Consider the following 230,686-nt stretch of genomic DNA (forward strand, 5'->3'; position numbering starts at 1 on the left):
AAACACTTGCCGGCGTTTCTCAGCGTTTGCAGAATGCGTCCAATTACCGCGTGCATTATCACAAAGCCTGGCAACAGCCGATGCTCAGCAAAGGGAGCGCCCGTTCAATTCAAATCAACTCTGATAATGGTCTGGTAGAAGGTGCGCTCAAAGTTTACCGCGTCAATTACCTGCACGCGGATATTGATTTATGGTTCAAGGAGAATGGTAGCAGCCTCAGCAACTGGAACGCGGCGACACCTGAAGGCGTGGAGCTGGGCGGACCGCGCAATCCGAACCTGGCGCAAATTCGGCGAATCAAATCCAAAGCCCTGAATTACTTCGATCACCCGCGTATTGCCGCCATTCTACAATTGACCCCGGTCGCCGCCCCGGCGTCGGCAGTATCCAAAACGCCGGAAAGCTACTCACTGCCGGAGACTAGCGAAGCGACTGAAGGCCAATAACACCAGCAATCACTGCCTGCACATTCTCCATACCGGCGGCCAGCGTCTGTTCAATCTCGGTCATGCTCAGCTCGGCATCAGTAACGCCAGCAGCCCAGTTGGCGACCACTGCCAGCGTGGCATAGTGAATGCCGGCTTCTTTAGCGAGATAAGCTTCAGGCATACCGGTCATACCCACGAGATCGCAACCATCTCTTGCCATGCGTCTGATCTCTGCTGCGGTCTCCAGTCTCGGTCCCTGAACGGCACCATAGGTGCCACCATCTACCAGGTTCAAAGACAGCGCTTGCGCTACTTTCAAAATGGCTGTTCGAACTGACGGCTGGTAAGGATGCGTGAAATCGATATGTTTGTCGGGACTGAAAGCATCGCTGAAAAAGCTCTGTTCCCGGCCATGGGTGTAATCAATAAGCTGATCCGGCACCGCCAGTGTCCCCGGCCCGTATCGCTGACTGATACCACCCACGGCAGCCACAGCCAGAATATGTGTCACCCCCAGCTGCTTTAAGGCATCAATATTGGCGCGGTAATTGACACGGTGTGGTGCGATTTGATGCTGATCGCCATGCCGGGGTAGAAAGACCACCTGCTGGCCGTTCAGCTGGCCGATTTTCAGGGGTGCCGACGGCATACCAAAAGCTGTTTCGATATCGCGGCTGTCATCAATAATCAGCCCCGGATATTGCGTCAGACCGCTGCCACCGATAATACCGATCATGATGAAGGCTCCCTGACGGCATAAATCGCGGGCAGATTTCGCCAGTATCCGGCCATATCCATACCAAAGCCGAAAACATAGCGATCCGGCACCGTCAGTCCCAGATACTCCGGTATGGTTCCGACCTTGTCTTGACGAATTTTATCCAGCAGACAGGCACAGCGCACAGAAGCCGCCCCGGCCTCATGGCAATACGCTCTTAATGCTGCCAGTGTCTGTCCCTGGTCGTAGATATCTTCCACCAGCAGAACATGTCGCCTGTTTAAATCAACCCGTGGCTCAGATTGCCAGACCAGCTCGCCTCCCACCGTTTTGTCACCGTATCGGCTGGCATGGATGTAATCGAGCTCCAGCGGGAATAACAGCCTCGGCAGCAGATGTCCGGTTGTCATCACTGCCCCGTTCATAACACAGAGCACCACCGGTGCCTGCTCCTGGTAATCCCGGCTCAGCGCCTCAGCCATTTCGTCCAGGGCCTGATTGATATCATCCATGTCGTAAAGCAGGTCAGCCTGCGCCAGCATGGCCTCGTATTCTGTCATTTTATTTTGTTCCTCTTGGCTGAAGGGCTTGCCGATCTCTCATATAATGTCAGATTTTGCTTTGGGATAAATCATGCGCCGATTCTGGCCGCTTATCATTTTCGCGCTGATGCTGATCGTCATCGGACTGGTCAGTCAGCGAGACGCCGCGTCACCTCAACAAACAGCAGAGGCCGGTTATCAGCGCATTATTTCACTGGCGCCCAGTATTACCGAAACACTTTTCGCTATTGGTGCAGGCGATAAACTGGTCGCGGTGACCGATTATTGCGATTATCCCGCCGCGGCTCGCTCACTGCCCACTGTCGGTGGTTACACAGATACCAGTCTGGAAGCCATTGTGGCGAAAAAACCGGATCTGGTCATCATGCTACAGGGCCAGCAACGACTGCGTCAGCAGCTGCAGCAACTGGGTATCAGCACTCACAGCATCGATAATACGACCCTGTTCGGTATCCAGGCAGCCATTGCCAGTACCGGTCAGGTAACCGGTCACGAACAGCAGGCAAATGATTTGCTGGCTGAGATTGAACAAAAAATCAACGCAGTACGCGCCAGAGTCGAATCTCAGCCACCAGTGCGCACCCTGGTGTCGATTGCCCATTATGTTAACAGCGATCAGCTGGAAACCGTCTATGTCGCCGGCCAGCATGATTTTTATAATGACCTGCTCAAGCTAGCCGGTGGTATCAATGTGTACCAGGGAACCAGAGTCATGGTGCCATCGGTGAGTGAGGAAGGCCTTATCCGTATGAATCCGGATGTTATCATCGACGTTTTCCCGGAAGCCGACGACCATCAGAGCGATATGGATCTTGTAATGCAACAGTGGCAGCAATTGAGCAGCGTCAGCGCCGTTCTGTCAGGTCGGGTGCATATTATCCAGCGTGATTATGGCAGTGTCCCCGGCCCCAGAATCATCAGGCTGCTGGAAGACTTTGCCCGCCTGCTACACCCTCAACTCGATTGGAATGAGGTCGCTGATGATTGAGGTACGGGCGCTGGATGTGCGCCTGCAGGAAAAAACACTGTTATCCAACATCAGTTTTTCTCTGAATGCGGGTGATTATCTTGTGGTGGTAGGTCCTAACGGGGCCGGCAAAAGCAGCCTGCTCAAAGCGATGATGGGCATAATCGATATCAACAACGGCGAGATTTTGTTCCATGACCTGCCGCTTTCAGCCTATCCCCAGCGTGAACTCGCCAGACTGATCAGCTATGTACCGCAAAACAGCGGCCGCGAGTTACCGTTTGCAGTAGAAGATTTTCTCAAAATGTCACGTTACGCCCATCACTCGGCGCTGTCAGAATGGCAGCCGGAGGATCAGGCTGCAGTGGAAGATGCACTGCGCATCACCAACACCGCACAGTTCCGCCAACGCCAGATGGCCACCCTCAGCGGTGGTGAAAGCCAGCGGGTTATGATTGCCGCGGCACTGGCTCAACAAACACCGGTGATGCTGCTGGATGAGCCTACCAGCTACCTGGATCCGCATCATCAGGTGGAAGTCCACCGGGTGATCGCAAGATTGAACCAGCAACTGGGAATGACCGTGATTGAAGTCAGCCACGATATCAACCATGCCGGACAGAGAGGCCGTCAGGTACTGGCCCTGGCCGAGGGTGAAGCCGCCTGGCAGGGTCCCGGTGAAATTTTTCTGGAACCGGAGCGTCTGCGGCGACTCTATCAGCAGGACTTTGTCTTCGTCACTCATCCGCGTAGCGGCCGAACCATCGCACTGGCGGATGCTTTATGAGCACCTCAGCCAAACTGGCCCTGCTCACTAGCTTAAGCCTGGCTATGATGATACTGGCCCCCTTTGCCGGTCTGGGCGACATCACTGACGAAGTGGTCAGACAACAGATCCTCTTCGAAATCCGTCTTCCCCGTACCCTGTTTGCTTTTGTCGCCGGGGCCGGTCTCGCCCTCTGCGGTATGGTGTTTCAGGCGATGTTTCATAATCCACTGGCGACGCCATTCACACTCGGTGTCGCCAGTGGCGCCTCTTTCGGTGCCGCTTTAACCGTGTTTCTGGGATTGAATATTTCACTGCTGGGTTTTGATGCCATCACGCTGGGCGCTTTTATCGGGGCGCTGGCCGCCATCAGCTTTGTCTATGGCATCAGCCGTCTGCATTACGGCTTTTCGATTGAAACTCTGCTACTGACCGGGGTCGCCACCAGCTTCTTCTTCTCCAGCTTGATTCTGTTTACACAATATCTCAGTAATATCAATGACTCTTTCCGGATTCTGCGCTGGTTAATGGGCGGTCTCAGTATCAGTGGTTATCAGTCACTGCTACAGCTACTGCCAATAGTGGCTTTCAGCGCGGGTGTGATGATCTGGCTCAGTCGTGAGCTGAATCTGTTGATGGCCGGTGATGATATTGCGATCAGTCGTGGTGTCGCCGTCAAACGCGTTCGTTACCTGCTGTTCTTTACTACCTCGCTTTGCGTCGGCGCGATTGTGGCTTTGTGCGGACCCATTGGTTTTGTGGGCATGATGGTGCCCCATATCTGCCGTCTGATTATCGGTACTGACCATCGCTGGCTGATTCCCGCTACACTGATTTTTGGCGGCGGCTTTCTGATTCTATGTGACAGCGTGGCAAGACTTATCATTGCCCCAGCTGAATTACCCGTCGGTATTATTACCACGCTGCTGGGCGGACCTTTTTTCCTGTGGCTGCTGGTACGTAGCCGTCGCGCAGCTTGACCCTCCTTCACACGCATGTGATCATCAATTCAAGATTGAGGGTGTAACACCAACGAGGCAGCTGTGACAGCAAGGAATGGGCTGGTTTTGATTGTTCTGGTGATAGCGATAAGCTCACCATTGCAGGCCTATTCTCTACCCGAAAACCTGCCGGTCCCCGATCATCCGCAACTGGCTATCTTCACTGACAATCACCAGCCTATCTGGCTGAATGAGCTGCAACTCAGCCAACAGGGCCGACAAGCGCTGCACTTTCTATCCACGGTAGCCCAGCATGGGCTGGAACCTGAAGACTATCATCTGGACCTGCTGCAACAGTTATCCTCACCCGACAATGCCGAATACGCCCGTTATTTTGATCTGCTGCTGACCGATGCTTTACTGGATCTGATTCATGACCTGGCGATTGGGCGGCTGGATCCGACTCAGGCCGATCCCCAGTGGCATATTCAGCGCGACGACATCGATCCGGCAGCCATCCTGCAAAACGCTCTGCTGAGTCCGCATCTCGGCGATACCCTGAATCAGCTGCTGCCGAAATCGAGCCAGTATCATCAGATGACTGAAGCCTTATCTGAATATCGTCATTATGTTGCCCGTGGCGGCTGGGAGACATTGCCGGAGAATATGCCCCGACTATTGAAACCGGGGACTGAGCATGAGGCAGTGCCGGCACTGCGCAGGCGCCTGTCTACAGAAGACTTTTACCATCCCCGCCCCTCGCTGGAGGATGCCACTCACTACGATGAAACACTGGTGCAGGCAATTAAACAATTTCAGCGTAAACATGGCCTGAAACAGGATGGCATTGTCGGCCCCAACACCCTGGCAGTGCTGAACCTATCAGCACAGGCCATGGTCGACAAAATCCGTATCAATCTCGAACGCTACCGCTGGTTACCTGACAACCTGGGCGAACGCTATCTGCTGGTTAATCTTGGCAGCTATCAACTGACAGCCGTGGAAAATAATGACATCAAACTCAGCATGAAAGTGATTGTCGGTAAAGAGACCCGCTCTACCCCCAGTTTCAGCAGTGCCATGAGCCACATTGTGATCAATCCCTACTGGAATGTGCCCCACAAGCTTGCCAGGCGTGACCTGCTACCCAAGCAGAAAAAAGACCCGGATTACTTTTTTCTTAATGCGTTCAATATTTTCCTGCGTGGAACCGGCTTTGAAAGCCCCGTCGATCCCTACCTGGTCAACTGGGATGAGGTCACTGCCGATAACTTTCCCTTCCGTCTGCAGCAGCGCCCGGGTGAACAAAATGCCCTGGGCAGGCTCAAGTTCATGTTCCCCAATCCGTGGAGTATCTATCTCCATGACACCCCCGATAAAGCCCTGTTTGAGGAAACCCAGCGTAATTTCAGTTCAGGCTGTATCCGTATCGAACAACCATTGGCGCTGGCCGAATTCAGTCTCAACCGTGACAATGCCAGGGAATCTGTCGTCAACAAAATTGAAAGCGGGCGTAACCTGGGTGAAAAGCTGGAACAGCCGTTGCCAGTTTATGCGGTTTATTTCACTGTCTGGCCTTATCAGGGCGAGGTTTTCTTTTCCACCGATCCTTACAAACGTGATCAGCGGATGCTTAAATTCTTGTAAGGCAAAAACTTTTGGTTATAATTGTTCAAATTTTGAACAACTGATGAGGTGAGCTCATGCTGGCAAAAAAGGGCAAAAAATCTCCCTATATCGACGGTGAAACCTGTGAATTCAGACGCCGTTTTCTGCAACTCGGATTAGGCGCCACTGCCACACTGGCCATGCCCAATGCTTTTGCCAACGTGTTAAAACAACCGGAACGTTCCATCAACCTGATGAATCTCCACACCGGGGAACATGTAAAGGCCACCTACTGGGCGGAAGGTGCTTATCAGGCAGATGAGTTAAAGGCGATTCATCGTGTTCTGCGGGATCACCGTACCGGTGATATTCATGAAATCGATCAAAACCTGATTGAAATGATGAACCTGCTGCATCAAAAAATGCACGGCAAACAGCCCTTCCACGTTATCTCAGGCTATCGCTCACCAAAAACCAATCAAATGCTGCGTCAAAACAGTGATGGCGTCGCCAAGAAAAGTCTGCACATGCAGGGTAAAGCGATTGATGTCCGCCTGCCCGGGCGTCAGTTGGATGAACTGCGTAAAACCGCATTGGGCCTGAAAGTCGGGGGGGTCGGCTATTATCCTGGCTCAGAATTCATTCACATCGACACCGGTCGCGTGCGGAGCTGGCAGGGATAAAGATCAGCTGAAGGCCTGCAATTCATTCATCAGTCTCTCAGCCAGCTCCCGGAAACGACGCATCTTTTTGTGATATTCACGGCTGAAAGTTTTATGTTCGCGCTGCATATCTTCGTGATTCAGTGCCATCATTTTATGCAGGCGCTTATTCTTTTCGATGTCTATATGGGAAGGACAAGCCGGCGGACACTGCTTCTCCAGTCCACAACGATAACGATTTAAGTCTTCGTTGTGCTTGTCGATCCGAGCCTTGTGAATATCGAGTTTGGATGACTGTTCAGGCAGGGCTTTTTCCAGCATGTAAAGCAGCGCTACCAGCCGCTGAGTTTCATGTTGCCAGTCTTCAATCTCCTGCCTCCAGCGTTCATCGTCCTGCTGCCACTGGTCATTGATGAGTCTGAGCTTTTCCTGTTCGTCCATGCTTCGCCACTCCCGTCGGTGCAACAACGCCTGGTGGTTATGCTTTATTATTGTTCGATAATATTACGCCTGTTGCTTGAAAAGTAAAATCTCAGATACCCATTTACAAATGGGCCTTTGATTAGACAGGACAGTCCAGCTAAATCTAAGTAAAATAACGGGTTTAATTCAGTACCTCAGGAAAGATCATCATGGCCGAGATCGTTGTTTGCGCCCTCTATAAATTCGTTACCCTGGATGATTTCCAGGCAAAGAAACAACCTTTGCTGGACTTCATGCTGAAGAATGAAATACGCGGTACGCTTCTGCTGGCCAAAGAAGGCATTAACGGTACTGTCGCCGGTTCGCGTGACGCGATCAATGGCCTGCTGGATTATCTGAGACAAGATCCCCGGCTGGCTGAAATCAGCTATAAAGAATCCTACACTGACAATTCGCCGTTTATGCGAAGCCGGGTCAAGCTGAAAAATGAAATCGTGACCATGGGAGTCGAAGGGATTGACCCCAAGCGTGTGGTCGGCACCTATGTCAAACCCACTGAATGGAACCAGCTGATTTCTGCACCGGATGTGTTGCTGGTCGATACCCGCAACGATTATGAAGTTCAGGTCGGCACCTTCAAAAATGCGGTTAATCCGAAGACGGACAGTTTCCGCGAGTTTCCGGAATACGTTAAAAGCCATCTGGATCCGAACAAGCATAAAAAAGTCGCGATGTTCTGTACCGGCGGGATTCGCTGTGAAAAGTCGACTGCTTACCTGAAAGAACAAGGCTTTGAAGAGGTCTATCACCTGGAAGGCGGTATTCTTAAATATCTGGAAGAAGTACCGGCCGAGCAGTCTCTCTGGGAAGGCGAATGTTTTGTGTTTGATGACCGCGTGACCGTTAATCATCAGTTAGAAAAGGGAGATTACGATCAGTGTCATGCCTGTCGCCTGCCGATCACCGAAGAAGATAAACAAAGCCCGCTTTATCAAAAAGGCGTGAGCTGTCCGCACTGTTACCATCAGACCACTGACGATCAGAAGCGCCGGTTTGCTGAGCGTGAGAAACAGATTCAACTGGCCCGTCTGCGCGGTGAAGCCCATATTGGCCAGGAAACAGCCGAAGCCGCGGAGCTGAATCGACGCAAGAAACGCGAACGCCGCGAAGCTGATAAACAAGCGACAGAAAAACAAGCTTAACGCGGATATGCCCCAGCTGATTGTCAGTCTTTTTCTCTGTCTTTTTGCCTTATCTGCCACTGCAGAGACGAAACCGGCCGCTATTGCCAGTGCCCATCCGCTGGCAACCCAGGCCGGTTTTGAAGTTCTGCAACAAGGGGGCAATGCCTTCGATGCAGCCGTCGCGGTGACCGCTGCGCTGGCCGTCGTGGAGCCCGCAGGTTCAGGTCTTGGCGGCGGCGGTTTCTGGTTACTTCACCGGGCTGAGGATGGCTACCAGGTGATGATTGATGGTCGTGAAATGGCACCGGGCAAAGCGCACAGAGATATGTACCTGGATCAGAATGGTCAGTTCCAGCCCGAGCGCTCACTGAATGGGCCCCTGGCTGCGGGCATCCCGGGAATCCCGGCCGGCCTGGTGCATTTAAGCCAGCAATACGGTGTTTTACCGCTGCATACCAGTCTGCAACCGGCCATTCGCTATGCCCGGGCGGGCTTTGCCGTCACAGAAGGTTATCAACATCTTGTCGGCTTCCGCCGTGATACCCTCCGTCAGTACCCTGAAGCCGCCGGTATTTTTCTCGACCAGGGCGAGGTCCCTGACATCGGCAGCTTGATACGCCAGCCCGATCTTGCCGTGACACTGACGTCGCTTGCCAACCAGGGACATAACGGCTTTTATCAGGGAGATGTCGCCGATAAGTTGGTTGCTTCGGTGCAGCAACACGGCGGTATCTGGACCCACACCGATCTCAAAAACTATCAAGTCATCGAACGCGAGCCGATCATCGGTCATTATCACGGCCACCGGATTACCTCGGCGCCTTTGCCCTCATCCGGCGGGATTGTACTGATGCTGAGTTTAAATCAGCTGGCCAGCTTTGAGCTGCAGCAAGCTGATGTGACTCAACGACGCCACTGGGTCGTGGAAGCCATGCGTCGGGCTTATTTTGATCGCAGCCGTTATCTCGGCGATGCCGATTTTATTGATGTACCGGATCATCTCACCAGTCCGGCTTATGGCCGTGAGCTGAGCCGCAGTATTGACGCTGACAAAGCGACAAGCAGTGATGCTCTGCCGATTAACCAATCGGCCGGTGAAAACACCACGCATTTTTCCGTTATCGACCAGCAGGGGAATCGTGTCGCGGCGACCCTCAGCATCAATTACCCATTTGGCTCCGGTTTTGTGGCAGAGGGAACCGGCGTCCTGCTCAATGATGAAATGGATGACTTTTCCGCCAAAGAAGGCACGGCCAATGTCTATGGACTGGTTGGTAATCAGGCCAATGCCATTGAACCCTACAAGCGTCCTTTGTCGAGCATGTCGCCCACTTTTATTGAAAATGATGAACGCTTGATGATCACCGGCACCCCGGGCGGGAGTCGCATTATCAGTATGGTGCTGCTGAGTCTGCTGGATTTTGTAGACGGTCGTTCTGTTGAAGAGATTGTTGCTGCACCGCGCTACCACCATCAATATCTGCCCGATGTGATTCAACTGGAAAAAGACGGATTCAGTGAGGCTGAGATTGAGGCACTGAAATCGCGAGGCCATGAGATCAAGCAACTTAATCGTCGTTATGGCGATATGCAGGCAGTGATAGTGAATAAAAAAAGCGGTGAAATCAACGCCGCCAGTGATCCCCGGGGTGAAGGACAGGCAGAAGTCAGATCTGTTATGCCTTGAACCACCAGGTGATTTGTTTGGGCATCTCTCCCTGTCTTGCCTGCGCCAGTGAAGCCGTTTCCAGAATAATCAGAACAACGATGGTCAGAGAAATCGGCAGCAAACTGAACCACCCCACCACCGCTAATTGAATACCCCGCATCACCTGATCCGCCTGCATAAGCAGAAACAGCCAGCCCAGTCCGAATAAGGCCAGCGACACCAGGTAAGACAATAACAGGAATCGACCTCGACGCCAGGCCAGCAACCAGTGAGCATAAATCAAATCGGGCTGTGACCGTTTACCGGCACGCCGCATAATGGACATCACAACACCGGTCGAAATCAACATGGGCAGGCCGACAATCAGCCACAACATCTCTGTGTTAAACAAAATCGCCGGCAGTAGGAAATGAACGACTGACAGATTAAATAACAGCCGCTCATGGGCATCACTCGCTCTTTTGGCATCTTCCGTCATCCAGCGACCTCCTCCTTCAGTTCCCTTTTCGACTCTCGGCCAGCGCGCTGGTTTCCAGCACAAACAGTAACAAAACCATCAACAGCGTCGGCACCACCGCGAGACGGCTGAATATCACCAGCATAATCGTGCCCATGTTGCTGTCCGTCTGCAGCAAGGACATCGCTATACCCATCAGCATAATCAGCGCAGAAACGGCGTAGGCATAAAGCAGCCAGCGACAGTGCCGCCAGGCCAGTTGCCAATGCTGCTGTTGCCGGTCGTTAGCAAAATGATGGTGTCGTGCGTACCAGCCTATCCAGCCAATACTGAAGAGCGAACCCAGCAAAGCCAAACCCAGCAAAGGTAGCAAAACACCTGAGGCCAGCGCTACAATCGGTATCAGGATATGGAACAACGCCAGGTTCAGCATCATTCTTTCATGGGGAACACTGGCAGGCAGAACGCGTGTTTGCATCTGTTTCCTTGCTATTACAGGGTGCTATTTATGATGCCTCTAATTGACAGTCACTGCCACTTCGATTTTGATGCTTTCGACACCGATCGAGAACAGGTTTTGGCACACTGCCAACAATTAGGTCTGAGCCATATCATCGTACCGGGTGTCACACGGGCCCGCTGGCCATCCCTGCTACAACTCTGTGATCAGTATCCGATGCTGCAACCCGCGTTGGGTCTTCATCCCATGTTCATGCAGGAACATGAAGAGGATGATTTGTCAGCTTTGGAACAGGCCATCAACACACATCAGCCGCTGGCGGTTGGTGAAATCGGTCTGGATTTCTTTGTCCCCGGCCACGACAAAAAAGCACAGACGGCGCTTTTCAGAGCGCAAATTCAATTAGCGGAGCAATTTCAATTGCCGGTCATCCTGCACGTGCGCAAGGCCCATGATGAGGTACTCAAGGTACTGCGCCAAACCAAATTGACCGGCGGCATCGTACATGCTTTTAATGGCAGCATGCAGCAGGCTGAGTTTTATATGCAGCAGGGGTTTGTGTTTGGTGTCGGCGGCGCGCTGACTTATCCCAGAGCACAAAAACTGCAGCGGCTGTTCACCGATCTGCCGCTATCATCGATTGTGCTGGAAACCGATGCCCCGGATATGCCTCTGGCGGGCCATCAGGGGGAACGCAATTCACCGGAAATGATTCCGCAGGTGTTGGAGAAACTCAGCGAACTTCGCCATGAAACAGCAGCAGAAATCGCGGCTGCCACCAGCGATAACTGTCGCAGGCTGCTAAAACTCAACTGAACACTGTCAGTGCGGGCATGAATTTTTCCTTTTCTCGGAACAGATGGGATGAACCATGGTAAACCTATCCTGTCTAGTAGGAAGTCAACACATCAAGGCATCGGAACAACAGGAAATAAGGCATAGGACTCTTTATGGCCCAGACCCAGCTCGACGCAATTCTCGCGAGTATTAACAACGTCATTCTCGGCAAGCAACACCCCATCAAACTGGCCCTCACCTGCCTGCTTGCCAGAGGCCATTTGCTGATTGAAGATTTACCCGGTGTCGGCAAAACCACGTTATCCCATACCATTGCCAGTACCCTGGGGCTCACATTCCAGCGTATTCAATTCACCAGCGATATGCTGCCTGCCGATATTATCGGCGTGTCGGTCTACGAGCGTGACAGCGGCCGTTTCAGTTTTCATCCCGGTCCTATCTTTACCCAGCTGATTCTGGCTGACGAAGTCAACCGCGCTTCGCCAAGAACCCAGAGTGCACTGCTGGAAGCGATGGAAGAGCAGCAGGTTACTGTCGAAGGAACAACGCATACGCTGGCCTCACCGTTCTTTGTGATTGCCACCCAGAACCCGGCGAATCAGATTGGTACTTTCCCCCTACCCGAGTCGCAACTGGATCGCTTCCTGATGCGGATTGAACTCGGTTATCCCGATGCCAAGGCGGAACGCGCCCTGCTGCTGGGGCAGGATCGGCGTCAGTTACTGCGTGATTTGAAAGCGGTGGTCGACGTTGAGGATCTGCTGGCACTGCAGGAAAAAGCCAGCAAGTTACATGTGTCAGCGGCGCTGGTCGATTATGTTCAAAGCATTCTCAGCCATACTCGTGATTCCGGACACTATCACAATGGTCTCTCGCCCCGTGCTGGTCTGGGACTGCTGCGTGCCGGTCAGGCATGGGCCATGCTGGAAGGCCGCGATCATGTGTTGCCCGAAGATATCCAGGCCGTCTTACCCAGTATCGTCAGTCACCGTTTGCAGCGGCGTGAAGAAGACAGCCCCGAAGACTGGATTGATCAACTGATCCATCAGGTTGCGATCCCCTGAGCCATGACCACGGCACTGGCAGAAATCTGGCATCGCCTCCGCGACAGCCAAAAACAACGCATTTATATCCTCCCGACCCGGCCCGGTTATGCTTATGCAGGTCTGTTGTTGCTGATGCTGCTCGGAGCAATTAACTACAACAACAGCCTGGGTCATCTGCTGAGTTTTCTGCTGGCCAGTCTGGGGCATGTCACGATGCACCACAGTCATCGTAACCTGCGCCAACTCTCAATCAGCGTGATTCCCACAGAAGCCGTATTCTGCGGACAAAAGGCGCGTTTCAAACTGACTGTCACCAATCAGGACAGTCGCGATCGTTATCAACTGGAAGTCGCTCACAAGAAAAACCAGGCGTTGCCTCGCTGGAAAATATTCAAGGCTTACGAGGCCATTCATAAAATCAGTCATATTGAGGCTGACAACACCTATTCCTGTACGCTGGAGTTGCCCACCCATCGCCGTGGCTGGCACTCACTCAATACACTGAGACTGGCCAGTCTTTATCCGCTCGGCCTGTTTTACAGCTGGACTTTGTATCCGCAGTCGGCTCAGGTATTGGTGTATCCACAGGCAAAAGGCAAACTGCCATTGCCCCGTCCACCCATTGGTGGAAAAGAACGTCTCAAAGGCGAACAAATCGGCGATGATGATTTTTCTGGTCTCAGGAATTACCGTGAGGGAGAACCATTACATCGGGTCGCATGGAAAGCGCTGGCCCGTGATGAAGTCATGCGCAGCAAACAGTTTTCCAGCCCACAGGGCCATGAGTTACAGCTACGCTGGGAAGACGTCGACAGTCTTCCCGACACCGAGGCAAAGCTGTCGCAGCTAAGCAACTGGGTGATTCAGGCGGAGCGCAGTGGCCATCGTTATGGCCTGCAACTGCCGACCTCGCAGATTGAGGCAGGCAGCGGTCCGCAACATCAACATGTTTGTCTTAAAACATTGGCGCTCTATCATGGCTAAGGCAGATACTTCTCCCGATCATTACGCGATGAACAACCTCATCGCCACGCTGTTTATCGGCGCATTGCCTCATTTTGTGTATCAACCATTCTGGGTCGGGCTGGCTTTTGCGCTGATGATGGGCTGGCGTCTGATGCACAACTATCGCGGCTGGCCACTGCCCGCTGCCAGTCGCTGGCTCAGAGTGTTACACAACGGCACCGCGGCTTTGGTCATTGTGCTTATTTTCGGTCAGTTCGGTCTGACGATTGGACGTGATGCCGGTGCGGCGCTACTGACCATTATGCTTGCCTTCAAAGTGGTCGAAACCCGTTCACTGCGTGACTACTATCTCAGTTGTTATCTTGGCTACTTTCTGGTTATTACCAACTTTTTCTACAGTCAGAGCATGCTGATGGTGATACTGATGCTGGTCGTGGTGTTGCTGCTGACCGCCTGCCTGGTCAGTGTCAACAGCGAATCCTCAGCAATGTCGCTGAAACAACGGCTGAAACTGTCAGGCAAAATGGTATTGCAGGCTATCCCGGTCATGCTGATCCTGTTTGTGTTATTTCCGCGTATTTCCGGTCCCATCTGGGGTCTGCCTCAAGATGCCGGAAGCAATACCACCACCAGCATGACGGAACAGATCACACTGGGCAACTTGCCTCAGCAGTCCGGATCCACTGGCATCAATGACGAAATTCAGATGGGCAAAATCAGTCAACTGATTCAATCTGATGAAATTGCCTTTCGGGTCGAGTTCGAAAACGACAATTTGCCGCCCACATCCGAGCGGTACTGGCGTGGACCGGTATTGTGGAAAACTGACGGCACCGTCTGGTCACCACTGGCACCGGGTGAAAGCAGTGACTCGCCGCCTCAGATTGCTGTCAGAGGTTCAGGCTACAATTACACCATGACCCTGGAGCCGCATAATAAACGCTGGTTATTCGCGCTGGATTTACCGACGGAGAAGCCGACAGGTATGTCGAGTTATCTCAGTGCCGACGCCAGACTCAACAGCAGTGAAGCAATAAAAAACCGGGTCCAGTATTCACTACAGTCTTACACCGACTACCGCCTTAACGCTACTGCCGATCCCCATCTCTGGGCAGCGCTGCAACTACCCGATGGTATGCATCCCCGCACTCGTCGCCTGGCCAATGAGTGGAAGCAGCAAAGCGAAAGTGCGCAGCAATACATTGACCGGGTACTGGCTTTTTTTAATCAGGAAAACTTCAGTTATACCCTGTCACCGCCCGTGCTTCAGGGCGACACTGTGGATCAGTTTCTGTTCGAGAGTCGTGAAGGCTTTTGCGAACATTACGCGGCCAGCTTCACCATTCTGATGCGGGCGGCAGAGATACCGGCCCGTATCGTCACCGGCTACCAGGGTGGTGACGTCAACCCGGTCGATAATGTACTGACAGTCCGTCAGCGCGATGCCCACGCCTGGACCGAAGTCTGGCTCCCTGAACGCGGCTGGATCCGCATTGATCCGACCTCGGCGGTGGCCAGTGAACGGGTTGAACGGGGTATGTCCGACATGCTGCCCGCAGAACGTAACTCACCCCGGATGATTGCTCAGAGTGATGCACTGGTCAAAGTCTGGCAGGACCTGCGAAATAACTGGAACGCACTCAATACGGCCTGGGATATCTGGGTGGTGGGCTACGGACCGCAGATACAGAAAGAATTTCTGTCACGGCTGGGCATGCAGAACCCGGACTGGCGCAAAATGGCTGCGATTCTGACCCTGTTACTGGCGCTGACTGGCATTGTCATGCTTCTGATGTCTTACTACCGCCATGCGCACCCCGATCCGGCAGTGCGACTCTACACCCTTTTCTGCAGGAAACTCGCTCGGTTCGGTCTGATCAAACAGGAGCATGAAGGTCCGCTCGACTTCGCTTCTCGTGCGCAGAATCAGCTACCTGACTATCAGCAGCAAATTGCCACCATCACACACCTCTATACCCAGCTTCGCTATCGTCATAGCAGTGAAGCCCTGCTTTCAGAGCTGGAAACCCGAATCAAACAGTTTCAGCCGCGCCAATAAGTCTGTGCAACGTTTTGCCAAAGCCGCTGATTAACAGGAAAATATGCAGCGATTCAGACGCATTGAGGTTATTTGATGGCACACTCCAATCCGCTGTTTGAGCGCACGCACATCCTGCTCGGGGATGAGGGTATCGCCAGACTGCAACAGTCACATATTTTTCTGGCCGGCATGGGCGGCGTCGGTTCATTTACCGCCGAGGCGCTGGCACGGATGGGGGTCGGCAAAATGACCCTGGTCGATCATGATGTAGTCTCAGGCTCCAATATGAACCGGCAACTGGTGGCGCTGAAATCCACCGTCGGCGTGCTCAAAGCCGACGTCATGGCAAACCGGATCAAAGACATTAATCCTGACTGTGACGTCGAACTCATTACCGAGTTTCTGACGCCTGACAGCATCCCCGACATCCTGGGCCGCGGCTATGACGTCGTCATTGATGCCATCGACAGCCTCAGCAGTAAAAGCGCCCTGCTGGAAACGGCCTGGCGTAATGAGATGACCGTTTTTGCCAGTATGGGGGCCGGAGGCAAACTGGATCCGACTCAGGTCCGTACCGCCGATTTGATGGACACCAGCATGTGCAAACTGGCCAAACACCTGCGCGCCCAGCTGCGTAAACGTGGTGTCGGCCGCGGTATTCAAACCGTGTATTCAACCGAATCCCCTTTGCCGCCATTGCCACCGGAACCCGTCAGTCGCGGCCGTGCCCGCGCGGTGAACGGCACGGTCAGTTATATGCCGTCCATTTTCGGACTGACATTGGCCGGCATGGTCATCAACCATATCGTCGGTGACGCTCGACGTGTCTGATCCGACGGATGTCATCAACTGTCATCCGCTCATGCGTCAACAGTTGAAAACTTTACTCAGTGTTTATGGCATCCAGATCATTGATGTCGCTAAAGATGAACGTATCCCCGGCAGCTTTTTCGGTGAACGCGAAGCCGGTCTGATTGGTCATCAGCTCTATTTGCGTGACGACACCCCGGTGCATTCCGCCTTACACGAAGCCGGTCACTATATCTGCATGGACCCGGAGCGCCGTGCTGCACTCGATACCGATGCCGAAGGTGATTACGACGAGGAAAATGGCGTCTGCTTTCTTCAGGTTCTGCTCGCCGGATTCGTCGATAAGTTGGGCCGGGCCCGCATGTTACGGGATATGGACCGCTGGGGTTATACCTTCCGTCTGGGCAGTGCCAAAAGCTGGTTTGAACAGGATGCCGACGATGCCCGCGACTGGCTGATTGAGCACGGTATTATTCACCCTTCACTTGAACCCACCTGGCAGTTGCGGCTTGGATAGCAGAGTGACTTGTCTCAAGTGGAGGACTGGATTGCTTCGTCGTACCTCCTCGCAATGACGGAATTGGGGAAAAACTTGCTTCCCCAAAATAACACTCATCAGGCCCATCATTGCGAGCACAGCGAAGCAATCCAGTCCAGACCGTAAAGTCCTCACGATCCATTCAAGTGATGAACTGGATTGCTTCGTCGTACCTCCTCGCAATGACGGAATTGGGGAGAAGGACTTGCTTGCCTAAAATAGCACTTCTAAGTCCCGTCATTGCGAGCACAGCGAAGCAATCCAGTCCGGACCGTAAAGTCCTCACAATCCATTCAAGTGAAGAACTGGATTGATTCGTCATACCTCCTCGCAATGACGGTATTGGGGAGAAGGACTTGTTCCCCACAAGAGCACTCATCAGTCCCGTCATTGCGAGCACAGCAAAGCAATCCAGCCCAGACCATAAAGTCCTCACAATCCATTCAAGCGGCGAACCGAATTGTGCTTTCATACCTGCGCAATGACAGTGGATTTACTGACTAATGTCAGAATAAAGATCCCGCCAATCCGGATTCATCGTCTCAATCAAAACTAACTTCTTTTTTCTGGAACCCGCCTTGATTTGTTTTTCCCGTTCAATCGCTGACAGCATGTCACCACACTGTTCAAAATAAACTAATCGCGTCGTCTTATATTTCGCACTGAATCCACCCAGGCGCCCCTCCTTATGCTGCCAAACCCTCTGAACCAGGTTTGAGGAGACACCGGTGTATAGCGTGCCATTACGACGGTTTGCCATGATATAAACTGCTGGACTTTTCATCGTAGTCACCTCCATGTAACCAACTCGTATTGGAGCATCTACTGTTTGAACGAGCAAGATCGATTGCAATCGGCAAATCATGTGCGTGAGTTATTAGCACTAGCCGGAACATAAGTTGAATACTTGGATACTTATTGCAGATTTGGACTGGATTGCTTCGCTGCGCTCGCAATGACGAGCAGTTTTGACCTGAATGACGATGTTTTTTTCTAACCACATTGACGATGGGCTTCGCTCACGAATTAAAAACACGAGAACATACCTAAAAACCAGTATGACTACACCTTCCACTCACACGTCATTGCGAGGAGGAACGACGCAGCAATCCAGTCCCAGTGCTGAATTAGGCGCACGAATATTGAGGTCTGCAATTGTAGTGAGTACTGGGTCTGGATCGCCGCGGCTCAAGGCCTCGCGATGACGGAACGAGAGAAGCATCACCCAGTTCAGTAACCATATCCCCGTCATTGCGAGGAGGTACGACGAAGCAATCCAGCTCCAGTGTTTAAAAGACTTAAAATCGACTGATAAATTTTGCTAAAGACTCACCAGAAAGCACCAAAGCAAGCCAGGATGAAGCCCACATCGAAATCCAGTATGCTAGCCTGCATAGTCCAAGTTCAATCAGTCTTTCAGGAGCCCTTAATGAGTGACAGCATTTCATCACCGGTAACCGCCCTTTTATCTGATCAGGGCATTGATTACGAAGTCATCGAGATCCCTTTAACCGAAGACAAGAAACCTATCCGTAATCTGGAAGAACTGCTGCGTAACAAAGGGCATGATCCCCATTCCGTGGTTCGCAGCCTGCTGTTTAAAACCGGTTCTGATGCCTATGTCCTGCTGGCAGTAGCCGGTGGTGGCCGCGCCGACTGGGGCACGCTGCGTAAACATCTCGATGAGAAGAAACTGCGCATGGCCGAGTTTGATGAGGTGCCTGAGGCGACCGGTTACGTGGTGGGTGCTGTACCGCCGGTTGCATTGCCTGAAGACATCACTGTGCTGCTCGATAACAGCGTTGATAGCTTTGACAATGTCGTCATTGGCAGTGGCGTGCTGGGTTATGCACTCGGTCTGAAAGCGGCTGATCTCAAAAAAGTGATGGTTGGCGTCGATCAAGGGCAGTTTGTTAAAGCCTGATACCTGCTGAACTAACGATCAACGCTGTCAGTCTCTAAGTTTAATCTTGCCTGCAACAGGTAGTCGTTATGTCTCTCACTCACTTCGCTCTTCCACGCAGCCTCGTATTCGCTGGCCTGATTGCAGCTGGCTTATCTGTGTTCACAATACAGGCGCGTGGTGACAGCGGCCAGCAGGCTAACCCAGAGAGCGATCAGCGCATGTCAGATTCGTACAATGCATCCGGCTCCCAATCAAAATGGCGTGGCTCCGGGCATCACTCACACGGCATCAGTCATGGTGATCATCATTCTTATGGCATCAGCGGTCGACCAGACAATACATTGAGCCCCAAGCCGGAGACGCCACCGCATCACGACCGGCAGGATTACAATCCGATACCCAATTCAGGGTATCGCCAGCATCAGGACACCCGCATCACCTACCCGCCGGGTTATTTTCGTCAAAAAAATAATCTAAATAACCCACCATCGCTCAACGCTGATCGTTCACCACTACAACGCAACAACGACCCGGATTGATCAGCCGATCGCTAGTCCGGTACGACGGACTATCAAATTCAGACAGTAAGATACGCCGCAAAGTCACAGGTGGATAATGCACCGCGTATCACCTAGCCCCGGATCGAACCGGCGCTCTGCGGGGCAATGGTCAGTAATTGCATAAGCTTAACCGAGATGATCGCTCCGTCACGCGGGCTTAAGGTTGGCAGCCAATGACTGCCAACCCGGCACGGCGGTCGATAATCTTAGTTACCCTATTGAACTCAGACACTGAGACGGCGACTACTCGCCGTCATCAAAGTCCCCTTTATCAGTCGGGTTGTACTCGGAAGATTTACTGGAGCGTCCACCCGGCGCTTTTTTAGCGGATTGAATTTCATTGGACGCGTCATTAATCATTTTCACGTCATTCAGCATTTTCATCGGCATAGCTGGTGCATTGCCCTGCTTGTCTTCACCGAAGTACAGCGTGAGATGCGGGAACGGAATCTCGATACCTGCCGCATCCAGATGGCGTTTAACCAGACGGTTGTATTCACGTCCGACTGCCCACTGGTTGCCGGGCAGGGTCTTGATACGAACCCGGATATTGACCGAGCTGTCGGCCAGCGCGGTCACGCCATGCACTTCCAGTTCATCAGACAGGATCTTGGCACGCTGCTCTTCATCGGACAGCAGCTCTTCAAAGGCTTCGCGCAGCTTGATAACGACTTCGTCGGTATCTTCGCGATAAGCCACACCATATTCCCCCACATGGTAGGCAAATTCGCGCATGTAGTTGGATACGGTATCCACTGAAGAGAACGGGATGACATGATAGGTGCCTGACAGATCACGCAGCCCCAGAGAACGGATAGTGAGTTTTTCCGCTGTCCCGGTCAGGCCGCCGACAGTAACGATATCACCGGCATTAATTGCATTCTCCATCTGGATGAAGACACCGGTAATCACATCCTGCACCAGCTTCTGGGCACCGAAACCAATCGCCAGGCCCAGCACACCGGCACCAGCCAGTAATGGGCCGATGTCAATACCAATTTCCGACAGCACGATCATCAGTGTCATCACGATAATCACGATGGCCGTCGCATTACGGAAAATGGTCAGCAGGGTTTTTTCACGGGCACTGGGCTCGCCACCACCCTGTTCCGGGTCCAGACGATGCTCAATCCAGCTGGCCAATGTCATCCAGAACAAGGAAGCAAAAGCCAGAATGAACAGCACCGAAATCACGGTAGAGAGGAACTGGGTACCCGCTGAAGTAGCCAGCCAGTCAGGCAGGTTCACCGCCCCCCAGGCATCCAGAATCGCACTGATGACCACCACCAGCACAATGCCCTTCAGCACCTTACTGAAGGTGGGCACAAAATGATTAAGACGCGTTTCAAAAGTCGACAGGCGCTGGCTGATCACGGCCGGCACTTTAACGCCATTGTCGAGCAGTATCTGAAGCAGGCCAATCGCAGCCATACCGATGAAAATCGCCAGCACGGTCTGCAAGGTTGCCATCAGAAGTCCGGGCAAGGCGGTATCCGGCTCAATCAGCAGCGAAGCCCCCATCACCAGGAAGTAGGCGAAGGCCAGCCAGTGCCAGCATTTTGCCAGCACGCCCAGTGTGACCCGGGTCATGGAGAAGTTGGCTTTGTGCGACAGCGCATTCAGGCCGTCTTTGACGTTCTGACGATTGCGGCCCACCACGGTAAACGCATAACTGACCGCGATAATCACGATGATCAGATTGCTGAGATCGCCAAGGTTCTGCGACAGTTCATTGCTGACCAGCGGCACCACAAACAGCACGCCGTAGCCCACCAGGCCAACCAGACTCGACAGGAACAGACTCCAGTAGCGGGCGGTATTTGCTGTCATCGGCAGCAGACGCAGCGAATCATCACGACCGGCAAAGACCGCCCTGATAACGACCTTGAACAACTCCACGGCCAGGAAGACATTCAGAAACAGGCTCTGGCTGACACTCACCTCACCCATTTCACCGACAAACAACAGTGCCACGGCATAACCGGCAAGCCAGGCCAGAATCACCACCACTACATCAGTAACAACACTGACCAGCACTGCCGTGGCCTTTACCACCATCGGGTGTATGCCATCGGCCCCTGCCGCCATATTATCGGCGCGGCGAAACAGCAGTCTTGCCAGCGGTCTTAACAGCCAATAGGCCACCATCGTGGCAGCAATCACCAGGCTGAGCTTTACCAGCATGGTGAAAAAGGCTTTGATGCTCTTACTTTCGCCAGTGAATAGTTCACCCAGGGCTGCCCAGCTACCCGTCAATGTCCCCACAATCACCTGCACCGCTGACTGCGTTTTCCTGGCGACATCCGTCGCAGCACCTGCCTGTTTTTCAGCCTCGCTGGTTTCTGACTCATCACCGCGCTGCGCCTCCGCTGACGAGTCCTGCTCGTTGCTGCCGGACATGGATCTGAGTTCTTCGATCAATTGGTCCCGACTGGCCGGGTCGGATAAGACATCAGCCAGAGCCTGGTATTTATCAACTGTCCCCTCAGCTCCAGACTGTTGGGCCGCAAGCTGTGCCGCCCCGGCCTGTGCAGGGCCGGTGGCAAAGATTAGCCAGATGACCAACAGCATACTGAGTGTGCTCAGAAAGGATGACATTGGATAGCGCAAATTAAACTCCCTGTTCGTTTGATTTAAGATTGCGTGAGACAAAATTGCTCACAACCATAACAAGAGGATTTTGTTAACTCAAATCACGGCGTGGATAACTCGATTTTAAAAACCTGACTGTTTAAGATGACGTGAGTTCATTTAGAAATCATGACCCATGGATGAAAATACCCTGCAAAATCGTCTAGCCACCCTGTTTCAGATCATTCTGGTCGCCGGTGTGGTTGGCGCCCTTTGGGATCAGGCCTGGTTCGATGCTTTCATCATCACGGGTATCTTTCTTATCACGATGTTGCCCACCGTATTTGCAAAAAAATTCGATGTCGTCATCCCCGCCGCGTTTCAGCTATTAACCATCATTTTTGTTTTCGCCTCACTGTTTTTGGGGGAAGTGCACGGTTATTACCTGAAAATCTGGTGGTGGGACATTGCGCTGCATACTGTTTCCGGTTTCCTGCTGGGCATCGTCGGTTTCCTGCTGGTGTATGTGATGAACGAAACCGAACGCGTCAGCCTCTATATGAAACCGGGCTTTATCGCCTTTTTTGCCTTTTTATTTGCGGTCGGCGTCGGCGTGTTCTGGGAGTTTTTCGAATACACCGCCGACAAGCTCTTCAACCTCACCATGCAGAAACCGGCTTTCGGTGACAGCACCGGCCTGACTGATACAATCACCGACCTGATGGTCGACGCCCTGGGTGCCATGATCATCAGCCTGCTGGGTTACCGCTACCTTAAAAGCCACCCGACAGAGGGCTTGATGCAACGGTGGGTCAGAAATTTCATCAAAAACAACCCGCGTCTGTTTAACAACACGCAGCAGCGCGACTAAACGGAAGATTTCATGGATTCAGATATTCGTCTTGGCTATGCCGGCCTGTTACGTCGGCACTTTGGTCTGATTGCCGCCGCCTGGCTGGCGGTCTTTACCGGCAACCTGGGCCAAAGCTTTTTTATCGGCCTGTTTCAGTCGGATATCAGTCAGCACCTCGATATCACCGCCGGTCAATTCGGCAGTATCTACGCCGCCATCACCATGACCAGCGGGTTTCTGGTGATGCACTTCGGCCCCAAAATAGACTGGATTGCGCCCAGACGCTATGCCCTGATGGTGCTGTCTGCCCTGTTTATCGGGGTCTTGATGCTTACACTCTCACCCTGGTGGGGGCTGGCCGTTTTCGGACTCGGCCTGCAACGACTGTGTGGTCAGGGACTGATGACCCATCTTGGTAGCACACTGGCCGGTCGTGAATTTACTTTGAACCGGGGTCGGGCGCTGGGCCTGGTGAGCCTGGGTATGCCCTCCGGTGAAATCATCCTGCCACCGGTCATTGCCCTGCTGGTTACCTGGCTGACCTGGCAGGAAATCTGGTGGAGCATTGTCGCCGTTCTGGCCGTGATGTGGTTTTTGCTAATCCTGTTTGTCGACTGGCCCGAAGCCCCCAGACAGAAAAAAAGCAAAAACGAAGCCGCAGAAAAAGGCCCTTCACCGATGCGGGAACGCCGCTTCTGGATGCTGATCCCGATGCTGATGGTCCTCCCCATCACCCTCACCGGCATCTTTATCTACCAGGCCCAGATGACAGAAGACTTGGGCGCCACGGCCACCACCTATGCTCTCGCCCTGACCGGACTGGGGATTTCCCGTTTTCCCGGCGCCTTACTGGGCGGTCGCTGGATTGATGAGCTCGGTGTCACCACCCTCGCCAGACTCTACCTTGTGCCTTTCGCCGTGGCTTTGCTGGCAGCGGCCCTGATTGGCGGCAATATCGCTATCTGGATCATCATGATTGGTGCCGGAACCGCACTGGGGATGTCCTCCCCCATCGGCGACAGTCTGCTGGTGCGGCTCTGGGGTCGTGAACACCTGGGCCAGGTCCGCTCTCTGAAATCAGCGTTTCTGGTGTTCTCCACCGGTCTCGCCCCTGCCTTCCTCGGCTTTATGATTGATGCCGGTGTCCAGTACCAGTCTATCCTGATCGGTATGCTGGTGTTTCTGGTCATCACCTGGGTGATGGCACAGGGACCCATTCGAGAGGCCCATAACAGTCCCGCTGCCTGATACAGTTGCGCTATCTTATTGATTGTGAAATAGTTCACAGATTGGTCATCAGTGACAACGCTGATTTTAGAAGGATTTTGATACTAGCCATTTTAACCATGAAGGGATTTCTATTATGGTTTCAACCCCGTCATCCCCTGGCTTCAACCACCAGCAATTAGAGAGGCTGTATTCCTATTTGACTCTCCCTTCTGCGTTCAGCGATTTATTCCGCAATAAAATCAGCAAATTTAAAAGCATGATTATTAGTGTGGGTCATTATTATGCATTAACGCTAATAATTAATTATAAGGCCAATGGCTTCATAAAACAGGCTGTTATACCTAAAGATGGAGGTCAGTCATGGCAAAGTACGGTACCGTCACTTACACCGGAAAATCAGGGAAGAAGTACGAATTCACGGCGTACTCCTGGGATACAAACTTCAAAGTAAACTATGGCGCTGTGTACTTCATTACCAAGCGCTCCCCCAACAATGACGGCGGTCATTCACACACAAGGATCTATGTCGGTCAGACAGAAGACATGTCCGAAAGGTTTGATGACCATCACGATGCCCCCTGCTTCAAGTCGAAAGGAGCCAACTGTAAATGTGTCTACGGTGAGTCCAACAAACAAACACGCTTGCAAGTAGAAAAGGATCTAATTGAGAACTACGATCCACCATGCAACGGCTAGGTGCAAGAAGGCTAGGTACGGCGACGGCTACTTCATTGCGGCTTCGCCTCCATTCCGTATCCGCGCATGCTGGCTGGCGTTAGCCATCGCAAGGAGACGAAGTGCACGATTACTCGATAGATAATCATCCAAAAGAGAAAATTCTGTTTGGTTTGGCGTTCATCGCTATCACGGCAGCTCCAATTCTGAATGATGCTGTCAGGGCCGGCTTGACGGCTGTAGAGGCACTTTCAGGTATACCGGCCCCACCAGTGACCGCCATTCCGGTGTTTGGTTTGTTTATTGGGCTCTATCAGATCTTTAACCAAAAACTTTGGAAAAGCGTTTGGATTCGGAAATTCTTACTTGTTCCTGATCTCAACGGTGAATGGGTTTGTAAAGGCGAAACGATGCTGAAGAATGGCGAGAAGGCCAATTCCCAGTGGGAGGGGAAGATAGTTGTAACGCAGTCTTGGTCAAAAATTCTCATTCATCTACAAACAAGAAAATCCTCTTCAAAAAGTTTGTCAGCGAGTATTTTTCATGACAAAGGGGTCGGATATAGGCTGCAGTATTTGTACGAAAGCGATCCCACTGCAGCAGCGTTGGACTTGAACAAGCACGATGGATTTGCCGAAATTTTGTTCTCGGAAGACTGTTTATCAGGTGAGGGGAATTACTTCACGGATCAGCATCGACAAACCGTTGGAATTTTGAGCGTTACAAGGAATTGATATGGCAAATCGATTAGATCGGCTAGCTAGCCGCAGGACAGACCAATTCGTAACGGAAGCAAAGCTTCTAAATGAAGCGTATCGGCACATCGAACAAAGCGATTCGGTCCGCTACGTAATTGGCTCAATGCAGCCGATTGATCCGGAATACACGAAGAATACTTTTGCGCAGGGCGATCGAGTTCGAAATCAACTCGATAATCGACTGGATGACAAATGTGAGTATGAGTATCAAGGCTCGGTGACAAACGATACTCACATTAAAGCTCGTAGTGATATTGATCTTCTCGTACTCACTGGGAAGTTTCATACACTTGAAAATCCCCAAGAACCGTCCAGTCCTTACAAGGGGAATCCGCTCCAAGATCTAGTAGATCTGAGGGCGGACGCAATCGCCTCATTGGAAGCTGCGTTTCCCGAAGCTACGCTAGATTCAAGTGGTGGAAAGTCGATTTCCCTGGAAGGCGGCTCTCTTCGCCGCAAAATCGATGTTGTGCCCTCTAACTGGTTCAACACGAACAAATACAACGAAACCGGGCAGAAGATGTATAGAGTAGTGCAAATTCTGGACTCAAAAAATATGAAGCGTCTAAAAAACACTCCTTTCCTACATAATGCCTGGATCGCCCATAAGGACATTCAGACACATGGCGGGCTGCGCAAGGCGGCAAGGCTGATGAAGTCCTTGAAGTATGACACCGAAGCAATTGACCTTTCCAGTTACGACTTAGTATCTATTGCCTTTTGTATGCCCGACGGCGATTTAGACGTCCCAAAAGGTCAAGAGCTATCTTTGTTGAATTCATGTTATGAATTTTGCGTGTTGTTGCAGGAAAACGCAGTCTTGAGAAACTCGCTTGATGTCCCGGACGGCCATAGAAAGATATTTGCGGCGGGGCACGCTACGCTTGATGGGCTGAACCAACTCATCGACGTGCTTGGCGCGTTGATTTCAGATGTGCTAACGGAAAACCAGAGGTCATTCAGGAAGCTTGCAGAGGCGCGCGTTGAGTACTGAGCGGGTGGCGGTTAAGGTGGACAGCGTTGGTGAGTGTCTGGTTGCTAATGCATACAAGCTTGAGCTAAGGCAGCATCCAACCAAAGTCTATGACGCTTTCACTGAACGCGGCGTTTAAGTTGAAATAAAAGCAACGCAGTCTACTTCTGCACATTCCGAAGCCAGCCGGATCACAAGATATTATCAATATTGTGCCGGATAGGACATTTGAGAGAGAAGCAGTATATTCAGAGTCAGTATAAAAGCTAGCTGTCCGACTGAAAAAGATTCCAAGGGCTAAATGATGAGAAAACTAGCGTGTTATTTATCGGCCATAGTGATTGCCCTTTTCTCGACTCACTTGTTGGCTTGTCATCACACTCCCGCTCTACCACATTTTGATGAAAATGAACCCTATTCCAGCGTTCGCATGAAAATGTTAGAAGCAGGCTGGGCGCCCTTTCATGCCCAGGATGCCAATACCTGTATCGAGGGTGACTCACGCTGTGAGGGTCGCCCGGAAATGCAGGTTTGTGCAGGCACTGGACTGGCGAATTGTAAATTTTTATGGCAAAAAGAAGAAACCATCACCGCCATATGCACCATTGGAGAGGATGCTGTGTTCGATAGTCTTTGCGAATACACACGCATCGATTAGATTTTTATCTTTGGATTAAGCTGTGGGTAACGTTGGCGAAGCTTTCAGCAACACCCTCAGCCTCTTTTGATTCCGGAGGGACCTGATGAATTCAAGAGTTTTTCGTATGATACCCGTCGCCACAATAACACTAGCATTCCTGGTAGCGATTCTTTCTACAAATGTTACAGCGCAACCGGACCTGGCAAAGGAACTACAACAAATGTCGATGGACTGTCGTGCTGCAAACAGCGAATGCTACAGCACGTGCGTGAGACCCGCTCGTAATCTGGCGCGTGGCTATGAGGCGTCTGACGCCGACATTGAGGCCTGTCGAACTGGCCATGCCAAGCTTGAACCACAAGCCGAACCTGAGACCTGGAAGCCAGTGTACGCGCCGATGCCGGATGTGGTGGGTGTGTTTCGCGGGGCATTGGTGGCTGCACAAGGCCGCGATGACTGGAAGCGTTATTGCGGCTCATCAGCTTTAATCGGCGATATTAACGCGCCGACACCGTGGGCTGTTCCCAAGGGCGCCACCGTCAGGGTAACCGGGGTTCGCTATGTCACCAACCCGGTTCAAAGCTTTGACAGGAAAAAAACGGCTTGCCTTGCTGATAGTGTTGAGGTGATATCGACACCATCATCGCAATAGTCTCATCCAACTGGTCCGGTCAGGGACGAATAGTCTGGGTTAGTGAACTACAGACCAAGGGAGCAGCCAGTTTGATATTTGCGATTGAATTCGAAAGACGGCTCACAGCCTTAAGTTGAAAATGGTAGAGACCCGGAAATCGGGACAGGGCCGATTTTAGTACTGACTCAAAGACCTCACATCAACCCACTGCAACGCATTCTGAAAAAACCATCATAGCGTTTGAATGTGAGCTTTTTCTGGTTGGTATCTTTATAACTTAATGAGTCTTCACTCACCGTGACATCGGTAAAGGTAATCATTTCACCTGAATCCGTTTCTTCATACTTATTGAAATCACTATGGGTTTTCGGCATCTGAATTAATGTTGTTTTATCTAACTTCCAGGTGCCTGTTGTTTCGTCTACCCAGATTAATTTTTTTGTCTGACACAGCATTTTCTGAGACAGATAGCTGTTGTCTTCTCTGAGCTGAAGCAACCACATGGTCGATTCAGACATGCTGGTGTGGATATTCGCATACCATGTGCCTATGAGCGCGTCTTTGCTTGGTTCAGCCTTGACTGACATTGAAAGGAATGAAATTGAAACAATAAGTAGCCAGTTTGAACATTTCATTTTTCTCGTCCCTATTTTCTGATTAAGTCCGCTGTTGGAAGCTGTGATGGTTCCTCTTCACTCACCAGCTTAGCTCAGGGTCAACACACTGATAAATCTGCCCGACACTCTCTGCCTTTTTGAGTGAAGTTTCAGCCAGCCTTGCGACTTCACTGCGATGAATCAGGCCATGCTTTTCCTGGTGCTGTGATAATTGGCCTGTGTGCGTCACATCACCCTCTTTCAAACCACCAGGGCGGAGGATAGTGTAATCAAGGGTACTGGTCTGCAACCAGGATTCGGCCAGTGATTTCTCCCGCACGGCTGCACCAAAGCCCTGTTTTGAACGCGCTGACAGATACTGCCATGAGTCGCCGCAGCCCAGTGATGTGACCAATAGAAAGCGCTTAATATGATTCGCTTCCAGGGCATTGATAAGATAACGGTGACCGATGTAATCGACTGGCACATCGGCGCGGTAACTGCCCATGGTTGAGATAATCCAGGCATCCTTTGGCAGGCTGGCAACGGTCTGTTCGACCTGTTTCTGATCAGTCGCATCACAACTGAAGCTGTCCAGCTTCAATTCGGCCAGGCGGGAATTTCTGGACGGGTCACGGGCGACAGCGATGACCTTATAGTCCGCATCATGAAAATAATCCACCATTGCCGCGCCCAGACCACTGGCAGCGCCGAAGATGACAACCGTTTGCATAGCAACTCCCTGGGTAATCAAACAATCAGTGTCTATTTTTGTTGGGTAAATTACCAGCTGTTCGACTTGCCAGAAGCGACCATTATGCAGATCAGCCTCCCGCTCACCCTGCCGGACCCCACATTAATTCCGTGATCCAATGAATTAACAGCTCACAGAAAAAAACCATATTTTCATTATATTTCATATGTTTAAACCAATTACCTAATTTAAAAGTTAATATTGCCTTGCAAACACCTAAAAAGCGTTTTAAATTTTGTCACAAATAGTTCAGGGAATATTGAGAGGAACGCGCTATGAAAACATGGGCTGTCGCCAACCAGAAAGGTGGGGTAGGGAAAACCACAACGGCTGTCAGCCTGGGTGGCTTACTGGCAGAACAGGGACAGCGCGTTCTGTTAATTGATATTGATCCACAGGGTTCGATGACCTCTTACTTCGGTTATGACCCGGAAAACATCAATGCCAGCAGCATCAACGTGTTCAGCGCTGACAATATCAGCCGCGCCGAAGTCCACTCACTCATCCAGCAGACAAGTCTGACATCTCTCTCATTATTGCCTGCCAGTATTGGTCTGGCGACCATTGAGCGCAAAGCCTCACAGCCCGGTATGGGACTGAAGCTGACCCGCGCATTGGCACAGGTACGTGAAGACTTTGATTATGTGCTGATCGATAGCCCGCCAGTACTGGGTGCTTTAATGATTAATGCGCTGGCAGCTTGTGAGCACCTACTTATGCCGGTACAGACTGAGTTCCTGGCGTTGAAAGGTATGGAACGGATGCTCAGAACCGTGTCGATGGTGACGAAGTCGCTTAAGAAAGAGCTTAATTACACGATTGTGCCGACCATGTATGACCAAAGGACACGTGCTTCTGTACTGACGCTGGAAACCCTGCACCATGATCACCCACGGGAAACCTGGGATTCAGTGATTCCTGTCGATACGCGTTTCAGAGAAGCCAGCAAACAGGGACTGGTGCCGTCACAATATGATAGTCAAAGTCATGGCGTAATGGCCTATGCCGTGTTACTGGAGATGATGCAAAAAGAGCGTTATCTGCAGACTGAACCGCGCCTGATACCGGACTTTCCTGTCAGACGGGCATCTTAGGCCGGTTTGGTTCATGGTCTTGGTATTAATCAAACCTGACTCCGCGGGTTCAGATGGGAAGCGCTATCAATGAATATTGCCTACCGCACTTATCTTTATACTCAGGATAGCGACCGCATCAGACTAGTGCCCAATGAGTACTTCCGGAACGTGGCCAAAAAAGTACAGCCATTGTCGAAGTATGCCAATCAGGATGTGCAATTAATCGAAGCACAGATTGTGGCCGGTCAGGATGGTACTGAGGTATTGCGTAGTATCAAGATCTGGCATCTGAGTATGGATGACCAGGGCTTCGTGGAATCCCGCACGATGGAGAGATACGATAGTGCCGAGATCAAAAAAATTGAACAGGATACCGTGCTGAAAAACAATGACCGACTGGTACAGCAATATATTGATGGCCTGTTCAGTGATGAGCCTGTGAGCGCTGGACTCACTGACCAGAGTGAAACCATTACCAGCCGGATCTGGACTATCTTTCGTGCCGTCAGTCCAATGGCATCACTGGACTCTCTGCATTCATCAAGCTAACTGCCTGCTCCGTTTATTCACCAGATTTTGGCTGGTTGATACAACACTTTCATCGCATTGCAATGACATTGGGCATCAAGTAAAAATAGCTGGACTGATTTACTAATCATCCAGGGATAATAAAGATGAGTAGCAATGATATCGAATCGATTAAAGCCGTTGTTCAACAATACATTGATGGGGCCAGAACAGGAAAAGGTGAGGTGATGAAGCCTGCTTTCCATCCCGACGCCACCATCTTTGGCTATATCGGTGAGGATTTGTTTGCCGGTCCAATTCAGAAGTTATTTGACTGGAATGATGAGAATGGCCCTGCGACAGATATCATGAGCGAGATAGCCCATATTGATGTCGAAGGTACTATTGCCAGCGTAAGACTGGAGTCTGATAACTGGACCGGGCTCAAATTCACTGACTTTTTCACGCTGCTGAAAGTGGATGGGGAATGGAAAATCATGAATAAGGTTTTTCATCTTCATGCTTGATACGCTTAACTGACACTTCGATACGCTCAGCCGGCTGCTACACGCGGACTCAGCCTCTCCAAGCAGGTGATTCCTCACTGAACCAGCGCCGTTACTAAGGTAAAAACAGAATGAAATTCATTTCATCCGCGAAAGCAATATCACTCGCTGTCGCTCTCCTATCATTGATGGCCTGCACCTCCACCACGATAGTGCCAGCCCCTGCTCAATCAGAAAAAATCGCCATTCAGTTCACTGATGAGAGCTTGTCGGGCTTATTTGATTTACCGGCCGGTACACATCGGGTGCCCAACAGTCAGGTGATTATTTCAGGTCATCAGTCCGGCGGCTGGGTTGGTTCGATTTTGGGGCCGATAGGTCTCTCTTTGCAGAGCGCTATCGACTCGGAGAGTGCTGAAACGTCGATTCAGGATACCGAAGCGATGCTGCAGTTCAAGCTGACTGAAGCCGCCGATGCCATTACTGATGAACTGATTGTTCAGCCGGAGTTTGCGGGCACTTTTACCGACTTTGCTACACCCCGCACCCCCGTGCTCAAGGTAAAAACCGCGGTGATTCTCACCTTTCAGGACGATAAAAACGCCAAGCCTTTTGTGCTGTTGCAGGCGGCATTAAAAAATCCCGTTGTGAACACCGATATCTGGTGGAGCCGTTACATTGCCTCTTCCGGTCCGGCCAGACCATTCACCGGAGAGAACGGCTGGGCAGCCAACGACGGCCAGGCTTTTGAAGATAATATTTCCGACAACCTTCAAAAAGCCATCAACCTGATGCTGGAGGATATTGCTTCTCCCTACCCTCGCCGCTCCAGCAATTTGCTGACGGTTCAGGGCTACTACCCTTATGTCCGCTACAAAATGCAGACAGTGGGCTATAAGCTTTATGAAACTGATGACACACTGGCCTATGTGCCCAAACTGGGGGATGCGATTGTGTTTTCCGGTGTGCACCTGATTGATAAATCGACGGTGGCTATTCGTCCGACTCAGGAAGGTGATTCGGTTTATAAAATTCTTGAGGATGAGGAAGAACAGGCAGCAACTCAGTCACGATAACCTCGTCATTGCGAGGAGGGACGACGAAGCAATCCAGTCCCGTGTTGATTTGGTGCACGAACATTAAGGCCTGTGAAGGTGGTGAATACTGGGCCTGGATCGCCGCGGCTCAAGGCCTCGCGATGACGGAATGTTGAGAGGCACCGCCCAGTTCAGTCACAATTCCCTCGTCATTGCGAAGAGGGACGACGAAGCAATCCAGTCCCGTACTGAATTAGGTGCACTAACATTGAGGTCTGCGATTGTATTGAGTACTGGGCCTGGATCGCCGCGCCCCGAGGCCTCGCGATGACGGAATGTTGAGAGGCACCGCCCAGTTCAGTGACCATATCCTCGTCATTGCGAGGAGGCACGACGAAGCAATCCAGTCCCGCACTGAATTGGCTGCACAACCTTCCAAGTCGGCGAATGTGTTGAGCTCTGGGCCTGGATCGCCACGGCCCGAGGCCTCGTGAAAACAAAAATAAGAAGCCCTTCATGCATGAAAATGACTCAGCAAAATCATGTTCTTGGGACAGCAAAGCTGCTTTTCCATATCCAGTCAGCACAGATAACAGGCTTGTGGTTAAAAATAGATTGACTTTCGCTGAAATTACACGGATTATGGTGACAGCTAGAAATTAAGCCCCACGTTTACATTCTCCACTTCGTTGCATCTAAGTTGTTCTTCGTCCTGTAGTATCTAAATTCCGGTCTGTTTCACGCTACACCCGCCCTGATGGGCAGTTTTAATTTATCTACAGGATAATCAATATGTCTAATACCGTTACTGGTACCGTAAAGTGGTTTAACGAAACGAAAGGTTTTGGTTTCATCGAACAATCTTCTGGCCCTGATGTTTTCGCTCATTACAGCGCCATCACTGGTTCAGGCTTCAAAACACTGGCCGAAGGTCAGCAAGTCGAATTCTCAGTGACTACCGGCCCTAAAGGCCCACAAGCTGAGAACATCGTCGCCCTGTAAAGCGCACGAATTCACGAAAAAAGGCAAGCCCTGTGCTTGCCTTTTTTTTGCCTATCGTACGCGTTTCAGTGTGATTCATTATCGGATTTTCGCCGGTTTCCACTCAGTTTTGCTGTGTTGAAAAAAGACGCTGTTATCACTGGACATATCGCGCTATGGGTGATGAACTAAGGGCTGACATTCCAACCGCTGAGGAAGTGCATGCCTGAAGATCTGCATATTAAAATCCGTAACCTGGAAAAGCAGGACTACCCTCAACTCAAGGAGTTGATGGATCAGATTTATCAGGACATCGGCGGCTCCTGGCCTGAACATACCATCTTTAAACTGATTGACGATTTGCCCGAGGGGCAAATCTGCGTCGTCGACCACGATAGGATAATCGGTGTGGCACTCTCGGTGCAGGTCGACTATCAGCAGTTCAGTAACCCGCATACTTATGATGACCTGATTTCCAAGCGTGAAACCATTCTGAATAATGCCAATGGCGATGCGCTCTATGGCTTGGATGTACTGATCCACCCGGACTATCGAGGCTATCGTCTGGGCCGCCGCCTGTATGAAGCCCGTAAAGAGCTTTGCCGACAACACAACCTGCGCGCCATTCTGGCCGGGGGACGCATCCCCAATTACCACGAGCACGCGGATGAAATGTCACCGGCTGAATATTTCGAGGCGGTCAAAAACAAGCGGATTTATGACCCGATTCTGACCTTCCAGCTTTCCAATGACTTTCAGGTTACCCGCCTGCTGAAACAATACCTGCCCGAAGATGAAAAATCGCAGGGCTACGCCACGCTGCTGGAGTGGCGTAATATTTTCTACGAACCGGAAACCACGGTCATTCAGACCCGTAAAACCCAGGTTCGTATCGGCGCCATTCAGTGGCAAATGCGTGAGGTGGACTCGGTACAGGAATGCCTGAACCAGGTCGAATATTTCATTGATGCCCTCTCCAACTACAAAAGCGACTTTGCCCTGTTTCCGGAGTTTTTTAATGCGGCATTGATGGGGCTGAGCCCCAACCAGCGCAACCAGACGGAAGCCATTCGATTTCTGGCGGCCTTTACCGAAAAGTTCAAAAATGAAATGTCCCAGATGGCAGTGAGCTACAACATCAATGTCATCACCGGATCGATGCCATTGCTGGAAGATGACGTGCTTTACAACGTCACTTACCTGTGTCGCCGTGACGGCACCATCGATATTCAGCGTAAACTGCATATTACCCCGCACGAGCGCCGTGACTGGGTCATTGAAGGGGGGGATCAGCTACAGGTGTTCGACACCGATGCCGGTCGTATTGGCATTCTGATTTGTTATGACGTGGAATTCCCCGAACTGGGCCGCATCCTGGCCGCTCAGGATATGGACATTCTGTTTGTGCCTTACTGGACCGACACCAAGAATGGCTACTTACGGGTGCGGAGTTGTGCCCAGGCCCGGGCGATTGAAAACGAATGTTACGTCGTCATTTGCGGTAGCTGTGGCAACCTGCCCCAAGTGGAAAATCTGGATGTCCAGTATTCTCAGGCGGCCGTGTTTTCACCCTCAGATTTTTCCTATCCGCATGATGCGGTGATGGCAGAAACCACACCCAATACCGAGATGATTATGTTCTCTGATCTCGATCTGGATAAACTGAAACTGACCCGAAGCGAGGGGTCGGTGAACAACCTTAAAGATCGCCGCCAGGATCTCTACAAGGTGTCCTGGCTCAATCAATAATCTCAGGCAATTTGAGGGAGATACAATGACGCCAGCTGTCAGCAGTGCTTACTACGTGGCCTTATGGGCTGTCTTCTTTATTCTCGTTATCTGGCTGGTGCAGTGGTTTATTGCCAGTTCAACCAAGGCTCGATATCCCGGTGCCATTCCCGGCAAACTGCCACCGGAGATTAGTCACGAGTCTTTTGTGTTCAGGGCGCACCGTACCTTTATGAACTCGCTGGAAAACCTGCCGATTTTACTCAGCACCGCTTTTCTGGCGATCTTTGTCGGCGCCAGCCCGTTCTGGACCGGCGTGTTGTTGTGGGTCTATGGCCTGGCACGGCTTGGTCATATGCTGCTCTATTACAAGATTGCGACCGAAAAGAACCCGAGCCCGAGGACCCTCTTCTTTATGATTGGTCTTGTGGCTAATATCGCCTTGTTATTGCTGTGCGGTATTACGCTGCTCTGATATCCGGTATCAATGGCTGACCACTTTGACACTATTCTGAGCGACCTGAAAAACAATCGTGAATCGGGGGCCACTTCGCTCGCCTTGCTCACCTTGTCGGCATTAAATGACTATCTGGCTGAAATGCCGGTACAGTCCGCCGATAAAATTGACAGCTTTTGTGATGCGTTAACCGCCGCTCGTCCCAGTATGATTGCACTGGGTAATGCCCTGAAGCGCTGGCAACAGCGGCTTGAAGTGGCTGATATTGACTTCAAGCAGCAGTATCTGAGCCAGCTTGTTGCGGTCTATCAACAGCTCGCGGATGCCTCGGAGCAGGTGGCTGAGCACGCTGCCAATCTGATTAAGCCGGGCATGACTGTGTTAACGCATAGTCGCAGTTCACAGGTGATGGCGCTGTTTGAACAGGCGTTGGAGCAGTATCGGGCGTTTAAGGTCATCGTCACCGTCAGTGCCCCCGGCAACGAGGGGCTGCTGGTCGCGTCACAACTGAATCGGCTGGGTATCCCGGTGACCTTGATTACCGACGCGGAAATGGGGCTGGTGATGCCGGATGTCGACATCAATATCAGCGGCTGTGATAGCTGGCTGACTGATCATCACTTTGTGAATAAGACCGGCACCCTGTTGCAGGCACTCGCCGCCCAGCATTTCGGCAAACCTTTCTGGGTACTCGCTGACAGCTTTAAGAACAGCCCTCAGACCAGTCATGAGGTCGTGTTGGAGGCTATGCCTGTTAACGAATTGCCATTACCCGAAGATGACGATATCGCTGCCAAGAATGTGTATTTCGAGACAATTTCCACACGCCTGGTAACCGGTCGTGTCGATGAGCATGGTTTGCAGGTATTGCAGCCTTAGTGAGTTTGTCAGGGTGCTGATTGATTTGTCCCTGCAAGGCTTCACGTCATCGCAATGACGGGCCTTTTATGCTCCCCCGTCATCGCGAGGCCCTAAGGCCGTGGCGATCCAGGCACAGTAATCATCATAGTCGCAGACTTCAATGTTCGTGCACCTAATTCAACACAGGACTGGATTGCTTCGTCGTGCCTCCTCGCAATGACAGACCTTTTTGTTTCCCGTCATCGCGAGGCCGAAGGCCGCGGCGATCCAGGCCCAGTACTCAACACAGTCGCAGACTTTAATGTTCGTGCACCCAGTTCAACACGGGACTGGATTGCTTCGTCGTACCTCCTCGCAATGACGGACCTTTTGTTGTCTCCGTCATCGCGAGTCCAGAGGCCGCGGCGATCCAGGCTCAGTACTCAACATAGTCGCAGACTTCAATGTTCGTGCACCCAGTTCAACACGGGACTGGATTGCTTCGTCGTGCCTCCTCGCAATGACGGACCTTTTGTTGTCTCCGTCATTGCGAGGCCGTAGGCCGCGGCGATCCAGGCCCAGTGCTTAATAAAGGTCACTACACAAAACGGGCAAACCAGGGCTTGGTTTTAATCGCCAGTGCCACCAGCGACAGCATTACCGGTACTTCCACCAGCACACCAACCACGGTAGCCAGCGCCGCGCCCGACTGTAAACCGAACAGACTGATAGCCACAGCCACCGCGAGTTCAAAGAAATTGGATGTACCAATCAATGCGGCTGGCGCGGCAACATTAAACGGCACTTTCCATAAATAGGCCCAGCCATAGGCAATGGCAAAGATGCCGTAACTTTGAATCAGCAGCGGAATCGCGATCAGGCCAATCACCAAAGGTTTCGCCAGAATGGTCTCGGCCTGAAAACCGAACAGCAGTACCACGGTTGCCAGCAGACCCAGAATCGACCAGGGTTTGACCTTTTCCGTAAACTCAGCCACTTCATGGTGATCGCTGCTTTTATCGAGCTTACGGCGTGTCAGATAACCGGCCAGCAGCGGTGTCACGACATACAGTACAACAGACAGAAACAGCGTTTCCCAGGGCACAATAATTTCGGTGATACCCAGCAGTAAAGCAGCAATCGGGGCAAAGGCAAACACCATAATAATGTCGTTAATCGACACCTGTACCAGCGTGTAGTTGGCATCGCCTTTGACCAGCTGGCTCCAGATAAACACCATCGCGGTACAGGGTGCGACACCGAGCAGAATCATCCCGGCGATATATTCTTTAGCCGTTTGCGGGTCAACCAGACCGGCAAACAGGAACTCGAAAAACAGAATCCCGAGCCCGGCCATGGTAAAAGGCTTTATCAGCCAGTTGACCACCAGCGTCAGGCACAGGCCTTTGGGTTTTCTGCCGACATCTTTCAGCGAAGCAAAGTCGACATTGACCATCATCGGATAAATCATCAGCCAGATGAAGACGGCTACGGCGAGATTGACACTGGCAAATTCCAGCCCGGCGATGACTTCAAATGCTGAAGGAAATAACCAGCCTAAGCCCACACCAGCGATAATACCCAGGCCGATCCAGACTGACAGGTAACGTTCAAAAATACCCATGGGTGAACTGGTTTCGCTCATGGCAGTTCCTGCTCGATGCGGGTTTTGAGCATATTGAAAGCGTCATCAAAAGCCGCTTCAATGTCGGCTTCACTGCCTTCAGCCTTGGCCGGGTCCGGCGTGCTCCAGTGCAGACGCTGATATTGTCCCTGAAATGCCGGGCAGGTCTCATTGGCAGCAGCGTCACAAACGGTGATCACATAATCAAAATGTTTACCGGCGAAATCATCCCAGGACTGGCTGCGAGGTTCGCCCGGGTCAATACCGTGACGTTTGAGGGTTTCAATGGATTTAGGGTGGACATAACCTGCCGGAAAACTACCGGCACTGACCGCCTCATACTCCCCTTTTTTCAATTGATTAATTAATGCTTCTGCCATCACGGAACGGCAGGAGTTACCGGTACATAACACTAAGACTTTTTTCATTAGCAGCAACCTGAATTATTGTCGTCTGAAGGTTCGCAGCAGCTTGATGACGCTGCCACTACTGGAATGGATACCGGGGTGCAGCAGGCACTCTCGTTTGAATCAACTTTATCGGAGAATATCTGTGCATCACCCATGGTCTGATAGGCCTCCCAGGCGATGCCGGCCGGGTCCTGCAGCCAGGATTTGTCGGATTCAGCGTAACAGCACACGGTTTCGCCTTCATCGTAGGTCGCGATATCCGCCTCGCTGAGCTGGGCACGCATTGCAGTCAGTTCGCTTTCATCCTCAACCTGAAAGCCGAGATGATCGAGGCCCTGTTCGCCACTGCGCGTCGAGATGGCGAAGTTCAGTCTGGGATCGTCGAGCATCCACTTGGCATAATCCGCCATCTGTTTACTTGGCTCTGTACCGAACAAAGCGGTATAAAACTTCACGCCTTCAGCAATATCTTTGACGCCAACATGAATATGCATGCGTTTCATTGTTATAACTCCTGATTTGATGGCGGGCAGCAAGCGGCTAATTCAATCACCGAGCAGCCGGTTTCTTTATCTTCTTTGATGGTGGCGACATCACCGCTGCAACAGTCTTTCACCATAAACCCGATAAGCTCACGCATCGCCTCGAAGTTGGCAGAATAAATGACTGATCGGCCCTGTTTACGTGAGGTCACAATGCCGGCATTGGCCAGATGATTGAGGTGAAATGACAGTGTGTTATGTGGTGTCGCCAATTGCTCACTGATCACCCCGGCAGCCAGTCCCTCGTGCCCGGCCTCCACCAGCAGACGAAAGGCGCGCAGGCGCGTTTCCTGCGACAGCGCATCAAATACAATCAAAGCTTGTTGTAATTCCATATGTCTATTTTCATGGACATATATGCAATATGTCAATACTTATGGACATAAATCATCACTCAATCTCATCTCAACGGCATGCTAAGCTGTAGAAATAGAATGGATCAGCAGGAGTTAAACATGGATAAGACACTGGTAATCGGTGCCAATGGTCAGATTGGCAGACAATTGATCGGCATGATGGCGCTGGCGAATATGCCGGTGAAAGCGATGGTCAGGAACAGTGAACATGCCCAGAAGCTGGAACAACTGGGCGCTGAAATTATGCTTGCCGATTTAGAACAGCCGCTTCCTGATGAAGCCTTTGCTGACTGTGATAAGGTCGTATTCACAGCGGGGTCCGGCGGCAAAACCGGTGCCGATAAGACCATTCTGGTTGATTTATGGGGCGCGGTGAAAGCCGTCGACATGGCCAAAAAACACAACATCAAACAGTTTGTGATGGTCAGTGCCCGCGATGCCGGTGACCCGGAGAACGGCACCCCGGCCATCAAGCATTACAACATCTGCAAGCATTTCGCTGATAAGCATCTGCTGGAAAGCGGCGTGCCCTTCACTATTCTGCGTCCCGGCCGCCTCACCGATGATGCTGCAACCGGCAAAATCACAACGCAGCGACCGAGTGATAAAGATGCCATGGTCATTACCCGCGCCGACGTGGCCGCCTGTGTGTTGCAATGCCTGGATCATTCCGAAGCCATCAATCAGGTGGATGAAATCTATAACGGTGATATGCCAATTGCCGAGGCCTTTATCAAATCGGTAAAAGGTCGTCTGGGTTAAGCCCGCGCTACAAAAGGAGCAGTCATGGATGAGGTGAATAAACTGGCGGTGGTTATTGATGCCGATAATGCCCAGCCGGGTATCGTCAACGAGCTACTCGCCGAGATAGCCAACTATGGCATCGCCAGTGTGAAGCGCATCTACGGGGACTGGACCTCGGCCGGCTTAACCGGCTGGAAAACCGTTTTACTGGAACATTCGATTCAACCCATCCAGCAATTTGCCTATACCAAGGGCAAGAATGCAACAGACAGCGCCATGATTATCGATGCCATGGATCTGCTCTATACCGGCAATTTCGATGGTTTTTGCATCGTGTCCAGTGACAGTGATTTCACTCGCCTCGCATCCCGGATTCGCGAATCCGGACTCACTGTCTATGGTTTTGGTGAGCAGAAAACGCCCTATCCCTTTGTGTCCGCCTGTGACAAGTTCATATTTACCGAAGTACTGAGACGGGAAACAGATGAAAGTCCTGCCATTAAAGCACTCTCCAGAAACCAACTGCGGCAGGACAGCAAACTGGTCCACTTACTAAGAAATGCCTGCCAAGCTTCGTCCGATGATACTGGCTGGGCAGGACTCGGCGCTGTCGGTAGCAATATTGCCAAGCAGGCTCCCGAGTTCGACCCCCGCAATTATGGCTATAAAAAGCTCGGTGAACTGGTTGCGGCGACCGAGCTGTTTGAACTGGAAGAAAGGCAGGCTGGCGACTCCAATGGCCGCGCCCTGTACATCAGAGATAAACGCTGGAGCGAGACCCCTTGAGCAGCAACAGTGATCACCAGTATTTTTCAATACTGATCTGGCCCGGATCGCGCCGTGAATGCTTTTTCATGCCGCGCTGGTCAATCAGTAATTGCATCGTTTCCTGAATCATCGCCGGATTGCCGCAGAGCATGACCTGGCTGTCCGCCGGTGAGATTTCGAGACCAGCACGATGCTCAAGGCGACCATCTTCGATCGCCTGCGGGATCCGACCTGACAAGGCAAAGTCACAGTCTTCACGACTGACGATGGGAATATAGACAAACGCCTCGGGGTGCTCTGCCTGAACGGCCGCGATTGTCTCCTGATAGGTCAGTTCATTCTGGAAGCGCACGGCATGTACCAGCACGACTTTGTTGAATTGCTCCCAGACCTCAGTGGTTTTGATAATCGACAGGAATGGACCGATACCGGTACCCGTGGCCAGCAAATACAGGTGCCTGGCTTCCGGAAGCTGATCGAGAGTGAGCAGGCCTGCCGCTTTAGGCGCTACTTTGATGTCATCCCCCGCCTGCAACTTCGCCAGCCTGGTGGATAACACGCCTTCTGGCACCTCGATGAAATAAAAATCCAGCGTCTGTTCGTCGGGCGCATTGACCAGCGAAAAAGGCCGACTGATTAACTCTCCGTCGACATCCAATGCCAGTCGCGTGAACTGACCAGCCTTGAACTTGGGAAAATCAGCCTGAAGCCGCAGGGAATGCAGCCGATCATTCCACTGTTTATTTTCCACTACCTTCGCATCCAGCCAATCGGTCATATGCCCTCCAGAATGGTTTCAAAGCGGTGCTTGATGATTGTCATGGTACTATCAATCGACTTTTTAAACGAAGTGAATTGCCCATGACTGATCTGTCAATTGTGCATGCGAGTGAAGCTGATGCTGACGCCATTTGTCAGTTACTGTCAGCGCTGTTCAGTCAGGAAGCTGACTTTTCAGTCGACAGCGAAAAACAGACCAGCGCCGTGAATGCGATCCTGTCCCATCCCGAGCAGGGACAGATTCTGTTAGTAAAAAAAGATAACATCGTGGCGGGCATGGTCAGTCTGCTTTACCTGATCTCCACCGCGATGGGCGGTAAAGTCGCGATGCTGGAGGATATGATTATTGCTGAGGACTATCGTTCTCAGGGCCTGGGGAAACGACTGCTGCAGGCAGCGATAGACTTTGCCCAGGATCAGGGTTGTCTTCGCATTACCCTTCTGACTGATGCCAATAATGACCGGGCTCAGCAGTTTTATCAGCAGCACGGCTTTGTTCGCTCGGCGATGATACCGATGCGAAGAGTCTTCGAGGATTGAGATGGACAACATCAGCCCGACACTGCTGTGGGAAATTTTCAAACACGTCAGAAGCTGGCTCGCCAACCTCAACCGCGCCGGATGGCAACGAAAACAGCAATCCAAACAGGCACTGCAGAATGTGATTCTGGCAGCCAGGGAGACTGCCGTCTACCTGCGCCAATTCAAAGACACCGGTAAACCGGACCATGCAACCGAGCGGCATCTGGCAATGCTATGGACAAAACTGGGCTTTGAGCTCGAAGAATTGGGGCTCGATAAGCTCGCCAAGCGCTGCCATATTAGTGGCCGGCACTGGGCTGACCCTGAGTTCTACGATGCTGACTTTTTACAACAGGCCGATATCAGCCTGCAAAGCATGGAAAGACTGGCAGGTCAGATTTTGTTAAAACTGAAAAAATAAAGCTATCAATGATGAGACGACTCTTTTTATTGTTTTTACTGTTACCTTCGCTGGCTGAAGCGAGAGCCTTGTGTCCGCAATCCGTGACCACGGTTGAAATCAACCAGTGCCTCAACGTGAAACTGGAACGTGCCGTCAATGAACTGGACAGTAATCTGGATCTGATTCGCATCCGTTATGCCGATGATCCGGTGTTGCTCAAGCTGATAGAGCAGGCCCAGCATAACTGGGAAGCCTACCGTAAGAAACAGTGCCAGAGCGTGTTCCAGTTATACGAGGGCGGCTCGATACAGTCACTGATGACGGTCAGTTGCGCCATTCAACTGGCACGTGAACGCAACAGCCTGCTTCGTCAGACTTATCTTGAAGAACGCTGATCTGGTTCATATCGATGGCATCAGCTTTCACGGCATACTGAGCGACTGCCGTCATGGTCACTTCAGCACCAAACCGGTCAACGGATGACAGAACAGTTGATGGTCCCGGAGAGTGCGTCACTCTCCGGAACGCTTAACATTGTTCAGCGAAAAAACGCCGGGCCTCGGCGCAATCCTTTTCAATCTGCGTCATTAAATTTTCCAGACCGTCAAAACGCTGCTCATCGCGGATCTTGTGCAGGAAATGCACCTGGACATGTTCACCGTAGATATTACGGTTGAAATCAAACAAATGCACTTCCAGCAAGGCTTTATCTCCACCGATGGTGGGACGAATGCCGATATTGGCGACACCATTCAGGGGTTCTTCATCCAGACCGAAAAGCTGCACGGCAAACACGCCGTTAAGTGGAATTTTGCAGCGATGCAGATGAATATTGGCGGTGGGAAAGCCCATCTTGCGGCCACGCTTGTCACCGTGCGCAACCCGGCCACTCATCCGGTACGGCCGGCCCAGCAGCCGTTCGGCCGTTTCCAGATCACCATCGCGCAGCGCGTTGCGAATCCGGGTGCTGCTGACCCGCTGATGATCAATGGCAAAAGTATGCATATTGACCACCTGAAAACCATGCTCGCGTCCCGCTTGCTGCAGCATGGCAAAATCCCCCTGCCGATGACGGCCAAAGCGAAAGTCATCGCCGACAACCAGATAACGGATATTCAGCCCTTCCACCAGCAGGCGACGGATAAAATCTTCCGCCGACATACGAGCCAAATTTTCATTAAAGCGCAGCACACACAGTTGCTGAATGGAGTAGGCGCGCAAGGCCTCGACTTTTTCACGGAAACGGGTGAGCCTGGCCGGGGCTTTCTCAGGCACAAAATATTCAAAGGGTTGTGGCTCGAAAGTAATGATGACCGCCGGCAACCCCAGCATGTCGCCTTTCATGGCCAGTTGCGTCAAAACAGCCTGATGCCCGAGATGAACACCGTCAAAATTGCCAATGGTGGCCACGCAGCCTTGTGGCGAGTCGGGCAGATTATGTAAACCGCGAATTATTTTGGGCATGGTTCAAGTTCAGACCGGAGTTGAAGCAAAACAGACTAACGGTAAATAAAAAAACATTCCAGCGGGCAAGGGCGGGTTGTTTACCTTATAATAACGGGCTACATCGGTTTAGATTTATTTTCAGAGGCCCTCATGGCGTCAAAGCAGAAAAAGCTGGATTATGAAGCAGCTGTCAAAGAACTGGAAACGCTGGTAGAACGCCTGGAACAAGGTGATATCAGCCTGGAAGAATCTTTGAAACTCTATGAGCGCGGCGTATTGTTGACCCGCGACTGCCAGGATTCGCTGAAGGCGGCCGAGCAGAAAGTGCAAATGCTGTTACAACAATCCGGCCAGAGCAATATGGTCGATTTTGATCCCGAATCCGACCCATCGTGAATCCCAAATTCCCGCTTGAAGACTGGATGCAGACGCACCAGGCGCAGATTGAAATTGTCCTGGATAAACGTCTTACCAGCGCTGATCAAGTGACTTCCACCCGCCTGCTGGAAGCCATGCGTTATGCCACCCTGGGCGGTGGCAAACGGCTGCGCGCCCTGCTGGTTTATGCCACCGGTCAGGCTTTGGGTGCCACTAACCGCGCCATGGACGCCGCTGCCGCAGCGGTGGAAATGATCCATGCCTACTCGCTGGTGCATGATGACATGCCCGTCATGGACGATGATGACCTGCGTCGTGGCCGCCCCACCTGCCACAAAGCTTATGATGAAGCCACTGCCCTGCTGGTCGGTGATGCGCTGCAATCAATGGCCTTTGAATCATTGTGCGATTCGGCACTGACTGCCGAGCAGCAGAGCGCCATGGTCAAACGTCTGGCGCAGGCTTCCGGCGTATTCGGCATGGCCGGTGGTCAGGCCGTCGATCTGGAATCGGTGGGCAAAAAACTCGATCTCAATGCGCTGCAATCCATGCACAAACTCAAAACCGGCGCGCTAATCCGTGCCAGCGTAGTGCTGGGGGCGCTGTCGGCAGAACACTGTGACGAAGAGACTTTATTGCACCTGGAACGATATGCAGACTGTATTGGTCTGGCTTTTCAGGTGCAGGATGATGTGCTGGATGTAATTGCCGACACGGAAACCCTGGGTAAAACCCAGGGTGCTGACATCGCCCTCAACAAACCCACTTATCCGGCCCTGCTGGGACTGGAAAAAGCGCAGCAAAAAGCGGTGGCACTGATTGAAAAAGCCCTTGGTCAACTGGCAGAGTTACCCTTTAACACGGAAGCATTGGGCGCGCTCGCTCAATTTGTGGTGAAACGTTCTCACTAAGATTGCTTGAATGGATAATTTACTCGCTCATATCAACAGCCCTGATGATTTGCGTCAGCTCGATAAAAAACAGCTGCCGCAGCTGGCAGAGGAACTGCGCACACTGATCATCGACAGCGTGCAGCAAACCGGTGGCCATATTTCCTCCAACCTGGGTGTGATTGAGCTAACCCTGGCACTGCATTACGTGTTCAACACGCCGGAAGATCGCCTGGTCTGGGATGTCGGCCACCAGAGTTACGTGCACAAAATTCTCACCGGCCGCCGTGACCGCATGAGCACCATGCGCCAACCGGGGGGACTATCAGGTTTCCCGAAACGCTGCGAAAGCCCATACGACACGTTCGGTGTCGGTCACTCCAGCACCTCCATCAGTGCCGCCCTGGGCATGGCCATTGCCGCCAAAGCCAACGATGATCCGCGTCACAGTGTGGCGATTATCGGTGATGGTGCCCTGACCGCCGGTCAGGCTTTTGAAGCATTGGCACATGCCGGGGATCTGGATGCCAACCTGCTGGTCATTCTGAACGATAATGAGATGTCGATCTCCAGAAATGTCGGCGGTATGGCTAACTACCTGGCACGTTTGCTGTCTGGTAACTTCTATGCCAGTGCCCGTGAGGGTAGTAAGCGCGTGCTGGAGAAGATTCCGCCGGCCTGGGAGATTGCCCGCCGTGCAGAAGAACACGTCAAAGGCATGATGATCCCGGGTACTTTGTTCGAGGAAATGGGTTTCAATTACATCGGTCCGATTGACGGACATGACATTGATACCCTGCTCGCCACGCTGGGCAACCTTAAAAAGCGTAAAGGGCCGCAATTTCTGCATGTCGTCACCAAAAAAGGCAAAGGCTTCGAACCGGCTGAACAGCAACCCTGCAAATATCATGGTGTGAGTCCGGCCAACAGTAAATCCAAAGGCCCGAGCTACACCCAGGTGTTTGGCCGCTGGCTGTGTGACATGGCCAAAAAAGATCCGGACCTGATTGGTATTACACCGGCGATGTGTGACGGTTCCGGTCTGAATCGCTTTGCTGAAGATTTCCCGGATCGCTATTTCGATGTCGGTATTGCCGAGCAACATTCAGTCACGCTGGCTGCCGGCCTTGCCTGTGAAGGCAAAAAACCGGTCGTCGCGATTTACTCCACTTTTCTGCAACGCGCTTACGATCAGTTGATCCATGATGTGGCACTGCAGAATCTACCGGTGCTGTTTGCGATTGATCGGGCGGGTCTCGTCGGTGCGGATGGTCCAACCCATGCGGGCAGCTTCGACCTGAGCTACCTGCGCTGCATCCCCAACATGACCGTGATGGCGCCGGCTGATGAACAGGAGTGCCGGCAGATGCTGACCACCGGTTTTTATCACGATGGCCCGTGTGCCGTGCGTTATCCGCGTGGCAGTGGTGTCGGCCGTGAAGTCGAAACCGGGCTGAGTACACTGGAAATCGGCAAAGCAGAACTGCGTGGTCAGGGTGAAAAAGTCGCCATTCTGGCATTTGGCAGCATGGTCGCGCCGGCAGAAGAAGCAGCCGCCAAAATCAACGCCACCGTCGTCAACATGCGCTTTGTCAAACCACTGGATACGGCGATGGTGGAGGCCATGGCCGACAGTCATGATCTGATCCTCACCATTGAGGAAAATGCTGTGATGGGTGGCGCCGGCAGTGCCGTCAGCGAGTACCTGCGAGACATCAATCACAGCGTCGCGGTCAAAATGATGGGATTGCCCGATTCCTTCATTGATCATGGCGTGCATCAACAGATGCTTTCTCACTGTGGACTCGATGCGACAGGAATTATCGATATGATTAATCGATTCTTTTCGGCATAATATCCTGTTACCCCGATGAATTCCCGAGTATAATAGTCAACATTATGAGCGCAAAGTACACCCTGAAGATCCTGGCAGATTTTGCATCGGCCCACACCCTGAGAGACTATCCGGGTGATTGCCGTCGTATGCATGGCCACAACTGGAAACTTGAGGTTGAGGTAACGGCCACAGAGCTGAACGAGCACGGCATGGGGATGGATTTCAAAACCATCAAAACCGCTACCCGTGAACTGGCCAAAACCCTGGATCACCGGTATCTGAATGACATTCCGCCGTTCGATACCATCAACCCAACGGCAGAGAATATCGCCCGGTATTTCTATCAGAAACTCAGCGATACCCTGAATAATGACACTGCCAAGATTTCAGGTGTCACCCTGTGGGAAACAGACCGCGCCTGTGTGAAATATAGCGAGGAATAACTGAATGAGCACAACTCAATCCAGCAAGCACGATGAGATAGAAGACGTACAGAATATCGCCGACCAGCGTAAGATCGCCATTGACAAGGTGGGTATCAAAGATATCAAACACCCTGTCAAGGTCAGTGACCGCACCACGGGTGAACAGCATACTGTGGCTAATTTCAACATGTACGTGAACCTGCCGCACCACTTTAAAGGTACGCACATGTCTCGTTTTGTTGAAATCCTCAACCAGCATGAACGCGAAATCACGGTGAAGTCATTCCGCGAAATGCTGGGAGAAATGACGGAGCGTCTGGACGCCGAATCCGGCTACATCGAGATGAACTTCCCTTATTTCGTTAATAAGGAAGCACCGATTTCCAAAGTGCGCAGCCTGATGGATTACGACGTCACCTTTATCGGTGAAATCAAAGGCGACAAGACCGCGATGAACGTCAAAGTCGTGGTTCCTGTCACCAGCCTGTGCCCCTGCTCCAAGAATATCTCGGACTATGGCGCCCACAACCAGCGCTCTCACGTGACACTCACAGTGCGTGTGGAAAGCTTTGTCTGGATTGAAGACCTGATTGACCTGGTTGAGAAACAGGCTTCCTGTGAAATCTACGGTCTGCTCAAACGTCCCGACGAGAAGTACGTCACCGAGCGTGCCTACGACAATCCGAAATTCGTTGAAGATATGGTGCGCGACGTGGCCGCACAGCTGAATGAAGACAAACGCATCACCGCCTATATCGTGGAATCAGAAAACTTTGAATCTATCCACAATCACTCGGCTTATGCCCTCATCAGCAAGGGCTTTGATTAATCCTGATGCCTGAATAGAAAAGCCCGGTTCGACCGGGCTTTTTTGTCTGGACTTGCCAATCACCAATGCTGGCGGCCATCTTGACTTATTGAGTCCTAATACTTCTGTCGTAAATCCAGCCGTTCGCCGTTATGTTCCATATCCAGTTGTCCCAGGAAAGACATACCCAGCAGGGCGGTAGAGGGCTCAGCCCCATCCAGCACCACCGCTGCCACATTGTAGAGTTTGATTTCTTCAAGCTGCACCACATCCAGCGTCACCCTGTAACCGACCTCGTTGCCGGAGGCTGTGCGAATACCCACCTGTTCTCCACGGTAATAATCAATGCCCAGCCTGTTAGCCGTTGCCGCATTCAGCGCAATGGCAGAAGCACCGGTATCGACCAGAAAATTGACGGTATAACCGTTCACACTTCCCGCTGTAAGGTACATGCCATTGGTGGGCCAGAGGCTGACCTCGGGTTGCTCTACCGGTGCAGAAAACTGTGTGCTGATACGATTACCAAGTGGAAAATGCTGTTGTTTACCCTCAATCTCAAGCACCGCTTCATTGCTGTTGGCAGCGATCAGTTTTATGCCCCCGGGCGTACTGCCACCGACCTTGAGCAGATGCCGCTCGCCATTAACTTCAAGCACGGCTTGATTGGCAAACAGTCCCACCACAAGGATATCGAGTTCTTCAGCCGCTGCTGACAGACTGTTTAACAGTATAATAAGCGCGGTAAGCCAGTATTTAATCATGATTTTTCCCTATTCAAGCAGGCACAAATGACAGTCCAACCTTTTCCTTCCGTAACCGGCGTGATTCTGGCGGGCGGTCTGGCCCGCCGCATGGGCGGCGATGATAAAGGTCTGATCCCGTATCAGGGCCGCGCGATGGTGCGTCATGCTGTCAGCGCCATGCTGCCTCAGGTCGACACACTTATTATTAACGCTAACCGCCATCTTGAACAGTATCAGCAGCTCGGTTACCCCGTGGTCAGCGATTCGATTGAGGGTTTTCACGGACCACTGGCCGGCATGCTGACCGCGATGGAAAACACCCAGGCTGATTATATTTTGACCGCACCCTGTGACTCGCCTTTTATTTCACCTGTTTTGCGGCAACGAATGATGGAAACCATGCTGATGAATGGCAGAGAACTGGCAGTCGCCAGTGATGGTGACCGCCTGCAACCGGTTTTCAGTCTGATCCCGACCCGGCTTAAAGGCGAACTGCGTGCCTTTCTGGAGCAGGGTGAGCGGAAAATCGACCGATGGTTGATGCAGTATAAACTGGCGGAGGTGGATTTTTCGGATCAGCCTGAGACCTTTGTGAATTTCAATCACCCGGAAGATCTTGAGCAAACCAACACGCTCACAGCCCCCTTACCCATGCTCGGTATCGCTGCCTTCAGTGGCACCGGCAAAACCACCTTGCTGACCCGCTTATTACCGGAACTGAATCAGCGTGGCCTGCGGGTGGCAGTGATTAAGCATGCGCATCATAATTTTGATATCGATAAACCGGGTAAGGATAGTTATGAAATCCGAGAAGCCGGCGCGCAGCAAATGCTGATTGCCTCGTCACGGATGATGGCCCTGATGGAGAAAAGCGATGCGCCGGACAATGATCCGCAACTGGCTGATTTACTGCCCCGGCTGGAGGTCAGCAAACTCGACCTGATACTGGTCGAAGGTTTCAAGCATGAGCCTATTCCCAAGCTGGAACTGTATCGGCCCAGTCTTGGAAAACCGCTACTTTTCCGGGATGATCCACAGATTATTGCCATTGCCTCGGATGAAGCCCTTGCAGGCACGCATCCGCTGCCCGAGCTTAACATCAACGATATCGGGGCGATCGCCGACTTTATTGAACAATTTATGCATAAATGGACTGCCTGATTATGGCCGAATTTACTCCCCAACCCAGCTGCGCTGATCCGCAGGATCAGCAAAGTCTCAGTGTTGACGAGGCGCGTAGCCAGATTGAACAGTTACTGAGCCCCATCAGTAGCTGGCAGAAACTCGCCCTGCGTGACGCGCTGGGGCATATCCTGCATGCCCCGGTGATTTCGCCGCTGCAGGTACCGCCGCATAACAATTCAGCCATGGATGGCTATGCCATTCACAGTCGGGATATGGCGGCTGAGCGCTATACACTGAAGCTGGTTGGTACCGCCTTTGCCGGACAACCCTATCAGGGCTCGATCAGTCAGGGTGAATGCATCCGGATCATGACCGGCGCGATGATGCCACCGGAATGCGACACGGTCATCATGCAGGAACATGTCGCCGTTGATGGTGATCAGATCACGGTTCATGGTCAGCATCAAGCCGGCCAGAATGTGCGTATGGCTGGTGAAGATATCGAACAGGGTCAGACGGTACTGCCAGCAGGACAACGCATCACACCGGCCGATATGGGGCTGATCGCCTCGCTGGGTATTGGTGAATTGAGAGTCAGACGCAAACTACGGGTCGCTTTCTTCTCTACCGGCGATGAACTGCGCTCTATTGGCGAACCACTGGCAGCCGGTCAGATATACGACAGCAATCGCTACACTCTCTATGGCATGCTCAAAAGGCTCGACGCCGAGGTTCTGGATATGGGTGTCGTCCCGGACGAAAAAGCCGCACTGAAAAATGCCCTGGCACAGGCCGCCGCCGAAGCGGATGTGGTGATTACTTCCGGCGGCGTCTCTGTAGGGGATGCCGATTATGTGAAGGAAATGCTGGCCGAACTGGGTCAGGTCAATTTCTGGAAAATCGCGATGAAACCCGGTCGTCCACTGGCCTTTGGTAAAATAGACGATGCCCTGTTCTTCGGTCTGCCCGGCAATCCGGTGTCAGTGATGGTGACTTTCTATCAGTTTGTACAGCCGGCTTTGAAAAAGATGGCCGGTGAAAATGATCACCCGCTGCCTTTAATGCAGGTAGAGACCGACAGCCGAATCCGCAAGCGTCCCGGTCGTTTTGAATTTCAACGCGGCATTTTGTTTGAAGATGGCAGCGGCCAGCTCAAAGTACAAACCACCGGCCAGCAGGGGTCGGGGATTTTACGCTCGATGAGCGTCGCCAACTGTTTCATCCTGCTGGATGAAGACTGTGACGGCATTGAGCCCGGCACTATCGTTACCGTTCAACCCTTTGCAGGTCTGGTTTAATCATGTCTGAAGCACTCGTCAAACAACAACGCGAATTCAATAAGCTGCGTAAGCGTCTGCGTCGCAATGTCGGCCAGGCCATTGCCGATTACAATATGATTCAGGATGGCGATAAGCTCATGGTCTGCCTGTCCGGCGGTAAGGACAGTTACACCATGCTGGATATCCTGATTAATCTGCGTGATCATGCGCCGATTAATTTCGAGCTGATTGCGGTGAATCTGGATCAGAAACAGCCCGGTTTCCCGGAGCATGTCTTGCCGGAGTATCTGTCATCGATTGATGTGCCTTTTCATATCATCGAAAAAGACACTTACAGCATCGTCAAGGAAGTGGTGCCGGAAGGCAAAACCACCTGTGGCATCTGCTCGCGACTGCGTCGCGGTTCACTCTATGGCTATGCCCGCGAAAACGGCATCACCAAAATTGCACTGGGGCACCACCGCGACGATATTATCGAAACCCTGTTTCTGAATATGTTTTACGGCAGCAAAATCAAGGCGATGCCGCCCAAACTCCTCAGTGACGATAAAAGTAATATCGTGATCCGGCCGCTGGCTTATGCCTGCGAAGCAGATATCGCCCGCTACGCTGAGGCGATGCAGTTCCCGATTATTCCCTGCAACCTGTGCGGGTCCCAGGAAAACCTGCAACGCCAGAAAATCAAGGAAATGCTGCAAAGCTGGGAGCGCGAAACACCGGGACGACTGGAGAATATCTTCCGCAGTATCCAGAACATCTCACCCTCACAGCTGGCTGATGTGGATTTATTTAACTTCACCGATCTGGAACAGCAGCGTGAAGAATCCGCTGAAGAAAGAAACGCGTTTATGGATGATATGCAGCAACCAGCGCTGGCAAGATAAAAACGCAGAACCGGTATTTCAGGAGAAAGTTATCACCAGTTAGCCAGCAAAGTATTCTGAGTTGATAAGACATGTCGCTAAGTCATTGAATCTCTGAAAAACAAAGATAAAACATTGTTTTTATTTGATATTTACAGGTTGGTGAGATTTTAACCAGCGCCGGGCAGCCTGTTACAGAATAATGACTTAGCGATTTTCCCATCAGTTAACCACAGACTTATCCACAGAAAATGTGAGTAAGTCTGTAAGTCACTGATTCGCTCCGGCCGGGATTATTTTTGCAGTGGTGGTGGCGTGAAATCTTCAGCAAATTCCAGCGCATTGCCATCCGGATCACGACAGAAAAAAGCGGCTCTGCCTGACTTGCTGCGGGAAAACTCAATACCGGCTGCTTCCAGTCGTTCAGCCAACGCTTCCAGATCTTCCACCACCAGAGCCAGGTGACGATCCCGTCCACCATGGGCCGGACGGCCTTCATTGGAATCCGGATTGGGCAACTGCATCAGGTGAATCATCTGATCATCGCCGATATCCAGCCAGGCACCGTCAAACGGAAAGTCAGGTCGGTTGGGATTGAGCGGCAATTGCAGCACATCACAATAAAACTTCAGAGAACGCGGAACATCCTCAACGAGAAAACTGGCGTGCGCGATTGATTTGATCATGCGGGGTCCCGATAGTTGATGAAAAGACGCAACCTGCCGCCTGAGCGGCAGGATAGTTAGTGCTTATTTTAACGCGAAGCGCCGCCGGCACCCAAGGGTCAGGGCATCTTGCCAAGACGAGCCATTCCGTAGGCCGCCACAAAAATCAGGGCGCCACCCAGCCATTCCATGCCGCTCATACGCTCGTCGGTCAACAACCAGGCCGAGATTGCGGCTACCAGCAATTCGAACAACATCAGAATCGCGGCGCGGAAAACGGCGATTCTCGCCAGACCGTAGAGCACCGCAATCGTCATTGAGACGAAAGCCAGCCCACCAAATACCGCGACCAGCAACCAGACATTCACTGTCACCTGAGGCACCGTTGCCTGCTGCAGAAACAGCACGACAATGGCTACCATGACGACGCCCCAGTAAACAGCAAAGGTTTTGATTTCCATCGGCACTGCCGCCAGTTTGCGACTGAGTACGTTATTCACCGAAAACATAAAACTGGCGAATAGAGCCAGCCAGTCTGCCAGACCATGCGGCCAGGGAAAGCCGATTTCCGGATGCCAGAGCATCATGAAGGTGCCGGACATCGCAAGCAGAATCATCAACAGGGACTGGCGTGAGATACGCTCTCCCAGCCACCAGTGACCAAGCAGCACCGACCACAGTGGTGACAGATAAAACAGCAGCATCACCCGTACCACTTCCCCTTCAATCAGCGCCACCAGGAAAGCCAGATTGGTGAGACCGGCCGCCAGCGCCAGCGCCCATAATGACGGCGGCCATTGCTGCGCTATGCGTTTCCAGACCCAGATCAACTGCATACTGGCAACCAAAGCTGCCGCAAGATAAGCCGCCAGCGTGGTCCAGACCACTGGCATACCGGCCTGCTCCAATAAGCGCATCGGATACCAGATAAGTCCCCACATCGCGGCAGAGAAGAGGATGGCGCTAACCGCCAGAGAATATTCTTTATTGCTTGATGGGATCATGACGCCACCTTATACCACGTCAGGCAGCTAACCCGTTATAATAGTCTGATTTTCATTCTCCCCCTGGTCTCTATGAATCCGGAACTGACAAAACTGCATCCCTACCCTTTTGAAAAACTGGCGCAGCTGAAACAAGGTTGTCATCCGCCGGAAGATCTGCCACATATTGCGTTGTCCATCGGCGAGCCCAAACATCCGACGCCGGGCTTCATCACTGAGGCGGTCATCACCCATCTGCACGGGCTATCGAGCTATCCGACTACCGCCGGCAGTAATGAACTGCGTCACGCGATTGCGACCTGGCTGGATCAGCGTTTTCAGCTTGACGGTCATATCAATGCGATGACCCAGGTTTTGCCGGTCAACGGCACCCGCGAAGCGCTGTTTGCCTTCGCTCAGGCCGTGATTGACCGCAGTCAGGACCCGCTGGTCATCATGCCCAATCCGTTTTATCAGATTTATGAAGGCGCGGCGATTCTGGCCGGTGCCGAACCGTTTTATCTGAATTGTGATGCGGCCAATGGCTTTATCCCCGATTTCGACACTGTTGACGAGACGACCTGGCAGCGCTGTCAGTTGTTATACATCTGTAGTCCCGGTAACCCGACCGGGGCTGTGATCGATGAAGCGACATTGCAGCGCCTGATTGAGCTCGCCCACCAATATGACTTTGTGATTGCCGCCGATGAATGCTACTCAGAAATTTATCATGATGAAGACCAGGCTCCGGTCGGTCTGCTTCAGGCGGCTTATAGCGGTGGTTACACCGATATGCGTCGTTGCGTGGTCTTCCACAGCCTGTCCAAACGCTCTAATGCGCCGGGACTGAGAAGCGGTTTTGTGGCGGGTGATGCCGATATTTTGAAACAGTTTCTGCGTTACCGTACCTACCACGGCTGTTCCATGCCGCCTTCCACCCAGGCTGCCTCGATAGCTGCCTGGAATGATGAAGACCATGTCGCCCACAACCGCGAACTGTACCGTGAAAAATTTGAGGCCGTGTTGGAGATCCTGTCTCCGGTTATGCAGGTATCGATGCCTGAAGCCGGCTTTTACCTCTGGGCAGAGACCCCGGTCGCCGATACCGAATTTGCCCGTCAGCTGTTTGAAAAGCAGAATGTCACCGTTTTGCCCGGAAGTTATCTGGGCCGTGACACAGTTACAGGTAACCCCGGTGCCAACCGTGTGCGTATGGCCCTGGTCGCACCGCTGGAAGAATGCATTGAGGCTGCCATGCGAATTCGCAGCCTGATCGAACAATTCAATTAAATCAATGGAGAACCTCATGAGCGATATTCAGAATATTATCGAAGAAGCGTTTGAGCGCCGTGCTGAAATCAATCCGTCCAATGCCGACAGCGATGTCCGCAACGCGGTCAATGAAGCGCTGGCGATGCTGGATAACGGCAGTGCCCGTGTCGCAGAAAAACAAAATGGTGACTGGGTGGTTAACCAGTGGCTGAAAAAAGCGGTCCTGCTGTCTTTCCGTCTGAATGACAACCGTCCGATGGCCGGTGGTGAAACCCAGTATTTCGATAAAGTCGAACCTAAATTCGCCAGCTTCTCTGAAGATGACTTCAACAAAGCCGGTGTCCGTGTGGTGCCGCCTGCCGCTGTGCGTCGTGGCTCGTATATCGCACCTGGCGTGGTGTTGATGCCGTCTTACGTCAACATCGGTGCTTACGTTGATTCCGGCACCATGGTCGATACCTGGGCCACTGTCGGCAGCTGTGCCCAAATCGGTAAAAACGTCCACCTGTCCGGTGGCGTCGGCATCGGCGGTGTACTGGAACCGCTGCAGGCCGGCCCGACCATTATCGAAGATAACTGCTTTATCGGTGCCCGCTCCGAAGTCGTGGAAGGCGTCGTTGTGGAAGAAGGCTCGGTTATTTCCATGGGCGTTTACATCGGCCAGAGCACCAAGATTTTCAACCGCATGACCGGTGAAATCACCTATGGCCGTATCCCTGCCGGTTCAGTGGTGGTCTCGGGTAACCTGCCATCCAAAGACGGTAGCTACAGCCTCTACTGCGCGGTTATCGTCAAGCAGGTGGATGAGAAAACCCGTGGCAAAGTCGGCATCAACGAGCTGCTTCGCGACATTTAATGACACATCCGCAGATTTCGCCGGTAAACACAGATTATTGACAAGCTAATCTCTGAAAATCGGCGTCATCTGCGGATAACTATTTTCTCGTCTCCCTACATGACTATGCCCAGACAGGAGCTAGAAACAAGGCATGATTTTATTCGGCATCAAAAACTGCGACACGGTGAAAAAAGCCCGCCGCTGGCTGGATGATAACGGCGTTGAGTACCAATTCCATGACTTCCGTCAGGATGGGCTGGAAAAAAGTACCCTCGAAGGCTGGCTGCAGTCAGTCAAGTGGGAAACCCTGCTGAACAAACGTGGCACCACCTGGCGTAAGCTGGATGATCCGCGCAAAGATAAGCTGAATCAGGCCGTGGCTGTGGAACTGATGCTGGCCAATCCGACCCTGATTAAAAGACCTGTTGTTGAAACAGACAAGGGCTGTCTGGTTGGCTTTAAAGAAGCCGATTTTGCCGACCAATTCGGAAAATAATATGTCTGATACTATTGCACTGACTCAGGAATTGATTCGCCGTGACAGCGTGACGCCGGAAGATAAAGGCTGTCAGATTATGTTGTCCGACCGCCTCGCGCCGCTGGGTTTCAAAGCTGAGCATATGTATTTCGAGGATGTCGAAAACCTGTGGCTGCGCCGTGGCAATAAAGGGCCGATCATTGCCTTTGCCGGCCATACCGATGTCGTCCCCACCGGGCCGCTGGATAAATGGACCCACCCCCCTTTCGAAGCCAACATCGTTGATGGCATGCTCTATGGTCGCGGTGCTGCGGATATGAAAGGCAGTATCGCCGCCATGGTCACGGCCTGTGAGCGGTTTGTCAGCAAACACCCGGAACATGAAGGCAGTATCGCTTTCCTGATTACCAGCGATGAAGAAGGTCCGGCCATCAACGGCACTGTCAAAGTCGTGGAGACATTGCAAAGTCGCGGGGAAAAGATTGACTGGTGTCTGGTGGGCGAACCTTCCAGCACCGATAAAGTCGGCGATATTGTCAAAAACGGTCGTCGGGGTTCTCTGAATGGTCGACTGACTGTTAAGGGAAAACAGGGGCATATCGCCTATCCGCATCTGGCCCAGAACCCAATTCATCTGCTGGCACCGGCCTTAACCGAGTTATGTTCCATTGAGTGGGATCAGGGCAATGCTGATTTTCCGCCCACCAGCTTTCAGGTCTCCAATTTGAATGCCGGCACCGGTGCGACCAATGTTATCCCCGGCACTACCGAGATGGTGTTCAACTTCCGTTTTTCCACAGAGGTCACACATGAGGAGTTGCAAAGCCGCGTGGAGGCTGTACTGGATAAGCACCAACTGAATTATGAATTGAAATGGGAGCTGTCGGGTAAGCCATTCCGGACCGCCAGTGGCGAACTGCTGGAAGCGGTCCAGGCTGCTGTTTTTGACGTGACCGGTTATGAGACCACCTTGTCCACTTCCGGTGGTACTTCTGATGGCCGTTTCATCGCACCAACAGGCACTCAGGTGATCGAGCTGGGTCCGCTTAATGCCACGATTCATCAGATTGATGAATGCGTGTCGGTGGCCGATCTTGACACCCTGTCGCAAATTTATGAGACTCTGCTGTCTCGTTTACTCCTGAAATAGACTAAATCGTGTCCAACCGGTATCTCAATCGACATGTTCTACTGGCACTGGCAGCCATCGTGCTGCTGTTGCAGTCGTTTGCCGTGTGGCATGATGCTGAACATGCTTTCCACACTGCTGAGGCGCAGTGCGAGCGTTTAAATGCGATCAATCACCTGCCAGCCGCAGATATTTATCCGGAGCTGGCATTTGGTATTCAGACAGAAACGAGCTTTTTTGAATCGTCTGTTTACCACGCTCACCTACCGGCGACTACTCGCCGGCAGCATGCCATTCGTGCGCCACCTGTTTTTTCCTGACACAGAAAATCATTTTTAAGATTCTGATTGCCTGCTTTACGCAGCGTCACCTCTCCTGTTTGTGATGATATATCATGAGAAGTGTTACCCTGCCCTTTAGGGAAGCATGTCTCATATGAAGCAGACAGGAATATGTAACGAGGAAAAAACATGTTCCGAAAAAAACAGTCTGCACTGCTGATCAGTGCTGTCATTGCCAGCCTGCCAGCCAGTGTTTTTGCGGCACCGGCTAACCAGAGCGAAGAACCGGTGGAAATTCCCAGCCTGACGGTGACCGCCGACCCGCTGGGTGCCCGCACCCCGGACGAACTCATCTTCCCGGTCACCGTGCTGGCTGATGAAGAACTGGATAAACAACGTGCCGCCACCCTGGGCGACACCCTGAACAGCGTACCGGGCGTTGCCAACTCGGATTTCGGCCCTGGCGTTGGTCGCCCGGTAGTTCGTGGCCTGCAGGGCTCACGGGTTCAGGTACTGGAAGACGGCTTGAAAACGGTTGATATATCCGGTGAGGGCGGTGATCACACTGTTGCGATTGATGTCGGTCGTGCCGAGCAAATTGAAGTGTTCCGTGGTCCCGCCACCCTGCTCTTTGGCAGTGGCGCCGCCGGTGGTGTTATCAACGTCAAAAGTGGCCGCTTTGATCCCGATTTTGGTGATTCCCCCCGCGTCAACGGTCAACTGGGCTACGGTTACAACGGTGATGAACGCCAGGGTAATATCGGTCTGGAATTACCGGTCACCGATAACTTCGTATTGCGTACTGACTACGGTCTCCGTCGCAGCCATGATTTTGATATTGACGGCTATCAGCAAATCGGTCAGACCCGGGGCGATAAAGATACCCTGCAAAACAGTGATGCGGTCAGCGACAGCTTCTCAGTAACTGGTCTCTATAAAGGTGAATGGGGTCATGCGGGTCTGGGTTACAGCCGCTGGCGCACAGATTATGGCATTCCAGAAGTCTTCCTGGGTGAAGGCGAAGAAGAGCAGGAACGGATTCATGCCGATTATGATCGCGTCGATTTCCGCAGTGAATTCAATAATCCGCTGCCCGGCTTCAGCACGGCCCGTCTGAAACTGGCACATACCGAATTCAACCAGCAGGAAATCGGTGGTGAATTCTTTAACGGTGAACTGGAAGAGCGCGGGGTGGAAACCGAATTCACCAATGACGAGTCTGAAGCGCGTCTGGAACTGGTACATAACCCAATCGGTCTCTGGCAAGGTGTCATCGGTCTGCAGTTGAATAACCGTGAGTTTGGCGCCGAAGGTGCCGGTCATGGTCACGGTGGACATGGTGGCGACGGCTTCTATATTCGCGACAATGACACCCGCTCAATGGGTATGTTCGTATTGGAAGAATTGCCTACTGACTTTGGCCGATTGGAATTCGCAGCACGGGTGGATCACGTTCGTTCTGATCCGGTAACGCTGGATGAAGAGCGTCATATCGATTTGCCCAGTGGTGACGAGATACATCAGGAAGCCAACCTGGGTAGTCGTAGCTTCACCCCGTTCAGTCTCTCCGCCGGTTCGATTATCGACCTGGATGATAAGCATCATGTGCGTCTGGCGGTCACCCGTTCAGAACGGGCACCGTCTGCTGAACAACTCTACGCCTTTGGTGCACATGCTGCCTCAGGTACCGTTGAAGTCGGTGACCCAACACTGGATGAAGAGACCTACACCAACTTTGAAATCGGACTGGACCGCCATGCCGGGCCCTTCCGCTTTGATACCACTCTGTTCTATAACTACGTGCAGGACTTTATTTATCTCGCCTCACGTGATGACGGTACCGGCAATCCCATTCTGATTGAGGGTGATACCTTGGTATTTAATCAGCAGGATGATGCCCGTTTCTATGGCGCGGAATTCACCGCAGCCTGGGATGTGATTGAGGGCGCTGTGCCGGTGACACTGCGTCTGTCGGGTGATTATGTTCGTGCCAAGCTGGATGGCGGTGACAATCTGCCACGAATCAGCCCGGGCAGACTGGGCATCGGTGTCGATACGGCCTATCAGGACTGGTCTCTGAGCATCGATTACCGTCACATCTTCAGACAAAGCAAAAGTGCTGAACTGGAGTCCGATACCGACGGTTATGATCTGCTGTCATTTAATGCCAGCTGGGCACCTGACAGTCTGAAAGGCGCGGAAATCTATGTTCAGGGCCGCAACCTGCTCAATGAAGATGGACGCCGTCACCAGAGCTTCCTGAAGGAAGAAGCGCCGATTATCGGCCGAACTGTGATGACCGGTATTCGCTTCGATTTCGGCGGTTAACACCCAGGCAGGATGACAGCCGTCCTCGGGCGGCTGTGTTTCCTGTTCGGACATGAGTGTGGCAATTTGCTAGATTAGTAGCTGACGAGATTTAAGGAAGACATTATGGCGAACAGCGAGCAAAACAGTCAGAACACGGCCAAGGTGGTTTACCTGCTGTTGATGGTCAACATCATCATTCAATTTCTGGGCATTATCGGTGTGATTATCGCTTACGTAAATAAAAGCGATGCCCCGGCCTGGTTACAAACGCATTATCAGTTTCAGATAAGAACCTTCTGGATTGGTTTACTCTACCTGTTTATTGGCGTGGTACTCGCCACGGTCGCTATCGGCTATTTCATTCTGCTGTTCTGGGTCATCTGGCTCATTGTGCGCTGTGTCAAAGGCATCAAATACCTGGATCAGAATCAGCCTTACCCCAACCCCACCAGCTGGCTGTTGGGCTGAGCAAACTTGAAACCGCGCCCCGGCGCGGTTTTTTTATTCCCGATGGAACGCCATCGGGCCGTTGGCTTCCTGCGTCGGCATCAGTTCCAGCGTGGTGACATTGACATGCTGCGGAGTATTCACCAGCCACCAGACCGTGTCTGCGACATCCTCAGCACGTAGCGCAATCGTACCCTGGTAAACCTTATCTGCCCGGTTTTTATCATCCTTGAAACGCACCATGGAGAATTCGGTTTCAGCATTTCCCGGCTCGATATTGCTGACCCTGACATTGGTCCCTAATAGATCGGCTCTGACAGCCAGAGAGAATTGGCGCACAAAGGCCTTGGTGCCACAGTAAACATTACCGCCGGGATAAGGCCAGTTGCCGGCCACTGAGCCGATATTGATGATATAGCCGGTTTTGCGCTCGACCATGCCTGGTAAGACTGTGCGGGTGCAGTACAGCAGCCCCTTGATATTGGTATCGACCATTTTCTCCCAGTCATCAAGACGGGTTTCATGAGCGGCTTCCAGCCCCAGTGCCAGCCCGGCATTATTGATCAGCACATCAATCTTATTGAAGGCATCAGGTAAGTCGGCAAAAGCCTGTTCCACCGCCTGCCGGTCACTGATATCGAAACAGCTGGTGTGCACCCTGTCCGCCCCGCCCAGTGCCTGTTGCAGTTCGTCCAGCCGCTGTTGACGGCGACCGGTAATAATCAGTCGCCAGCCCTGCTGGGCAAACAGCCGAGCACAGGCCTCTCCGAAACCGGAGGTAGCACCGGTGATCATCACAACAGGGGTGGCATTCATAGTTTGTCCTTATGTTGATGACAATGTCTGCTGATGCAATTCAGCGACAACAGCAGCCTTATAAGCGCTCAGGCACCTTCCGAGAACACAATGGTTCTACGACCACTGATTATTATGCGGTGTTCGATATGGGCTTTGACTGCCCGCGCCAGTACCAGTCGCTCAATATCTTTACCAATCATGACCAGATCTTCCGGGCTGTTATCATGCATGACTCGCTCGACATCCTGTTCGATAATCGGCCCCTCATCCAGCTCAGCAGTCGCATAATGCGCCGTGGCGCCAATCAGTTTAACGCCGCGTTCATAAGCCTGATGGTAAGGTCTGGCACCCTGGAAAGCCGGCAGAAAGCCGTGATGAATATTAATGACGCGACCGGCGAATTCACGGACAAAGTCTTCCGACAGGATCTGCATGTAGCGCGCCATCACCACCAGGTCAATCCCGTATTCTTCAAGTAAACGCTTGATCGCTTCTTCCTGCTGCGGTTTGGTGTCTTTGGTGATTGGCAGGTGATAGAAAGGTTTGTCGAACTGCTTTGCCATATATTCAAGATCATCATGATTACCGATGATCAGCGGTATATCGCATTTCAGTTCACCTTCCAGCTCACGCAATAACAAGTCATAGCCACAGTGTGAGGCACGGGTCACCATCAAAGCCACGCGGTAGGGTTTCGCGCTGTAGCGTACTGACCAGGTCAGATTCATCTTCCGGGCAAAACCATCAAACTCGGTTTCGAGTTGCCCGGTCGGCATCTGTCCTTCGTCTTCCAGCCGGATCCGCATAAAATACTGGCCGTTTTCGACATCGGTATATTGCTGGCAATGCAGGATGTTAAATTCTCTCTCCGCAAAAAAGCCGGTAATACCGGCGACCAGTCCCTTGCGGTCTGGGCATTGAACCAGGAAAACAATCGCACTCATTTCAGTCTTTCCATAAAGGCGGCCGGACCGCGCTGCTAAATGCCAAATCCTACCTGATTATTGATACTCGTTGTACTTATCAGCGCGGCCTTTGACTCTGTCTTTGGGATATTTGGCCGCATTCTTGGCCATCTTGTTTTTCACTGCCTGATTCAAATCAATGCCCAGATCATGACAGAGATAACTGAGGTAGACCGCCACATCGGCAATTTCATCCTCCAGATGTTCACGTTTTTCCGAGGCCAGCATGGCGCTGACTTCATCTTTGTTTCGCCACTGGAACCACTCCAGCAACTCTGCCGCTTCGATAGAGAGCGATATCGCAATATCCTTGGGATTATGAAACTGCTCCCAATCGCGTTCTTTGCGAAATTGAATCAGTTTATCCAGCAAGTGTTTCTCAATCATTGGCCAGGAACTCCTCGACAACCTGTTTGAATTGCTGCGGACGCTCAGCATGGACCCAGTGGCCGGCTTTTTCAATCGCCTGGAACTGCGCCTGTGGAAATTGCTGCCTGATCAGCGCCCGGTCATCATCGGTCACATACTCAGACAATGAGCCATAGACAAACAAGCTGTTAGCACTAACGGTGGCATTTTCACATACCGGTGCCATCAACTGCGGGTAATTGGCTTTCAGTGCCGGCAGGTTAATCCGCCAGTAAAGCCCTTCATCCCCCGATTGCAGGTTCATCAAAAGAAACTGACGCACACTTTTGTCTGTGACTGTGTCAGCAAGCGCTGCATCGACTGCTGAACGCGAGTCCAGTTTTTTCAGATCCAGTGCCAGCATCGCGTCCATCAGCGGCGTATGTTCGCTGAAATAGCGGCGCGGTGAGATATCGACCACCACCAGCTTCTCCACCCAGGCGGATTGCTCGGCCGCAAACTGCATGGCGACCTTGCCTCCCAGCGAGTGGCCCAGTACGTGCACTTTATGCAAGCCCAAATCACCGCATAACTGTTCGATATCGGCTGCCATGCTGGCGAAATCCTGCGTATCGCTGTGCGGTGAGCGTCCATGGTTTCTCAAATCGACACTAATCACGCGGTAATAGCGCGAAAAATACCTGGCCATACTGCGCCAGTTGTCGGCTGAACCGAACAGACCGTGGATGATGATTAAGGGATGGCCTTCACCGCTGTCTTGATAATGCAATTTCATGGCTTGCTGCTTGAACGATATAATGTTGAATTCATTAACGGGAGTATAACGTGGAAGATGAAACCATACTGGTGATGCTGGTCAAGCAGTATGCTGACAAATTCGGCATTACCTTCAGCTCAAAATATCTGGATGATCCGGAAAAGAAACAGAAACTGATCACACTGATTCAGGAGGCTGTCGCCGGCAAACGCGGCCCCGTCACTGACGCTGATCTCGATTCATAAAAAAAGCCACCGTCAGGTGGCTTTTTTCATTCAGTCGTCGAGTTTTTCGAACACCAGGCAGGCATTGGTACCACCAAAACCAAAACTGTTGGACATCACCGTGGTCAGGCCGGCGTTATCAACGCGTTCGCGCAGAATCGGCATGCCCTCCGCTTCCGGATCCAACTGTTCAATATTGGCAGATGCAGCAAGGAAGTCCTGATTCAGCATCAACAGGCTATAGATGGCTTCCTGCACGCCAGCGGCACCGAGTGAATGGCCCGACAAGGATTTGGTGGAGCCGACATAGGGAATCGCATCACCGAAAGTCCGCTTGATCGCACCCAGCTCAGCCAGGTCACCCACCGGTGTCGAAGTACCATGGGCATTGATGTACTGAACTTTGCCACGGGCCGTAGACATCGCCAGTTGCATGCAACGCTCGGCGCCTTCCCCTGAAGGTGCGACCATATCATAGCCATCAGAAGTCGCACCGTAGCCGGTGAGTTCAGCGTAGATCTTTGCGCCACGAGCTTTGGCGTGCTCGTATTCTTCCAGCACAATCACACCACCACCACCGGCGATAACAAAGCCGTCACGGTCAGCATCATAAGCGCGCGAGGCTTTGTCCGGGGTCTCGTTGTATTTGGTTGATAAAGCACCCATGGCATCAAATAATGAACTCATAGACCAGTGTTCTTCCTCACCGCCACCGGCGAAGACAATATCCTGTTTACCGAGTTGGATCTGCTCCATCGCAGTGCCGATACAGTGCGCACTGGTGGCACAGGCCGATGACATGGAGTAATTGATGCCTTTGATTTTGAAAGGTGTCGCCAGACAGGCAGATGTGGTGCTGCCCATCACCTGGGTGACACGATAAGGCCCGATACGTTTCAGACCTTTTTCACGCAGGATATCCGCCGCTTCCACCTGGTTGGATGAAGAAGCGCCGCCCGACCCCATGATCAGACCGGTGCGGATATTGGAAATCTGTTCTTCTTTCAGACCGGCATCATCAATGGCCTGCTGCATCGCAATATAACTATAGGCAGCGGCATCGCCCATGAAACGCAGGGTCTTGCGATCGATATACTCTTTGAAATCGATATCAATGGTGCCGGCTACATGGCTGCGAAAGCCCATATCGGCATAGTCCTGTTTGAACCTGATACCGGAACGACCTTGGCGCAGGGATTCAGTGACTGTCTCGGCATCGAGCCCCAGACAGGATGTAATACCGAGTCCTGTAACAACTACACGTCTCATCATTAAATCCTAAAAATCATCAGTGGAGGTAAACAGACCGACACGCAGGTCTTTGGCCACATAGATCTCACGACCGTCGACCGACACTGTGCCATCAGCAATAGCCAGCACCAGTTTACGTGCGATCACCCGCTTAAGATCAATCCGGTAGGTGACCTTTTTAGCTGTCGGTAATACCTGACCAGTAAATTTTACTTCACCGGAGCCCAGGGCACGGCCTCGACCGGGATTGCCGTCCCAGGCCAGGAAGAAACCGACCAGTTGCCACATCGCATCAAGACCGAGACAGCCGGGCATCACCGGATCACCGGGGAAATGACAGGCAAAGAACCACAGGTCAGGATGAATATCCAGTTCAGCAATGATTTCGCCCTTGCCATATGCTCCGCCGGTATTGGAGATATGAGTAATGCGGTCCATCATTAACATATTTGGAATGGGTAACTGAGCATTGCCGGGACCAAACATCTGTCCGTGTCCGCATTGCAATAATTCTTCGTAGGTAAATGATGATTGCTTACTCATGAACTCTCTTAAATAACCCGCCAATAGGGCATCGTATGATAGCACGAACGTTTCCAAACCAGAAAAAAACCGGCTGTAACGCCACTAAAAAAAAGCCACGACACAATGTCGTGGCTTCTCTGTTTAAATTAAAGACGTCGGTTTTACTGATTGGCAGCGATAGTCGTCGCAGCTTCAGGTAATTCGACATTCAGACCTTGCAGCAACATACCCATGCTGTTGAGAATACGGTACATCGCGTAAAGCTCGTCATACTTGGTATTTACCAGTGCAGTGCGGGCTCTGAATACTTCGTTTTCAGAATCCAGCAAGTCAAGCAGGGTACGCTGTCCCAGGCTGAACTGTTGCTGATAAGCGTCACGCGCTTTTTCACTCGATTCGACGTGCTGAATACGCGCTGGCATCTGGCTGCGCAGTGTTTGCCAGGCATTCCATGAGAGACGAACACTCTCTTCGACCTGACGATGCGTATTGTTGCGGATTTCTGCTGCCTGATTAATCAGGAAAGCCGTTTCTTCTCGGCGTGCACTGTCACGACCGCCATTGAAGAGGTTATAGCGCAGACGCAGCATCGCGGTAATATCTTTGTCCTTACCTTCAATACCATCAATATCATGGTCGGCACGGGTACCGACTTCCAGGTGAAGGTCGGGATAAAACGGCGCCTTGGCTGTGGCGTGCTGAGCTTCCGCAGATTCAACATCATAACTGGCAAGACGCAATGTCGGATGGTTTTCTGTGGCAATGGCAATCGCTTCGTCAATACTTGCAGGAATCATAGTGATGGGGGAATCCGGCAATGATAAGGAAGCTGGCTCCATGCCCACAACACGGATATAAGCTGTTTCAGCATCTCTGAGATTAGCCAGCTCTGACTTCAGGTTAGCTTCAGCCAGTGCCAGACGTCCCAGGCTTTGTTCCATATCTGCTTTTCTACCGACACCACGCTCGGCACGAAGCAGAATCTGATCATGCGTGCGCTCATGTGCTTCCAGGTTGGTTTGTGCTAACTCAACCAGTTGCTGCTGACGCAATACGTTGTGATAGGCCAGAACCGCATCAAGTGCCGTATTTTCAGCGGCGCTATAGACACCAAAAGCCCGTGAATTTGTTCTGGCTTGTTGACGATCAACTTCATTACTGGTCTCGAAGCCGTCAAACAACATTTGTCTCAGGTTGAGACTGGCTTCATCTCGATTGAGGTGAACTTCACCGCGTCCTGAGTTCCGAGTACTCGGATTGTCGGTCATTTCCCAACCCGTACCGATCGCCAGGTCCAGTGTAGGATAATAACCCGCCCTCGCCTGGTCTACTTCTTTCGATACTGCTTGTCTCTCGTGTGTGGCCGCTAAAACATCAGGGTTGGTTTTTACCGTTGCATCCACTGCTTCCTGAAGCGTATCTGCATTAGCCATGCTAACCGAGATGCACAAAGGGATGACGATAGCTAAACGTTTCATAATTGCTAATCCTATTTTTTTATGTGACGCTTTCGGCGGCCCCTCAGGCGTCACAAGTCAAACATCCAAAACTGTTTTAAGTTGCACTTTTAAGCAACTGTATTACAACATAAGCTGTCCCGCAATGGAATCCTCAACGCAGATCCCGGAACAATATCGCCAGTGATAGTCGATCTGGCAGATTCATTTTCTGGAAAATGGTCGTCAGATGGGCTTTAACGGTACGCTCCGTGATATTGAGCTGTCTCGCAATCATCTTATTGGTTGCCCCATGACTGACTAATTTAGCCACTTCCGTTTCTTTCGGAGAGAGGCTTTCCAGTGCCTGACGCTGCGCGTCACTTATTTCCGGTTTATGTGTTAATTCGTCTATCAGACCTGAAATCACATGCCTTTCCACCCAAACCTCACCATTCATGATCAGCTGCATGGCATCATCAAGCTTATCCAACGCCAATTCCTGGTTGAAGTAGCCGCGAGCCCCCTGTTTCAGGGCCTCAATCTGAATCGCCATCGGTCTGGGTGGCCCGATGATCAATACCCGACTTCCTTCACATTGCTGGGCCAAAGCACTGAGCTGATGATCCATCTCGCCTTCAAACAAGGACTGATGACACAGAATCAACTGTGGAGAAATCTCATTCACGGCAGACAGCAGTGAGGCGATATTATCAAAATCATTAACATCATAATGTTCTGGTAAAGCCTGCTTGATAGCTTGTAGCCGGTTCTGATCAGGGATGACCATGAAAAGGCAGGTCTGTGTCATCGTTGTCTCGTTCATTTAGATGATTCCGTCCATCAACGCTCTCTGAGCGCCTCATTTTTAGCTTTAAGGATGGGTTTGAGCAAATAATCCAACACGGTCTTTTTACCCGTCAGAATATCTACCGTCACCGTCATACCAGGGATAATTTCTAACGGTCCTTTACTACTGTCAATATAGTTCTTCTCTGTACGCAGGTATATCAGATAAAAACTTTCGTCTTCTTCGTTGGTGATGGTATCGGCACTGATCCGTTCCAGCGTTGCAGGCAAACCACCATAAATAGAAAAATCATACGCGGTAAATTTAATCATCGCATTTTGCCCTGGACGCAGGAAAGCAATATCCGGCGGCCTGATGTGGGCCTCTATCAAAAGGCTGTCATCGACAGGGACGATTTCAACAATATCTTCACCCGGCTGAATGACGCCGCCAACAGTATTGATCATCAGTCGGTTTATTTTGCCCTTGACCGGTGCCCTCACAAGGGTACGGCTGACCCGATCCTCTGCCGAAGTAATCGTGGTCTGGGTTCTGCCCAGTTCGGCCTGAACTTCACTCAACTGGGATGCCGCTTCAGACTGAAACCGTACTTTCACATCTTCAATTTTCTGCCTGACTTCATTGAGGCTGGATTGAATTCGTGGAATCGCCAGTCTGGTGGTTTCCATTTCACCACGCAGATCATTCACCGTGCGTTTGAGCCTCAGGATCTCAACCTCAGAGATCACACCCACTGACACCAGTGGTTCTGACATTTTCAGTTCTTCATTACTGAGTTCATAACTGGTGCGCAGTTTATTCAGCTTGGCCTGATTTTCCGCCAGTTCCTGCTGCCTTTGACGGGCCTGCTGCTGTAACACGTCAATATTGCTTTGCAATTCCCGCTGACGGGTTTCATATAAACGCCGCTCTGCTGATGCGAGCTGGGGGCGTTCCTCAACCAGCTTTTCGGGAAGGACCAGTTCTTCGCCGCGTGCCTCTGCTTCCAATCGGGCAACACGGGCCTGCAGTTCCCAATATTTGAGTTTGCTCTCCATAAAGGATGATGAAAAGCGTGTGTCATCAATCCTGACCAGTACATCGCCTTTTTCGACGATTTCACCCTCAGAAACCAACACTTCCGACAGGATGCCGCCTTCCAGATTCTGCACAATCTGAATTTTGCTGGAAGGAATGACTTTACCCTCACCACGGGTAACCTCATCCAATTCTGTCTGACTGGCCCACCAGATAGCACAGACAAAAAACAAAGCAGTAAGAATCAACAGAGAGTGGCCGGTGCGAGGCGAGCTTTCCATGGTCGCCGCGCTGACCTCTGACATGAATTCAATATCTTCCGGGTTTGAACGTTTGAACCAGGCCATGCGTTTATCCTTTAGACACCTTAATATGGCCTTTTTTCAGTGCCTCTAGTATTTGATCACGCGGACCATCCGCGACCAAATGCCCTTGATCCATGACTATAATCCGCTCAACCAGACTCAGCAAAGAGGCTTTGTGGGTGACCAACAACAGTGTTTTGTCTTCCAGCTCTTCTGATAGCTTGGCCTTAAACCGTTCTTCTGTGCTGTTGTCCATGGCGTTGGTCGGTTCATCCAGTACCACAACAGGCGGGTCCATCAGCAAGGCTCTTGCAACCGCGACACTTTGACGCTGACCACCGGACAAACCTTCACCCCGCTCCCCTACCGGCATATCAAAGCCCGATGGATGACGATTAACAAATTCGGTCACACCGGCGACATCAGCGGCTTTCAGCACCGCAGAGTCATCGGCAAAAGGCGCCACCATGGTGATATTGTCACGAATACTGCCGAAGAACAGGACCACGTCCTGGGGGGCATAGCCCACGTTACGGCGCAAATCGACCGGATCAACCTGACGTATATCCGTTCCGTCCAGCAGAATGGAGCCTTCATCTGGCTCGTAGAGTCCCAGAATCAACTTTTCGATGGTACTTTTACCGGAACCGATACGGCCGATAAAAGCCACTTTCTCACCCGGTTTTATCGTGAAAGAGATCTCAGAAAGCGCATCCATGGGCTGATTCGGGTAACGGAATGTGACTTTTTTGAATTCAACCCCGCCTTTGAATTCAGGACGATGCAGAAACTCACGACCGGACGGTCTTTCTACCGGCAGATTCATTAATGAGTTGAGTGACTGCAGTGCCGCTTTCGATTGATGATAACGGGTAAGGATACCAGCCATCTGCGCCATGGGCGCAAGCGCGCGTCCGGTCAGAATAGTCGACGCAATCAACGCACCCATCGTAATTTCATTCTCGGTAATCAGGTAAACACCATAAACCACCACAGTGATGGTCGCCATCTGTTGCAAAAAAGAAGTGAAGTTGACCGCAGTGGACGACAGCAAACGGGCACGTTGACTGTACTTAGTCATAAAGCCAACGGTCTGTTCCCACTTACGCTGGATTGGCGTTTCAGCGCCAATACTTTTTATGGTTTCCAGCCCGGTCAGTGTCTCAATCAAAGTCGAGCTTCGCTGTCCGGAATGGCGGAACAAATGTTGGATCGTTCTCCCCAACGGGACCTGAATAATCAGACTGACCAGTATCGTCAATGGAATCACGGCAAGCGGAATATAGGCGACAGGTCCCGCAAGCATCCAAATAACAGCAATAAACAAAAAGGCGAACGGTAAATCGATCAGTGTGGTCAGTGTGGCCGAAGTAAAGAAGTCCCGGAATGATTCGAACTCCTGCATGCTGTTAGCAAACGAGCCGACTGAGTTAGAACGGGCAGCCATTTTGACAGCCATCACTTTTTCAAAAATCGTGGATGACAGCATCACATCAGCGCGCTTGCCGGCCATGTCTATGAAATAAGCCCTCAGGGTTCGCAGCAGCAATTCGAATAAGAATACCGTCGCGACACCAATGGCCAGTACCCATAATGTTTCAGTGGCATGATTGGGCACGACCCGGTCATAGACATTCATAATAAACAGAGGCGAAGCCAGGGCGAAGCTATTGACCAGTATCGAGGCAACGAAGACCTCACTGTAAATTGGCCAGAAGCGCATAATCGTGCCCCAGAACCAATGCGAGGCTCGTGGTATGGCGGTGTACTCAGTGCGTCTGTCAAAATGATGAACTGGCTTGATAAAGATGGCGTAGCCGCTGTAGGCAGCCTCCAGTTCTTTTACGCTGAGTTCTGACTCTCCTTCACCGGTTTCAGGGAAAATCACTTTTGCCTGCTTACCCTTCACTTCCAGCAGGATGCAGGCATTACTGCCTTCCAGTATTAAAACCGCAGGCAGCACCAGATTCGAAATCTTACCCAGTGAGCGTTTTACAACCTTGGAGGAGAGTCCAGCCCGCTCGGCGGCGCGGGAAAACAAGCCGGGCGTGAGCCGGTTGTCCACCAGTGGTAATCCTGCCGTTAATGAGTCCGGGCTGTGGGGCTTGTTGAGGATTTTTGAGAGGATGGTCAGACATCCCAGCAATGGATCGTCAAAACTGCGGTAGCCATCCTCTGGTTCCCATTGCGTTTTATTATTCGAATTGATGACTTGCTCCGTATTCATCTCTTATTCATGCTGGGATCTAATTAATTTGATGAGTTTCACAGTTTTTTGATTTACTGTAAAGCCCACTATACATTAAATTTCAGTCAATCAAGTGACAGCGGGAGCAAAGACGTGGCGTATGTAAGAAGAAATGAAGAAGGCAGGATCATCAATGTCTACGACTCACCTGAGCCGGGTGCCAACGAGTATCTCTCGATTGAATCAGAAGAGTTGATCTCATTTCTGACTCAAACCGATGATGCCGATGCTGCGCGGGTTGCTCTATCCATGTCGGATATGGCGCTGGTCAGGGTACTGGAAGACTTGATAAACACACTGATTGATAGAGGTGTGATCCTGTTTACCGATCTGCCTCCAGCCGCCAGAGAAAAGCTGGCCAACCGTGAGAAAATCCGTGACCAGCTAAACGACCTCGATAACCTGATGGGCGATGATCAGGGCCTTCTCTGAATTTTCAGCTAGGATTTTCTAGTGCGTCTCGGCGGTCGCTGTGCTCTTTTTTCCGTTGTTTCTGCCGGTTTCGGCTTTCTGTCACGATAGGGGTTTTCACTGGTCTTGAATTCAATCATTACCGGCGTTCCCTGCAACTTAAGTACTTCCCTGAAAGTGTTTTCCAGATAGCGTTTATAGCTGTTCGGCGTGGACTCGGTCTGATTGCCGTGAATGATGATCCGGGGTGGATTCTTGCCACCCAGATGTGCATACCGAAATTTAATCCGTCTTCCTCTGACCAGCGGCGGCGGATGGTCAGCTACAGCATCTTCCAGTACCCGCGTCAGTCGTGAGGTCGGCACTTTAGTCATCGCTGACTGGTAAGCCTGTCTGACCGATTTCAGTAGTAGTCCGACGCCACTCCCATGCAAGGCAGAAATAAAGTGTGTCTTGGCAAAATTCATAAATGGCAAACGACGCTCGACATTGGCTGCCACCCACTCGCGTTCACTTTTTTCCAGACCGTCCCATTTATTGATGGCAAGTACCACAGCCCGACCACTCTCAACAATCAGACCGGCCAGGTGCAGATCCTGCTCAACAATACCCTCATGTGCATCCAGCACAAGCATCACGACATTGGCATCTTCGAGCGCCTGCAGGGTTTTGAGCACACTGAACTTCTCCAGCTTCTCAGACACTTTGGAGCGGCGTCTGACACCAGCAGTATCAATCAGTGTGTAATTGACGCCGTCTTTTTCAAACGGGATATGAATACTGTCACGTGTGGTGCCAGGTTCATCGAAAGCGACGACACGTTCCTCGCCCAGCAGACGATTGATCAGTGTCGATTTGCCGACATTCGGGCGACCAAGTACGGCCAGGCGAATATCATCACTGTCATCGTCCAACTCAGCCAGTTCCTCCTCGCTGAGTTCCTCCACCACTGCTTCCGGCACCGCATTTCTGATCTCATTGAATACGCCGGTGATCCCCCGCCCCTGGGTCGCAGAGATCACCAGTGGCTCAGCAAGGCCCAGCGCATAAAATTCAGCAGCCACCAGTTCCCGTTGCTCGCCTTCAGTCTTATTGATAACCACACGGACAGGCTTACCCTGGTTGCGCAGTTGCTGTGCGATGTCATGATCTGCCGGCATTAAACCGGCACGACCATCGACCACAAACAGCACCAAATCGGCCTCATCAATGGCCAGTTGTGCCTGTTTACGCATCAGCTCGGCCATGTTGTCAGTCAAATCAGTGAGACCGCCGGTATCGATCAGGATAAAGTCCAGCCCCTCCTCACGAACAGTACCGTAGATTCGATCCCGCGTGAGTCCCGCAAAATCGGCGACAAGGGCATCACGGCTTCGTGTGAGCCGATTAAATAAGGTGGACTTGCCGACATTAGGCCGGCCCACCAAGGCAATAACGGGTTTCAAAATCAGGGTACCTGCACAGCTGTAATCGTGCCATCAGCGGCTGTCGCATAAAGCTTGCCATCGCGAACAAAGGGTTTGCTGACAATGGCACTGTCGGCAATCTGTTGTCTGGTCACAAAACGACCGTCATTGCGTGCGATCCAGTGCAGATAACCTTCAAAGTCACCCACCACAACATAATCACCCGCTACTACCGGCCCAGTTACCTGACGACGCACCAACCGGGTTTGTCGCCAGAGCGCATCACCACTGCCATCCTGTACCGCCCAGACATTACCCTCGTCATCCGTCACATAGACCGCTTCTCCGGGCACAGCAGATAATCCAGCCTGAGACGACATGTCACGCGACCAGTAAATCTGACCAGTGTTCACATCAACGCCAGCCACCTTACCCTGATAAGTCACAACATAGACCGTATCATTCACAATCACCGGATCCGCATCAATATCCACCAGTCGGTCCAGCTCAGTCCGGCCACTGGGCACCGCGATGCTTTTTTCCCAGATAACGCTGCCGTCTATGATGGATAGCGCAACCAGTTTGCCGTTGTCATAACCTGCAATCACACGGTCATCAGCAATAACGGGCGCACCGGCACCACGCAGACTCAAAAGCGGTACCGCACGCTGGTAAGACCACAATACTTCACCGGACTCAGACGACAGGCCACTGACACGGCCATCCGCTGTTCTGGCGACAACAACACCCTCAGCAGCACTGGGCGGGGCCAGCACTTCACTGGTCAGGCGGGTACGCCATAACTCATCACCATTTTCGGCTGAGAGTGCCACCACATGGGCATTTTTAGTGCCGATTAGCGCCATGTTCAAACCACCGCCAGCACCAGTAACGACTGGCATATCCAGTTCCGTTTCCCAGATTCGACGGCCGGTTTCAGCATTGAAGGCGCTTACTTCACCTTCGTAGTCGACAGCGAAGATTTTCCCCTCTTCCCACCAGGCGGCAAGCTCGTTGCCGGTCTCATCAGCACCATCGCCGGCCTGATTATCCCAAATCACATCAGGCTCAAATTCCGGTGTAAATTCGGTCAGTTCACTGGGCGGCGCTTCATAGACATCTTCGACAAACAGATATTCGACAGCACTGCAGCCACTCACAAGCAGCGACAGTAATAAAACAGGAGAGAGATATTTAAGCTTCATCCGCTTTCGCCACATCATCAAGTTTGATTTCTAACAGAGATTGTCTGGGCTCGCCCGGGGTCAACTGGGCCAGCGCTTGCTGGTAGGCAGCTTTCGCTGCAATCGTATCTCCCTGAGCCAGGTTGATATCCCCTTTCAGCTCGGCAAACAGTGAACTGAACGCCTGAGAGTCGGCTTCAGCAATCAGACTCAGTGCCTCATCAAGCTTATCCTGGCTGAATAAGACCCGTGCCAGCCGCAGTCTTGCCAGTTCGCGATGGCTCTGAAGTTTGGCTTCGTCTCGCACCCAGCTTAGATAGTTCACTGCGGCATCAGCCTGCCCGTCGTTCAGTTTACTCTCAGCCATTTCCAATGCAGCGAACACGGCATAGACCGAGGAAGGGTAATCCTGCATCAGCGTTTCAACTGTGCGCTCAGCATCTGCGGATTCAGCTTGAGACAATTGAACCGCAGTCTGTTGATAAATCACCGCAGCCTGCTGGGTTTGCACCTGCTGATAATTCATCCAGTAACGAAACCCGAAAATGCCTGCCAGGCCGAGGATAATGCCGGCAATGACTGAACGACCATTTTCTCGCCACCACTGCTTAATGGCTTCTGCTTTCTCTTCATCAGATGCATAGATGTCCATGCTTTCTCCTTGCGCTGTCTGTCCGCAGACGGTTTATTCAAAACCTGAGATTATACGTTTTTCTTGACAGCTTGTGGATCTTGTCTACTCGTGATCACCAACGCACCCGCATGGTGCAGATAACGCCATCAACGCACCACAAAAAAGCATTCAAGCGCACAACTTTCGCACACATACTTTTTAAGTCATTGATTTATATGTTATGTCTATTTTGGTGCAACTCTTGCTATTTTGGTGCTCTACTCAAAATAAAAAAGGACAAGATTGTGCAAACCTCAGCTGACGTTTTATTTATATTACTGGGCGCCATCATGGTCTTAGCCATGCATGCCGGCTTCGCCTTCCTGGAAGTCGGTACGGTGCGAAAGAAAAATCAGGTCAATGCCCTAGTCAAGATTATTGTGGACTTTGCTGTTTCCAGCATGGCCTATTTCTTTATTGGTTACGGCATCGCCTACAGCCTTAACTTCTTTGATGCGGCACCGTCATTGACAGAGAACAATGGATACGCTCTGGTGAAGTTTTTCTTCCTGCTGACCTTTGCTGCAGCAATTCCTGCCATCGTTTCTGGTGGCATTGCTGAACGTGCGCGCTTTAACCCGCAACTGATCGCCACCTTTTTTATCGCCGGGTTTGTGTATCCGTTTTTCGAAGGCATTACCTGGAATGGCGCTTTCGGTATCCAGGACTGGCTTGCTAATCAATTTGGCGCCGGGTTTCATGATTTCGCCGGTTCAATAGTAGTACACGCTGTGGGTGGCTGGATCGCACTGGCAGCCGTGCTGCACCTGGGGCCTCGTAACGGGCGTTATGGTAAGGGCGGAGAGATGTATGCGCATCCACCGTCCAGTATTCCTTTCCTGGCACTGGGTGCGTGGATTCTGAGCGTTGGCTGGTTCGGTTTTAATGTGATGTCCGCTCAGGAAATTGACGGTATCAGCGGCCTGGTCGCCGTCAACTCATTGATGGCAATGGTTGGCGGTATTCTGGCGGCCTGCCTGATGGGTCGCAATGACCCGGGCTTTGTTCATAATGGCCCGCTGGCGGGTCTGGTCGCGATTTGTGCCGGCTCGGATATCATGCACCCACTTGGTGCGCTGACCACAGGCCTGGTTGCCGGCGCCCTGTTTGTCTGGACCTTCACCTTGACCCAGAACAAATGGAAAATTGACGATGTACTGGGCGTATGGCCATTACACGGTCTCTGTGGTGTCTGGGGTGGTATTGCGGCTGGTATTTTCGGCCAGATGGCACTCGGTGGCATGGGCGGGGTCAGCTTCGCATCACAGTTGATAGGCACGGCACTGGGCGTGACAGTCGCCTTCGTAGGCGGCTTTGTTGTCTATGGTGTCCTGAAAAAACTGATGGGACTGAGACTGAGTCAGGAAGATGAATACCAGGGCGCCGATTTAAGTATTCACAAAATCAGCGCTTCACCCAGTAACGACTGACAGGACAATATCCGGTGGCTGTGAAATACAGCTACCGGATAATGCCGCCTTCCTGTTTAGCCAGGAAGGAGAAAAGAATTTCCAGTTCACTGCTCTCCTGCTGGATCGAATGCAGTTTCTGTTCTGCTTCTTCCAGGCGAAGACCGGATCGATACAGGTACTTATAGGCCTGACGAATATTCCTGATCTGATTGTCAGTGAACTGTCTGCGACGCAGGCCTTCAACATTAACCCCGACCGGTTTGGCCATATGGCCAGAGACCAGCACGTAGGGCGGAATATTGCGTGAAATCACGCTGCCCATAGCGCTGAAACTGTGGGAGCCCAGGTAATTGAACTGACTGACCAGGGTAAAGCCCCCCAGGATCACGTAATCATCAATCAATACATGACCAGCCAGTGAGGCATTGTTGGCGAAAATATTGTCGTTACCGACGATGCAGTCGTGAGCAATATGGACATAGGCCATAATCCAGTTATTGCTACCAATTCGGGTTATCCCGCCACCGCCTACTGTGCCGCGGTTGATCGTCACTGACTCACGAATCAGGTTGTTATCACCGATTTCCAGCCAGGTATCTTCGCCATAGAATTTTTTATCCTGTGGCTCTTCACCGATGGAAGCAAACTGAAATATACGGTTATTCTTACCGATTCGGGTTGGGCCGTTAATCACAACATGGGACATGATTTCACAGCCGGCTCCGATTTCCACCTTGGGTCCGATAACTGTAAAGGGGCCGATTTTGACGTCATCTGCAATGATGGCGCTGGGGTCGATAATGGCGCTGGGATGAATCACTTGGGCATTTCTTGATTAACACACATGATATCAGCGCTGACTACGACTTCACCGTCAACACTGGCTTCACCACTGAACTTCCATAAGTTTCGTTTATTTTTAATCAATTTGACTTCCAGTTTCAATTGATCACCGGGCTCTACCGGTTTTTTGAAGCGGGCATTATCAATGCCGGCAAGATAATACAGCGCGTCGTCGGAATGAATCGCATCCGCCGTCTTAAAAGCCAGCAGACCGGTAGCCTGCGCCAGCGACTCAAGAATAAGCACACCGGGCATGATCACACGCTGAGGGAAATGGCCGGTGAAATGGGGCTCATTAAAGGTGACATTTTTGATGCCGACCAGATGCTCACCGGGGGTAAATTCAATCACTCTGTCAATCAACAGGAATGGATACCGATGCGGTAACAGACGTTGAATTTCGTGTATATCAATCGTGTTCAAACCAATACCCTTGGACTTATCGTTGTAACAAAAGACCAACAATCTTACTTTGAGTCATCCTGCCGGTAAAGTAAAAACACAGTGCGACAAGCTGAGCGTTAGTCTTTTAGTCGTTTTTCCAACGAGGTCACCCGCTCGAATAATTTATCCATCTGCCGATAGCGGATCACATTCTTGTGCCATTGTCTGGCCGGTTCAATCGGAATCCCGGAAGAATAGACGCCGGATTCTGTAATCGACTTGGTCACCATGCTCATCCCGGTCAGTTGCACGCCATCGGTAATTTCGATGTGCCCGGTGATTCCGGTGCCGCCGCCAATAGCACAATGGCGACCGATATGGGTACTACCGGCAATACCGACACAGCCCGCAATGACAGTGTGATCACCGATTGTGACGTTATGACCTATTTGAATCTGGTTATCCAGCTTGACGCCATGACCAATCACCGTGTCATCAATAGCGCCACGGTCAATGGTGGTGTTGGCACCGATTTCCACATCGTCACCAATCACCACACGCCCAAGCTGGGGGACTTTGATCCAGCGGCCCTGATCATTGGCAATACCGAACCCATCGGCACCGATTACCACACCGGGATGAATGATAACCCGCTCGCCTATCTGTACCTCGCGGCAGAGGGTTACGTTAGCCTTGATAACAGAGTCACGCCCCACTGTGACCTGCGCTTCAACAACACTGCCGGCACCAATCGATACCCCTTCCGCTATCACCGCGCCCTGCTCAACAGTCACATGGGCGGCGATACTGACATTGTCTTCGATGCGGGCATCAGGATGGACCCAGGCTGAGGGATGGACACCCACATCAGCTCTGGCGATGGGGTACATCAGGGTTGCCGCCTTTGCGTAAGCGACATAGGCATCATCAACCACAATTAAATTGGTGTTGGCACCAGCCTCGGAACCGGCTGCAACGATTACGGCACCAGCCCGGGTAGCGGTCAGAAATTTCTTGTATTTTTTGTTGGCCAGGAAGCTGATTTGCTCCGGACCAGCATGAGTCAGGGTGCCAACGCCCCGGATAAGATAATCCGGATCACCGACAACCTGACCATTCACATGCTGAGCAATCTGCGCTAATGTCCAGCTCACGGGGTCTGGCTCTATTGTGCTTTAGCTTTCAATCTTTCCAGCACTTTGTCAGTCAGGTCGACTTTATCACTGGCAAAAATCACACCCTGGTAGAGAATCAGATCAAAAGATTCTTTTTTAGCGAGATCGACAATGGTTTCTGCGATATCTTTTTCCAGTTCGCGCAGTTCTTCGTTGCGGCGAATAGAGAGATCTTCGCTGTACTCATCCTGCAGTCTCTGCAGCTCACGTTGATCGCTGAGAATATCACGCTCTTTTTCACGACGTTCGTCACCGCTGAGAATAGCACCATCCTTATTCAGCTTTTCCTGTGCGGCTCTGAGCGCTCTGTGCTTGGCTTCAAGTGATTGGCTTCTGGAAGCGAATTCTTTTTCCAGACGAGCCAGTGCCGCCGCTTTTTGTGGAGATTTATCCAGCACAACGCCAGCATTGACAACACCGATCTTCAGATCTGCCGCATAAGTGGCAGGTGCAGCAATCATCAAAGCGAACAACAGCCAAATAAACTTCATATTTTTCACACTCAACTCCAATGGTTAATTAAAACGTCGATCCTAACGAGAATTGGAATGCCTCAGTCTCGTCACCGTCTTCTTTCTTAAGCGGAGCAGCGATACTGAATGTCATTGCACCGAAAGGTGAAATCCAGATAGCTGACAGGCCCGCTGAATAACGCAGCAGACCAGCATCGAAATCCTGGTTCACATCGTAAACGTTACCGAAATCGGTAAAGGCACTCAGGCGGAACGATTTCAGGCTTTTATCCATAAACGGCACCGGGAAAATAACTTCGGCACCACCTGAAACCAGTAAGTTACCGCCTACAGGTTCTTCATCTCCACGTGAGGTTCGTTCTTTCACACCCAGTGTATTGGCCTGGAAGCCACGAACACTGCGAATACCCCCCGCGTAAAAGTTTTCAAAGAACGGAAACTCGTTGGTATCACCGTAGGCGTCACCATAACCAAACTCACCGCGGATCGCAAAAGTCAGATCTTCGCCCAGCGGCTTGTAAGCATTGGCCTTATAGCGAAGCTTGTAGAACTGTAGCGAAGGTCCCGGAATGGCGACTTCGGCACTGACACTCTGGGATATCCCGCTGGTCGGCAGAATCGCACTGTCTCGACTGTCACTCGACCAGCCAGCATTCAAGGTCACCGTGTCAAAAGAATCGCCTTCACGGTCGATAAAGTCTTCGTAACGGAGAATCCTGTCAGTACTGGGCAGATCGATTTCAGTATGTTCATAGCCAAAGCCCAGGTCAATCCTGTTCTCTTCCGAGATGGGGATACCATAGGTGAAATCACCACCGAAAGCATCCAGGGTATAACGGGCGATGTTGGCTTCATCGGCATCGGTTTTACGATAATAGGCATTAAAACCCTGACTGATGCCGTCTATCGTCGCATACGGATTGGTGTAACCGAAGCTGTATATGGTATTGATACTGCTGTTATTAAAACCGAAACGGATGTGTTTACCACTACCCAGGAAGTTTTTCTGGGTCACGTTAGCATTAAAGATAATACCGTCTGACTGAGAGTAACCGACACCGGCAGACAGACTGCCTGATGGGGTTTCAGTCACACCGTAATTCAGATCGACCTGATCCTGAACGCCAGGCACGGGAATTGTTTCCACGTTGACGTTTTCAAAATAGCCCAGTCGCGAGATACGGGCTTTGGACTGCTCCACTTTCTCAGTCGATATCCAGGCTGATTCCTGCTGACGCATTTCCCGACGCAACACTTCATCACGGGTTTTGCTGTTACCGGAAATCTGAATCCGTCTGACGTAGGCGCGACGCCCCGGATCGACAAAGAAGGTCAGGTCGACTTCTTTGGCATCACGGTCAATTTCAGGTACCGCATTAACGTTGGCAAAGGCATAACCATCATTACCCAGACGATTGGTCAGATTTTCGGTGCTCTTGGTGATGGCCTTACGCGAGAAAACCGAATTCTGCCTAATGGTCACCAGATCGAACAATTCCTCTTCCGGTACAATCAGATTGCCGGCAAGACGGACTTCATCAATTTTGTATTTGTCACCTTCAGTGATGTTGATGGTGATAAACATGTTTTTCTTATCGTCACTGATGGAAACCTGGGTTGATTCCACCGTGAAGTCGACAAAGCCGCGGTCCAGATAAAATGACCGTAGTGTTTCCAGATCCGCCGACAGCTTTTGACGGGAATACTGGTTGTCTTTGGTGATAAATGACAGCAGGGTGCCGGTAGTAGTCTGAAACTCTTCTGTCAGCTCTTCCTGTTCAAAGGAATCGTTACCGACAATGTTGATATCTTTAATGGTGGCAACCACACCTTCCGCCATCGTAATACGGATGGCAACCCGGTTACGTGATAAAGGCGTCACCTCGGATTCTATCGCGACCCCGTATTTACCCCGGCTGAAATATTGACGTTCCAGTTCCAGCTCAACACGTTCCAGCATCGCCTGCTCGAACACCTGACCTTCACCGAAACCGATTTCCCGCAGGGACTTCAGCAACTCGGCCGAGTCCATGTCTTTGTTACCCACCAGTTCGATACTGGAAATAGCCGGCCTTTCCTGCACTTTGATAACCAGCACGTTGTCCTGGCGTTCAACCTGCACGTCATTAAAGTACTTCGATTTGTATAGGGAGCGAATGATACCGCGGGCATCATTGTCGGACATCTCATCGCCGACTTTGACCGGGAGGTAGTTGAACACGGTGCCTGCCGAAATACGCTGCAGACCTTCTACCCGGATATCTTCAATCGTAAAGGTCTCTGCCATGACAGCTGCAGAGAGACATAACATGACCAGAAATTGCAGTAATTTTCTCATTGTAATTAGTACTAACGATCCGTCGACGAAGATGTAAGTGTACCTGCAAAGGCAGCATTATCCAAACAGTCTTGATAAATCATTGAAAAAGGCCAGAAACATCAGCATTAGCAACAGGAACAGCCCGATCTGCTGCCCCCTGATCTGGACTTCATCGGGCAACGGTTTGCCCCGCATCGCTTCGATGATGAACATCAGCAGATGACCGCCGTCGAGCATCGGAATCGGCAAAAGATTCAGAATGCCAAGGGTAATGCTGATCATCGCCAGAAAGCTGACAAAACTGATCAAGCCCTGTTCTGCAGAACTGCCGGCGATCTGGGCGATACTGATCGGCCCCCCCAGATTATCAGTCGAGACATCACCGGTCAGCATTCCCCACAGACTGCTTAAGGTGGAGCTGGTAAACAGCCAGGTCTGAACCACGGCTTCTTTCAGCGCTGTCACCGGGTCATAACGCAGCTCGGACTGCAGCTCGGCTGGCAAGCGACTGAAGTCAGTATCGACACCGGCACCAATGCGGCCTTTTCCATCCTCGCCGGCCTCCGGCGATAGAGACAGAGGCTGCACGCTGTCACCACGCCTTATTGTAATCGGTATAGTTTCGTCGGCATTTTGCTGGATCAGTTCTACCCAGTCGTTCCAGTTATTCAGTTCTTTGCCATTGGCGGTTAATAACCGATCCCCCGCCTGCAAACCTGCTTCCGCCGCTGGCGAGTCAGGTACAATCTGCTCCAGAACCGGTGCAATGTCGGGCCTGAGTGGTGTCATACCCAATTCACTGAACAGACGCCCGGCCTCATCTATCGCCAGCTGTGGAATAGTGACACCGTATGTCTGCTGGGTACCGCCTGAAGCGACGGTGAGCTGTGCTTGATCACCCTGCTCGGCATGTCTCAGCAGGGCTTTGAAAGCACTGTTCCAGGTGGGTGTATCCCGGCCATCAATCTGCAGAATTTCATCGCCACTCACCATACCGGCCTGCGCCACGATAGATTGCGGCGCCACTTCAGCCACGATAGGTTTGATTCCGGGAATTCCGACTACAAATAAAAACCAGTAGGCCATAACAGCAAAGGCGAGATTGGCAGCAGGGCCAGCCACCACAATCGCCATACGCTTGGGGAGAGACTGTCGGTTAAACGCCTGACCAAGCTCATTTTCCGGCACATTACCTTCACGCTCATCAAGCATTTTGACGTAACCGCCGAGTGGGATGGGAGCAATCACATGCTCGGTACCGTCACGGCCGAGTCTGCTCCAGAGCGGTTTACCGAAACCGACAGAGAAACGCAGCACTTTAACGCCACAGCGGCGGGCGACCCAGAAATGACCATACTCATGAATCACAATGAGTAAGGACAGCGCGATCAGGAAATAGACTAATGACATCATCCGTTAACCAACTCTCTGGCGTACTGCCGGGCCGCCGCGTCGTCAGCGAGGATCTGTTCCAGACTGTCCGCCGCATTGACCGGGACAGTTTTCAGTACCTGCTCGATCATCCTTGCAATATCAGTAAAGCGGATTTGCCGTTGTAGAAACGCCTCCACCGCAACCTCATTCGCCGCGTTTAAGATAGCCGTACTGGTCCCGCCCGCTTCCAGGGACTGATAGGCCAGCCTCAGACAGGGGAATCGTTCAAAGTCGGCCTGGGCAAAGTCCAGCCGTCCCGCAGCGACCAGATCCAGCTGCGCGACACCGGAATCAATCCGTTTCGGCCAGGCCAGCGTATTGGCAATCGGCGTACGCATATCCGGATTGCCCATCTGTGCCAGCACACTGCCGTCTGCGTAATCGACCATGGAATGAATAATACTCTGACGATGCAGAATGACTTCAATCTGGGCGGGGGGCAAACCAAACAGCCAGTGCGCTTCGATAACCTCCAGTCCCTTGTTCATCATGGTGGCGGAGTCTACCGAAATCTTCTGTCCCATCGACCAGTTGGGGTGGGCCACAGCCTGTTCCGGGGTCACAGATTCCAGCGAACCCAATTCGGCATCCCGGAAAGGCCCACCGGAAGCCGTCAAAATAATACGGCGAACGCCCCTATCACTGAAATCATAATGCTGTTCATCTCCCAGTGGCATGCATTGCCAGATAGCATTATGTTCGCTGTCTACCGGCAGCAAAGTCGCCTTATTCTGCTGTACCTCATGCATAAACAAAGCACCACTCATCACCAGTGCCTCTTTATTGGCGAGCAGGATACGTTTACCGCTTCGCGCCGCAGCCAATGTCGGCATCAGACCGGCAGCGCCCACAATGGCGGCGACAACGTAATCCGTATTCTCACTGGCAGCCACATCCTGCAGCGCATGCTCACCGGCAAGCACCTGGGTTGAGGCACCGATCTCCTGTAAACGCTGACTCAGCAATTCGGCGGCTTCCAGATCAAGCATCACCGCCACTTTGGGCTGATGTTCCAGACATTGCTTAAACATCATATCTACGGAGCCGTTGGCGGTCAGGGCGTAAACTGAAAATTGCGCCGGATGGCGGCTCAGCACATCCAGCGTGCTGACACCAATAGACCCGGTCGACCCCAGGATGGTTACCGCTTTCATTTAACCGGCTCCGAGAATAAGCAAACTGGTTGTGAATATGGGGAGCGCGGCGAGCAGACTGTCGATACGGTCGAGCATGCCGCCATGGCCGGGTAGCAGTTGTCCGCTGTCTTTCACCTGGAAACTGCGCTTGAACACACTTTCCAGTAAGTCGCCGACAATGGAAATCATCACAATAAAGCCAGTGAGCAGGAGCCAACTGAGAAGATTCTGTAATGGATTACCGACGACAAAATGAAATGCCACAGCCCAGATCAAGGCTAATGCCAGAGCGCCATAAACCCCTTCCCAGGTTTTATTGGGACTGATAGCCGCTGCCAGTTTATGTCTCCCAAAGCGTTTACCGGCAAAATAACCGCCGGAGTCAGCCAGCCAGACGGTCACCAACAGATACAACACCAGCGCAGGTCCTTGCTGCCAGTGACTATGCAGTAAACCGGCACTGGTAACAAAGGTAGTCAAGACAAGCAGCATGACGATAAACACAAAAACTTTTGACTGGAACAGCGTCACCAGCATCGAATTGAGCGGTTTATTGGCAAAGAAGAGGACCAGTAGCGTCGCACTCAGCCAGACAAACAGGCTAACCGACAAGATAACAATCACCGGCAGGGACAACATCGCCAGCCCACCCAGCAGAAAAAGCAGACTCAGCAAAACGGCTTTCATTGCACTGTTATCGATGCGCGCCAGGCTGAGCCATTCCCAGGCAGCCAGTAATGAAATCGCGACAAACAGCAACGTCACCATGCCACTCTGCAACCCGAGCAAAGCCCAGACGACAAGAGGGATCAGAATAGCGGCAGTGATCAGTCGTTGTTTAAGCATCAGCATCATCCTGCAGTTGCTCTGAGGTTCGGCCAAAGCGTCGCTCGCGATGACGGAATGAATCGATCGCTTTATTCAGCTGTCCGGCATCAAATTCCGGCCAGAGTACATCGGTAAAATAAAATTCGGTGTAGGCCATCTGCCACAACAGAAAATTACTGACCCGCTGTTCGCCACCCGTACGAATGAATAGATCCGGCTCCGGCAGAGAGGCCGTAGTGAGATGCCGGTTAATCATTTCTTCTGAGATCGCATCGGCAGCAAGTTCCCCGCTTGCCACCTGTTCGGCAAGCTGTCTCACGGACTGGGTAATATCCCAGCGGCCACCGTAGTTGGCGGCGATATTCAATGTGAGACCGGTATTATTCTGCGTCATCTCGTGTGCCTGCTTGATCTGTTTTTGCAGCGCGCTTGAAAAGCCGCTGATGTCACCGATGATTTGCAGCTTGATATTATTATCGTGGAGTTTTTTGACCTGATTGTTCAGTGCATGACTGAACAGGTCCATCAGCAGGGAAACTTCTTTACCCGGACGGCGCCAGTTTTCACTACTGAACGCGAACAGGCTTAAAACTTCCACCCCCAGTTGAGCACAGCGTTTGACAATACCTTCCACCGCCTTGACCCCGGCACGATGTCCCATAAAGCGGGGTTGCAAACGCTGCTTGGCCCAACGGCCGTTGCCATCCATGATGATGGCGATATGTCTGGGAATTTTAACTGCCTGCTCACTCATACGAGTGTGATGGAAATGAAGTGTAACCAGGCGGTTACACTTCCATCAGATCCGATTCTTTATCCGACAGGATATGGTCGATTTCCTTGATTGTGGCGTCGGTCAGCTTCTGAATTTCTTCTTCTGCACCGCGCTCTTCATCTTCAGAGATTTCTTTTTCTTTCAGCAGATCTTTCAAGGTGCTGTTGGCATCACGGCGGATGTTACGCACCGCAACCCGTGCGTGTTCAGCTTCAGCCTTGGCGACTTTGACCAGATCACGGCGACGTTCTTCGGTCAACGGTGGAATCGGAATGCGAATGGTCATACCCGCACTCATCGGATTCACCCCCAGGTCAGAGCTCATGATCGCTTTTTCGATCACAGAGACCATATCTTTTTCCCAGGGTGTCACAGACAAAGTGCGTGAGTCTTCCACCCCCACATTCGCGACCTGATTCAGGGGGACATCAGAACCGTAGTACGGTACCTGCAGATGATCCAGCAAACTGGTGTGTGCACGACCAGCACGGATTTTTGCCATTTGCGAACTCAGGGCCGAGACGCTTTTTTTCATTCTGTCAGCGGCATCTTTTTTTATTTCTTCGATCATGATCCGTCCTATTTGACTAATGTGCCTACATCTTCACCGTAGATGATTTTGGTCAGATTACCGGGTTTGTGCACATCAAACACGCGCAGCGGGATTTCCTGCTCCTGACACATCACCACAGCGGTAGTGTCCATCACGGCCAGGCGGTTATTGATGACTTCATCGTAACTCAGCTCGGTGTAACGTACCGCCTCAGCATTCTTGCGCGGGTCATCGGTGTAAACACCATCCACCTGTGTCGCTTTCAACATCAGTTCCGCACCAATCTCCACGGCACGCAGACTGGCTGCTGAGTCTGTGGTGAAAAACGGGTTACCGGTACCGGCGGCAAAAATCACCACGCGGCCTTTCTCAAGGTGACGAATCGCACGACGACGCAGGTAATCCTCACAGACCTCATGAATGCGAATCGCTGACATCACTCGACAGAAAGTCCCGTTACGTTCCAGCGCATCCTGTAAAGCCAGGGCATTCATCACCGTGGCCAGCATGCCCATGTGATCAGCACTGACGCGATCCATCCCGCTGGCTGCAAGACCGGCACCCCGGAAGATATTACCACCACCGATGACGATACCGAGCTCAACACCCTGGGCATTGAGCTCGGTGATCTCTTTGGCAAAGCGGGAAATGACTTCTGGCTGGATACCATACTCGGCATCCCCCATTAAAGCCTCGCCACTCAGTTTGAGCAGAACACGCTTGTAAACTGGTTGACTTCCCGTCGTCATCAATTATTTACCTCTGGCTTGAGCCATCACTTCTTCAGCAAAGTTATCTTCTGCTTTTTCGATACCTTCACCCACTTCATAGAAAGCAAACCCTTCTACGGTGGCACCGGCTTGCTTGACCAGTTTTTCAACGGTCAGATCCGGATCTTTGACGAAAGGCTGACCCAGCAGGCTGATTTCGTTGACGAACTTCGCCATGCGGCCTTCAATCATTTTCTCAATAATGTTGTCCGGTTTGCCACTGTCTTTGGCCTGAGTCGCTACGATGTCGCGCTCTTTATCCAGCAATTCCTGTGACAGATCGTCCGGAGAGACCGCTTGTGGACGGCTGGCTGCAACATGCATCGCCAGGTCTCGGGCCAGTTCTTCATCACCGCCTTGGATATTGACCATGGTGCCGATACGGTCACCATGACGGTAGAAACCGATGATGCCATCAGTCGACATGGTGGTAAAACGACGGACCTGAATGTTTTCACCAATTTTGGCGACCAGTGCCTGACGCTTGGATTCGACGGTTTCGCCCGAGTCCAGTTTCAGTTCTTTCAGTGCATCCAGATCGGCAGGTTGTTCAGTCAGTGCTTTTTGCGCCACTTCATTAACGAAAGCGACGAAATCATCTGCTTTAGCAACAAAGTCAGTTTCTGAGTTCACTTCCAGCATGATCGCATTTTTGTTATCGCTGCTGACTTCGATGGCGATGATACCTTCAGCGGCCACGCGATCGGCTTTCTTGTCAGCTTTTGCCAGACCGGCTTTACGCATTTCTTCGATAGCCAGTTCGATATCGCCGTTTGCTTCAACCAGTGCTTTTTTGCACTCCATCATGCCTGAGCCGGTACGCTCACGCAGTTCTTTTACTAAAGCTGCAGTAATTGCCATTGTTCTCACCCTTAAAATCAATTCGGTTTGTGCTGGCCCGGTTATTCAGACCACACATACAACACAGGCCCGCCCTAACGGGCGAGCCTGCTGAGTTTCTCAGTAGAAATTACTCGGCTGCTTTTTCAGCACTGTCTTCAGCAACTTCTACAAATTCTTCGTTCGCATCGCCGGTTGTCACAGAGGCACGACCTTCCAGGATGGCATCGGCAATGTTCGCAGTGTAGAGGCGAATTGCACGCATGGAGTCGTCGTTGCCAGGAATGACATAATCGATGCCGTCCGGATCACTGTTACTATCGACAACAGCAATCACAGGGATGCCCAGTTTCTTGGCTTCTTTGATTGCAATGCTTTCGTGTTCAACGTCGATAACAAACATCGCATCAGGCAGGCCGCCCATTTTGCGGATACCGCCGATGCTTTTTTCGAGTTTTTCCTGCTCGCGGGTCAGATCCAGTACTTCTTTCTTTTTCAGACCTTCAGTTCTGCCTGACTCGATCATTTCCTGGATATTGTCCAGACGCTTGATTGATGCACGGACTGTCTGGAAGTTAGTCAGCATACCGCCCAACCAGCGACGGTTAACGAAAGGCATACCAGCGCGTTCTGCATCTTCACGAATCGCGTCCTGGGCAGCACGTTTGGTGCCGACAAACAGGATTTTGCCTTTCTTGGAAGCCAGTTTGCTGACGTAATTCAACGCATCGTTGAACAATGGCAGGCTTTGCTCCAGGTTGATGATATGAATGTTGTTGCGCTTACCAAAAATGAAAGGACCCATTTTTGGATTCCAGTAGCGGGTCTGGTGACCGAAATGTACGCCTGCTTCAAGCATTTGGCGCATTGTTGTTTTAGCCATGATTATACCTTTTGAGTATGGGGTTTAGCCTCCATGTACCCCAGTTATCGACTGTTCGAGTCTTATCGACAGCACCCCGACAACTGTGACGGCACATGTGTGATTTTGCCTCGACCCACTCCGCGAAAGAGCAGCGTCGGGCGCGCATATTATTCCACAAATAGGAGGCAAAACAAAGCCAAATCGTCTGCCAGCCCGTTTTACCAAAGCATCACTGGTGACCGGACAGGATTTACGGCAAACTATGGGCAGCGTTTACAACATTATTTAATTGGGAATTGTACATGGCAGTCAGTATTAAAACTGCAGACGAAATCGAAAAGATGCGCATTGCCGGCCAATTGGCGGCAGATGTTTTGATGATGATCACACCGCACGTCAAAGCGGGCATCACTACTGATGAACTTAATCAGATTTGTCACGATTACATCGTCAACGAGCAGAAAGCGATTCCGGCACCACTCAATTACCATGGTTTCCCCAAGTCGGTCTGCACCTCGGTCAATCATGTCATCTGCCACGGTATTCCCGGTGACAAGAAGCTGAAAGACGGTGACATCATCAATATCGATGTGACAGTCATTAAAGATGGCTATCACGGTGATACCAGCAAAATGTTCCATGTCGGCAAAACCTCGATCCTGGCCGAGCGACTCTGCCGCGTTGCCCGCGAATCCATGCTGGTCGGTATTGATTTGGTCAAACCCGGCGTCCGTCTCGGAGACATCGGGCACGCGATTCAACAACACGCTGAAAAAGAAAACTTCTCTGTAGTCCGTGAATATTGTGGTCACGGCATCGGCACCGTTTTCCATGAAGAGCCTCAGGTATTGCACTATGGCACGCCGGGCACCGGTATGGAACTTAAGCCAGGTATGACGTTCACTATTGAACCCATGATCAATGCCGGTAAACGCCACGTCAGACAACTGCCTGATGGCTGGACTGTCGTCACCAAGGACCGTTCACTGTCAGCTCAATGGGAACATACCATTCTGGTCACCGAAACCGGTCACGAAGTGCTGACCCGTCGTAGCGAAGAAGACGATCTCTGATACAGGAATATTCATGACTCAACAGGCCATCTCCATCTGGGAAGTCGGCAATCTCGTCATGCCACCCGACGCCGAGGTCAACAGCGAACTGTGCCGGCAGGCTTTGAAACAGAGTCAGCAACATCTTAAACAACAGTTTGAACAGGGCGTACCCGTCCCCGAGCTGGTCTACCAACGTGCGACTTTTGTCGATGAAATTCTGCAGCAAATCTGGCAGCAATATATCGACGAAAACACCCCCGTCAGCCTGCTCGCTGTCGGTGGCTATGGTCGTGGAGAACTCCACCCTTACTCCGATGTGGATCTGCTAATCCTGCTGGATGAATCAGTATCGGCTGAACCACCACCATCACTCTCCGACTTTTTAACCCAGCTCTGGGATATCGGTCTCGAAATCGGCCACAGCGTTCGAACCATTCAGGAATGTCGGCAGCAGGCCGAAGAAGACATCACCATCGCCACGAACCTGCTGGAAGCCCGATTTCTCTGTGGTGATGAAACCCTGTTTGATTCTCTGGAACAGCTCACGGTCGATAACAAGACCTGGGATACCCGCCGCTTCTTCGAGTTGAAACGTCAGGAGCAATTCGACCGCCACCAGAAATACAACGACACCGCCAATAACCTGGAACCTAATATTAAAGAATCCCCCGGCGGGCTGCGTGATATTCAGGTTGTGACCTGGGTGGCGCAACAGCACTTTGATGTGCGGAATCTGGAAGGCCTGAGACAAAAAGGCTTTCTGGCTAACAGCGAGTTTGAAACCCTGAACCAGGCTCAGAACTTTTTATGGACAATCCGCTTTGCCCTGCATCAGTTGGCGGGCCGTAAGCAGGAAAAGCTGATGATCGATCATCAGCGAGAATTAGCCAAACAACTGGGTTACGTTGACAATGAGTCGCGTCTGGCCGTTGAGCAGTTCATGAAAGATTACTATCGCTGCGCCCGCTCGGTAAGCCAGATGAACAGCCTGCTTCTGCAGTTGTTCGAAGAAACCATTATTCTCGCTGATGAACCGCGAGATATTAAAATCATCAACCGCCGCTTTCAGTCGCATAACGGTTATCTTGAAACCATCAATCCCGGCATCTTTGCTTATTACCCCTATGCCCTGCTGGAGGTCTTTCTGGTACTGGAACAGAACCCGCAACTCAAAGGCGTGAGGGCATCCACGATTCGCCAGATCCATGCGCATTTGCATCTGATCGATGACAAGTTCAGATCTGATTTACGTAACCGTACCCTGTTTATGGAAATCATTCGTCAGCCCAAGGGCGTGACGCATGAGTTCCGGCGAATGAACGAACTGGATGTACTCGGTGCTTACCTGCCCGAATTTGGTCGCATCGTGGGCCAGATGCAGCATGATCTGTTTCACGCCTACACTGTCGATGAACACACCCTGTTCCTGGTGCGTAACCTGCGGCGTTTCTCCTGTGAAGAATACCGTGATGAATTCCCGCTCTGCTCGGAAGTCTTTAATCAGTTACCGAAACCGGAACTGCTCTATATCGCCGGTATTTACCACGATATTGCCAAAGGGCGCGGCGGTGATCACAGTGTGCTCGGTGTGATTGATGCCAAGGCTTTCTGTGAACGCCACAGCCTGAGCAGCTACGACACCGAGTTAATCTGCTTTCTGATCCGTCATCACCTGGCGATGTCTTCAACAGCACAAAAGAGTGACCTGGAAGACCCGGCTGTGATCAAAAAATTCGCCGAACTGGTACAAAACACCGATAGACTCAATTATCTCTATTTGCTGACCGTGGCCGATATTCGAGCCACCAATAATAACCTCTGGAACGGCTGGCGTGACTCGCTGTTAAAACAGCTTTATCACAGCACACGCCAATGGCTGGAACACACCGAAGCGCAAGCCAAAAGTACCCGTGAGAAAAGCTATAAAAAATATCAGGAAGCGATACAGAAGTTGCAGGATAAAGGTCGGCAGCAACAGGATGTCAGCTTGTTATGGCAAGGCTATGATTTGGAATACTTCCTGCGCCATTCCGTTGACGAGCTAGTCTGGCAGACAGAAGAACGACTGGATCACGCTGGTGAAGACCCACTGATTGCCCTGCGAACCCATAATGAACAGCAGACCCTGGAAATATTCGTCGTCACCAAAGATCGTCCCGGTATTTTCGCTGCCATCACTTCCGCGCTGGAGCAGTGCCAGCTCAATGTGCTGGATGCCAAAATCAATGTCACCAGTGAATCTGACGCGCTGAATACCTTTATCGTCAATGGCGATACCATGGAGTCCCGCGAGATCATCAAGGCGCTGCAGAAACAACTGGCTAATACCGGTGATATCAAGGCCTATTGTCCGGTGATTACGCCGCGAACCATGAAACTGTTCAAAACACAGCCCAATATCGAATTTGAAACCAACCCGCAGCAAAACCACACCGTGATGTCACTTTATACCCATGACCGTCCGGGGCTGGTTTCAGCCGTAGCCCAGGTATTTCTGGCCTGTGACATTCAGTTAATTAACGCCAAGATCAACACACTTGGCGATCAGGTGGAAGACGTCTTTTTTATCACCACTCAGGATGACGTGGCACTGAGCGAAGAAGAGGAAGATGAGCTCAAATCACGACTGGTCGAGAGTTTGTCCCATTAAAAAAGCGGCATGACTGATAACAAGTCATGCCGCTTTTTGATGTTCAGTGCTTACTGAGAGACTGTCACCTCATCAGACAAGCTCTGCAGTTTCTTGTCACCAATGCCTTTGACGCTGGTAAGCTCTTCCACGCTGTCAAATCCGCCATTGGCTTTACGATATTCAATAATGGATGAAGCTGTCGCTGGCCCCACACCATCAAGCGTCTGAAGCTGTTCAGCAGTCGCATCATTGAGATTGATCTTGTCGGCGGCGAAGGCTGTACCCAGAGACAGAAATAATGCTGCGAACGCAGCAATAAGCGTTTGTTTCATCATGATTTAAGCTCCATTTTGTTAGTCCATTAAATCGCTCATCCAAAGCGACAGTTTCAGGCTACTGCATCTGCTAAACCAATGACAAGTCACAACACACTGTCAGCACCACAAAATGAGAACCCATTCACAATTTTTCTGCATCCATGACCCCATACACTGTTATCTTAAATCTATTTTCAGGTCATCCTGAACAGATTTTCCATCATCCTGAGCGTGTTTTTATGTCATCCTGAGCCTGTCGAAGGATCTCTTCCCAGCTCTGTAAGAGATGCCTCCGCTCCGGTCGGCATGACAGAGTCGAGTCACTCTGAGCGTCGTTTTCGTCCTGAGCCTGCCGAAGGATCTCCCCCATAACGTTGCTCCATCAAATCAATCAGCAATGGGATCTCATCCTCTTTCAGTGTGTTAATACCCGCAGCACCCTTACGACCACCACCTGTTTTAAAGCGCCCTGCAATCTCGTCGGCCCCCTCAAGCTGCTTCAGTGGTGCCCGTATACTAACCAGATAATCACCACCCTGCTTTTCGGTAAGAATCACATGCGCTCTGTCAGGGGACTCATTGCTGAGTTCGTTACTGAATACCCCACTCACTCGCCTGGCCCATTTTTCCGCGGGTAACCGAAATGCAGCAACAGAAGTGGTTTCATAAAACGGCTTTTCCTCGCCTGCCAGGGTTAAATCATGATGATAGCCATCGCGTAATGTCTGAAAAACAGGCTGATTCCTTTCAACAAAATCAAACGGCGTTCGATGATTAACACAGGCCCGGTAAAGATCAGCAGGATGGAAAAATAAATCGTCCAGACTGGCACCATAGCCATTGTAATTCAGGTAGATACCCAACTCTTGAATGACGGATATCTCCCCATCACTCAGTCTCTGCTCCCCAGCCAACTTGAAAGCTACTTGACTTAAATTATCGCCGAAAGCCGCTGTGATAGCCCACAACTGGAACTGGCCATTAAGATATCGATCAACGATCAGCGCGGTGCAGGTTGATGGCGAAGTGTCGATATGAGCTTCAAGCGCGGGATGCTGGATAATGTCACCGGGGTTATGGTGATCGGCGTAAAACACTTTTGCGCCACTATCCAGCACACGCAGCAAATCTGAACGATTTTTCTGCATTGAGATATCGAGCACCGTAATCTCGTCAACGTTTGATGGTTTAACTTGAGTAAGAAGATTGATATTACGCTTGATACCCGTAATTAGCGCTGAGCTTCTTGGCTCAGCCAAGCGTAATTGAACCAATGAACAGATGCCATCGGCATCACCATTAAAAACGTCGATATACGCCATCAATTACTCGTGGATAATATGATTTTGCTTGAGGTAGGCAATCACTGTGTCAGCACAAGTCTCAATATCACTTTCAGCCGTGTTCAAAATAATTTCTGGAGACAGAGGCTCTTCATAAGCTGAATCAATGCCCGTGAAATTTTTTACCTCACCCCGCCTCGCTTTTTTATACAAGCCTTTGGGGTCTCGCTGCTCACACACCGTCAGTGGGGTGGACATATGAATCTCAATAAACTCCCCCGCGCCAACCAAATCACGCACCATCTTTCTGTCTGCACGGAAGGGGGAGATAAATGCGCTCAAAACAATTAAGCCAGCATCAGCAAATAACTTAGCCATTTCACCGATACGGCGTATATTTTCGATTCTGTCAGAATCACTGAACCCCAGATCTTTGTTCAAACCATGGCGGACGTTATCACCATCCAGCAAATAGGTATGGTGGCCCAACTCATAAAGCTTTTGTTCAACAGCGTTGGCCGTTGTTGATTTACCTGAGGCACTCAGTCCAGTAAACCAGAGTATGCATGGTTTTTGTCGTTTTTGGAGAGAGCGTGATGCCTTATCAAGGCTATGGTCTTGCCAAACGATATCGGTCAACTTGTATTTCCTTCAACCCTTTATTATTGACTGGACTGAGCCAGTAGCATGACTTCTGAAACCACGTCACAAGTCTGTTTTATTTCAGCTTGTGTCATTGTCGGGTGCACCAAAAACATCAATGAAGTCTCGCCCAACTCAGCGGCAACCGGCAGGGATGACTCTGGTCTTAGCTTATCGTTTTCAAACGCTTTTTCCAGATACACTTCTGAACAGGAACCGGAAAAACAGGGAACGCCGCGTTGGTTAATCTCATGCATAATCCTGTCTCTATCCCAACCGGTTCTCAGTTTTTCTGGTCTGACAAACACATAGGCCTTATAAGCCGCATGCTGAATGTGCGCCGGCAGTTTGGGAACTCTTAAAGCAGTAAACCCGGCTGCCGTATTCCAGATTGCCTCAGCATTGTTTCGGCGTGCCTTGCTCCATGCCTCCATTCGTTGCAACTGAATTAATCCGATAGCCGCCTGCATTTCGGTCATCCTGTAATTCGTGCCAAACGACTCATGTAACCATCTGAATCCAGGCGGGTGCGTTTTGTTATAAACCGCATCGTAAGATTTGCCATGATCTTTGAATGACCACATCTTTTTCCACAGCGCTTCTGAGTTGGTTGTCACCATGCCACCTTCGCCGCCCGTGGTCATGATTTTGTCCTGGCAAAAAGACCAGCAACCGACATCACCAATCGCACCAACAGAGCGTCCTCTATATTGCGCACCATGTGCCTGAGCACAATCCTCGATGACCTTAAGATCATGCTTCTTGGCCAGAACCATGATATCGTCCATCTCACATGGCCATCCAGCAAGATGCACACAGATAATGGCTTTTGTTTTGTCGGTAATGAGCGGCGCTATTGAATCTGCATAAATATTCTGCGAATCGGCATCGACATCTGCAAATACGGGTTTCGCTCCCAGTAAAACGATTGAAGAAACAGAAGCGATAAAGGTGCGGGAGGTAACAATAACCTCATCTCCCGGGCCAATGTCCAGCGCTCTGAGGGCAGCATCCAGTGCCACTGTGCCGTTTGCCATTGCTATCGCATAATCACTCTCTGACCATTGAGCAAAGGCGGACTCAAACTCCCGGCATTGTGTCCCGGTCCAGTAATTAACCTTGTTTGATAACAATACCTGCTTGACTGCATCGGCCTCTTCTTCTGAAAAACAAGGCCAGGGAGAAAATGCTGACTGTGACATTAAAGACTCTTTGTTGGTTTTGCTGGAACACCGCACACCGTGATATTCGCGGGAACATCCTCAATCACGACTGAGCCTGCCCCAACAATGCTATTTTCACCAATATGGCGTTGCTGGATTACCGATGCGCCAATGCCGACCCATGCTTTATGACCGACCCTGACCTCACCCGCCAGATTCACGCCGGGACAAATGTGTACGCCATCATCAATCACACAATCGTGGTCAATAATAGCCCCCGTATTGAGGATGACATGATCGCCAATAGCGGCGAAAGGATTCACTACCGCGTTGGCCATGATCACTGTGCCTCGGCCTATAGCGGAATGGTCACCGATGATCGCAGACGGATGAATCAGTGTAGCAAGCTCAATACCTGCTTCAAGCAGTAACGCAGCCCTGTCTGTACGGACTTGATTATTCCCAATGGCTACAACAGCCGCATCAAAATCTACCCTCTGGCGTAGCAAGTCATCGAAGGTTCCCTGGACAGGCCATATTCCGTTCTTCTGAATGTCTTCTGCTGCCTGGTCAAAAAACTCAATGCTCTGCCAACCGGTTAATCCGGCAATATCAGCCACAACTTTGCCATGTCCACTGGCACCATAAATCGCCAAACGCTTCACTTGTCATTTCCTTTGAATTTTTCTGCAGTGGCGTGACCGCTCTGATTGATGTCTTCCCTCAAGAACACTTTCTTAACGGTCATCAACAGTATTTTCAAGTCGAGCCAAAACGATTGATTTTCAACATACCAGACATCCATTCTAAAACGCTCCGGCCATGACAGGTTATTACGTCCATTGACCTGGGCCCATCCCGTCACGCCCGGCCTGACCTCATGCCTTCTCGACTGTTCAGGACTGTATAAGGGCAAATACTCTTCCAATAGGGGTCTGGGCCCTACCAGGCTCATATTACCCTTGAAAACATTCCATAACTCCGGCAGTTCATCCAGGCTTGTGGCCCTGAGGAGACGCCCAAAGTCTGTCAGTCGTTCTTCATCTGATAACAGTGTTCCTGCTTTATCTTGTGCATCAAGCATTGTTCTGAACTTAATGAGTTCAAATAACTCCGCATTGCGTCCAGGACGAAGCTGTTTGAAAAAAACCGGAGCGCCCAGCTTCAATCGAACCCCACAATAAATCAGCACGATGACCGGTAACAGCACAATGATGAGCGTTCCCGACACTATAATGTCAAAAATACGCTTAAGCACAGTCTATTTCCTGCTGCTTATAGATGCCGGAGCCATATTGGCTGATATCTGTATCGCCCTGCTCGACCACCGAAATAAAAACCTGCTCCAGTTGTTTTGCCAATACCTCTCGATCAAAGTATTTAATAGCGAGTTCTCTAGAGGCAATCCCAGCAGACTGGACCCATCTTTTATCCTGAATATGCTCTGCAACCACCTCAGCTGCTGAAGACGCTGACATCCCCCACAGGTTCACACCACATTGAAAATCTTTAATCAGTTCATTTTGCCAGCCAGCATAATTAATCATCACCGGTCTACCTGCCGCGAGTGCATCGAAAAATTTGTTCGCTGAATTGGCTCTCATTGCCGGCTCATCAATAAATAAGCTACTGATCATATCTGCTGCGGAGAAGAGCGTCGGTATCTCTTTTTTGGGAATTTTGGGTTCCAGAAATAAATTTTTGTTTAACACGCCTAAACTTTGTGCCAGTTCCAGAATGTTGGCTCTCTCCGCGCCATCGCCGACAATCAAAATCCTCACCTCTGGTGCGATATGCTCAAGTTGACTGGCTAGTTTGACAAGGTAATCAACCCCATTAATTTTCCCCAGGGTACCGGCATAAATCAGTAACGGCCGGTTTTGAAGCCATTCTCTGGCTTGCCTGAAGTTTTGAGCATCTTCTTGAGAGGTTTGAAATAGCTCAATATCACTACTATTCGGGATCACAGCCACCTGGTTTTGAGGATAACCAGCATTCACGACACCCTCTTTCATTCCTGGGGAGAGCGCCACTACTGCAGAAGCATGCCTGTATGCCCATCTTTCAAGCAGATAAGCTAATTTTCTCAGCACCGGATTATTCAACGCCCCCATTGCAATGGGTAATTCCGGCCACAGATCTCTGACTTCAAAAATCATCGGCACCCGCTGCTTGCGGGCTGCATACACACCGGGCAAAGCAATAGTCAAAGGCGTACTGGTCGCAAAAATGACATCGGCAGAAATCCCGGCAGCTCTTTTTGCCGATGCATAAGCAAATTTTAAAAAGGCTTTTATTCTCTGGCTGTAACTAAGGTGGTTTGAGTAGGGTAATGGCAACCAGTGCACATGGATACCGTCTTCAATCGACTCGTACCAATCAGATGAAGTCTGTTCATACTCTTCACGCCATGTGGTAACAATATGAACCTCATGGCCCCAATTCACTAAACGACGCGCCATTTCGTATGACCTGGTGCTGCCCGTCATTTCTGGAGTATTAAAATATTGATGTAGATAGACTATTTTCATTAATGAAGCGTGTTTATAAGAACGAGTAACCGAGATAATGTTGTTTATATTGCTGACTCACCGTCGCTCTGGTGTCTTTCCACAAATCAAAGCAAACATCTCTGCAAGCTCGACGCACCACAACCGAAACTGAAACCAAATAACCCGAGTTTTCTCTGAAAGTTTGAGCTTGTCACATTTAAGTATGCGCCAGAACCGCCAGACCGGGGGCAAAAGTGTGATCAAAAAATACTTAAACCGGCGTGACAGTCTACCCGCACGAATCTGTCCACCCTTCATTCTTCTGACTTTTGTGGCGTACTCTGCCCATGTCGTTCGGGCGGGGTGAAAAACTGCCGCCTCAGAAATAAACTTGAGACTGCATCCTGCACTCAGAGAGCGCTGGCATAAGTCAGCATCCCCTCCGGAGAAACGATTCTCATCAAAAATCCCCACCTGGTCAAAAACCGACCTGGGAATAGCCAGGTTTGCTGTCACTGCATAGCCTCTTGATACGTAACGCTGTTGTGGCAAGCCTGCGGCAATATCATAGAGTTCAGCTGAAGATGGCTGCTGACTATTGCTGCGAATAATGACGTTGCCGGCGAGTAAAGTTTTCTGATCAGAATCAGAATAGGCCTCATATAAGCGCATTAACCACTCACTGTCTGGCACACAATCAGCATCCGTGAAAACAATGAGCTCTCCTGACACAGCACTCAAGCCTTTATTTCTGGCGGCATAAGACCCCGGCTTTTCACATTCAAGCATGGTGATAGCGGGATTGTCGGGGAGTTGAGCTATCTCATCTGAGCCATTATCGACGATCACAAGCTCTCTGGAGAATGCGCCTGACTGGTTTGAGAATGCGTTGATCAAATCAGGCAGTAAGTGCCACTGATTGAATACCGGGACGATGACAGACACATCCATCATTTCTCTCCCCGGTGATATCTGTCATAAAAAATAGTCAGAAACCACTCATAGACTCTGGCATTCAGCGTCATGGGATCTGGACAATTTCTGCTGAACCCCGTTACCCCATCATCGAATGTTTCCCCCAGCTGCCTGTCCCAGGCTCTGGAAGACGCCGCACTCTGATATTGAAATACCCGTGCGATAAGTGGGTACTCAAAACCCGGGGCGTTGTATGGATAAGCATATTTGTTGCCTTCAAGCTGAGACAGAAACTCATCACTGAAAGCGGTATCCAGAGCTGACTGCATTACCGGCGACTGAAAAATCGCGTGTTCGGGGAAATGACACTTCAGCCTGGCAAGAGGATGGAGGTTATACAAGTGATACCCCACCTCTTTGGTTGTGACGGCGCGGCGACTCTTAAGCTCAGCAAGGCGATACCTCAGCCGTAGTAGCCAGCCTTTAAAGCTGCAACTGTAGAGCAAATGACTGATAACCCCGCTTTGCCTGACCCGCATTGCGCCGGAATGAAGGGCATCAAGAAAAGTGTGAATCTGGGCATTTAAAGCAGTATCATCCAGCATCGCAATAGCGGCGGCATACCAGAGTTGATGATTCAACGTATAGTCCACGCGTCGCTTACCATCTGCGGGGTCAGTTTTGATCCAGGCTTTTGCCGTTGGCGAGAAAGCATAAGCCTTGGCAAGTTGCCTGGCCTGGCTGACCGCGTCCTCGCGCTTTAACACTTGACCTGCAACCATCAGTGCTTCAATTACCCAGGCCTGGCCAATTACGCCGTTGCACCAGTCTTTACCGGGCTTTTGCCGATGAATGGCTACCCCATTTTTCAGGTGCGGATTGTCGAGCAGGTAATTTAACAGTTGCTCGGCATCGGCGCGAAGGTCATCATCGCTCTCTGTCTCGCTGAGAACTGCAGCGGTGATCAGCCAGTGCGCGCTGTTTCTCACTGGCGTTTCAAGATCGTAATAAGGTCCATTTACCCCGGCCACCATACAGGCACGCTCGCGCCCCAGACTAAACCGTGCCGCAAGACTGCTCCGGCTTACCTCGACCAACTTCTTGTATTCCTTACTATCCATCAACTACGCTGACTCCTGAATTTGCTCAATCAATTTACAGACTCGCTGTCTTGAATTGGCGTCATCATGTTGATGAATCATCTGTTTCAAACGGTGCCGCTGCTGTTGATGTGTATCGTTTCCTGCAGCCGCTGCAGCCACCGCAGCAAAAAACGCTGACATGGAATTTAACCGGGGCCCCGGCAAAAGCGCCTCGTAATTATAAAGAAAACCGTTTTGTCGAGAAAACTCATCGAAATCATAGGGCACGAACAGCAATGGCCTGTCCAGCAGCAAAAAGTCGTGATAGAGCGCAGAGTAATCGGAAACCAACACATCGGCAAAAGGCAGAATCGAATTCACATCGGCAAAAACATCATGGCCCGCAAGGCGAATGCGATCGCTTTTTCCACACAAAGCCGACAGAAAGTCGACCAGGTCCGGGTACTTGTATAAGTCATTCATGTGCGGTCTCAGCAACAAGACACTGTTCTGCTTTTCAAGAAATTCACAAAGCTTCGGTATGTCAAAGTCACTGAAAGGAAAAAACTTTGTCGCTTCTCGTCCATGCCGCCAACTGGGGGCATACAGTATCACTTTACTATCAGTGGCCTCTTTGCCAATAAAGTCTTGCCACTTCGCCACATCCTCAGAGGTGGGAGTGTCCAGCAGATCATTTCTCGGATATCCCGTCACTACGTGTTTTTCCCGACCAATTTGCAGACACTCTTCCTGCATATCCGAGATCATTTCAGAGGTTGAAATCGCATATCGAATGAGTCTGGACTCAAGCAGACGATCGTATTTTTCAAGCTCACTGATCACATGCCCCTGTCTAGCAAATCGGATGCGTTTCACGGAGCGGCCATGCCTCAGTGCAATCAGTGATACCCGCTGAGGGATTAGGCTCGGCAGCATCGCAAGATCATACAAAGAGTTGGTAAAAACGCCCACCCTTGCTCTCATTAAACAAATCCACCCGGCCAGGCTCGTGCTGAGCACAACCGGACGTCCCCGCCTTTTCAGGTCCCGGTAAACGTCCCTGTTACGGGTTATCCAGACCGGACGCGCACCGTCGTTCTGCATGAGAAGCCACTCGTAAATGTACTTGCTGTTATCGCCATACAGCTTGCCATTCATCGCACCGCACAAAACAAGCGCTTTATCTGTTTTGACAAATCGCGCTGTCGTGTTGGTGACAAACTGCAGCAACTTCTGCAAGGTGGGGGATCTGACCAGTCGCAAAAGCCCGTGTTTGATACTGCTTATCAATCGTTTCATTTTTCTTCTAACTGGTTGAGCAATGACTTCAGGCAATCATTGAGGCTGTCTGATGCTGATATCGGTAACAAATGGTAGCGCGGATCATCAGCTACCTCCTGATAAGCCAACTGATAACTTTGCACTCTGATGCCTGCATCAGCCAGATCTTTGTATTGTCCAAGCGCCCTGTCAAAGCAAAGCTCGGCATCAGGCAAAAGAATAAAAACATGGTCAACCAAGGGAAAACAATATCTGTAAACACAAGACCAGAAGCTGTTCAGGCTGTATTGCAGCCAGTATGACGAGCGCCCGATTTTACCGTGCCGATAGCGCAACCTGGCTGAGTGCTTCATGACCAGCCTGTCGAATACATGGCGGTCATAAACCGTTATACCGCTCCGGTAGCGCAGCACCACTCGCCACCAGTTCTCAAGATATTCTACAGGGTAATAAAGGCTGTGCTGAATAGCAAAGCCCAGCAATGGATGCACTTTCAAGGCAACGTCCCACAACCACTTAACAAGCCTGGTTGAAGGCAGATGAAAATGTGCTTTTCCCGAATAAACCAGCCTCGCATCATCAAGATGCTTGCAAAGCATCTTACAAAGCGTGGATTTGCCGGCGCCATCCGGTCCGGTTATGGCTATTTTCATGCGCCAAGCAACTTTTGTATCAGAATACGCCAGTCCAAACGGCTGTTTTCTTCGGGCATACTGAGTTGGTGACACTGCGTGGATGAAAGTGCCTCTCTCACGACTTGTCTCTCTGCATGCATCAGGGCAGACAATTCATCAGACCAGCAAGGTCCCTCGGGGAAAAGAATATCGTGCGCCGACACCAATGTCTGAAGCGAATGATTCCACTCCACATCTCCAATATCACTCACCGTACTGGCAGTTCTGGTTGAATCTGCCTGCCGCATTTCGACCTTGCCGCTCTTCCTGCTTTTAACAAGTTGCACCGTTTTGTTGACTTTTGACTGGCTAAGGACATTCGCTGCGGGATACAAATCGTTGATTCGAAAATACTGTGCACGGATAAAGCGCCGGCGGACACGCTTGAAAAGAGCATTATCTCCCACCCAACTCAGCCGACTCAAAAAACCGAATGTATGTAGCTTTATTTTAGTCGTGAGACTGCTAAATTCAGGAAAGTGTGTGAGATTCGAGTCTTTGAGCACCACATAGCGCGGAAATGCAAACGCCACTCCGTCTGAACGCAACCATAGGCGATCATCAGCCAGGAAATCACTCCCCGCTGCAATCAATTTCAGGCAGGTTGCTGTCTTACCTACATTTTTCCAGGCCGGAAGTAAAATTGCCTCGCTCCCCTTTGCAACGCAAGCGGCATGAACTAGAGCAATCTGCTTTTCAACAAAGCTCAATCGCCAGAATAACTCACAAAGTACATTGGCTTTCATCTTATTGAACGAGGGGTCAAAAAGAAGCGTCGTCTGTTTCGCCAGCGGCTGCTGTCCATCCAGTCGGGCAGCCTTGTTATTGACTGACCAGATAAACCCTTCTCCATCAACCGATCTCGCATAGCCCTCAGTGCCAGAAATCAGAATGCGATCAGACTCATCACCTGATGCTGTCGCCGCTATTGTCACGGAAAAATCTGCCGGGCCAGTTACTGTGTTGGTCTCGCTGATTAAAAAGTTTTCGTACTGGTAGGCCAGGTATCTGAATAATGGCCCAGTTCCTGACAAGCTAAAGTCTGCGACGCCGTGTAATGAGAAGTTGTTTTTGCTTTCAGCGTTCACTGTCTGTGATTTCTCTTTTCATAAAATAGGCCAGAATCAATCCTGATGCCGGTTACTGGGCTTAATTTGAAAGCCTGAGCGCGTGGATCAAACCCATAAGAGCGCTTTTTATTCTCAGTCGGCTAAGGTGGCTCAACACCTGTCTAACATAGAGCTTTCTGAGCTTTTTGTTTATGACTTTGTCGTAAGCATGACCGAAATAAACTTTCAGATTTTCAAGCAGAAAAATATTTCTCTCGAAATACGAGTCCGAGCGAGCTTTTTTTTGTGTGATAGTGACGCCCCCCGGGTTCCGCCTTTTGACGGCCATCTCCTCCAGAAAGTGATGGTTTTTGCCTCTGCCGGTCAGAATATATATCAAAGCCTTGTGGCCACCGGGAAGTTGTCCCAGCCAATCGGGTTTTTCAAATAGGTGTTTCCTGAAGACAATGCTGTTCAGCGCTATAAAAAGCCCATTCGACAATATCTCCTCGAAACCTGCGTCCTGAATTACCCTGGCAGTATAGTTGTTGTGTTTTTCAACAACTCCATCAAACTCAAACCTGACATTGTGTGAACACATCGAATAAGCCTCATGGCTTTGTAGGTAATCAACCTGCTTTTGTAACTTATTTTTTTCAGTCCAGTAATCATCTCCTTCGCATAGCGCGATGAAGTCTCCTTTTGCCCGAGGGTAGTTGAAGGTAGGATTCATCGCCCTGACTTTTGAATACTGATTTTCAGTCTGATAGATAGGCTTGATGAGTTTCGGATACGCGCGTTCGTATTCCCGGATAATTTCTGCCGTCGCATCGGTTGACGCATCATCATGTATCAGGATTTCGAAGGGAAAGTCTGTTTGCTGAATCAAAAAACCTTCCAGCGCGTCTTCAATGTAGGCTTCATGATTGAAAGTGATGCAACAAATGCTCACTAGCGGCGTATCTGCGCCTTGCCATGACGCGATAATTTCATCTTGGCTTCTCAGTTTTCTCATTCTAGCTTGCCTTGCCTTTGATCCTGGATTTGATTAATTCGACAGCAAGATCAAATGCCTGTAATTTTAATATCCATGCCCCGATAATGTAGGCAACTACCCCTCCACAGCCGAATACCGCCAGTTCTATGATTTCATGCATGGCAGTGATATTTTGAAGCCACCATATGAGAACACCAATACTGCCAGCCAACATTAAACTGGGCAGAATATCTGCTAACTGTTCGCTCACGCTGTAATGAATCAATCGCTTCGAGTAGTGGCTGTTTGGCAAATAGGCCAGCACTGAGTGAACTATTTGCCCCATAATAATGGCCATAATTCCGTAACGAAAGCTGACGGCAAAAATACCTATCGCCAGTGCTTTTTTGAACAATCCCAGATAGAAAACCAGATCTGAGCGCCCCGTCACTTTCAGTATATTGAGATTGATTGCATTTAATGGGTTCATTAAGGCCGCGATACAGAGCAACTGCACGTATATTGTTGCTTCCCACCATGACTCAGGCAAAAAAAAGTGAAATAAATTTTCTGCCAGAGCTACCAGAAATATCAAACCTGGGAAAACCAGGAATGTCGTCGCAGCGATAACCTGTCGATAGCCATTTTTTAAACGCTTTGGGTCGTCCTGTAATGTGGCCAAAGCGGGGAAAGTCACGGTCTGGACAGAGCTAACCAACTGCTCAACAAGCAAATCCCGGATTTTTTGACTAAAAAAGTAAAACCCCGCAAGCTGGGCCGAAAATAATTTTGCAATGACAATGACATACATGTATTTGAAGGGAACGGTCGTCATCTGGTTAAGCAAGAGGTAGCCACCAAAAGAGAACAGTGTTCTAAACTCAGCCCAACCAAAACTCAGGCTGGGGCGCCAGATAGCCAGCGCCCAATACAAGACAGCAGTGACCATTGCCTGCACCAGAATCTGCGCAATCAATGCCCAGACGCCAGCCCCCAGGTAGGCAAGCAGGATAGCAGTGAGACCCGAAACCACTGCTGCGGGGAGAGAAACCTGCAGTTGCAACCTGAACTTGAGCTCTCGCGACAATACTGCCAGTTGTACAGCAGACAAGGCCGTAAAAATTACCGCCAGTCCTGCAACCCGGACAAGAGCGACCAGTCTCGACTCCCCATAAAAACTGGCAATAGCCGGTACTGCGAGGAAGAGCCCAACATAGGCAATCACGGCAAAGGCAATATTGGAGTAAAAAGCTGTATTGTAGTCCCGGGACGAGATGGTTTGTTTGCGGATGAGCGCCTGGCTAAAGCCGGCATCTACCAGTACGTTCGACAAGCTCAGGAACACTGCCATCATCGCAACCAGCCCGAAATCTCCGGGCGTCAGAAACCAGGCGAGAACCAGCGTGGTTAGCCCCCCGGCTCCCCGCCGCAGCATCAGCTCCGTAAAGTTCCAGATGACACCCGATGTGGCTTTTATTTTCAGATTATCTACTGAGGCCAAAACTGCTCCAGGTGGTTAGCTTTTTCATTGAACATGAGTCGTTGTCATGTCCTGTTTTCCCAGGGAAACTTTTCACCATTGGGTTCTTTATCGAGAAACGTACAGAACTTTGAATAGGCATCGTCTTCGGCGACATTCAATGTCAGCAGGTCAGCTTGTCTGTGCTTGAAATATTGCTGAACCTCTTCAATGTGCCGTTCATAAAAACGAATCAGTTTTTCTTTCTTATAGGGTTCTTCCTCTGGGGTATCAAACAAAGCACGATTAACAACCCAGGGCCTCCCTTTTACACCGTTTACCGCCTCCATCAAGTCCTCTTTTGTCGGTATCGCCCCGTTGGCCCACTTCTTACCGTGAAACTTTGTGATGGATTTGTACCACTGTTCAGCATCATTCCTCACCGTCAGGATAAACTTACTCCCCGGGAAAGCCTGATCTAACGCGATATAGGTATATGGAAATGAAAATGGTGAATCCTGAAATGCCTGGGCTGACTTGCAGTATTGAATAATTGGCGCAAAGTCTCTCTCTAGCCAGGGCGCCAGTAACTCACGAGCCTCCGCCTGGTTTCCGACGATGAACCCAAGGTCCTGCCAAGCTCTCCTGACTGAAGTCGTCCCCGTTTTATTCAAACCAATACAAAAAATCTTCTGCTGGTTTCCAATCAACCGCACCCTGTTGCCAGTATTTCGTGCCAGAGTTCTTAGTTTTCGGATGCAGCTTCTTAAGTGCAGATCATTTCCCATGGCTGGACTCCGGTGCAATGTAACCATACCTCTGCATCTTTTCAATGCTCAATGCATAGCTTTCAGCAGTGAAAGATGCGGGGATGCCAATTTTTTTCAGTAACTCATGACGAAGCTGTGGGCTGGGTCTTGCATGAAAGTAGTCTCTCTCAGTCAGTTTCATCTGGAAAATTCGCTCAAAAGGCATAAACCTGGCTCTGTATATAGACTGAAGCAGGTTGTGCAACTTTCTGAACTGCCGGGTTCTGTTGGCTAGGCTTTTCTTTATTCCTGACAATGAGGTCACGCGTTGCGAATAGACACCGTCTCCAGCACGCTTTTTTATGTTTTCATGGTTACCGAGGATTGCCTCACACACCAACTCTGGTTTAACCCCCAAGAGCTCGGCAAGCTGTCCACAAAAATAATCTGGTTGATGCTTTATATCTTCAAAAACCAATACTTTTGTCTCGAAAAAACGGGCCAGTAACTCAATATTTTTGTGCATAAAAACTGACTCTTGCTCGTTATAATCATCCGTTGATAACAACTGGCCTGAAAACTTCTCAAAGCTGTCTAGCTGCCGATTGGCCTGGTAATATTGTCCATAAAGCTGAACATAGAGTGAGTACAGATAATCAACCGGTTGCCGTATTGTCAGCACTACCGTCACGTCGAACTGGGAGAGTATTTGCTTGAGGTTCTCGATTTTTTTGGTTAATGGTAAATTGTCCTGATTGGGGTAAGAAATCATAATCCCCTCATCACTGAACACATTTAAGCGATCATCAAGCAACAGTTCGTCAAGTTCCTGTGACACCGGCCTTGTAATTTTTTCCTCGCATGCTTTACGTATAAGGGCACCCTGATAGTTTTTGAAATACGATTTTCCATTGTCGTCATAAGCAACCACTTTGCCGAGAAAGTTAATTTTCCCTTCATCATGCAGTCGCTGAAACAGATGATGCTGAAGCGTGGTCGTGGCTGTCTTCGGCAATCCAAGATGTAATAAAAGGCGCTTCATAATACTCAGAGATCGTTTGATAACCAGACTGCGGGCTCGACACTGTCTCTGATATCCATGAGCATGCTTCGTAAGTCATATTGAGGCTGGTAGCCAAAGTCAGCTTCGGTCTTACTCATATCAAACGTAAAGTTTGGTTGCGACGCCATCTCCGGACGATATATTTTTTCTACGACCTCGTCGCCAGCAAATACCTGAATTATTTCATTAACAAGTTGCTCAAGGGTCACGGGGCTTCCGGTACCGGCATTGTAGAGTCCCTGTGCTGTTTTGCTACTTACTGCCAACGCTATGAGCCGTGAAAAATCTTTCACATAAGGCATATCCTTGGCATGTTCGGGGTTACCCCATATCTCAATTTTTTTATGCTGTACAACACTACGGATCATTTTGACGTAGGCTTTGGTTCGCTTGACACCATCCACGTAAAAATCGACATTATCGTCTGCACAGTAAACTGTTGGTATCCTGAAAAGGATTGTCTGTAAACCATACTCCCGATGGTAATGTTCGATTAAATCACATGCTGTGGCTTTTGATATGCCATACACGGCATGATCCCCTGTCATTGCCAGTGTTCTGGACTGCTCGGTCGTAATTGGAACGCCGCTATAAAAAGCCCCCGAGACGTCTGAGAATGTCATGATGAAAATCAGCTTTGGTATCTTTGTTTGCCGACAAAATTCAAGCGTATTCAGCGTGCCAGTGATGTTAACGTCTATATACCGCTGTGGCACATAACCTGGCATAGTCGCCGGCATCGCGCCCGCCACCAGGACAACACAATCATAGTCTGTGTCCATCCCTTCGAATGCAGTTTTGTCTGTGATATCAAGCTGCCTGTATTCAACCTTGTCGCTTTTCAGCGTCGGCTCCCGGTTACAATATGTCCCGGTCACCTGATTTTTTTGTGAAAGCTGCTCAGCAACAACGCTTCCCAAACTTCCGCTGGCACCAATCACCAACACCTTGCTCATTTGCTTAAATTCCTCCCGGAACTAATTGATAGTTTCTCAGCATGTCTCGAACCTGCTCTGGTTTGTTATTCATCAATATGTCAACGATAGATAACCCGGGAACAAATTCTGAGGCCTTCTGCTGGTATGGCGTGGGAATAGAACTCAAGAACTTCAGATCAATGCCCGCACGACTAAATTCATCAGAGCTATATAACTCTCTGCCACCAAATGGGTTTATGTAGGTATCAGCCGCTTCTTGTCTACAGATATCAATGACGCGTTCCTGGCCTCGAAGATGATGGTTTTGGTATACCTTGCTTGTGCTCTGAATCCTTGTATTGAGCTTCATAAAATCACACAAAACCGTAATTTGATTCACCAGGAAGTCAGAAATATCTGCATACTCATAGTAAAGAATCGCCTCAAACAGACTACTGACATTCTTATACTCCGGCGCTCTACCATAGGCCGCCTGCAATGATTTGGATATTTTTTTTCGCCAATCCACCTTCGAACTGAACTCGACTTGATAAATCAATTTATTCGGAGATGCCTGGTACAAAGGAATAGTCAGGTAACTGACGTTGCCATTGCAGAGGATTCGGTTCCTGTTTATCCAGCCATTTTTGATGAAGTTAACATCGTCATACACAACAAACTTATCTACAGCGGCTATCAATTGCCAATACCCAAGGTAAGGAAGAAAATAAGGCTGCATGATGGCTAACTTCAACTCTTTCCTCCCACAACTGTTTCAACAACTTGCGTTATAACATTAACAATCTCAGCTGATACGGCGGTCCCGGTTGGCAGTACCACCACCTTGTCGCTTATTTGCTCAGTCACAGGAAGTAACAATCGAGCATGAGGGTAGAGCTTCCTGTAAGGAAACATATTGTGGCACCCTGGCCAAAAGTACTTTCTGGCCAGAATATTTTCAGCATGCAGGGCTTCAACAATGTCATCCCGCGAAACGGGACATGCTTCGTCGACTTCCATCACAACATATTGGTAATTGTTTTTTTCCGCTTCATCAAAGGCGAAAATACTAATCCCCGGAAGCCGTTCCAACCCTCGATTATAGGCGAAGTAATTCGATTTATTATGTTCAACCACAGAATCAAGATTATCCAGATTGACCAGGCCCATGGCCGCACAAATTTCTGTCAGTTTGCCATTGGTGCCAGGATAAATAACGCTGTCCACCCCACCGAAACCGAAGTTACGCATCAGGCGCATTTTTTCGGCGAGTTCATCATTATTGGTAAGGACCGCGCCGCCTTCGAAAGTATTGAACAACTTGGTCGCGTGAAAGCTGAGCACTTCAGCTTCGCCAAAATTGCCAATCATCTGACCTTTATGAGAGTTACCAAAAGCGTGTGCGGCATCGAACATCAACTTCAGGTTATGTTCATCTGCAATATTTTGTAATTCTTTTACCGGTGCTGCATGTCCCCAAAGGTGGACGCCAATGATGCCGCTTGTGTTGGGCGTAATCATTTTTCTTACTGACTCAGGTTCCAGACAATGTGTCGCAGGGTCAATATCTGCAAAAACCGGCGTGATCTCTTGCCAGTGCAGGGCATGCGCTGTGGCAATGAAGGTGTAGGAAGGGATGATGACCTCCCCCTTCAGTTCCAAGGCTCTTATGGCTATCTCGAGCGCAATCGTGCCATTAGCCATTGCAACACAATGTTTGACATGGTGATGCTCCGCTATCCTCTGCTCCAGCTGTTGTACGAGCGGACCGTTATTGCTGAGCCATTTGCTTTCGAAAATTTGATCGACGTATCTCAGAAACTCAGCCTTATCCCCAATATTTGGGCGGCCGACATGCAGCTTTTCGTCGAAAGCAGGCGGCGCACCATTGATGGCCAGGTCAGTCTTCGTTTTTATCTGTTTCATTCACATCCTCTCTGGAGGTTTGACCGACGCTCTTCTCTCTCAATTTGGTTTTGAGTGACTCTTTTCGCAATTCCTTTATCTCTTGCTCAAGTTGCTCATACTCTCTGATTTTCTTTTTGAGAAATCTCACCGTCACACTGGCTTTTTCCTCAATGCCTCGTGGTGTCAGCTTGTAGGCATAGGCGAGTTTGTTTTTGCTGTTGCGAAAGTTACCCGCCTTCAACAACCCCTTTTCGATTAGTGCTTTAAGACAGTAATTCGCTTTGCCTAGGCTGATACCCAACTCACCGGCAAGCTGCCGCTGACTGATTTCAGGGTTAGACTCGAGTAATTTGAATATTTTATAGCGGTATTCGTCAGTCAGCATGAAGGTAACGACTTGCGTTCAATGAATGAACACTCTATGTAAACTGGCCTTGAAAGTAAATACTTTGTTGGTGATGTTTAAATAACTTCAGGAAAGGAGTCGGCATGGATGCCTGACAACACAATCGTCCAACCGTCCCTGGAAGTGACTTTGTGTTGTTATCTTGGCATCCATGCCGTGTGTCAAATTAGCAATTTATTGGCTGGTGACCAACTCTGGTTTTGGTGTTTTGTGAACTAATCGAGGGGGTTTTTGATTTTTTGGTTTGTGGGGAGATCCTTCGGCATGCTCAGGATGACAGGGTAAATGTTCTGTAGATGACCCTACTCCCTGTCATGCCGACCGGAGTGGAGGCATCTCTGGACGCTGAATAGATCCCTCGGCTGAGCTCGGGATGACAGAGTGAATGATCTGTCGGTGGAATAACATTGTCATACCGACCGCTGTGGAGGCATCTCTTCCAGTGCTGGGACGAGATCCTTCGGCAGGCTCAGGATGACATGAGCCTGGGAATTGGAGGTGACAGTTAAAGGAGCTTAAAATGTCACTACGTTCACTACAGGCTATGTATCAATCCTGCCCGAATAGGTCCCGGGTGTAGACTTTGTCGCGGATATCGATGATGTCATCAGTCAATCTATTCGCGAGTACAACATCCGCTTTTTGCTTGAATGTTGCCAAGTCCTTGATGACTGCAGAGCGGAAAAAAGTGTCGTCTTCGAGCACAGGTTCATAAACCACAACTTCAATCCCTTTCGCCTTGATGCGTTTCATCACACCCTGAATAGCGGAAGCCCGGAAATTATCCGATCCCGCCTTCATGACCAGGCGGTAAATACCGACGACTTTGGGATTGCGTTTGATAATGGATTCGGCAATAAAATCTTTTCTTGTGGTATTGGCATCAACAATCGCTTTGATTAGATTGTTAGGTACATCTTCATAGTTGGCTAGCAGCTGTCGGGTATCTTTGGGCAGGCAATAGCCTCCATAGCCAAAAGACGGGTTGTTGTAGTGATTGCCTATTCTCGGATCCAGTCCAACCCCCTCAATGATCTGGCGGGTATCCAGGCTATGTGTTTCGGCATAGGTGTCGAGCTCATTAAAATAAGCGACTCGCATAGCAAGGTAGGTATTGGAAAAAAGCTTGATGGCTTCTGCTTCGGTGCTGTCTGTGAAAAGGACCGGGATGTCTTTTTTCTCAGCGCCTTCAATTAGCAGTTGAGCAAACTGTTCAGCCCTTTGGCTGCGTTCACCCACGACGATCCTGGATGGATAGAGATTATCGTGAAGGGCTTTGCCTTCTCTCAGAAACTCTGGCGAGAAAATAATTTGTGGGGATGACTTCGTGCTCTCACCCCAGCCCTCTCCTTTCTGGAGAGAGGGAGCACCGGATTGTTTGGCTTTGCTCGCAATGACTTTGGTTTGATATTTACTTTTGATGGACTCGGTATAACCAACCGGAACGGTCGACTTGATCACCATCGCCGCATTTGGATTGATCTCTATTACGTCTTCAATCACAGCCTCAACGCTTTTGGTGTTGAAATAGTTGGTATCGGGGTCGTAATCGGTTGGGGTGGCGATAATGACGAAGTCTGCATCAGCGTAGGCTTTTTGCTTATTGAGCGTTGCGGTAAAGTTAAGCTGCTTGTTATCCAGAAAGTCCTGAATTTCCGTGTCTTCAATGGGCGAACGTCTGTTGTTCAGTTGCTTCACTTTGTCTTCAATAATATCTAAAGCAACGACTTCATGACGCTGAGCAAGCAGCACAGCAAGAGATAACCCTACATATCCGGTTCCGGCAACAGCAATTTTCATCTCGAACTCTTTAGTATTTTTAATTGATATCAGTGTTGAAGGTTCGCGTTTCACGAATATGACAGTTATTAAAGAGTTGTACTATTCTACTGTCACTGACTTGGCAAGATTCCGTGGCTGGTCAACATCTGTGCCTTTGATCAGAGCAACATGGTAGCTGAGTAATTGCAGCAAGATGTTGTAGGTGATGGGCGCTGTGATGCGGCCAACATTGGTAGTGGCTTTGACAACCTTGAAACTGGCTTCCGAACTGATATCACTGCGCTCATCCTCAAATACGATCATCTGTCCACCACGGGCTTTAACTTCCTGCAGATTGGATTTGAGTTTCTCCAGCAGATCATCCAGCGGTGCAATGGCAATCACCGGCATCATCTCATCAATCAGTGCCAGAGGACCGTGTTTGAGTTCACCTGCGGGATAGGCTTCGGCATGAATATAGCTGATCTCTTTCAACTTAAGCGCACCTTCCAGCGCAATCGGGTACATTGTGCCACGCCCCAGGAACAAGGCGTGTTGCTTGTCGGCAAAGTCTTCCGAGATCTGGCGAATTTCCTCTTCGTGCCCCAGGGCCATCGTGATGAGGTTGGGTAGTTTCTGTAAACCACCTGCAATCATGGCCTCCCGACCTTCATCGAGTCGGTTTTGAACTTTACCAATGCTCGTCAGCAATAATGCCAGGGCGACCAGTTGCGTCGTGAATGCCTTGGTCGAGGCGACACCAATTTCTGGGCCGGCATGGGTCAAAAACACCAGATCTGCTTCGCGGGTCAGGCTGCTTTCTGCCACGTTACAGATACTGAGCGTGGGGATATTGAGTGCTTGAGCATCAGTAAGATCAGGCTTGTTGAGATGCGCCTTGGGATCATCACTGGCACGACGTCGCAATTCAGTTGATTTGTTCTGACGCAGCGCATTGATTTGCTGCAATGCAGCCAGAGTATCCGCCGTTTCGCCGGACTGACTGATGGTCACAAACAAGGTGTGATTTTCAATCACCGGATTGCGATAGCGGAATTCACTGGCCACTTCTACCTGGCAGGGCACGCCGATAATATCCTCAGCCCAGTACTTAGCCACCATACCGGCATGATAACTGGTGCCACAGGCAATAATATGGATACGGTTTACGCTGGCAAATACAGACTCTGCATTATGACCAAAGCTTGATACCAGAATCTGATCCTGGGTCATGCGACCTTCCAGCGTATCAATGACCGCCTGGGGCTGCTCGAAGATCTCTTTATGCATGTAGTGACGGTGGGCACCCAACTCTACCGAGGTGAGATTCAGGTTGGAATGCTTGACAGGACGTTCCACCCGCTCACCTGTCAGCACATTAAATATTTCCACTCTGTCTCGAGTCAGGCGGGCAACATCACCATCTTCTAGGAAAATGAAATTCTGTGTGACAGGTAATAGAGCAGATACATCGGAGGCAATAAAGTGTTCGCCGATACCGACACCAATCACTAAAGGACTGCCTTTTCTGGCTGCCACCAGGGTGTCGGGATTATTGGTTGCCACCACACCCAAGGCATAAGCCCCTTCAAAGGATTGGATTGATGCCATGACAGCTTCAAGCAGATCGTCTGTACTTTCGAGTTGTTGAAAGATTTCGTGCGCGACCACTTCCGTATCGGTTTCAGAGGTGAAACGATAACCCGCGGCAAGCTGTTGGTTTTTTAGTGACTGATAGTTTTCGATAATGCCATTGTGAACCACCGCCACTTTGTTATTACAAATGTGCGGATGAGCATTATTTTCAGAGGGCACGCCATGGGTGGCCCAGCGTGTATGGGCTATGCCGAGTTGCCCGGAAAAGGGTTCTTCAAGCGCAGCGATTTTGTTTTCCAACTGCTTGATTTTGCCCATCGCACGCACGCGCTGGAGATTATTGTCCGTATCCAGCAATGCGACACCGGATGAGTCATAGCCACGGTACTCCAACCTTCTGAGCCCCTCCATCAGGATGGGGGCAACATTACGCTCGGCGATTCCTCCGACAATTCCACACACGTTGAATAATCCCTCGTTCGTTCAAAACTGCATTATACAGAACAACGGTTTCTTTATAGTTGAAATGGTTTTGAAAAGGCGGGGTTGGGCTCATTTATTTTGTCCCCTCCCGCTCATTCATTGTCCCCTCCCTCTGTCATCCAATACCCCATAATTCTGTCACACTGAGCCTGTCGAAGGATCTCTCCGAGCTCTGAGATACCTCGCTTACGCTCGGTATGACAAAAAGCAGGTGGGTTGGGAAAAAAACAGGCTGACATACAAAAGCCCAGTCCATTAACAAAAGACAAGGTGACAGACAAAAAGCCAGTCGGCAGACAAAAGACCGTTCAAATAACAAAAGACGAAGCAGCACACAAAAGAACAGTCAACTAAGAAAATACAGGACAGGACGGTGCTCAAACCGGTAGGCAGGTCTGTAGGACGTGGTCACTATGGCAGAAACACGTCAGTTAACAGAAGGCATTTCATTCCGGGGCTGAGAGTGATGTCTGCCCTTTTAGAGGGCCTGTCTAATGCAGTTCTTTCACTGGCTCGGATTGCAACCAGTCTGTTAGATCACACTGCGGTTTAAAGCCATCGATGGTGGTTAACAGCAGCTGCCGTGATCGGGCACTATCATCTGTTTCGTTTGCCTGGGTCAGTTCATCCAGCGTGAGTTGCAATGTTTGCCAGGGGATGACCATTTCCTGCGCCCGCCTGATTTTAGGGTGTGCGGTTTCCGTGACGTTATCGCCAATCAACAGTTCTTCGTAAAGCTTTTCCCCCGGCCTTAGTCCAGTGAACTGAATTTCAATATCCCCATCAGGGTGATGCTCATCCCTCACACTGAAACCGCTCAAATGCACCATTCTTCTGGCTAATTCCAGGATTTTGACCGGTTCCCCCATATCCAGCACAAACACATCCCCTCCCTGCCCCATGGCACCGGCCTGGATAACCAGTTCCGCCGCTTCGGGGATAGTCATAAAGTAGCGAATGATTTCCGGGTCAGTGACGGTAACCGGGCCACCAGCCGCAATTTGCTCGCGAAACAAGGGAACGACGGAACCGGATGAGCCCAGTACATTACCAAAGCGGACCATGGTGAAGCGGGTTTGTTGGTGCAATTCCGGAGATTGTGCTAATGCCTGCAGGACCAGTTCAGCAAGGCGTTTGGTGGCGCCCATGGTATTGGTTGGTCTCACTGCCTTATCAGTTGAGACGAGCACAAAGGTTTCCACTTTGCATTTGATCGCCGCCTGAGCCGTGTGCAAAGTGCCGAATACATTGTTTCGAATACCTTCATTGGTATTTCTCTCGACGATGGGCACATGCTTATAGGCAGCGGCATGATAAATGGTCTGAACCCGGAAATGTTCACAGACTGATTCAACACGGTTTTGATTTAATACCGATCCCAGAACTGGTATCAAGGAAACCGTTGAGTTAAATTTTTCCAGTTCTTTTTCGATTTGATACAGACTAAACTCGCTGATTTCATACAGTATCAGCGTTTGAGGTGACAGATGCATAATCTGACGGCATAACTCGGAACCAATTGAGCCGCCGGCACCGGTGACCATCACGACCTTGTCTGTGATATTACTGTGCAGCAGGGTTTGATCCGGCGCGACGGGTTCCCTGCCCAGCAAATCGCCTATGTCCACTTCCTGAATATCAGAGACTTCAATTTTGCCTTCAGCAATATCCATCAAGTCAGGCAAGGTGCGGACATGCACTGGATACTGTTCCAGCTGCTGCAGAATCTCACTGCGTCTTCTGCGGCTCGCTGAGGGCATCGCCAGCAAGATGTCCCGAACATGATAACGTTCTATCAGCCCGACCAGTTGCTCAAAAGGGTAGACCGTCAGTCCATTAATCTGCTGATTCCGTAACGATGTATCGTCATCGATAAAAGCCACGGGACGCATCTGATTACTCATTTTGAGCATCGCAGCCAGTTGAGCACCCGCCTGTCCCGCTCCGTAAACCAGTACCGGGGGAACATATCGTTCGGTATGAAGATCGGCCCAGTTCTGTTGCTGGCTGTGAGTGAAAAGCCATCGGGCCAGCATCCGGCTACCGCCGACAAACAACATGACAATCACTGCATTGATGCCATAAACCGTTCTTGGAACCAGCCCCGAGAACTCTCCCGCCGCCAGAACGACCACGGCAAAAATGAGGGAAAACAGGAGCACTGCACGGCTGATAGCCCACAGCGCATCAATACCGATATAGCGAATAACCGCTCTGTAAAGACCGGATTTGATAAAGACGGGGACAGCGATGAGGGGGGCCAGCAGGAATATCCATAGCTGCTCACCTGGCGGAGAATAAAACTCACCTAGACGCAGTGAAAAAGCCAACCACAATGAAGCGATAACGGCCAGAACATCAACACTGATACTGATGACACGTTTCACTCGGCGTGAACGGTTGAGGAACCACTGCCCCAGTGAGGTGATTGCTGATGATTGCTTCAAACTATCATTCCGTCGATTGAAAGTATCAGGTCATTATTTCATGCCTTATCCAGCAACGGCAAAACTATAGTTTCAAATCCTGCATTACCAGCTTCAGACTGTGACGCCAGTCGGGCATACGAATACCAAACTGACGCTCTATCCGGGCGTTATCAAGAACAGAAAAGCCGGGGCGCATGGCAGCCGTTGGATACTCGCTGGTAGCAATCGCATTGACAACAGGTACGGTTTGACCTTCTGCCGCCAGCGCCTCAAATATAGCCTTGGCAAACTCACTCCAGGATGTGGCACCGCTATTGGTCAGGTGATAAATCCCTGTTTGTTGTTGCCAGAATGAGGGACCCTGCTGTCTGGACAAAACAACCACGGCGGATACGGCCTCAGCGATGTGTCTTGACCAGGTTGGTGAGCCAATCTGGTCGCTGACGATGTTTAATGACGCTTTTTCTGAAGCCAGTCGTCTCATGGTATTGAGGAAGTTTTTACCATGCAGGCCATATACCCAGCTTGTTCGAAAAATGCAGTGCATCGCACCACTTTTCTGGATAGCCACCTCACCAGCCAGCTTACTCTGACCATAAACATTGACGGGGTGCGCTGTATCATTTTCAGTCCAGGGCTGGCTCCCCTGACCATCAAATACATAGTCTGTGGAAAAATGGATCATTGGGATCCCCATTAACGCACACGCTTTGGCTATTGCCCCCGGAGCGCTGGCGTTGACCTGCCAGGCCAGCTCAATTTCCTGCTCGGCCTGATCAACGGCAGTATAAGCCGCTGCATTGATCACCAGATCAGGTTGAAACTGACGAATTTTTTCAGCGATGATTTTTTCATCTGATCGCAAATCGAGTGCTTCCCGGTCAGGCATTACCAGCTTGGCCAAAGGTCCCAGACTTCTTACCAGTTCATATCCGATCTGGCCAGTCGCACCGAGGAGCAGTATGCGACTCATGGATAAGCCTCAGCCTCTGTAAATGGTCTGCCCTGCTGGTCTTTATCCGATAAAATTGGGGCTGATGTCAGTGGCCAATCGATACCGAGATCCGGATCATTCCACAGTAAGGTTCGCTCGTACTCAGGCGCATAAAAGTCGGTGGTTTTATACAGAAACTCAGCACGCTCACTCAAAACCAGAAAACCATGGGCGAAACCCGGCGGAATCCACATCTGTTCATGATTGTCTGCGCTCAGAATGGTACTCACCGAGTGCCCAAAATAAGCAGAGCTTTTTCTCATATCCACCGCCACATCAAAGACCTCACCACTGATGACCCTGACCAGCTTTCCCTGTGGCTGATGAATCTGATAATGCAGGCCCCTCAGTACATTTCTGACTGACGCAGAGTGATTGTCCTGGACAAACTCGACATCTGTGTCGAGCAACTGGCTCAAAACACGACGATTATAGGTCTCCATAAAAAAACCACGTTCATCGCTGAAAACACGTGGTTTAAGGATTTTGACATCAGGGATTGCTGTTTCACATGCTTCCATTTATCGATGCTTTTCACTCAAAATCTGCATTAGATAATCTCCGTAACCACTCTTGATTAATGGTTTTGCCAAGGTTTTCAGGTCTTGAGCTGAAATGTATCCTTTTCTAAAAGCAATTTCCTCTGGACACATCACCTTCATACCCTGTCTTTTTTCTATTGTCTGTATAAATTGAGAAGCTTCAAGCAAAGAGTCATGTGTCCCTGTATCCAACCATGCCATGCCTCTACCCAATACCCTGACATGTAATTTTTCATTCTCAAGGTAATGTCTATTGACATCAGTAATCTCTAATTCACCTCGGGATGACGGTTCAAGGTTCTGTGCAATTTCAACAACACTGTTGTCATAAAAGTAAAGCCCGGTAACTGCATAATGTGACTTTGGTTCTAATGGCTTTTCTTCGATACTTAATGCTTTTCCAGCGCTATCAAAGTCGACGACGCCATATCTTTCCGGATCTTTCACTCGATAAGCAAATACTGTTCCCCCAACCTCTCTTTGATCAGCGTCTCGCATCACATCAAGCAAATAATGGCCATGGTACACATTGTCTCCTAATATCAATGCAACATGAGCATCACCAATGAAGTCTCTTGCAAGGATAAAGGCCTGAGCAATGCCATCAGGACTCTTCTGTATTATGTAACTGAGGTTTATCCCCCATTGCTTTCCATCGCCAAGCAATTGTTGCAGTCTGGGTGTGTCCTGAGGTGTTGAGATAACACAAATGTCTCGAATACCAGCCAGCATCAGGGTGGACAAAGGATAATAAATCATCGGTTTGTCGTAAACCGGCAAAAGCTGTTTGCTGATGGACTGCGTCACCGGGTGTAAGCGGGTGCCACTGCCACCGGCGAGCACTATCCCCTTGCGCTTGGTCATGACTTTCCTCCCAAACCGAGTCTCTGTTGCTGGTAACTACCGTCGATGATGTGTTGATTCCAACTACGATTGTCTAAATACCACTCGACGGTTTTTCTTAAACCGGACTCAAAGGTTTCACGAGGCTGCCAGCCCAGTTCCTTTTGAATTTTTGTGGCATCAATTGCGTAGCGTAAATCATGACCCGGGCGGTCAGTCACAAAATGAATCAAATCTTTATGCGGTTTGTAATCAGAGTCTGGCAATAAATCATCCAGGATCTCACACAGCGTGTACACCACATCCAGATTGGTATACTCGTTAAAGCCACCAATATTGTAACTTTCTCCGAGTTTCCCTTTTTCAAATACCAACTGTAGTGCTTCAACATGATCATCAACATACAGCCAGTCCCGAATATTTTGACCGTTTCCATATACCGGCAAGGCTTTACCTGCAAGTGCATTATTGATCATCAACGGAATCAGTTTTTCCGGAAACTGGTAGGGACCGTAATTATTGGAACAATTCGTCAATACAACCGGTAGCCCGTATGTATGATGCCAGGCGCGAACCAGATGGTCACTGCCTGCTTTAGTGGCGGAATAGGGTGAGTTCGGTTGATAGGCCGTGGTTTCAGTGAACAACCCGTTTTCGCCCAGCGAACCATATACCTCATCTGTAGAAATATGATGGAAGCGGAAGGCCTTTTTTTGATCAGGCTGCAACGCTGACCAGTAATTTCTGGCCGCTTCCAGCATGGTATATGTGCCTACCAGATTAGTCTGAACAAACTCTGCCGGCCCATCAATGGATCGATCGACATGTGATTCTGCCGCGAGATGCATGATACCCGTTGGCTGATACTCGGAGAAGACCTCAGCCATCTTGGCTGCATCACAGATATCAGCCTGAATAAAATGATAGTTGGGATGCGCCTCGATCTCGCTAAGAGATTCAAGGTTGCCCGCATAGGTGAGCTTATCGATATTGACGACAGCGTAATCGGTCTGACGGATTAAATGACGGATAAGTGCAGAACCAATAAAACCGGCTCCGCCAGTAATGAGTAATGTTTTTTGAGTCACAGCTTAGATTCAGTAATTGAGTTCAGGTAGTGCTAGGCGAATGTAGCACTGGGGCCGTTATTACTCAACTTAATCCGTTGATGCTGCATATTAGAAGGGGGAGTGAACGACAGGCAAGTGGCGCGCCCGGCAGGACTCGAACCTGCTACCCTCGGCTTAGAAGGCCGATGCTCTATCCAGATGAGCTACGGGCGCATCGTGACATGTGGTCTAAGCGAGGACAAAGAAAAAAGTAGGGAAGTGGTCGGGGCAGAGAGATTCGAACTCCCGACCCTCTGGTCCCAAACCAGATGCGCTACCAGACTGCGCTATGCCCCGACTTGTTTTCGAGAAGTCATCCTCGAAGAAGGCGAAATAATACGTTGTTCCCCAGACAGAGTCAACGCTTGATTTGATATTTTTTGCTGTTCACGACGACTCATGCGATCATAGCCGCTTTTGCAAGTCCGGGACCCCTGAATGAGCGCGAAGATTATTGATGGCAAAGCTGTCGCCGCCGATCTGAAACAAAAACTGAAACTGGCCACTGATAAACTGATTGCTGACGGCAAACGCCGCCCGGGTCTCGCCGTCGTTTTGCTCGGTGAAAACCCCGCATCAAAAGTCTACGTTGGCAGTAAGCGTCGCAGTTGCGAAGAAATCGGCATCAAATCGGTCGCTTATGACATGCCAGATACCACCAATCAGGATGAACTGCTGGCACTGATAGATAAGCTCAACAGTGATGAAGAAATTGACGGCATTCTGGTGCAATTGCCGCTACCCGCGCACATCGACCCTGAAACTGTGATTGAACGCATCGCGCCTCATAAAGATGTCGACGGCTTTCATCCCTATAACATCGGCCGCCTGGCTCAACGCATCCCTGTTCTTCGTCCCTGTACCCCGAAAGGCGTTATCACCCTGCTCAGGAGCACTGAAGTCGATTTGAAAGGGCTTGAAGCCGTGGTTGTTGGGGCTTCCAATATTGTCGGACGGCCGATGGCACTGGAGCTATTGCTCGCCGGCTGTACCACGACCGTCTGCCATCGCTGGACTAAAAACCTTGAGGAACAGGTGCGTCGTGCGGATCTGCTGGTTGTTGCCGTGGGTAAGCCCAACTTTATTCCGGGCGATTGGATTAAACCGGGTGCGATGGTGATTGATGTCGGTATTAACCGACTGGCAGACGGCAAATTGACCGGGGATGTCGACTTTGAAGGTGCCAAAGAGAAGGCTTCGTGGATAACCCCTGTTCCGGGTGGCGTCGGTCCGATGACTGTAGCGACGCTTATGGAAAATACGCTGTTTGCTGCAGAGCACTTACATCAAAAATAAACACTGAACAACAGAGGCGCAGAGTAGATATAAACATCTATCCGCAGATTACACAGATGGTCGCAGATTATTCATAATAAAGACAGAGTCGGGACAAAAACCAGAAGCTCTGTTGCTAGACAAACACTTCGCTGGACTGTTTTTAATCTGTGAAAATCAGCGTAATCTGCAGATAATTCTAAAAACTCTGTGTCCTCTGTGCCTCTGTGCCTCTGTGGTTAATAATTCCAAACAGGCTTATTGACGCCGCCAGCTGGTTTTACCGGCTGAATCTTCCAGCACGATACCCATTTCCGTGAGTTGATCCCGGATTTCATCAGCGCGTCCCCAATTTTTATCAGACCGCGCCTGATTGCGTTCGGCGACCAGGGCATCGATTGCAGCGGCTTCATCATCCGATGCGGTATCTCCGACCAGAAACGCGTCGGCATCCTGCTGGAACAGTCCCAGCACATCACCGAAGGATAACAACAGGCCGGCGTAATAAGCGGCTTGTTCAGCACCCTGACCACGCTCATAGGCTTTATTCAGAGCCTGACGCACATCAGCCATAACTGACAAGGCCAGCGCGGTATTGAAATCATCATCCATCGCCTCCTGGAAGCGAGGACCGAATTCCTTGTCTTCCTGCCAGCGTACTTCTGCCTGTGGTTCTACTTCACGCAGTGAGGTATAAAAACGGGTCAATGCCGCTTTCGCCTGTTCAAGCTGATCTTCTGAATAATTCAGTGGGCTGCGGTAGTGACTGGACAGAATGAAATAACGCACTGCTTCAGCCGGATAGACCGCCAGCACTTCACGCACGGTAAAGAAGTTACCCAGCGACTTGGACATCTTCTCATCATCAATACGAACAAAGCCGTTGTGCATCCAGTAATTGACTGACTGGCAGTTATGCGCGCCTTCGGACTGGGCGATTTCATTTTCATGATGCGGGAACTGTAAATCCTGACCACCGCCATGAATATCAAAATGCTCACCCAGGCAATGCGCTGACATCGCCGAGCATTCAATATGCCAGCCTGGTCGACCATTACCCCAGGGTGACTCCCAGGCTGGCTCACCTTCTTTGGCGGCTTTCCACAGCACAAAATCGAGCGGGTCGGTCTTGGCTTCATTCACCGCGACGCGTTCACCGGCACGCAGTTCATTAACATCACGCCCGGATAACTTGCCGTATGAGGCAAATTCGCTGACATCGTAATAAACATCACCGTTTTCGGCGACATAAGCGAGACCTTTATCTATCAGGGTCTGTACCATGGATAAAATTTCACCCATGGATTCGGTCGCTTTGGGCTCGATATCCGGTCTTAACACGCCCAGCGCGTCGGCATCCTGGTGCATTTCGCTGATATAACGTTCTGTCAGCACCTCTATGCTTTCACCATTTTCAGCCGCGCGTTTGATGATTTTGTCATCTATATCAGTGATGTTTCTAACATAAGTCACGTCATAGCCCAGCGCCCGCAGATAGCGTGTGACGACATCAAACACCACCATCACCCGAGCATGACCGACATGACAGAGGTCGTACACCGTCATGCCACAGACATACATACTGACCTTGCCTGGGATAATGGGGGTAAACGTGTCTTTCTGTCGAGTTAGGCTGTTATAGATTTTTAACATTATTTACTTTTTTGAAATATCTTCTTTTAAACCAATGGTCAGGTTGAATACGGGTGACTCGGCATTGTGGTCGTATCGGTCACTGACGAAATAGCCTTCCCTTTCAAACTGGAATGCTGTTTCAGGTTCACAATCCACAATGGTCGGCTCGGCGAAGGCTTTAATCACGCGTAAGGAATCAGGGTTGACGTCATCGAGATAATTACCGGTTTCCTTGCCCGGCGCTTCCGCCATAAACAATCTATCATACAGGCGCAACTCCACCTGTCTGGCTTCTGTCGCAGATACCCAATGAATGACGCCCCGCGGTTTCATTTCCGGCGGTGGGTTCTGCCCCACGGTATCAGGCACCAGAGAAGCGATGACTTCAATTACCTCGCCCTGGTCGTTCTTGATGACTTCATCTGCCTTGATGACATAAGCCCCGCGCAGACGCACATAATCACCGATGACCAGGCGCTTGAACTTCTTGCGACTCAGGCTGGTGTCTTCTGTAAAGTCAGACGCATCGATGTAAATGGCTTTAGTGAATGGTATGGACCGCTGCCCCATCTCCTCCTTTTGTGGGTGATTGGGGACGTCCAGCCATTCCACCTCATCAGACGCGTTGCTGATGGTGACTTTCAGTGGATTCAGCACGCACATGGCACGTGCGGCATTCTCATTCAAATCATTGCGGATCTCGAATTCGAGTTGCGCGATATCCACAATGCCGTCAGTTTTGGCAACAGCCAGACCGTTACAGAATGCGCGCAGCGCTGAAGCGGTATAACCGCGACGTCGCATGCCTGAAATCGTGGGCATTCTCGGATCATTCCAGCCGGCCACAATCTTTTCATCGACCAGTTGTTTTAGATTACGTTTGCTGGTCACCGTGTAATTGAGGTTCAAACGGCCAAATTCATACTGCTTCGGCTCTGATGGCACGGGCAGATTTTCGATAAACCACTCATACAATGGCCGGTGATCCTGAAACTCCAGTGTACAGATACTGTGAGTGACACCTTCAATCGCATCGCCCTGACCATGGGCAAAATCATAGCTGGGGTAAATACACCATTTATCACCGGTCTGATGATGCGCTTTCTTGCGGATACGATACAGAATCGGATCGCGTAAATTCATATTCGGCGAAGCCATATCGATTTTCGCGCGCAGCACACAAAAACCTTCATCAAACTCGCCCTGCTTCATCTTTTCGAACAGCGCCAGGTTTTCTTCTATGCTGCGGCTGCGGTATGGCGATTCCTTACCCGGTTTGGTCGCCCAGCCGCGATATTCACTGGCTTGGTCGGCGGTCAGGTCACAGACATAGGCTTTACCTTGTCTGATCAGATGCACCGCCCAGTCATAAAACTGCTCAAAATAGCTTGAGGCGTAACGAACATCGCCTGCCCACTGAAAGCCCAGCCATTGAACATCTTCCATGATGGCTTCAATGTATTCCTGCTCTTCCTTGGCCGGGTTGGTGTCGTCAAAACGTAAGTGACAATCCCCGCCAAACTCCTCTGCCAACCCGAAATTCAGACAGATCGACTTGGCATGGCCAATATGCAGATAACCATTGGGCTCCGGCGGGAAGCGGGTCACTACCTTTCCGGTCAGCCTGCCAGCGGCAATATCTTCCTGAATAATGGTGCGAATAAAATTATGTTGAGCAGCGGTTTCTGACATAGCCAAAGTTGATTTTTAATTAAAACGGGCATTATACGCGTTCAGCCTGTCCGGGCGACAGCGCTGTTTTCAGTGACAAGTCCCTCATTCCCGCTTCCTGATGTTCCCATGATCAGGGCCGATGCTCTATCATGACTTCTTTTGACCGTTGTTGGACATAGACATGAAACTACTTTACCGCCATCTGGCTCCCCTGTTTTTCGCTTCCTTTTCCCTGGCAGCCAACGCTGAAGGGGGCGCCGCGCCTCAAGTCAAACTGGAAACAACAATGGGGGACATCGTAATTGAACTGAATCAGGAAAAAGCCCCCAACACCGTGGCTAATTTTCTGGAATACGTTGAGGCCGGCTTTTACGATGGCACCATTTTTCACCGTGTGATTGAAAACTTCATGGTTCAGGGCGGCGGCTTTGATCAAAACTTTGAGCAGAAGCCAACCCGTGCCCCGATTGAAAATGAGGCTGATAACGGTCTCAGCAATCAACGCGGTGCCGTCGCAATGGCACGAACCAATGATCCACATTCAGCGACAGCCCAGTTCTTTATTAACACTGTCGATAATGATTTTCTCGATTTTCGTGGAAAAGCACCCAGTGGCTGGGGTTATGCCGTATTTGGTGAAGTCGTTGAAGGTATGGATGTGGTCGATAAAATCCGCAAGGTAGACACCACCATGCGTGGCCCACATCAGGATGTGCCGGCTGAAGACGTCGTCATTAAAAAAGCCAGCGTACTCTAACACTGTCATCCTGCCCTCACCATGAGGGCAGGATTTTTTCTATGCGCAGACTGTTTATTTCCGATCTCCATCTCAGCCCGGCTCGTCCCGCGCTGACAGAGATGGCTTGCGAGTTTCTTGACGCCCAGCAGGGGCAGGTTGATGAAATCTATATCCTTGGTGACATTTTCAACACCTGGCTGGGTGATGATTTGGTGCCTACTGAATTCAGTCCCTTTGTCACTGTCCTGCAAAAGCTTTCAGACAGCGGCATCAAACTATATCTGATGGTGGGTAACCGCGACTTTATGCTGGGTAAGGGTTTTGCCAAAAAAGTGGGCGCCAGCTTACTGGGTGATAGTTACCCAATCCAGTTTGGCGATCACGCTGCGCTGCTTCTGCATGGTGACACGCTATGCCTGGATGATATCAGCTATCAGCGTTACCGGAAGGTAGTCAGAAACCGTTTTCTTCAATGGTGTTTTCTGAAGTTACCGGCCCGCTTCCGGCAGAATATCTCAGACCAGATTATCGCCAAGAGCAAACAGAAAAAGCAGCATAAAACCGCGATGATAATGGATGTGAATCAATCAGAAGTCTCGCGGATGATTGAGACCCATCAGATCGATATTCTGATTCACGGCCACACTCACAGACCGGCGATTCATGAACTAGCAACTTCAAATGACAAGCCGAGTTATCGGGTGGTGCTGGGAGACTGGGATAACCATATCAGTTATCTCATAGCCGATGACCGGCAGCTGACACTGCATGATCACCGGCTGGATTCAGGTTTTCAAAGCTTAAGATTGATCTGAAGTCTGTTCGAGAATCTCTTTTAAACGTTCTGGAGGCACGTATCCAGGCAACATCTGTCCGTTTTCCGTAAACAGTGCAGGGGTGCCCTGAACGCCCAGTTTCTGACCAGTCTCAAACTCGGCCTTGACCGGGTTATCACAGGTCTTGGCTTTCATTTCCTCGCCCGCTTTAGCCCGTGTCATCGCATCATGTCGGTCCTCGTTACACCAGACGGTAACGGCTTCATCATAGGATTGGGAACCAATACCACCGCGTGGGTAGGCCATGTAGCGGATACGAATGCCAAGGTCTTTGTATTGCTCGATTTCAGAGTGCATTTTACGACAATATACACAGTCGATATCGGTAAAAACGGTCAGCGTATGTTCTGTCTGTTTCGGCTCAAAGATGATCATGTCTTTCTCATCCAGACTGTCGATAATATCTTTACGCAGACTGACGCGACGCTGTTCGGTCAGGTTAGTTCTGGATTCCAGCGACACCAACTCCCCCTGCAACACATAACGGCCATCGGCTGAGAAGTAGAGAATTTCGCCATTGATAACCCCTTCGTATAAGTCGGCGTTATCCACTTTTTTGAGGCTGTCTATGGCAACACCCGGCAGGCTCTGTTCCAGTTTTTGTCTGAGCTTGTCTGATTCTGCGGCATGACTGATGCCGATGAAGAGCAACGGGGCAATAACAAGTAGATGTTTCAGCATTAAAGTTTCCTAGTCTCTGAAATTATTGAACTGTAGCGGCATCTCGATGCTTTCTTCCGCTTTGAGCATCGCGATGATTTGCTGCAGTTCATCACGTTTCTTACCGGTGACGCGAACGCTCTCGCCCTGTACCGCAGCCTGCACTTTGATTTTACTGTCTTTAATCAGCTTGACGATTTTTCGGGACACGTCCTTATCAAGCCCCTCACGGACAATCACATCCTGTTTACGCAATTTGCCGAGGCCAACTGGATCTTTGACTTCCAGGCAACCGAGTTCAATCCCGCGCTTTACCAGCTTAAGTCGTAAAATATCCAGCAACTGTTCAAGCTGAAAATCACTATCAGCGAAAAGGGTGAGCACTTTGTCCGACTGTTCGACTCTGGCTTCGGTTCCACGGAAATCAAAGCGGTTTTTCAATTCGCGGTTGGCCTGATCAACGGCGTTGGTCAGCTCATGTTTATCAACTTCGGATACGATATCAAAGGAAGGCATGCCCTGCTCCGGCTAATTCAATCAAGCGGCAAGTTTAACATCGCGATCATATTGCGTCAGTCTGCTCAACCACGCGGGTGATGCTGTCCATGCAATTTTTTCAGCCGTTCTTTGGCGACATGGGTGTAAATCTGGGTGGTGGAGAGATCAGAATGTCCCAGTAATAACTGAACCACACGCAGATCGGCACCATGGTTCAACAGATGAGTCGCGAAGGCATGCCGCAATGTATGCGGCGATAAATGCTTCTGGATATCCGCCTGTTTGGCATAGCGCTTAATGATGTACCAGAAGGCCTGACGGGTCATCGCCTTGCCACGGCGGGTAGGGAATAAATCATCCGTGACCTGACCATTAAGCAGCCCCGGCCGACTCTCAATCAGATAATCCTGTAGCCAGTCCAGTGCCACTTCACCCACCGGCACCAGTCGCTCCTTGTTGCCTTTGCCGATACAGCGAATCAGGCCCTGCCGAACGTTAAACTGCTCCTGTTTCAGACTGACCAGTTCTGACACCCGCAGACCAGTGGCATAGAGCAATTCCAGCATGGTTCTGTCACGCAGGCCCAGCACATCGGTGACATCCGGCTGTGCCAGCAAGTCTTCCACTTCCTGTTCGGTCAGACTGTCCGGTAAGGGTTTGCCCAGACGTGGCGACTCAAGTTGCGCGGTGGGATCACTGTCACGCAGATCTTCTCGCAATAAATAGCGATAAAAGCGTCTCAGTGTGGAGAGCAGCCGCGCTTCGCTTCTGACCTTACGTCCTTCACGCATACGCTGGCTTTGATAACGTTGAATGTCCTGCTGAGTGGCTGCAGCCAGATCGACATCAAATTGAGACAACCAGCCTGCAAAGGCCAACAGGTCGCGTCGGTAGGCTTCAATCGTATTCTGGCTGAGGCCGGCTTCCAGCCACAGGCTGTCCAGAAAACGTTCCAGGTAACGGCTGGGCTGAGTGGATTCTTGCGTCGTCATGTCTGCATTAGATTAGCAGCAGGCAATAAAAAAGGGCAGTGGAAAACCACTGCCCTTTTCGGTAATCCGGGTCCGAATGAACCGCTGAATTACAATTTTTCTTTAATACGTGCTGCTTTACCAGTCAGGTCACGCAGGTAGTACAGTTTAGAACGACGTACATCACCACGACGTTTGACTTCGATGCTGGCGATAGTCGGGCTGTGAGTCTGGAATACACGCTCTACGCCTACCCCGCTGGAGATTTTACGAACGGTAAAAGCAGAGTGCAGACCCCGGTTGCGCTTGGCAATCACGACGCCTTCAAACGCCTGTTCACGCTCACGGTCGCCTTCTTTGATTTTGACTTTAACAACAACAGTATCGCCCGCTGAAAACTCAGGGACATCCTGTTTCATTTGTTCAGCGTTCAGCTGTTCGATAATGTTACTCATTGTTTAACTCCCAACTAATCCTGCCCGCTCTCGGCAATAAATTCTTCTAATAACGCCTGCTGCTCATCGGTCAATGTTTTATCTGCCAACAAGTCAGGTCGTCGCAACCATGTTCGTCCCAAGGACTGTTTAAGGCGCCATTTGCGTATCGCTTCATGGTCACCGCCCAGCAATACCTCGGGTACTGTCTGGTCAAATAACTTTTCCGGTCTGGTGTAATGCGGGCAGTCCAGCAAACCTGCTACAAAAGAATCCTGCTCGGCAGAATTCTCGTCGCCCAATACACCGGGTAACAATCTGGCCACACCATCAATCAGCACCATGGCTGCCAGTTCACCACCACTGAGGACATAGTCACCAATCGACCATTCCTCATCAATCTGCTTTTCAATCAGGCGTTCATCAATGCCTTCATAACGCCCGGCAACCAGTATCATTTTGTCTCTGCCTGCCAGCTGTTTCAGCGCCTGCTGATTCAGTTTCCTGCCCTGTGGTGACAGATAAATCACTTTGGCATCATCACCCAGTTCCTGCTTCGCTGCCGTGATGGCTTCACTCAGCGGAGCGACTTTCATGACCATGCCCGGTCCACCACCGTAAGGTCTGTCGTCCACGGTTCGATGGCGGTCGTGCGTATAATCACGCGGATTCCAGTATTTGAGTTCCAGAATCCCCTGGGTCACTGCCCGACCTGTCACCCCAAATTCGGTGACGGCATCAAACATTGGCGGGAACAGGGATATCACACCCAGGCGCATCAACCTCGCTCCCTAAAAATCTTTGTCCCAGTCCACCCGGATAAGCTTGTTATCCAAATCAACCAGTTTGACAATTTCATCCATCACAAACGGAATCAATCGCTCTGTGCCTTTTGCCTTAACCACCAGCACGTCGTTGGCGCCGGTTTCCAGCAAGTGGTCCACCTGTCCCAGCAAATCGCCGTCCAGGTTTTCCACGCTCAGGCCCATCAGATCAGCCCAATAGAATTCGTCCTCTTCGGTCGGCTCCAGCTGGTCTTTCTTAATCGCCAGCTCAGCACCGATGAGTGGCTGAACCTGATCGCGGTCGGTGACGTTGGCAATGCCCATCACCAGACCTTTTCCCTGCAAGTGCCCACCGGACACCTTGATTTCTATCCACTCCCCCTGTCGTGACAGGAACAGTGGTGAATACTCCAGGATGTTGGCGCGGGGTTCAGTAAAGGAGTAGACCTTGACCCAACCTTTTACGCCAAAGGCGCCGGATATTTTACCTACCGGGATAAACTCCTCGGATGTTGCCATACCCGCACCTGTTCTTTATTCAAGCAGCCGCTTTTTGAGCTTCTTCAATCAGCTTGGCAACACGCTCAGAAGTTTGTGCACCCTGGCTAATCCAATGAGCAGCGCGGTCCAGATCAACGCGCAGTTTCTCTTCCTGACCACGTGCGATCGGGTTGAAGAAACCAATGCGTTCGATGTAACGACCATCACGCGCATTGCGTGAGTCGGTGACGACGATACCGTAGAAAGGACGCTTCTTGGCGCCGCTGCGAGTCAATCTAATTGTTACCATATTCTTTATGCCCGTTGAAAAACTGGATCGGAAAACCGTCGTATTTTACGCAAGTCTCCCGGGTTTGCAAAGTCTTAGTTTACTATTTGTAGCAGGTGATGCTCGGTAGACCTAAAACGGCATGCCACCGCCACCCATTCCGCCCATCGGGAATTTGCCGCCCATGCCCCGCATGAGCTTGGCCATGCCACCCTTAGAGCCCATTTTCTTCATCATTTTCTGCATCTGCGTGAACTGCTTGAGCAGACGATTGACGTCCTGAATCTGCGTGCCACTGCCGGCAGCGATACGTTTCTTACGTGAACCTTTGATAATATCCGGGCGGCGGCGCTCTTTTGGGGTCATCGAGTTAATGATGGCTTCCAGCTTGCCCAGCTCCTTGTCATTGACCTGGTTCTTGGCCGCATCCGGTATATTCGCCATGCCAGGCAGTTTATCCAGCATGGAACCGATGCCGCCCATCTTGCCCATCTGCTGAAGTTGCTCACGGAAGTCATCCAGATCAAAGCCTTTACCCTTTTTAAGCTTCTTGGCAAGCTTTTCAGCGGAATCGACATCCATTTTTCGCTGGGCTTCTTCCACCAGCGACAACACATCACCCATGCCCAGGATACGAGATACTACACGGTCAGGGTGGAAAGGTTCCAGTGCTGCGGTCTTTTCACCGACCCCCATAAACTTGATAGGTTTACCGGTGATATGGCGGATAGACAGGGCGGCACCGCCACGGGCGTCACCATCTGCCTTGGTCAGAATCACACCGGTCAACGGCAAGGCATCGTTAAATGCTTTGGCTGTGTTGGCGGCATCCTGACCGGTCATGCTGTCGACAGTAAATAGGGTTTCAACCGGGTTGATGGCGGCATGAATCTGTTTGATCTCGGTCATCATGTCGTCATCGATATGCAAGCGACCGGCAGTATCGATTATCACCACATCGACATAATCACGCTTAGCCTGTTCTATCGCATTTTTGGCGATATCGACCGGGTTCTGATCCGATTGACTCGGGAAAAACCTGGCTTCGACTTCGCCGGCCAGTGTCTGCAGCTGGTCAATTGCCGCGGGTCGGTAGACGTCGGTACTGGCGACCATCACCGATTTACGATCGCGCTCTTTCAGCCAGCGCGCCAGCTTGGCGACACTGGTCGTTTTACCCGCACCCTGCAGGCCGGCCATCAGAATTACGGCGGGTGGCTGGGTATTCAGATTCAGGCCCGGGTTGGCCTCGCCCATCACAGCAACCAGTTCGTCATTGACGACTTTGACCAGCGCCTGGCCCGGTGTCAGGCTACGCAGGACATCCTGTCCCATCGCCCGCTCTTTGACGCGGTTGATAAATTCACGGACGACCGGTAGCGCGACATCGGCCTCAAGCAGGGCCATGCGTACTTCGCGCAGCGTCTCTTTTACATTGTCTTCAGTGATACGGCCCTGACCACGGAGTGACTTTAGCGTACTCCCCAGTCTTTCACTTAAACTGTCAAACATAGATCACCCTAGATGGCTGGCATAGGCTGCCAGTGTTTAATGCTTCAAAAGCATAGTATAACTGATATATTGTTTCCGACAGGATGACCTCGTTTATCATTGACATTTGAGATAACAAATCCTCCAAGGATCGAATGAAATATGGCCATTGCCAACGCTCTCGCTTTTCTGCTCTATCTGAGCAGTAGTGCAATTCTTATCCGGCGCTTTGTACAGAAGGGTCAATCTGCGGTAAAACCCGGGGTTCCGGTCGCGATTCTGATCATTATGGCGCTGCTGTTTCACGCGGCTGATATCTTTTTTACGATGCATGCCGCCGGTGGTTGGGATCTGGGACTTTTCTCAACCTTTTCTGTAACCACCTGGCTGATGGCTTTCATCACGCTGATCGTGGGTAGCAGGATGCCCGACTCACATCCGGGCATTGTGGTTTATCCGCTGGTCGCGCTTAGCCTGATGCTCAGGGTGGAACTCCCATCGCCCGAGCCTCCGTCCCTGTCGGATCCGGCGCTGGAGTGGCATGTGCTGCTATCTCTGGCTGCCTATAGCCTGTTTATGCTGGCCGCGATTCAGGCCGTCGTGCTGGCGATTCAGGAAAAACACCTGCGTCGGCATCATGTCGCCGGTATCATCCGCAAACTGCCACCTTTACAGACGATGGAGAAAGGGCTGTTTCAGTTGCTGATAACGGGCTTTGTCCTACTTACCATTGGCCTGATTACCGGTTTCATGTTTGTCGATGATTTGCTGGCCCAGCACCTGGTACACAAAACTGTCTTATCAGTGATTGCCTGGTGTGTGTTCGCTGCCCTGCTGTGGGGCCGGCTGCGCTATGGCTGGCGAGGAAAAACCGCGGTTAAATGGACCTTAAGTGGTTTTGGCTTTTTGTTACTGGCCTATATGGGCAGTAAATTTGTACTCGAATATTTGGTGAACTGACACGCCCATGCTTGAAGAGACCTCCTTACTGGTTCTGTTTTTAATTCTGTTTGGTTTGCTGTTCGTCTCAGCGTTTTTCTCCAGCTCCGAAACCGCCCTGATGTCGCTTAACCGCTACCGGTTAAAACATCTTGAGCAGGAAGGTCATCGCGGTGCGCTGATTGCCGGGCAGTTGTTGAGTCGGCCAGATCGACTGATCGGGCTGATACTGCTCGGTAATAACTTCGTCAATATCCTGGCTTCAGCGATCGCCACGGTGATCGGGATAAAATTGTTGGGAGAAAACGGCATTGTGGTGGCGACATTCGCGCTGACTCTGATTATCCTGCTGTTCGCTGAAGTCACGCCTAAAACGCTGGCTGCGCTGCACCCGGAGCGGGTTGCTTTCCCAGCCAGTTTTCTGCTGAAACCCTTGTTATTTATCCTTTATCCTCTGGTCTGGTTCACCAACAGCATTACCAACCGCATGGTGCGCCTGTTTGGGGTGTCACCTGAGGATGCCGCCACCACGGCCATCAATGTCGAAGAGCTGCGTGTCGCCCTGATTGAAGCAGGCAGCATGATTCCCAAACGTCACAAAGATATGCTGATGAGTATCCTGGATTTGGAAAAAGTCACAGTGAATGATGTGATGGTGCCGCGCAATGAAATTGAAGGGCTGGATATCAATGCGCCGTTTCCGGATATCATCAAACAGCTGTCTCACTGTGGCTATACCCGTCTTCCGGTTTATGAAGACACAATGGATAACATCGTCGGTATTCTGCATCTGCGCAAAGCATTACATTTACTGACCCAGGACAATCTGACACCGGAAACCCTGCGGGCCATTATAAAAAACGCCTACTTTGTTCCGGAAGGCACGCCACTCAATACTCAACTGATCAACTTTCAACGTAACCGTCGGCGCACCGGGCTGGTTGTCGATGAATACGGTGATCTGCTGGGACTGATCACGCTGGAGGATATTTTCCGCGAGATTGTCGGTGAATTTACCGCTGACACCATTGATGAAGACAAGGAAATACATCCTCAGGAAGACGGCAGTTATCTGATTAACGGCACCGCCACTATTCGTGACATCAACCGCAGCAATAATTGGGAACTCCCCACCGATGGACCTAAAACTATCAACGGCCTGGTGCTGGAGCATCTGGAAAGCATCCCCGATCCGGGGGTCAGCATTCGCTGGGGTGACTATGTGATCGAAGTCGTGCAGACGGCCGACAATGCCATAAAAACCCTGCGGATCCGGCGCATTGAAGCCGAGTTGGAGGAGGATGCCTGACCTTGTCGACTCTGCGTCTTAAGCTGGTAGGACTAAACGGTATCGACAGAAACTCACTCCGTTCGATGCTGAGACTATCGGCTGATTTGTTGACGTCAGAGTGGATCCTGGTTGAAGAAGGTCAGGCGGATCTTGAGATTTATGCATTTGATACCGACACGGGTCAGCAAGCCTGGCAAAACCGTGGCCAGAGTTATACCGCCCTGCTGACTAACACCGGCAATGTCAGTGAGCCGGTCGACATCGTACTCAGAAAACCCTTGCTCAAGTCCAGCTTCTCGGAAGCATTAAACCTGGTGGAAGAAAAGATCCGCCTGCAGCAGATCATGCCGCAAGCCGATAGCCCGGCTAAAAAAGTTGAAAGTCCCATTAAGTGGTCAGCGTGGACGGCAAAATGGCTTGACAACCTGAAGCTTCGAAAACAGCCTTCCTCAAAGCTGCCACAGTTGAATTTAAAGACTCCAGCCACGGACCCATTAGCCAATCGTCGCGATACCATCACTGATCCCGGCCTGCTATTAGCCTGGCTGAGTCAATTGCCCAAAGAAGCCCATCAGCGGACATCGACCCTGCTCAGTCACATCGTCGTTTTATCACAACTCAGACTGAAACCACTACTGATGTTACAACTGCTTGAGAGCTACCGCACTGAAATTCACGCCCTCCTTTTCACCCGCGACATTTCAGCAGTGAAACGCGATATGTATGCCACCGCCGAGAATCTGCGAGCCATTCAAAACATCAGTGAACTGATTGCCACTCTGGGTCTCGGTTACCAGCAACTTGCCCGCCACCCCTATCAAAGGGGAGCGACACCGGACCACAACAATCTGCTTCTGTTTTGCCTCAACCGCAGTACTGAACAGCAGGCGCTGCTTATACTGCATGCATACCAGTATTATCGGAAAGCGCCTGCTGGCAGCTGGCACTGGCTGCATCAGCAGTATTTATATCAGGAGCAGGCTCAGACCCTGATGCAAACGGTGAGCTTAAGAGAGCAGCATCAATCGCGTAGTTTTTATGATTTGTACCTGCAAATCACACTGACCGCATTAGCTGACCCATACAGCCTGGCCCGCTTTGATGTCATCAGACTATTTCGTCTGATGACCGAGTTCACCGATAAAGTTGAGACCGGTACGCTCAGCGACAAATTGATCAACTCCACCAGCAACTTCATGTTGACCGGTCATTTCTGCATTGATACCGATAGTGACCTCATGCCCCAAGCCATGGTGAAAATGCCAGCATCGGTCCGGCAACGCCCCTCAACGCGCCTGCTCAATACGCAACCGGCACTGCTTTCTATCGAGAACCTGTTCAAGGATGCTAAATCAGGCCCTTACGCTTCACTGGATACCGAATTACGCTTACTTAAAAAAATCATCCCTCAACTCAACACCACGCATGAACGTCGCTATCACCGGCTCAACTCGGCAAAACATCGCAAGGCGATCATTGTTCATGGCATCAGTTATGTTCATCAGAGTCTACAGACCGAGAAACCCAATGGCCTGGACTGGCACCTGGCAAATCAAGGCAGCGGTGGCATCATGGCCAAGCGCGCAAGCAGGGATTGTTGTCACCTTAATATTGGTGATTTCGTCGGAATTTTTGAACCGGGTGTCGCCGTGAAATTAGCCAGTGTAAGGTGGCTTTTTGTTGATACTGAAGCAGACACAGTTATCGGGCTTGAACTTATTGAGGGAAAACCTGTCCCGGTATTTTGTACCCCTGATGGTGAAGCAGAGCAGCATCCAGCGTTGATTATGCCAACAACCAGGCCAAAAGAACCCGCAGCAATGATCACGGAGAAAGGGCTGTATTCACCCAGACGACGGCTCAGGGTCAAGGACCATGGCGAGCCCTATATCGCCGAGGCAAGTGGTATCATTGACAGCACGCTGGATTACGAACTCTTCAACTTCACCATCAAGCAAGGTTCATAAAACCGCCATCATGCCCTATCATGATGCGGTATTGCAGGATTTCTCTTCATAAACGGAATATTGACTATGCGCATTGCCCTAAAACTGCTTTTTGCCATCATTTTGATTATCGTGGCCGGTCTGGTCGCATTGCCATTCATCGTTGACCCCAACGATTACAAAGATGAAATTTCCACTCAAGTTGAGAAAGTCACCGGACGCAATCTGACTCTGCAGGGTGATATCGAACTCTCCGTATTCCCCTGGATTGCGTTGGAATTGGGGCCGCTGTCACTCAGTAATGCCGAGGGATTCAAAGCCGACTCTTTTGCCAAGGTTGAACAGGCAGAAATTCGCATCAAACTGATGCCTTTGTTGAAAAAACAACTGGAAATGGACACGGTAGTGCTCGACGGGCTGGTGCTGAATCTCGAGACCAACAAGCAAGGCCAGACCAACTGGGACGATCTGACCCAGGCCGACGAAGTCGTTGAAGAAAAGGCCAAACCCAGCGAAGAAAAAGCCGGACCGGCATTGGCCGCGGTCAGCATTGCCGGTGTCAAACTGACCAATGCCAACATTTTATGGTCTGATGCCTCTCAGGGCGTTAATTATCAGCTGAGAAATCTCAATCTCACCACCGACCCGTTGGTACCGGGGGAACCCACCTCACTGGATATGGCATTTGATTTGATCAGTGCCAAACCGGAAGTGAAGGCCCATGTCACGCTCAACTCCGAAGTAATGGTCGACATGGAGAAACAGCAATACGCACTGACCGACTTGAGTTTCACCACTATCGCTCAGGGTAAGGCATTGCCTTTTACTCAGGCTGACGTGGCACTGGAAGGTGATATTAACGCGGATATGGCACAGCAACTGGTCACCCTCAGCGATATGGCGCTGACTGCCAAAGCCAACAATGAGCAGCAAACGATTGATGCCAAGCTGACCGGTAAAATCAACAGCAACCTGGGCAGTCAGCAAACCACCATCGATGGGCTGAACCTGACGGCAGATATCACTGATCCGTCTCTACCGGGTGAACAGGCCCAACTTGAGCTCACTACTAACGTCAGCGCCAATCTTGAACAGCAGACTGTCACGCTCACTGCATTGCGGCTGTCGCTGCAGGAGCTGCTGATGGAAGCCGACATCAAGGCGAACAACATTCTGTCTGACAACCCGGGTTTTGCCGGTAGTGTCCATATTCAGCCATTTAACCTGCGGCAACTGGCAGATGATATGAATGTTGAACTGCCGGCAATGGCCGATAACAGCACACTGGAAAAAATCGAGCTGCGATCAGAATTCGAGGGCTCAACTTCCAGCATCAATGCCAAGCAACTGGACCTGACCCTGGATCAGAGCAAGCTCACCGGGCAGTTTGCAGTCAACAATTTCAGCAAACCCGGCTTTAACTTTAATCTGAAACTGGATCAAATTGACCTGGATCGTTACCTGCCACCTGTTGAAGAAAACGAGGACAAACCAGCGGCTTCACCGGCTACAGCGGCGACGGGTGGTTCCAGTGCGCTGCCACTCGACACGCTGCGTCAAATCAATGCCAAAGGCAAAATTGATATTGGCAAGATGACGGCGAGTGGTCTGACCAGTGAAAATATTCACGTCACTATCAACGCTGAAAACGGCCTGGTAAAGCTGACACCGATGCGCGCTGACCTTTATCAGGGTCAATACAACGGTAACGTCAGCCTGGATGCGCGCGGCGACAAGCTCAAACTCTCAATCGATGAGAGCGTCAAAGGGGTCCAGGCCGAACCCCTGCTGAAAGATATGACCGGTGAGGCTAAGATCACGGGTACCGCCAATGCTAACGCCAAACTCAGCGGCAGCGGTGCTACCGTTGAGGAGATCAAACAAACCCTGAGTGGTAATGGCGGTTTCTCCTTCAGCGAAGGCGCGTTGAAAGGTATCAATATCGCTGAGGCGATCCGCAAAGCCAAAGCCGCGCTCTCCGGACAAAAACCGGCAGCATCAGATGAGCCGGTGCAGACCGATTTCTCTGCGCTGAGTGGCACTTTCACTGCAAATAATGGGGTGATTGACAATCAGGATCTGGCACTGAAATCACCATTACTCCGGATCAATGGCGCGGGGCAGGCCAGTCTGCCTCAGGAGACCATAGACTACAGCCTCAAGGTAGCGGTGGTTGGCACTATTGCCGGACAGGGCGGAAAAGAACTGGCTGAACTCAAAGGGCTCAGTATTCCCGTCAAAATTACCGGCACTTTCAGTAATCCCAAGCCAACCGTTGATCTGGCGAGTATGGTGAAAGACAAAGCCAAGGAAGAACTCAAAGGCAAGGCCGAAGAAAAACTTAAAGAAAAACTGGGTGATGATCTCGGTGGACTGCTTGGCGGTGCTTTAGGCACAAAATCAAAGACTGAAGATTCCGCTGCCAACGGCGAGCCAGAAAAAACTGAAAGTAGTGATGAGCAGTCCGGTTCGGAGGCGGCGCCGGCGGAAGAAGAAAAATCACCTGAAAAGCAACTCGAAGACGCGGTTAAGGACAAACTGAAAAACTTCTTTTGATCACACCAGCATTAAATCCTGCCCGCGACTGAGGATCGGTCGCGGGCTTTTTTCTGTCCGACTATGACCGCGAAATTCAACTTTTCCCAAGCCCTACTCAACTGGTATGACCAGTACGGCCGGAAGGATCTGCCCTGGCAACAGGATCCAACACCGTATCATGTCTGGTTGTCCGAGATTATGCTGCAGCAAACGCAGGTCAGCACCGTTATTGATTATTACCAGCGCTTTACGCGACGCTTTCCCGACCTGCAAACACTGGCAACTGCCCAGCAGGATGAAGTCTTAGCTTACTGGTCCGGCCTGGGTTATTACGCCCGTGCCCGTAACCTTCATAAAACCGCGCAGCTGATTGTTGAACTTTATGAAGGAGAGATGCCGGCCAGCCTGGAAGACCTGACCAGCCTGCCAGGCATCGGTCGATCCACCGCTGGTGCGATTATGAGCTTGGCTTTTCATCAACGATTCCCGATTCTGGATGGCAATGTGAAACGGGTCCTGGCGCGTTATTTTGCCGTTGATGGCTGGCCCGGCGTCAAACAGGTGGAAAACCGGCTCTGGTCATATGCTGAACAACTGCTGCCAGAGACGCGGATTGCCAACTATATCCAGGCGCAAATGGATCTCGGTGCTACCTTGTGTACCCGTACTAAACCCGATTGCCGCCATTGTCCGTTGAAGACTGATTGCCAGGCCCATGCTCTGGGTCAGCCAGAAGCTTTTCCCGGTAAAAAACCCAAAAAAGCCATTCCTATCCGCAAGACATGCTGGCTGGTATTACTCAACATGTCTGGCGAGGTGCTACTGGAGCAGCGCCCGCAGCAAGGAATCTGGGGTGGCTTGTGGAGCTTCCCGGAAATCAGTGATGATGAAAACATTAACCATTATTGCGAGCAGCACTGGAAAATCGAGGTCCAATCCACTACGAATCTGACACCACGGCAACATGTCTTTACCCATTTCAGGTTGGATATCCACCCCGTACTGCTGCGTTGCAGAATCAAAGGGGTTGCCGACAAAGACCAGGGCAAGTGGTATAGAATAGAAGATACTTATGAACTGGGCCTGCCGGCACCGGTGAAATCATTTTTGAAAACGTTAAATTATTAGAGGGTACTTATGGCACGCATGGTTCATTGCGCCAAACTCAACAAAGAGGCTGAAGGTCTCGATTTTCCACCTTATCCCGGTGAGATGGGGAAAAAGCTTTACGAATCCGTTTCCAAGGAAGCCTGGCAGATGTGGTTGAGTCAGCAAACGATGCTGATAAACGAATATCGTCTGTCCCTGGCTGATCCCAAATCGCAGGCATTTCTCAAAACTGAAATGGAAAAGTTCTTCTTTGGTGAAGGCTCTGCGCCACCTTCTGACTATGTGCCGGAATAAGCTTCTTCATTCAATTTTCCGCTAAAAGTCGAAATTTCGATATCCTCAGGCCAATTTCTGACTGTAACGACTTCATGTCGATACTGAAGCCTGGCACTGCCCAAAGCCCCTGCCATTATTGACTTAATGACATAACCAGCCCATGGAAAGCTCAGGACGTCGGCTGCTTACAAACAAAAAAATTTGCATTTATTGACGCAAAATGCTGACTTCTTTGCATTTTTTAGGGTTACAATGCAATAAGCTTCCTCTGAAGCTGATTTTCGCTGGCGCTGGAAAGCACCGGTATAGTTTTAAAGATTGAGGTTGATATGGCAGATCAAGTAACAGGAAAAGTTAAATGGTTCAATGATGCTAAGGGATTCGGCTTTATTGAACAGGTGGATGGCCCGGATGTCTTTGTCCATCACACTGCGATTCAGGCAGAGGGCTTTAGAACATTGAAAGAAGGTCAGAGCGTGACCATGCAAGTGACCCAGGGTCAAAAAGGACCACAAGCGGAAAACGTTGTCCCCGGATAATCTATCCCGCAGATAAGAATTCAAAAGCCGGTCGGCACAAGCTGACCGGCTTTTTTTATGTTGCAGATTGGTTCAACCGCCATGATATCGCTTCAGCATCGGTTGGTTTCGCGTCTGGTCTCTTGATGCTGCTCAACTGTCGTTTATTGACAAGTAGGCGCCGTCATACAAAGTTCCAGATTTGACCTCTATCTGTCATCGGTATTATTCATCATCACATTCCGAATTTAACTTGACTGCAAAAGCGCATCGGCGACAATGAACCAGAGTATGACAGCAATGCCGCTGCCACAAGCAAAGGATACCGCGATGAAAGCCAGAACATTCGTAACCATATTGCTTATCACCCCGCTGTTGACGATCAACAGCGCCAGCGCCGACTGGAACACGATGCTGAATGATCTGAAAGACGCAGGTAAAACCCTGTTGCCTGGTGAGCAGGCCAACAGCAACTCGCTGGACAGCGGCACGTTGGTGTCAGGCCTGAAAGAAGCCCTCAATGTCGGCAGTCAACGCGCGATAGACAGGATCAGTCAGACCGATGGCTATCTGGGTAACCCTGAAATCCGTATACCTCTGCCACCGCAAGTAGAAAAAGTCGGCAATCTGCTACGCCAGGTCGGAATGAGCGAAATGGCTGATGAATTCCAAACCAGTATCAACCGTGCCGCGGAAGAAGCTGCCCCTGAGGCGACTTCGATTATTGTTGATGCCATCCAGCGCATGACGATTTCAGATGCCAGGAATATTCTCAATGGACCCGAGAATGCTGCCACTCAGTATTTCCGGGAACAGACCAGCGGTCGACTGACAGAACTGTTCCGTCCCAGCATCAAAAACTCTCTGGACCAAGTTGGCTCAACCCGCTACTACAATCAACTCAGCGACAGGGTTGCCAACGTACCGGTCGTCGGTCAGGAACTGAACGTTGATTTGCCTGATTACGTGACGGAGCAGGCACTCAATGGCCTATTCACGATGCTGGCAATGGAAGAGAAAAAGATCCGCGAGAATCCTGCAGCTCGAACTACCGAATTATTGAAAACCGTATTCGGTCAGCAGTAATTGGGCCGTTTGCTACTCTTACGGAGCCGAATGTAATAACATAATGCCCGCAAAAACTGTAAAGGAAAAACCATGGCTTTATCGCATAACCTCAACCTGGCTAGTCAGGGAACATCCCTTAAAGCACTGTTCAGCGGCTACTTGATCGTTGTTGCTGTCGGTTATCTGATGGCCGTCGTTCAGATTCAACTGACCCACGGTCTTGCCGACGGTGAATATGGCCTGTCAATTGATGACATCGTCTACAGCTATTATGGGAACCGCAGTAACTCATTACTGGAAAACAAACTGCACGGCTCCATGAAGCCGATGGCTACCGATGAGGAACGGGATGCGATCATCAACTGGATTCATCAGGGCGCGACCGAAGAAGCTTATCAGGAACAGGGTATTCAGAGCATTTTTGAATCCAAGTGTATTGTCTGTCACAACGCTGATGGTGGTGGTATCCCTGATTACAGCGATTTTCAGAACATCAAAGACCGCGCCCTGGTTGATACCGGTGTCAGCATCTCGGCGCTGGCTCGCGTCTCGCACATTCACTTGTTCGGTATCGCCTTTATCTTTATGTTTGTCGGCCTGATCTTCAGTTTGGCCGCTGGCGTACCCAAGCCGCTCAAGGTGATTGCCATCTCCACACCGTATGTTTTTCTTCTGGTGGATATCGCCTCCTGGTGGTTAACCAAACTGAATCCTAATTTCGCCTGGCTTGTTATCATTGCCGGTGGGTCAATGGCCTTGTCATTTGCCTTTATGTGGACCGTCTCCATGTACGAAATGTGGATCCTGCCACGCCGCGGTGTTGATGACCGCGATGCGCTACTGGATGAATAATAATTAGTTTCCGAACTTAATTCAGGAAAAGCCATTGTTTTAATAGCAATGGCTTTTTTTTATGCTTTTCATGACCTTGCCTTAATCACACCGCCTCGGGTGTCGTTTTTTTAGCTGCGACAAACGTAAATTTCTTGGATTTTTCTTTTTTCTTGTCGTAAAAAATCATGAGGCGAATAAGAAAAGGAGGTCATGGTGGATAATCTCTGGTTGCTCTTATCGGCATTCCTGGTTTTTACGATGCAGGCCGGCTTTCTGTGTTTGGAAAGTGGTCTGGTCAGAAGTAAAAACAGTATCAATGTCGCGGCCAAGAATATCACTGACTTTACCCTGGCCAGTGCCATATTCTGGCTACTTGGCTTTGGCATTATGTTCGGCCATTCTGCTGTAGGATGGTTCGGCACCAGTGATTTTGCCTTTGGTGGTGACAGTTCGGCTGGTGTCATTACCTTTTTTATTTTCCAGATGATGTTCTGCGGAACAGCAGCAACATTAGTCTCCGGTGCCGTTGCCGAGCGAACCAGTTACATTGGTTATGTGTTTATTACCATTGTTATTTCACTGTTTATTTACCCCGTTATCGGTCACTGGGCGTGGTCGGGCATTCTGTCTGGGCAAGCCACAGGCTGGCTGGAGAAACTGGGTTTTATTGATTTCGCCGGTTCCACTATCGTTCACTCTGTCGGTGGCTGGGTCGCGCTGGCAGCAATTATGATTATCGGTCCCAGAATCGGCCGTTATGATCTGTCCGAACGTCGTATTCCGGGCAGCAACCTGCCATTAGCGGTTCTGGGTGGGCTGCTGATATGGTTCGGCTGGTTTGGTTTCAACGGTGGCAGCACACTGGTCTGGGATAATACGGTGCCCGGGATCATCCTCAATACCCTCCTCGCAGCTGTTTGGGGTGGGATCGCCACCACACTGATCAAATACCTCTCTGACGGCTATATTGATGTATTGATGATCATTAATGGCGCACTGGGTGGCCTGGTATCAATCACCGCGAACTGTCATGTTGTTACCCCGCTGGAGGCAATGTTGATAGGCGTCATCGGTGGTGCCATCGTGTTTTATGGTGATCGCCTGATGGATCGGAAAAAGCTTGATGACGCGATCGGGGTTGTACCGGTTCATCTGTTTGCCGGTATCTGGGGCACACTGGCTGTCGCCTTGTTCGGCAGTACTGAAAAAATTGGCAATGGTTTAACCTTGTCAGAACAGCTGATGGTGCAGGGACTGGGCGTTATCAGTATTGGTCTCTACAGTTTTTGTGTTGCTTATTTTCTGTTCAAAATCATCAACCGCTTTTATTCTTTTCGGGTTGATTCTCAGTCAGAACTCATTGGCCTCAATGTCGCCGAGCACAGAGTCAGCACCGAGGTATTTGACCTGCTGGCTGCGATGCAGAATCAGCAAAAACAATCTGACTTTTCATCGCGCGTTCCTGAAGAACCTTTTACCGAAGTCGGACAAATTGCGCAGCAATATAATCGCGTTATTGACAAGGTGAACCAGGAAATTGATCAACGGGATCAGGCCTTTAATGCCTTCAAACAAAGCGAGTTTCGTAAGGGCGCTATTCTTCAGGCTGCAATGGACTGCATAGTCACCATCAATGCCCGGGGTAAAGTCATTGAGTTCAATCCGGCTGCTGAACAGTGTTTTGGCATGTCGCGTAAGTCAGTATTGGGCGAAAACTTCTTCAACCTGTTTATCTCAACCGACTCCCGGACAGCAGCTTTAAGCAGTTTGTCACAGGGTTTTGTTGCCGGGGATGGCTTAGTCTTAAAACGGCAGAATATTACTGAGCTCGCGCGCAGCGATGGTGAGGAATTTCCGGCCGAAGTTGTTATCACGCAAACAACGGACAGCAATCATCCACAAGTTGAGTACACACTGCACATCCGGGACATCACAAAACAAATTAAACTGCAAAATCGTCTCAAACAACTGGCTTACAACGATCCTCTGACCGGTTTGTATAACCGCACCTACTTCCTTAACAATCTCAAGCAGCGGATTGAATACCACCGTCAGGTGGCTGGGTCAGTGGTTCTGATGTTTCTGGATCTCGATCAATTCAAAAAAATTAATGATAACCTCGGGCATCAGGCCGGTGATGATCTTCTCTGTGAAGTAGCAAAACGGCTGTCCGCCGTCACCAGAGAGCTGGATCTGGTTGGTCGTTGGGGCGGTGACGAGTTTGTTGTTGTTTTATCTGGTGAGATAAACCAGCAGGATGCTGAAAACAAAGCGATTCAGATTCTTGAAGCCATGCAGATGCCGGTACATCTGAGTCAAGAGACACTGATAGTCAGAACCAGCATCGGGATTGCCATTTCAGAACATGGAAAGATTAACTCTGAACAACTCATGCAGCAGGCAGATATTGCGATGTACCGCGCGAAGCAGGCAGGACGAAATACTTATCGCATTTATCTCGAAGAAATGAGTGAAAAGAACAAGCAACAGTTTGAGCTGGAAAATGCACTTCCTGAAGCGATTAAACAAGATCAACTGCTATTGCATTACCAGCCCAAAGTCTCAATTGAAACCAATGAAGTAGTGGGCTTCGAGGCATTGATTCGCTGGCAGCATCCAGAATACGGGTTAATCATGCCCGGCGATTTTATTCATCTTATCGATGGCTCGAACCTGATTATTGAACTGGATGAATGGGTTATCACAACCGTAATAAAACAGTTGGCCTCATGGCGAGAAAGTGGTTCTCCACTGTTACCGGTAGCCATTAATGTCTCCGGCCAGCACCTGCATACCAAAACGCTGTCGACATTGATCTCAGACCAGCTGCAACAATATGAGCTTAATGCAGAGCTATTGGAGATCGAAATTACGGAAGGCGTGCTCACCGGCAATACCGATGAGAGTATTGCGGCGATGAAGGCCCTCAAAAGAACAGGTATCAGACTGTCAATTGATGACTTCGGAACCGGCTATTCCTCATTGAGCTACTTGAAAAAATTTCCGGTTGATATTCTGAAAATTGATCAGGCCTTCATTCGCGAATGTCAGAGTAATCGCGAAGATGCTGCAATCTGTAAAGCCATCATCACACTGGGGAAAAGTCTTGGTCTGATCATCATCGCCGAGGGCGTTGAGACCGAGGAGCAGCTAAGCTTTTTGAAGCTTAACCATTGTGATATTTACCAGGGATATTATTACAGTCGTCCGATACCGGTCGACAATATTGCCGCGCTCCTGGAACAAAGACTTCCAGCGTGATTACTCACCCTGTTTGGCCTCCAGCGTTTCCCAGCGTTCATAAGCAGCTGCCAGTTCTGTTTCCAGTGCCGCAACCTGCTGCTGGACCTCAGTGATCCTGGCCGCGTCCTGCTGGTAAAAACCGGGATCGGACATCTGGTCGTTAAAAGCCTGTTGTCTGGCTTCCAGTTCTTCAATTTTGGCCGGCAGCGCTTTCAGATCCAGTTGCTCCTGATAGGTCAGCTTGGATTTCTTTTTCTGTGCGACGGGTTGTTCCGCCTGCTTTGTTTTGGCCGGTGCAGCCGTCGATTTTTGTTTCTGCGTCTGTTGCCACTGGCGCTGCCAGTCCTCATAGCCACCAACGTATTCGCGCAGGCCGCCATCTGGATCAAAAACGATACTGCTGGTGACGACATTATTCAGGAAAGCCCGGTCATGGCTGACCAGCAGCAGCGTGCCACTGTAATTCAGCAGTAAATCTTCCAGCAATTCCAGGGTTTCGGCATCAAGATCGTTGGTCGGTTCGTCCATCACCAGCAAATTCGCTGGCTGGGTGAATAATTTCGCCAGCAGCAGACGGTTACGTTCGCCGCCTGATAGAGCTTTAACCGGCGTTCTTGCCCGCTCAGGTGTGAACAGGAAGTCCTGCAGATAACCGATAATATGCTTACGGCTGCCGTTGATATCGACGTGGTCGCTGCCCTGCCCGACGTTCTGCACCACGCTCTCCTCTTCATCAAGCTGGCTGCGCAGTTGATCAAAAAAAGCAATCTCCAGATTGGTCCCCAGTTTCACCTCACCTTTTTCCGGCGTCTGGCGTTTCAGCAGTATCGACAACAGTGTGCTTTTACCACAGCCATTGGGACCGATAATCCCGATGCGGTCGCCGCGTTGAATGACCGTGCTGAAATCAGCAAACAGCATTTTGCCATCGTAGCTCTGACCAATATGTTCCGCCTCAATCACCAGCTTGCCACTACGCTCGGCTTCCTGTAGCTGCATGCTGACACTGCCCTGACGCTCACGTCGCTGACTGCGTTCCTGACGCATTTTCTCCAGTGCCCTGACCCGGCCCTCATTGCGGGTGCGCCGGGCTTTAATGCCCTGCCGGATCCAGACTTCTTCCTGAGCCAGTTTCTTGTCGAACTGGGCATTTTGTTCGGCTTCAGCCGCCAGCATCTCTTCACGTTTTCTCAGGTAATTGTGATAGTCACCGGGAAAGCTGGCCAGCTGGCCCCGATCCAGTTGCACAATCCGGGTTGCCAGCGCCTGCAGGAATGTTCGATCGTGAGTAATGAACAGCAGGGTACCGCCATAGTTTTTCAGAAACCCTTCCAGCCAGGTAATCGACTCAATATCCAGGTGGTTGGTGGGCTCATCCAGCAGCAGAATATCCGGTTGTTTTACCAGCGCCTGTGCCAGCAGAACACGACGCTTTTTCCCGCCCGACAGGCTGTCAAAATCGGCATCCGGATCCAGCGACAAGCGTGAAATCACCGTCTCTACCCGCTGTTCCAATGACCAGCCATCAGCTGCTTCCAGTTTGTGCTGGGCCTTCTCCAGTTTGTTTAATAAGGCCTCACTGCTATCAGTCTGCAGCTCGTGCAGAAGATGGTGATACTCGACCAGCAGCGGTGTGACTTCCCCCAGCCCCGTGGCGACCACATCAAATACACTGCCGTGGGTGCCTATCGGAACTTCCTGTTCCAGCCGGGCAATTTTGATCGACTGACCACCGACAATTTCACCGCTGTCAGCTTTAATTTCACCCGCGATAAGCTTCATCAGGGTGGATTTCCCGGCCCCGTTACGGCCGACCAGACAGACCCGTTCCCCGCGATCGAGCTGAAAGTCGACCTTGTCCAGAAGATTGGGACCGCCATAGCTGACGGTGACTTGTTTTAATGACAAAAGTGCCAAAGTCTATTCCTCATCGGCTTCAGCCGATTCCAGTTGTTCGCTGGCTTGCAGCCAGTCAGTTTCGGTTTGTTCCAGGGCCGCTTTGAGATCCGCCTGTTGCGCCAGCAGCGTTTTTAACTTGTCTTTGCCGGCCTCGGAGTAGAGCGAGTTATCGGCCAGCTGCGTTTCCAGTTGGGTCAGAGAGTGAGTCAGTTTCTCCATCTCTTTTTCCGCAGATTTCAGCTTGTTTCGGATCGGCTGCAATTTCTGTCGGCGCGCAGCGGCCGCCTGACGATCCTGTTTTTTATTGGATGGCCCTTGTTCCGTCGGCTTTTTCTCCTGCCGCTCCTGCTCTTGCAGCCACTGACGATAATCATCCAAATCGCCATCAAAGGGTCGGGCCTGGCCGCCAGCCACCAGCAACAGGTCATCCGTCACTGTACGCAGAAGATGCCGGTCATGCGAGACGACCACCAGAGCACCTTCAAATTCCTGCAGCGCCACTGTCAGCGCCAGTCGCATCTCCAGGTCAAGGTGGTTGGTGGGCTCATCCAGCAGCAGCAAGGCGGGTTTTTGATAGACCAGAATAGCCAGTACCAGACGCGCTTTTTCACCACCGGAGAACGGCGCCACTTTTTCCAGCGCCTTGTCACCATGAAAACCGAAACCACCCAGAAAGTCGCGCAGCTCCTGCTCACTGGCACGTGGATCCAGCCGCTGCAAATGTCGCAGTGGACTGTCTTCCGGACGAAGTTGTTCCAGTTGATGCTGGGCAAAGTAACCTATGCGGATATCTTTGGCTTCACGGCGTTTACCTGCCAGTGGCGTCAGCACCCCGGCGATCAATTTTATTAGCGTCGATTTGCCCGCGCCGTTGGGGCCCAGTAAGCCCAGTCTGTCGCCCGGAGCCAGACTCAATTCAATATGCTCCAGCAGCGGCGTGTCATGATAGCCTACGGCCGCTTTGTCGAGGCTCAACAGCGGTGTCGTCAACCGCGTGGGGGGCAGAAAGTTGAAATGAAACGGCGAGTCCACATGCGCTGGCGCTATCAGTTCCATTCGTTCCAGCGCTTTGACCCGGCTCTGCGCCTGGCGGGCTTTGGTTGCTTTAGCTTTGAACCGGGTCACGAAACTGCGCATATGCGCGATTTCCCGCTGTTGTTTCTGATAGGCAGATTGCTGATTGGCAAGATGCTCGGCGCGGGCCAGTTCGAAATCGGAATAATTGCCGGTGTAGAGCTTGATCCGCTCCAACTCGATATGGGCAACATGGGTGACGACCCGATCCAGGAAGTCGCGATCATGGGAAATCACCAACAGGGTGCCGGGATAGGCGCGTAACCAGTCTTCCAGCCAGTAGACCGCTTCCAGGTCCAGATGGTTGGTGGGTTCATCGAGTAGTAACAGATCCGATCGGCACATCAGCGCTTGCGCCAGGTTCAACCGCATGCGCCAGCCACCGGAAAAAGCGGTCACCGGCCAGTTTTCCTGACCGTTTTTAAAACCCAGCCCATGCATCAGCTTGCCGGCTCGGCTTTCAGCGGCATAGCCGTCGATACTCAGCAGTTTGTCATGCAGCTCGCTCTGACGGTGTCCATCGCCGGCTTCTTCCGCCACGGCGAGTTGTTGACGCAGGCGAGTCAGCTCGCTGTCGCCTTGCAGCACATAGTCAATCGCTGGCGTGTCGACTGCCGGTGTCTCCTGCGCCACATGTGCGATGACCCAGCTTTCGGGCAACGACACTTCGCCGCTGTCGGCGTGAAGCTCGTCGCGTAACATCGCAAACAGGCTGGATTTGCCGGTCCCGTTGGCACCGGTCAGACCGATACGCTGTCCCGGATGAATAATCAGGTTGGCGGCTTCAAACAGCAACTTGCTGCCGCGACGCAGGGAAACCTGGCTGAATTTAATCATGCCACTGCTCCCGGCTGGCCGAACAAGGGCGCAATGGCACCGTTACCGTCCCAGACGCGTGTTTCAGATGAAGAATGTAATCCACTGCTATTTATCATGGCGCGCATTGTACCAAGCGCGCGTGACTGGGATCAGGATTTTGCTGCTTCAGGCTGCTCGGGGAGTTGCCAATCCACTGGTGTGAGTCCGTGGTCCCGCAGGTATTGATTCGCCTGACTGAAGTGACCACAACCGAGAAAGCCGCGATGTGCCGATAAAGGTGATGGGTGTGGCGCTTTGAGCACCAGATGACGGCTGCTATCGATCATGCTGCCTTTACGCTGGGCGTAACTGCCCCATAGCATAAAGACCACATTACGGCGCTGTTCATTAATGATTTCAATCACTTTATCAGTGAATTGTTCCCAGCCTTTGCCCTGATGCGCATTAGCTCTGGAATCCTCCACGGTCAGTACTGCATTGAGCAACAGCACGCCCTGCCTGGCCCAGCTTTCCAGATAGCCATGACTGACCGGGCGAATCCCCAAATCATTCTCCAATTCCTTGTAAATATTCATCAGTGAGGGCGGGATTTTTATTCCGGGTTGCACCGAAAAACACAGTCCATGCGCTTGCCCCGGCTGATGATAGGGATCCTGCCCCAGAATAACCACTTTGACGGCATCCAGCGGCGTCGCCTCAAGGGCATGGAACCAGTTGGATGAATGCGGATAGATAACTTTTTGCTTGTCTTTTTCGCCGCGCAGAAACTCTTTCAATGCCCGCATATAAGGCGCATCAAATTCTTTTTGCAGCGGGGCCTGCCAACTGGGCGCACTCTCCAGAACCATTTTATTTCCTCAATTTAACCCGTCCCAGATGATAACGAATTGCGCTTTTTTTTGCTGCCTGTCCGGCAAGCCGGGAAAACCACCCTGATAAAAGCGGGAGTGAGTCAGATATGAGACTGAATAGATGGCTGCTAATCTCCTTGTGTTATTAGATAGGAGGACACACCTGTGAGTCGGTCACGCTTAACCCCAATGTTATTGATAATGCTATTGCTGATAGCAGCCTGCAGTGAAGATGATTTTGACTTAACCAGCGACAGCACCGTCAATAATCCAAGTAATAAGGAAGAAATACCTCAGTGGCTGGAGTCGCATCATGAAGTCAATCCCGCCGACTGGCTGATTATCCGAAGTCACGCTGCACTCGCTGGCGAAGTCACCAGTCAGTCTCACCGGGTCAACCTGCTCAACGAGGCCTCAGACCACTTCCGCGAGAGCCCGCGGATGATTGCCAATCGTGCAGTGCAATTGGAGGACATGCTGCTGGAAATCGGCATTGAAGAGAGCGCGGTCAGCCTGATTGATAATTTCACGCACCTCCCGACTGAAGGTACTCCACATAATTTTTCGGCCTACTGCCAGTATTATTTTAATATCCGCGCCAAGGGCTATCCGCAAGGCTATGCATTGACAGAATTATCCAAGCTCAAATAAAAAAACACGGTGCCCTCTGTGCGGGAAAGGAGAGGATCAAGGGCACCGTGTCTGAACTCAACGACGTTTTACTTGCCGTGTTTTTCCCTCATTTTTTGCAGCTTAGCTTCCATTAACTGCTGCTGCTCTGCTGTCAGCAGGTTGTAAACTTGATGATGGAAACGGGCCCGTTCCATCGCTGACTGTTTTTTCATTGCCATCGACTCATCAACCAGTTTTTCCAGTTCAGCTTCATTGAGGTTGTCGGCACGGGTCAGCGCATAAATGGCTTTTTTGTTGTCCCAATAGGCTTGCTTATTCGCTTTGCGGTCAGCATGGCGTTTTTCCATCAACGCCTTGATTTGGGATTTCTGCGTCTCATTCAAATCGATATCCCTAAGGTAAAACGGCACGTCACCGGCTTTTTTGTGTTTCATGTGGTATTTGTGACCATCGCATTGTTTTTTGTCATGGTCACCGGCATGGGCGACTGAAACCAGTGGCAGCAGGCATAAAGCGATTAGCAGTTTTTTCATATTCAATCTCCGTTTAAAAATAAAAGCGCCCTTAGCGGACGTGTGCAGAACACGCCGCCAGTATCATGCAGATAGAGGTAAAGAAACGTTAGAGGGAGGTAAAAATAAGTAAAGATGCGTCCTGCAGTCTGGTTGCTGCCCCACTGAATCGCTATGATTGGCACATTATCAAAAAGAGAGTGTTCAGTGGCCTCTGTACTTATAATTGACGACGATGTGGAGCTGGCAGAACTGTTTGAAGATTACCTGCAGCAGGAACAGTTTTCAGTTGAAACCCGTTTCAATGGTCATGACGGACTGACAGCAGCCTTATCAGGTCGTTTTGAGCTTATCATCCTGGACATGATGTTGCCCGATATCAAAGGCACTGAGGTGCTGCGGCAAATCCGTCAGCAGAGTCTGATTCCAGTGTTGATGTTCACCGCCAAGGGAGATGATATCGACCGTATCATCGGCCTTGAATCCGGTGCCGATGATTACGTGCCTAAACCCTGCACGCCCAGAGAACTGGTCGCGCGGATTCGTGCCATCCTGCGTCGCACTGAACAGTCAAACAGACAGGAACAACTCCAGCTCAGTATTGGCCCGCTGACCATTTTATCTGAGAGTCGTCAGGCATATTGGTTAAATAACGTACTGGATTTAACCAGCACCGAGTTCAATCTGCTGGAAGTGCTGGCACGTGAAGCGGGTCATGTCGTCAGTAAACAGGCCCTGTCTCAGCAAGCGCTGGGGCGTCCGCTGGCACGCTTTGACCGTAGCATTGATGTCCATATGAGCAGTATCCGTCAAAAACTGGGCCAGCATGCTGACGGCCACTACCTGATTCAAACTATCCGTGGGCAAGGCTATCAATTGATCAAGGAATGAGTATGGGCCGTTTGTTCTGGAAGTTCTTTTTCTCGTTTTGGTTGACACTGCTGGCTGCAGCGATCAGTACCGGCAGTTTTGTCTGGCTCAAGCACGCCACTGATGACGATCCCTTATCACGTGAAGAGCGTCTGATTGACTTCCGTGGCATTCCCTACGTTCAGGTTGCCGCCGATATTGGCCGCAGTCAGGGCGTCAACGCCCTCGCGAGCTTTTTGAAACAAACGCAACAGGACGGGCTGATACCATTGCTGGCGGTCAACATCGACAATGAGGACTTGCTGGGCCGACCAATTGATATGTCTGCGCTATCTCAGGCCAGACAGTTGCTTGCCAAAGGCAAAGATCGCATTATTGACCAGGTCCGGCTCGATGGTGAGAACTGGCTGCTCTACGCCCCTTTGGCAGAACCTGAAAAAGCGCCCGGACCACTGTTCAAGAAAAGCTGGGTGCTGAAACATCTCCCCTTACTCCTGATTATCAGCTCTGCTGTCATTGCCAGTCTGCTGTTCAGTGCCTTACTGGCCTGGTATTTCACCCGCCCTATCAGTTCACTTAAACGGGCATTTCAATCTGTCGCCGACGGTAACCTCGATACCCGTGTGGGAGCGGGTATGAAAAACCGTCGTGATGAATTGGCAGAATTGGGCCAGAATTTTGATTTCATGACTTCACAAATCAGTAGTCTGGTGAACGGCCAGCGTCAGTTGTTGCATGATGTCTCTCACGAACTCCGCTCACCGTTAGCACGAATGCAAGCTGCTATCGGCATTGCTCAGCAACAACCGGAAAAAGTCACCACTACGCTCAGCCGCCTGGAAAAGGAAGCGCAGAGAATGAGTGAGTTAGTGGGTGAACTGTTACTTTTGTCGAGAATGGAGACCGGTGTTATTCAGAACCAGCCGACAGAGATCGATATCCATCTTCTGCTCGATGAAATTATCGCCGATGCCCGTTTTGAAGCTGAAGCCAAATCCGTACAGATACGCTATCAACACAACGGTCCTGCCAATTTGCACGGTCAACAGGAACTGTTACACCGGGCCATCGAAAATGTGCTTCGGAACGCCATCAAATTCAGTGATGCCGGTGGCCATATCAGTGTGATTGCCGGTCTGGCTGGCAGTAGTAATAAACATTTCGAGATCACGATTGAAGACGAAGGTCCGGGCGTCAATGACACAGATTTGGATAAGCTGTTCCGACCGTTTTTCCGTGGAGATCCTCAACGGCGTGATGGCATCGGGCTGGGACTGACAATTGCCCAGCGTGCCGTGGCTGCGCATGGGGGGCAGATAGAAGCTGAAAACCGGCCAGAGGGTGGCCTGCGTTTATGTATCAAACTGCCGCTATGAACACTGGTTTACTGACCTTCAGCGAGGCTGAATAAAAAAACTCAAAAAAATACTTGAAAAGCTAAATACAAATCATTATTATTTATAACCGATGGAGCGAAGATGCCTTGCCAGGCTCGCGCATTGACTCTCCCTCTCTCTTAAATCTGAAAACCGAGTTTTGCCGGCCTCCTCCAGGCCGGCTTTTTTTTCAGAGATTCCCCCTCACTGCTGAATTTTTGTACAAGTTTGCTTACAATGTCGCCCTGTCGAAGCTGAACTGTTGTAGCGAACATGCCTGACAAACTTGATAAAAGCGACTCTCAGTGGCGAGAACAGCTAACTGAAGAACAGTATTTCGTGACCCGCCAAGCCGGAACCGAACCGCCTTTTTCCGGCGCTTATGTCGACAAGCAGGACGACGGCACTTACCGTTGCGTCTGTTGCCATCAGCCACTGTTTAACTCCGAAACCAAATTCGATTCCGGTTGTGGCTGGCCCAGTTTTTATGCCCAGGTCGATGTGGATGCCGTGACTCATCATGCCGATTACAGTCATGGAATGGATCGTACCGAGGTAAGATGTCAGCACTGCGATGCCCACCTCGGGCATGTATTTGACGACGGACCGGCGCCGACCGGCCTGCGTTACTGTATTAATTCGGTAGCACTCGATTTTGATGCAGATTGAACTTGCCCTGTCGGCCGCTTTTGGCGAGTCTGTTGAATGACAGACGTCACTCAGGTCCAGGACTGGTTCGTCTACATCATTGAAGCAGATAACGGCAAACTCTATACCGGTATTACAACGGATCTGAACAGACGCTTCGCTCAGCACCAGACGCTGAATGGCGGTGCTAGATTTTTTCATACCAGCCCGCCACGCAAACTGGTTTATCAGGAAAAACACCCCGATCGCAGTAGTGCATCCAAACGCGAAGCCGCAATAAAAAAACTCAGCAGACAAGCCAAAATCGCCCTTATTCGCGGCCACTAAGTCTGTGTATAATGGCGGGTTTTTCACGTCGCCCGTCGACTTTCCTAACGACAGGATTTCTCTCTTGCTAAGCACAGCTAACCTCACCATGCAATTCGGGGCCAAGCCCCTGTTCGAAAACGTCTCGGTCAAGTTCGGAGACGGCAACCGCTACGGCCTTATCGGCGCCAATGGCTGCGGTAAGTCCACCTTCATGAAAATTCTGGCTGGCGATCAGGAACCGACCTCCGGTAATGTCAGCTGGGATCCGAATGAATCCTTCGCCGTATTGAAACAGGATCAGTTCGCTTATGAGGATCAGCGGGTCATCGATGTGGTGATCATGGGCGATAAAGCGCTGTGGGAAGTGCATCATGAGCGCGATCGTATCTATAGTTTGCCGGAGATGAGTGAGGAAGACGGTATCAAGGTCGCTGAACTCGAAGGCCAGTACGCCGAACTCGACGGTTACACCGCCGAAGCCCGCGCCGGCGAATTATTGCTGGGTGTGGGGATTCCGGTGGAACAGCATTACGGGCCTATGAGTGAAATCGCACCGGGCTGGAAGCTGCGTATTCTGCTGGCGCAGGTACTGTTTGCCGATCCCGATATTCTGTTGCTCGACGAACCGACCAACCACCTGGATATCAACACCATCCGCTGGCTGGAAGATATTCTCAATCAGCGAAACAGCACCATGGTCATCATTTCGCATGACCGCCACTTTCTTAACAGTGTCTGCACCCATATGGCGGATATGGATTATGGCGAGTTGCGTGTTTATCCCGGTAACTATGATGATTACATGATTGCTTCCACTCAGGCCCGCGAACGCCTGCAGGCGGATAATGCCAAGAAAAAAGCGCAGATTAAGGAATTGCAGGAGTTTGTCTCGCGTTTTTCGGCCAATGCTTCCAAGGCCAAACAAGCGACTTCGCGTCAGAAGCAGATTGAAAAAATCCAGCTTGATGACATTAAACCGTCGAGCCGCGTTAACCCCTATATTCGTTTTACTCAGGACAAAAAACTGTTTCGTAACGCGCTGGAAGTCAGCAAAGTCAGTCAGTTCTTCGACGGTGACAAACCGTTGTTTGATAATTTCAGCTTTATCACCGAAGTAGGCGAGCGCATTGCGATTATCGGCCCCAACGGGATAGGTAAATCCACCCTGGTCAAAACCCTGGTCGGTGATATGCCGCCTAAAAGCGGTGAAGTGAAATGGTCGGAAAACGCCAATATCGGTTACTACGCCCAGGACCACGACCATCTGTTTAAAAACGACATGAACCTGTATGACTGGATGGCACAGTGGGCCGGTCCCGAGGACGATGAACAGGTAATCCGCGGTACGCTGGGGCGTCTACTGTTTTCAGGACATATGATCGATAAAAAAGTGAATGTCCTATCCGGTGGTGAAAAAGGCCGCATGCTGCTGGGCAAGCTGATTCTGCAACGTCCCAACATCCTGGTCATGGACGAACCTACCAACCATATGGATATGGAATCGATCGAATCACTGAATATGGCGCTGGAGCAGTTCGATGGCACGCTGTTCTTCGTCAGTCATGACCGTGAATTCGTCTCCTCACTCGCAACCCGCATTTTTGATATGGAAGCCGAAGGTCTGACTGACTTCCATGGCAGCTATGATGAGTACTTGCAAAGCCTGGGCATTGGTTAGGTTCTGAATTTCTGCTAAGCGCCAGTCAGGCCTCAACTTTTGTCATTTTTTCATGCTACTGTATTGCCATCATTCAATCTGAGGACAACGGCATGAAACAGTGGCATAAGCATATTATGAAAAAATGGACCCTCCTGATGACCAGTCTGGGCATGCTGTTTTTTGCCAGCCCGGCACTGACACTGGCAGCTTCCGCTACAGAGATAGATATCGGCGTCAGCGAAACCCTGAAAGAATTCAAAGTTGAGGTTCCCGGTGGCGAGCAGTTTTTGGAACGCGCCACAGGGGTGCTTGTGTTCCCCAAAATCATCAAAGCCGGTTTTGGTATTGGTGGCGAATATGGTGAAGGCGCTTTGATGATTAATGGTGAAACCGTGTCTTATTACAGCACCGCCGCCGCTTCCATTGGCCTGCAACTGGGCGCGCAGAGCAAATCGCTGGTGATTGTCTTTCTGGAACAGGAGGCACTGAACTACTTCCGCAACAGTAAAGGCTGGAAAGCCGGCGTGGATGGCTCAGTTGCAGTCGTGGAGTGGGGCACCGGAGAAGATATCAACACCATTGATATCGAGGATCCTATCGTCGGCTTTATGTTCAGTAACAAGGGGCTGATGTTCAACCTGACGCTGGAAGGCGCCAAATTCAGCAGAATCAACAAATAAATGTCAGAACAGCACTCGAATTATCCCCCCAAGACCTGCGACATCGACCGACTGGTAACTCATCAACGGCTGGTCGATGTCGCACTCGCCGGGCGGAAAACCCAGCAACGCCGCAATGGCGTGTATGCTTATCCCGGTGAAACCTTTTTTCTCGGTTCAGCAAAGTTTGTAATTACCGGACTGGAAAGACAGTCTCTGGGTGACATGACGGAAAGCGATGCCAAAGCGGAAGGCTTTCCCGATCTGAGTACTTACCAACAACTGATCATCAGTATGCATGCCGGTATGGACTGGAATGACGCCCACCAGGTCTGGGTGCATAGCTTCGAGAAACAGAGCAATTAATCCAGCGCCTCGGCACTCATCGCTTCACAGCGGGATAAATCAAAACCACCCTCTGACGAGATTTTCGATTGCAAATCCCGAAGCGCAGTCCGCAATCCCTCTTCCACTACTGGATGATAAATCGGCATCGCCAGTATTTCGGTCACGGTCATTTTCTGCTGAATAGCGAGTGCCAGTAGATGTGCCAGATGGCCGGCATCAGGGGCGGCCATTTCGGCTCCGAGCAGCCTGCCAGTCTGTCTGTCTGCATAGACTTTAAGGTAACCGCTGTTGTTCCGCGCGGCTCTGGCCCGGCCCTGCTTTGAGAAATCGACTTTACCTGACACATAATCCTGCTTTTCCAACTCTCCGGCAGGCTGGCCGACGACCGCCACTTCCGGCTCGCAGAACACCACACTGAGAGGGATACGACGGCAATACGAAGAGACCGATTCAGCCATCGCATTGTGACCGGCAATACGGCCATCATCTGCGGCTTCATGTAATAGCATGGTATCGGCCCGCACATCGCCGGCTATAAAAACCGGCTGGTCTTCAAGCTGCAAGGTATGCGGATCGACATGGGGAAGCCCCTGCTCATCAAGCTCAATATCGAGGTTTTCAAGGCCAATATTATCGATATTGGGTTTGCGCCCAATCGCGACGATGACCTGTTCAAATTCATCGCTGAAATCACCGGCTTTGACTTTGACGCCATTTGGAGACTGTTCCAGTTCCGCATCTTCGCCCAGCTTAAGCTTGAATTCTTTGTTCAGGCTCTCGTGAAGCGCATTGTTAACCTGTTTATCACTCAGCCCTGCCAACATCTTGTCAGACCCAAAGCCCGTGATTTCAACACCGAGGCGGCTCAGGGCCTGGGCGATTTCGAGGCCGATGGCACCGAGTCCTATCACCGCAATCCGCTTGGCAAAACCATTTTGATCAAACAGATTATCACTGGTCAGAATATGCTCATGAAAAGCCTGCCAGCTGTCAGGCACCACCGGTCGTGAACCGGTGGCGATGATAATCTTTTTGCAGTCAATGATTTCACCACCGGCTTTCACCCGATTAGGCCCCAGCAGGCGGGCCTTTTGTTTCAATAGTTGCTGATTGAATCGCTCAGTGGCTTCCAGCGTACTGTCAACAAAGAAATCCCTGAGCTTTTGAACCCGCTGCATCACCGCGGGCATATCCACTGCCAGCTTATCGGCATGCTGAATGCCAAACTCTGCAAAGCTGAGCCTGCGATGATAAGCCTTGGCGGCCTCAATCAGCAGCTTGGAGGGCATACAGCCGACCCGGGCACAGGTCGTGCCCAGCGGCCCCGGGTCAACAAGCAAAAAATCCTCAGTCTGCTTACTGACCTCTCTGGCGGCAGCCAGGCCGGCCGTGCCCGCACCAATAATGACTACGTCGGTACGCATCCCTTACCCCGCCTCTTGGCTCAGCTTTCGATACGGAAACCGACCTTGATGGTGACCTGCCAGAACTGGACATCGCCGTTTTCAATCGAGCCGCGGGTTTCAACCACCTCAAACCAGTCCATGTGTTTGACGGTTTCGCCCGCTTTTCTGACAGCGCTACGGATCGCTTGATCGGTGCTCTCAGGCGAGCTGCCGGTGAGTTCAATGATTTTATAAATATGATCAGTCATGAGTACTCTCCTTATTTTTGCGCAGGTAAATAAACCAGTAGACCAGGCCGACGAACAAACCGCCGCCCAGCATATTGCCTACAGTTACAGGCAGCAGGTTGTGCCATAAAAATCCTGTTATGGTGAGATTATCGATATCGACCGGCATCAGCGACTGCAGCATGTGGGGCTCCAGACTGGCGAGCAGACCGGCCGGGATAAAATACATATTAGCAACCGAATGCTCGAAGCCCAGCGCCACAAAGGCAGTAATGGGAAACAAAATCGCCAGCACCTTATCCACTACGGTCCTGCCCGCATAACATAACCATAAGGCCAGGCAAACCAGCACATTACATAAAATGCCGCGAAACAGCGCCTCCAGCCAGCTCAGGTTGACCTTGCTGTTGGCAATCGCAATTGCCTTGGCGCCGACGGCACCATCAGCCAGTTGCCAGTGACCGCTGAAATAAATCATCAACAGCATGCCCATGGCACCGACAAAGTTACCCAGATAGACAATCAGCCAGTTTTTTAGCAGCTGGCCCAGTGTCACCTTGCCGTCGACAAAAGCCATGACAATCAGGTTATTACCAGTGAACAGTTCAGCCCCGGCAACTACTACCAGGATCAATCCAAGGCAGAACACCAGGCCGCCCATCAACCGTAACAGGCCACCGGCGATGCTGCCAGGATCATAGGTCACCACGGTGAAAAATGCTGCACCCAGAGCGATAAACGCACCGGCCAGCACCGCCAGAGCAAACACCTGCAAGGGGTCCCCCGTCGCCTTGGTGACGCCAAGCTGTTGTACACGGGCTGCAATCTGCTGTGGCGTGTAGGCATCCACTGAAAACTGATCCATCGGTGTCTCCTTTACCTCACTCAAGTTCATCATAAAGCCTGTGCAGTGCCGCTTGCCAGTTCGTCAATAAACAAATGTTTTTTCTGTCTTTTATTCAGTCAGCATCGTATAATGTCGGGTTTTACACCCCGCTTATCAGTTTTGCGTTCAAAACTGACCATCACAGGTTTATTCATGTCCACAGAACATCGTGAAACGATGCCCTCATTCAGTGAGTTAGGTATTGCCCCGGCTATTCTCAAAGCGATTCAGGAAGCCGGTTATGAAACCCCTTCCCCGATTCAGGCACAAAGCATTCCGCCATTACTGGAAGGCCGGGATCTGCTTGGGCAGGCGCAAACTGGTACCGGTAAGACCGCGGCCTTCTCACTGCCGCTGCTAAGCCGTCTTGACGGCAAACAGCAGGCGCCGCAACTACTGGTTCTGACACCAACCCGTGAACTCGCCATCCAGGTCGCAGAAGCCATTCAGGGCTATGGTCGCCATATCAAAAACTTCCATGTGCTGCCGATTTACGGTGGCCAGAGCATGGGCCTGCAACTGCGTGCGCTGCAGCGTAATCCACAGGTAATTGTGGGCACACCGGGCCGTATTCTGGATCACATCCGCCGCGGCAAACTGCAGCTCGACGCACTGCGTTCCTTGGTACTGGATGAAGCCGATGAGATGTTGCGCATGGGCTTTATTGATGACGTTGAAACCATCCTGCAGGAAACCCCGCAGGAACGTCAGGTTGCGCTGTTTTCAGCGACCATGCCCAAGCCGATTCACCGGGTCGCTCAACGTTATCTGCAAAATCCGGTTGAGGTACATATCAAGGCCAAAACCTCAACCGTCGATACCATTAACCAACGCTACTGGCAGGTGACGGGGCTGCATAAGCTGGATGCCCTCACACGGATCCTGGAAGTCGAAGATTTCGATGGCATGATTATCTTCGTACGCACCAAGAACGCGACCGTGGATCTGGCTGAAAAGCTGGAAGCACGGGGTTACGCGGCAGCGGCGATCAATGGTGACATGAATCAGGCGCTGCGCGAAAAGACCATCGAAAAAATGAAAGCCGGCCAAATCGATATCCTGGTCGCCACCGATGTCGCGGCACGCGGTCTTGATATTGAACGCATGAGTCATGTGGTCAACTACGATATTCCCTACGATACCGAATCCTATGTGCATCGTATCGGTCGCACCGGCCGTGCCGGTCGTAAAGGCGAAGCGATCCTGTTCGTTGCTCCCAGAGAAAAGCGCATGCTGGGTGCCATCGAGAGAGCCACCAAGCAGACCATTGCCCGCATGCAACTGCCAAGCAGCGAAGATATCGCTGATCGTCGTGTGATGGCCTTTAAACAGCTCTTGACCGAAACTATCGAATCACAGGATCTGGGCTTTTTTGAAACCCTGATTGCCCAGTATCAGGAAGAGCATAATGCTGACCCACTGGAACTGGCTGGCGCCCTCGCCTTCCTGGTTCAGAAGCAACGGCCGCTGAATCCGGTGTCGCACACCAGCGAACGCAAAGCGCCCCGCGACAAGGCTGACAATGGCGAGCGACCTAGGCGCGGTGATAAACCCGCACGTGAACCGAGAGAGCGGACTCGCCACCAGACCGAAGCCGGCATGATTACCTACCGGGTGGAAGTCGGCAGCGAGCATAAGGTCGAACCTAAACATCTGGTGGGTGCGATTGCCAATGAGGCTGGTCTCGACAGCCAGTTCATCGGCCGCATTTCGATTATGGACGATCACAGCTTTATCGATCTGCCGGAAGGCATGCCTAAAGACATCTTCCAGCACTTGCGTAAGATCTGGGTCAATCAGCATCAACTGCAAATCAGTCTGGCTGAAAACGACGGTGAGAAACGGCCTGCTTCGCCCGGTTCACGCAAAATGCCAAGGAAAAACGGCCCGCGCAAAGCGGCCAAGGGCGGCAAAGCGCCTCAGGGTCGTCAGAAGCGCCGATAAGTTTTTTTAAACAGGCCGGAGAGCGCAATACTCTCCGGCTTCCTTCCTGCAAACCGGCATGCCACAATAAGCCGCATGCTGAATATCATCTGGATCGCCTTTTTTCTGATCGCCTTTGCGGTGGCACTGTTCAAGCTTATCGTGCTTGGCGATCAGATGGTGTTCTCCCAGTTGATGGAGGCCATGTTCGAACTGGCCAAAACCGCCTTTGAAATCTCCCTTGGGCTGACCGGTATTCTTGCTCTATGGCTGGGTATTATGAAAATCGGTGAGCGCAGTGGCTTTGTTGATTTGCTTACGCGTGGCCTGACCCCGCTGTTCCAGCGACTGATGCCGGACATCCCCAAAAACCATCCCGCCCTGGGTTCGATGGTCATGAATATCTCTGCCAATGCATTAGGCCTTGATAATGCTGCCACGCCGCTGGGCATTAAAGCCATGAAAGAGTTGCAGGAATTGAACCCGTTCAAGGACACGGCGAGCAATGCCCAGATTCTGTTTCTGGTGATTAATACCTCCGCGGTCACGCTGTTTCCGGTCACTATCTTCACTTACCGGGCCCAGATGGGCGCCGCCAATCCCACTGATGTGTTTATTCCCATCCTGCTCGCGACCTACATGTCGACTTTGGTAGGTCTGTTAACCGTTGCCTGGGTACAGAAAATCAACCTGCTCGACCGCGTCGTGCTTAGCTACCTGGGCGGTTTTACTCTGTTGGTCGTGGGCCTGCTTAGCTACTTTGCCAGCCTGTCACAGGAAACCATGCTGAGTCAGTCGGCGCTGATCAGTAATGTGATTCTGTTCTCTCTTGTCGTGATCTTTATCAGTGCCGCTGCACTGAAAAAAGTGAATGCTTACGAAGCTTTTATCGATGGTGCCAAGGAAGGCTTTGAAACGGCGGTCAGAATTATTCCTTATCTGGTGGCTATGCTGGTTGCAATCGGCGTGTTCCGTGCCAGTGGTGCACTTGAGCTCATCTTTGACGGTCTTCGTAGCCTGGTTCTGAGCCTGGGGCTGGATGACCGCTTCATCGATGCGATGCCAACGGCATTAATGAAACCGTTCAGCGGCAGTGGTGCTCGCGCGATGATGGTCGATACCATGCAGGCGTATGGTGCCGACTCTTTTGCTGGCCGCCTGTCTTCCATCGTACAGGGCAGCACAGAAACCACCTTTTACGTGTTGGCCGTGTATTTCGGCGCCGTCGGTATCAGAAACATCCGTCATGCGGTCGGCTGTGGCCTCGCCGCTGACTTTGCCGGTATTATCGCCGCGATTAGTGTCGCCTACTGGTTCTTCGGCTGATTGATATTATCCGCTGATTTCGCACATGATCGCTGATTAATAAAAAGTCAGTAGCCTAATGCAGGCGGCATGATTTATATGGTCTGTTGGCCTGATCTTCCGCTGTTGCTTACTCGCATTAATCTGTGAACATCCCTGTCATCTGCGGATAGAGAGTCACTCTGGGAAATAAAAAATATCCTCTTTAATCAGAGAAATATGCTATTTTTAGCACCCCGTTCAAACTCCTGCGCCTCGCCTGTTGCTGAGATTTCATGAGCCTCAAAACGGTATAACGTTTGTATGGAGATCCCATGATTGAAAGCGCTCATCCAGCCCCTTGAATCTACCTATGATCTGATAGCCGATGCACTGGCAGACAGAGGCTACTGCATTCTGCCGCAATTATTGCCGCCAGAACTGAATATCGCCCTGCATCGTCGCGTGGCAAGACTGGACGATGCGGATTTCCAGCGCGCCGGTATCGGCCGTGATCTCGATTTTCAGTTAGACAACAGCGTTCGCCAGGATCAGACCCGCTGGCTGACTGCAGATAACCCCACAGATCGCGCTTATATCGACCAGATGGCTGATTTCAGGCTGGCGATCAACCGCCGCCTGTTTATGGGGCTGTTTGATTATGAATCGCATTATGCGCACTACCCGCCCGGCGCTTTTTACAAAAAACATCTGGATGCCTTTAAAGGACAATCCAATCGCGTACTGACTACTGTGCTGTATCTGAATCCGGAATGGCAGGCTGATGACGGCGGTCAGTTGCTGATTTATGCGCCGGATTCTGAAACCGTCATTGAAACGGTGAATCCCAACTTCGGTACATTTGTGATTTTCCTGAGTGAGCAATTTCCTCACGAAGTGGTCAAATCTCTGCGTGACCGTTACAGTATTGCGGGTTGGTTTCGATTACAGGATCCGCTGCAAGCCCCGGCGATATGAGTACTGATTTTACTATTCACCAGCTCGGTCATCCGCTGCTCAGGCAGAAAGCCGAGCTAGTTGAAAGCATTGAAGATCCGGCATTTCAGCAACAGCTCGATGCCCTGTTGGCTTTTGTCATCGACAAAGGTGGCATGGGCATTGCGGCGCCGCAGGTCGGTATCAGCCAACGTTTTTTTATTCTGTCTTCTCATCCCAACGACCGTTATCCCTATGCGCCCGATGTACCGCCGTTTGCCGTGATTAACCCGGAGATTCTGGCACATTCAGATACCACCAGTAAGGATTGGGAAGGTTGCCTGAGCCTGCCCGGCATCCGCGGTCTGGTACCACGCTATAACTGGATTGATATGAGCTATCAGACTCGTGACGGCAACACGGTGAAAACCCGCTATCATGACTTTATGGCGCGGGTATTCCAACACGAACTGGATCATATCAACGGCTATGTTTTTATCGATCGGGTTGAATCCACCCTCGAGCTGATGATGGAACAGGAATGGCAACATCAGATCGCCAGTCAGCGTAGCCAGCAAACTTAAAATGGGTCAGAAATTTGAAACATTGTCGGAACGCCTGATTGAATTTATCGGGGAACAACACCTGTTTTTTGTCGGCACGGCGACCGAAGACAGTCGCGTTAATATCTCGCCCAAAGGCATGGATTCATTACGGGTGATGAATAGCCGACGGATAATCTGGCTCAATGTCACCGGCAGCGGCAACGAGACTGCCGCCCATGTACAGTTAAATCCCCGGATGACACTGATGTTTGCTGCCTTTAGCGGCAGGCCGATGATTCTCAGAGTCTACGGTACGGCCCGCGTCATCCATCAAAAAGACCCGGAGTGGTCTGGTCTGTATTCACTGTTTGATCCCCTGCCCGGCGCGCGTCAGGTTTTCGACCTTGATATCGATCTGGTTCAGACTTCCTGTGGCATGGCCGTGCCGCTGTTTGACTATGCCGGTGATCGTGAACAGCTTAACCGCTGGGCTGAAAAGCAGGGGGAAGTCGGTATCCGGGAATACTGGCGTCAGAAAAACCAGCAGAGTATTGACGGTCTCAACACCGATATCGTTAAAAACAATCTCGATTGATCAGCCAAACATCAGACCGACGAACTCGCTCAGTTTTTTGGACCGCTCCGGGTTGCGTAAGGCCTGCATCACCGGTTCACGCATGCCCGGCACAAACACGAGGTCGGCCAGTAACTGGCTGAAGCCCTCATAACCCGCCTCATTATGCGCCAATTGCTCCACATAGCGCTGGCACAAGGACGGCTGCTGTAATGAACGCCAGCAACGCCCAGCCAGCACCGCCAGTATCTCAATATGCTGACTGCAGGTATGTTTGAGCACGTGCTTGACCATCTGGTCGACCAGTCCTCTGGCCGGGCTGTTGGAAGCAGCACGCAGGCAGGCGCAGATCATATTGATATCAGGCTGTTTTTTTTCCAGTTGCACATCGACCCGTTGCGCCAGCACTTCGACGATACCCGCGGCTGGCTCAGCATTTTCCAGAAAGGTACTGAGTACATTAAATGGCTCAAAAGGAATACGCGGCAGCGTTTCTATCAGTCCCAGTGTTTCCTCGTTATCATCGAGTCTGACTGCGACATCGGCCACGCCCTGCATGCCCAGCTGATTCCAACTGTCGATTGGCCTTTTGCCTGTGAAATAAGCATAGGCATCGGCGAAATACGATGAAGGCTTGAGTGCCAGACTTTTGGTCGCCTGGGCATTGAAAGCCGCCATTTTGTCTTCACGCGGGCTAAAGGTATAGGGACTGTCTTTGAGCGCGCCTTCAATCTGTTTGCCGTCTGCAGCAGCCAGCATGCACTCGCCCACCCGCTCCAGCAGCATCACCAGAAACTCATCGCGGGCTGACTGCAGCAACAGTCCCTGTTCATCCAGCGGAAACTTCAGAAACCAGACATAGTGCTTACCTGCCGCATCCGGATGCCAGAAGATGACACCGAACAAAGCGCTGCGCTGAAACGGTAAAGGATAGGGCTTTGTTGCCCACTCAAAACTGACAAACTGATCCGGGCTGAGCTTGGTGACCCGTCGCCCCATATCAAACACGCGATACCTGGCACCACTGTGGTGCAGGAACTCACTCAGGGTCGTTATCTGCTTTTCTGCCATGCGGTATCAGGTGCGGTATTCAGCGTTGATTTTGACGTAGTCGTAGGAGAAATCGCAGGTCCAGACACTATCTTCTGCCTGACCGCGTCCCAGCCAGACGGTGATATCAATCTCGGCTTCATCCATCACGGACTGACCTTTCTGCTCCGTGTAGTCACTGGCAGGCTGCCCCTTGTCTACAATACAGACGTCGCCGATATGGATAGTCACCGTGCTGACATCAAGATTAGCAATACCGCTACGACCTACTGCTGCCAGAATCCGTCCCCAGTTGGGATCAGAAGCAAACAGGGCAGTCTTAACCAGCGGCGAATGGGCAATCGCATAAGCCGCCATTCGACATTCTTCCTGGCTTTGCCCCTGCTTCACATTGATCGAAATAAACTTGGTTGCGCCTTCACCATCACGCACCACAGCCTGCGCCAGATAACGGCAGATCTCTATCAAAGCACTGAGTAAACGCTCACCTTCTTCACTGGTAATACTGTCGATAAGTTTGTTATCGGCTTTCCCGGTAGCGACCAGCACGCAGGCATCATTGGTCGAAGTATCACCATCGACAGTGATGCGGTTGAACGACTGGTTCATCGCCTTATGCAGCATGGTGGTCAATACGGCATGGCTGACCGCGGCATCGGTGGTGATATAAGCGAGCATAGTGGCCATATCCGGACGGATCATGCCTGAGCCTTTGGACATACCGGTTATGGTCACCGTCTTTCCGCCCAGTTCCAGTTGCATCGATCTGGCTTTGGCGACGGTGTCCGTCGTCATGATGGCCTGAGCTGCCTGCAACCAGTTGTTTTCGGACAGCTTGTCTTTCGCTTCGGGCAATACCGCGGTAATTTTTTCAACCGGTAGCGGCTGACCAATCACACCCGTAGAGAATGGCAGGACGGCACTGGCATCAACACCGGTGAGTTCAGCGACCGCCTGACAGCATTGTTTTGCCGCCTGCATACCGCTTTCGCCGGTACCGGCATTGGCATTACCGGAGTTAATCAGCAGATAGCGGCTGGCGGCCTGTTTCTGGTTCTGTCTTGCCAGGATCACCGGTGCTGCACAGAATGCATTGCGAGTGTAGACAGCAGCTGTTTCGCTACCTTCCGCCAGTTCCATCAGGACCACATCCTGACGGCCGGGCTTTTTAATGCCGGCACCGACTGTCGCGAGTTTGACACCGGCGACCGGTAGCAGATCTTCTTCGGTAGGTGCAGTCAGATTCACTGCCATTAATTGATGGCTCCACAGCAATGTTTGAATTTTTTACCACTGCCACAGGGACAGGGGTCATTACGGCCGACTTTGCTGCCATCACGTGTGTAGGGTTGTGAAGCCTTTGGAGCTTGTTCTGCAGGTTCTTCCTGCCCCATTTTCTGCGCATCTTCATGCTGATACTGAACATCTTCAGCAGGCTTGCGTTGCTGGTCCACTGCTTCAACGTCTTCAGGCGCCCTGACCTGGACCCGTGACACAATTCGAATGACCTCATGCTTGATATTGTCCAGCATGGTAGTAAACAAACTGAAGGATTCACGCTTGTATTCCTGCTTGGGGTCTTTCTGCGCATAACCACGCAGATTGATACCGGTGCGCAGGTAATCCATCTGGGCCAGATGCTCCTTCCACTGGCTGTCGAGTGTCTGCAGCATCACTGCTTTCTCGAAGTGACGCATCAGTTCTTCACCGACCGTTTCTTCTTTGGCTTGGTAGGCTTTCTCGGCTTCTTGCAGAATGCCCTCACGCAGGCTTTCTTCGTGGAGGCTGTCGTCATTCTCCAGCCAGTCACTGATATCAAGCTCCAAAGCGTATTCGTCGCGCAGCGCCTGTTCCAGACCGGCAACATCCCATTGCTCATCAATGCTGTTGGGCGGAATGTAAATGCTGATCGTGTCATTGATGACGGTGTCGCGCATGGAAGCAATGGTTTCGGATACGTCTTCGGCAGCCATCAGTTCGTTACGCTGTTCGTAGACAACTTTACGCTGATCGTTGGCGACATCGTCGAATTCAAGCAGTTGCTTACGAATATCGAAGTTATGGCCTTCAACCTTGCGCTGTGCGTTCTCAATAGCCCGGGTCACCCAGGGGTGTTCGATGGCTTCACCCTCTTCCATACCCAGTTTCTGCATCAGACCGGCCATACGCTCTGAGGCAAAGATCCGCATCAGGTTATCTTCCAGTGACAGATAAAAGCGGGTGGAGCCCGGGTCGCCCTGACGACCGGAACGACCGCGAAGCTGGTTGTCGATACGACGGGACTCATGACGCTCAGTCCCGATAATATGCAAACCGCCCGCAGCCAGTACTTTGTCATGGCGATTCATCCAGTCGGCACGGATTTTTTCTTTGGTCTCTTCCGATGCGTCTTCCGGCAGTTCTTCAAGCTCGGCTTCCAGGCTGCCGCCCAGGACAATATCGGTTCCCCGACCCGCCATGTTGGTGGCAATAGTCACTGCACCAGGACGGCCGGCGTTCGCGATGATCTGGGCTTCTTTTTCGTGAAACTTGGCATTGAGAACTTCATGTTTGATCTTGGCTTTATTCAATAAGCCCGACAGCAGTTCTGAGCTTTCGATCGATGCAGTACCAACCAACACAGGTTGTTGGCGTTTCTGGCAGTACTGAATATCTTCCAGGATGGCCTGAAATTTTTCCTGGCCAGTCAGGTAAATACGGTCGGCTTCATCCTTACGCTGCATTTCCTTGTGGGTCGGGATCACCACTACTTCCAAACCGTAAATTGAGTTAAGCTCGAAAGCTTCGGTATCAGCAGTACCGGTCATACCGGACAACTTGTTGTAGAGCCGGAAATAGTTCTGGAAAGTGATCGATGCCAGGGTCTGATTTTCGTTCTGGATTTTGACCCCTTCCTTAGCCTCCACTGCCTGGTGAAGCCCCTCAGACCAGCGGCGGCCAGGCATACTTCGGCCGGTAAACTCATCGACGATGACAATCTGGTTATCCTGCACCATGTAATCGACATCACGCTGGAACAGGACGTGAGCACGCAGGGCTGCTGTAACATGGTGCATCAGGCCGATATTGGCGGCATCATAGAGGCTGGCATCCTCATCCAGCAGACCTGCTTCGGTCAGCAGTTTCTCTATTTTCTCGTGGCCATCTTCAGTGAAGTGTACCTGTTTGTTCTTTTCATCGACGGTGTAGTCACCGGGTTTGGTCACTTCCTCGCCCTCACCTTCCTGTTTATCAAGATGAGGAATCAGAGTATTGATCTGCTGATACAGCGCTGAGCTGTCTTCCGCCGGACCGGAAATAATCAATGGCGTCCGCGCCTCGTCGATCAGAATCGAGTCGACCTCGTCGATCACCGCAAAATTGAGACCGCGCTGGACTTTTTCCTCGATCCGGAAAGCCATATTGTCGCGCAGGTAATCAAAGCCGAATTCGTTGTTGGTGCCGTAGGTAATATCGCAGGCATAAGCCTGACGGCGATCTTCATTATTAAGACCACCGACTATCACCCCGGTGCTCAGGCCCAGAAAGCCATAGAGTTTACTCATCCATCCGGCATCACGACGCGCCAGGTAATCATTGACGGTGATGACATGGACACCCTCACCAGGCAGGGCATTGAGGTAAACCGCCAGTGTGGCCACCAGTGTTTTACCCTCACCGGTTTTCATTTCGGCAATTCTGCCATCGTTCAGGACCATACCACCGATCATCTGTACATCGAAGTGGCGCATACCCAGTACCCGTTTACTGGCTTCACGGACTACCGCGAAGGCTTCGGGGAGGATATCGTCGAGACTTTTGCCGTCGCTCAGTTGCTGACGGAATTCAGCGGTTTTGGCCTTGAGTGCATTATCATCGAGTTTTTCGATATTGGCTTCGAGCGCGGCAATGTCGTCTACCACCTTACGGAGCTTTTTCAGTACCCGCTCGTTACGACTGCCAAATATCTTGCTGAAAAACTTGCTTACCATGATTTCGCCTTAGTTTGTGTTGTTACGGCGCGAACACCGGAAATAATTCTCAAATCGTGTGATTATAGCGCGGACCCGAGGACGGATTGAAGCCTGCCCAGTCGAAATGGAGACGTACTCCCGGGAATACAAGGGGAGCAGCGTTATTTGATGAAGTTGTAGGGATTGACGTGCTGACCGTCACGCAACACTTCAAAGTGCACGTGAGGTCCGGTAGAGCGTCCTGTTGAGCCCATCAGAGCCAGGGTTTCGCCTTTACTGACACGGTCCCCTTTTTTCACCTTGATGGTTTTATTATGCGCGTACCGGGTGACGTAGCCGTTACCATGATCGACTTCAACCAGACCGCCGTAACCACCGCGTTCGCCAACCCAGGTTACAATGCCATCGGCGACGGCCATCACGTCACTGCCTGATTTAGCGGCAATATCCAGGCCATCGTGAAAGGTTTTTTTACCGTTGAACGGGTCGATACGGTAACCATAAAATGACGACACCCAGCCATCCTCGACCGGTTTGCCGGTTGGGATGCTGGCAGCAATGGTGTCCTCGGTCAGCAGGTATTGCTCCAGGGCAGCCAGCGCTTCTTCCTGTGTGCGAAGCTCATCGGACAATGACTGTATACCGCGGTCGAGGGCTTCACTGCTCAGCGGCATACCATCCTGATCGATACCGCCGAGAGCCGGATGTTCATCAAGCGAAAAAGCCGCACTGTCGAAACCGGCAATCTCTGCCAGCCGTTCACTGAACATGCGCAGACGTATCGTTTCTGCCTGCAGTCCACCCAACTGGCGGGCATAGAAATCAGTGACAGTGGCATCATATTCACTGACCTGAACATTATCAGATGGCGTAAAAGTGCTGGAAGAACTGAGAGGGGGTGTGGGCTTGAACTGAGCGGGGTTGGCGTTGTTATGCATCCAGTTAGCGAAGCTGTAGCTGCTGATACTGACCAGGCTCACCAGAACGGCTGCCAGCACCAGCAGCTTTGATCGCGTCAGATGCCAGTGCTTATGTGTCTTACTGTTTGAGGATATAATGATAACCTGCATTTTTATCCTTTCTCAGTGATAGTTAATCATGTCTCAAAAACCCGAGCGTCTAGAGCAAGTCTATAAACACAACAGCCAGTTCAAATGGTTGTCTGCACGCGCCCGGGAACTGGACAAGCTTAACATCATTTTGCAGAAAAGCTTGCCTTTACAATTCGTCAATCACTGCCGGCTCGCCAACATCAGCGGCGACAAGGTGATTGTGCAAACTGACAAAGCGGCCTTTGCCAGTTTACTGCGTTTCCAGGCCCCGCAAATCTGCAAAGCACTATCGACGCATTTACCTGAGCCGGTAAGCCGACTCGATGTCAAAGTCCGGCCGTTGACAACCATCAGCCGGCCGGACCAGGAAAATCATTTACATTTATCTACAAAAACAGCGGCACTTATCGAAAGCACCGCTGCGGAAATCGAGGACGGTCCGCTAAAAACCGCCCTGAACAAACTGGCGAAACGTCAGAAAGACTGAGTTTAACTGGTGAGTGACGCTGCGGGACGACTGAAAAGAATGGGGGCGTCTTTGTCGTCTTCGAAGCTGACCAGTTCCCAGGCATCTTCCTGAGCCAGCAGTTTGCGCAAGAGTTTGTTGTTGACTTCATGGCCGGATTTGTAGCCACTGAAGGCACCGATCAGGCTGTGACCCAACAGATACAAATCGCCAATGGCATCCAGCACTTTGTGTCGAACAAATTCGTCTTCGTAACGCAGGCCATCTTCGTTGAGGACCCGGTAATCGTCGACGACAATGGCATTATCCATGCTGCCGCCCAGTGCCAGATTGTTCTCACGCAGTTTTTCGATATCTTTCATGAAGCCGAAAGTACGAGCCCGACTGACTTCGCGGACAAATGATGTGGAGGAGAAGTCAACATCAACCTGTTGCGGTCGTCCGGTAAAGGCGGGGTGTTCGAAATCGATGGTGAAAGAGACCTTGAACCCATCAAACGGTTCAAACCTGGCCCACTTGTCACCGTCCTCAAGCACCACTGGCTTCTTGATACGGATAAACTGCTTGGCGACATTCTGCTCTTCGATACCGGCCGACTGTACCAGGAACACAAACGGTCCGGCACTCCCATCCATGATCGGGACTTCTGGCGCATTCAGATCGATGTAGGCATTATCGATGCCAAGACCGGCAAAGGCAGACAGCAAGTGTTCAACCGTCGAGACACGCTGACCGTGCTCAATGAGGGTTGTCGACAATGCGGTTTCACCCACGTTTTCGGCCTTTGCCTGGATCTCCACCACCGGGTCGAGATCAACTCGGCGGAAAATAATGCCTGTATTGGGGGCAGCCGGACGCAGGGTGAGATAGACCATCTCGCCGCTATGTAGACCGACACCGGTGGCACGAATCACATTCTTCAATGTTCGTTGCTTGATCACGGTGCATTACCCCCTTATACAATTACAGATCAAATAATATTACCATAAGCAGAACTTCACCAGCCAACTTTACAGTTTTTTACACTCAGTCTGCCTGGCGACGCAGGAAGGCTGGAATATCCAGGTAATCCATGTTGACATCGCCATTAGCCACTTGTTTCTGCTGACTGTCTTTCTCTTTACGGATAACAGTCGGCTCGTCGTAGTCGATATCCACCGGTTTTTTGACAATCTCAATCTGCGGTGACTCAGCTTCCGGTGCTTTGGCAACGGCAACTCTTTCACCACCCAGACCGGTCGCTACCACGGTGACGCGCAATTCATCCGTCATATCCGGGTCGATGACCGTACCGACCACGACAGTAGCGTCATCAGAGGCGAATTCTTTGACGGTATTACCGACTTCTTCAAACTCGCCAATGCTCATATCAAGACCCGCTGTAATATTAACCAGCACACCCCGGGCACCGGCCAGATCGACATCTTCCAGCAGTGGGCTTGAGACAGCCAGTTTAGCGGCTTCACGGGCACGATTTTCACCGGACGCATGACCGGTTCCCATCATCGCCATGCCCATTTCGGACATCACAGTACGAACGTCAGCAAAGTCGACGTTAATCATACCTTCTCGGGTAATCAGCTCAGCAATGCCCTGAACTGCGCCCAGCAACACATCGTTAGCAGCTTTGAAAGCGTTCAGCAGGGTCATGTCTTTACCCAACACTTTCAGCAGCTTTTCATTGGGAATGGTGATCAGCGAATCGACATGCTGACCCAGTTCCTCAATACCAGCCTGGGCGATTTTCATGCGTTTGCCGCCTTCAAATGGGAACGGCTTGGTCACTACTGCCACGGTCAGAATCCCCATTTCTTTGGCGACCTGAGCCACTACGGGTGCTGCTCCGGTACCGGTACCACCACCCATGCCGGCAGTAATGAACACCATATCGGCACCATCAATGACATCCATAATGCGTTCGCGGTCTTCCAATGCTGCCTGACGGCCGACATCCGGATTGGCACCGGCGCCCAGCCCTTTAGTGATGTCCGTACCCAGTTGCAGTTGCGTGGTCGCAGAGCTTTTACGCAATGCCTGAGCATCGGTATTGGCACTGATGAAGTCCACGCCTTCAATCTGGTTGACCACCATGTGTTCCAGGGCGTTACCGCCACCACCGCCGACACCGATTACTTTGATGACCGCGTTTTCTGTATATGTATCAATCAATTCAAAAGTCATAGTTTTCTCCCCCTAAAAATTGTTCAATTCAGCACACTGAATGACTCAGCTTAAAAATTCCCCTGGAACCAGCTTTTCATTCTTGACAACATGCCTTTAAACCCGTCACTTACTCTGATTTCACCATGCCCCGGGGCATGTTCCTCGTTGCCAAATAACAGCAACCCGACACCCGTGGCATGGATAGGATTACGCACCACATCAACCAGTCCCCCGACGTGTTGTGGTACGCCCAGACGCACAGGCAGATGGAAGACTTCTTCAGCGAGTTCGATGACGCCTTCCATTTTGGAACTACCGCCTGTCAGCACGATGCCGGCAGCCAGCATTTCCTCAAATCCACTGCGACGCAGTTCAGCCTGAACCAGCATCAACAGCTCCTCATAACGTGGTTCCACGACCTCAGCCAGGGTTTGTCTGGCCAGTTGTCGTGGCGGCCGGTCGCCGACACTGGGCACTTCGATGGTTTCATCTTCACGTGCCAGTTGGGTCAACGCACAGGCGTATTTGATCTTGATTTCTTCGGCGTATTGCGTCGGTGTCCGCAACGCGACCGCGATGTCATTAGTCACCTGGTCACCGGCAATCGGAATCACCGCGGTATGACGAATGGCGCCATCGACAAACACGGCAATATCGGTAGTGCCACCACCGATGTCGATAATGCAGACACCCAGTTCTTTTTCATCTTGATCCAGCACTGAATAACTGGAGGCCATCTGCTCCAGAATGATGCCGTCTACATGCAGGCCGCAGCGCTCAATACATTTGGTTATATTCTGGGCAGCACTGACCGCACCGGTAATCAGATGCACCTTGGCCTCCAGACGAACCCCGGACATGCCAATCGGCTCACGGATACCTTCCTGATTATCGATAATGAATTCCTGTGGCAAAACATGGAGCAGTTGCTGATCGCCCGGGAAATGCACGGCGCGGGCTGCGTCCAGTACCCGATCCAGATCACCCTGGGTCACTTCTTTATCCCGAATCGCCACGGTCCCATGGGAGTTCAGACTGCGGATGTGACTGCCGGCAATACCAGCAAAGACTGAATGGATCTGGCAGCCTGCCATCAGCTCAGCCTCTTCAATCGCACGCTGGATTGACTGCACGGTGGACTCGATATTGACCACCACGCCTTTTTTCATGCCCCGGGCCGGATGCGAACCGATACCGATGATCTCCAGCTGGTTTTCATTGGGGCCGGCATCCAGAATCGGCGCCGCCACAATCGCCACCACCTTGGAGGTGCCGATATCCAGTCCGACGATGAGCTCTCTCTCGTTACGTTTCGACATTACACAGTCCCATTAAAATCAGGTTGCTGGCCGTCTTTCCAGACCACGGCCAGCCCGTTGGTATAACGCATATCAATTTCTTTAATCTGTTCTCTGAAGCTGCTCAGACCACTGCGATAGACATCGATAAAGCGCTGTAGCCGGGCATCGCCCTCAGCACGCCCCAACTTCAGATGCAGCCCTTCATTAAAATCCACTTGCCAGGCACGGCGTTTATCCATGCTGATCGCGGTCACGCGGAGTCCCAGTGTTTTCAGCTCTTTCTGAATATCCACGAGTCTTCTGGCCATCAGTTCACTGGTGCCCTCCGGGCCATTCATCTGCACCAGACCGGTGGGAATGGTATTCAGCGCCGGTCTGAATACGCCGCCGAGACTGTTCACCAGACCATCTTCATTCCAGCGCGCCACCGCTTTATGTTCTTCAACCACCAGATGCAATGTATCCGGCCAGATACGTCTGACCTGAATCTGTTTAATCCAGGGCAACGCTTCACCGGCTGCGCGGATACTGGCGACATCGACATCCAGAAAGCTGCCACGGACATACGGCGACACCGCCTGTACCAGTTCATCCCGATCCACATGGCGGATATCGCCCTCCACGGTGACATGCTTCACCGGTAGCGTGTTTGCCTCGTATAAATAGGCACCGCTACCGATGATCATCATGACAACCACTATCGCCACGGCTTGCTTCAGTGACTGTTTCCAGTCTCTGGGCTGGCTGGCTTTGGCTTCAGTCATGCTCGCACCCCGTTTTGGTCTGGTCACCACCATCAGCATGACTCCCTGACACTGGTTTCCAGAATGCGCCAAACCAGATCATCAAAATCAATACCAGCCTGTTTGGCTGCCATCGGCACCAGACTGTGGTCGGTCATGCCCGGCACGCTATTGGCTTCCAACAGATAAAACTCACCTTTACCGTCGCGCATAAAATCAACCCTGCCCCAGCCAGACATGCCCAGTCCGTCAAAAGCTTTCAAGGCCAATTGCTGCATCTGCTGTTCACTGTCTGAATCCAGTCCACAGGGGCACAGATATTCGGTCGAATTCGATTGATACTTGGCTTCGAAGTCATAAAATTCGCGAGGCGTTTTAAGGCGGATAGCCGGTAAAGGCTCACCATCCAGAATCGTGACGGTGTATTCCTCACCCTGAATCCACTGCTCGGCAATCACATCGGCGTCGTATTGCAATGCCAGTTCAATCGCCTGCTTGAGTTCATCCACGGTTTTGACCTTACTCATACCGATGCTGGAGCCTTCATTGACTGGCTTGATAATCAGTGGCAGTCCCAGACGGGAAACCAGCATCCCGGCATCGCTATCAGCGCTGACACGGGCAAAACCGGCGGTGGGCAGACCCTGCTGGATCCAGTTGTTTTTGCTGATGCGTTTATTCATTGACAGCACCGAAGCAGCCACACCACTTCCGGTGTAGGGCAGATTCACCGCCTGCAAAAAGCCCTGAATTTCACCGTCTTCGCCACCACGTCCATGCAGCACGATAAAGGCCCGATCAAACTGACCACTGCCCAGTTTGTGGCAGATATCAAAGCTGACATCGATGCCATATGCATCAACGCCTTTACGCTGTAAACCAGCCAGCACGGCCTTGCCACTGATCAGCGAAATTTCACGCTCAGCGCTGCGACCGCCCATCAGCACGGCAACCCGTCCGAATTCTGCAGCATTCTCAATACGGCGGCTCATGCACTGGCCTCCCCGATGATATGTACTTCCGGTGTCAACCGTACGCCCTGCAACTGTTCCACTTTGTCCTGAACCAGATAAATCAGGTTTTCTATATCCGCTGCCGTGGCAGTGCCATCATTAACAATAAAGTTGGCATGTTTGCTCGATACACTGGCGCCACCCACGGTCAGTCCCTTGAGCTGACTGCTTTCGATCAGTCGTCCTGCAAAATCCCCCTCAGGATTGCGAAATACTGAACCGGCGCAGGGCTGATTAGTGGGCTGGCTGGCATTACGTTTTTTCAACAGATCGCGAATCAGATCGGTTTCAGTGCTGGCATCACCCTGCTCAAACTGCATGCTGGCAGCGACAAACCATTCGCCCTCTGGCAAAGCCACATGACGATAATGCACATCAAAATCGGCCAATGGACGCTGACGCAGTTCGCCAGATCTGTCTATCGTGGTCACACTGCTGACAAAGTCCCAGGTTTCACTGCCATGAGCACCGGCATTCATTGCCAGCGCGCCGCCCAGTGTGCCGGGAATGCCAGCAAACCATGCCGCGCCTTTGAGGCCGGCCTTGGCGACCTGCTTGGCGAGTTTGCTGCAATAAAGACCCACTTCGGCTTCCACGGTGTTGCCTTCGATATCAATATTCTGCAAGGCGCCTGCAGTCACAATCACGGTGCCGTTAAAACCACCATCACGCACCAGCAGATTACTGCCGAGTCCCAGCCAGAGCACCGGTTCATCGGCTGGCAACTGCTGCAGAAAGACCGCCAGATCAATCGCATCTGCCGGGCGGTAGAGTTGTTTCGCCTCGCCGCCGACACGCCACGAGGTATAGCGCGCCAACGGTTCATGCTTTTTGAGTTCGCCTCTTAAAGTCCGCTGCAAGGCCATCATTCAGCACCTCCGCTCAAGACTTCGGGCAGCGCCTGTGCCATCCGGCCAATATCACCGGCGCCCAGGGTCAGCAGCACATCACCGTCCTGCAACAGGCTTGGCAACACAGTGAACAGCGCCTCTTTATCTTCAGCAAACACCGGCTCGACCTGACCACGCAGACGGATTGCCCGACACAGGCTGCGGGCATCAGCCCCGGCAATTTTAGCTTCGCCTGCCGGATACACTTCCAACACCACCAGGACATCAACCGATGACAAGACCTGAGCAAAGTCTTCGAACAAATCACGGGTACGGGTATAACGGTGAGGCTGGAAGACCACCACCAGACGGTTATCCGGCCAGCCGGCACGGGTAGCCGCTAAAGTGGCTGCGATTTCAGTGGGATGATGGCCATAGTCATCAATCAAAGTCGCTTCACCACCATCTGCTTTGACCGGTCCCAGCAAGTTGAATCGGCGGCCAATACCGTCAAATTTCAGCAAGGCTCGCTGGCAGGCTTCAATCTTGACCTGCAGGTTACGGGCAACGGCCATCGCCGCCGTTGCATTCAAGGCATTATGCAGACCGGGCATATTCAGGGTGATAGGGAAACGTTCACCGCTGTGCTTTTCAATCACAGTAAAAAAGCTCTGACCCTGACACTGGGTCAGATCCACCAGTTGATAATCCGCCTCTTCATCCTGCCCATAGGTTATGAACGGCCGGGTGACTTCGGTCAGCAAGTCCTTAATCACCGGATCATCCAGACACATCACCGCGAGCCCATAAAACGGCAGGTGATGCAGGAACTCAACAAAGGTCGCTTTGAGTTTGTCGAAGCTGCCTTCATAGGTCGCCATATGGTCCTGATCGATATTGGTGACGACCGCGATCATTGGCTGCAGATACAGGAACGACGCATCACTTTCGTCGGCTTCAGCGACAAGATAACGTCCGGTACCGAGACGGGCATTACTGCCGGCGCTGTTAAGACGTCCACCGATCACAAAAGTCGGATCCAAATCGCCTTCACTGAGCAGGCAGGCAATCAGGCTGGTTGTAGTGGTTTTGCCATGAGTGCCGGCGACTGCAATGCCGTAGCTGAAACGCATCAGCTCGGCCAGCATTTCTGCGCGCGGCACCACTGGGATATATTGCTCACGTGCGGCCTGTAACTCCACATTATCTTCGGTAACAGCGGTAGTGACGACGACCACATCGGCGCCTTTTAGATAGTCCGGATCATGACCAATCATGATGATGGCGCCCAGGGTACGCAGATGCTTGATCAGGCTGTTTTCAGCCAGATCACTGCCCGTCACCTGATAGCCGAGGTTGAGCAGTACTTCGGCAATACCGCCCATACCCACACCACCGATACCGATGAAGTGAATATGCTTGACCCGGCTTTGCATGGCTGAGGTTAATCTATCCATGGGCATACTCCAGACACAGATCGGCAATCCGTGTCGCACTGCCGATTTTCGCGACTTGTCTCGCCGCATTAGCCATGGTTAATAATCCTTCTCTGTCTTGATCAAACTGACGCAGGCTGACTGACAACGCGTCTGCTTTGAGCTGATCGTCCGCAATCAGCGTGGCCGCGCCGGCATCGACCAATAGCGCCGCATTGTGCGTCTGATGGTCATCCACCGCATAAGGATATGGCACCAGAATCGATGCCACACCGGCTGCCGCGACTTCGGCGACAGTCAGGGCACCTGCCCGGCAGATAACCAGATCTGCCCAGCTATAGGCAGCAGCCATATCAGCAATAAAATCAGTAATTTCAGCTTCCACACCTGCCTGACTGTAAGCATTTCGACAGGCTTCAATATGTTTCTTGCCACATTGATGGCGCACTTCTGGCCGCTCGTTTGTGTCCATCAGTTGTAGCGCTACCGGCACTACCTCATTCAGGGTTCGAGCCCCCAGGCTGCCGCCTAAAACCAGCACTTTAAGTCGGCTCATATCCGCACTCTGACGCAGGTGCGGCATCGGCAGATCTTCAATCTGTTTACGCACCGGATTACCTACCCACTCAGCCTCGACTTTGTTATCAAAACTGTTGGGGAAACCGGTGAGTACCCGTTTTGCGATTTTTGCCAACAGTCGATTGGTCAGACCCGGAATCGCATTCTGCTCATGAATCAGTAGCGGTTTTTTCAAAAGCCAGGCAGCCACACCACCGGGCCCGGAAGCAAAACCACCCAGTCCGATCACCACATCAGGGTTAAACACTCGCATCAGATGCCATGCCTGCCAAACCGCCTTGATGACACGAAACGGCGCCATCAGCCAGCCGAGCGTACCGTTACCACGCAGCCCAGCCACCTTGATAAAAGTCAGCGGGTAGCCTGCCTTAGGCACCAGCTCAGACTCAATGCCTCTCTGTGTACCAATCCAGCTCACTTCTACCTCACGCTGTTTCAGTTCATCAGCGACTGCCAGTGCCGGGAACACGTGACCACCGGTGCCACCGGCCATGATCATGACTTTGACTGTCTTCGTCGTCATCGTCTGATCCTTGCCGAGGCTTTCTCGGGTAGCCGGGTTTCCATATCGACACGGAACAGCAATGCAATCGCCACGCAGACAATCACCAGACTACTGCCGCCATAACTCATCAATGGCAGGGTCAAGCCTTTGGTGGGCAATGCGCCCATGTTGACGCCAATATTGACGCAGGCCTGCATGCCCAGCCAAATGCCGATACCGTAGGCCACCTGGGCACCAAATACCTGACCTGCCATTTCTGCAGCGCGGCCAATCGCCAGTGCCCGCCAGATAAAGATGAAAAACAGCACAATTACTGCCAGCGCGCCGACCAGCCCCAGTTCCTCTGCCAGAATGGAGTACAGAAAGTCGGTATGGGCTTCCGGCAGGTAGAACAGTTTCTGCATACTGCTGCCAAGCCCCACGCCCAGCCAGTCACCTCGGCCAAAGGCAATCAGCGCCTGGGTCAACTGAAACCCCGCCCCGAAGGGATCAGCCCAGGGGTCCATAAAACTCTGCAAACGTTCCAGCCGGTATGGTGCTACCCAGATCAGCATCGCGAACAACCCCGCCATCACGGCAATCAGTGCGGCGAAGACATCCAGCCTTGCGCCGCCCAGAAACAGCATCGCCAGCACCGTAGACATGATCACCACCATTGAGCCCATATCCGGCTGCAACAGCAACAATAATGCCGCTACACCCAGCAACATCAGTGGTGCCAGGACTTTAAGAAAAGAGGTGTGCAACTGACCATGGTGACGCTGCAGATAATCGGCAATGTAGAGGATGGCAAAAAGCTTGATAACCTCCGCTACCTGCAGATTCACCGGCCCCAACGGCAGCCAGCGGCTTGCGCCGTTGACCTCCCGGCCAATGCCGGGAATCAGAACCAGAACCAGCATAAACACACCAAACATTAATAGTTGTGGCGCAATTCGTTGCCAGACAGCCAGTCTGATCGACACTACTGCCCAGGCCGCGCCCAGGCCGGCGACTGCAAAGACCACCTGTCGAATGAAATAGAACAATGGCTGCCCGGTCATGCTGTCAGCAATCGTAATTGAGGCCGAGCACACCATAATCAGCCCGACAAACATCAGGGCACCTGAAGCAAACAGCAGACTACGGTCAAATTGCAGCTTGGACTCACTCATGCCGCCAGCCCCCTTACCGCCTGCTCGAACTTGTCGCCACGCTCAACATAACCACTGAACATATCGAAACTGGCACAAGCCGGTGACAACAGAACACTATCCCCCTGCTGTGCCGCCTGCCGTGCCTGACTGACTGCGTCATTCAGATCTACGGCTAAACGCGTCTCTACACCCGGTGGCACAATCGCCGCAATCTTGTCCGCATCTTCACCCATCAGCACGACCGCACGAACGGCTTTTTTCAAGGTTCGTGTCAATTCGCTGAAGTTCTGATCCTTGCCGACACCGCCAGCGATCAACACAATCGGCCCGTTACCGGCCAGGCCTTCGATGGCTGCTACACAGGCACCGATATTGGTTGCCTTGGAGTCGTTGAACCAGCGCACGCCATCCAGTTCTCTTACCAGGCGGCATCGATGCGGCAAGCCCTTGAATGCCTGCAATGCCGTCAACATTGCCGACATCGGCAGCGCCATGGCTGACCCCAGGGCCAGCGCAGCCAGCGCATTAGCCAGATTGTGGGTACCCACCATTTTCATTTGACTCGCTGCCAGCAAAGGCTCATTGCCCTCGGCCAGCCAGGTTTCCCCGTCTTTCTGCAGCAGACCGAAATCCACACCTTCTGTTTGATGCAGACTGAAACCGATCTGGATTCGGCTGCCATCTGCCATTGCACTCACAATGGGATCGTCACGGTTGATGACCATGACACCGTCCCCGTTAAAGATTTTCTGTTTAGCACGCTGATAATCTTCAACTGAATCATAACGATCCAGATGGTCCGGGCTGACATTGAGCACCACGGCTGCGAAGGCATTCAGTGAGCAGACTGTTTCCAACTGAAAGCTTGAGAGTTCCAGTATGTAGAAATCCGGTGCCGTCTCCTCAAGCAGATCCAGCGCCGGCGTACCCAGATTGCCGCCGGTGCGGGTATTCTTGCCCGCCAGTTGTGCCATCAGCGCCAGTAAGGTGGTTACGGTGCTCTTGCCGTTAGAACCGGTAATCGCTACCACCGGGGCATCGGCGTAACGGGCGAACAGTTCGATATCCCCGACCATTTCGATACCGGCTTCACGCGCAGCGCGGATCTCCGGCAGCCGCGGGTCGACACCCGGGCTCAGAATAATCAGGTCAGCCTTGAGCATCCAGTCCAGTTCCAGGGCACCGGTTTTGATCAGCACCTGCGGATAATCCTGCTGCAGCGTGGTCAGTGCCGGCGGCTGTTCACGGGTATCCATCACCGCAACACTGAGTGCCCGGTCAGCAAGAAACCGTGCACAAGACAGCCCGGTCTGTCCCAGACCGATGATCAGGCAGCTTTTATGTGTCAGTTTGTTCATGCTTCTTGTCATCGTATTTTCAGCGTTGCCAAACCAATCAAAACCAGGAATACCGTCACTATCCAGAAACGCACGATGATGCGTGGCTCTGGCCAGCCTTTAAGCTCATAGTGGTGGTGTATCGGCGCCATCAGGAACACGCGTTTCCCGCGTAGCTTGTATGAGGCGACCTGTATCATCACCGACAGGGTTTCGATCACAAACACGCCGCCCATAATCAGCAGTACCAGTTCCTGGCGAACCAGCACGGCGACGGTCCCTAATGCTGCTCCCAGCGCCAGCGCGCCGACATCGCCCATAAACACCTGTGCGGGATAAGTGTTGAACCACAGAAAGCCCAGTCCAGCCCCGACCAGTGTGGCGCAGAATACGGTCAGTTCACCGGCACTGGGGATAAACGGAATCTGCAGATACTGCGCAAACTCAAAGTGACCACCGACATAACTGAACAAGCCCAGTGCTGCCGCCACCATCACCGTGGGCATAATCGCGAGCCCGTCGAGACCGTCGGTCAGGTTAACCGCGTTACTACTGCCTACAATCACCAGGTAGGTCAGCAGCATGTACCAGCCGCCCAGTGGAATCACGACTTCTTTGAAAAACGGCACGATCAACGTGGTTTCCTCGGGGACGGTTGCTGTCAAAAACAAAAATACCGCTGCACCGGCACCAAACACCGACTGCCAGAAATATTTATAACGGCTCAGCAGACCGCGCGGGTCCTGCCTCACCAGCTTGATGTAATCATCAACAAAGCCAATCACACCGAAGGCCAGGGTCACAGTCAGTACCACCCAGACATATCGATTGCTGAGGTCTGCCCATAACAGGGTGCTGACAGCAATCGCCACCAGAATCAGGGAGCCGCCCATGGTCGGGGTGCCACTCTTGCTGAAGTGTGATTCCGGACCATCGCGTCGGACCACCTGGCCAATCTGTTTAAAACTCAGTTGCCGAATCATAGTCGGACCGATCAGCAAGGCAATGCCCAGCGCCGTCATTGTTCCCAGAATCGCCCGCAGTGTCAGATACTGGAAGACATTAAACCCGCTGTAATATTGGCTCAGGTATTCACTTAACAGCAGCAGCATTGCCCTCTCCCTCTTGCGCCAGCCGATCGGCCAGCTTATCCAGTTGCATAAAACGCGAGCCTTTGATCAGGCATGTCACATCGCTGCCCAAGTCCTGTTTCAGGCTCTGCTGCAAAGCGTCGAGATCCTCAAAATGTCGTGCACCGCACCCAAACTGCTGTCCGGCCATTTGACTGCTGGCACCAACGGTGAATAATCTGCTGACACCGGCATCTTGTGCTTGTTTACCCATCTCACCGTGAATCTTGTCAGTGTCTTTACCCAGTTCACCGAAATCCCCCAGCACCAACCAGCGCTCGCCAGCAAAGCTGCTCAGGGTTTTCAGTGCCTGTAAGTAGGAACCGGGGTTGGCGTTGTAGGTATCATCAAGCAGGCGAGAGTCATTAATGCCTTTTCTCAATTGCAGCCGATGAGGTACGGCACGCATACTGGCGAGACCACGCACCATTGCATCTACCGGCACTTCCAGTGCGCGGCAGACTGCAATCGCAGCCAGAGCGTTGTTGACGTTGTGCAAACCCGGTAAGGGCAGATCAAAATGATGACTGACCCCTTCCATCTCAACCATGAAGTGGCTGGCTGTAGGATCCGGCTGAATGTAGTCCGCGTGGATATCAGCTTCATTCTCCAGGCCGAAAGTCAGGATTTTTCTATCCGCAATCAACGGTGCCCATATTTCCTGATAAGGCATGTCGGCATTGACCACGGCGGTACCCGTTTCCGACAACCCCGTATAAATAGCGCCTTTTTCAACTGCCACCCCCGCTTCGGTACCGAAGCCCTCCAGGTGAGCCGGTGCAATGTTATTGATGACCGCGACATCGGGTTGGGCAATCTTGACCAGTTGGGCGATTTCTCCAGGATGGTTGGTACCCATTTCAATCACAGCGAACTTGTCCTCAGGATCCAGACGGCACAGTGTCAGCGGCACACCCAGTTCGTTGTTGTAGTTACCCTGTGTCGACAGGACGGGGCCCATCTGCCGCAAAATGGCAGTGACCATCTCCTTCACGCTGGTTTTACCGTTACTGCCGGTAATAGCTACAACCCGGGTCCGATTCTGATGCAGCCAAGCACGCGCGATTTTGGCAAAGGCCTGGCGAACATCCTTGACCAACAACTGCGGCAGCGGGTCATCACGCAGTTCTGACACCAGCGCAGCACTGGCTCCCGCTTCACGGGCCTGGGCAAGAAAATCATGGCCATTGACATGTTCGCCTTTAAGAGCGACAAACAGTTGTCCCTCTTTTATCTTCCGGGTATCAATCACAGCGCCACGCACTTTAACTTCGCCCGCGTTGGTCTCACAGCCCAGTAAATTGCTTAGTTGCGCCAGTGTCATCGATAACGCCATCAGTGCCCCCCCATGACGTTATAGACACCACCGCTGTGCAGTTCGCCGAGAACATCTGTCACGATCAGCGTATCGCTGAAAGGATATTTAATATGATCGATTTCCTGATAGGCTTCATGGCCCTTGCCAGCGACTAGCACAATGTCCCTGGTGGAAGCCTGTGACAGGGCATAGCGAATGGCGGCTTTACGATCCAGTTCCACCCGGACTTTCTCCGGTTGCCGGCAGCCAGCCAGAATATCGTCGACAATCGCCTGATGATTTTCAGTGCGTGGATTATCGTCAGTGATAACGACACGATCTGCTTCCGCCTCGGCAATCTGGCCCATCAGCGGTCGTTTACCCTTGTCACGATCGCCCCCGCAGCCAAAGACACACCAGAGCTCACCATCCTCCGGCAAATGACTGCGTAGCGTTTTCAAGGCCTGCTCCAGCGCATCCGGGGTGTGGGCATAATCTATCACCACACAGGGTTGGTCGGCCTGACCATGGGCTTCCATCCGGCCGGAGACTGCATGGCAATGTTGCAGTGCTTCACAGGCCTGCTCGTCATCAAAGCCGATCAGTTTCATCACTCCCAGGGTCGCCAGCAGATTATCGACATTGAATCGGCCCATGACTGGCAGTTGAACAGCTTGCCTGCGTTGATGGATGTTCAGCTCAAAGGCAACCCCATCACGGCGGCATTCAATCTGTGAAGCGGCAATGTCTGCTTCAACGTGGCTGCTGTATGTCAGCAACTCGATATCAGCACGCAGTGCCTGTTTGACCTGGAGACCAAAAGCGTCATCAATATTAAGCAGCGCCTGACTGACCGAGCTCATTTCAAACAGTGTCTGTTTGGCGGCCGCATACTGTGCCATTGTCCGGTGATAATCCAGATGATCGCGGCTGAGGTTAGTCAGCACGGCAACATTGACATCGACACTGTTGAGCCGCCCCTGGACCAGCGCATGAGATGAAGCTTCAAGCGCCACATAACGACAACCTTCCTGTTCAAAGCCCGCCAGCAGGCGTTGCATTGATACCGGGTCGGGCGTAGTCATACCGGTCAGTTCCAGATCACTGACACGCCCGGCCCCCATTGTGCCGATAACACCACAGGGCTGACCACTGGCTTCCAGTGCCTGAGCGATAAACTGACTGACTGACGTCTTGCCGTTGGTGCCAGTCACAGCAATCACAGTCATGTGTTCAGAGGGATTTTCGTAGAAACGGGCTGCGATATATCCGGCCTGCTGGGCCAGATTCCTGATCGGGTAGGCTGTGACCACTTCCTCTTCCAGTAATGCTTTTTCAGCGGGTGTCAGTGGCTGGTCGGCATCAATCAGCACAGCAAAACTGCCTTTATCCAGCGCCTGGTGCAGGTGTTTTTCTCTTTCTGTAGCTTGTTTTGCCAATGCCAGGAACAGACAACCGGCAGTGACCCGTCGGCTGTCCATGCTGATATCACTCAGCATGCACTCCTGCAAGGCGACATCATCAGCTACCCAATCCTCCAGCAGCCGGGTTAGCGATTGTCTTTTCACAATAGATGTGATCATTTGTTGGCCACCTGCATTTGCGTCATCGGTAATGCATCCGGTGCGATATTGAGTAGTCGCATCGCGCCGGTCATCACTTCAGCGAAGACCGGGGCTGCCACTGCGCCGCCGTAGTATTCCTCACCACGGGGTTCGTCCACCATGACGACCATAGCCAGGCGTGGCGCGCTGGCCGGGATAATCCCTGCAAAAACGGATTGATAGCGTTTGTCGGCGTAGCCGCCACTGATTGATTTTTTGGCGGTACCGGTTTTACCGGCTACGCGGTAATTAGCCACAGCGGCACGGGTCGCAGTCCCGCCGGGCTCAACCACCTTTTCCATCATTGCCAGTACCTGATGCATCAAATCGGCGGCAAACACGCGACGCCCTTTTGGCATTTCACCATTTTTGACAAAAGTTACCGGCTTTAAGATGCCGCCACTGCCGAGCACGCTGTAGGCTCTTGCCAGTTGCAGCGCTGAGGTTGATAAACCATAACCGAAAGCCATGGTGGCTCGGTCCAGCGTTCGCCATGATGAAGGGTCAGGCATCGTACCCATGACTTCGCCCGGGAAGTAGGCACCGGTCGACTCTCCCAGTCCGAAACGGGCAAAATCCTGCCATAGGACCTCAGGGTCAAGCTCCAGCGCGATCTTGGTGGCGCCGATGTTGCTGGACTTCTGTATCAATGTGGTCAGATCGATTTCCCCATAGTCACGAAAGTCGCGAATCGGGTGCCCACTGACGCGAAACACACCCGGGTGGGTGTTGATGATTGAAGTCAGATCGAATTTGCCGGATTTAATACCGCTGGCGACTGTGAATGGTTTGACGGTAGATCCCGGCTCAAACAAGTCGGTCACCGCACGGTTACGATAATGGCTCGGCTTCAACCCTTCACGATTATTCGGATTGAAGGAGGGCTGGTTGACCATGGCAAGCACTTCGCCGTTTTGAATATCCAGCACCACTGCCGTGCCAGCCTCTGCCTTATGTTCGTCAACGGCTTTTCTGAGTGCCTGATACGCCAGATGTTGCAAACGAAGGTCAATGCTGAGCTGAATATTTTCGCCGGCTTTGGCAGGGCGAATCAATTCACCGCCCTCAACAAAATTGCCTTTGCTGTCGCGCACCATGCGTTTGAGACCGGAACGTCCGGTCAGTACTGCATCGTAGGTCAACTCCAGTCCTTCCTGACCGATATCATCAATATTGGTGAAGCCGAGCATATGCGCGGTCACTTCGCCGGCCGGATAGTATCGTTTGTATTCGCGCTGCAAATAAACGCCATGAATACCCAGCGCTTTGACACTCTGGGCCAGTTCCGGGGTGACATGGCGTTTCAGATAAATAAATTCCCGTGACTGGTTACCGCTGATTTTGTCACGCAGGGTGCTGACCGACAGATTCAACTGCTCGGCCAACTGACTCAGTTTGGGGTGCTGCGTCGGCACATCCTGCGGATTCAGCCAGATTGAATGTACCGGCGTACTGATGGCCAGTGGTTCACCACTGCGATCCAGTATCATCCCGCGATGAGCGACAACCGGCACCTGACGCAGATGACGGGCATCGCCCTGATTTCGCAAAAATTCCGGGTTCAGGATCTGAATATCAGCCAGACGCCAGCATAAACCCAGCACGAACAGGATGAACATCACCCTGACCAGGTTTAGCCGCCAGAGGCCGACGTGCTGATGACTCACGCGTGCCGCACTCATCGTTTGATCACCACAGTCATATCGGCACTGGGCACGATCATGTTCAAACGGGTTCTCGCCTGTTGTTCAACCCGGCTGGGACTGCCCCAGGTACTCTGCTCGAGTAGCAGTCTGCCCCATTCTTCATTGAGCAGGTCACGTTGTTTTTCCAGCTTCTGCAGTTGGATGAATTCATTGCGGTTAAGGTGCTTGGAATAGATCACACCGACCGCCGAGACGATGACCAGTGATACCATCACCAGCATCGGTATATCGATATGCACCTGTTCCAGATAATGCTTCAGCTTCATGCCAGCTTCTCCGCCACGCGCATGATGGCGCTACGTGCTCTCGGATTGACAGACAGCTCTGCATCACCGGCTTTAACCGCCTTGCCGATAATTTTCAGACGCGGATTGAGTTGATCCACCGTAACCGGAAAATGCGCAGGCAAATCATCACCGCGGGCTTCATCACGGAAAAAACGTTTAACAATTCGGTCTTCCAGCGAATGGAAGCTGATCACAACCAGACGGCCGCCAACAGCCAGCACATCGAGGGCTTGTTCCAGCGCCTGACGCAGTTCTTCCAACTCATTATTAATATAGATACGTATTGCCTGGAAAGTGCGGGTAGCCGGATGCTTGTTTTTTTCCCGTGACGGACTGGCCTTATCCACCAGTTCAGCCAGTTGCTTGGTCGTAGTAATCGGCTTGTCATCACGACTTTCAACAATGGCACGGGCAATGCGTTTGCTATAACGCTCTTCACCCAGGCTTTTGAGCACGTGAGCAATATCGTCCATCTCCGCGGTAGCCAGCCATTCAGCGGCACTGATACCGACCTCGGGATTCATCCGCATATCCAGCGGACCGTCTTTGTAAAAGCTGAAACCACGCCCGGCATCATCGAGTTGAGGTGAAGACACACCGATATCCATCAGAATGCCGTCAATCTGGTTTTGCCACAGACGAGCGTGCACGACTCCCGCCAGTTCGGAGAAGGCGCAGTGCTCAATGGCAAAACGGGGATCATCCTGGGCCAGCTGTTTACCGGTCGCCACCGCCTGGGGATCACGATCCAGACCAAGGAGACGACCGTTTTCAGAAAGTTGCGCCAAAATCGCACGGCTATGTCCACCACGGCCGAAAGTGGCATCGAGGTACTTACCGTCGGCTTTTACAGACAGGGCGTCGAGCGTCTCATCGAGCAAGACTGGCAGATGTTCCGAGTGGATCTCAGTCATAATTCCGCCCTATATCGACAGGCTTTCGAGTTCAGCCGTTAGATTCTCGTCAAACTTCTCTTCCAGACAGTCATCCATGAGTTCATTCCAAGTTTGCTCATTCCAGAGTTCAAACTTGTTGCCTTGCCCGGTCATCACCATGCTTTTGTCGAGGCCGGCGAATTCACGCAGTTTGGCTGGCAGCAAAATACGACCATTACCATCCATTTCACATTCTGTGGCATTACCGAGCAGCATTCTTTTCAAACGACGGACTTGTGGATTCAAACTGGGGAGCGCAGTGAGCTTTTGTTCAACTAGTTCCCATTCGGGCAGTGGATATAACTGTAGACAGTGATCAGAATGATCGATGGTGACAATCAGACGGCCTTCACAACAGACGTCAAGATGCTTGCGGAACTTGGCTGGTATCGCCATCCGCCCTTTGGCATCCAGATTGAATGTTGCCACGCCTCGAAACACTTGCCGCCCTCAAAAAAATTGATCCACTTAGATCCACTTTTCCCCACTTGTCGACACTATAGGATTGCAAATGCATGAAGTCAAGCATCTGGATCAACAAAATCCTCTTTTTATGACAAGGACTTAGCGACATTTGGCAAAAGTGGGAGAAAAGTCTGTGAAGGCAGTGTCAAGGACATGTTCTTTATCAAAACTGTGGCTGATGAACTTAAAGTAAATTCTAGCTGTTGAGACTTTTTGCTATTCGTTCCAGGATGGCTTCAGAGAATAATTGGTCAACAGATTCATCGCCAACAGATCGCCATTGGCATAATCAGGCGCCGATTATACCTATCTGCCACAACAAAATAAGACTTTTCAGACGGAATCGATATTGAGCTTTTCTCTTCCCCCTCGCCCCGAAAAAGCCGGGGCTAGCTCCTTTTTTAAATCGGACTGGTAAATTCCTATAAAAGGCATATACTTGATTCTTAAGAGCAAATTATTTTTGCAGCGTGAACGCCAATGATGGCTTCACCCTCGATGCAAGGAGAGTGCTATGTGCCGACGACTGCATCTTTTCTGTCTCGCTCTTGTTCTGCCCCCCGCGCCGCTCCTGGCGCTGGAATTCAACATGCCTACTGGTGTGACCGACACCAGTCAATCCGTTTTCAACCTGCACATGACCATTTTCTATATCTGCCTGGCAATCGCCGTGGTGGTTTTCGGCGTCATGCTGTGGTCGATATATCATCATCGAAAGTCGCGGGGGCATGAGGCGGCCCAGTTCCATGGCAATATTCTGGTTGAAGTCATCTGGACCACCATTCCTTTCCTGATTCTGGTGGCCATCGCTATCCCCTCCACCATTACCCTCGGTGATCTCTATGACGCCAGTGAGTCGGATATCGATATCCAGGTCACGGGTCATCAGTGGAAGTGGCATTACAAATACATCGGTGAAGATGTCGACTTTTTCAGCGTGCTGGCAACGCCACGTGAAGAGATCGAAAACCGCAAAAAGAAAAACCCCAACTACCTGCTGGAAGTGGATAACCCCGTTGTCGTACCGGTTCACAAAAAAGTCCGCTTTCTGTTTACTTCCAATGATGTGATTCATGCCTGGTGGGTGCCGGATCTGGCGATCAAAAAAGATGCCATTCCAGGCTTTATCAACGAGTCATGGACCCGCATCAAGGAACCCGGTGTGTATCGAGGGCAATGTGCTGAACTCTGCGGCAAACATCATGCTTTCATGCCGATTGAAGTGAAAGCCGTCACCGAGTCGGAATATGAGACCTGGCTGGCCGACCAGAAAGCCGCGCAGCAAGCCGCTGTCGCTGCTGCTGACAAAGACTGGAGCCTGGAAGAGCTGGTCAATACCGGTGCCACGGTCTACGAGAAAAACTGTGCTGCCTGTCACCAGGCGGATGGCTCCGGTATGCCGCCGACATTCCCGGCGCTGGACGGTAGCAGCATCGTTCAGGGTGAAAAACTGGACCATATGAAGATCGTGACCAACGGCCGGGTGGAGAAAGGCATGCCGGCTTTCGGCAAACAACTCACCGCCGTCGATATTGCCGCAGTCATCACCTTTGAACGCAACAGTTGGGGCAACAAGACCGGTGATAGGGTCACCCCTGCCGAAATACAGGACCTGATGGATAAACAGTGAGGTCGTTATGAGCGCACACGCAGAGACGATGCATCACGGACCAGCCAAGGGCTTTAGCCGCTGGATACTGACCACCAACCACAAGGATATCGGGACACTGTATCTGGTATTCAGTCTGATCATGCTGTTTATCGGCGGCACCATGGCCTTTGTGATTCGGGCGGAATTATTCCAGCCGGGCCTGCAATTGGTGATGCCGGAATTCTTCAACCAGATGACGACCATGCATGGCCTTATCATGATATTCGGTGCCGTGATGCCGGCCTTCGTCGGTCTCGCTAACTGGCAGGTGCCGCTGATGATAGGCGCCCCCGATATGGCCCTGCCACGGCTCAACAATTTCAGCTTCTGGATATTACCGTTTGCCTTTGCGATGTTGCTGTCGACATTATTCATGCCGGGCGGCGCGCCTGACTTTGGCTGGACTTTCTATGCGCCTTTATCGACCACTTATGCCCCGCCCAGTGTGACTTTCTTTGTGTTTGCCGTGCATATGATGGGGATTTCTTCGATTCTCGGCGCCATTAACGTCATCGTCACCATTTTCAATATGCGGGCACCGGGCATGAAAATGATGGATCTGCCGCTGTTCGTCTGGAGCTGGCTGATCACTGCCTTTCTTTTGATAGCGGTCATGCCGGTCCTGGCTGCGGTTGTAACTATGGTGCTGATGGATGTGCATTTCGGCACCAGTTTCTTCAGTGCGGCCGGCGGTGGCGATCCGGTGCTGTTCCAGCATGTGTTCTGGTTCTTCGCGCATCCCGAGGTTTACATCATGGTGCTGCCGGCATTCGGCGTGATTTCAGAAATCATCCCCACTTTCGCCCGCAAACCCCTGTTTGGTTACCGGGCCATGGTGCTTGCCACGGTGGCTATCGCTTTCCTGTCTTTTATCGTCTGGGCTCACCATATGTTTACCGTTGGCATGCCGCTCGCGGGTGAACTGTTTTTCATGTACACCACGATGCTGATAGCCGTGCCGACCGGGGTTAAGGTGTTTAACTGGATAAGCACCATGTTCAAAGGATCGATGACCTTTGAAACACCGATGCTGTTTGCGATCGCCTTTATCGTGCTGTTTACCATCGGTGGGCTGTCAGGCCTGATGCTTGCCATTGCACCGGCTGACTTTCAGTATCACGACACCTATTTTGTCGTCGCTCATTTTCATTATGTGCTGGTACCCGGTTCTGTGTTTGGCATCATCGCTGCCGTCTATTACTGGCTGCCCAAGTGGAGCGGCAAAATGTATGACGAGAAACTGGGGCAATGGCATTTCTGGCTGTCCTTTATCGGTGTCAATCTGACATTCTTCCCGATGCACTTTGTTGGTCTCGCCGGCATGCCAAGACGGATTCCCGATTATGCCCTGCAATTTGCTGATTTTAATATGCTGACCAGTCTCGGTGCCTTCCTGTTTGGCACCACCCAGCTGCTGTTTGTTTATATCCTGATTAAAACCGTACGCAGTGGTAAAAAAGCTGAGCAATTGCCCTGGGAAGGTGCCCGCGGACTGGAATGGAGTGTGCCGACACCGGCCCCGTACCATACCTTTACTACCCCGCCGGATCTGGAGCGAAAATGAAACACTGGCTCAAACCTTCAAGCCCCAGTGGTCTGATTCTCATCGTGGTGCTGATGTTCGGCTTCGGCTTTGCGCTGGTCCCACTTTATGATGTGTTTTGCGAAGTCACCGGCCTGAACGGTAAAACCAAAGGCGCCTATCAGGGGGACATCAATGCCCTGGCTGCCAATTCAGACCGGACCATCACGGTCCAGTTTGTTGCCAATCGCAATGACAATTTACCCTGGGGCTTCTACCCGGAACAGGAAGAAATCAAACTGACTGTAGGTGAACGTAAACAGATCCATTTTTCAGTCAACAACAGCTATAACCGGGCGGTGGTCGCACAGGCTATACCCAGTGTATCTCCACCTCAGGCGGCCGATTACCTCAATAAAATCGAATGTTTCTGTTTCCAGCGTCAGCCGCTTGCGGCCGGCGAAGCCAAACAGTTTCCATTGGTGTTTTTTGTTGATCCTGCACTACCGGAGGAGATCAGCAAGCTGACCTTATCCTATACCTTGTTTGATATCAGTGAGCGCGACGCGAGCGGCGTCGACTAGCGCTGTCATTTAGGGAGGAACTCATTATGGCCCAACATTCCGCCTACTATGTTCCACCACAAAGTCACTGGCCGATTATCGGTGCTGTCGGACTGTTTCTGACCCTTGGCGGTGCCGCCGCCCTGATTTATTCGCTGCAACAGGAGAGCGACAGCCTGCTGGCGCAGATTATGCTCAACTCAGGCGCTTTGATCCTGGCAGGCATGATGATTGGCTGGTTTGCAGCAGTGATTGCTGAATCACGCCAGGGTCTTTATTCAGCGCAGATGGACCGCTCCTTCCGTTACGGGATGTCCTGGTTTATTTTCTCCGAAATCATGTTCTTTTTTGCCTTCTTCGGCGTGCTGTTTTACATCCGGGTGTTTGCCGTGCCCTGGCTGGATGGTGAGGGTGATAAAGGCCTGGCCAGCATGCTCTGGCCGCAGTTTCAGGCCTCATGGCCGCTGATGCAGGCCCCCAACCCGGAGCAGTTTCCACCCATCCGGGAAGTCATCAATCCCTGGCACATACCGCTGATTAATACGGTGTTACTGGTCGGCTCAAGCTTTACCCTGCTCGCGGCTCACAAAGCCCTGAAACGTGAAGACAGACCCAAGCTGAAAGGCTGGCTCAGCCTGACTATTGTCTTGGGCCTGACTTTCCTGGGTCTGCAGATCTATGAATATATTCATGCCTACACTGAACTGGATCTGACCCTGAAGTCCGGTATTTACGGGGCCACGTTTTTCATGCTGACCGGTTTTCACGGTGCCCACGTCACCATCGGCAGCATTATTTTACTGGTGTTGCTGTTCCGAGTGTTTCAGGGTCACTTTACCCCGGACAAGCATTTCGGCTTTGAAGCCGGCGCCTGGTACTGGCACTTTGTCGATGTGGTCTGGATTTTTCTATTCACCACTGTTTATTTGCTATAGGAAGCCCGATTCAAGGAGATTTTGTGACAGCACAACGACTGCTTCAGACTAGGTTTCAGGGCGCATTCACATTGCGTCCGGCTTATCTGCTATTTGCCGCATTCGCGATCAGTCTGTGTCTGTTTCTCTCCCATTGGCAGTGGCAAAGAGCCCAGGCCGCTGAAGCACGCTACCAGGTCTACCTGCAGCAACAAAATCAGCCACCCGCATTACTTTCTCAGGACTTGCCTGAATTCCAGCGGGTCGAGACGAGGGGGACTATCGAAAACCTGTTCCTGCTGGACAACCAGATATATCAGGGACAGGTTGGTTGGCATGTACTCGGTCTGTTGAGAAGTCAGCAGGGTCCAATACTGGTCAACCTCGGCTGGACAGCTAAAACAGAAACGAAACCATCGCTGACAGCGTTTAGTGATATCAACAGGCTCACAGGCCGAATCAAAACACCGGAGCCCGGCTTGATGCTGGCAGAGGCCAGAGAAGATCCTGCCTGGCCCGGGGTTTTACAGCAAATCGAGATCCCGTTGCTTAGTCAGCATCTGAATATCAAGCTGTTGCCCTATGTTATCTATGCCGATCCGGCACCGGTCGGGCTGGTTGCCGTTGATGCTGCACCTGAAAACAAATATCCGATGCACGCGGGTTATGCAGTGCAATGGCTGCTTATCGGCCTTGCCTGCGGCATCATCACAGTGATTGCCAGTCGCCGGAGGGAATCATGACACAAAAGCCATGGCTATTCAGAATCATCTGGCTGATCGCTTTATTGCCATTGCTCTTTGCCTGGGGGCTGGCTTTAATCGGTAATAAGCTGCCACTGGATACCAAAAATAATGGCGAATTAATGCCGGCAGGCATGACTGTGCCTCAGCAGCTCTCTGACGAGCTGGACGGCAAGTGGGGGCTCTTGATGCTCAGTCAGCAATGCAATAACGGTTGTGCCGAGCAGTTACACCGCTTGCAGCAATTACACACGGCAATGGGTTCAGACCTGAAACGGGTTCAGCCTTTATGGCTTTCAAGTGACATGGGCAAGGACCGACCCGATAACGTCAACTTCGAACAAGTCCGCTCAGTCACTGCACCAGCGTTGATTGACTGGTTTAATCAAAATCAGCTTGACTGGCAGGATCACAGCTTCTGGCTGGTTGATCCGGCAGGGAATCTGGTGATGCGTTTTGCACCCGATTTGAACGGCCAAAAAATTCTGGCCGATATCGACTGGTTACTCAAGGCTTCACATATCGGATAGGGCTATGTCACTCAAGTCTCTCGCCAACCTCGCATTTGCCCTCGCCTTCATCGTGGTCACCCTCGGTGCCCTGACCCGATTGCTGGATGCCGGGCTCGGCTGCCCTGACTGGCCGGGCTGCTATGGTCAACTGCTACCGCCGGCAGAGCATGAGAAGCATCTTTTCAGCGGCCTTGATACCGGCAAGGCCTGGATGGAAATGATTCACCGTTACGCAGCGGGCTTACTGGGTCTGATTATCCTGCTAATCATGATACGGGTGGAAAGAGACCCGGGAGCCAGCCCGCGCAGTCTCTGGCTGAGCCGCGGCCTGCTTGCACTGGTTATCGCCCAGGCCCTGTTTGGCATGTGGACAGTGACCATGAAACTGCAACCCCAGATTGTCACCATTCACCTGCTGGGCGGCATGATACTTCTCGCCTTACTCTGGCGGCTGCGTAAGCAGTTTTATCCTCTGGACAGGGTGACTATTCCAGCGACCCTGAAAAACTTAGTGAGCACAGTGATCATACTCACTTTCTTTCAGATCAGCCTGGGTGGCTGGACCAGCAGTCAGTATGCCGGTCTGGCGTGTACCGACTTCCCTACCTGTCAGGGGCAATGGCTGCCGGCAGCGCCCTTAAAAGAGGCCTTTAACCTGACAGCGTTTATCGATCAAAGTCACGAAGGCGGTCTGCTATCAGCTGCAGCAAGACAAAGCATTCAGGTGGTGCATCGTTTTTTTGCGATGATATTGACCCTGTGTCTTATCAGCCTATGCATCGCTTTATGGCGCTATACGATGCTCAGAATGCAGATCTGTCTACTCCTGTTTCTGACCACATTGCAGATCGCACTGGGCATTGCTAACGCACTGCTGATGCTGCCCCTGACTCTGGCTCTCGCTCATAACACCGGTGCCGCCTTGCTGATGCTGTGTCTGCTTGATCTTCATCAGCGATTGAAACCGGCTGCCAGCGGTATTGCCCACCGCCGAACTTCTGTCTCACAAACTACGGGGTGACGCCATGCAAAACTCTATTGTCACAACGCCTGCTTTACACCGTGCCAACTGGAAAGATTACCTGGCACTGTGCAAACCCAAAGTCGTACTGCTGATGCTGCTGACTGCCCTGGTCGGCGCATTACTGGCACCAGGCTGGCCCGACCCGGGCGTTTTGACCATCGCCGTTATCGGCATTGCGTGTTGTGCGGCCAGTGGCGCTGCCATTAACAACCTGATTGATCACAAGCTGGATGCCACCATGGCCCGGACCCGTCAGCGGCCGGTGGTGACCGGTCATCTCACGCCACTTCAGGCGCTCACTTTTGCCTTGATTTTGGCAGCGTCGGGGCTTTTGCTGCTGTGGTTTCTGGTCAATCCGGTCATCATGTGGCTGACGCTGTTTGCTTTGATTGGTTATGCCGTGATTTACACACTGTTTCTGAAACGGGCAACACCGCAGAATATCACCATCGGCGGACTCGCCGGTGCCATGCCTCCATTACTGGGCTGGACTGCAGTAAGCGGACAAATTGATCCCAATGCCCTGTTGCTGGTGCTGATCATCTTTGTCTGGACACCGCCCCACTTCTGGGCCCTGGCATTGCATAAAAAAGAGGAATATGCCGGTGCCAACGTGCCTATGCTACCGGTCACCCACGGCGAAGCCTTCACCCGAGTTCAGATCCTGCTTTATAGTCTGTTGCTGTTCGCCTGCACGCTACTACCGTTCGTCACCGGCATGAGCGGTTGGCTGTATCTGACTGGTGTTCTACTACTGAATGCCTATCAATTCCGGGGCGTGAAACATTTGTTTGATGCACAGGATCCGCTCGCTGCCTGGCGTCTGTTCAAGTATTCAATTCAGTACTTGATGTGGCTGTTCCTGCTGTTGCTGGTCGACAGCATGATATTCGGCTAAGCGCTTGAAGATCCCTAAAAAAGGGCATAAAGTGAAACTGAAGCGGTCCTTGATGTTAATGCTCAGTTAACGACCACAAGGAGGTCTGCTATGTACCATCATCATCGTAAGCACTTCTGGGGGCTTTTCACCGTTCCACGTGTCGAGTGGAAATCAATCAGTGACGAAAATCTCGATATTACGCAGTTCGGTATCTTGCGTATGGTCATTCTGGCTGCAGTGCCGGCAGTGGCTTTTTTGATAGGTATTAATCAGGTTGGCTGGAGTCTGGCCGGTAGTGAGTTCAACAAGGTCGTGCTGGCCGATGCCCTGCCAATGGCAGTGGCATTTTATATACTGATTATCACCTTTACTTCAATGATGGCCTATTTCACCTTTGCCATGGAAAGAGCCTTTGGTGAAGAAGCCAGTTTTGGACGTTGCCTGTTATTTACCACCTACACTGCAACACCCATGTATATGGCGGGTCTGATTGGTTTTGTACCGATCGTCTGGCTGGCTATGCTGGTGCTACTGTTATCGGTCTGCTACAGCCTCTATCTGTTGTATCTGGGGATTCCCATTTATATGAATATTGATGAGGGTAAAGGCTATGTAGTCTCGACCTCAATTATTTCTGCAGGATTGTGCATGCTGGTTGTATTTAACGTACTGACAGTGATCATCTGGAGTACCATCGTCGTATAACTACTGTCATCACACTGATGCGCTATTCTGCACCTGCGTTCTGAGCAGGCGCAGAATAGTGTTGATCCTGCAGGGTTGCTCTAATTGTGATTGAAATCAATGACTGGCTCTGTATCAATGGTACTGTATGTGTTTGCGAGATCGCCGCAGACGAAGGCTCTGAGCAATGGATACCGACAATCACAATACGTCTCCCAATAGCGACCTCATTGAAGATCTCGAAAAATATAAACTGCTAACCGGTTCAATACCGGTCTCTCTATTTATCAGCACCTGTCTCGCGGTCATTATGGCGACTGTTCTCGATGATCAGGTTAACTACGGTACGCTGCTCTCATGGCTGATCATACTGGTGAGCCTTCACATCATCCGCTTACTGGTCTTTTACCAATTCAACCGCTCAGTGAGCATTGATCACCAACAGATTCAACTACATCTTCAATTTTTCAGGTTTGGCACATTGATGTCCGGTCTGATCTGGGGTTGGGCGGGATTTTTCTTTTCTCAGCAGGTTGAGTTGAGTTACCAATTGTTTATCACCTTCACTCTGGGCGGTCTGGTGGTGGGTGCGACTTCATCGCTTGCCACCGACAGAGTGGCTGTGGTCAGTTTTATTATGGCAACCATATTACCCAACAGCCTCCATTACTTCATTGCTGGCAATGAACTGCCGTTGGCAATGGGCCTGATGCTGATGTTGTTTGCCGGTTTCATGCTTAATACGGGACGCTTACAGGGAACCAGCCTGCACGAGAACCTGAATCTCAGAATTCGAGCCAGACAAGATGCCAGCCAGTTCCGTGAAGTATTGAATTTCAGTCCGGTCGCGGTCAGCATTTTCAGCCTGAGTGATGAGCAGACACTCTACGTTAACAGGCGTTATCTGGAGTTGTTCAGTCGCAGTTTTAAACCTTTCGATACTAAAAAACGGGCCGGGTTCGCCATCGAAGAAACGCAGATTGAATCTATCAAAGAACGATTGCAGCGAAATCAAACGGTTTCCAATCTGTTACTCAAGGTCACGTCGAGTCATTCAGAGGAGGTGAAGTGGTGCATCGGCTCTTTTCTGAAGGTGAATTACCTTAACACGCCTTCAATCCTGGCCTGGTTCTACGACATCACTGACCGGATTGAGATGGAACAGAAAATCCGCCATCTCGCCTATCATGATTCTCTGACCGATTTACCCAACCGTACTTTGTTCGAGGATAGGCTGAGTCTGGCGCTGAAGTATGCGTCTCGAAATCAGCTGCGACTGGGCGTTTTATTCATCGATCTGGATGGATTCAAAGCGATCAATGACAGCTATGGACATGATGTTGGGGATTTGTTGCTAAAGGCCGTATCTGAGCGTATCACCTCATTATTACGGCTATCTGACACACTCTCCCGTGTTGGCGGTGATGAATTCGTCGTTCTGCTACCGGAAATCGACAGCATTGATGACGGTCTGCATGTTGCCGAGAAACTACTGACAGCATTAGCGCTGCCAATAGATATCGATGATTACAAGCTTCAGGTTTCAGCCAGTATTGGCCTTGCCCTCTATCCCGAACATGGTGATGACGATCAGACCTTGCTGAAAAAGGCCGATATCGCGATGTACGAAGCCAAGAAACGTGGTAAAAATACGGTGCGGGTATACCAGTCTGAAAACGGAAATACTTCAACTCAGAGATAGAAAATAAGGTTGAGACGACCATAAGCCGGGTTCTGTCGAGGACAATCATTCATCTGGGACTGATGTCACCATCAGCCTCAAGCAACCTACCCGGGAACAGTGCGGGTCGCACATGATGTTCCCCTATTTGGTCTTGCTCCAGGTGGGGTTTACCCTGCCACTTCTGTTACCAGAAGCGCGGTGCGCTCTTACCGCACCCTTTCACCCTTACCGGCTTGCCTAGACAAACCGGCGGTATACTCTCTGTTGCACTGGCCGTAGGCTCACGCCTCCCAGGTGTTACCTGGCACCTTACCCTGTGGAGCCCGGACTTTCCTCACCTGCCGTGGCAGGCGCGATTGTCTGGTCGTCTCAAGCCGGCTATTTTACCCCAGCGCGTTTATTTCTGCTGTAATTTCAATGCCAGCTGATAAGCCTCGTTCTTGCTGCCACCGGTGATGCCGGCAGTGATGGCCGCAGCTTTTTTCACTGGTAGCGCCGGCAGCAACAGTGCCAGTACACGCTGCATTTCCTGTTCGTCAGCCGAAACCACATCAGACGCGCCCTCAATCAGCAGCACACATTCACCGCGCTGTTGATTGGCATCCGCCGCTACCCATTCCTCCAGCGCAATGAGCCGACGGGTTTCAATCGTTTCATGAATCTTGGTCAGTTCCCGTGCCAGACAGGCACGGCGCTGATCCCCAAAAATCTCAACACAATCCTTGAGGGTGTCGAGGAGACGACGGGGACTTTCATAAAAGATCAACGTTCGCTGTTCGTTTTTAAGCTGTGACAGTTGCTGACGACGAGCACCGGCCTTGGCTGGCAGAAAGCCCTCAAAACTGAATCGATCAGAGGCGATACCCGAGGCAGATAACGCCGAAATCAGCGCACAACTGCCCGGTACAGGAATGACCTGAATTCCCTGAGATTTGACCAGCGACACCAGTCGGTAGCCCGGGTCACTGATAAGCGGCGTACCCGCATCACTGATCAGCGCTATCGAGTCACCGGCCTGCAGGCGTTGCACTAACAACTCACTGCGTTGCTGTTCGTTATGTTCGTGCAATGACTGCAGTGGTGTGGTGATCGCAAAATGCTGCAGCAAAGGCTTGCTGTGACGCGTATCTTCTGCCGCGATAAGATCTACCGCTTTCAGTGTATCGATGGCGCGCTGAGAAAAGTCATTCAGATTGCCGATGGGCGTCGCCACTACGTACAATTGCCCGGCTTGTGAAGCAGTCACAATTTTTCCTTAATTCAATGTGTAATTGTGGTCGTAATATACGCGAACAGGTAAGATGATGCTTCCATGATAACAACACAGACATCTGATATGCCTCTCAATCGCTTGTTGCTGTTACCGGCCATTATGCTCCTGTTTCTGATGACCGCTTGTCAGCCCGTCCAGGGCCCCCTGGGCAAGGCCCGCCCCACTCAAATAGAGACAGTCACAGCAGAAACGGAAGGTCAGTATCAACAGGCAGCAGAACAATATCTGCAACTGGCCGCCGACCATGAAGGCGAACGTCAGGCACTGTACTTGCTGCGAGCCGCCGAACTGTTCTGGCAGACGGGCCAGGTTGAACAGGCCAGCTCAGCCCTGCAACAAGTCAAGACAGCGCTGCTCAGTGACGCTAAACGCTATGTCGCAGCCACCCTCGGTGCAGAAATTGCACTCTACAACAGTCAGGGCGAAGCCGCTTTGGCCGCGATGGCGGACATCGACACTAGCAGTCTCAACGCTGAAGACCGCGTCAAACTGCTGCAACTGCGTTCTGACGCCTACACGCTGACCAGTAACTGGCTGGAGAAAGCCAATGCCCACTTAGCACTGGAAAAACTGCTGAGTGATGAGGCGGCTATAGAACAAAACCGTAATACGCTGTGGCAGGCATTGATGCAAATGACACCACAGGCACTGGATTTATATAACCCGGGCTACCCACCAGCGGATGACAGCGGCTGGTTTGCTCTCGCTTACGCCATCAAGGCCTATCAGGATAACCCTGAAGCACTGGCTGTCGCGCTCGAAGACTGGCGTCGCACGTACCCCAATCATCCTGCGGACCCTTCGCTGTATAAGGAGAGCATCAAAACCAGCGGCACTACACTGCCGCAACAGCTTGGTGATATTGCCGTGATGCTGCCAGCAGAGGGGCCCTTCATTGAGGCTGCCCGTGCTATCAAACAAGGTATCATTGCCGCGCACTTTGCCAGCGGTGCCAGTAGTCAACTGCATTTTCTGGATGTCAAAACTGATCCTTACTCTGGCCGCAGTAATGTTGATCAGCTCTATCAGGAGGCAGTCTCGCGCGGTGCAGGTGTGGTCATTGGTCCGCTACAAAAAGCTTCTGTCGAAGCGGTGGCCAAACTGTCTGAACTGCCGGTTCCAGTGCTGGCGCTGAATCGTATTGATCCCGTACTCAGTCGCCCCAACCTTTTCCAATTCGGCCTGGCCCCGGAAGATGACGCTATGGCGGTCGCCGACTTTGCCCGCCGTAAAGGCTATCAGCATGCCGTCATTCTCGCACCTCAGGGAGAATGGGGTGAGCGTGTTGCCAGTGCCTTCAGTTCAGCCTGGCGCGAACAGGGTGGTAATGTTTTATCCCTAGCCAGTTATAACGAATCAGATAATGATTTCCGTGACACCCTGATACCTCTCATGGGCCTTGATGTCAGCGAACAGCGTTATCAGGCATTGAAGCGCGTACTGGGTCGCTCAATGGAGTTTGAACCGCGACGTCGCCAGGATATCGACTTCCTGTTTCTGGTTGCGAGACCGCTGAAAGCCCGTCAACTGGTGCCTCAACTAAAATTCCATCGCAGCGGTAACCTGCCACTGATTGCGACCTCACACGCTTACAGTGGTCAACCGGATCCACAACAGGATATCGATCTCAATGAATTAGTCATTACTGACATTCCCTGGATGTTTGCCAGCGAAAGTAATCAGGATGAGGCTTATCAGGCGGTACAAAATCAGACAGAGGGTCAGCCCGGAGGCCTGTTCAGGCTCTATGCCATGGGCGTAGATGCCTATCGCCTGATTCCGGAGCTGAATCAACTCAGCCGGGATCCGCAACAGGTATATCAGGGTGCCACCGGTGTTTTGTCTATTAACGACACTGGCCGTGTTGAGCGTGACATGCGTTGGGGCCAATTCAAACAGGGCCATTTGCAGAGCCTGCCGTGACATGTTGTTTGCCAGGGACAAGGGCACAGAAGTTGAAACAGCAGTCTGCCGTTATCTCCAGCAGCAGGGGTTGAAACTGCTGACCCGTAATTATCATAGCCGCGGTGGTGAGATTGACCTCATTATGCAACATGGTAATGTGCTGGTGTTTGTAGAAGTGCGTTTTCGCCGCAGTGCCGCTTTTGGCAGTGCCGCGGAATCGGTGACCAGGACCAAGCAGTTACGGTTGATTCATACCGCCGAACAGTACCTGCAGCGGCATCGTGTTCAACATGACAGTTGCCGGTTTGATGTGGTTGGCGTCAGCCTCGCAGACGATGGTTACCGGATGCAATGGATTCAGAACGCCTTTGAACAAGGCTAATAGCAAGCGGTCTATAAAGACCGCACAACAACAAATTATATTTATGTGAGGATTGCTCAGTATGAATAAGCTCAAACATCTCGCCTGGATGGTTGTCCCTGTCCTGTTGATTCAGGGCTGTGCACCGGCCGTTGTCGGTGGTGCTGCTACCGGTGCTGCCGTAGCTTATGACCGCCGAACCACCGGAACAGTGATTGATGATCAGGGCATTGAATTTAAAGCTGCTTATGCGCTGTTTAACAATAAGGAAATCTACGATCAGAGTCATATCAATGTCACCAGCTTCAATGGTGTTGTATTGCTAACGGGTGAAACGCCCAGCGAATCTCTAAAGCAGAAAGCCACTGCCGAGGTCAAACAGATCCCTAAAGTCAGGCGGATTCATAATGAGCTGGCTATTGCCGCGCCCAGCGCTCTGCCCTCGCGCAGTACCGATACCTGGATCACTTCCAAAATCAAAGCCAAAATGGCAACCGATGAGCGAATCGATCCTTTTCACATCAAGGTCGTCACTGAACGTGGCATCGTTTATCTGTTGGGGCTGGTCAGCCGATCTGAAGCACAACAGGCAGTGGATCTGGTGACCAATACCGCCGGCGTTCAGCGTGTGGTTAAAATATTCGAATACACTGACTGAGTTCATCAGTGAGACAAACAGAAAAGGCTCCCGAGGGAGCCTTTTTTATTGAGCCTAGAATGGTTTCACCACTGCGAGAATAATCACCGCAATCAGCAATAGTACCGGGAATTCATTAAACCAGCGGTAGAAGCGGTGACTGCGCTGATTATTGTCAGCAGCGAACTGCTTGAGCATACGACCACAGATACCATGGTAGGCAAACAGCAGAATAACCAGTGTCAGCTTGGCATGCAGCCAGCCCATTGAGGCTATCTGCTCCAGGGAATAAAAACTCAACAGCCAGACACCGAATATCAGGGTTAGCAGTGCACTGGGCGTCATAATGCCGCGGTAGAGTTTCCGTTCCATGATTTTAAACCGGGCGTTACCGGCTTCATCATCACACAGTGCGTGATAGACAAATAACCTGGGCAGATAAAATAAAGCGGAAAACCAGGTCACGATAAAGATCAGATGGAAGGCTTTGACCCACAGCATGATTTACTCCTGTGACGAAAACAGTGATAGTATCAAATCAAGCAACCTGGGAGTGGATAAAATGACCGATGACGCAACACAGGAAAGACGTCGTTTCAGCCGCATTCCATTTGACGCCATCGCCCATATCAAAACTGCAGACGGCGATGAATTTCTTAATTGCTCGGTACTGGATGTCTCACTGAAAGGACTGCTGATCATCAAACCGGGACAATGGCAGGCCCGGCTGGGACAGTCCTGTACCGTGGACTTATTACTGCAGCAGGGCGAAGTCGTGATCGAAATGCACGCGACCGTTGCCCACGTTGATGATGATAGTATCGGCTTTGAATCCTATGAAATGGATCTGGACAGCATCACCCATCTCAAACGGCTGATGGAACTCAATCTCGGTGATGAGGGTTTATTACACCGCGAACTTTCGGCGCTGATAGAGAAAGACTAGCCGGTGGCGTCTCTGAGCGCGCTGATGACTTCCGACAAATGCCTTACCGGCGTCACTTTCATCTCTTTCATGGTCTTGCGCGGCGCGTTGGCTGCAGGAACGATGGCATGGCTGAAGCCATGCTTGCTGGCATCGCGGATCCGTTCTTCGCCAGCCTGAACCGGGCGGATTTCGCCGGTCAAGCCAACTTCACCAAACAGCACCCAGTCACGGGGCAAAGCCCGGTTTCTGAGGCTGGAAATGATGGCCGCCAACACAGCGAGATCGGCACCGGTTTCGCTGAGCTTCACACCGCCCACGACATTGATGAACACATCCTGATCATGACAGGTTATACCACCATGACGGTGCAGAATCGCCAGCAACATGGCCAGTCGGTTCTGCTCCAGACCAACAGTGACCCGACGCGGATTACCCAGCGGACTGCTGTCGACCAGGGCCTGCACCTCCACCAGCATCGGCCGGCTGCCTTCACGAATCACAGTGACCACACTACCCGGCACTGACTCCTCACCACGGGAGAGGAAAATCGCCGAAGGGTTACTGACTTCTTTCAGTCCCAGTTCGGTCATGCCGAATACGCCCAATTCATTGACCGCGCCAAAGCGGTTTTTCACCGCGCGAAGAATGCGGAAACGGGTCGAGGTATCGCCCTCAAAATAGAGCACGGTATCCACCATATGCTCCAATACCCTCGGCCCCGCTAACGCCCCTTGTTTGGTGACATGGCCCACCAGAATCATCGTGGTGCCGCTGGACTTGGCATAACGCACCAGTTGCGCCGCACTCTCCCGGACCTGAGCGACGGTACCCGGGGCCGACTGTAACTGCTCGGTAAACACAGTCTGGATAGAGTCTATTACCATCACCTGGGGCTTACGCTGCTCGGCGGTCGCGACCATCTGCTCAGCATGGGTTTCAGCCAGCAATTCCAGCGGCGCCTGTTCCAGTTGCAGTCTCTCAGCCCGCAGCCGGATTTGCTGTAAAGACTCTTCCCCACTGATGTAAAGCGGTTTGATCCCACTGCTGTCAGCCATAGTGGCCATAGCCTGCAACAACAAGGTCGATTTACCAATACCCGGATCACCGCCTATCAGTACAACCGAGCCGGTGACCAGTCCACCCCCCAGTACGCGGTCCAGTTCCGGTAAACCGGTGGTCCAGCGGACAGCCTGTTCCGATTTCACCTCGGAAAGTGCCTGAACCTGTTTTTTTTGCTCGCCGGCATAGCCGGTGTGCCGCTGAATCGTGGCTTGCGAAGCGGAAGAAGCGCTCGCCTGAATTTCTTCCGTCAGGCTGTTCCAGGCGCCGCAATCATTGCAGCGTCCGGCCCATTGCGGTGTCTGCGCCCCACATTCCTTACACACATAGATGCGTTTAGCTTTAGCCATCTGACAACTCCCTGTGTACCCGACGACATATTACCGTGACCAGTTCGTAAGGGATGGTAGCAGCCAGTTGTGCCAATTGTTCTACCGGCAGCTCCGGCATACCCCAGAGAATCACTTCATCCCCGATCTCAGCCTGTTCGAGATTATTCAAGTTGAGACAAATCGTATCCATGGATATCCGTCCAACTACCGGTACTTTCTGTCCGCGCAGCCAGACTGCCGATTTGTTGGAAAGATGACGATTATAGCCGTCGCCATAGCCGATACTGGCGACACCGATCCGCGTTGGCACCTCGGCTGTCCAGTCACCACCGTAGCCTACCTCTTCGCCGGCATCGATATCGTAAACCGCAATCAGCTCTGTTTTGAGCTGCATCACAGGTTCAAGTCCCAGCTCTGTGCCGGTTTTATCTTCAAACGGGGAAATGCCGTATAACATCAGTCCCGGTCGAACCCAGTCGAGATGGGAATCAGGATAGGACATCACGGCTGCAGAATTGGCCATGCATACCGCCAGACCAAGCTCATCCCGCAGCGACTGCATCGGGGCCAGTTGTTGCTGATTGCGTTTATCCCCCACCAGGTCGGAATTAGCAAAATGACTCATCAAACCGATTTCATTCGTCAGGTTGCCACAGGCCTGCAGTATGGCCAGTGCTGCTGGCGCCTGAGCCGGGGCAATGCCAAGCCGATGCATGCCACTGTCGATCATCAGCCAGTTGAACGTTAATGGTTTTGGTAACGTGATGGTCTGCAGCAGCTGTATCTGACTGAAAAGATGAATCACTGGTGATAGTTGATACGCTGAAGCCGCGATAAAATCGGCTTCACTATTAACGCCTTCCAGCAATACGATAGGCTGTTTGACACCCTGCTGACGCAGCGCGATGCCTTCACTGAGCCGGGCAACCGCAAAGGCGTCGCTGTCTGCCAGGGCTTCGGCTACAGCCAGCACACCATGACCATAAGCATCGGCCTTGATCACACTCATCACCGCGCTATCCGGGGTGAACTCACGCACCCGGGCGAGATTATGACGTAAAGCAGCAAGATTGATGGCAGCGACGGGAAACGCCAAGATTATTCTCCGTCGTAGCCCATTTGATCATCGTAATAACTCGGCGCGAAATTCTCGAAGCGTGTGTACTTACCCTGAAAAGTCAGCGCTACGGTACCAATCGGACCATTACGCTGTTTACCGATAATAATTTCGGCTTTACCTTTATCAGGCGAATCTTCGTTGTAGACTTCATCGCGATAGATAAAGACGATGAGATCGGCGTCCTGCTCAATCGCACCCGATTCACGCAAATCTGACATGACCGGCCGTTTATTGGGCCGTTGCTCCAGACTCCGGTTTAACTGCGACAAAGCAATCACAGGGACTTCCAGTTCTTTACCCAGGGCTTTGAGGGAGCGTGATATTTCAGAGATCTCGGTTGCCCGGTTTTCCGAAGATTTGCCGGCATTGCCCTGCATCAGCTGCAGGTAGTCAATCACGATCAGGCTAAGACCATGCTCGCGCTTAAGACGACGGGCACGGGCGCGCAATTCCGTCGGCGTTAAAGCCGGTGTATCATCAATAAACAACGGTGCCTCGTTCAGCAATGCAATCGCCGATGTCAGTCGCGGCCAATCATCATCATTGAGCTTACCGGTGCGTAGACGATGCTGATCAATGCGGCCCAGTGATGACAACATACGCATTGCCAGCGCATCAGCCGGCATCTCCATACTAAACACAGCAACCGGCTTTTTACTGTGTATCGCCCCATTTTCGGCAATATTCATCGCAAAGGTGGTTTTACCCATGGAGGGCCGACCAGCGACAATGATCAGATCAGCAGGCTGGAGACCTGAAGTCTGTTCATCAAAGTCAAGAAAGCCGGTAGGCAAACCGGTAATGGAACTGTCCTGCTCAAACAGGGAGTCGATTCGATCGACGACTTTGCTGAGTACATCTTTGACCTGCACAAAGCCACCACCACGCTTGGCACCTTTTTCGGCTATCTCAAAGACATAGCGCTCGGCAATATCAAGCATCTCTTCTTTGGTCATGCCTTCCGGTTTGAAGGCCATGTTGGATATGCTGTTACCGACTTTGATTAGCTGACGCAGAATCGCGCGTTCGCGCACAATTTCAGCATAGGCGGCAATATTCGCCGCGCTGGGAGTATTGCTGGCAAGCATGCCCAGGTAAGCGAGTTCACCAACCTGATCCAATTCATCCCGTTTGTCATGCCATTCAGCGAGCGTGATGACATCGACCGGCTGTGATTGCTCCATCAACTGGGCAATCGCGCGGAAAATCAACTGGTGATCGTGACGATAGAAGTCCTGCTCGACGAGAACATCGGCGACCTGCTCCCAGGCACCGTTGTCGAGCATCAGACCGCCGAGAACTGACTGCTCGGCTTCAACAGAGTGTGGCGGGACTTTCAGGGCCTCTGTGGCGGTATCCTTGAACGATTCTGGATAGCTGATTTCTTCCACAGTGCCACCTAAACCCCATTAAGAAAAAGACAAAATAAAACGCATTGTCGAGTTGAAAATTTTAGCAGAAAACAGGGCCGGTAACCCGGCCCTGTCATTTCAGCATCAAACTCAACTGAATGATTCGGTTATCACAGAATCATTCAGTTATCAGCATTAAGCGTCTTCTTGAGCTTTAGCAATCGCTTCTGCTTCTTCACGAGCCGCATCACGTGCTTTTCTCGCTTCTTCGGCTTCAGCGCGTGCTTGCAGTTCGGCCTCTGAAGTGACATTGACTTTCACGGTCACCAACACATCAGCATGCAGTTGAATATCGATATTATATTCACCCGTGTGACGCAATGGACCCGTTGGCAGGCGTACTTCATTACGGTCAACTTCTGCACCTGCGGCGTTCAACGCATCAGCGATATCAGCAGCAGTAATGGAGCCGAACAGTTTACCTTCCACACCGGCGTTGGCCATGATGTTCAGTTCACCGGCAGCAACCAGTTTGGCTTTACGGCTTTCTGCTTCAGCCAGAACTTTGGCTGCAGCGGCTTCCAATTCAGCACGACGTGCTTCAAATTTTTCTCTGTTCAGCTTGGTGGCAGGCAGTGCTTTACCGGTTGGCACCAGGAAATTACGGCCATAGCCAGATTTCACGGTGACTTCGTCACCCAGGCTTCCAAGCTTTTGAACTTTTTCTAGCAAAATTACTTGCATCGTTCTACCCTCATTCGCAGTCCTGCGACTGCTTATTCAAAACTCCGCGTTACTCGGTTTGTGAGCGTTTACGGAAATTAAACCACTGATCTAAAACACCCAATGTTGCCAGCATCATTACCATCTGAGGCAGCATCAGCACCAACAGTACATACATCGTTACCAACCAGGCTTTACTCTTCTGTCTGAGCTTCACAATCGCATGCACGATGGCCAGCCCCTGCACACCGAATGCCACCAGCATCACCGGCAAACAGTCTGCCAGCACACTGAGCGAATCGCTGAGCGGCGACAGTGTCAATGCCATCAATATGGCGGTGACAATGGCAGCAGGTCGTCCCAGTTGGATTTCCCTGAACTCGTTGCCAAAAGCGCCCGGATTGAACAGCTGTGACTGCCAGAATCGGCCGATAACTAGACCGATAACAGCATTAAAGCTGACGCCGGCTGCAATCAATCCGGTCATCATGCCAGCCAGGTTCCCGGTCATTTGCGCCGTTTCATCCTGACCCAACTGCCAGCCAGGTTGTTCACTGAGTGAAGCCATGAACGGTTCGATCATGTCCCGCCACCAACTGGTCAGGTCAGGCACCAGCAGATGCATCAGTAAAATGGTCACAATGCCCAGACCACTGGACGCCAGCAAGGCTGTCGCCAGGGAACGGGTATAACCTAATGCCAGTGTGGCCAGAAAAACCGGTAACCAACTGGTCAACAGGATCAGACCGGCCACCCAGGGTTGGCCCAACAGGAACCAGGCCATCAGTGTGAATACCACCAGCGTGGCCGTCACCACTTTAGCCCCCTCACCGGGCCCCATCCTCAGGGTTGTCAGGGCAATAACACCACTCGCCAGATAATTCAGCGGCGGTAGCATCATAGCGGCAGCAGACAACAGCGCTGCGGCAATGCCTGCCTGCCATCTGCCCTGCATGGCAAAATCTGCAATTCCTCGCAGCATAATAATGAACTAACTTAAATCAGGTGTTTGAATCAACTGTATTACTTATGCATGTCGCAGTATGGCAACAATGCCAGGAAACGCGCACGCTTCACACAAGTAGACAGCTGACGTTGGTAACGCGCTTTGGTACCTGTGATACGGCTGGGTACGATTTTTCCTGTTTCAGTGATGTAATTTTTCAGCAGATTTACATCTTTGTAGTCGATTTGCTTAATACCTTCAGCGGTAAAGCGACAAAATTTTCTACGTCTAAAAAAACGAGCCATTGTGATTCTCCTAAATAATCAATGCAGCCTTAGGCTGATTTCTTCTCTTCATCTTTTTGCATCATGGGTGACGGTTCGGTGACCGCTTCGTCCATGTTGACAACAAGATGACGGATAACAGCATCGTTGAAACGGAATGCAGTCGTGACTTCGTTGAGCTGCTCAACGTCGCATTCCACATTCATCAGAACGTAGTGTGCTTTGTGCACTTTGTTGATGGGATAAGCCAGTTGACGACGACCCCAGTCTTCCTGACGATGGATGGTACCGCCCTGGCTGGTCAGCGTTTGTGTGTAACGCTCGATCATGCCGGGGACTTGCTCGCTCTGATCAGGGTGGACCAGAAACACGATTTCGTAATGTCTCATTAGAGCTCCTCACGGTTTGAACAGCTTTATGGTCGAACCATAAAGCAAGGAGTTTTGCCTGCAGCGATAAAAACTTTAGGCAATCTAATATTTTACTTGATTTTTTCAGCCGCTCACAAGTGGCGTTGACGATAGGCTTCAAACAGGCAGACCCCGGCAGCGACCGAAACATTGAGACTTTCGGCTTCACCCTGCATGGGAATATAGATGACTTCATCGCAGTTATCACGGGTGAGACGCCGGATACCCTTGCCTTCTGCGCCAAGTACTATCGCCACAGGGCCTTTCAGATCGATCTGGAATAGGCTTTGTTGCGCATCCCCGGATGTGCCCACCAGCCACACTCCCAATTGCTGAAGATCTTTCATCAATCGGGATAGATTGGTGACCTGCGCAAACGGAACCCGTTCTGCGGCACCGCTGGAGATTTTCACTGCAGTGGCGGTGAGACCTGAGGCTCTGTCCTTAGGTGCCACTACCGCATGCACACCAGCGGCTTCGGCAGTGCGAAGGCAGGCGCCCAGGTTATGCGGGTCCTGCACACCGTCCAGAATCAATAGAAAGGCTGGCTCGCTCAAATTTTCAATCAGGTCCAGCAGTCCCTTCTCATCCAGACTTTCCAGCGGTTTACAACGTGCAGCACAGCCCTGATGCTGGACTTCAGGTGCAATCTTATCGAGGGTTTCCCGTTCAGCTTTGTGCACCACAATGCCCTGTTCCCTGGCTGCGGTCAGCAAGGCTTCAACCCGCTGATCCTGACGATCAGCGGCAAGCCAGACTTCTTTGATTCTGCTGACCGGAACATCCAGTGCGGCCTGCACAGCGTGCAGGCCATAAATGATGTCCGGATCGATAGGGGTATGTGATGCCGTTTTGACGGGTTTACGGCGCTTGGTAGGCTTCAGATTCCTGCCCCTCTACAATCGGTTTAACAAACAATTCAACACGGCGGTTGAGCTGACGTCCGGCTTCGGTTTCATTCGTTGCACGTGGTTCAAGCTCACCACGGCCTGTCGCATACAAACGGCCGCGTTCAACGCCATTTGATGCCAGGTAATCGGCAACAGACTGAGCCCGACGCTCGGAAAGCTGCTGATTGTAGCTTTCTGAACCGACGCTGTCAGTGTGACCCACAACATGGATGACTGTTTTGGGGTAGCGTTGCAAAACATCGGCTACTTTATTCAAGGTCGGGGTAAATGCCGATTTCAATGAAGCACTGTCGAAGTCGAAAGAGACTTCACTGGCAATATCGATTTTCAGCGTCTCATTTTCCAGTTGCTGAATTTTCAGCTCGTTTCTGGCCTGTTCATCGGCCAGCGCCTGTTCAAACTCACGCTGTTGATTATCCATGTAACGGCCTACACCGGCACCAGCCAGGGCACCGACCGCAGCACCTGCGACAACACCACCGGTTCCGTCATCCACGGCATAGCCCAGCAGAGCACCGGCAGCGGCACCGACAGCAGCACCGGTTTTGGTTCTTTTATTGGGATCATCAGCCGCACAACCGCTCAGCGCTGTTGCAATCAAAGTCGCCAATACAATTTTTTTCATTCTAATCCTCCATACATTGTCAGCATTCTAGACCCTTGTAATGATGGTGATTATACTGGGTTTAACGCTTTAAAAATGAGACACAGATAGATGAGTGCCAAATTCACCCCGGTCAATATTGCTATTTTGACGGTATCCGATACCAGAACTTTTGACAACGACGCCTCGGGTAAAGTGCTTGAAGATAAAGCTAAGGCCGACGGCCACCATGTGGTAGCTCGCAAAATTGTATCTGACGACACCTATCAGATCAGAGCGCTCATTTCGCAGTGGATCGCTGACCCAGAGGTTGAGGCGATCGTGACTACAGGCGGCACCGGCCTGACCGGTCGTGATGGTACGCCGGAAGCAGTCAAAGTCCTGTTTGACAAGGAAATCGAAGGGTTTGGTGAGTTGTTTCGTTACCTCTCGTATCAAATCATCAAAACTTCCACTGTGCAATCCAGAGCGATTGCGGGTGTCGCCAATGGGACCTTTATTTTCTGCTTGCCGGGCTCTTCCGGGGCTTGCCGAACCGGCTGGGATGAAATCCTGCATGACCAGTTGGATAGCCGCCATAAACCCTGCAATTTTGTGGATTTGATGCCACGCCTGATGGAAAACTAATGCAGATAATCTTATTCACCACGGAAGGCTGCCATCTCTGCGAACAGGCTCATGAACTGCTGCTCAATATCGCGGACAAAGCGCCGCTCGATATCATCCTTCGGGAAATCGGTGATGATGACGATCTGGTCGCCCGTTATGGCATTCGCATTCCAGTGGTGCAATTTGCTGATCAACAGGAACTGGACTGGCCTTTCAAGCAATCTGATCTAGAAGCTATCATCCTCAGATAACTCACCTGTCATCCGTACTTCACAGGAACTTCACCAGACTCGGATAACTCTTACACAAACAAGCGTGTTCGGAGTCCGGTATGTGCCTCAAATCTATTCAGTTTCTGCTGTTTTTCATCGCAGTAGTGCTGCTCAGTTCGGCCAGAGCGAATGAGTTCCCTCCCATACCTGGTGAGCGTTACGACGTCGGTGGATACAGTATCCACATGCTCTGCCGAGGTCAGGGCGAACCCACGGTATTAATCGATGCCGGTCTTGGTGATGACTCGACTGACTGGTTTGAAATTCAGAATGATACCGCAGCAGAAACGCGCGTCTGCGTTTTTGATCGCCCGGGTTACGGCTGGAGCGACGCGGGTCCTCAGCCCCGCAACAGTCTGCGCATTTCCAACGAAATCGAAAAGCTGATTCAGAAAGCTAAAATCCCGGGCCCCTTTGTCCTGGTAGGGCACTCCTTTGGCGGTTACAACATCCGAGTCTTTGCCGCGCAAAACCCGGGCAAAATTGCCGGTATGGTGCTTGTCGATGCCTCGCATGAAAAGCAGTATGAGATTTTTGATATCAGCCTGCCACAACATTTCGATAGAAAAGGCAACATTCTCGTCATGCCTAAATACGGTGATTCTGATTCAGTACTGAATAAACACCGCGTACTACGTGAAAGAGCCTTTCATGCGGCACGTGCTGAGATATCTTCACTATACGAGAGTGCCCGACAGGTGGAACAGTTCAATCAGTTCCCCAAAGTCCCGCTGATTGTAATCAGCCGTGGTAAGTCTGAATGGCTGGGCCGTGTTGACGCCGAGGCCAAGGAACAAACCTGGGCGCGTCTTCAGCAGGATCTGTGGAAGCTCTCTCCTATCAGCCAGCAGGTTTTCGCACCCCGCAGCGGCCATGATATCCATCTCGACCAACCTGAAGTTGTGGTCACAGCCATTACCGATGTGGTGACAATGAGCCGGGTTATGAATTGATTATTAAACTGGCTATACTGTGTCCCTTTTGCAGAGCACAGTAGATGACCATTCAGTACGTCGACACTCCTGACAGCCTGGCAGACCTCTGCGAGCAACTTTCCGGCAGCACCTGGCTGGCCGTCGATACCGAGTTCCACCGCGAGAAGACTTACTTTCCCGAACTATGCCTGGTTCAGATTGCTAATGACGAAATCATCGCCTGTGTGGACCCGTTGGCGCTCGACGATCTGACGCCTCTGCTGGATTTGTTCTACCGTGATGACATGACACTGGTATTCCATGCCGCCCGCCAGGATCTGGAATTATTTTTCATGCTACGGGACAAGCTGCCCCCGCACGTTTTCGATACCCAACTGGCGGCTACCGTGCTGGGCTATGGGGATCAGATTGGATACGGGAACCTGGTCAAACAATGTCTGGATGTCGATCTGGATAAAGCCCACGCCCGGACAGACTGGCGGCAGCGTCCGCTGTCATCGGAGCAACTGGAATATGCGGCTGATGATGTGCGTTACCTGCGTGAACTCTACCACCAACTCAATCACAGGCTAACAGAAACAGGGCGTCTCACTTGGTTAAAAGAAGACTTTGCCACCTTATCCGCCGTCAAAACCTACCAGGAAGATCCCCATAAAAGCTGGCAGCGTATCAAGGGGGCTGGGCGTCTGAAACCGTCTCAACTCGCCGTGCTTCAACAATTGGGTGCCTGGCGCGAGCAACGTGCCATCAAGCACAACCTGCCCAGACGATGGATCTTAAAAGACGATGTGATGCTGGATTTAGCCCGTTTTGCGCCAACGTCTACCGAGAGCATGAAAAAAATCCGTGGCCTGGAACAAAGAGATATTGACCGTCATGGCACAGCGATCCTGGAAGCAATTAAGACAGGCAAAGCGGTGCCCAAATCTGAATGGCCGGTGATGAAACGCCCAACACCGCTAAGTAATCAGCAGGATGCCGTGGTGGACGCCCTGATGGCTTTACTGCGTCAGCGTTGTGATGAACAGAGTATCACCCCGGCCGCCGTGGCCTCACGCAAAGATGTCGAAGCACTGGTCAGAGATGAAGAGACGTCACTACGACAGGGCTGGCGCTACGAAATCGTGGGTCAGCAACTGGAAGACTTTTTAAACGGTAAACTCAGCCTGAGCGGCTCTCACAAACAACTCGAAATTCAACAAAGGTAAAATTATGTCAGCTCTGATTTGTGGCTCTTTCGCCTATGACAGCATTATGGTTTTCCCCGACCAGTTCAAAAACCATATTCTGCCGGATAAGGTGCATATGCTGAATGTCGCATTTCTGGTGCCTGAGCTTCGTAAAGAGTTCGGTGGCTGTGCCGGTAACATCGCATACAACCTAAAACTTCTGGGCGATGAACCGGTACCTATGGGTACCGTAGGTACTGACTTTGGGCCCTACGCCGACTGGATGGATCAACAAGGTATCAGTCGCAAACATGTCCATGTCAAACAGGGGCATTACACCGCACAGGCGTTTATCACCACGGATATGGACGACAACCAGATCACGGCCTTTCATCCCGGTGCGATGAACCTGGCTCACGAGACACACATTTCGGAAGCTGACAATATCAAACTGGCCATCGTTGCCCCGGATGGGCGTGACGGCATGCTGCAGCATGCCCAGCAACTCAAAGATGCCGGTATTCCGTTTATCTTTGATCCGGGCCAGGGGCTGCCGATGTTTAATGGCGATGAATTGATGCAGTTTGCTGAGCAGGCTTCCTACATCGCGCTCAATGATTATGAAGCCCAGTTGTTTATGGATCGCACCGGCCTGCCCGAGGAAGAAATCGCGCGTCAGGTGGAAGCATTGATTATCACCCGCGGTGCGCAGGGTTCAGACATCTTTACTGAAGGTAAAAAGATTGAGATTCCCTGCCACAAAGCAGAGGCGGTGGTTGATCCAACCGGTTGTGGTGATGCCTATCGGGCAGGTTTGATACACGGCATCATGCATGGCAAAGACTGGGAAGAAACCGGCCGTATTGCTGCGAAACTCGGTGCCATCAAAATTGCGCACCATGGCACACAAAATCACAGGCTGTGAGTGACAGCCGCTGGCGATGACTTTCAGATGATAATCAGCTGAATCAGAGCCATCCCAGCGGCAGCCATTATCCCAGCGACAATATCATCCAGCATAATGCCCAGGCCACCATGCAAATGCCTGTCTGCAAGGTTCACCGGCCACGGCTTTAGAATGTCAAAAAAACGAAAGAGTACAAAGCCCAACAGCATCCATTGCCAGCCGGAGGGCGCGAAGGTCATCGCGACCAGATAGCCGACAATTTCATCCCAGACGATACCTGAAGGGTCATCCAGTTTTACCCAGTCAGCCGCTCTCTGACAGAGCCAAATCCCGATAATTGACAGGGCCAGAACCAGGATGAGGTATTCAACCAGAGGCGAATCCTGGATCAACCAATAGATGGGTAAGGCGACTAAGGTGCCAAAAGTGCCGGGCGCCTTAGGTGCCAGGCCGGCGCCAAAACCATAAGCCAGAAAACAGGCTGGGCGCCTGATTAAGCTTCTGAAATTGACCTTAAGCCCCGAAGTGGTCATAGCCTTTCCTTGCATCGATATTCATTTCTTTTCCAGTTTCATCCCGGAGTGATAACTCATTACCCGCAGTGATTTCACCGATGCAATGGATTTCCAGGCCAAGCTCTGCCAATGATTCGACCTTATTGGCCGGCACAGTAAAGCAAAGTTCATAATCATCTCCGGCCCCGAGTGCCAATGGGATAGCAAGCTCCGGTGAGAGCTTTTTCAGACTCGCTGAGAGTGGTATTTGAGCCGGTTTGACGATGGCTCCTGTCTGACTTCGCTCAAGAATGTGTCCCAGATCAGCAAGAAGACCGTCTGAAATATCGATAGCCGAACTCGCATAGTTCAGGATTTTTTGTGCTAACTGATAGCGTGGAGTCGGATATTCCAAACGTTTGTATAGAAACTGCCAGTCAGATTGGTCAAATAAATCGGGAGACCAGTTTTCCAGACGTCTTTTCAACGCGGCCCCGGCATCGCCAAGGGTGCCAGTAACATAGATATAATCACCGACATCTGCACGATCACGACGCAGTGCCCTGGCCTGATCTACCAGACCATGTACCTGAATAGTAATAGTCAGCGGCCCGCGAGTAGTATCACCGCCGACCAGCTGGATACCCGCAGGTCTGGCCGCAAGTGCCAGCCCTTCACTGAAGGCTTGAAGCCACTCAGGCTTATGTTCCGGTAATGTCAGCGCCAGCGTGAACCAGGCCGGTTCGGCCCCCATAGCGGCCAAATCGCTCAGGTTCACGGCCAATGATTTATAGCCCAGCGCTTTGGGGTCCACATCAGCAAAAAAATGAACTCCCTCCACCAGCGTATCAATTGAGACAGCGATTTCTTTGCTCGGGCTGCACTGTAACAACGCGCAGTCATCGCCAATACCGAGAGTGACATCCTGTCGCATCGCTGTCAGCTTCGAAAAATAATCTTCAATCAGGGAAAATTCGGACAGAGACAAACCGGACTCTCTTTAAAAAGAAAGGACGGCGGCAAATCATTGCCACCGCCACTCAATGATGTTTATTCAGACCCGTGGAAGAGATCGCGCATTCAACGTTTCGCACGTGCTTCTTTGGCTGCCTGATATTCATGCGGTCTGAGACGGGCCCCCATTTTATCGAGCACACCATTGACATATTTGTGCCCCTGTTCACCACCAAAGGACTTGGCCAGTTCCACTGCTTCATTCAGCACAACCCGATAGGGAATTTCCGGCAGGTGCATAAATTCAAATGTGGCCAATCTCAATACGGAAATTTCAACCGGATCAACCGCATTCAGATCACGATCGACAGCTTCTGACAGCGTGGCATCGATCTGATCCTGGTATTTAATCGCCCCTTCGATGAGCGTGCTGAAATATTTACTATCGATTTTGTTTGCGTATTCTGCCGTGACAAAATCCAGCGCGTCTTTCTGCGGTGCTTCATTATTGACCAGCGCCTGATACAGAGCCTGAACAGCAGCACGGCGTGCTTTGGTGCGGGGTAATCCGGCTGCCATTTAGTTGCCAGCCTCGATTTGACGCAGCACATTAACCATTTCGATCACACCCATCGCAGCTTCGGCGCCTTTGTTCCCCGCTTTGGTACCGGCGCGTTCAATGGCCTGCTCAATGGTGTCGACAGTCAGCACACCGAAGGAAACCGGCATATCCAGTTGCAGCGCCAGTTGGCCCAGACCTTTTGAGCATTCACCAGCGACATATTCAAAGTGCGGCGTGCCGCCACGAATGACTGCACCCAGGGCGATAATGGCATCGTATTTACCGGTCCGCCCCATACGCTGGACGGCAAGCGGAATTTCTACCGCACCAGGCACCCGGGCCAGTTCGATATCGCTCTCGCTGGCACCATGGCGAACCAGACAGTCAATCGCACCTTCGATCAGGTTGTTGACCACGAAGTCATTAAAACGACCAGCGACGATACCGACGCGGAGTCCCTTGGCTGAAAAATCACCCGAAAATGTCGTGACATTGCTCATTTCTAAAGATCCAACGCTATAAGATTAAAAGTATTGTACTCATTTTATATTTGCCCTGCCCGCTGCATTATTTCAGAACCAGCGTCGGCTTTTCGAGCTGCTCTTGTTGCGGGCATGGGGTAAACCATCAGGATCGGCTTTAACCGTAATCCATTCATAGGGCGCCTGATCGATTCTGACCGCGGTCAGGGTTTCGCCCCAGACAGCCCCGCTATCCAGTGAAAACACGTTACCATATTGACCAGTACCTAATGTAGACCAGTGACCAAACACGATCCTGTCCTGTTCACTGGCTCTGCCAGGCATTTCAAACCAGGGCTTTTGATGCAGCGGCTTGTCTTCTGGCGCGCCTTTGTATTTCAACGCCAGCCTGCCATCTTCATGGCAGTAGCGCAGTCGTGTGAAACAGTTGGTGATAAACCGCAGTCTGTCCCAACCCTTCAAATCCGGTGACCAGCGCTTGGGATTATTGCCATACATATGGGCAAAGAATGCCTGCCAGTTATCCGATTTCAGCACTGATTCAACCTCAGCACTTCGTTCGCGGGCTTCAGAGATCGACCATTCAGGCGGCAGACCGGCGTGTACCATACTGAATTGGAGGACTTCATCGTGATAAAACAACGGCTGCTGACGCAGCCATTGCATGATCTCATCACTATCGCTGGCTGCCAGTACCGGTGCTATGGTGTCCATATGATGCTGGTATTCGACCACTCCCGCGGCATTCGCCAACAGATGTAAGTCGTGGTTACCCAGCACGCTGACACAGCTGTCCCCCAGACTTTTCACAAAGCGCAGCACTTCGAGTGATTTGGGACCGCGGTTGACCAGATCACCGGCCAGCCAGATTTGATCAGATGCTGGATCAAACTGTATTTGATCCAGCATCTTGTTCAACTCGTCATAACAGCCCTGGACATCACCTATCGCGAAGACAGCCATCAGTATCGAGATTTAGCGGCGGCGATAGAGTGGCTCGGGACGCAGAACCGTGGCCTGATAACTTTCGGTGAAGTCATCAAATGCCGACAAGGCATTGGTCAGGCGATTGGGGTTTGCCAGTTCAAAGCTGTTAATGCCGCACTGAGACATATAGAACAACTGATCCTGCAGCACATCACCCTGTGCCCGGATTTCGCCTTTAAAGCCATAACGCTCACGCAGCAATTTCGCGTAGGAATAGCAGCGGCCGTCAGTGAAGACCGGGAACAGCAATACAATCAGAGAAAACCGCGCCAAATCGGGCACGATTTCTTCCAGTGGATCATCGCCGCTCAGGCGCAGGCCCAGACCACCTTCATGATGTTCCAGTGACTCATGTTGCTCCTGCCAGCGTGCCAGCGAGACAGTGATATTGCCTGCAACCAGCTCTGCTTCATCATCAAGATGCAGCCAGTTATCTTCGACAATTTCACGATCTTTAATGATCTGCATAAACACGCTCCTTGAATGGGTCCACACCAACGCGGCGAACCGTCGCCAGGAATGATTCATCTTCATGACGCAGATTGACGTAAGCATCAATCAGATGCGAAACCGTATCAACGACTTCTTCTTTAGGAATCGCTTTACCGAGACGTTCACCGATAGCGGCATCGGCTTCTGAACTACCACCCAGTGTGAACTGATACCATTCCTCGCCTTTCTTATCGACACCCAAAATGCCGATATGACCGACGCTCTGGTGGGCACAGCCATTCATACAACCAGAGAACTTGATCTTGATGTCGCCCAGGTCATAGAGGTGATCCAGGTCATCAAAGCGCTCCGCGATTTGCTTGGATAAAGGAATCGAGGTCGCGTTAGCCAGGCCACAGTAATCCAGGCCCGGACAACAGATGATATCAGTCAGCGTGTTAATGTTCGGTGTCGCCAGACCTTCAGCCTGTAGTTGCTGCCAGAGTTCATACAGATCCGCCTGTTTGACATCTGCGAGTACCAGATTCTGTGTGTGAGTAGAGCGGATTTCACCGAAACTGTATTTGTCAGCCAGGTCAGCGACGATCTCCATCTGTTCGGAAGTAATATCTCCCGGCGCCTGACCATGTTTTTTCAATGACACATAGACCGCTTTATAGCCCGGGACTTTGTGTTCAAAGGTGTTCTGTTTGAGCCAGCGAGCGAAGGCTTTATCTTCAGCGAGCTTGGCCTCAAAAGTGGTATCGGCAGCGGCATTGCTGTCGTAATCAGGTTCAGTGAAGAAGGCTTTCACACGATCGATTTCTTTCTGGTCCAGGCGCAGTTGATCACGGATTTGCACCCACTCTGCTTCGACCAGTTCGCGGATGTGATTGATGCCGTGCTCGCGAACGGTAATCTTGATGCGGGCTTTGTACTTGTTATCACGGCGTCCCAGGCGGTTATAAACACGCAGGATCGCTTCCAGGTAAGACAGCAGATCTTCTTTTTCCAGGAACGGACGAATCTGCTCTCCGATAATCGGGGTACGACCCAGGCCGCCACCAACCAGGACTTCGAAACCAATTTCACCATCATGGTTTTTAACCAGATGCAGACCGATGTCATGCAGTTTGGTCGCCGCACGGTCGGTTTCAGAGCCGATAATCGCAATCTTGAATTTGCGCGGCAGATAGGCAAATTCCGGGTGGAAGGTTGACCACTGACGAATGATTTCAGCCCATGGACGGGGATCTTCGATTTCCTCGGCATTGATACCGGCAAACTGATCAGTCGTCGTGTTACGGATATCATTACCACTGGTTTGAATCGCATGCATCTGCACTGTAGCCAGTTCAGCCAGGATATCAGGCACATCTTCCAGTTTCGGCCAGTTCAACTGGAAATTGGTCCGGGTCGTGAAGTGGACAAAGCCCTTGTCATAGCGGCGGGCAATGTCAGCGACCTTGCGAACCTGTTTGGAAGACATCAGACCGTAAGGCACGGCGATACGTAACATCGGTGCATGAATCTGAATATACAGCCCATTCGCCAATCGCAAAGGACGGAATTGATCTTCAGTCAGTTCACCTGCCAGGTAACGGCGGGTTTGATCGCGGAATTGGGCGACCCGCTGATCAACCATCATCTGATCATACTTATCGTATTGATACATCTAAGCTCTCTAAAACGCTAAATAACCGGACCCGGTATTATAAACGGGCAGGTATATAACGGGAAATTATAAATAACTATATTGATATTCGGGATTTATCTAAATACCGCATGACTGCGGGTTTTGAAACGGTTTTATTAATCAGAATCAGCCGAACATCGATCGGGGGAAGTTGTACACGATGCGACTGTTTCACTTATTTGCCAAACCAATTTACTGAGCTATCCTCTGTATGAAGCTAAAGATAAGCCAGATAGCCGGCCAGGAGAAAATAAAACAATGTTCAAAAACAAACGTCAAACTCAGCGCTTCTGGTTGCTGGCCGCTTTTATTGTCGTTATCTACGCCGCCAGTCATTATCAGCCGGGCCCCGTCACCGAGGTCGCGCCCCCCAAGACTGATGTTGTCGCACTTTACCAGGCGCAGCAAAGTGACGTTCAGGTTGAAGTGGCCGGCCGGGTTATCCGTTTGCTGGAAGACGATAATCAGGGTAGCCGCCACCAGCGCTTTATCATGGAAATGGCCGATGGCCACACTCTACTGGTTGCCCATAATATCGATCTGGCCCCCAGAATTAATGGTCTTAAGGTGGGTGATGAAGTGACAGTTTATGGTGAATATGAATGGAACAATAAGGGCGGTGTGATGCACTGGACCCATCATGACCCGGACAACCGTCACCCCCATGGCTGGATTCGTCATCAGGGGCAGCTGTATCAGTGAGATGAGTGCCGTTAAACCATTGAGCTACAGTTTTCCGCCGATTGTCGGTATCAAGCCGAGAGTGCTGATTCTAGGCTCGATGCCCGGTGTTGCCTCGCTTGAAGCGCAGCAGTATTACGCTCATCCGCGCAATGCTTTCTGGCCGATAATGGCTGAACTGGTCGCTCTCAATACCCAATGGTCATATCAAACGCGTTGCCAGCACCTCGTTGATCATGGCATCGCCGTCTGGGACGTTTTGAAAGCCTGTTATCGCCCCGGCAGTCTGGATCAACATATCGACCCGGCCAGTATTGAGGCCAATGACTTTCAGGATTTTTTTGAACAACACCCGACCCTTGAAGCGGTGTTCTTTAACGGCAGCAAATCCGAACAGTTATTCAAACGGCAGGTCTTGCCGACGTTGTCAGCACACCGGCCCATGATTAAGTTGCCTTCAACCAGCCCGGCTCATGCCGCGCTGAGTGTCAGTGAGAAACTCGCCGCCTGGCGGGTAGTCAGGGATTATTGCTGAAATTGTTGCCTTATTGCCTGGCATTGAAATCAGCCTCGTCCGATAGCCAACAACGACGTGAACCGGGTCAGGACTGATTTAACTCAGGCAAGCCCATGAGATAAAAAAAGGCAGAGGATAAATCCTCTGCCTTGGTTAATGCCTGTTGACTGGCGCTGGACCAGTGCTGGACAGCTTTGGCTGCTTATGACAACAGATCAAACCTGTCGGCATTCATGACCTTGGTCCACGACTTGACGAAGTCTTTAACAAACTTCTCACCGGCATCATCCTGAGCGTAGACTTCAGCATATGAACGCAGAATAGAATTCGACCCAAATACCAGGTCAAACCGGGTTGCTGTCCATTTCAGTGCATCAGTTTTGCGGTCACGAATCTCATACAGATTGTCTCCCGCCGGTTTCCAGCTATAAGCCATATCGGTCAGGTTAACGAAAAAGTCATTGCTCAGTTGCCCTTCCCGCTCGGTGAATACACCATGCTTGGTGCCGCCGAAGTTGGTTCCCAGCACTCGCATGCCGCCAATCAGCACCGTCATTTCCGCTGCGGTCAGGCCCAGTAACTGGGCACGATCCAGCATCAGTTCTTCAGGCTTCACCACGTAATTCTGTTTCTGCCAGTTCCGGAAACCATCAGCGACCGGCTCCAGAGGCTCGAATGACTCGACATCGGTCATTTCCTGGCTGGCATCCCCCCGACCTTTATGGAAGGGCACCAGTACGTCATAACCGGCTGCTCTGGCAGCCTGTTCGATACCGACACCACCCGCCAGCACGATAATGTCGGCGATGCTGGCACCGGTCTCGGCTGAAATGGTTTTGTAAGTTTCCAGCACTTTGGTCAGACGAACCGGCTCATTACCTTCCCAGTCTTTCTGAGGTGCCAGACGGATGTGCGCGCCATTGGCCCCACCACGCATGTCCGAACCACGGAAAGTCCGGGCACTGTCCCAGGCTGTGCTGACCATTTCAGCGATACTGAGATTAGTTTCAGCGATTCTTTTTTTCACTGTTTCGACACAGTAGTCGGTATTACCAGCCGGAACAGGATCCTGCCAGATCAAATCTTCATCAGGCACATCCGGACCGATATAACGTGTTTTGGGCCCCAGATCACGATGCGTCAGTTTGAACCAGGCACGGGCAAAGCTATCTCTGAAGTACTCAGGATCTGCCATAAACTTCTCGCAGATCTGACGATAAGTCGGATCCATCTTCATTGCCATATCGGCATCGGTCATGATGGGATTATGGCGAAGCATAGGGTCATCAGTGTCTACCGGCTTATCATCATCTTTGATATCAATGGGCTCCCACTGCCAGGCACCGGCAGGACTTTTCCTGGGCTCCCACTCATGGCCAAACAACATGTCGAAGTAGCCCATATCAAACACGGTGGGCTGGGTCGTCCAGGCACCTTCCAGACCAGAGGTCAATGAATTGCTCGATTTTCCCTGCTGATTCGGGTTTTTCCAGCCAAAGCCCTGCTCTTCAAGATCAGCGGCTTCAGGCGCTGGACCGCAGGCCGCAGCATCACCATTACCATGACATTTACCAACGGTGTGACCACCTGCGGTGAGGGCTACAGTTTCCTCGTCATTCATTGCCATGCGTTTGAATGTGACACGAACCTGTTCGGCCGTTTTGAGAGGGTCTGGATTACCGTTGACACCTTCGGGATTGACATAAATCAAACCCATTTGAACTGCCGCCAGTGGATTTTCCATGGTGTCTGGTTCGTCAACGTTTTCATAACGCTCGTCCGAAGGTGCCAGCCATTCTTTTTCTGCACCCCAGTAAATGTCTTTCTCCGGATGCCAGACGTCCACGCGACCGAAGGAAAAGCCATAAGCAGGCAGGCCCATTGACTCATAAGCCACTGTACCGGCCAGAATCATGAGATCCGCCCAGGAAATTTTATTGCCATATTTCTTTTTAATTGGCCACAGCAAGCGTCGTGCTTTATCGAGATTACCGTTATCCGGCCATGAATTGAGTGGCGCGAAACGCTGACTACCGGTGCCGCCGCCACCGCGACCGTCAGCAATCCGATAAGTCCCGGCCGCATGCCAGGCCAGGCGAATCATCAAACCACCATAGTGTCCCCAATCTGCCGGCCACCATTCCTGACTTTCTGTCATCAGGGCATGCATATCTTTCTTCAGCTGGTCAAAGTCCAGTTTGCGGACTTCAGTGCGATAATCAAAATCCTCATCCATCGGATTGGTTTTACGATCGTGCTGATGAAGAATGTCAAGATTGAGTGACTCGGGCCACCAGTCGGTGACTGACTTGCCCGATTCGGTCATCGCACCATGCATCACCGGACATTTACCTGCGGGCTGTTTTGACTCTGTAGTCATGTTTGCTCTCCTCTATCTGAAAAAACCCTCGAAAGGGGCTTTCAATCTAATTCGTACAATAGAGAAGCTAACACAGTCAGTTGACTGTATTGATGCCTAATACCAATGCAATCAATCGAGATAAGCGATTACTTGTGGGAGCTTATCCGGTTCAACAAAAATATTTAGCCGAAGCACAGCATTAAATTAATGGGGAAAGTGAGGAGGCACCGCTCAAGCTAAGCGTACTTGAAAGCGTTTTCGCCAGCCCAATTGGGCTGGCGAAAAAAACACCGGCTATTTGAGCAGCTGGCTCAGATCTTTGGCATCCCAGTGCGGGAAGTGCTTGCGAATCAATGCATTCAGTTCCAGTTCGAATGCCGAAAATTCACCGGCAGGAACAGTCTGATGACTGCCAGAGACGGCATCAGTAATCATGCCAGCGCCAATGGTGACATTGCTCAGACGATCGATAATGATGAAAGAACCGGTAATGCGGTTGCGTTTGTAGGTATCAAACACGACCGGCTTGTTCAGTGAGAACTCACATAAACCGATTTCATTCAGCTTGAGCTCAGTGGCATTGCTTTGCTGCAGGGTGTTTACATCAACCTGATGATCAATCGCTGTCAGTGAGCCGGTGCTCTCATTCACGCCTACTTTGATGCTGTATTGCTTGCCGGCAGTCAGTGGTTGTTCGGTCATCCACACCACCATCGCCTTGAACTGGCTGGAAACATGTGGCTGGTGATGATTGCTGTGAACGATCATATCGCCACGGCTGACATCAATTTCATTTTCCAGCGTGACGGTAATGGCTTCACCCGGCACGGCATGATCAAGGTCGCCATCATAAGTGACCAGCGCCTTGATTTTGCTCTCTTTGCCGGACGGCAGTACGGTAATCGCATCTCCCGGCTTCAGAATACCGGATGCCAGCGTGCCGCAGTAACCGCGGAAGTTCAGGTTGGGACGATTGACATACTGCACCGGGAAGCGGGCATCTTCGAAATTCGGATCATCGGCAATATCGACATTCTCAAGAATGTCCATCAAGGTCTCGCCCTCATACCAGGGCATGTTCTCGCTCTTGTTGACGACGTTATCGCCCACCAGCGCCGACAGCGGTACGAAGTGAATATCTTCGATTTCCAGTTCACGGGCGAATTCGGCGTAATCCTTACGGATATTATCGAAGACTTCCTGGCTGTAATCCATCAGGTCCATCTTGTTGATAGCGACTACGATGTGCTTGATGCCCAGCAGTGAAGCAATGAAGCTGTGACGACGGGTCTGGGTCTGAACGCCGTGACGGGCATCAATCAGAATCACGGCCAGCTGGCAGGTCGATGCACCGGTTGCCATATTACGGGTGTACTGCTCATGACCCGGGGTATCGGCAATAATGAATTTACGCTTGGTGGTCGAGAAATAGCGGTAAGCAACATCGATGGTAATGCCCTGCTCACGTTCAGCCTGCAGACCATCCACCAGCAAGGCCAGATCAACCTGATCACCGGTGGTACCCGATTTGGCACTGTCCCGGGTCACCGCTTCCAACTGATCTTCATAGATCATTTTGGAGTCATGCAACAGACGGCCAATCAGCGTACTCTTACCGTCATCCACATTACCGCAGGTCAGAAAACGCAGCAGTTCTTTGTTTTCATGCTGCTTCAGGTAAGCCTCGATATCTGTCGCGATCAGGCTATCTGTTTGGTATGAGCTTTCAGTAGTCATGCGTGCTCCTCCAAGGTAATAATTGCGCGTTCAGTGAGCTTGTCAGCCTTCATGGCAAGGCGTGACTCGCAGGTAAGGGTTGTTTCCTTGGCAAGAGGCACAACGAAGTCCATGGTGGTTGACAAGTTCACCCTCCGGGCGTCCCTGTGATGTCCCGCAGCCGCGTTCCAGCGCTTGATAAGGGAATGGCCATTACCTGCGCACTGCGCCTTGCTGCGAAACATCACAGGGGCGCTGAATCCGTAATTATTATCTTGTAGGAGCACTAGAAATAACCCTCTTGTTTTTTCTTCTCCATGGAACCGGCCTGATCGTGGTCGATGGCACGGCCCTGGCGTTCTGAAGTGGTGGTTAACAACATTTCCTGAATGATTTCCGGCAGCGTGTCGGCGTCGGATTTGACCGCACCGGTCAATGGATAACAGCCCAGAGTTCTGAAACGGACTTTTTCCATTCTGATTTCTTCGCCTTCGGGAATACGCATACGATCATCATCGACCATGATGGTCAGACCGTTGTAGTTCACCACCGGGCGCTCTGCCGCGTAATACAATGGCACAATCGGAATCTCTTCCAGATAGATGTATTGCCAGATATCCAGCTCGGTCCAGTTTGACAGTGGGAAAACACGGATGCTCTCGCCCTTGTTCACCTTGCTGTTGTAAATGTTCCAAAGCTCCGGACGCTGTGCTTTCGGGTCCCAACGGTGATTCTTATCCCGGAAAGAATAGACCCGCTCTTTGGCGCGCGATTTTTCCTCGTCACGACGAGCACCACCGAAGGCCGCATCGAAGCCATATTTACTCAATGCTTCCTTGAGGGCATCGGTTTTCATGATGTCGGTATAACGAGGATGATCGAAGGGGTTAATACCCGCTTCTTTACCTTCCTGGTTGGTATGGACGATGAGTTCCAGACCATGCTCTTTGGCCATGTTGTCACGGAACTTGATCATGTCCTTGAACTTCCAGGTGGTATCGATATGCATCAGTGGAAACGGCAGTTTACCCGGCGCAAACGCTTTCATCGCCAGATGCAGCATCACGGCGGAGTCTTTACCGATGGAATACAGCATCACCGGGTTTTCGAACTCAGCGGCCACTTCACGAATGATGTGGATGCTCTCCGCCTCCAGTTGTTTGAGATGGGTTAATTGTTTTTCAGTCATTATCGTTCTCTGTTATTTCGATTTGACGTGTAAGCCACATTCTTTAGTTTCAGGGTTTTCCCACCACCAGCGGCCAGCGCGAATATCTTCACCGGCGGTAATCGCACGGGTGCAGGGCGCACAGCCGATGCTGGCATAACCTTCATCATGCAGTTTGTTGTAAGGCACCTCGAAGGCGCGGATATAAGCCCAGACATTACCGTTTGACCAGTCGGTCAGTGGACTGAATTTCTGCAGACCATGATCTTCATCCCATTCGGACACCGGCAGTTCCGCCCGTGTCACCGACTGGGAACGGCGCATCCCGGTGAGCCAGGCTTTTTTGCCTGCAAGGGCCCGGTTGAGTGGTTGCACTTTGCGGATACCACAGCATTGCTTGCGCATCTCGACACTGTCATAAAAGGCATTGGGACCGTTACTGGTCACAAAGGCTTCAATCTGAGCAGTATCCGGGTAATAGACCTGCACTTCTTTCTGGTAGTGCGTCTTTACTTCCTGCATTAATTCGTAGGTTTCTTTGGGCAACCGGCCGGTGTCAAGCGTGAAGACTTCAATGCCCGGTGCATGCTTGCAGATCAAGTCCAGCAACACCATGTCTTCAGCACCGAAACTGGTTGCCAGTACCGCAGGACTGTAGTCCCGTTCGATTTCTTTAAGTACCTCGATCACGGCCTCAATTTTATTAGCCAGAGCAGGTTTGATATCAGTCATCGTTTTTTTCTCACACGAATAGTTGTGGTCAGCCCCTCTTCGGCTACGACCTCACATTGCTGGCCATCCTGGCGCAGACTTTTCAATACTTCAGTCACAGCGTCACCGCTGTTGACCCACAGCTCGATGTCCTGCTCGAGCTCGATATGGCTGATGGCCTCGCGAGCCTTGATGTAATGCATCGGGCAGCCATACTGAGTCAGATCTATTGGACCGGTCAAAACAGACATTTTATGCCTACCAGAACCAGAATAACGGCCAACAGTGGACGCATGACCTGATCTGAAATGCGAACCCCCAGGTGACTGCCGATAAGAATTCCCGGCAACGAGCCGGCGAGCAGGTACAGT

The 230,686-nt window shown here is 51.3% G+C and carries 237 protein-coding genes, 2 tRNA genes and 1 other RNA gene (2 of these 240 running past the window's edge); 104 read left to right on the top strand and 136 right to left on the bottom strand.

Annotation, left to right across the window (positions count from 1 at the left end):
* Positions 1-446 carry the 3' portion of a CsiV family protein gene (locus OMQ46_RS12235; RefSeq protein ID WP_266237287.1) on the top strand. 217 nt of this gene lie to the left of the window's left edge, so the window shows 446 of its 663 coding nt (coding positions 218-663); its start codon lies off the left edge, out of view; its stop codon occupies positions 444-446.
* Here the strand turns inward: OMQ46_RS12235 and OMQ46_RS12240 are convergent.
* On the bottom strand, positions 421-1,164 hold the full coding sequence (locus OMQ46_RS12240) for an S-methyl-5'-thioinosine phosphorylase (RefSeq protein ID WP_266237288.1): 744 nt from the start codon (positions 1,162-1,164) through the stop codon (positions 421-423). The two genes, OMQ46_RS12235 and OMQ46_RS12240, sit on opposite strands and share 26 nt — an antisense overlap.
* Positions 1,161-1,706: a hypoxanthine-guanine phosphoribosyltransferase gene (locus OMQ46_RS12245; protein WP_266237289.1), complete on the bottom strand. Its 546-nt coding sequence runs from the start codon at positions 1,704-1,706 to the stop codon at positions 1,161-1,163. The genes OMQ46_RS12240 and OMQ46_RS12245 overlap by 4 nt, the downstream gene beginning before the upstream one ends.
* A 73-nt stretch (positions 1,707-1,779) precedes the next feature.
* Between OMQ46_RS12245 and OMQ46_RS12250 the strand changes: the two genes are divergently transcribed.
* From OMQ46_RS12250 to OMQ46_RS12270, 5 genes are all read left to right on the top strand, one after another.
* Positions 1,780-2,697, top strand: coding sequence for an ABC transporter substrate-binding protein (locus OMQ46_RS12250; protein WP_266237290.1), 918 nt, complete (start codon positions 1,780-1,782; stop codon positions 2,695-2,697).
* Positions 2,690-3,463: an ABC transporter ATP-binding protein gene (locus OMQ46_RS12255; RefSeq protein ID WP_266237291.1), complete on the top strand. Its 774-nt coding sequence runs from the start codon at positions 2,690-2,692 to the stop codon at positions 3,461-3,463. Before OMQ46_RS12250 ends, OMQ46_RS12255 begins: the two co-directional genes overlap by 8 nt.
* Entirely contained in the window at positions 3,460-4,422 is a 963-nt protein-coding gene (locus tag OMQ46_RS12260) for a FecCD family ABC transporter permease (RefSeq protein WP_266237292.1), read from the top strand. Before OMQ46_RS12255 ends, OMQ46_RS12260 begins: the two co-directional genes overlap by 4 nt.
* A 63-nt stretch (positions 4,423-4,485) precedes the next feature.
* Positions 4,486-6,030 (top strand): L,D-transpeptidase family protein, encoded by a 1,545-nt coding sequence (locus OMQ46_RS12265; protein ID WP_266237294.1) that lies wholly within the window; start codon positions 4,486-4,488, stop codon positions 6,028-6,030.
* A gap of 56 nt (positions 6,031-6,086) precedes the next feature.
* Positions 6,087-6,674 carry a YcbK family protein gene (locus OMQ46_RS12270; RefSeq protein WP_266237295.1) on the top strand — a complete coding sequence of 196 codons (588 nt, stop codon included), beginning with the start codon at positions 6,087-6,089 and terminating at the stop codon, positions 6,672-6,674.
* A gap of 3 nt (positions 6,675-6,677) precedes the next feature.
* Here the strand turns inward: OMQ46_RS12270 and OMQ46_RS12275 are convergent, their stop codons facing one another.
* Entirely contained in the window at positions 6,678-7,094 is a 417-nt protein-coding gene (locus tag OMQ46_RS12275; RefSeq protein ID WP_266237296.1) for a hypothetical protein, read from the bottom strand.
* 191 nt (positions 7,095-7,285) lie between these two features.
* Between OMQ46_RS12275 and OMQ46_RS12280 the strand changes: the two genes are divergently transcribed.
* Positions 7,286-8,278, top strand: coding sequence for a rhodanese-related sulfurtransferase (locus tag OMQ46_RS12280; protein WP_266237297.1), 993 nt, complete (start codon positions 7,286-7,288; stop codon positions 8,276-8,278).
* 7 nt (positions 8,279-8,285) lie between these two features.
* Positions 8,286-9,947: a gamma-glutamyltransferase gene (gene ggt / locus OMQ46_RS12285; protein WP_266237298.1), complete on the top strand. Its 1,662-nt coding sequence runs from the start codon at positions 8,286-8,288 to the stop codon at positions 9,945-9,947.
* Here ggt and OMQ46_RS12290 read toward each other — a convergent pair.
* Together OMQ46_RS12290 and OMQ46_RS12295 are read right to left on the bottom strand one after the other, a co-directional pair.
* The gene (locus tag OMQ46_RS12290; RefSeq protein WP_266237299.1) at positions 9,937-10,407 is read right to left on the bottom strand and encodes a hypothetical protein; all 471 of its coding nucleotides are present in this window, start codon (positions 10,405-10,407) and stop codon (positions 9,937-9,939) included. The genes ggt and OMQ46_RS12290 overlap by 11 nt on opposite strands.
* A gap of 16 nt (positions 10,408-10,423) precedes the next feature.
* Positions 10,424-10,864 carry a hypothetical protein gene (locus OMQ46_RS12295; protein WP_266237300.1) on the bottom strand — a complete coding sequence of 147 codons (441 nt, stop codon included), beginning with the start codon at positions 10,862-10,864 and terminating at the stop codon, positions 10,424-10,426.
* 30 nt (positions 10,865-10,894) lie between these two features.
* Between OMQ46_RS12295 and OMQ46_RS12300 the strand changes: the two genes are divergently transcribed.
* The 6 genes from OMQ46_RS12300 to OMQ46_RS12325 all read left to right on the top strand — a co-directional run bounded on the left by OMQ46_RS12300 (position 10,895) and on the right by OMQ46_RS12325 (position 17,024).
* The gene (locus OMQ46_RS12300) at positions 10,895-11,662 is read left to right on the top strand and encodes a TatD family hydrolase (RefSeq protein WP_266237301.1); all 768 of its coding nucleotides are present in this window, start codon (positions 10,895-10,897) and stop codon (positions 11,660-11,662) included.
* A gap of 134 nt (positions 11,663-11,796) precedes the next feature.
* Entirely contained in the window at positions 11,797-12,708 is a 912-nt protein-coding gene (locus OMQ46_RS12305; protein WP_266237302.1) for an AAA family ATPase, read from the top strand.
* A 3-nt stretch (positions 12,709-12,711) separates the two neighbouring features.
* Complete coding sequence (locus tag OMQ46_RS12310) at positions 12,712-13,674, top strand: DUF58 domain-containing protein (RefSeq protein ID WP_266237303.1); 963 nt, start codon at positions 12,712-12,714, stop codon at positions 13,672-13,674.
* Positions 13,667-15,715 (top strand): transglutaminase TgpA family protein, encoded by a 2,049-nt coding sequence (locus OMQ46_RS12315; RefSeq protein ID WP_266237304.1) that lies wholly within the window; start codon positions 13,667-13,669, stop codon positions 15,713-15,715. Before OMQ46_RS12310 ends, OMQ46_RS12315 begins: the two co-directional genes overlap by 8 nt.
* Positions 15,716-15,790: 75 nt before the next feature.
* Positions 15,791-16,528 (top strand): tRNA threonylcarbamoyladenosine dehydratase, encoded by a 738-nt coding sequence (locus OMQ46_RS12320; protein WP_266237305.1) that lies wholly within the window; start codon positions 15,791-15,793, stop codon positions 16,526-16,528.
* Positions 16,521-17,024 carry a hypothetical protein gene (locus tag OMQ46_RS12325; RefSeq protein WP_266237306.1) on the top strand — a complete coding sequence of 168 codons (504 nt, stop codon included), beginning with the start codon at positions 16,521-16,523 and terminating at the stop codon, positions 17,022-17,024. The genes OMQ46_RS12320 and OMQ46_RS12325 overlap by 8 nt, the downstream gene beginning before the upstream one ends.
* A gap of 514 nt (positions 17,025-17,538) precedes the next feature.
* On the opposite strand, the gene OMQ46_RS12330 is transcribed toward OMQ46_RS12325, so the two are convergent.
* Positions 17,539-17,829 (bottom strand): GIY-YIG nuclease family protein, encoded by a 291-nt coding sequence (locus tag OMQ46_RS12330; RefSeq protein ID WP_266237307.1) that lies wholly within the window; start codon positions 17,827-17,829, stop codon positions 17,539-17,541.
* 645 nt (positions 17,830-18,474) lie between these two features.
* On the opposite strand from OMQ46_RS12330, the gene OMQ46_RS12335 reads away from it, so the two are divergent.
* Entirely contained in the window at positions 18,475-18,969 is a 495-nt protein-coding gene (locus tag OMQ46_RS12335) for an aminoacyl-tRNA deacylase (protein WP_266237308.1), read from the top strand.
* Between the two features lie 68 nt (positions 18,970-19,037).
* Positions 19,038-19,490 (top strand): hypothetical protein, encoded by a 453-nt coding sequence (locus OMQ46_RS12340; protein WP_266237309.1) that lies wholly within the window; start codon positions 19,038-19,040, stop codon positions 19,488-19,490.
* Positions 19,491-19,754: 264 nt separating this feature from the next.
* On the opposite strand, the gene OMQ46_RS12345 is transcribed toward OMQ46_RS12340, so the two are convergent.
* Positions 19,755-22,082 carry a mechanosensitive ion channel domain-containing protein gene (locus tag OMQ46_RS12345; RefSeq protein WP_266237310.1) on the bottom strand — a complete coding sequence of 776 codons (2,328 nt, stop codon included), beginning with the start codon at positions 22,080-22,082 and terminating at the stop codon, positions 19,755-19,757.
* A 196-nt stretch (positions 22,083-22,278) separates the two neighbouring features.
* Here OMQ46_RS12345 and OMQ46_RS12350 point away from each other — a divergent pair, with 196 nt between their 5' ends.
* From OMQ46_RS12350 to OMQ46_RS12380, 7 genes are all read left to right on the top strand, one after another.
* Entirely contained in the window at positions 22,279-22,953 is a 675-nt protein-coding gene (locus OMQ46_RS12350; protein ID WP_266237311.1) for a hypothetical protein, read from the top strand.
* Positions 22,954-22,965: 12 nt separating this feature from the next.
* Positions 22,966-24,183 carry an MFS transporter gene (locus OMQ46_RS12355; RefSeq protein ID WP_266237312.1) on the top strand — a complete coding sequence of 406 codons (1,218 nt, stop codon included), beginning with the start codon at positions 22,966-22,968 and terminating at the stop codon, positions 24,181-24,183.
* A gap of 342 nt (positions 24,184-24,525) precedes the next feature.
* Entirely contained in the window at positions 24,526-24,861 is a 336-nt protein-coding gene (locus OMQ46_RS12360; RefSeq protein ID WP_266237313.1) for a hypothetical protein, read from the top strand.
* 101 nt (positions 24,862-24,962) lie between these two features.
* The gene (locus OMQ46_RS12365) at positions 24,963-25,574 is read left to right on the top strand and encodes a hypothetical protein (protein ID WP_266237314.1); all 612 of its coding nucleotides are present in this window, start codon (positions 24,963-24,965) and stop codon (positions 25,572-25,574) included.
* A gap of 1 nt (position 25,575) precedes the next feature.
* The gene (locus OMQ46_RS12370; RefSeq protein WP_266237315.1) at positions 25,576-26,592 is read left to right on the top strand and encodes a hypothetical protein; all 1,017 of its coding nucleotides are present in this window, start codon (positions 25,576-25,578) and stop codon (positions 26,590-26,592) included.
* 409 nt (positions 26,593-27,001) lie between these two features.
* Entirely contained in the window at positions 27,002-27,229 is a 228-nt protein-coding gene (locus OMQ46_RS12375; RefSeq protein WP_266237316.1) for a hypothetical protein, read from the top strand.
* Between the two features lie 250 nt (positions 27,230-27,479).
* Positions 27,480-27,863 (top strand): hypothetical protein, encoded by a 384-nt coding sequence (locus OMQ46_RS12380; protein WP_266237317.1) that lies wholly within the window; start codon positions 27,480-27,482, stop codon positions 27,861-27,863.
* 176 nt (positions 27,864-28,039) lie between these two features.
* On the opposite strand, the gene OMQ46_RS12385 is transcribed toward OMQ46_RS12380, so the two are convergent.
* Both OMQ46_RS12385 and OMQ46_RS12390 read right to left on the bottom strand, forming a co-directional pair.
* Entirely contained in the window at positions 28,040-28,480 is a 441-nt protein-coding gene (locus OMQ46_RS12385; RefSeq protein ID WP_266237318.1) for a hypothetical protein, read from the bottom strand.
* Positions 28,481-28,541: 61 nt separating this feature from the next.
* Positions 28,542-29,174, bottom strand: coding sequence for an SDR family NAD(P)-dependent oxidoreductase (locus OMQ46_RS12390; protein WP_266237319.1), 633 nt, complete (start codon positions 29,172-29,174; stop codon positions 28,542-28,544).
* Between the two features lie 296 nt (positions 29,175-29,470).
* Between OMQ46_RS12390 and OMQ46_RS12395 the strand changes: the two genes are divergently transcribed.
* The 8 genes from OMQ46_RS12395 to OMQ46_RS12430 all read left to right on the top strand — a co-directional run bounded on the left by OMQ46_RS12395 (position 29,471) and on the right by OMQ46_RS12430 (position 36,366).
* Entirely contained in the window at positions 29,471-30,289 is an 819-nt protein-coding gene (locus OMQ46_RS12395) for a ParA family protein (protein WP_266237320.1), read from the top strand.
* Between the two features lie 69 nt (positions 30,290-30,358).
* Positions 30,359-30,820 carry a hypothetical protein gene (locus tag OMQ46_RS12400; protein ID WP_266237321.1) on the top strand — a complete coding sequence of 154 codons (462 nt, stop codon included), beginning with the start codon at positions 30,359-30,361 and terminating at the stop codon, positions 30,818-30,820.
* Between the two features lie 125 nt (positions 30,821-30,945).
* A complete protein-coding gene (locus OMQ46_RS12405) occupies positions 30,946-31,305 on the top strand; it encodes a nuclear transport factor 2 family protein (RefSeq protein ID WP_266237322.1) in 360 nt (119 codons plus the stop codon).
* A gap of 110 nt (positions 31,306-31,415) precedes the next feature.
* Positions 31,416-32,360 carry a hypothetical protein gene (locus tag OMQ46_RS12410; RefSeq protein ID WP_266237323.1) on the top strand — a complete coding sequence of 315 codons (945 nt, stop codon included), beginning with the start codon at positions 31,416-31,418 and terminating at the stop codon, positions 32,358-32,360.
* A gap of 753 nt (positions 32,361-33,113) precedes the next feature.
* On the top strand, positions 33,114-33,323 hold the full coding sequence (locus OMQ46_RS12415; protein WP_266237324.1) for a cold-shock protein: 210 nt from the start codon (positions 33,114-33,116) through the stop codon (positions 33,321-33,323).
* Between the two features lie 201 nt (positions 33,324-33,524).
* A complete protein-coding gene (locus OMQ46_RS12420) occupies positions 33,525-35,051 on the top strand; it encodes a bifunctional GNAT family N-acetyltransferase/carbon-nitrogen hydrolase family protein (protein WP_266237325.1) in 1,527 nt (508 codons plus the stop codon).
* A gap of 25 nt (positions 35,052-35,076) precedes the next feature.
* Positions 35,077-35,505, top strand: a complete 429-nt coding sequence (locus tag OMQ46_RS12425; RefSeq protein ID WP_266237326.1) for an MAPEG family protein — start codon at positions 35,077-35,079, stop codon at positions 35,503-35,505.
* Between the two features lie 12 nt (positions 35,506-35,517).
* On the top strand, positions 35,518-36,366 hold the full coding sequence (locus tag OMQ46_RS12430; protein WP_266237327.1) for a translation initiation factor eIF-2B: 849 nt from the start codon (positions 35,518-35,520) through the stop codon (positions 36,364-36,366).
* Positions 36,367-36,925: 559 nt separating this feature from the next.
* Here the strand turns inward: OMQ46_RS12430 and arsB are convergent.
* The 4 genes from arsB to OMQ46_RS12450 are packed head-to-tail and all read right to left on the bottom strand — an operon-like array spanning position 36,926 to position 39,238.
* Positions 36,926-37,951 carry an ACR3 family arsenite efflux transporter gene (arsB, locus tag OMQ46_RS12435; protein ID WP_323135163.1) on the bottom strand — a complete coding sequence of 342 codons (1,026 nt, stop codon included), beginning with the start codon at positions 37,949-37,951 and terminating at the stop codon, positions 36,926-36,928.
* Positions 37,952-37,968: 17 nt separating this feature from the next.
* Positions 37,969-38,379, bottom strand: a complete 411-nt coding sequence (locus tag OMQ46_RS12440) for an arsenate reductase ArsC (protein ID WP_266237329.1) — start codon at positions 38,377-38,379, stop codon at positions 37,969-37,971.
* Complete coding sequence (locus tag OMQ46_RS12445; protein WP_266237330.1) at positions 38,379-38,864, bottom strand: ArsI/CadI family heavy metal resistance metalloenzyme; 486 nt, start codon at positions 38,862-38,864, stop codon at positions 38,379-38,381. Before OMQ46_RS12445 ends, OMQ46_RS12440 begins: the two co-directional genes overlap by 1 nt.
* A gap of 2 nt (positions 38,865-38,866) precedes the next feature.
* On the bottom strand, positions 38,867-39,238 hold the full coding sequence (locus OMQ46_RS12450; RefSeq protein WP_266237331.1) for an ArsR/SmtB family transcription factor: 372 nt from the start codon (positions 39,236-39,238) through the stop codon (positions 38,867-38,869).
* Between the two features lie 120 nt (positions 39,239-39,358).
* Between OMQ46_RS12450 and OMQ46_RS12455 the strand changes: the two genes are divergently transcribed.
* Together OMQ46_RS12455 and OMQ46_RS12460 are read left to right on the top strand one after the other, a co-directional pair.
* Positions 39,359-40,021: an SDR family oxidoreductase gene (locus OMQ46_RS12455; protein ID WP_266237332.1), complete on the top strand. Its 663-nt coding sequence runs from the start codon at positions 39,359-39,361 to the stop codon at positions 40,019-40,021.
* A gap of 24 nt (positions 40,022-40,045) precedes the next feature.
* On the top strand, positions 40,046-40,789 hold the full coding sequence (locus OMQ46_RS12460; RefSeq protein ID WP_266237333.1) for an NYN domain-containing protein: 744 nt from the start codon (positions 40,046-40,048) through the stop codon (positions 40,787-40,789).
* Between the two features lie 13 nt (positions 40,790-40,802).
* Here OMQ46_RS12460 and OMQ46_RS12465 read toward each other — a convergent pair whose 3' ends face one another.
* Positions 40,803-41,549, bottom strand: coding sequence for a ferredoxin--NADP reductase (locus OMQ46_RS12465; RefSeq protein ID WP_266237334.1), 747 nt, complete (start codon positions 41,547-41,549; stop codon positions 40,803-40,805).
* Positions 41,550-41,632: 83 nt separating this feature from the next.
* Between OMQ46_RS12465 and OMQ46_RS12470 the strand changes: the two genes are divergently transcribed.
* From OMQ46_RS12470 to OMQ46_RS12480, 3 genes are read left to right on the top strand one after another with little or no spacing between them, the layout of a single operon-like run.
* Positions 41,633-42,091 (top strand): GNAT family N-acetyltransferase, encoded by a 459-nt coding sequence (locus tag OMQ46_RS12470; protein ID WP_266237335.1) that lies wholly within the window; start codon positions 41,633-41,635, stop codon positions 42,089-42,091.
* A gap of 1 nt (position 42,092) precedes the next feature.
* The gene (locus OMQ46_RS12475) at positions 42,093-42,494 is read left to right on the top strand and encodes a hypothetical protein (protein WP_266237336.1); all 402 of its coding nucleotides are present in this window, start codon (positions 42,093-42,095) and stop codon (positions 42,492-42,494) included.
* Between the two features lie 8 nt (positions 42,495-42,502).
* On the top strand, positions 42,503-42,871 hold the full coding sequence (locus OMQ46_RS12480; protein WP_266237337.1) for a lysozyme inhibitor LprI family protein: 369 nt from the start codon (positions 42,503-42,505) through the stop codon (positions 42,869-42,871).
* 133 nt (positions 42,872-43,004) lie between these two features.
* On the opposite strand, the gene ribF is transcribed toward OMQ46_RS12480, so the two are convergent.
* Positions 43,005-43,940, bottom strand: a complete 936-nt coding sequence (gene ribF, locus OMQ46_RS12485) for a bifunctional riboflavin kinase/FAD synthetase (protein ID WP_266237338.1) — start codon at positions 43,938-43,940, stop codon at positions 43,005-43,007.
* Between the two features lie 132 nt (positions 43,941-44,072).
* Here ribF and OMQ46_RS12490 point away from each other — a divergent pair, with 132 nt between their 5' ends.
* From OMQ46_RS12490 to folE2, 5 genes are read left to right on the top strand one after another with little or no spacing between them, the layout of a single operon-like run.
* A complete protein-coding gene (locus tag OMQ46_RS12490; protein WP_266237339.1) occupies positions 44,073-44,318 on the top strand; it encodes an exodeoxyribonuclease VII small subunit in 246 nt (81 codons plus the stop codon).
* Positions 44,319-44,344: 26 nt separating this feature from the next.
* Complete coding sequence (gene ispA / locus OMQ46_RS12495; RefSeq protein ID WP_266237643.1) at positions 44,345-45,211, top strand: (2E,6E)-farnesyl diphosphate synthase; 867 nt, start codon at positions 44,345-44,347, stop codon at positions 45,209-45,211.
* A 10-nt stretch (positions 45,212-45,221) separates the two neighbouring features.
* Positions 45,222-47,045 (top strand): 1-deoxy-D-xylulose-5-phosphate synthase, encoded by a 1,824-nt coding sequence (gene dxs, locus OMQ46_RS12500; RefSeq protein ID WP_266237340.1) that lies wholly within the window; start codon positions 45,222-45,224, stop codon positions 47,043-47,045.
* Between the two features lie 44 nt (positions 47,046-47,089).
* Positions 47,090-47,470 (top strand): 6-carboxytetrahydropterin synthase QueD, encoded by a 381-nt coding sequence (gene queD, locus OMQ46_RS12505; RefSeq protein WP_266237341.1) that lies wholly within the window; start codon positions 47,090-47,092, stop codon positions 47,468-47,470.
* A gap of 4 nt (positions 47,471-47,474) precedes the next feature.
* Positions 47,475-48,281 (top strand): GTP cyclohydrolase FolE2, encoded by an 807-nt coding sequence (gene folE2, locus OMQ46_RS12510; RefSeq protein ID WP_266237342.1) that lies wholly within the window; start codon positions 47,475-47,477, stop codon positions 48,279-48,281.
* Between the two features lie 95 nt (positions 48,282-48,376).
* On the opposite strand, the gene OMQ46_RS12515 is transcribed toward folE2, so the two are convergent.
* Positions 48,377-49,021 carry a retropepsin-like aspartic protease family protein gene (locus tag OMQ46_RS12515; RefSeq protein WP_266237344.1) on the bottom strand — a complete coding sequence of 215 codons (645 nt, stop codon included), beginning with the start codon at positions 49,019-49,021 and terminating at the stop codon, positions 48,377-48,379.
* A gap of 27 nt (positions 49,022-49,048) precedes the next feature.
* On the opposite strand from OMQ46_RS12515, the gene mobA reads away from it, so the two are divergent.
* From mobA to ttcA, 3 genes are read left to right on the top strand one after another with little or no spacing between them, the layout of a single operon-like run.
* Positions 49,049-50,164 (top strand): molybdenum cofactor guanylyltransferase MobA, encoded by a 1,116-nt coding sequence (gene mobA / locus OMQ46_RS12520; RefSeq protein ID WP_266237345.1) that lies wholly within the window; start codon positions 49,049-49,051, stop codon positions 50,162-50,164.
* 2 nt (positions 50,165-50,166) lie between these two features.
* On the top strand, positions 50,167-51,426 hold the full coding sequence (locus OMQ46_RS12525; RefSeq protein WP_266237346.1) for a bifunctional molybdopterin-guanine dinucleotide biosynthesis adaptor protein MobB/molybdopterin molybdotransferase MoeA: 1,260 nt from the start codon (positions 50,167-50,169) through the stop codon (positions 51,424-51,426).
* A 2-nt stretch (positions 51,427-51,428) separates the two neighbouring features.
* A complete protein-coding gene (ttcA, locus tag OMQ46_RS12530) occupies positions 51,429-52,292 on the top strand; it encodes a tRNA 2-thiocytidine(32) synthetase TtcA (protein ID WP_266237348.1) in 864 nt (287 codons plus the stop codon).
* Positions 52,293-52,564: 272 nt separating this feature from the next.
* On the opposite strand, the gene OMQ46_RS12535 is transcribed toward ttcA, so the two are convergent.
* Complete coding sequence (locus OMQ46_RS12535) at positions 52,565-52,957, bottom strand: VOC family protein (protein WP_266237349.1); 393 nt, start codon at positions 52,955-52,957, stop codon at positions 52,565-52,567.
* 98 nt (positions 52,958-53,055) lie between these two features.
* Positions 53,056-53,940: a DMT family transporter gene (locus OMQ46_RS12540; protein ID WP_266237350.1), complete on the bottom strand. Its 885-nt coding sequence runs from the start codon at positions 53,938-53,940 to the stop codon at positions 53,056-53,058.
* 72 nt (positions 53,941-54,012) lie between these two features.
* Between OMQ46_RS12540 and dapC the strand changes: the two genes are divergently transcribed.
* From dapC to OMQ46_RS12575, 7 genes are all read left to right on the top strand, one after another.
* Entirely contained in the window at positions 54,013-55,209 is a 1,197-nt protein-coding gene (gene dapC / locus OMQ46_RS12545; protein ID WP_266237351.1) for a succinyldiaminopimelate transaminase, read from the top strand.
* 16 nt (positions 55,210-55,225) lie between these two features.
* Positions 55,226-56,047, top strand: coding sequence for a 2,3,4,5-tetrahydropyridine-2,6-dicarboxylate N-succinyltransferase (gene dapD / locus OMQ46_RS12550; RefSeq protein ID WP_266237352.1), 822 nt, complete (start codon positions 55,226-55,228; stop codon positions 56,045-56,047).
* Between the two features lie 133 nt (positions 56,048-56,180).
* Positions 56,181-56,525 carry an ArsC family reductase gene (locus OMQ46_RS12555; RefSeq protein ID WP_266237353.1) on the top strand — a complete coding sequence of 115 codons (345 nt, stop codon included), beginning with the start codon at positions 56,181-56,183 and terminating at the stop codon, positions 56,523-56,525.
* A gap of 1 nt (position 56,526) precedes the next feature.
* Entirely contained in the window at positions 56,527-57,657 is a 1,131-nt protein-coding gene (gene dapE / locus OMQ46_RS12560) for a succinyl-diaminopimelate desuccinylase (protein ID WP_266237354.1), read from the top strand.
* Between the two features lie 8 nt (positions 57,658-57,665).
* Positions 57,666-57,956, top strand: a complete 291-nt coding sequence (locus tag OMQ46_RS12565) for a hypothetical protein (RefSeq protein ID WP_266237355.1) — start codon at positions 57,666-57,668, stop codon at positions 57,954-57,956.
* A gap of 150 nt (positions 57,957-58,106) precedes the next feature.
* Positions 58,107-60,245 (top strand): TonB-dependent receptor, encoded by a 2,139-nt coding sequence (locus OMQ46_RS12570; RefSeq protein ID WP_266237356.1) that lies wholly within the window; start codon positions 58,107-58,109, stop codon positions 60,243-60,245.
* 105 nt (positions 60,246-60,350) lie between these two features.
* The gene (locus OMQ46_RS12575; protein ID WP_266237357.1) at positions 60,351-60,695 is read left to right on the top strand and encodes a DUF4870 family protein; all 345 of its coding nucleotides are present in this window, start codon (positions 60,351-60,353) and stop codon (positions 60,693-60,695) included.
* 33 nt (positions 60,696-60,728) lie between these two features.
* Here the strand turns inward: OMQ46_RS12575 and OMQ46_RS12580 are convergent, their stop codons facing one another.
* From OMQ46_RS12580 to OMQ46_RS12595, 4 genes are all read right to left on the bottom strand, one after another.
* On the bottom strand, positions 60,729-61,490 hold the full coding sequence (locus tag OMQ46_RS12580) for an SDR family oxidoreductase (RefSeq protein WP_266237358.1): 762 nt from the start codon (positions 61,488-61,490) through the stop codon (positions 60,729-60,731).
* A gap of 68 nt (positions 61,491-61,558) precedes the next feature.
* Positions 61,559-62,416 carry a formyltetrahydrofolate deformylase gene (gene purU / locus OMQ46_RS12585; RefSeq protein ID WP_266237359.1) on the bottom strand — a complete coding sequence of 286 codons (858 nt, stop codon included), beginning with the start codon at positions 62,414-62,416 and terminating at the stop codon, positions 61,559-61,561.
* 57 nt (positions 62,417-62,473) lie between these two features.
* A complete protein-coding gene (locus OMQ46_RS12590) occupies positions 62,474-62,824 on the bottom strand; it encodes a nucleotide pyrophosphohydrolase (RefSeq protein WP_266237360.1) in 351 nt (116 codons plus the stop codon).
* Positions 62,817-63,581: an alpha/beta fold hydrolase gene (locus tag OMQ46_RS12595; protein WP_266237361.1), complete on the bottom strand. Its 765-nt coding sequence runs from the start codon at positions 63,579-63,581 to the stop codon at positions 62,817-62,819. The genes OMQ46_RS12590 and OMQ46_RS12595 overlap by 8 nt, the downstream gene beginning before the upstream one ends.
* Before the next feature lie 50 nt (positions 63,582-63,631).
* On the opposite strand from OMQ46_RS12595, the gene OMQ46_RS12600 reads away from it, so the two are divergent.
* A complete protein-coding gene (locus OMQ46_RS12600; protein WP_266237363.1) occupies positions 63,632-63,808 on the top strand; it encodes a hypothetical protein in 177 nt (58 codons plus the stop codon).
* Between the two features lie 30 nt (positions 63,809-63,838).
* Here the strand turns inward: OMQ46_RS12600 and fabB are convergent, their stop codons facing one another.
* The 6 genes from fabB to OMQ46_RS12630 form a co-directional block, all read right to left on the bottom strand.
* Positions 63,839-65,056 carry a beta-ketoacyl-ACP synthase I gene (gene fabB / locus OMQ46_RS12605; RefSeq protein WP_266237644.1) on the bottom strand — a complete coding sequence of 406 codons (1,218 nt, stop codon included), beginning with the start codon at positions 65,054-65,056 and terminating at the stop codon, positions 63,839-63,841.
* Between the two features lie 9 nt (positions 65,057-65,065).
* The gene (gene fabA, locus OMQ46_RS12610; RefSeq protein WP_266237365.1) at positions 65,066-65,581 is read right to left on the bottom strand and encodes a 3-hydroxyacyl-[acyl-carrier-protein] dehydratase FabA; all 516 of its coding nucleotides are present in this window, start codon (positions 65,579-65,581) and stop codon (positions 65,066-65,068) included.
* A 143-nt stretch (positions 65,582-65,724) separates the two neighbouring features.
* Complete coding sequence (locus tag OMQ46_RS12615; RefSeq protein WP_266237366.1) at positions 65,725-67,041, bottom strand: TolC family outer membrane protein; 1,317 nt, start codon at positions 67,039-67,041, stop codon at positions 65,725-65,727.
* Positions 67,042-67,174: 133 nt separating this feature from the next.
* On the bottom strand, positions 67,175-67,825 hold the full coding sequence (locus tag OMQ46_RS12620) for a response regulator transcription factor (RefSeq protein ID WP_266237367.1): 651 nt from the start codon (positions 67,823-67,825) through the stop codon (positions 67,175-67,177).
* A 17-nt stretch (positions 67,826-67,842) separates the two neighbouring features.
* Positions 67,843-69,174, bottom strand: coding sequence for an HlyD family type I secretion periplasmic adaptor subunit (locus OMQ46_RS12625; protein ID WP_266237368.1), 1,332 nt, complete (start codon positions 69,172-69,174; stop codon positions 67,843-67,845).
* A 4-nt stretch (positions 69,175-69,178) separates the two neighbouring features.
* Entirely contained in the window at positions 69,179-71,359 is a 2,181-nt protein-coding gene (locus tag OMQ46_RS12630; protein ID WP_266237369.1) for a type I secretion system permease/ATPase, read from the bottom strand.
* Positions 71,360-71,473: 114 nt separating this feature from the next.
* Between OMQ46_RS12630 and OMQ46_RS12635 the strand changes: the two genes are divergently transcribed.
* Positions 71,474-71,812, top strand: coding sequence for a hypothetical protein (locus OMQ46_RS12635; protein ID WP_266237370.1), 339 nt, complete (start codon positions 71,474-71,476; stop codon positions 71,810-71,812).
* Between the two features lie 8 nt (positions 71,813-71,820).
* Here OMQ46_RS12635 and der read toward each other — a convergent pair whose 3' ends face one another.
* From der to OMQ46_RS12650, 3 genes are read right to left on the bottom strand one after another with little or no spacing between them, the layout of a single operon-like run.
* Positions 71,821-73,236, bottom strand: a complete 1,416-nt coding sequence (gene der / locus OMQ46_RS12640) for a ribosome biogenesis GTPase Der (protein ID WP_266237371.1) — start codon at positions 73,234-73,236, stop codon at positions 71,821-71,823.
* A gap of 2 nt (positions 73,237-73,238) precedes the next feature.
* Positions 73,239-74,402: an outer membrane protein assembly factor BamB gene (gene bamB, locus OMQ46_RS12645; protein WP_266237372.1), complete on the bottom strand. Its 1,164-nt coding sequence runs from the start codon at positions 74,400-74,402 to the stop codon at positions 73,239-73,241.
* The gene (locus OMQ46_RS12650; RefSeq protein WP_266237373.1) at positions 74,392-75,033 is read right to left on the bottom strand and encodes a YfgM family protein; all 642 of its coding nucleotides are present in this window, start codon (positions 75,031-75,033) and stop codon (positions 74,392-74,394) included. The genes bamB and OMQ46_RS12650 overlap by 11 nt, the downstream gene beginning before the upstream one ends.
* A gap of 266 nt (positions 75,034-75,299) precedes the next feature.
* On the opposite strand from OMQ46_RS12650, the gene OMQ46_RS12655 reads away from it, so the two are divergent.
* A complete protein-coding gene (locus OMQ46_RS12655; protein ID WP_266237374.1) occupies positions 75,300-76,484 on the top strand; it encodes an ammonium transporter in 1,185 nt (394 codons plus the stop codon).
* 31 nt (positions 76,485-76,515) lie between these two features.
* On the opposite strand, the gene lpxA is transcribed toward OMQ46_RS12655, so the two are convergent.
* The 13 genes from lpxA to rpsB form a co-directional block, all read right to left on the bottom strand.
* Positions 76,516-77,286, bottom strand: a complete 771-nt coding sequence (gene lpxA, locus OMQ46_RS12660; RefSeq protein ID WP_266237375.1) for an acyl-ACP--UDP-N-acetylglucosamine O-acyltransferase — start codon at positions 77,284-77,286, stop codon at positions 76,516-76,518.
* The gene (gene fabZ / locus OMQ46_RS12665) at positions 77,283-77,732 is read right to left on the bottom strand and encodes a 3-hydroxyacyl-ACP dehydratase FabZ (protein WP_266237376.1); all 450 of its coding nucleotides are present in this window, start codon (positions 77,730-77,732) and stop codon (positions 77,283-77,285) included. Before fabZ ends, lpxA begins: the two co-directional genes overlap by 4 nt.
* 98 nt (positions 77,733-77,830) lie before the next feature.
* A complete protein-coding gene (lpxD, locus tag OMQ46_RS12670) occupies positions 77,831-78,847 on the bottom strand; it encodes a UDP-3-O-(3-hydroxymyristoyl)glucosamine N-acyltransferase (RefSeq protein WP_266237377.1) in 1,017 nt (338 codons plus the stop codon).
* Between the two features lie 11 nt (positions 78,848-78,858).
* On the bottom strand, positions 78,859-79,359 hold the full coding sequence (locus OMQ46_RS12675) for an OmpH family outer membrane protein (RefSeq protein WP_266237379.1): 501 nt from the start codon (positions 79,357-79,359) through the stop codon (positions 78,859-78,861).
* A gap of 28 nt (positions 79,360-79,387) precedes the next feature.
* A complete protein-coding gene (gene bamA / locus OMQ46_RS12680) occupies positions 79,388-81,679 on the bottom strand; it encodes an outer membrane protein assembly factor BamA (protein ID WP_266237380.1) in 2,292 nt (763 codons plus the stop codon).
* Positions 81,680-81,736: 57 nt separating this feature from the next.
* Complete coding sequence (gene rseP, locus OMQ46_RS12685) at positions 81,737-83,074, bottom strand: RIP metalloprotease RseP (protein ID WP_266237381.1); 1,338 nt, start codon at positions 83,072-83,074, stop codon at positions 81,737-81,739.
* Positions 83,071-84,249 (bottom strand): 1-deoxy-D-xylulose-5-phosphate reductoisomerase, encoded by a 1,179-nt coding sequence (gene ispC / locus OMQ46_RS12690; protein ID WP_266237382.1) that lies wholly within the window; start codon positions 84,247-84,249, stop codon positions 83,071-83,073. Before ispC ends, rseP begins: the two co-directional genes overlap by 4 nt.
* Positions 84,250-85,077, bottom strand: coding sequence for a phosphatidate cytidylyltransferase (locus tag OMQ46_RS12695; RefSeq protein ID WP_266237383.1), 828 nt, complete (start codon positions 85,075-85,077; stop codon positions 84,250-84,252).
* Entirely contained in the window at positions 85,070-85,813 is a 744-nt protein-coding gene (locus OMQ46_RS12700) for an isoprenyl transferase (RefSeq protein ID WP_266237384.1), read from the bottom strand. The genes OMQ46_RS12695 and OMQ46_RS12700 overlap by 8 nt, the downstream gene beginning before the upstream one ends.
* A 34-nt stretch (positions 85,814-85,847) precedes the next feature.
* Positions 85,848-86,405 (bottom strand): ribosome recycling factor, encoded by a 558-nt coding sequence (gene frr, locus OMQ46_RS12705; RefSeq protein WP_266237386.1) that lies wholly within the window; start codon positions 86,403-86,405, stop codon positions 85,848-85,850.
* An 8-nt stretch (positions 86,406-86,413) separates the two neighbouring features.
* Positions 86,414-87,136 (bottom strand): UMP kinase, encoded by a 723-nt coding sequence (pyrH, locus tag OMQ46_RS12710; protein WP_266237387.1) that lies wholly within the window; start codon positions 87,134-87,136, stop codon positions 86,414-86,416.
* Between the two features lie 3 nt (positions 87,137-87,139).
* Positions 87,140-88,018, bottom strand: coding sequence for a translation elongation factor Ts (gene tsf / locus OMQ46_RS12715; protein ID WP_266237389.1), 879 nt, complete (start codon positions 88,016-88,018; stop codon positions 87,140-87,142).
* A gap of 109 nt (positions 88,019-88,127) precedes the next feature.
* Complete coding sequence (gene rpsB / locus OMQ46_RS12720) at positions 88,128-88,880, bottom strand: 30S ribosomal protein S2 (protein WP_266237390.1); 753 nt, start codon at positions 88,878-88,880, stop codon at positions 88,128-88,130.
* A 284-nt stretch (positions 88,881-89,164) separates the two neighbouring features.
* On the opposite strand from rpsB, the gene map reads away from it, so the two are divergent.
* Both map and glnD read left to right on the top strand, forming a co-directional pair.
* Positions 89,165-89,935, top strand: a complete 771-nt coding sequence (map, locus tag OMQ46_RS12725; RefSeq protein WP_266237391.1) for a type I methionyl aminopeptidase — start codon at positions 89,165-89,167, stop codon at positions 89,933-89,935.
* A 13-nt stretch (positions 89,936-89,948) separates the two neighbouring features.
* The gene (glnD, locus tag OMQ46_RS12730; RefSeq protein ID WP_266237392.1) at positions 89,949-92,567 is read left to right on the top strand and encodes a [protein-PII] uridylyltransferase; all 2,619 of its coding nucleotides are present in this window, start codon (positions 89,949-89,951) and stop codon (positions 92,565-92,567) included.
* 50 nt (positions 92,568-92,617) lie between these two features.
* On the opposite strand, the gene OMQ46_RS12735 is transcribed toward glnD, so the two are convergent.
* The 29 genes from OMQ46_RS12735 to OMQ46_RS12875 all read right to left on the bottom strand — a co-directional run bounded on the left by OMQ46_RS12735 (position 92,618) and on the right by OMQ46_RS12875 (position 120,979).
* Positions 92,618-92,884: a ComEA family DNA-binding protein gene (locus OMQ46_RS12735; RefSeq protein ID WP_266237393.1), complete on the bottom strand. Its 267-nt coding sequence runs from the start codon at positions 92,882-92,884 to the stop codon at positions 92,618-92,620.
* Between the two features lie 302 nt (positions 92,885-93,186).
* A complete protein-coding gene (locus OMQ46_RS12740; protein ID WP_266237394.1) occupies positions 93,187-94,188 on the bottom strand; it encodes a DHH family phosphoesterase in 1,002 nt (333 codons plus the stop codon).
* 3 nt (positions 94,189-94,191) lie between these two features.
* A complete protein-coding gene (gene cysC, locus OMQ46_RS12745) occupies positions 94,192-94,788 on the bottom strand; it encodes an adenylyl-sulfate kinase (RefSeq protein ID WP_266237395.1) in 597 nt (198 codons plus the stop codon).
* A 23-nt stretch (positions 94,789-94,811) separates the two neighbouring features.
* On the bottom strand, positions 94,812-95,993 hold the full coding sequence (locus OMQ46_RS12750) for a DegT/DnrJ/EryC1/StrS family aminotransferase (RefSeq protein WP_266237396.1): 1,182 nt from the start codon (positions 95,991-95,993) through the stop codon (positions 94,812-94,814).
* Positions 95,993-96,619 (bottom strand): acetyltransferase, encoded by a 627-nt coding sequence (locus OMQ46_RS12755; RefSeq protein WP_266237399.1) that lies wholly within the window; start codon positions 96,617-96,619, stop codon positions 95,993-95,995. Before OMQ46_RS12755 ends, OMQ46_RS12750 begins: the two co-directional genes overlap by 1 nt.
* Positions 96,616-97,212 (bottom strand): sugar transferase, encoded by a 597-nt coding sequence (locus OMQ46_RS12760; protein ID WP_266237400.1) that lies wholly within the window; start codon positions 97,210-97,212, stop codon positions 96,616-96,618. The genes OMQ46_RS12755 and OMQ46_RS12760 overlap by 4 nt, the downstream gene beginning before the upstream one ends.
* Positions 97,205-98,485, bottom strand: coding sequence for a glycosyltransferase family 4 protein (locus OMQ46_RS12765; RefSeq protein WP_323135162.1), 1,281 nt, complete (start codon positions 98,483-98,485; stop codon positions 97,205-97,207). Before OMQ46_RS12765 ends, OMQ46_RS12760 begins: the two co-directional genes overlap by 8 nt.
* Positions 98,486-98,542: 57 nt before the next feature.
* A complete protein-coding gene (locus OMQ46_RS12770; RefSeq protein WP_266237401.1) occupies positions 98,543-99,400 on the bottom strand; it encodes a glycosyltransferase family 2 protein in 858 nt (285 codons plus the stop codon).
* A complete protein-coding gene (locus OMQ46_RS12775) occupies positions 99,397-100,482 on the bottom strand; it encodes a hypothetical protein (RefSeq protein WP_266237402.1) in 1,086 nt (361 codons plus the stop codon). The genes OMQ46_RS12770 and OMQ46_RS12775 overlap by 4 nt, the downstream gene beginning before the upstream one ends.
* A 3-nt stretch (positions 100,483-100,485) precedes the next feature.
* Positions 100,486-101,742, bottom strand: coding sequence for a CDP-glycerol glycerophosphotransferase family protein (locus OMQ46_RS12780; protein ID WP_266237404.1), 1,257 nt, complete (start codon positions 101,740-101,742; stop codon positions 100,486-100,488).
* Positions 101,739-102,377 carry a hypothetical protein gene (locus OMQ46_RS12785; RefSeq protein ID WP_266237406.1) on the bottom strand — a complete coding sequence of 213 codons (639 nt, stop codon included), beginning with the start codon at positions 102,375-102,377 and terminating at the stop codon, positions 101,739-101,741. Before OMQ46_RS12785 ends, OMQ46_RS12780 begins: the two co-directional genes overlap by 4 nt.
* Entirely contained in the window at positions 102,374-103,486 is a 1,113-nt protein-coding gene (locus OMQ46_RS12790; protein ID WP_266237407.1) for a hypothetical protein, read from the bottom strand. Before OMQ46_RS12790 ends, OMQ46_RS12785 begins: the two co-directional genes overlap by 4 nt.
* A 61-nt stretch (positions 103,487-103,547) precedes the next feature.
* On the bottom strand, positions 103,548-104,462 hold the full coding sequence (locus OMQ46_RS12795) for a glycosyltransferase family 2 protein (protein ID WP_266237409.1): 915 nt from the start codon (positions 104,460-104,462) through the stop codon (positions 103,548-103,550).
* A gap of 1 nt (position 104,463) precedes the next feature.
* Positions 104,464-105,924, bottom strand: a complete 1,461-nt coding sequence (locus tag OMQ46_RS12800; RefSeq protein WP_266237410.1) for a lipopolysaccharide biosynthesis protein — start codon at positions 105,922-105,924, stop codon at positions 104,464-104,466.
* Between the two features lie 44 nt (positions 105,925-105,968).
* Positions 105,969-106,670, bottom strand: a complete 702-nt coding sequence (locus OMQ46_RS12805; RefSeq protein ID WP_266237411.1) for a sulfotransferase — start codon at positions 106,668-106,670, stop codon at positions 105,969-105,971.
* The gene (locus OMQ46_RS12810) at positions 106,660-107,673 is read right to left on the bottom strand and encodes a hypothetical protein (protein WP_266237412.1); all 1,014 of its coding nucleotides are present in this window, start codon (positions 107,671-107,673) and stop codon (positions 106,660-106,662) included. The genes OMQ46_RS12805 and OMQ46_RS12810 overlap by 11 nt, the downstream gene beginning before the upstream one ends.
* 5 nt (positions 107,674-107,678) lie before the next feature.
* Complete coding sequence (locus tag OMQ46_RS12815) at positions 107,679-108,650, bottom strand: NAD-dependent epimerase/dehydratase family protein (RefSeq protein ID WP_266237414.1); 972 nt, start codon at positions 108,648-108,650, stop codon at positions 107,679-107,681.
* Between the two features lie 4 nt (positions 108,651-108,654).
* Positions 108,655-109,365: a WbqC family protein gene (locus OMQ46_RS12820; protein ID WP_266237416.1), complete on the bottom strand. Its 711-nt coding sequence runs from the start codon at positions 109,363-109,365 to the stop codon at positions 108,655-108,657.
* Positions 109,362-110,537 carry a DegT/DnrJ/EryC1/StrS family aminotransferase gene (locus OMQ46_RS12825; RefSeq protein ID WP_266237417.1) on the bottom strand — a complete coding sequence of 392 codons (1,176 nt, stop codon included), beginning with the start codon at positions 110,535-110,537 and terminating at the stop codon, positions 109,362-109,364. The genes OMQ46_RS12820 and OMQ46_RS12825 overlap by 4 nt, the downstream gene beginning before the upstream one ends.
* Entirely contained in the window at positions 110,512-110,904 is a 393-nt protein-coding gene (locus tag OMQ46_RS12830; RefSeq protein WP_266237419.1) for a MarR family EPS-associated transcriptional regulator, read from the bottom strand. Before OMQ46_RS12830 ends, OMQ46_RS12825 begins: the two co-directional genes overlap by 26 nt.
* A 570-nt stretch (positions 110,905-111,474) precedes the next feature.
* Positions 111,475-112,725, bottom strand: a complete 1,251-nt coding sequence (locus tag OMQ46_RS12835) for a nucleotide sugar dehydrogenase (RefSeq protein WP_266237420.1) — start codon at positions 112,723-112,725, stop codon at positions 111,475-111,477.
* A gap of 81 nt (positions 112,726-112,806) precedes the next feature.
* Complete coding sequence (gene glmS, locus OMQ46_RS12840) at positions 112,807-114,744, bottom strand: glutamine--fructose-6-phosphate transaminase (isomerizing) (RefSeq protein WP_266237421.1); 1,938 nt, start codon at positions 114,742-114,744, stop codon at positions 112,807-112,809.
* A gap of 512 nt (positions 114,745-115,256) precedes the next feature.
* Entirely contained in the window at positions 115,257-117,212 is a 1,956-nt protein-coding gene (locus OMQ46_RS12845) for a polysaccharide biosynthesis protein (protein ID WP_266237422.1), read from the bottom strand.
* A gap of 64 nt (positions 117,213-117,276) precedes the next feature.
* Positions 117,277-118,167, bottom strand: a complete 891-nt coding sequence (gene rfbD / locus OMQ46_RS12850; protein ID WP_266237423.1) for a dTDP-4-dehydrorhamnose reductase — start codon at positions 118,165-118,167, stop codon at positions 117,277-117,279.
* On the bottom strand, positions 118,164-118,709 hold the full coding sequence (gene rfbC / locus OMQ46_RS12855; protein ID WP_266237424.1) for a dTDP-4-dehydrorhamnose 3,5-epimerase: 546 nt from the start codon (positions 118,707-118,709) through the stop codon (positions 118,164-118,166). The genes rfbD and rfbC overlap by 4 nt, the downstream gene beginning before the upstream one ends.
* Complete coding sequence (gene rfbA / locus OMQ46_RS12860) at positions 118,710-119,594, bottom strand: glucose-1-phosphate thymidylyltransferase RfbA (protein ID WP_266237426.1); 885 nt, start codon at positions 119,592-119,594, stop codon at positions 118,710-118,712. It lies immediately after the preceding gene.
* Positions 119,591-120,661: a dTDP-glucose 4,6-dehydratase gene (gene rfbB, locus OMQ46_RS12865; protein WP_266237427.1), complete on the bottom strand. Its 1,071-nt coding sequence runs from the start codon at positions 120,659-120,661 to the stop codon at positions 119,591-119,593. Before rfbB ends, rfbA begins: the two co-directional genes overlap by 4 nt.
* 118 nt (positions 120,662-120,779) lie before the next feature.
* A tRNA-Arg gene (locus tag OMQ46_RS12870) sits at positions 120,780-120,856 on the bottom strand.
* Positions 120,857-120,902: 46 nt separating this feature from the next.
* A tRNA-Pro gene (locus OMQ46_RS12875) sits at positions 120,903-120,979 on the bottom strand.
* A gap of 141 nt (positions 120,980-121,120) precedes the next feature.
* Between OMQ46_RS12875 and folD the strand changes: the two genes are divergently transcribed.
* A complete protein-coding gene (gene folD / locus OMQ46_RS12880) occupies positions 121,121-121,978 on the top strand; it encodes a bifunctional methylenetetrahydrofolate dehydrogenase/methenyltetrahydrofolate cyclohydrolase FolD (RefSeq protein ID WP_266237428.1) in 858 nt (285 codons plus the stop codon).
* Between the two features lie 237 nt (positions 121,979-122,215).
* Here folD and cysS read toward each other — a convergent pair whose 3' ends face one another.
* Together cysS and OMQ46_RS12890 are read right to left on the bottom strand one after the other, a co-directional pair.
* Entirely contained in the window at positions 122,216-123,610 is a 1,395-nt protein-coding gene (gene cysS, locus OMQ46_RS12885) for a cysteine--tRNA ligase (RefSeq protein ID WP_266237429.1), read from the bottom strand.
* Positions 123,611-123,613: 3 nt separating this feature from the next.
* Positions 123,614-125,284 (bottom strand): glutamine--tRNA ligase/YqeY domain fusion protein, encoded by a 1,671-nt coding sequence (locus OMQ46_RS12890; protein ID WP_266237431.1) that lies wholly within the window; start codon positions 125,282-125,284, stop codon positions 123,614-123,616.
* Between the two features lie 163 nt (positions 125,285-125,447).
* Here OMQ46_RS12890 and OMQ46_RS12895 point away from each other — a divergent pair, with 163 nt between their 5' ends.
* Both OMQ46_RS12895 and OMQ46_RS12900 read left to right on the top strand, forming a co-directional pair.
* Complete coding sequence (locus tag OMQ46_RS12895; protein ID WP_266237434.1) at positions 125,448-126,023, top strand: peptidylprolyl isomerase; 576 nt, start codon at positions 125,448-125,450, stop codon at positions 126,021-126,023.
* A 41-nt stretch (positions 126,024-126,064) separates the two neighbouring features.
* Positions 126,065-126,820: a UDP-2,3-diacylglucosamine diphosphatase gene (locus OMQ46_RS12900; protein WP_266237435.1), complete on the top strand. Its 756-nt coding sequence runs from the start codon at positions 126,065-126,067 to the stop codon at positions 126,818-126,820.
* Here the strand turns inward: OMQ46_RS12900 and OMQ46_RS12905 are convergent.
* From OMQ46_RS12905 to ffh, 8 genes are all read right to left on the bottom strand, one after another.
* A complete protein-coding gene (locus tag OMQ46_RS12905; RefSeq protein ID WP_266237436.1) occupies positions 126,806-127,522 on the bottom strand; it encodes a DsbC family protein in 717 nt (238 codons plus the stop codon). The two genes, OMQ46_RS12900 and OMQ46_RS12905, sit on opposite strands and share 15 nt — an antisense overlap.
* Positions 127,523-127,531: 9 nt before the next feature.
* Positions 127,532-128,017: a YajQ family cyclic di-GMP-binding protein gene (locus OMQ46_RS12910; protein WP_266237437.1), complete on the bottom strand. Its 486-nt coding sequence runs from the start codon at positions 128,015-128,017 to the stop codon at positions 127,532-127,534.
* Positions 128,018-128,082: 65 nt separating this feature from the next.
* Entirely contained in the window at positions 128,083-128,991 is a 909-nt protein-coding gene (xerD, locus tag OMQ46_RS12915; protein WP_266237438.1) for a site-specific tyrosine recombinase XerD, read from the bottom strand.
* A gap of 89 nt (positions 128,992-129,080) precedes the next feature.
* Positions 129,081-129,425, bottom strand: coding sequence for a 50S ribosomal protein L19 (gene rplS / locus OMQ46_RS12920; RefSeq protein ID WP_266237439.1), 345 nt, complete (start codon positions 129,423-129,425; stop codon positions 129,081-129,083).
* A gap of 14 nt (positions 129,426-129,439) precedes the next feature.
* Positions 129,440-130,183 carry a tRNA (guanosine(37)-N1)-methyltransferase TrmD gene (trmD, locus tag OMQ46_RS12925; RefSeq protein WP_266237441.1) on the bottom strand — a complete coding sequence of 248 codons (744 nt, stop codon included), beginning with the start codon at positions 130,181-130,183 and terminating at the stop codon, positions 129,440-129,442.
* Positions 130,184-130,195: 12 nt separating this feature from the next.
* Entirely contained in the window at positions 130,196-130,708 is a 513-nt protein-coding gene (rimM, locus tag OMQ46_RS12930) for a ribosome maturation factor RimM (RefSeq protein WP_266237442.1), read from the bottom strand.
* 19 nt (positions 130,709-130,727) lie between these two features.
* Positions 130,728-130,979, bottom strand: a complete 252-nt coding sequence (gene rpsP, locus OMQ46_RS12935) for a 30S ribosomal protein S16 (protein ID WP_266237444.1) — start codon at positions 130,977-130,979, stop codon at positions 130,728-130,730.
* Positions 130,980-131,090: 111 nt separating this feature from the next.
* Positions 131,091-132,470 carry a signal recognition particle protein gene (gene ffh / locus OMQ46_RS12940; protein WP_266237445.1) on the bottom strand — a complete coding sequence of 460 codons (1,380 nt, stop codon included), beginning with the start codon at positions 132,468-132,470 and terminating at the stop codon, positions 131,091-131,093.
* 141 nt (positions 132,471-132,611) lie between these two features.
* On the opposite strand from ffh, the gene OMQ46_RS12945 reads away from it, so the two are divergent.
* The 10 genes from OMQ46_RS12945 (at position 132,612) to amt (ending at position 146,230) form a co-directional block, all read left to right on the top strand.
* A complete protein-coding gene (locus tag OMQ46_RS12945) occupies positions 132,612-133,409 on the top strand; it encodes a cytochrome C assembly family protein (RefSeq protein WP_266237446.1) in 798 nt (265 codons plus the stop codon).
* Between the two features lie 7 nt (positions 133,410-133,416).
* Complete coding sequence (locus tag OMQ46_RS12950) at positions 133,417-134,697, top strand: HlyC/CorC family transporter (protein WP_266237447.1); 1,281 nt, start codon at positions 133,417-133,419, stop codon at positions 134,695-134,697.
* A 2-nt stretch (positions 134,698-134,699) separates the two neighbouring features.
* Positions 134,700-136,646, top strand: coding sequence for a hypothetical protein (locus tag OMQ46_RS12955; RefSeq protein ID WP_266237448.1), 1,947 nt, complete (start codon positions 134,700-134,702; stop codon positions 136,644-136,646).
* A 66-nt stretch (positions 136,647-136,712) separates the two neighbouring features.
* Entirely contained in the window at positions 136,713-139,181 is a 2,469-nt protein-coding gene (locus tag OMQ46_RS12960) for an AsmA family protein (RefSeq protein ID WP_266237450.1), read from the top strand.
* 63 nt (positions 139,182-139,244) lie between these two features.
* Entirely contained in the window at positions 139,245-140,291 is a 1,047-nt protein-coding gene (gene mutY / locus OMQ46_RS12965; protein WP_266237452.1) for an A/G-specific adenine glycosylase, read from the top strand.
* Between the two features lie 9 nt (positions 140,292-140,300).
* On the top strand, positions 140,301-140,567 hold the full coding sequence (locus OMQ46_RS12970; RefSeq protein ID WP_266237454.1) for an oxidative damage protection protein: 267 nt from the start codon (positions 140,301-140,303) through the stop codon (positions 140,565-140,567).
* A gap of 311 nt (positions 140,568-140,878) precedes the next feature.
* Positions 140,879-141,088, top strand: a complete 210-nt coding sequence (locus tag OMQ46_RS12975) for a cold-shock protein (RefSeq protein ID WP_266237455.1) — start codon at positions 140,879-140,881, stop codon at positions 141,086-141,088.
* A 309-nt stretch (positions 141,089-141,397) separates the two neighbouring features.
* The gene (locus OMQ46_RS12980) at positions 141,398-142,153 is read left to right on the top strand and encodes a DUF4197 domain-containing protein (RefSeq protein WP_266237456.1); all 756 of its coding nucleotides are present in this window, start codon (positions 141,398-141,400) and stop codon (positions 142,151-142,153) included.
* A gap of 72 nt (positions 142,154-142,225) precedes the next feature.
* Positions 142,226-142,987, top strand: a complete 762-nt coding sequence (locus tag OMQ46_RS12985) for an elongation factor-1 alpha (protein ID WP_266237457.1) — start codon at positions 142,226-142,228, stop codon at positions 142,985-142,987.
* A 192-nt stretch (positions 142,988-143,179) separates the two neighbouring features.
* The gene (gene amt, locus OMQ46_RS12990; RefSeq protein ID WP_266237460.1) at positions 143,180-146,230 is read left to right on the top strand and encodes an ammonium transporter; all 3,051 of its coding nucleotides are present in this window, start codon (positions 143,180-143,182) and stop codon (positions 146,228-146,230) included.
* On the opposite strand, the gene OMQ46_RS12995 is transcribed toward amt, so the two are convergent.
* The 3 genes from OMQ46_RS12995 to ung form a co-directional block, all read right to left on the bottom strand.
* Positions 146,231-148,129 (bottom strand): ATP-binding cassette domain-containing protein, encoded by a 1,899-nt coding sequence (locus OMQ46_RS12995; protein ID WP_266237463.1) that lies wholly within the window; start codon positions 148,127-148,129, stop codon positions 146,231-146,233.
* 3 nt (positions 148,130-148,132) lie between these two features.
* Positions 148,133-150,022: an ATP-binding cassette domain-containing protein gene (locus OMQ46_RS13000; protein ID WP_266237465.1), complete on the bottom strand. Its 1,890-nt coding sequence runs from the start codon at positions 150,020-150,022 to the stop codon at positions 148,133-148,135.
* 131 nt (positions 150,023-150,153) lie between these two features.
* Positions 150,154-150,852, bottom strand: coding sequence for a uracil-DNA glycosylase (gene ung, locus OMQ46_RS13005; protein ID WP_266237467.1), 699 nt, complete (start codon positions 150,850-150,852; stop codon positions 150,154-150,156).
* Positions 150,853-151,056: 204 nt separating this feature from the next.
* Between ung and OMQ46_RS13010 the strand changes: the two genes are divergently transcribed.
* Positions 151,057-151,506, top strand: coding sequence for a hypothetical protein (locus OMQ46_RS13010; RefSeq protein WP_266237468.1), 450 nt, complete (start codon positions 151,057-151,059; stop codon positions 151,504-151,506).
* Positions 151,507-151,574: 68 nt separating this feature from the next.
* Here the strand turns inward: OMQ46_RS13010 and OMQ46_RS13015 are convergent, their stop codons facing one another.
* Entirely contained in the window at positions 151,575-152,021 is a 447-nt protein-coding gene (locus tag OMQ46_RS13015) for a Spy/CpxP family protein refolding chaperone (protein WP_266237470.1), read from the bottom strand.
* A gap of 186 nt (positions 152,022-152,207) precedes the next feature.
* Between OMQ46_RS13015 and OMQ46_RS13020 the strand changes: the two genes are divergently transcribed.
* From OMQ46_RS13020 to OMQ46_RS13050, 7 genes are all read left to right on the top strand, one after another.
* A complete protein-coding gene (locus OMQ46_RS13020) occupies positions 152,208-152,891 on the top strand; it encodes a response regulator transcription factor (protein ID WP_266237472.1) in 684 nt (227 codons plus the stop codon).
* A 2-nt stretch (positions 152,892-152,893) separates the two neighbouring features.
* On the top strand, positions 152,894-154,246 hold the full coding sequence (locus OMQ46_RS13025; RefSeq protein WP_266237474.1) for an ATP-binding protein: 1,353 nt from the start codon (positions 152,894-152,896) through the stop codon (positions 154,244-154,246).
* A gap of 273 nt (positions 154,247-154,519) precedes the next feature.
* Entirely contained in the window at positions 154,520-154,915 is a 396-nt protein-coding gene (gene msrB / locus OMQ46_RS13030) for a peptide-methionine (R)-S-oxide reductase MsrB (RefSeq protein WP_266237477.1), read from the top strand.
* Positions 154,916-154,951: 36 nt separating this feature from the next.
* On the top strand, positions 154,952-155,221 hold the full coding sequence (locus OMQ46_RS13035; RefSeq protein WP_266237478.1) for a GIY-YIG nuclease family protein: 270 nt from the start codon (positions 154,952-154,954) through the stop codon (positions 155,219-155,221).
* Positions 155,222-155,285: 64 nt separating this feature from the next.
* Positions 155,286-156,881, top strand: coding sequence for an ABC-F family ATPase (locus OMQ46_RS13040; RefSeq protein ID WP_266237481.1), 1,596 nt, complete (start codon positions 155,286-155,288; stop codon positions 156,879-156,881).
* A 92-nt stretch (positions 156,882-156,973) separates the two neighbouring features.
* The gene (locus tag OMQ46_RS13045; RefSeq protein ID WP_266237482.1) at positions 156,974-157,543 is read left to right on the top strand and encodes a YSC84-related protein; all 570 of its coding nucleotides are present in this window, start codon (positions 156,974-156,976) and stop codon (positions 157,541-157,543) included.
* The gene (locus tag OMQ46_RS13050; protein WP_266237484.1) at positions 157,544-157,888 is read left to right on the top strand and encodes an ASCH domain-containing protein; all 345 of its coding nucleotides are present in this window, start codon (positions 157,544-157,546) and stop codon (positions 157,886-157,888) included.
* Here the strand turns inward: OMQ46_RS13050 and OMQ46_RS13055 are convergent.
* The 3 genes from OMQ46_RS13055 to OMQ46_RS13065 are packed head-to-tail and all read right to left on the bottom strand — an operon-like array spanning position 157,885 to position 160,368.
* A complete protein-coding gene (locus OMQ46_RS13055) occupies positions 157,885-159,294 on the bottom strand; it encodes a dihydrolipoyl dehydrogenase (protein WP_266237486.1) in 1,410 nt (469 codons plus the stop codon). The genes OMQ46_RS13050 and OMQ46_RS13055 overlap by 4 nt on opposite strands.
* 20 nt (positions 159,295-159,314) lie before the next feature.
* Complete coding sequence (locus tag OMQ46_RS13060) at positions 159,315-159,524, bottom strand: dodecin (RefSeq protein WP_266237487.1); 210 nt, start codon at positions 159,522-159,524, stop codon at positions 159,315-159,317.
* Positions 159,517-160,368 carry a formate/nitrite transporter family protein gene (locus tag OMQ46_RS13065; RefSeq protein ID WP_266237488.1) on the bottom strand — a complete coding sequence of 284 codons (852 nt, stop codon included), beginning with the start codon at positions 160,366-160,368 and terminating at the stop codon, positions 159,517-159,519. Before OMQ46_RS13065 ends, OMQ46_RS13060 begins: the two co-directional genes overlap by 8 nt.
* Positions 160,369-160,542: 174 nt before the next feature.
* Between OMQ46_RS13065 and OMQ46_RS13070 the strand changes: the two genes are divergently transcribed.
* The 5 genes from OMQ46_RS13070 to OMQ46_RS13090 all read left to right on the top strand — a co-directional run bounded on the left by OMQ46_RS13070 (position 160,543) and on the right by OMQ46_RS13090 (position 165,672).
* The gene (locus OMQ46_RS13070; RefSeq protein ID WP_266237489.1) at positions 160,543-162,333 is read left to right on the top strand and encodes a DEAD/DEAH box helicase; all 1,791 of its coding nucleotides are present in this window, start codon (positions 160,543-160,545) and stop codon (positions 162,331-162,333) included.
* 75 nt (positions 162,334-162,408) lie between these two features.
* Positions 162,409-163,638: a nucleoside recognition domain-containing protein gene (locus OMQ46_RS13075; RefSeq protein WP_266237490.1), complete on the top strand. Its 1,230-nt coding sequence runs from the start codon at positions 162,409-162,411 to the stop codon at positions 163,636-163,638.
* A gap of 297 nt (positions 163,639-163,935) precedes the next feature.
* A complete protein-coding gene (locus OMQ46_RS13080; RefSeq protein ID WP_266237491.1) occupies positions 163,936-164,574 on the top strand; it encodes a 2OG-Fe(II) oxygenase in 639 nt (212 codons plus the stop codon).
* Complete coding sequence (gene def, locus OMQ46_RS13085) at positions 164,571-165,116, top strand: peptide deformylase (protein ID WP_266237494.1); 546 nt, start codon at positions 164,571-164,573, stop codon at positions 165,114-165,116. The genes OMQ46_RS13080 and def overlap by 4 nt, the downstream gene beginning before the upstream one ends.
* A gap of 1 nt (position 165,117) precedes the next feature.
* Complete coding sequence (locus tag OMQ46_RS13090) at positions 165,118-165,672, top strand: pyridoxamine 5'-phosphate oxidase family protein (protein ID WP_266237497.1); 555 nt, start codon at positions 165,118-165,120, stop codon at positions 165,670-165,672.
* Here OMQ46_RS13090 and OMQ46_RS13095 read toward each other — a convergent pair whose 3' ends face one another.
* From OMQ46_RS13095 to OMQ46_RS13110, 4 genes are all read right to left on the bottom strand, one after another.
* Positions 165,673-166,722, bottom strand: coding sequence for a DUF3549 family protein (locus OMQ46_RS13095; protein WP_266237499.1), 1,050 nt, complete (start codon positions 166,720-166,722; stop codon positions 165,673-165,675). It abuts the gene before it with no gap.
* Between the two features lie 6 nt (positions 166,723-166,728).
* Positions 166,729-167,955, bottom strand: coding sequence for a bifunctional glutamate N-acetyltransferase/amino-acid acetyltransferase ArgJ (argJ, locus tag OMQ46_RS13100; RefSeq protein WP_266237500.1), 1,227 nt, complete (start codon positions 167,953-167,955; stop codon positions 166,729-166,731).
* Positions 167,955-170,672 (bottom strand): preprotein translocase subunit SecA, encoded by a 2,718-nt coding sequence (gene secA / locus OMQ46_RS13105; protein ID WP_266237501.1) that lies wholly within the window; start codon positions 170,670-170,672, stop codon positions 167,955-167,957. Before secA ends, argJ begins: the two co-directional genes overlap by 1 nt.
* 143 nt (positions 170,673-170,815) lie before the next feature.
* Positions 170,816-171,724: a M23 family metallopeptidase gene (locus OMQ46_RS13110; RefSeq protein ID WP_266237502.1), complete on the bottom strand. Its 909-nt coding sequence runs from the start codon at positions 171,722-171,724 to the stop codon at positions 170,816-170,818.
* Positions 171,725-171,752: 28 nt separating this feature from the next.
* On the opposite strand from OMQ46_RS13110, the gene OMQ46_RS13115 reads away from it, so the two are divergent.
* Positions 171,753-172,193, top strand: coding sequence for a DUF721 domain-containing protein (locus tag OMQ46_RS13115; protein ID WP_266237504.1), 441 nt, complete (start codon positions 171,753-171,755; stop codon positions 172,191-172,193).
* A gap of 2 nt (positions 172,194-172,195) precedes the next feature.
* On the opposite strand, the gene lpxC is transcribed toward OMQ46_RS13115, so the two are convergent.
* From lpxC to mraZ, 17 genes are all read right to left on the bottom strand, one after another.
* Positions 172,196-173,113 carry a UDP-3-O-acyl-N-acetylglucosamine deacetylase gene (gene lpxC, locus OMQ46_RS13120; RefSeq protein WP_266237506.1) on the bottom strand — a complete coding sequence of 306 codons (918 nt, stop codon included), beginning with the start codon at positions 173,111-173,113 and terminating at the stop codon, positions 172,196-172,198.
* Positions 173,114-173,198: 85 nt separating this feature from the next.
* A complete protein-coding gene (gene ftsZ / locus OMQ46_RS13125; RefSeq protein ID WP_266237508.1) occupies positions 173,199-174,353 on the bottom strand; it encodes a cell division protein FtsZ in 1,155 nt (384 codons plus the stop codon).
* 50 nt (positions 174,354-174,403) lie between these two features.
* Positions 174,404-175,654, bottom strand: coding sequence for a cell division protein FtsA (gene ftsA / locus OMQ46_RS13130; protein ID WP_266237510.1), 1,251 nt, complete (start codon positions 175,652-175,654; stop codon positions 174,404-174,406).
* Positions 175,654-176,400: a cell division protein FtsQ/DivIB gene (locus tag OMQ46_RS13135; protein WP_266237512.1), complete on the bottom strand. Its 747-nt coding sequence runs from the start codon at positions 176,398-176,400 to the stop codon at positions 175,654-175,656. The genes ftsA and OMQ46_RS13135 overlap by 1 nt, the downstream gene beginning before the upstream one ends.
* A gap of 32 nt (positions 176,401-176,432) precedes the next feature.
* Entirely contained in the window at positions 176,433-177,371 is a 939-nt protein-coding gene (locus OMQ46_RS13140) for a D-alanine--D-alanine ligase (RefSeq protein WP_266237513.1), read from the bottom strand.
* Complete coding sequence (gene murB / locus OMQ46_RS13145; RefSeq protein WP_266237515.1) at positions 177,368-178,261, bottom strand: UDP-N-acetylmuramate dehydrogenase; 894 nt, start codon at positions 178,259-178,261, stop codon at positions 177,368-177,370. Before murB ends, OMQ46_RS13140 begins: the two co-directional genes overlap by 4 nt.
* Positions 178,258-179,679 carry a UDP-N-acetylmuramate--L-alanine ligase gene (gene murC, locus OMQ46_RS13150; RefSeq protein WP_266237516.1) on the bottom strand — a complete coding sequence of 474 codons (1,422 nt, stop codon included), beginning with the start codon at positions 179,677-179,679 and terminating at the stop codon, positions 178,258-178,260. Before murC ends, murB begins: the two co-directional genes overlap by 4 nt.
* Positions 179,672-180,760 carry an undecaprenyldiphospho-muramoylpentapeptide beta-N-acetylglucosaminyltransferase gene (gene murG / locus OMQ46_RS13155; RefSeq protein WP_266237518.1) on the bottom strand — a complete coding sequence of 363 codons (1,089 nt, stop codon included), beginning with the start codon at positions 180,758-180,760 and terminating at the stop codon, positions 179,672-179,674. The genes murC and murG overlap by 8 nt, the downstream gene beginning before the upstream one ends.
* Positions 180,757-181,896, bottom strand: coding sequence for a putative lipid II flippase FtsW (gene ftsW, locus OMQ46_RS13160; protein ID WP_266237520.1), 1,140 nt, complete (start codon positions 181,894-181,896; stop codon positions 180,757-180,759). Before ftsW ends, murG begins: the two co-directional genes overlap by 4 nt.
* Complete coding sequence (gene murD / locus OMQ46_RS13165; protein ID WP_266237523.1) at positions 181,893-183,236, bottom strand: UDP-N-acetylmuramoyl-L-alanine--D-glutamate ligase; 1,344 nt, start codon at positions 183,234-183,236, stop codon at positions 181,893-181,895. Before murD ends, ftsW begins: the two co-directional genes overlap by 4 nt.
* Before the next feature lie 8 nt (positions 183,237-183,244).
* On the bottom strand, positions 183,245-184,327 hold the full coding sequence (gene mraY / locus OMQ46_RS13170) for a phospho-N-acetylmuramoyl-pentapeptide-transferase (RefSeq protein ID WP_266237525.1): 1,083 nt from the start codon (positions 184,325-184,327) through the stop codon (positions 183,245-183,247).
* Complete coding sequence (locus tag OMQ46_RS13175) at positions 184,308-185,681, bottom strand: UDP-N-acetylmuramoyl-tripeptide--D-alanyl-D-alanine ligase (protein WP_266237526.1); 1,374 nt, start codon at positions 185,679-185,681, stop codon at positions 184,308-184,310. The genes mraY and OMQ46_RS13175 overlap by 20 nt, the downstream gene beginning before the upstream one ends.
* Positions 185,681-187,225 carry a UDP-N-acetylmuramoyl-L-alanyl-D-glutamate--2,6-diaminopimelate ligase gene (locus tag OMQ46_RS13180; RefSeq protein ID WP_266237528.1) on the bottom strand — a complete coding sequence of 515 codons (1,545 nt, stop codon included), beginning with the start codon at positions 187,223-187,225 and terminating at the stop codon, positions 185,681-185,683. Before OMQ46_RS13180 ends, OMQ46_RS13175 begins: the two co-directional genes overlap by 1 nt.
* Complete coding sequence (locus OMQ46_RS13185; protein WP_266237529.1) at positions 187,222-188,928, bottom strand: peptidoglycan D,D-transpeptidase FtsI family protein; 1,707 nt, start codon at positions 188,926-188,928, stop codon at positions 187,222-187,224. The genes OMQ46_RS13180 and OMQ46_RS13185 overlap by 4 nt, the downstream gene beginning before the upstream one ends.
* Positions 188,925-189,218: a cell division protein FtsL gene (gene ftsL, locus OMQ46_RS13190; RefSeq protein ID WP_266237531.1), complete on the bottom strand. Its 294-nt coding sequence runs from the start codon at positions 189,216-189,218 to the stop codon at positions 188,925-188,927. The genes OMQ46_RS13185 and ftsL overlap by 4 nt, the downstream gene beginning before the upstream one ends.
* Complete coding sequence (gene rsmH / locus OMQ46_RS13195) at positions 189,215-190,153, bottom strand: 16S rRNA (cytosine(1402)-N(4))-methyltransferase RsmH (protein ID WP_266237532.1); 939 nt, start codon at positions 190,151-190,153, stop codon at positions 189,215-189,217. The genes ftsL and rsmH overlap by 4 nt, the downstream gene beginning before the upstream one ends.
* Before the next feature lie 9 nt (positions 190,154-190,162).
* Positions 190,163-190,615 carry a division/cell wall cluster transcriptional repressor MraZ gene (mraZ, locus tag OMQ46_RS13200; RefSeq protein ID WP_416234843.1) on the bottom strand — a complete coding sequence of 151 codons (453 nt, stop codon included), beginning with the start codon at positions 190,613-190,615 and terminating at the stop codon, positions 190,163-190,165.
* 538 nt (positions 190,616-191,153) lie between these two features.
* On the opposite strand from mraZ, the gene coxB reads away from it, so the two are divergent.
* The 10 genes from coxB to OMQ46_RS13250 all read left to right on the top strand — a co-directional run bounded on the left by coxB (position 191,154) and on the right by OMQ46_RS13250 (position 200,834).
* On the top strand, positions 191,154-192,269 hold the full coding sequence (gene coxB / locus OMQ46_RS13205) for a cytochrome c oxidase subunit II (protein ID WP_266237535.1): 1,116 nt from the start codon (positions 191,154-191,156) through the stop codon (positions 192,267-192,269).
* A 7-nt stretch (positions 192,270-192,276) separates the two neighbouring features.
* Entirely contained in the window at positions 192,277-193,854 is a 1,578-nt protein-coding gene (gene ctaD, locus OMQ46_RS13210; RefSeq protein WP_266237536.1) for a cytochrome c oxidase subunit I, read from the top strand.
* On the top strand, positions 193,851-194,396 hold the full coding sequence (locus tag OMQ46_RS13215) for a cytochrome c oxidase assembly protein (RefSeq protein ID WP_266237538.1): 546 nt from the start codon (positions 193,851-193,853) through the stop codon (positions 194,394-194,396). Before ctaD ends, OMQ46_RS13215 begins: the two co-directional genes overlap by 4 nt.
* A gap of 26 nt (positions 194,397-194,422) precedes the next feature.
* Positions 194,423-195,310, top strand: coding sequence for a cytochrome c oxidase subunit 3 (locus OMQ46_RS13220; RefSeq protein WP_266237541.1), 888 nt, complete (start codon positions 194,423-194,425; stop codon positions 195,308-195,310).
* Between the two features lie 23 nt (positions 195,311-195,333).
* Positions 195,334-196,032: an SURF1 family protein gene (locus OMQ46_RS13225; RefSeq protein WP_266237543.1), complete on the top strand. Its 699-nt coding sequence runs from the start codon at positions 195,334-195,336 to the stop codon at positions 196,030-196,032.
* On the top strand, positions 196,029-196,562 hold the full coding sequence (locus OMQ46_RS13230; RefSeq protein WP_266237561.1) for an SCO family protein: 534 nt from the start codon (positions 196,029-196,031) through the stop codon (positions 196,560-196,562). The genes OMQ46_RS13225 and OMQ46_RS13230 overlap by 4 nt, the downstream gene beginning before the upstream one ends.
* A gap of 4 nt (positions 196,563-196,566) precedes the next feature.
* On the top strand, positions 196,567-197,565 hold the full coding sequence (locus OMQ46_RS13235) for a COX15/CtaA family protein (RefSeq protein WP_266237563.1): 999 nt from the start codon (positions 196,567-196,569) through the stop codon (positions 197,563-197,565).
* Positions 197,566-197,569: 4 nt separating this feature from the next.
* On the top strand, positions 197,570-198,466 hold the full coding sequence (gene cyoE, locus OMQ46_RS13240) for a heme o synthase (protein WP_266237566.1): 897 nt from the start codon (positions 197,570-197,572) through the stop codon (positions 198,464-198,466).
* 90 nt (positions 198,467-198,556) lie between these two features.
* A complete protein-coding gene (locus OMQ46_RS13245) occupies positions 198,557-199,153 on the top strand; it encodes a Yip1 family protein (protein WP_266237568.1) in 597 nt (198 codons plus the stop codon).
* A gap of 166 nt (positions 199,154-199,319) precedes the next feature.
* Positions 199,320-200,834, top strand: a complete 1,515-nt coding sequence (locus OMQ46_RS13250; RefSeq protein WP_266237570.1) for a GGDEF domain-containing protein — start codon at positions 199,320-199,322, stop codon at positions 200,832-200,834.
* 6 nt (positions 200,835-200,840) lie between these two features.
* Here OMQ46_RS13250 and rnpB read toward each other — a convergent pair.
* Both rnpB and rsmI read right to left on the bottom strand, forming a co-directional pair.
* Positions 200,841-201,188: RNase P RNA component class A (rnpB, locus tag OMQ46_RS13255), an RNA gene on the bottom strand.
* Between the two features lie 25 nt (positions 201,189-201,213).
* Positions 201,214-202,062: a 16S rRNA (cytidine(1402)-2'-O)-methyltransferase gene (rsmI, locus tag OMQ46_RS13260; protein ID WP_266237572.1), complete on the bottom strand. Its 849-nt coding sequence runs from the start codon at positions 202,060-202,062 to the stop codon at positions 201,214-201,216.
* 66 nt (positions 202,063-202,128) lie between these two features.
* Here rsmI and OMQ46_RS13265 point away from each other — a divergent pair, with 66 nt between their 5' ends.
* The 3 genes from OMQ46_RS13265 to OMQ46_RS13275 all read left to right on the top strand — a co-directional run bounded on the left by OMQ46_RS13265 (position 202,129) and on the right by OMQ46_RS13275 (position 205,013).
* Entirely contained in the window at positions 202,129-204,012 is a 1,884-nt protein-coding gene (locus tag OMQ46_RS13265; RefSeq protein WP_266237574.1) for a penicillin-binding protein activator, read from the top strand.
* A 1-nt stretch (position 204,013) separates the two neighbouring features.
* Positions 204,014-204,376, top strand: coding sequence for a YraN family protein (locus tag OMQ46_RS13270; protein WP_266237577.1), 363 nt, complete (start codon positions 204,014-204,016; stop codon positions 204,374-204,376).
* A 61-nt stretch (positions 204,377-204,437) separates the two neighbouring features.
* Positions 204,438-205,013, top strand: a complete 576-nt coding sequence (locus OMQ46_RS13275; RefSeq protein WP_266237579.1) for a BON domain-containing protein — start codon at positions 204,438-204,440, stop codon at positions 205,011-205,013.
* A 54-nt stretch (positions 205,014-205,067) separates the two neighbouring features.
* On the opposite strand, the gene hemJ is transcribed toward OMQ46_RS13275, so the two are convergent.
* Positions 205,068-205,493 carry a protoporphyrinogen oxidase HemJ gene (gene hemJ, locus OMQ46_RS13280; protein WP_266237580.1) on the bottom strand — a complete coding sequence of 142 codons (426 nt, stop codon included), beginning with the start codon at positions 205,491-205,493 and terminating at the stop codon, positions 205,068-205,070.
* Positions 205,494-205,554: 61 nt separating this feature from the next.
* On the opposite strand from hemJ, the gene OMQ46_RS13285 reads away from it, so the two are divergent.
* A complete protein-coding gene (locus tag OMQ46_RS13285; protein WP_266237581.1) occupies positions 205,555-205,938 on the top strand; it encodes a PilZ domain-containing protein in 384 nt (127 codons plus the stop codon).
* Here OMQ46_RS13285 and radA read toward each other — a convergent pair.
* From radA to OMQ46_RS13330, 9 genes are all read right to left on the bottom strand, one after another.
* Positions 205,935-207,329 carry a DNA repair protein RadA gene (gene radA / locus OMQ46_RS13290; RefSeq protein WP_266237584.1) on the bottom strand — a complete coding sequence of 465 codons (1,395 nt, stop codon included), beginning with the start codon at positions 207,327-207,329 and terminating at the stop codon, positions 205,935-205,937. The two genes, OMQ46_RS13285 and radA, sit on opposite strands and share 4 nt — an antisense overlap.
* Positions 207,322-208,407 carry an alanine racemase gene (gene alr / locus OMQ46_RS13295; protein ID WP_266237585.1) on the bottom strand — a complete coding sequence of 362 codons (1,086 nt, stop codon included), beginning with the start codon at positions 208,405-208,407 and terminating at the stop codon, positions 207,322-207,324. Before alr ends, radA begins: the two co-directional genes overlap by 8 nt.
* Before the next feature lie 2 nt (positions 208,408-208,409).
* Positions 208,410-209,822 carry a replicative DNA helicase gene (gene dnaB, locus OMQ46_RS13300; RefSeq protein WP_266237586.1) on the bottom strand — a complete coding sequence of 471 codons (1,413 nt, stop codon included), beginning with the start codon at positions 209,820-209,822 and terminating at the stop codon, positions 208,410-208,412.
* A gap of 156 nt (positions 209,823-209,978) precedes the next feature.
* Positions 209,979-210,527 carry a 50S ribosomal protein L9 gene (rplI, locus tag OMQ46_RS13305; RefSeq protein ID WP_416234844.1) on the bottom strand — a complete coding sequence of 183 codons (549 nt, stop codon included), beginning with the start codon at positions 210,525-210,527 and terminating at the stop codon, positions 209,979-209,981.
* 49 nt (positions 210,528-210,576) lie between these two features.
* Entirely contained in the window at positions 210,577-211,461 is an 885-nt protein-coding gene (locus OMQ46_RS13310; protein ID WP_266237588.1) for a DUF2232 domain-containing protein, read from the bottom strand.
* Between the two features lie 68 nt (positions 211,462-211,529).
* Positions 211,530-211,757, bottom strand: coding sequence for a 30S ribosomal protein S18 (gene rpsR, locus OMQ46_RS13315; RefSeq protein ID WP_007146026.1), 228 nt, complete (start codon positions 211,755-211,757; stop codon positions 211,530-211,532).
* A gap of 29 nt (positions 211,758-211,786) precedes the next feature.
* A complete protein-coding gene (gene rpsF / locus OMQ46_RS13320) occupies positions 211,787-212,125 on the bottom strand; it encodes a 30S ribosomal protein S6 (RefSeq protein ID WP_266237589.1) in 339 nt (112 codons plus the stop codon).
* 113 nt (positions 212,126-212,238) lie between these two features.
* Positions 212,239-212,979: a 23S rRNA (guanosine(2251)-2'-O)-methyltransferase RlmB gene (gene rlmB, locus OMQ46_RS13325; RefSeq protein ID WP_266237647.1), complete on the bottom strand. Its 741-nt coding sequence runs from the start codon at positions 212,977-212,979 to the stop codon at positions 212,239-212,241.
* A 28-nt stretch (positions 212,980-213,007) separates the two neighbouring features.
* Positions 213,008-213,682 (bottom strand): OmpA family protein, encoded by a 675-nt coding sequence (locus OMQ46_RS13330; protein WP_266237590.1) that lies wholly within the window; start codon positions 213,680-213,682, stop codon positions 213,008-213,010.
* Between the two features lie 90 nt (positions 213,683-213,772).
* On the opposite strand from OMQ46_RS13330, the gene moaB reads away from it, so the two are divergent.
* The 5 genes from moaB (at position 213,773) to OMQ46_RS13355 (ending at position 217,571) form a co-directional block, all read left to right on the top strand.
* Entirely contained in the window at positions 213,773-214,288 is a 516-nt protein-coding gene (gene moaB / locus OMQ46_RS13335) for a molybdenum cofactor biosynthesis protein B (RefSeq protein WP_266237591.1), read from the top strand.
* A complete protein-coding gene (locus tag OMQ46_RS13340; protein WP_266237592.1) occupies positions 214,288-214,521 on the top strand; it encodes a glutaredoxin family protein in 234 nt (77 codons plus the stop codon). Before moaB ends, OMQ46_RS13340 begins: the two co-directional genes overlap by 1 nt.
* Positions 214,522-214,601: 80 nt before the next feature.
* Positions 214,602-215,495 carry an alpha/beta fold hydrolase gene (locus tag OMQ46_RS13345; protein ID WP_266237593.1) on the top strand — a complete coding sequence of 298 codons (894 nt, stop codon included), beginning with the start codon at positions 214,602-214,604 and terminating at the stop codon, positions 215,493-215,495.
* A 44-nt stretch (positions 215,496-215,539) separates the two neighbouring features.
* Complete coding sequence (rnd, locus tag OMQ46_RS13350; RefSeq protein WP_266237595.1) at positions 215,540-216,685, top strand: ribonuclease D; 1,146 nt, start codon at positions 215,540-215,542, stop codon at positions 216,683-216,685.
* Between the two features lie 4 nt (positions 216,686-216,689).
* Positions 216,690-217,571 carry a carbohydrate kinase family protein gene (locus OMQ46_RS13355; protein ID WP_266237596.1) on the top strand — a complete coding sequence of 294 codons (882 nt, stop codon included), beginning with the start codon at positions 216,690-216,692 and terminating at the stop codon, positions 217,569-217,571.
* Between the two features lie 23 nt (positions 217,572-217,594).
* Here the strand turns inward: OMQ46_RS13355 and OMQ46_RS13360 are convergent, their stop codons facing one another.
* The 7 genes from OMQ46_RS13360 to OMQ46_RS13390 all read right to left on the bottom strand — a co-directional run bounded on the left by OMQ46_RS13360 (position 217,595) and on the right by OMQ46_RS13390 (position 223,139).
* The gene (locus tag OMQ46_RS13360) at positions 217,595-218,086 is read right to left on the bottom strand and encodes a phosphatidylglycerophosphatase A (RefSeq protein WP_266237598.1); all 492 of its coding nucleotides are present in this window, start codon (positions 218,084-218,086) and stop codon (positions 217,595-217,597) included.
* Positions 218,067-219,035 (bottom strand): thiamine-phosphate kinase, encoded by a 969-nt coding sequence (thiL, locus tag OMQ46_RS13365; RefSeq protein WP_266237599.1) that lies wholly within the window; start codon positions 219,033-219,035, stop codon positions 218,067-218,069. The genes OMQ46_RS13360 and thiL overlap by 20 nt, the downstream gene beginning before the upstream one ends.
* 92 nt (positions 219,036-219,127) lie before the next feature.
* Positions 219,128-219,580: a transcription antitermination factor NusB gene (gene nusB, locus OMQ46_RS13370; RefSeq protein ID WP_266237601.1), complete on the bottom strand. Its 453-nt coding sequence runs from the start codon at positions 219,578-219,580 to the stop codon at positions 219,128-219,130.
* Positions 219,581-220,063, bottom strand: a complete 483-nt coding sequence (gene ribE / locus OMQ46_RS13375) for a 6,7-dimethyl-8-ribityllumazine synthase (RefSeq protein WP_266237602.1) — start codon at positions 220,061-220,063, stop codon at positions 219,581-219,583.
* A gap of 72 nt (positions 220,064-220,135) precedes the next feature.
* Entirely contained in the window at positions 220,136-221,008 is an 873-nt protein-coding gene (locus OMQ46_RS13380) for a symmetrical bis(5'-nucleosyl)-tetraphosphatase (protein WP_266237603.1), read from the bottom strand.
* A gap of 12 nt (positions 221,009-221,020) precedes the next feature.
* Positions 221,021-221,500: a DUF934 domain-containing protein gene (locus OMQ46_RS13385; protein WP_266237604.1), complete on the bottom strand. Its 480-nt coding sequence runs from the start codon at positions 221,498-221,500 to the stop codon at positions 221,021-221,023.
* Positions 221,487-223,139, bottom strand: coding sequence for a nitrite/sulfite reductase (locus OMQ46_RS13390; RefSeq protein WP_266237606.1), 1,653 nt, complete (start codon positions 223,137-223,139; stop codon positions 221,487-221,489). Before OMQ46_RS13390 ends, OMQ46_RS13385 begins: the two co-directional genes overlap by 14 nt.
* 279 nt (positions 223,140-223,418) lie before the next feature.
* Here OMQ46_RS13390 and OMQ46_RS13395 point away from each other — a divergent pair, with 279 nt between their 5' ends.
* Complete coding sequence (locus OMQ46_RS13395) at positions 223,419-223,862, top strand: DUF3465 domain-containing protein (RefSeq protein WP_266237607.1); 444 nt, start codon at positions 223,419-223,421, stop codon at positions 223,860-223,862.
* Positions 223,801-224,376 (top strand): DNA-deoxyinosine glycosylase, encoded by a 576-nt coding sequence (locus OMQ46_RS13400; protein ID WP_266237609.1) that lies wholly within the window; start codon positions 223,801-223,803, stop codon positions 224,374-224,376. The genes OMQ46_RS13395 and OMQ46_RS13400 overlap by 62 nt, the downstream gene beginning before the upstream one ends.
* Positions 224,377-224,560: 184 nt before the next feature.
* On the opposite strand, the gene katG is transcribed toward OMQ46_RS13400, so the two are convergent.
* From katG to OMQ46_RS13430, 6 genes are all read right to left on the bottom strand, one after another.
* Positions 224,561-226,738 carry a catalase/peroxidase HPI gene (gene katG, locus OMQ46_RS13405; RefSeq protein WP_266237610.1) on the bottom strand — a complete coding sequence of 726 codons (2,178 nt, stop codon included), beginning with the start codon at positions 226,736-226,738 and terminating at the stop codon, positions 224,561-224,563.
* 276 nt (positions 226,739-227,014) lie between these two features.
* Positions 227,015-228,457 (bottom strand): sulfate adenylyltransferase subunit CysN, encoded by a 1,443-nt coding sequence (gene cysN, locus OMQ46_RS13410; RefSeq protein WP_266237611.1) that lies wholly within the window; start codon positions 228,455-228,457, stop codon positions 227,015-227,017.
* A gap of 265 nt (positions 228,458-228,722) precedes the next feature.
* Positions 228,723-229,625 (bottom strand): sulfate adenylyltransferase subunit CysD, encoded by a 903-nt coding sequence (cysD, locus tag OMQ46_RS13415; RefSeq protein WP_266237612.1) that lies wholly within the window; start codon positions 229,623-229,625, stop codon positions 228,723-228,725.
* 12 nt (positions 229,626-229,637) lie between these two features.
* Positions 229,638-230,336 carry a phosphoadenylyl-sulfate reductase gene (locus OMQ46_RS13420; protein WP_266237614.1) on the bottom strand — a complete coding sequence of 233 codons (699 nt, stop codon included), beginning with the start codon at positions 230,334-230,336 and terminating at the stop codon, positions 229,638-229,640.
* Positions 230,333-230,566 (bottom strand): sulfurtransferase TusA family protein, encoded by a 234-nt coding sequence (locus OMQ46_RS13425; RefSeq protein WP_266237615.1) that lies wholly within the window; start codon positions 230,564-230,566, stop codon positions 230,333-230,335. Before OMQ46_RS13425 ends, OMQ46_RS13420 begins: the two co-directional genes overlap by 4 nt.
* A protein-coding gene (locus OMQ46_RS13430; RefSeq protein WP_266237616.1) for a sulfite exporter TauE/SafE family protein crosses the window boundary here: on the bottom strand, positions 230,554-230,686 show its 3' end. The gene runs 668 nt beyond the window's last position; the window shows 133 of its 801 coding nt (coding positions 669-801); the start codon falls outside the window, past its right edge; the stop codon is at positions 230,554-230,556. The genes OMQ46_RS13425 and OMQ46_RS13430 overlap by 13 nt, the downstream gene beginning before the upstream one ends.

The sequence above is a fragment of the Methylophaga sp. OBS1 genome (assembly GCF_026319365.1).

Coding starts and splice junctions, on each gene's coding strand:
- OMQ46_RS12240 (WP_266237288.1), bottom strand. CDS start 1,164: ATGATCGGTATTATCGGTGGCAGCGGTCTGACGCAATATCCGGGGCTG.
- OMQ46_RS12245 (WP_266237289.1), bottom strand. CDS start 1,706: ATGACAGAATACGAGGCCATGCTGGCGCAGGCTGACCTGCTTTACGAC.
- OMQ46_RS12250 (WP_266237290.1), top strand. CDS start 1,780: ATGCGCCGATTCTGGCCGCTTATCATTTTCGCGCTGATGCTGATCGTC.
- OMQ46_RS12255 (WP_266237291.1), top strand. CDS start 2,690: ATGATTGAGGTACGGGCGCTGGATGTGCGCCTGCAGGAAAAAACACTG.
- OMQ46_RS12260 (WP_266237292.1), top strand. CDS start 3,460: ATGAGCACCTCAGCCAAACTGGCCCTGCTCACTAGCTTAAGCCTGGCT.
- OMQ46_RS12270 (WP_266237295.1), top strand. CDS start 6,087: ATGCTGGCAAAAAAGGGCAAAAAATCTCCCTATATCGACGGTGAAACC.
- OMQ46_RS12275 (WP_266237296.1), bottom strand. CDS start 7,094: ATGGACGAACAGGAAAAGCTCAGACTCATCAATGACCAGTGGCAGCAG.
- OMQ46_RS12280 (WP_266237297.1), top strand. CDS start 7,286: ATGGCCGAGATCGTTGTTTGCGCCCTCTATAAATTCGTTACCCTGGAT.
- ggt (WP_266237298.1), top strand. CDS start 8,286: ATGCCCCAGCTGATTGTCAGTCTTTTTCTCTGTCTTTTTGCCTTATCT.
- OMQ46_RS12290 (WP_266237299.1), bottom strand. CDS start 10,407: ATGACGGAAGATGCCAAAAGAGCGAGTGATGCCCATGAGCGGCTGTTA.
- OMQ46_RS12295 (WP_266237300.1), bottom strand. CDS start 10,864: ATGCAAACACGCGTTCTGCCTGCCAGTGTTCCCCATGAAAGAATGATG.
- OMQ46_RS12300 (WP_266237301.1), top strand. CDS start 10,895: ATGATGCCTCTAATTGACAGTCACTGCCACTTCGATTTTGATGCTTTC.
- OMQ46_RS12305 (WP_266237302.1), top strand. CDS start 11,797: ATGGCCCAGACCCAGCTCGACGCAATTCTCGCGAGTATTAACAACGTC.
- OMQ46_RS12310 (WP_266237303.1), top strand. CDS start 12,712: ATGACCACGGCACTGGCAGAAATCTGGCATCGCCTCCGCGACAGCCAA.
- OMQ46_RS12315 (WP_266237304.1), top strand. CDS start 13,667: ATGGCTAAGGCAGATACTTCTCCCGATCATTACGCGATGAACAACCTC.
- OMQ46_RS12320 (WP_266237305.1), top strand. CDS start 15,791: ATGGCACACTCCAATCCGCTGTTTGAGCGCACGCACATCCTGCTCGGG.
- OMQ46_RS12330 (WP_266237307.1), bottom strand. CDS start 17,829: ATGAAAAGTCCAGCAGTTTATATCATGGCAAACCGTCGTAATGGCACG.
- OMQ46_RS12335 (WP_266237308.1), top strand. CDS start 18,475: ATGAGTGACAGCATTTCATCACCGGTAACCGCCCTTTTATCTGATCAG.
- OMQ46_RS12340 (WP_266237309.1), top strand. CDS start 19,038: ATGTCTCTCACTCACTTCGCTCTTCCACGCAGCCTCGTATTCGCTGGC.
- OMQ46_RS12345 (WP_266237310.1), bottom strand. CDS start 22,082: ATGCTGTTGGTCATCTGGCTAATCTTTGCCACCGGCCCTGCACAGGCC.
- OMQ46_RS12350 (WP_266237311.1), top strand. CDS start 22,279: ATGGATGAAAATACCCTGCAAAATCGTCTAGCCACCCTGTTTCAGATC.
- OMQ46_RS12355 (WP_266237312.1), top strand. CDS start 22,966: ATGGATTCAGATATTCGTCTTGGCTATGCCGGCCTGTTACGTCGGCAC.
- OMQ46_RS12360 (WP_266237313.1), top strand. CDS start 24,526: ATGGCAAAGTACGGTACCGTCACTTACACCGGAAAATCAGGGAAGAAG.
- OMQ46_RS12370 (WP_266237315.1), top strand. CDS start 25,576: ATGGCAAATCGATTAGATCGGCTAGCTAGCCGCAGGACAGACCAATTC.
- OMQ46_RS12375 (WP_266237316.1), top strand. CDS start 27,002: ATGAAAATGTTAGAAGCAGGCTGGGCGCCCTTTCATGCCCAGGATGCC.
- OMQ46_RS12385 (WP_266237318.1), bottom strand. CDS start 28,480: ATGAAATGTTCAAACTGGCTACTTATTGTTTCAATTTCATTCCTTTCA.
- OMQ46_RS12390 (WP_266237319.1), bottom strand. CDS start 29,174: ATGCAAACGGTTGTCATCTTCGGCGCTGCCAGTGGTCTGGGCGCGGCA.
- OMQ46_RS12395 (WP_266237320.1), top strand. CDS start 29,471: ATGAAAACATGGGCTGTCGCCAACCAGAAAGGTGGGGTAGGGAAAACC.
- OMQ46_RS12400 (WP_266237321.1), top strand. CDS start 30,359: ATGAATATTGCCTACCGCACTTATCTTTATACTCAGGATAGCGACCGC.
- OMQ46_RS12405 (WP_266237322.1), top strand. CDS start 30,946: ATGAGTAGCAATGATATCGAATCGATTAAAGCCGTTGTTCAACAATAC.
- OMQ46_RS12410 (WP_266237323.1), top strand. CDS start 31,416: ATGAAATTCATTTCATCCGCGAAAGCAATATCACTCGCTGTCGCTCTC.
- OMQ46_RS12415 (WP_266237324.1), top strand. CDS start 33,114: ATGTCTAATACCGTTACTGGTACCGTAAAGTGGTTTAACGAAACGAAA.
- OMQ46_RS12420 (WP_266237325.1), top strand. CDS start 33,525: ATGCCTGAAGATCTGCATATTAAAATCCGTAACCTGGAAAAGCAGGAC.
- OMQ46_RS12425 (WP_266237326.1), top strand. CDS start 35,077: ATGACGCCAGCTGTCAGCAGTGCTTACTACGTGGCCTTATGGGCTGTC.
- OMQ46_RS12430 (WP_266237327.1), top strand. CDS start 35,518: ATGGCTGACCACTTTGACACTATTCTGAGCGACCTGAAAAACAATCGT.
- arsB (WP_323135163.1), bottom strand. CDS start 37,951: ATGGGTATTTTTGAACGTTACCTGTCAGTCTGGATCGGCCTGGGTATT.
- OMQ46_RS12440 (WP_266237329.1), bottom strand. CDS start 38,379: ATGAAAAAAGTCTTAGTGTTATGTACCGGTAACTCCTGCCGTTCCGTG.
- OMQ46_RS12445 (WP_266237330.1), bottom strand. CDS start 38,864: ATGAAACGCATGCATATTCATGTTGGCGTCAAAGATATTGCTGAAGGC.
- OMQ46_RS12450 (WP_266237331.1), bottom strand. CDS start 39,238: ATGGAATTACAACAAGCTTTGATTGTATTTGATGCGCTGTCGCAGGAA.
- OMQ46_RS12455 (WP_266237332.1), top strand. CDS start 39,359: ATGGATAAGACACTGGTAATCGGTGCCAATGGTCAGATTGGCAGACAA.
- OMQ46_RS12460 (WP_266237333.1), top strand. CDS start 40,046: ATGGATGAGGTGAATAAACTGGCGGTGGTTATTGATGCCGATAATGCC.
- OMQ46_RS12465 (WP_266237334.1), bottom strand. CDS start 41,549: ATGACCGATTGGCTGGATGCGAAGGTAGTGGAAAATAAACAGTGGAAT.
- OMQ46_RS12470 (WP_266237335.1), top strand. CDS start 41,633: ATGACTGATCTGTCAATTGTGCATGCGAGTGAAGCTGATGCTGACGCC.
- OMQ46_RS12475 (WP_266237336.1), top strand. CDS start 42,093: ATGGACAACATCAGCCCGACACTGCTGTGGGAAATTTTCAAACACGTC.
- OMQ46_RS12480 (WP_266237337.1), top strand. CDS start 42,503: ATGATGAGACGACTCTTTTTATTGTTTTTACTGTTACCTTCGCTGGCT.
- ribF (WP_266237338.1), bottom strand. CDS start 43,940: ATGCCCAAAATAATTCGCGGTTTACATAATCTGCCCGACTCGCCACAA.
- OMQ46_RS12490 (WP_266237339.1), top strand. CDS start 44,073: ATGGCGTCAAAGCAGAAAAAGCTGGATTATGAAGCAGCTGTCAAAGAA.
- ispA (WP_266237643.1), top strand. CDS start 44,345: ATGCAGACGCACCAGGCGCAGATTGAAATTGTCCTGGATAAACGTCTT.
- dxs (WP_266237340.1), top strand. CDS start 45,222: ATGGATAATTTACTCGCTCATATCAACAGCCCTGATGATTTGCGTCAG.
- queD (WP_266237341.1), top strand. CDS start 47,090: ATGAGCGCAAAGTACACCCTGAAGATCCTGGCAGATTTTGCATCGGCC.
- folE2 (WP_266237342.1), top strand. CDS start 47,475: ATGAGCACAACTCAATCCAGCAAGCACGATGAGATAGAAGACGTACAG.
- OMQ46_RS12515 (WP_266237344.1), bottom strand. CDS start 49,021: ATGATTAAATACTGGCTTACCGCGCTTATTATACTGTTAAACAGTCTG.
- mobA (WP_266237345.1), top strand. CDS start 49,049: ATGACAGTCCAACCTTTTCCTTCCGTAACCGGCGTGATTCTGGCGGGC.
- OMQ46_RS12525 (WP_266237346.1), top strand. CDS start 50,167: ATGGCCGAATTTACTCCCCAACCCAGCTGCGCTGATCCGCAGGATCAG.
- ttcA (WP_266237348.1), top strand. CDS start 51,429: ATGTCTGAAGCACTCGTCAAACAACAACGCGAATTCAATAAGCTGCGT.
- OMQ46_RS12535 (WP_266237349.1), bottom strand. CDS start 52,957: ATGATCAAATCAATCGCGCACGCCAGTTTTCTCGTTGAGGATGTTCCG.
- OMQ46_RS12540 (WP_266237350.1), bottom strand. CDS start 53,940: ATGATCCCATCAAGCAATAAAGAATATTCTCTGGCGGTTAGCGCCATC.
- dapC (WP_266237351.1), top strand. CDS start 54,013: ATGAATCCGGAACTGACAAAACTGCATCCCTACCCTTTTGAAAAACTG.
- dapD (WP_266237352.1), top strand. CDS start 55,226: ATGAGCGATATTCAGAATATTATCGAAGAAGCGTTTGAGCGCCGTGCT.
- OMQ46_RS12555 (WP_266237353.1), top strand. CDS start 56,181: ATGATTTTATTCGGCATCAAAAACTGCGACACGGTGAAAAAAGCCCGC.
- dapE (WP_266237354.1), top strand. CDS start 56,527: ATGTCTGATACTATTGCACTGACTCAGGAATTGATTCGCCGTGACAGC.
- OMQ46_RS12570 (WP_266237356.1), top strand. CDS start 58,107: ATGTTCCGAAAAAAACAGTCTGCACTGCTGATCAGTGCTGTCATTGCC.
- OMQ46_RS12575 (WP_266237357.1), top strand. CDS start 60,351: ATGGCGAACAGCGAGCAAAACAGTCAGAACACGGCCAAGGTGGTTTAC.
- OMQ46_RS12580 (WP_266237358.1), bottom strand. CDS start 61,490: ATGAATGCCACCCCTGTTGTGATGATCACCGGTGCTACCTCCGGTTTC.
- purU (WP_266237359.1), bottom strand. CDS start 62,416: ATGAGTGCGATTGTTTTCCTGGTTCAATGCCCAGACCGCAAGGGACTG.
- OMQ46_RS12590 (WP_266237360.1), bottom strand. CDS start 62,824: ATGATTGAGAAACACTTGCTGGATAAACTGATTCAATTTCGCAAAGAA.
- OMQ46_RS12595 (WP_266237361.1), bottom strand. CDS start 63,581: ATGAAATTGCATTATCAAGACAGCGGTGAAGGCCATCCCTTAATCATC.
- fabB (WP_266237644.1), bottom strand. CDS start 65,056: ATGAGACGTGTAGTTGTTACAGGACTCGGTATTACATCCTGTCTGGGG.
- fabA (WP_266237365.1), bottom strand. CDS start 65,581: ATGAGTAAGCAATCATCATTTACCTACGAAGAATTATTGCAATGCGGA.
- OMQ46_RS12615 (WP_266237366.1), bottom strand. CDS start 67,041: ATGAAACGTTTAGCTATCGTCATCCCTTTGTGCATCTCGGTTAGCATG.
- OMQ46_RS12620 (WP_266237367.1), bottom strand. CDS start 67,825: ATGAACGAGACAACGATGACACAGACCTGCCTTTTCATGGTCATCCCT.
- OMQ46_RS12625 (WP_266237368.1), bottom strand. CDS start 69,174: ATGGCCTGGTTCAAACGTTCAAACCCGGAAGATATTGAATTCATGTCA.
- OMQ46_RS12630 (WP_266237369.1), bottom strand. CDS start 71,359: ATGAATACGGAGCAAGTCATCAATTCGAATAATAAAACGCAATGGGAA.
- bamB (WP_266237372.1), bottom strand. CDS start 74,402: ATGAAGCTTAAATATCTCTCTCCTGTTTTATTACTGTCGCTGCTTGTG.
- OMQ46_RS12650 (WP_266237373.1), bottom strand. CDS start 75,033: ATGGACATCTATGCATCTGATGAAGAGAAAGCAGAAGCCATTAAGCAG.
- OMQ46_RS12675 (WP_266237379.1), bottom strand. CDS start 79,359: ATGAAGTTTATTTGGCTGTTGTTCGCTTTGATGATTGCTGCACCTGCC.
- bamA (WP_266237380.1), bottom strand. CDS start 81,679: ATGAGAAAATTACTGCAATTTCTGGTCATGTTATGTCTCTCTGCAGCT.
- rseP (WP_266237381.1), bottom strand. CDS start 83,074: ATGATGTCATTAGTCTATTTCCTGATCGCGCTGTCCTTACTCATTGTG.
- ispC (WP_266237382.1), bottom strand. CDS start 84,249: ATGAAAGCGGTAACCATCCTGGGGTCGACCGGGTCTATTGGTGTCAGC.
- OMQ46_RS12695 (WP_266237383.1), bottom strand. CDS start 85,077: ATGCTTAAACAACGACTGATCACTGCCGCTATTCTGATCCCTCTTGTC.
- OMQ46_RS12700 (WP_266237384.1), bottom strand. CDS start 85,813: ATGAGTGAGCAGGCAGTTAAAATTCCCAGACATATCGCCATCATCATG.
- frr (WP_266237386.1), bottom strand. CDS start 86,405: ATGATCGAAGAAATAAAAAAAGATGCCGCTGACAGAATGAAAAAAAGC.
- pyrH (WP_266237387.1), bottom strand. CDS start 87,136: ATGACGACGGGAAGTCAACCAGTTTACAAGCGTGTTCTGCTCAAACTG.
- tsf (WP_266237389.1), bottom strand. CDS start 88,018: ATGGCAATTACTGCAGCTTTAGTAAAAGAACTGCGTGAGCGTACCGGC.
- rpsB (WP_266237390.1), bottom strand. CDS start 88,880: ATGGCTAAAACAACAATGCGCCAAATGCTTGAAGCAGGCGTACATTTC.
- map (WP_266237391.1), top strand. CDS start 89,165: ATGGCAGTCAGTATTAAAACTGCAGACGAAATCGAAAAGATGCGCATT.
- glnD (WP_266237392.1), top strand. CDS start 89,949: ATGACTCAACAGGCCATCTCCATCTGGGAAGTCGGCAATCTCGTCATG.
- OMQ46_RS12735 (WP_266237393.1), bottom strand. CDS start 92,884: ATGATGAAACAAACGCTTATTGCTGCGTTCGCAGCATTATTTCTGTCT.
- OMQ46_RS12740 (WP_266237394.1), bottom strand. CDS start 94,188: ATGGCGTATATCGACGTTTTTAATGGTGATGCCGATGGCATCTGTTCA.
- OMQ46_RS12750 (WP_266237396.1), bottom strand. CDS start 95,993: ATGTCACAGTCAGCATTTTCTCCCTGGCCTTGTTTTTCAGAAGAAGAG.
- OMQ46_RS12765 (WP_323135162.1), bottom strand. CDS start 98,485: ATGAAAATAGTCTATCTACATCAATATTTTAATACTCCAGAAATGACG.
- OMQ46_RS12770 (WP_266237401.1), bottom strand. CDS start 99,400: ATGATGGATGTGTCTGTCATCGTCCCGGTATTCAATCAGTGGCACTTA.
- OMQ46_RS12775 (WP_266237402.1), bottom strand. CDS start 100,482: ATGGATAGTAAGGAATACAAGAAGTTGGTCGAGGTAAGCCGGAGCAGT.
- OMQ46_RS12780 (WP_266237404.1), bottom strand. CDS start 101,742: ATGAAACGATTGATAAGCAGTATCAAACACGGGCTTTTGCGACTGGTC.
- OMQ46_RS12785 (WP_266237406.1), bottom strand. CDS start 102,377: ATGAAAATAGCCATAACCGGACCGGATGGCGCCGGCAAATCCACGCTT.
- OMQ46_RS12795 (WP_266237409.1), bottom strand. CDS start 104,462: ATGAGAAAACTGAGAAGCCAAGATGAAATTATCGCGTCATGGCAAGGC.
- OMQ46_RS12805 (WP_266237411.1), bottom strand. CDS start 106,670: ATGGGAAATGATCTGCACTTAAGAAGCTGCATCCGAAAACTAAGAACT.
- OMQ46_RS12810 (WP_266237412.1), bottom strand. CDS start 107,673: ATGAAGCGCCTTTTATTACATCTTGGATTGCCGAAGACAGCCACGACC.
- OMQ46_RS12815 (WP_266237414.1), bottom strand. CDS start 108,650: ATGAGCAAGGTGTTGGTGATTGGTGCCAGCGGAAGTTTGGGAAGCGTT.
- OMQ46_RS12825 (WP_266237417.1), bottom strand. CDS start 110,537: ATGAAACAGATAAAAACGAAGACTGACCTGGCCATCAATGGTGCGCCG.
- OMQ46_RS12830 (WP_266237419.1), bottom strand. CDS start 110,904: ATGCTGACTGACGAATACCGCTATAAAATATTCAAATTACTCGAGTCT.
- OMQ46_RS12835 (WP_266237420.1), bottom strand. CDS start 112,725: ATGAAAATTGCTGTTGCCGGAACCGGATATGTAGGGTTATCTCTTGCT.
- rfbD (WP_266237423.1), bottom strand. CDS start 118,167: ATGAGTCGCATACTGCTCCTCGGTGCGACTGGCCAGATCGGATATGAA.
- rfbC (WP_266237424.1), bottom strand. CDS start 118,709: ATGGAAGCATGTGAAACAGCAATCCCTGATGTCAAAATCCTTAAACCA.
- rfbA (WP_266237426.1), bottom strand. CDS start 119,594: ATGACCAAGCGCAAGGGGATAGTGCTCGCCGGTGGCAGTGGCACCCGC.
- folD (WP_266237428.1), top strand. CDS start 121,121: ATGAGCGCGAAGATTATTGATGGCAAAGCTGTCGCCGCCGATCTGAAA.
- cysS (WP_266237429.1), bottom strand. CDS start 123,610: ATGTTAAAAATCTATAACAGCCTAACTCGACAGAAAGACACGTTTACC.
- OMQ46_RS12890 (WP_266237431.1), bottom strand. CDS start 125,284: ATGTCAGAAACCGCTGCTCAACATAATTTTATTCGCACCATTATTCAG.
- OMQ46_RS12895 (WP_266237434.1), top strand. CDS start 125,448: ATGAAACTACTTTACCGCCATCTGGCTCCCCTGTTTTTCGCTTCCTTT.
- OMQ46_RS12900 (WP_266237435.1), top strand. CDS start 126,065: ATGCGCAGACTGTTTATTTCCGATCTCCATCTCAGCCCGGCTCGTCCC.
- OMQ46_RS12905 (WP_266237436.1), bottom strand. CDS start 127,522: ATGCTGAAACATCTACTTGTTATTGCCCCGTTGCTCTTCATCGGCATC.
- OMQ46_RS12910 (WP_266237437.1), bottom strand. CDS start 128,017: ATGCCTTCCTTTGATATCGTATCCGAAGTTGATAAACATGAGCTGACC.
- xerD (WP_266237438.1), bottom strand. CDS start 128,991: ATGACGACGCAAGAATCCACTCAGCCCAGCCGTTACCTGGAACGTTTT.
- rplS (WP_266237439.1), bottom strand. CDS start 129,425: ATGAGTAACATTATCGAACAGCTGAACGCTGAACAAATGAAACAGGAT.
- trmD (WP_266237441.1), bottom strand. CDS start 130,183: ATGCGCCTGGGTGTGATATCCCTGTTCCCGCCAATGTTTGATGCCGTC.
- rimM (WP_266237442.1), bottom strand. CDS start 130,708: ATGGCAACATCCGAGGAGTTTATCCCGGTAGGTAAAATATCCGGCGCC.
- rpsP (WP_266237444.1), bottom strand. CDS start 130,979: ATGGTAACAATTAGATTGACTCGCAGCGGCGCCAAGAAGCGTCCTTTC.
- ffh (WP_266237445.1), bottom strand. CDS start 132,470: ATGTTTGACAGTTTAAGTGAAAGACTGGGGAGTACGCTAAAGTCACTC.
- OMQ46_RS12945 (WP_266237446.1), top strand. CDS start 132,612: ATGGCCATTGCCAACGCTCTCGCTTTTCTGCTCTATCTGAGCAGTAGT.
- OMQ46_RS12950 (WP_266237447.1), top strand. CDS start 133,417: ATGCTTGAAGAGACCTCCTTACTGGTTCTGTTTTTAATTCTGTTTGGT.
- OMQ46_RS12960 (WP_266237450.1), top strand. CDS start 136,713: ATGCGCATTGCCCTAAAACTGCTTTTTGCCATCATTTTGATTATCGTG.
- mutY (WP_266237452.1), top strand. CDS start 139,245: ATGACCGCGAAATTCAACTTTTCCCAAGCCCTACTCAACTGGTATGAC.
- OMQ46_RS12970 (WP_266237454.1), top strand. CDS start 140,301: ATGGCACGCATGGTTCATTGCGCCAAACTCAACAAAGAGGCTGAAGGT.
- OMQ46_RS12975 (WP_266237455.1), top strand. CDS start 140,879: ATGGCAGATCAAGTAACAGGAAAAGTTAAATGGTTCAATGATGCTAAG.
- OMQ46_RS12980 (WP_266237456.1), top strand. CDS start 141,398: ATGAAAGCCAGAACATTCGTAACCATATTGCTTATCACCCCGCTGTTG.
- OMQ46_RS12985 (WP_266237457.1), top strand. CDS start 142,226: ATGGCTTTATCGCATAACCTCAACCTGGCTAGTCAGGGAACATCCCTT.
- amt (WP_266237460.1), top strand. CDS start 143,180: ATGGTGGATAATCTCTGGTTGCTCTTATCGGCATTCCTGGTTTTTACG.
- OMQ46_RS13000 (WP_266237465.1), bottom strand. CDS start 150,022: ATGATTAAATTCAGCCAGGTTTCCCTGCGTCGCGGCAGCAAGTTGCTG.
- ung (WP_266237467.1), bottom strand. CDS start 150,852: ATGGTTCTGGAGAGTGCGCCCAGTTGGCAGGCCCCGCTGCAAAAAGAA.
- OMQ46_RS13010 (WP_266237468.1), top strand. CDS start 151,057: ATGCTATTGCTGATAGCAGCCTGCAGTGAAGATGATTTTGACTTAACC.
- OMQ46_RS13015 (WP_266237470.1), bottom strand. CDS start 152,021: ATGAAAAAACTGCTAATCGCTTTATGCCTGCTGCCACTGGTTTCAGTC.
- OMQ46_RS13025 (WP_266237474.1), top strand. CDS start 152,894: ATGGGCCGTTTGTTCTGGAAGTTCTTTTTCTCGTTTTGGTTGACACTG.
- msrB (WP_266237477.1), top strand. CDS start 154,520: ATGCCTGACAAACTTGATAAAAGCGACTCTCAGTGGCGAGAACAGCTA.
- OMQ46_RS13035 (WP_266237478.1), top strand. CDS start 154,952: ATGACAGACGTCACTCAGGTCCAGGACTGGTTCGTCTACATCATTGAA.
- OMQ46_RS13045 (WP_266237482.1), top strand. CDS start 156,974: ATGAAACAGTGGCATAAGCATATTATGAAAAAATGGACCCTCCTGATG.
- OMQ46_RS13050 (WP_266237484.1), top strand. CDS start 157,544: ATGTCAGAACAGCACTCGAATTATCCCCCCAAGACCTGCGACATCGAC.
- OMQ46_RS13055 (WP_266237486.1), bottom strand. CDS start 159,294: ATGCGTACCGACGTAGTCATTATTGGTGCGGGCACGGCCGGCCTGGCT.
- OMQ46_RS13060 (WP_266237487.1), bottom strand. CDS start 159,524: ATGACTGATCATATTTATAAAATCATTGAACTCACCGGCAGCTCGCCT.
- OMQ46_RS13065 (WP_266237488.1), bottom strand. CDS start 160,368: ATGGATCAGTTTTCAGTGGATGCCTACACGCCACAGCAGATTGCAGCC.
- OMQ46_RS13070 (WP_266237489.1), top strand. CDS start 160,543: ATGTCCACAGAACATCGTGAAACGATGCCCTCATTCAGTGAGTTAGGT.
- OMQ46_RS13075 (WP_266237490.1), top strand. CDS start 162,409: ATGCTGAATATCATCTGGATCGCCTTTTTTCTGATCGCCTTTGCGGTG.
- def (WP_266237494.1), top strand. CDS start 164,571: ATGAGTACTGATTTTACTATTCACCAGCTCGGTCATCCGCTGCTCAGG.
- OMQ46_RS13090 (WP_266237497.1), top strand. CDS start 165,118: ATGGGTCAGAAATTTGAAACATTGTCGGAACGCCTGATTGAATTTATC.
- OMQ46_RS13095 (WP_266237499.1), bottom strand. CDS start 166,722: ATGGCAGAAAAGCAGATAACGACCCTGAGTGAGTTCCTGCACCACAGT.
- argJ (WP_266237500.1), bottom strand. CDS start 167,955: ATGGCAGTGAATCTGACTGCACCTACCGAAGAAGATCTGCTACCGGTC.
- secA (WP_266237501.1), bottom strand. CDS start 170,672: ATGGTAAGCAAGTTTTTCAGCAAGATATTTGGCAGTCGTAACGAGCGG.
- OMQ46_RS13110 (WP_266237502.1), bottom strand. CDS start 171,724: ATGCAGGTTATCATTATATCCTCAAACAGTAAGACACATAAGCACTGG.
- OMQ46_RS13115 (WP_266237504.1), top strand. CDS start 171,753: ATGTCTCAAAAACCCGAGCGTCTAGAGCAAGTCTATAAACACAACAGC.
- ftsZ (WP_266237508.1), bottom strand. CDS start 174,353: ATGACTTTTGAATTGATTGATACATATACAGAAAACGCGGTCATCAAA.
- ftsA (WP_266237510.1), bottom strand. CDS start 175,654: ATGTCGAAACGTAACGAGAGAGAGCTCATCGTCGGACTGGATATCGGC.
- OMQ46_RS13135 (WP_266237512.1), bottom strand. CDS start 176,400: ATGACTGAAGCCAAAGCCAGCCAGCCCAGAGACTGGAAACAGTCACTG.
- OMQ46_RS13140 (WP_266237513.1), bottom strand. CDS start 177,371: ATGAGCCGCCGTATTGAGAATGCTGCAGAATTCGGACGGGTTGCCGTG.
- murB (WP_266237515.1), bottom strand. CDS start 178,261: ATGATGGCCTTGCAGCGGACTTTAAGAGGCGAACTCAAAAAGCATGAA.
- murC (WP_266237516.1), bottom strand. CDS start 179,679: ATGGATAGATTAACCTCAGCCATGCAAAGCCGGGTCAAGCATATTCAC.
- murG (WP_266237518.1), bottom strand. CDS start 180,760: ATGACGACGAAGACAGTCAAAGTCATGATCATGGCCGGTGGCACCGGT.
- ftsW (WP_266237520.1), bottom strand. CDS start 181,896: ATGAGTGAGTCCAAGCTGCAATTTGACCGTAGTCTGCTGTTTGCTTCA.
- murD (WP_266237523.1), bottom strand. CDS start 183,236: ATGAACAAACTGACACATAAAAGCTGCCTGATCATCGGTCTGGGACAG.
- mraY (WP_266237525.1), bottom strand. CDS start 184,327: ATGCTGCTGCTGTTAAGTGAATACCTGAGCCAATATTACAGCGGGTTT.
- OMQ46_RS13175 (WP_266237526.1), bottom strand. CDS start 185,681: ATGGCGTTATCGATGACACTGGCGCAACTAAGCAATTTACTGGGCTGT.
- OMQ46_RS13180 (WP_266237528.1), bottom strand. CDS start 187,225: ATGATCACATCTATTGTGAAAAGACAATCGCTAACCCGGCTGCTGGAG.
- OMQ46_RS13185 (WP_266237529.1), bottom strand. CDS start 188,928: ATGAGTGCGGCACGCGTGAGTCATCAGCACGTCGGCCTCTGGCGGCTA.
- ftsL (WP_266237531.1), bottom strand. CDS start 189,218: ATGAAGCTGAAGCATTATCTGGAACAGGTGCATATCGATATACCGATG.
- rsmH (WP_266237532.1), bottom strand. CDS start 190,153: ATGACTGAGATCCACTCGGAACATCTGCCAGTCTTGCTCGATGAGACG.
- coxB (WP_266237535.1), top strand. CDS start 191,154: ATGTGCCGACGACTGCATCTTTTCTGTCTCGCTCTTGTTCTGCCCCCC.
- ctaD (WP_266237536.1), top strand. CDS start 192,277: ATGAGCGCACACGCAGAGACGATGCATCACGGACCAGCCAAGGGCTTT.
- OMQ46_RS13215 (WP_266237538.1), top strand. CDS start 193,851: ATGAAACACTGGCTCAAACCTTCAAGCCCCAGTGGTCTGATTCTCATC.
- OMQ46_RS13220 (WP_266237541.1), top strand. CDS start 194,423: ATGGCCCAACATTCCGCCTACTATGTTCCACCACAAAGTCACTGGCCG.
- OMQ46_RS13230 (WP_266237561.1), top strand. CDS start 196,029: ATGACACAAAAGCCATGGCTATTCAGAATCATCTGGCTGATCGCTTTA.
- OMQ46_RS13235 (WP_266237563.1), top strand. CDS start 196,567: ATGTCACTCAAGTCTCTCGCCAACCTCGCATTTGCCCTCGCCTTCATC.
- cyoE (WP_266237566.1), top strand. CDS start 197,570: ATGCAAAACTCTATTGTCACAACGCCTGCTTTACACCGTGCCAACTGG.
- OMQ46_RS13245 (WP_266237568.1), top strand. CDS start 198,557: ATGTACCATCATCATCGTAAGCACTTCTGGGGGCTTTTCACCGTTCCA.
- OMQ46_RS13250 (WP_266237570.1), top strand. CDS start 199,320: ATGGATACCGACAATCACAATACGTCTCCCAATAGCGACCTCATTGAA.
- OMQ46_RS13265 (WP_266237574.1), top strand. CDS start 202,129: ATGATAACAACACAGACATCTGATATGCCTCTCAATCGCTTGTTGCTG.
- OMQ46_RS13270 (WP_266237577.1), top strand. CDS start 204,014: ATGTTGTTTGCCAGGGACAAGGGCACAGAAGTTGAAACAGCAGTCTGC.
- OMQ46_RS13275 (WP_266237579.1), top strand. CDS start 204,438: ATGAATAAGCTCAAACATCTCGCCTGGATGGTTGTCCCTGTCCTGTTG.
- hemJ (WP_266237580.1), bottom strand. CDS start 205,493: ATGCTGTGGGTCAAAGCCTTCCATCTGATCTTTATCGTGACCTGGTTT.
- OMQ46_RS13285 (WP_266237581.1), top strand. CDS start 205,555: ATGACCGATGACGCAACACAGGAAAGACGTCGTTTCAGCCGCATTCCA.
- radA (WP_266237584.1), bottom strand. CDS start 207,329: ATGGCTAAAGCTAAACGCATCTATGTGTGTAAGGAATGTGGGGCGCAG.
- rplI (WP_416234844.1), bottom strand. CDS start 210,527: ATGCAAGTAATTTTGCTAGAAAAAGTTCAAAAGCTTGGAAGCCTGGGT.
- OMQ46_RS13310 (WP_266237588.1), bottom strand. CDS start 211,461: ATGCAGGGCAGATGGCAGGCAGGCATTGCCGCAGCGCTGTTGTCTGCT.
- rpsR (WP_007146026.1), bottom strand. CDS start 211,757: ATGGCTCGTTTTTTTAGACGTAGAAAATTTTGTCGCTTTACCGCTGAA.
- rpsF (WP_266237589.1), bottom strand. CDS start 212,125: ATGAGACATTACGAAATCGTGTTTCTGGTCCACCCTGATCAGAGCGAG.
- OMQ46_RS13330 (WP_266237590.1), bottom strand. CDS start 213,682: ATGAAAAAAATTGTATTGGCGACTTTGATTGCAACAGCGCTGAGCGGT.
- moaB (WP_266237591.1), top strand. CDS start 213,773: ATGAGTGCCAAATTCACCCCGGTCAATATTGCTATTTTGACGGTATCC.
- OMQ46_RS13340 (WP_266237592.1), top strand. CDS start 214,288: ATGCAGATAATCTTATTCACCACGGAAGGCTGCCATCTCTGCGAACAG.
- OMQ46_RS13345 (WP_266237593.1), top strand. CDS start 214,602: ATGTGCCTCAAATCTATTCAGTTTCTGCTGTTTTTCATCGCAGTAGTG.
- rnd (WP_266237595.1), top strand. CDS start 215,540: ATGACCATTCAGTACGTCGACACTCCTGACAGCCTGGCAGACCTCTGC.
- OMQ46_RS13355 (WP_266237596.1), top strand. CDS start 216,690: ATGTCAGCTCTGATTTGTGGCTCTTTCGCCTATGACAGCATTATGGTT.
- OMQ46_RS13360 (WP_266237598.1), bottom strand. CDS start 218,086: ATGACCACTTCGGGGCTTAAGGTCAATTTCAGAAGCTTAATCAGGCGC.
- nusB (WP_266237601.1), bottom strand. CDS start 219,580: ATGGCAGCCGGATTACCCCGCACCAAAGCACGCCGTGCTGCTGTTCAG.
- ribE (WP_266237602.1), bottom strand. CDS start 220,063: ATGAGCAATGTCACGACATTTTCGGGTGATTTTTCAGCCAAGGGACTC.
- OMQ46_RS13380 (WP_266237603.1), bottom strand. CDS start 221,008: ATGGCTGTCTTCGCGATAGGTGATGTCCAGGGCTGTTATGACGAGTTG.
- OMQ46_RS13385 (WP_266237604.1), bottom strand. CDS start 221,500: ATGCAGATCATTAAAGATCGTGAAATTGTCGAAGATAACTGGCTGCAT.
- OMQ46_RS13390 (WP_266237606.1), bottom strand. CDS start 223,139: ATGTATCAATACGATAAGTATGATCAGATGATGGTTGATCAGCGGGTC.
- OMQ46_RS13395 (WP_266237607.1), top strand. CDS start 223,419: ATGTTCAAAAACAAACGTCAAACTCAGCGCTTCTGGTTGCTGGCCGCT.
- OMQ46_RS13400 (WP_266237609.1), top strand. CDS start 223,801: ATGACCCGGACAACCGTCACCCCCATGGCTGGATTCGTCATCAGGGGC.
- katG (WP_266237610.1), bottom strand. CDS start 226,738: ATGACTACAGAGTCAAAACAGCCCGCAGGTAAATGTCCGGTGATGCAT.
- cysN (WP_266237611.1), bottom strand. CDS start 228,457: ATGACTACTGAAAGCTCATACCAAACAGATAGCCTGATCGCGACAGAT.
- cysD (WP_266237612.1), bottom strand. CDS start 229,625: ATGACTGAAAAACAATTAACCCATCTCAAACAACTGGAGGCGGAGAGC.
- OMQ46_RS13420 (WP_266237614.1), bottom strand. CDS start 230,336: ATGACTGATATCAAACCTGCTCTGGCTAATAAAATTGAGGCCGTGATC.
- OMQ46_RS13425 (WP_266237615.1), bottom strand. CDS start 230,566: ATGTCTGTTTTGACCGGTCCAATAGATCTGACTCAGTATGGCTGCCCG.